Below are 230686 nucleotides of genomic sequence, written 5' to 3'. Positions count from 1 at the left end.
CGGCTTTGAAAAGAGAACACTCAGCACACTGGTAGTGCTTGTATCACGCTTACTTTGACGTTTTATAGACCTTCATTAGGCGATGGTCAGGGGTCTACTTTTCTAGGGGCGCATGGAGACACAACGCATCAAGGCGGCTATTTTGGAATCAGAAGATGACAGCTTTTGCCAGTGACGCGTGCTTTTACTTGTTAACGCTTTACTTGGATTTCACTAACTACTTCCATTTGAAGTTGCATTCTTTCTCGTCTACTAATGCTCCGCACACGCGTGCTTATGACTAGGTAATGGGGTAGCTTGTTAGATTGCATCATTAGCATGGGATATATCGATCTTTTGAATAGCAAAAATAGCTTTCTTCAAAGATATCTTGGTATGTATATTTACTATAAAGTATCCGCCATCCATTTATAACATTGCCATTTTGTACTGGGTACTTATTTAGTATATGTTCAGGGATCATATTCTCCGGGAGCACAGAAAGCTCATTAGCAGTTCCTTGTTCTAGTTCAGGAAGATACCGAAAAATATCGTTTATACTTGCAAAAAAATACCAAGCACATGCAGGCCCACCACAATAAGGCCAGCAGACAATCTCTTTTCTGCCGTCGAGATTTATATCGTCATATTTTTCGCATGTAGGAGACTTGTCGAAGGGAGAGTCGGCAATCCAATTTAAGGTAGTGAAAAGCTCAGGTGAAGTTACATGTTGAGGATTGTCAAGTTTTAATATTTTTGCAAGTTCGGAAATTCTAGATCGATATCGATTATCGATGCACCAACTATTTTCTCCGCATGTGTTTCTATCTCTTAACCATACCTTTTGTTCGTCTATGGCTGCAGTTATGCCATATTTTTTAATTTTACTGAAAAGTGTAGCCATTAGACCATCTAGATTACGCAGCTCTGCTGAGCCGCATATTTCCAGCTCAACAATATTTAAATTATCAATCTCACAATCAAACGACACTTCAGCATGAGATATCTGGGAGATTAAAAATAAAATTATCCCTGCAATATAGATTCTTCTTATCATCTTAGGAACCCTTTTTAACGCTCAGACTCAGCGGCAGCTTCAAGCGGCCTACCGGATGACTTGTTAACTTCACCTACAGAAATTATTTTATTGTCTCTATACTCAACCCCTGCTTGCCCAGGAGAGTTTCCCCTCCATTCAACCTCATAGCCTACGTCGGATTTCTTAACCCATACCATATCAATTCCATACACTCCTTGACATCTCCGTTCTGAGGTTAGTCTATGTTCGGGTAATCCATCTATTTCTAAGAAAAATGCTTCTTCATCAGCACTTTCCATTTTTCTGGATACAACATATTCCTTACTATCAGCTTCTACAATCCCCCGAAGGAATGCTATTTTTTTTGGCTGAATTCTTACCCTTCGATATGCTTTAAAGTCAGTCCATACTCCACGTAAATTTCCATCGTAGTATTCTAGAATGAATGCACCGCTCTTTTTGTCTACATTGCCTTCTACCAAAAAAGCATGTTTTCGGAAGAACGCTCCAGCTCCCGAAAAATGGGAAGACTGGTTAGAGGAATTGGTATTCCGGTTTTTTGATATTGATATGTTCCTGATTCGTCGCACTCAATGGAACCAGAGAAATTAATATCTCTTTCATCGGACTTCAATCCTTCCATCACTCCTTCAAATTCAAAATCTATTGCAAAACTTTTGCTAAAGGTAAAAATTAAAACAATTACAGCTAGCTTTTTCATAGCATCCCCTAAAGCTAACGCATTTACAGCCGACTTGAGGCAGCAAAAGAAACCGCCGACAACATGCGCTTGTATGTTCCGTTATCGTCGTGTGCGCCCCTTAACTGCCAAAATAGTTTGCCAAATTAATATCGCATAAATTACATAAAATGCTAAATTTATAAACTCTACTACCTCCCTTAGAATGTTTGGAATGGGATTATATTTGCTACTACAAGGCGGACTTGATTCAATCTACATTAAACAATGTAGACAAGTGTTTATCCTCTCTTCTTTAAATTATGCAAAAATGCCTTAGACCTCTATCGTTCCTTGAGCACGACCTCATTGCGATTCTTTGTTTTTCTCTATAAATTTTTCTAACGACATTCCAAAAATTGACAATGATTGCCATTCAATATCATTCACTTCGACAGTTAATTCATAGCTACCATTTTTGTTTGGAATGAATTCTAAATAATAATGCGTTTTCTCGTATTTCTTACACAGTCCAACATAAAAACCCAAGTAAAGATTCCATGATATAGGGAGGTTTGCAATTGATACCGGCAGCTTATCTTCATTAATAGGCGGGTCAGCTACACCCCAAACATGGAGATCACCCCCACCATTTTCTAGACTCATTCTGACTTTCTCAAAATTGTACTTAACGGAATCGCGGATTATTTTGTATAGCTTCTCTTCCATGAACTTCAAGTCATACTCTCTGAGAGTTTTTGGTAATTCAAGGTATTCGGCTTCTATGTGTCTTATATAATCCCCTTCCTTTTCTTCATCATCCTCGTCAACACCAATTAACTTATCAAGATCCTCCCTTATTCCCACCAACTCATAGACATCCATATCATACGAGGAAAGCAAATCAAGCAAATTTCCTAAAAACCCCTCTCTAATCTCATCGTCAACATATTCGTCTACTAAGGGCAAAATTTTCAACATCAGTTCTACGCCACCTCTCCAGCTCATAATTTCATCCCATTTATCAAAATAATAGTTTTATGAAAATAGCCTGTATTTCTACATGTTGCCTTCGTACTCTTTACGAGTACTTCGTTTGGTGTTTTATCTGTATGAGCGATTCTTTAGTTTTTCAATAATCTGAATAATCCTTAGATTAAAAATCGGCGGTTTCGGATAATCCGATAAGCTCACACAACGAGAATCTTCGGCATGGTGGTTGTACTTGTTTCGCGTCTCCTTCGACATTTGTCTAGCCCCCTCGTTATGCGGTATTGAGGCGTCTGCTTTTCTTGCGAAAATAGTCCCGCGGATGTTGTGTACAACAGCAGTTCGCAAATCGCGGTCTTGCGAAAAAATTTCCGCAGAAAATTATAAATCCGCTATTTACAAACTGTTCAGCGCACTCAGTGCGCTAATTGGAACAATTATTTATGCCTTATATTTTTTGCAAAGAAATTGAACCAAGTCATATTTGTTAGAACCTACTACAAGAGAAGTCCATTTAGATTTACTAGACCAGTCTTTAAGTGGCTTAGTTGGTTTTTCCTTCGCCCCGTCTTCATTACTACCAGCAAGCTCAAAATACTGCTTTGATACACAGTTAATTTTCAATTCAGTAAAGTCTGTATACTCATTGCTTTTTCCTATGCGGCTGGTTAGAACTTTGCTTATATGCCGTTCAATTTTTTCATGAGTTAATACATAATATGTGCCACTATCACCAGCAGTGGGAGCGCGATAAAGCTCTTTTGCATAACAACAGTTTGTAAAGCTAATTAGCATCATTGCTGCGCAATAGGTTTTCATTAATTGCTCCTTGGTTTCTGAGTTTTTCAGAACACCTATAGCTATGGAAAGTTGCGAGCACAACGAGTAATTTTTCCGATGGACTACACTTGTTACATTTGTTTCTCAAACCATTCATTCATGTGATGTATGACTTACGTCATCGGTAGATTTATAACCATCTTTTTCAACTACTTCATCGTATAGGTATGCTTGAATCGTTATATCTATCCCATACCATATTACCGCTATCGCCTTTGCCTAACTCTTCAGTTATAAACCAATTTCGAACAGAACAGATAATCTTGTCGACTTCATCATTATGGCTTTTGATGTCACAGCCAGACAAATCAGATATAGCCTTCTGGAAGCGGTAACGCTCTTTTTCAAGAATCAAAATTTTCTTCTTGCTCCGCTTTCCGCCTTTAAGTTTCTTGCATCCGTAATCAATACCTAACTCAAAAGGCATATTCATGCGATATACCTCTCCTTTGGTCGTCGATACTAGCCTCGAAAGGGCATGGATTCCAAATTTGGACTCCTTAATTATATTGGTGATCTTGTCTATTCTATTTTCAGCAGAGTCAGCGCTCTCCAAAGAAAGCCTAGGCTTGTAACCGAAGTAAATTATTGTAAACACTACACCAAGCAGAAGCTGTCTAAAATCCTCATCAAACGGGCCTTAAAAATACGTTTCTCTCAAAGTCACGGCGCATTTTATCGACCTATTTTTTATCTTTAGGTGGATACGGGTCTTTTCCGTAGCTATCTTTTTCTCGAATTTTTCCATCCTTTCCATGAACATAGAACTCAGCGTTTTGCTTTTTAGCGATTTCTCACCCATGAGACACGGCCTCTTTTTGGGTGGAGAAAATTTTGGTAGCTCTAGTGGATCCACCCTTTTTAACAGCCCATCCATCTGAGCTTTTTACCACGTGTTGTGACGGGGGCTTTTTAGCCATGAGAAATCCTCCAGCAAATGTAACGTTGCGCGCAGTAGCGTAAAAAGCCTATAAATTTTTATATCAAACAGGCGAAGTCTGCCGATTGATGTTAACTGTTATGCTTTTTTCTCCTGTACAACTGCCTAACCCAGTATTTGCAAAGCAGATAAAATCAAGCCCACCACAGCCAAACCTACCATTACATAAGAGAGCCTAGTTGTGGATTTTTCTAAAGCGACCATAGTAGCAATACTTTTATTGGATAGCCGATATTGTAAAATTGCTGAAGCAGCTTCTCGCTTGTTCGAGACAGCATCAGAATTACCGCCCGTTATCCCGCTATTGATTCGTTTCCAGTGAGCAATTGCTCCAGCTACAGCAGGCTCGGATGCAGACTCAACGCACCTAACCCACTCTGACGCTGGAGTTGACGGATAATTGATTAATTTTTCTATTTCCTGCTGAAGCGAGCTATTTTCCATGGTGTCTCTCAAACATAACGCCTTTGTCAACCGCGTTTTGGTTATAATGGATTTTTGTTCAAAAATGGCCGTAGGACATACACAAAAAGGAGCCAAAACCAAAACGTCGGCTGGACAAATTTGTTAGGCCTTTTGCTCATTAGAATATTTCCATAACCAAGGCTTCGCCCTCAGAAGGAAAATCGAATATTACAGATTCGTATTGACTTTCCTCGGTCTCTATATCGATTGAATCCCCACTTTCGAATTCTATGGTTAACAGCTTTGGTGATTTCAATACTGCTTTTTTAGCAAGCTGCCTACCCAATGCACCCCACGGGCCGGAGTTTGGAGCATCCTCCCACTCGTATTCTTTTCCACCTATTGAAGCAAATACACGCTCATTACATTGAATTCTAAAATTAACAAACTGGATATTGAATCCATATGAGGCAAGTAATATTGACTCAACATACTCCTCATCTTTATCGAAGTACTGATTGAGCAGTTCAACAATTTCGTCGTTAAATAAGTTCACTCTGAATTCACCTGGAGACTAACATCCGTATATCGCGCATGCGCGATATCAACCTAACCTAATTTCTCGATACTTCGTTTAACCGCCTGATTTACAAAACAGAACATCAAGAAATCACCATTTCTTCCAAAGCAAAAAACACGCATGCGCGTTTTGCCACTAGCAGATGCGCGTTACCCCACCCACTCAATACATTAAGTTATTGACTATAGAAGACTTTATCCTATTGGCAAGTTGCTAAACGCGCATCCATCGGAATGTAAACGCGCAAGGACTTTTATAGTTGGCCAATATACCGCCCAAATATGCAATGCGGAATAACTGCACATTACAGAACACAATGGAAAAAACGGGATCAATCGGATAGGGAAATATGGCTAAGAGGAAACTAAAAGAAGGGACTAACACAGAAAAACCTGAGCCAGCAAAGCCAGCCCAGGCAAAACACCATTAACGCGGAGTGAGTTTCAGCATCACCACATCGTGCGCAGGAATTTTAAGTTTTAACGGTTTGGTGGTATCGCCTTTGTTGCCTTTCCACACATCAACCCAGCTGAATTTTTCGTTTCTGAAATCTATCTGGTAGTTGAAGATATCGTCTTTCAGTTCGTAGTAGTGCAGCCAGTCGTGGGTGTAGTTGAGTGTGGTGTTGCCGCGGTTTAAAAACAGGAAGGCCCATTCTTTATTGGCCAGCGGTTTGGCGAATACCATCAGGTCGCCACCGTGGATGTACTTCATGGCTTGTACGCCGAGTTTGTCCTGGTTGATGGCGATAACGTTTTTGTTGGTGAGGATTTTGCGCGTGGTGTCGCTCATGTTGCGCAGGTCGTTGCCGGCAATGAGCGGTGAATTCATGATGGCCCAGAGTGAAAAGTGTGAGCGGTCCTGGGCTTCGGTCATGCCGTTGCCAACTTCCATCATGTCCATGTCGTTCCAGTGGCCGGGGCCGGCGAATTTGCGCAGCTTTTCCTGTTTGTCGAGGATCGGTAATACACCCCAGGATGACCAGGAGCCGTGGTTGAGTTCGCAGTCCCAGCAAGGATAAATATCGCCGGTGGTGCGCCAGGCGTGGCCGACATCTTGTGCCCAGTCCCAGGGTTTGTTGTCGCCCCATTCGCAGATGCTGAACAGGATCGGCCGGCCGGCGGTGTGCAGCGCGTCGCGCATGGTGGTGTAGGCGCCGATGGGGTTAATGTTTTCGGTATCGCACCAGTCGTATTTCAAATAGTCGATGCCCCACTCGGCGTAGGTGAGTGCGTCCTGGTATTCGTGGCCACGGCTGCCGGGGTAGCCGGCGCAGGTGGTGTTGCCGGCGTCGGAGTAGATGCCGATCTTCAAGCCTTTGGAGTGGACATAATCGGCCAGGGCTTTCATGCCGGAGGGGAAGCGTTCTTTATTGACCTGAATCTTGCCGTCTTTGTCGCGCTCGCCGTGCCAGCAGTCGTCGATGTTGATGTATTCGTAGCCCGCGTCTTTCAAGCCGGATGCGACCATGGCGTCGGCCATGTCGCGAATTAATTTTTCGTTTACATCGCACGCAAAGGTGTTCCAGCTGTTCCAGCCCAGCGGTGGGGTTTGGCCAAGCTGTTCAAATTTTTTGGCGGACGCATTGGTGCCGAAGGCCATCGCTAGCAATGCGATGGAGAGCAGTGTGGTGGTCTTAATCAACCGGAGCATAAATCTTTCCTCTATTGTCGTTCTTGAAGCGTTAGTTATTATCAAATATTACATATCATATAAATTAATTCGGCGAATAAAAAACCGCAACAAAGGTTACGGTTTTTTACATTGGGCATTGGGTAAACCCGAATGCTGATTTGAAAATTTTATTGTTTGGTGTTGATATCTTTCATTGCATCGGCGTGGGCTTTAATCACGGCCAGGGTTGTGGTGTCGACATCAAACACGGAATTCAAACCTTGCGGTTCTTGCGGTGGATCGCCGACAAAATCGTCGCCTTCTTTCCACATAAAGTCTTCGTTTTCCGTGCGACCGTAACCACCCCAGGCCCAGAAGTTCATACCGGCAATCGCATCGCCAGCACCAGCGCGGGTGCGCAGCAAATTGAAAATTTCTGCGTAAAAGCGGTCGCGATAAACCGTGGTGGAATCAGTGGTGAAGCTGCCGTTGTCGCGCTCAATACCGAACTCTTCCAACACAATCGGTTTGTTCATCTGGTTGGCCACATCAATGTGTTGATTGATGTAATCCTTCGCGGTCGCCAACGCGGAGCTAAAGGTTTCGTCGGGATTTTTCGCGTCGTACCAGCCCCAGTTTTTTACCCACATATGAAAGGTGAGGTAATCCACGTATTCGCTTTTGTGGGAATCGATAAATAAATCCATATCGCGAATAGCGCCCATGGAACCTTCGTTGCCGGTGCTCACCAATTGGTTGGGAGCGAGGCTGTCAATATATTTTGCGGTGCCGTGAATCCAGCTTTTAAATGCCTCGATATTCACGCGGCCATCGGCATCACTGCCGGGGCGCGGTTCGTTGGCGAGTTGCCAGGACATAATGGTTGGGTCTTCGCTGTAGAGCTTGCCGTTGATAGTATTTTTGCGGGTGATAATAGATTTGATCACATCGCGATACAGTTTCTGCGCTTCTTCAATACGATAAAAACTCGCGGAGTTTTCCATGAAGGGATTCCATTCATTGGTCACGTCCGGATCGAATACCGGCTTACCAGTAAACCAGGATACATACTGTGACATGCCGCCGGACCATTGCCAGAAATTATTCAGATATAAAATCGCGGTCATATCGCGCTTGGCCATTTCGTCGAGCAGAAAATCCATACCGGCTAATAAAGTTTCATCGTATTCGCCTGGCGCTTTGATAATTGCCGGGCGCACGGCGCGCATCAGCTCGCTGCTTTCCGAGGCTGCCAGTACACGCAAATTATTGATGCCGGTTTTTTGTAATAAATCCAGCTCCTTGATCAAGCGTTCCCTATCGCCGACATCACCTACAGAACCGAGATAACCGCCGTACCAGAAGTTGGTGCCGATTACGTAATAGGGTTGGCCATTGCGAAAAAATTGATTGCCTTCTACCGTCACGAAAGGGCTGTTGGTTTCGGCCGGTTTGTCCGGGTTTTGTAACGCCGGTGACGATACCTGCACACTTTCACTCGGTGCAGGTGCTTCCTGTTTGCTGCAGCCAAACAGCAGTGCAACACACAGCGCTGTCAGCAGCGCCAGATTGTTATTGATCTTTTTCATTGTTCACCTCGCGTGGACTAGTGCTGCAATATACGCGCACTAGCCAATCTTTTTTATAAAGTTGATCGCTTCCAGCATCGCGCGACCATTGTGATAGGGGCCTTTCCAGAAGCCGACTTTGTAGGCTTCTTCACCGTGATCGACATCCAGCGTTGACAACCACAACCACTCACCGTGTTGGCTGTCGCGCTGATAGTGTTTGATAAACGCCCAAACATTATTAGCCACCGTCAGGTAGCGTTCGTCACGGGTCAGGGTATAGACATTGAGAAAACCCACCAGTGCCTCAGCCTGAACCCACCAGACGCGCTCTGTTTGTTTTTCGCCGGAGGCAAAATCAAACGCATCGAGCACTTCACCGTGCTCACCCATGGCTTCCTGCAAGGTGATATCCGCCAACTTGATGATGCTTGGTGTCATCCTTTGCGTGACCTGTGGATCGCTGAGTGAATTCAGCGCCTTGGATAACAGCCAGCTGCATTCGATGTCGTGGCCATAGGTATAACCCGGTGAAAAATCTTCCCAGGCTTCGTTGAGAAACATGCGCAGATGGCCGTTATCTTTATTGATAAGGTACTTATCAAAACAGTCAATGTTGTAACGCAACGCCTGTTTGATTTGTTCGGTGGGCCTCGCTTTGTTGAGCGTGGTGTAGGCTTCCAGCACGTGCAGGTGTGTGTTCATGCTCTTGGGATAATTTAAATCCTTATCGCTCAGGCGCACGTCATCCATCTTGCCCCACTCGCGGGTGAAGGCTTCAAAATAACCTTCGTTCACGCGGTCGATGGTTTTTTCTTCCAGCAGCGCAAAACAATCCAGCGCGTGCGCCATGGCTTGTTCATCGCCGGTGAGTTTGTAATAGGAACACAACGCATAAACCGCAAAGGCTTGAGCGTAGGTTTGTTTTTTGGTGTTGACGGGCTTACCCCGCGCATCCAGTTCCCAATAAACGCCGCCGAGTTCCTTGTCGAGAAAATATTCCACCAGGTAATCGTAAGCGCGCACAGCAGCGTCGCGATACGCTGGCTTATCGATTACCGCCCCCACTTCGCTGAAGAACCACAGAATGCGTGTATTCAGCACAATGCCTTTGGTAGCATTTTTTATCGGCGTGTTGTCCGGGCGAATTTCACCGTAGAAACCGCCCTGCTCCCGATCGATGGCGTGTTCAATCCACCAATCACCGATGGCGATTAATTCCTGCTGAAATTCCGCGCTGAGCGCGGCAGCAGAAAATGTTTCAGTTACGGTTTTTGGATGTCGCTGCAAGCTCGCGTCAATCATCACATCACACCAAATCGTTCATGAGTTTGAGGTTGGCAGCAATCAATTGATTGCGCGTGGCAACAGACGCGGCAGAACGCAAACCGTCTTCCGGTGTGTTGATGCAGTAGTCCACCAGCTTTTCAATCGTGCTGGTGGCCACATGCATGCGCGTGTCGGACGACGCGTAATAAATAAAGACTTCATTTTTCTCGTTAACGATCCAGCCGTTGGCAAAAGCCACGTTGGATACATCGCCGACACGCTCGGCACCGTGGGGCGCAATAAAATGACCGGCGGGACGATGGGTCACCACCCAGGGGCGCTCCAGCTCCGTCATGAACATGTACAGCACATAACGCAAACCGGCTGCGGTATTGCGCACACCGTGGGCCAAATTCAACCAGCCCTGTTCAGTTTTGATCGGCGCCGGGCCCTGGCCGTTTTTCACTTCTTTGATGGTGTGGTACACCTTGCCATCGACTATCACTTCAGATTTCACTTCGGCTTTGGTCATGTCGTCGACCAGACCCCAACCAATACCGCCGCCGGCACCGACGCTGATAAAGCCATCTTGCGGGCGCGTGAACAACCCGTATTTGCCGTCGATAAATTCCGGGTGCAGTACCACGTTACGTTGTTGGCCGGAGTGAGTAATCAAATCCGGCAGGCGTTCCCAAGTCACCAGATCTTTGGTACGCGCGATGCCGCATTGCGCTTCTGCCGCCGAGATGTCGTTCGGCTGTTTTAAATCTTTTCTTTCGGTGCAGAATAAACCGTAGATGTAACCGTCTTCGTGGGCGGTTAACCGCATGTCGTACACGTTGGTATCGGGGCGCTCGGTTTCCGGCAGGGTGATGGGGAAATCCCAGAAGCGGAAATTATCAATACCGTTGGGGCTTTCGGCGATGGCGAAAAACGATTTGCGGTCCACACCTTCTACACGCACGGCCAGAATATATTTGCCTTGCCAGTAAATCGCGCCGGAGTTGAACGCGGCGTTAACGCCCTGACGCTCCATCAAATGCGGATTGGTTTTTTCGTTGAGGTCGTAGCGCCAGAAGATGGGCGCATGCTCGGCGGTGAGTATCGGATTTTCATAGCAGGTGTAGATACCATTGCCCTGTTGTCTGGGCACATTCGTTTTGGTGACCAGAGCTTCGTGTTCTTTCAACAAGCTTTGAACGGCGCTTTTAAAATTACTCATATTTGATAAACCCTAAGATTGATACTGACCCGATTTGCACAATCTCAACTGCGCGAATCTTTTTACAACTCTCATGCACTTGCCGATTAACTTTCCGCCGGATTCATAGGCCCCGTGCGGGCTTTTTTATCTATGCGAAGGTAACCGGTTACAAAAATCTGCCAAAAAAATTGCACCTTTACCGCTGTTTAACGCTGCCCGGCGCGGTGCAAAGCCGGACAGCGGTACGACTACTTTTTGCTAATAAACAATCAGGGCTTGCTGGCCGGCGAATCGCTTTGAGGTAAATATTCGGCTGGCATATCGTCCGGATAATCCTTCAGTTTCACGTACCAGTTACGCCACAGGAACAGGCTGGTCAGAACCACCACCACCATCGAAATAATAAATTCCTGCCAGTGTTTGATCACCATAAAGATCGGCGCAGCCACCAGTGCGGTTTGCCAGATAATCCCGACAATTACATTAACCGCATCGCGTCCAAAGTCAGTATTGGCTTTGAGTTCCGGATGGTCTTTACGCGCAGCCTCTAACACCGGTCCCCAGAAACCCCAGGGGCGTACTTTCAGGTAGAACTTTTTAAGCACTTCCATATCGTCCGGCTTGGTCGCCAGCGACGCACCGATACACACCAGCAAGCAAGCCGCGAACATAAAGGGGAAGGCGTTGATCGGGTGAATGTCGGTAAAGATCAACGGCATGGCGATAGCAAAGCCGGTAATCATGCCCCAGAAATAACCAAAACCGTTAAAGCGCCACCAGTACCATTTGAGCACGTTGGATGCCGTGTAAGCACCGAAGAGCGCACTTACGATCCACTGGATCACGGTATTCAATGAGGGAATAAACAAACCAATACCCACCCCCAGGATCACGAAGATCACTGACACTATGTAACTAAGATAGACATATTTTTTGGCATCTGCATTGGGGTTGATGTAGCGCTTGTAGATATCGTTAACGACGTAAGCCGGCGCCGCGTTGGTGGTGGCGGCAAAGGTCGACATAAACGCGGCGAGCAAACCGGCGATCAACAAGCCGAGCAATCCGGTGGGAATATAATTTTTTAACGCAAACGGCAGGATCTGTTCGAAATCAACATCCGGCCCCATCGCGCGCAGGTCGTCCATAAAAAATGCCAGTGCCAATATCGTTAAACCGGCGATCAACATATAGCGCGGGAAGATCAGCACCACGTTAACAAACCAGCTCATCTTGGCGGCTTCAACCGGCGTCTTGGCGGAGAGTACACGCTGCATATCATAGTTTGGCGCCGGGCCAGCCATGCTCAAGAGCACACCTTTTAATACCATCAACATAAAGAAGATAGTAAACATGGAGTAACCGTCAGACAGAATTTTTTCATTGGCGGCGGGCAATGTATGCGACCAATCCAGATTCAATTCCCAGCCAAAAAATACGCTGGTCCAGCCATCGGGGATAACCGCTTCAAGCATCTCCGGTGAAACCTGATTCATCGCGATAATACCCACCGCGATACAGGCAACCGTCATGATGAAAAACTGAAGTACTTCGGTGAACACCACGCTGAACATACCGCCTTTCACCACATAAAAGGTGGTCAGCGCAGTGATGATCAAGCCGTAGGCGACGTCGTTCCAGTAGGGATCTGCAGAAAATTTCCACGGCAAAAATACCGAGGCAAATTTACCGATACCGATAAAACCGTAGGCCAGAAAACTCATCACACTGATCAGTGCAAACAGCACAACGACGAAGTGAGAAAGTTTTGCGCCCGTGCCTTCACCAAAACGGAAAGTAATCCATTCTGCGCCGGTCATTACGCCGGAACGGCGCAACCAGACAGATAAGAAAACCATCAGGAAAATCTGGTTGAAGACGGGCCATAGCCAGGGAATATAAACGCTGGTGAGTCCGTAGACGAACAACAGGTAGACCAGCCACATGGTTCCGCTGATGTCGAACATACCGGAGGCGTTGGACAAACCTAATTGCCACCAGGCCAGTTTGTTGCCGCCAAGGAAATAACTTTTGATGTCTTTGGAGGCGCGGCTTGAAATCCAGAAGCCGACCACCAGTGTTGCCAGGATATATAACAGGATGATCGCAAGATCGAGAGTTGCCAGCTGCATGAGTACTTCCAATTATTATTGAGTGGCCTGTGGCCGTTAGTATGTTGTTCGCTGAAGCGAGCATTATTTTTTATGCCGGTATCAATCGATCCTGCCGAGGACAAAGCGCGAAAATCTCGACCATTCGATGGTGTTACCCGGTTCTGCCATCAACCCGGACACCCACGCAAACCCGCGCTAAACCTGCAGGCCACGCCCGATAAGGGCGGGCTGATAATGCCATGATGCCCGATAGCGATCAACTTACACTCATTAAACCGGTTTCTGCGCTGCCACGGGCAAAACAAAGAAAACCGAACCCAGGTATTCAGGGGCATTTCAATGGGTTATCACGCCCAAAGGTTTATTTAAATGCCAATTCACAGATGCATAATGTAATCGGTTACAACTTTTTTTGCTAGTCAGAGTTGCAAACGTGTAGTAGATTTTCGATGTCACGGCACGTTTAAAGCGATAAATAAGCCGAAATCGTCGTAACGTTTGTTACACAAAGTCTGTTGCCGTTTCATACCAATCCCTTGTTGAACCAGCGCCTAACCAGAGTCGTCCTATGTCGAATATTCGAGATGTTGCCCGCATAGCCGGAGTATCGGTTGCTACCGTGTCCCGCGCCCTGAGCGCACCGGAAAAGGTATCCAATGAAAGCCTGGCCAAGGTCAAGACGGCTATCGCCCAGGTGGGTTACCGGCCCAACATGCTCGCGCGCAACTTTCGCTCCACGCGTTCCTATGCGGTGGTGGTGCTGGTTCCGGACATTGCCAACCCCTTCTATTCCCTGTTTATTCGCGCCTTGGAAGATCGTGCACAACAGAAAGGTTATGCGGTGCTACTGGGTGATACGCGGGGCACATCGGAACGCGAACAGGATTACATTCGCCGCGTGGAAACCCGCCTCGCAGACGGGATCATCCAGCTGCGCCCCAGTTCGGAAAAAAGCCACAGCAATATTCCACCGGGCATTGCCTGCGTGAATGCCTGTGGTTGCGAATTTACCACTGGCCCGTCCATTCGCATCGATAACCGCGCGGCGGCGCGCACCATGGTGGATTACCTGATTTCGTTGGGCCACCGCCGCATCGGCGTAATTTCCGGCCTGAAAGATAACCCGCACACCATTGATCGACTTGAGGGCTATAAAGAAAGCCTGGCGTCTGCGGGCATTACCTTTGATAAAGATTTAATCGCCGAAGGCGACTTCACCATGTGGTCGGGCCTGAACAGCGCCTTCCAGTTCTGCAATATGAAAGAGCGCCCGACGGCGATCTTTTCCATGAATGACGAGATGGCCATCGGCGCGATGCAAACCCTGAAATCCCAAGGCATTCGCATCCCCGAAGACATGTCCGTCACCGGGTTTGACGATATTGCTTACGCCAAGTATTGCGATCCGAGCCTGACCACGATTTCGCAGCCGGCAGAAGAAATGGGCAAGATGGCGATGGATATGCTGTTGCGGTTGATTGAGGGCGAAACCCTCAGTCAAACCGTGTGCGTGTTACCCACCGAATTTATCATCCGCAAAAGCACTGGCCCGGCGCCAACACACGCCTGAGTCGTGGCTCAGGCTATGGAGACTTAGGACTTATAAGTCTCGCAGTGATCCAGCAGTTCCATCGCCAATACAATCAGGTGATAGAGCGTGCTGGCCGGCGCAACATCCACCACCACTTCATCGTCAGCCCCGCGTTGATCCACATAGGAACCGGGCGTTGATGCGCACAAGTAATAGGTAAATAAATCTTCCACGCCTTTCACCGCGCGCTCGGTTGCGTTCGGATCGCCAGCGCGAATCTGCACCAGGTTTGCTTTGATAAATTCCGTGAGTCCCCAGCAGCGCTTGTTGTGATCGAGTACGCGGCCATCGGGCATGACGGAATCAAACAATAAACCGGATTTTGCCACTCCGATCTCCAGCGCTTTGTTGTATAGCGCATCGGTATAGCGTTTAACCGGGCGGCCGGAACGACGGCTGTACCAATCCAGTAACCACACCCACTCCATCATATGGCCGGGCTCGACGATATCGCCGCGCTCATCGGCGCAACGGGTCCAGTCATCGTTGAAAAATTCAAGCAGAACCTGTTGTTGCGGATCAAAGAAACGGCTTTGAAATAACGCAAATAATTCGCCCACACGGGCCAACCATTTTGCCTCGCCGGTCGCATCATAAAGCGCTAGAAAGGCTTCGAATAAATGCATGTGCGGGTTTTGCCGGCGACAGGCGTAAGCGTAGTCACCTTCAATCCAACCGCCGTAGTCCGCAACGAATGCGGTATCGAAATGAGCCACCAGTTTCTCGGCTTCACGCAGTGCCGCCTCATCACCAAAGGCGCGATAGCACCAGGCATTGGCCAGCAGAAAGAAGGCGTGATCGTAGAGATCCTGTTTGCTATCGATAACCGTGAAGTGTTTGTCGAGCAGATGGGTATAACCGCCACCGGCGGTGGGGTGCGCCGCGTGCTGGTGGACGAAATTCAACAGACCGGTCGCCAGCTTTTGACCTTCCGGACACCAGCCGCGATGAAAGGCCGCCGCGTAAAAAAATGCCTGCCGCGCCTGCACCCGCACGCGGGTTTTCGCTTCCAGATCTGGCTGCCCATCGGGCAACAGGCGTTCGTAGTTAGCACCGAATTCAGGGTCAAAACCGACCTTTTGCCACAGTGGCAAAGCCTGGTCCCTGATCCACGTTTCCATACGGCGCGCCGCCGCTATCAATTGTTGAGTCATGTCCTGGGACATAGTTACTGCTTCCCTCATTGATTAAAGAGTCAGGCCACCAATAGCCGGGGATAATTGTCGCATAAGCGAAAGGCCGCTTACTAAAAGCGACGCACATAAAAAAACCCCGGCAAGCCGGGGCAGGGTAGTAAACAACAGCAGGCTTAATGCATTTACAACGGGGACTTACATCATCGAACAGAAAAAATCGCCCGAGGCGATGTGGAGCGCACTCCACTTGGCGTAACCGGTTTATAAATACAAAACCAATAAAACCGCCATGTCGATGGAGGAATTATTACTTAAAATGTAATCGGTTTCAAATTAAAATAGCATGTTTATGCGAGACTTGTGCGCATGGACACGAATCCAGGTGGTTTTAACAACTCATCGAAATGGATAGCGCAACGAGGATAGCAACCAGTTATTGATAACGGCTTTATGTAATTTTTTTACCGAAGCAGAAAGGAGATATGGCGCGAGGAAAAACACCCTCGCGCACTTGACAAGAGTTCGTATCTCTTGGCGTGGTCTTCCACGTGAGGTAGAACTAGGGTTATGGGATTTACCAAGATATAAGGGGCTAATATTGGGAGGAATTGTTACAGACTCTGACGAACCGTGATTTACAGCGCTACCTGGGGATTACATATCTTGATATACTAATCGTAACGAAAGAATAATAACTACTGCGGTTCATTCAAACTTAGCTAATTTGGAACTACGGGATCATGCTAAGTCCTAATCTTTATCCAGTGCAGAAGAGGAATACAAAGCATTGGTAATCTCTTTTGACACTAATGAAATTAGACTTTTATGCGAACGTCAAGAGAAGGCCGAAGAGCTGTTAGGCAAAAATGTAGCCTTAAAACTTCGAAACCGACTCTCAGACATTGATGCATGCGATAGGATCTTTGAGATACCAATCGGGCATCCAGCAAAAGTTATGGTCAGAGGCGAAATTGGATATCAATTTGACTTGGGTAACGATGTTTATTTAGTCATATCGGCGAACCATAATGATCCGGTTAGAAACTCACTAGACGATATAGATTGGAACCACGTTTATCGAGTCAAAGTCATACAAGTAGGTGGAAATTATGAGCAACTTGAGCAGTTTTAATGCAGATTGGGTTTCACCTCCAGGGGCAACTTTATTAGATTTCATGGAGGAACAAGGCAAAACATTACGTCAATTAGCAAATGAAATGGAGTGTAGTATTTCTCTCCTTAAAAACCTTTCTCAAGGTTCAATCATCATTGATTCAGATTTAGCAAATACACTTAGTCAAGTAACAGGCGTGTCAACCAAGTTTTGGTTAAGCCGAGAGGAACAATATAGGGAAAATTTAAAAAAAGTTAGCTTGTTAAAGTCTGATGAAAGTGAATGGCTATCAAATTTACCGACGGCCGATATGGTTAATTTAGGTTGGATTCAAAAGCCCGACAATAAAGCAAGAAAATTAATTACCTGTTTAGATTATTTTGGTGTGGTATCAGTAGATCATTGGAGGTCTAAGTACGCCAATATGATCGGTGAAACGGCTTTTAGAATTTCAGATAAGTTTAGCCATAAGCAGGAATCTATAGCCTCTTGGCTAAGACAAGGTGAAATTCAAGTATCCAGTCACCATTGCTTACCGTGGGACAAAGATAAGTTAATCGAAACAATCCCTAATTTGCGTAGCTTAACTAAGGACCCCAATCCTGTTAGTTTTATTCCAAAGCTAAGAGCTTTATTAGCTGACTGCGGTGTTTTACTCGCCATTGTCAGATCTCCTCGACATTGCCCAGCTAGTGGTGCGGCATATTGGCTGGGTAGAAATAAACCGTTAATTATTATGAGTTTCAAGTATTTAACCGATGATCATTTTTGGTTTACTTTTTTTCATGAAATTGGTCATTTAGTTTTACATCCTAACTATTCGTTAATCTTAGAAACATCTGAAGCAACTCTTTCTGACATAGAAGACGAAGCAAACAAATTCTCTGAAAATATTTTGATACCGACTGAATATGAGAGAGAGCTACAGAAACTTAACTCTACTGATCTCAGAGGAATATTAAAGCTGGCACGAAAAATAGGTGTCTCTAATGGTATTGTGGTTGGGCAATTGCAACATAAATCAATAATACCTAAATCTGCTCTTAGAAAGTTAAAAGTAAGCTATTCTTGGAAAGACTTAGTTATCCTCTAAATTGAGTATATGCATCGGGACTCTTCTGCCAATTACAAATTGCATCCTCCAAAACCTGCATGCCAAATGGGTTTATAGATAGCGATTCACTTAACTTAAACATTTCATTTTCATACTCCGCCGAGCTCTTATTTCCAAATAGTAGTCCGCATCCATCACGAGGCCCAGTAGATTGATTTATGTAAGTTTTCGGCGGCTCTGCATTTAGTATTTTTAACTTCCCCAACATCGTGAGAAAGTCAAAACTTCCCGTCCTCCCAAACGACAACACGGCTCTAAACTTTTTATATAGATTATCAAACAAGTTATATTTTGACCCTTCTGCATCAATCAAAGCCAATGAAAATAGATTCTCATGTGTTTGATGCGACTCTATCAAAGAAATATAGGAGGCGATTACTTTATTTAAAGGCCTTTTCGAGTCAGGCCTTAAGGATTCATACTTTCTATGATTACCAAAAACTCTTTTTGGAGCTTTATTCGCAAGATGGGATTTTAAGTTGTCAATCCATGTCGTTGTCTCTAAAGACCCTAGCTTTACCCTTTCCCAAGTTAAGATAGAATTTTGGTTAGGCCCTTTGTAAAAATCTTGCGTTAACAGCCATCCACTTTTTTTGGACTTTCCAAAATGTGTAGATATAAATATTAACCATACAGCTTCATCTAAATTATTATTTTTAAAGTGATATAAAGCTGCTTTTAAAGGATTGAAATTACTTACATAAGGATCAGCAACATTTAAAGAGTAATTTTTTTCAGCAGTTATTGTTACGTATTTTACTCTTCTAATACTATCAATTAACTGTCTAATAAATGCATCCTTATAAGCTTTTTCCTCCAAAATTGGAATATGCGATACCGTTGCAACATGATTTTCAAGCTGACTTGAAAGTAAATTATATAAGTCTAAATCCGCGGTTCTCATAGCTTTTCAGCTTCTCTTGTAATCCAATTTTTAATTGAGCCTTTAACTGCATTTGTCACACCAAAACTACTTTGTATATTATGATTGTATCCTAACACCTTCACACATCGGTTTAGAGGGTTGTTTCCTAACTTTGTGATTTTTCCGGTATATGCTTCTCCTCTCACAGCTCCTTCAAGTCTAGGAAGAGCCCACGCCTTGTATTCTTTTTTACTAAAACTACATCCAATCATTACTTCCATATTTTTTATTACAGACCTTCCATTGAGAATGATAAGCTCAATTGATCCATTATTTATGATGTCCGCTAAAAACTTTGAACCAACTTGCAGAAGGTGTTTTTTTTGTAATTCCGTAAGACTTCCCCATTTTTTTTTCGTTGCGAATGGGACTAGGTCTAGATGACAGGCGCTATTAAAAGCATCATAAAATGAAAAGCCAGTACCAGATATAATATAATTTAAAGATTTAAACCATCTGTCATATGGATTTCTGTAAAAATACTCTTCGCATAAAATTAAAATTTTCTCAAAATCGCTCTCACTAGCATTTTTCCAATTCTTGATATCTAGTGACTTTAAGGTGTGAAATCTTCTAGCTATCCCGTCCAGCTCAACGCCTTTAGAGTCATAGAACTCTTGATCACTAGGATTAAGCCCCATGGTAGCAATTTTTGATTTCCCAATGTGACCAAATGAAATAATCGGTGCCCCTTCGATAATAACTTCAGATTTAATCATTTGATCAGTAGATATCACGGCTAGCATTTCTTTAATTATTCTGATTTTTTCACTTTTCAAAGCTCAGTCTCTTCTCGCTATTTGTTGAATTAATTTTTCTATATAGATTCCGTATGATCGCTCATTTAATTCTTTTTTTAATTTTTTAAGATGCTCAACGTCCGTTTCATATTTAGAACAGCTAAAGGCCCTTAGCAATATCACTAAATCGTTCCAATACTTGCCAAATTTTGCTTCTCTTAAGTACTCAAATCCTTGCTCTCGAATCCCTTTCTCTATGTCGAGAAATTTTTTTACATCTCTTGTGACATCAACGCTAGGCATTTTATTCATAGTTGAAGTTGTACTTTGCCATCCTTCATCAATAAATTTTTTTGCTTTTTGCTCATGCTTACCATATAGATGAAGGCTTCCTACTGAATGTTGATAGGTACCCAATTCAATATTCAAACGAGATGCTATAATTTCCTGGATCATCGTAAAACAAAAAATATCATGCGGTAAGCCAAGATATACATCGTTAGACCTCATAGAAGTAAGCATATATAACTTACTGTTTCTCACCGCGAATTGAATATTTGTAGTACAAGGCACATCGTTGCCATTGTAAAATAAATCAGAAGCGTCATAAATTTGTATAACAGCTCTCCTCGAATCAGTTTTTCTCCTTAAAAACGAAACAATTTCTTCAAGTTGGTCATACTTTTTGTGCATTCTCTTAAGTCTGGGTCCATAAGCTCCATGAACAGTTTCGTTATCATCAGATGCTTTTCTATATTCGGGCAAGTAATATTGCATGTGATTGAGCTTATCCGATCCTGATAGGTACCAGCTCAATTCACCTAAGCAGCTGAATGGTGTTCCTTTAATCTCTGTCCTGCTTAACCGCGACCTAGGGTTTTTTAACTCTAAAAGAGTCCCAAAAATTTCTCTGGCGTCACCTTTACTTGGGTTGATTGAAAAGCAGTCGTTAGATTTATTTAAGAAAAACTCAAAAACTTTTTTTAATAAGTCATCTAACGTAGGCTCCGACCAAAATTTAGATTCATTCATAATTAACATCCATTTTTCTAATGAACTTTTAGTAATTTATCACATAAATAATTTATTAAATCAGTCAATAAAACCCGCGAATCACTAATTGTGAGACACGGTTTTTTTGTAAGGAATTAAATTTTAATGGCTTATCAAATAAGACACGCTACCCCTAGGATCACGACCTATGAGACGAAGGATCACATATATGAGACAAAAGTTCACGTCTAATTAGACCGACAAAGAGGTTCCCTAGTTTTTGCCGTTGATGTAAGACGCCAGCGCTGGTGTTTGCTGGCGCATAAAGGTCACGAACTCTTCCGGCGCGATGGGTTTACTGAAGTAATACCCCTGGGACTGGTCGCAGGCGTGGTCGCGCAGGAAGGTCTCCTGCTCTTTGGTTTCAACGCCTTCGGCAATCACCGTCAGGCTCAGGGTTTTACCCATGGCGATGATGGCCTCGGTAATCGCGCGATCTTCACGATTTTGCGGAATATCGCGGATAAAGGAACTGTCCACTTTCAGGGTATCGATAGGGAAGCGTTTGATCTGCGCGAGGGACGAGTAGCCTACACCGAAGTCGTCGATAGCCAGGCGCACGCCCAGGCTCTTGATCGCCGACAAAATACGAATCGCGCGTTCCGCATCCTGCATGACCATGCCTTCGGTAATTTCCATCTCCAACAACCCAGGCTCCATGCCGGATTCTTCCAGGGCGGCGGCCACATCGCTGATCAAATGCTCATCAAAAAATTGCCGCACAGATAAATTGACCGCCATGCACAAGGGCGGTAATCCTTGCTTCATCCAGGCCACATTTTGTTCGCAGGCGGTTTTTAATACCCAACGCCCGATCAACACAATCAGACCTGTCTCTTCTGCCAGGGGAATAAATTGGGCTGGTGACACTATGCCCAGCTGAGGATGCTGCCAGCGCACCAGGGCTTCAACACCGGCGATCTCACCGGTTTTCAGGTTGCGCTTGGCCTGGTAGTGCAGGAAGAACTCATTGCGCTCCAACGCCAGGCGTAAATTGTTTTCCATGATGAGCCGCTCAAGCGAGCGGGCTTTGATGTCGGGCGAATAAAACTGGTAATTATTCTTGCCCTCTTCCTTAGCGCGGTACATGGCGATGTCCGCGTTCTTCATGATGGTATGTTCATCGTCGGCATCGTCGGGGAAGAGACAGATGCCGATGCTGGCCGTCACCCGACATTCCTGACCGTAAACCGATACCGGCTTCACCGCCGCCGATAAAATCTTGCGTGCAACCGTGGCCGCCTGTTCTGGATCGTTCAGCTCCTGGATCAGGATGACAAATTCATCGCCACCCAAACGCCCCACCACATCACTCGCGCGCAGGCATTGCTTGAAACGGCCCGCCATCTCATTCAGCAACAAATCGCCCGCTTCGTGCCCAAGGGTGTCGTTGATATTTTTAAAGCGATCCAGATCAATAAACAGCACCGCCAGTTTGCGCGAATTGCGCCGCGCCGATTCGATGGCGAGATTGAGGATTTCGCTAAACATGAAGCGGTTGGGTAATGAGGTCAGGCTGTCGTGAGTGGCGAGATACTGGATGCGTTCTTCCGACGTCTTGCGGTCGGTAATGTCGCGACCGATGCCGCGATAACCACGAAATTCGCCACTGGCGGTGAATGCTGGCAAGCCAGTCAGACTGAGGTAGCACGCTCGACCGTTGTCTTTTACGTGGCGCAATTCCAGATCACGGAAAGGTTTGCGTTCTGCCACCAGAGCCTGGTGCTCTTCCCATGAACCGGACAAGATTTCAGTGGTGGGTAAATCGTGCAGGGTTTTCCCCACAAGCTGGTCGCGCTGGAAACCGGATTTGCCATTGGGATCTTCCAACTCAACGAAGGCGAGCTGTGCATTCTGTTCCCAATACCAATCCGAGGAGAGTTCGGTGAGGCTGCGAAAGCGCTCTTCACTTTCACGCAGCGCTAGCTCTGCTTCGCGGCGCAGGGTGATATCGCGGCCGATGCCCACGAGCCCGACTATCTCCCCTGCTTCGTTGCGCACTGGCAACTTGCTGGTCAGCAACCAACGCATCTTGCCGGTCTGGTTATTGACTGCCGGCTCTTCCTGGTTGAGCAGAGGTTCGCCGGTTTGCAGAAGCCGCTGTTCATCATCATAGAAGCGTTGCGCCATGTCCTGCGGAAAGAAAGCAAAATCATCTTTGCCCAACAGATCCTGCGGCGTAGCACCCATGCCGCGTGCTACGGCATTGTTCGCCAACAGGAATTTACTCCGGGTGTCTTTGGCAAAGATACTGTCGGGTACCGAATCCACCAGAATACGCATTAAGTTACGCTCGTAGGCTAGTACCTCACTCAACGCTTGCAACTCCGCCGTGCGCGCGGCTACGCGTTCTTCCAGCTCGGCATTGAGCTGGCGCACCTGAAGCGCCGCGCGTTTGCTGGCGGTAATATCCCGGGTAATACCGACAGTGCCGATGATATTGCCGGCATCATCACGCAGCGGCACCTTGGTAGTCGAATGCCAGCGCGACTCGCCGGTTTTCGCGTCCACAATAATTTCTTCGCGGTCCACCAGGGGCTCACCGGAACGCATCACAGCCTGGTCATCATCCGCATAACCCTGCGCGAGATCCGGGGGATTCAGATCAAAATCGTTCTTGCCCAGTATATCGTCGAGCGAGGCAGCACCCGCCATGCGCAGGAAAGCCATATTGCCAAAGGTAAAGCGCCCCTGACGGTCTTTCGTGTAAATCAAATCCGGGGTGTTATCGCCCAAGGTGCGTAATACATTGCGTTCCATTGAGTTCTTCTTTCGACAAAATGACAGATCACCCCTCAAGAGTGAGCGGGCATTAGTCACAAGTATAGGCGAGGCTTGAGAAGAGACAGCGCTAAGTTGGCGCATTATTTATAACTTATTTGTATGGATAGGCGCGTAAAGTGGGGTTTAGGGTTGGATGGACTAGAAGCAGTAGAAATAAAAAGCCCCGCAATAATGCGAGGCTTGATGGATATTGAATGTAATCTACTCGAAAGAAACCGCCTCGGATGTTTCGGTTATACCTCCTTCACCATTCACAATCTCTTCGCCACGGGGTGTAAGCTGCATCAAATCTTCAGATGAGGAAATGCTCAGCCCCTCGCTTTCTCCACTACCAACCCAAGTAGTCGCAATCCACCCAAAGGGTACGATTTTCCAAGCTGACATTTTTGCTGTCGACAAAACAGATTCGCTGAAAGTACTCAATGATGTGTCCGGCGCAAAGCTTTCCAATTGTTCCGGTGTTGAGAAGTCAATCGTCATCATCGGCTGCGTATCGTCAATTTTAACTTCACCAAGAATTTCTATGTCGTCCAGCTTAATTGTTCCTGCTACGGCGTTACCTCCAACCTGAAACGCAAACATATTGGGCGACAAAGAACGAGAGAAGTTGGCCGGGTATTGATTCACCGAAAACTCAACATCGTTCCACTCGCCTTCTATCAAATCAGCGGCAGCTAATGTTGGCTCCAGATCCATGTGATTCCATTGGCCGTCTTGAAAGAAGAATTTGAACCAGAAATTTTCTCCGGTAAATCCTTCCGACACGAATATCCGAGCCTTCACAGAAATACCACCGGAAAAATCGACTTCCTGAACGCCCTGAATGTCCGCCTTATTAACGGCCGCAGCGCTATTTACGGGCACAGTTGCCAGTAACTCACCATCAACCTGAGCAACCGTTACTTCTGTTCCCCACGCAGGCTCAAAACCCTCAGTCCCGCTACTGAACGATGCTTTGTATTGCGACGCAATGATCGTCTTGGTGGGTCGCGCAAGCGGATCTTCGATAATGAATGAGTCGATCAAGATGGGCTGGGTTTTAGGCATTACATACCCTCCCACCTGAAGCCCGAATCGCTGCACCGTTGTAAAGTCCAAGTTCTCGTCAAGTCTGAAGGTGGTAGTGAGCTCGGTCCACTGGCCAGCAACAAGTGCCGCAGCACTAAGCTGCGCCGAACCCCATCCACTCCAGTCTGCGCCAAACTGGCCATATAAATTAAGCCAAAGCTCATCTCCGCTATATTCTTCTGGAAGAAAAATATTAACCTTTGCAGTCAATTCCTTATCAAAATCAATTGCACCAGCAAGGTCAGTTGGTAGCGCCAGCGCAAAGTCTCCGGCATCGGTTGGCATGATTGTCAGAGCACCGTCTTGTTGGCCAACTGCACCAGGCCCCCACGCAACTGACCACCCTTCTACTGAACTGTCGAAGGTGGCCATATATACCGGCGTAACCCCTGGGTAAACTTGCAAATCATCCAGTCCGATCCGACCGTCAATATTGACGGGTTTGCCATTAGCAAGTATTTGAAAACCAAGTGCCGTCACTGCCGATAAATCAAAATCTGTTGAACCATTTAACAACATCGAAGGATCTGCGGCATATCTCGGGAAGTCATAGCGTAGTTCGCCCCATACGTTAGGACGAATATCTTTTGCCTGGGTTGTTCCGACCGTCATGGCATTGCCATTCGTGTCCTTAGCATATAAAGCAATGCTTAGTTCTCCGGTAGGCTCGAACTTACCATCCCCAGGGTTAACAAATTGCATAAGTACCCGGCTCAAGTAAACATTGACGGACATCGCCGCACCAAAACGCAAATCAATGGGATCATTCAAAGTCATGACATAAGCTGACATATCTTCCGTTGATTGCCATGGAAAACTTAATCCAACTGCCAGATCGCCTTTGGCTTTTTGCATAATGTCCATGTGGTCAACAGGATTCTCGCCCACGCCTGACCCAGATATCCCGCTCAAAATGTAAGGTACTCTTTGATTGGTTAATTGCGTTGCGGCGTAAAGCACTTTGTCCGCCGTATTCCAGCGTGATCCATCTGCGTTAACAGAAAGAACAATATTTTTTTCCTGATCAGATGCCAACAGCTCTTGGGCTCGCCCGGCGAGAAATGCGTTGTAATCTGAGCCACAACCCGGCGCATCAATAACCAGAGGAAGTTTGAAACCCGCGATACGGAACTTACGAATTAATGCTTTGTAAGTGTCAATGTACTGTGCGTACCCCAAGCTGTCGGAGTTGAAAATATTCGCTGGCCCCCATCCGCTCGCGATGTTAATCATTACACGAGACTGGAAGCGATCTTGCGCGATCACCGGAAGCCACTTGTTAAGCCACAGATCATCTACCGCACTCAGCAAAAACTCATTGTTATCCACGCACTGAAGCTTTTCAGTGTCCACCAAGCTAATGACGGCAAGCATCCCATTTTCAATCACCTTGGCCAATGCGCCTTCGAGCTGCACATCCGTCGTGTTTGCATCAAGTTGCAGGCGCACAACGTTAGCACTAGTGTCACTGATTGCGGCTATGCCATTGATGCGTTCAACAGGTTTTTCCGCAAAGTGTAGGTCAATGCCCCGTAAAAATATCCGCTCATTAGCAACGTCATAAAGAAACATTTCATCGGTGGTTATAACTGCAGCGTTCTCCGGAGGTCTTGGACGATCAGAACCATCGTCGACACCTGGCGGCGGCACCAGAGGATCACGATCCGAATCATCTGAAAGAAGGTTTCCACCACCGCCGCCACCGCATGCTTGCAGCAATAGAATACTCGTCAAAAATGCTGTGTAACTTAGCCGTAATTTCATAATCAAACTCCGAATTTTAAAATGCATTTTGAGCACTGGAATTTCTCTGCGACTGTTATTCTTTTGCAGAAATTAGTCGTACCTGTTACTTAGTATTTAAAGAGCAAGCGTTATACCGACAGCAAACCGGCGTTCTTGTACCCATATGTTATTAACCTGGCTCTCGAATTGTGCATAGCTCTTCCGGCTTTCCTCGGTAAGGTTTGTACCATTCGCGTAGATACTCACGTGTTCGTTAATCCAGTAACTCATAGACATATCCAGATACCCCACTGGCTCGTACCAATTACCCAAGTTGAGAGGCTCACCGCTGGTGTTCAAGCCAACGCGACCGTCATATTCCTCACTCCGCCAGTTGTAAGCGAGCCGTACGTTAAGACCAGCTTTGTCATACCAGAGAATCATGTTGGACTGATGTTCTGAGTTCGATGGAAGCGGCAGGTCATTGCCTTCCATATCGACATCGTTGGAATCACTTTGCGAATAGGTATAGTTAAACTCGATACCCGTCGCACTCAAATAATCGCCAGGCAAAAAAGTGAAGGGTTGCTTATAGCCAAGTTCAAATCCGTAGAGAGACGAGGCGCTGACGTTGCGCGATACCCATACATTGCCGGTATTGCCCCGATCAATTCCATCCGCGTCTACAAAATTGCGGCGCTCCTGAAAACCTTGAACGGAGGTAGACACATCAACCATGAACAGACCTGCACCCAGAATCGCATTTTCGTCGAAATACCATTCTGTAGACAGGTTGTAGACGTTCGCTTCCCAAGGTTTAATATCGATGTTTCCTTGATCGCTTCCACCACCAACGCAAGTGACATTTTCACCAACAAGGTTGCCGGCGCTATCAAGCACCAAAACCCGCTCGCCGTTTTCATCGGTTTTTGCACATTGTGTGTACCAAAGACTCAGTCCCGAACCAACATTTTCGAGATTATTTCGGGTGGTCGTTTTAGCTGCACCCAAACGCACGATGACATCATCCGCTGGGAAAAAGTTGATATTTAAAGAAGGAAGATATTGAGTGAAAGATCGCTCTTTGGTTTCTTTATCGTAGACAAACGCCAAGCGTTGATAATCGACAGCACCGATTGAATTGAAAATATCCAGCACCTCAGGCACAACGCTTCGCTCAACGGTGCGGTCAGTCCGCAATATCTGAAGGCCGATATTTCCGCTATATGGAATTCCCCACAGACCATCCTGATCATCGAAATTAGCTTGAATGTACCCTGAGTTGGAGGCTTCCTCTACATCGTATGCATAAGCAGGATCGTCAATTGTTTTCGTGCCGGGATACAAGCGATTCATGAACACAAGTGGATCATCCCATGCAGCAGGATTCAATGCAGAAACACCCGCCTCAAAGCCATCGAACGGTCCAAAATCGTTAAACACGGTAATTGCCGGATCATCCGCTGTAAAACCATTGTTATATAAGCCAGCATCAATTAACGCATCCAGCTCTCTGTTGTAATCGAAATATCGGAAATCCGGATAACGTTGCCAAACCTGATTACCGCTGTACAACTGATTTCGTTTGTCGATAGGAATGCGTTGATCATCTGCGTAGCGTTGAGTGGGGGTTACGTAGAAAAATCTCGTATACGCAGCTTCACGAACACCGTAACGAAGGCCCGCCTCAACAGATTCGATAAGGCCATTGTCAAATCTAAACTTAACGTCACTGCGAAGCACATTTAATGTTGCATCGGTATCATTACCATTTGCATCCGCTTGATATAGCGCTAATAAACTTGCATCGGATAAATCACCTGTGTATGAGAAACTGGGAAATTCTCCACGATAATCCACCGTAACATTGTAAGGAGTGACTGGATCTTTCCCACTTGTACCATCTTCATCAATCCACAGCCACGCTGGGCTGCCCTGTTTAAAATTTGCTTCGCGGCTTTGTTTTTCTGCTTCGGCATAAATGTAACGGACACTTGCCGAGAAATTTTCTTGATTATCGTAGTCAAGTTGTAGATTGGTATTGAGTGCTGCGGTCCGGTTGATTCTGTTGGTGGATACCGTCTGGAAATCGGGCGACCTCACATTGGCATAGAGTAAAGTGTGAAGTGTTGCTGTTTGCTGAGTGCCACTAGCATCGGTGTACTGAATATCACCGCCATTACCGACAATAGTACCCGGTTGCAGTGTGTTATAAAGGCCCTGATCTTCGTCTGCCGGGCTGCCGTTAACCTCATAAGATTCGACACTATTGGTTCCATTAAAATCAACGCGTACTCCTCGGTCATACTGATCCATATTGGAGTAGAAAACGTCACCTCTCAGCGTAAAGTTATCATTCAGCGCAGCTTCGATGCTGATAGATCCACCTTCGCGCTCACGCGTCATAAAGCTGGATGTTGCCCCGTAATTTCCCGGCACCAGATACCAATCGTTAACCAGATCACCGTCGCCGTTCAAATCAAGTGGGTCTGTTGGTGTACCGTTTCTACGATTCAAAAATCCGAATTGCGGATTCGTGTACATCTGATAATTCGCGTTGTAGGTTGTGGAAGTGAATCCACCGAGCGTGACGCCAATCCGGTCATTATGGTTAAATCCGAAAAATACGTTTATGTTTTCATCGGGATCACGACTCCCGGTAGTCCCATCTGACTTCACCTCTTTATCTGAACGGCTTCCCTGAGACGCTTCATATCTCATGTTGCCTGTGACTCCTTCCTTCAGATCAAGCGGTGACATTGTCTTTAGGTCAACTACACCAGAAATACCACCGGCAATCGCTGATGCAGATTGCGATTTGTATACATCAACTCCACTGATCATACTCGCCGGCACATCAGAATAATTTGCGCCTACATCAGTAATGTTCCATGGGCTCAGAAATTGCTCTCCATTTAAGGTGGTCAGTACTTGTGGCATACCTCGAATATTTAAGGAAGTGCCCTCATTGGCTTCGCGCTTGATTTGTACACCCGTTACACGTTGGAGTGAGTCGGTAATAGTGACATCTGGTAATTTACCGATATCTTCCGCCACAATTGAATCGACTATGTTTGCATTGTTGCGTTTAATATCAATCGCCTTCGCCTGCGAAGCTCGCACACCGCGAACCACAATCTCTTCAATGTTTTCACCCAGGTCTTCACTCACCATGGGCTCTTCTTCCTGCGCGTGCAGGTTGCCGCCGGATAAGGCACAACCAATTGCCAGCGCGAGTAATTTTTTGCGCGTGTTGATACTGCTGTTTTTATACATCATGGGCTTCCTCTTATCGTTATCTCGCAATTTTTTTCTTTATGGGTGTAATAGGCGCACAAGATTCCCGTCGGACCGGTTATGTGTAACCAGCCGCAGAAGCCTTAAGCGGTAAAATCAGAAAAGGGGATTTAGTCGGTATGCAATCGTTGGAACGAAGCAGGGCCACAAGCCGTTAAGCACGTTGCATTAACGCGATGCGTTAGGGAGGTGTTACGCAGTGTTTTAGCGTGCATGGTAGTTTTTCTCCAGGTGCATTTATTGTTATTGCTTTGTTCGCAGATTCTGGTGATCTGCTGTTTTGTTCGTTGCTCGTGCTTCGGCGCAGCTTTGACTGACTCAAGGCCATACGATTTATATGACCACGCCGATGGACCTAAATATGGCCCAATCTGTAACCGGTTTCAAGCAAAGTTTATTTTTACGTCAGCGGAGCAGTGGCCGTTTCGCGACACAGAACCAGATGTTCAAGTGCAGAAAGCAAGCCTTATATTGCAGGGATTATTGACGTTCCGAGGGGATGGAACCCGCACCAATACTGGCTTCGGTAGCTTCGAGCAACGTCAGCTTGATGGCAAAGAGATGGTCGCTGAAATGAATACGGTTTCAGAAATTTCTGAATTTAAATAAGAATTGGCTATAAAAAGACAAAGAATGACGACAAAAATATTCTAGTACGTCACATTTGGTTGAGGAACTTTGTCATATAGCGGATTAGGCAGGTTAGCCGAACCTGGCCCTTGAAGAAGCAGGGCCAGGTGGAGTGATGTCGATTACAGCAGTTTCTCTATGGCGCCGGTCAATGCCTTATCTTCGGGCTTAACGCTGCTACCGAAGTGCTCAATGATCTTGCCGTCTTTATCCAACAGGTATTTGTTGAAATTCCACTTGGGCTCACTGGTGGCTTTTGCCAGGGATTTAAACAAGGGGTTGGCTTCATCGCCGCGCACATGGGTGGGCGCAAACATGGTGAAGGTCACACCGAAGTTTTCAAAGCAGATAGTGGCCGCTTCCTCTTCGTTCTTAGCTTCCTGATTAAAGTCGTCACTGGCGAAGCCCACCACCACCAGCCCCTCATCGCGGTACTTCTGGCTCAGCGCTTCCAGGCCGGTAAATTGTTTGGTGTAGCCGCAGTGGCTGGCTGTATTCACGACCAACACCGGCTTGCCCTCGGTCAGTTTGCACAGGTCGATATCCTTGGTGGAATGCAACTGGCGATATTCACCTTGTAAATAATCAGGGCAGGCAGCAAGCAAGGGGCCGGACAGCAACAGCAACGCGAGACCGCCGAGAAAGGCTTGTGGTTTCATGGGAAAATCCTCTGGATTAATGATAGGGACGCGTTAGTATTAGGCGCTGAAATCGAACACAGCATACACACTTATACGGAAAAACTTCATGAAGGCATCACTGCGCAAACTGTTTTCTCCACTCCTGAATCCTCTGGAACGCGGTGAAGAACCCTACGCTTATAAACCCCTGAGCCGCAAGATTTTACTGGCTGTGAGCCTGTTATTTGCGCTGATGTGCTCCGCGTTGATGTTGTTAATGCCCGCCGATGCCGACAAAGGTTACCTGATTCCCGTCGTAGTTTTCGGTCTGGTGTCCGCCGTCGGTTTTATCGTCGGCGTTCTGGGCAATGATCGCGCGGTGGCAAAAATATGGGGTAGTCGTTAAGTTCGTTTCATTCCTGTTTCAGTTTCACTCCTTTTTTAACAGGGCCGACCAATCCAGATTGACATCGCCCAAGGCATAAAAGTCCGGATTGATGATGGTGTCTTTGCCGTTATAAACCAATGGCTTCAGCCAGGCTGCGGAAGATTCCTCCGCATTCACCACCGCACCGCCCGCTGCCTGCAATACCGCCTGGGCGGCGGCGGTATCCCACTCGGAAGTCGGCGCAAGACGTGGATAAAAATCCGCAACACCTTCAGCGATCCGACAAAACTTCAACGAGCTGCCCGCGTTGCTCAATTGCACTGCTCCAGGCCAACGCCCGCGCAATTGTTCCACCAATTGATTAACTGCCCCCGTACCGTGACGATGGCTGGCGAGAACAACCAAGGCATTGTCATCCCGCGCTTGCGCCAGCGAACGCACATGAATCCGCGTCGCCGGATAATCCTGCTGATATTTCCAGGCGCCGCCATAGTCCGCTGACAGTTGTCTGGCAACACCTAAGTAGGTGGTCTGCTGGGCTGGCAGGTGGACCACGCCGAGCACCGGAATACCTTCTTCAATCAAAGCAATATTGACCGTAAATTCACCGCTGCGCAGGATAAATTCTTTGGTGCCATCGAGCGGATCTACCAGCCAGTAACGCCCCCAGGCCTGGCGCTCGCTGGCGGATGGTACGGGTGCTTCTTCCGAAATAATGGGCAGATCAAGCAGGCGGGGCAAACCGGCGGCAATGATGTCGTGGGCGGCGATATCGGCGCGGGTCACGGGGGACTCGTCCGCTTTGTGCTCTACGCCGAATTCTGCGCTCTTGTAGACATCCATGATGGCATCGCCAGCCGCGCGCGCCAGCACCACCAGGCTGTTGATTACAGTCGCATCGACCGGGAGTTTATCCATGGGCCAACAGCCATTCGCGCGCGAGAAACAATGCAGCAATGGACCGGCCTTCACAGAAGTCCGGACGGGCGACCAGATTCACCAGATCTTTCATGGGATAGGGCACCACTTCGATGGGTTCGGGCTCATCACCGGGCAAACGTTCAGGATACAAATCCCGCGCAAGCAGAATATTGATACCGTGTTCCATATACGCCGGCGACAAATGGACGCGCTTTAATAACTGCAAATCCCGCGCGCCATATCCGACCTCTTCCTTAAGTTCACGATTGGCCGCCTCCATCAGGGTTTCGCCCTTATCGATAGCGCCTTTTGGTAAGGCCAGGTGGTAATCCTCAATGCCAGCTGCGTATTCACGCACCAACAGGACGGTGTCGTTATCGAGCATAGGCACCATTAAAACCGCGCCAGGCCCACCGGTGCACAACTTTTCATAGATGCGCTCTTCGCCGTTGCTGAAGCGCAAATGCAATTCATCCGCGCGAAACAAGCGGCTGCGCGCCACGGTCTGACGCTTTAATATCTCGGGTTTTGTCGGCATACTTATCCCTGAAATTGCAGGATTTACACGCACCAGAGTGAATAACCACTGATGATTAATTGGCAAGATATAGACACGGTGTTACTGGATATGGATGGTACCCTTTTGGACCTCCATTTCGATAACTATTTTTGGCTGGATTACCTGCCACAACGATACGCAGAAATTCGCCAGCTGGATCTGCGCGTGGCCCGTGAGCAACTGGAAAATCATATTCGCGATCACGAAGGTACGCTCAAGTGGTATTGCCTGGAATTCTGGTCCGATGCCCTGCAGGTGGATATACGCAGTCTGAAAACGGAGATCAAACACAAAATCCGCATGCGTCCCCACGTTGAGGAATTTCTCACACGCTTGCGCCAGCATAGCAAAAAACTCTTGCTGGTAACCAACGCCCATCCGCAAAGTTTATCGCTCAAACTGGAAGTCACCGCGATTGATCGCTGGCTGGACATCGTCATTTCATCCCATGAATTCCAACACCCCAAAGAAAATCAGGAATTCTGGCAACTGCTGCAAGCGCGGGAAAAGTTTGATCCGGCACGCACGCTATTTGTAGACGACACCGTGCGCATTCTCGATTCAGCCAGGCAATTTGGTATTGGCCATCTCTTGTGTATTCACCAACCGGACAGTCAGAAAGAGCGCCGTATTGAGGGTTATCCAGCGATTCATCATTTTGATGAAATCATGCCACCACCACCGGGCGGCAGCGCCTTGCTGGAGGCCAAGGTTTTATGATGACCACTGAAGGCAAAGTGCGTATCGATAAATGGTTGTGGGCCGCACGTTTCTTTAAAACACGCAACCTGGCCAAGCAGGCAATCGAAGGCGGCAAGATTCATTGCGATGGCCATCGCGTTAAAGCCAGCAAAGAAATTACCACCGGACTTTATTTAACGATCCGTCAGAATATGGACGAAAAAACTGTGTTGGTTACCGCGTTATCAGAACAGCGACGCGGCGCACCAGAAGCGGCACTGCTATATCAGGAAACCGAGGAAAGTCGCACGCAACGCGAAGAGCTCGCCGCGCAACGCAAGGCAGGTATGGGGAGCTATATCATCAGCGACCATCGCCCTAACAAAAAGGAACGTCGGCAAATCCACCGCTTTGAACGTAAACATATGGATGATTTATGAAAACCAACCATCGTTTTTGTACTGCACTTGGGCTGTGCAGTGTATTGCTACTGCTTGCATCCTCGCCTCAGGCTGAGGTGTATCGCTGGGTTGATGAGAATGGCAAAACCCATTACAGCGATAAAAAACCCAAGTCCGAGGCAGAAGATATTACCGAAGCGGTTAAAAAACAAAATATCGATACCAGTATCGAAGAGCAGCGCAAGCTACAGGAAATTTTTCGCCCCGAGAATGAAGCGGATCGCGAATATTACCGCCAGCAGCAATTGAAAAACCAGCCGACGCCCGAACATATACAACACTGCAACAAGCAACGCCGCTATCTGAACAAAATTGACGGCAGGGTACAATTTGTTGATGAAGAGGGTAACGTTGTTCCGGTTACCGAAAAGCAGCGCCAACAACGCGTAGAGGAACTGCAACGCTATCTGGCTGAACATTGCTCCTGAATTAACTCGCCTGATTGCAACAGCACTACAACATTTTTATTGCGCATCTGGTGCAATACTATCTTTCACTTTTTCGTTTCTAATGGTTTATACAATGACACCCAGCAATGATTTACTGCACCGTTTTATGTTTGATGAATATGATATTCGCGGCGATATCGTCACCCTCGGCGACAGTTATCGCGAGGTGATGCGCAACAACCCTTACGCTGCCAGTGTAAAAAATTTATTGGGTGAATTTCTCGCTGCCGCCAGCCTGCTATCCAGCACGTTAAAGTTTGACGGCATGATCATACTGCAAGCGCGAGGTAACGGCCCCATCAGCACCATCATGGCCGAGTGCAGTAACCACAAAAATCTGCGCGGCATTGTGCGTCTCAATCCCGAACAGGTATTAACCGAAACGCAACAGCAAACTGCCGATATGCATACCCTGTTGGGTGAAGGCGTGCTGGCAATTACTATCGAACCGAAACGTGGCGAACGTTATCAAGGCATAGTGCCCATGGACAGCGACACATTGGCGGGATGTCTGGAACATTATTTCCAGCAATCCGAGCAACTGGAAACCCGACTGTGGTTTGCCGCCAACGGAGAGTACGCGAGCGGGCTCTTGCTGCAAGCCCTGCCACGCCAGGTGAATACCAGCCCCGAAGAAAACGAGGATCAATGGGAAACCTTATCCGCATTGGCCGGCACATTATCCACTGATGAACTGCTTAATCTCGATCACGCCAGTCTGTTGTATCGTTTGTTTCACGAACACCAGGTACGCTTGTTTGATCCCAGCAGGTTGAATTTTTCCTGTAGCTGTTCGCGCGAACGGACCGGCAATGCATTGGTGTCTATCGGGCGGGAAGAAGTGGAGACATTATTGGCTGAAAATGGCCATGTTGATGTGGACTGCCAGTTCTGTAACCAGCACTACCATTTTGACGCAGCAGAGGTTCGCGCGTTGTTTGGGGATGCAACTTTGCATTGATAAACATCAACGCACTTGCCGCGCCTTGAATTTTCGGCCTTTTAATTTTCCTTGCTGCAAATGTTGCAAGGCTTTTTTAGCAACAGCAGTATTAACCGCAACGTAAGCACAAAAATCAAAGATATCAATCTTGCCGATGTTGTCACCGGTCAGTCCGGCATCCTTGGTTAACGCACCGAGGATGTCGCCGGGGCGCAATTTATCCTTGCGCCCGCCATCGATGCACAGCGTTACCATCTGCGGTTGTAATTCTGCGGGATTTTGTTGTGTGGTCGGCAAACTCTCCAGCGTCAGTGTTTGCTGCAAGTAATCTTCCAGGCGATTCAGACGCGGCACTTCGTTAGGCGCAATCAGGCTCAGCGCCAAACCGGTTTCGCCCGCGCGGCCCGTGCGACCGATCCGATGCACATGCACTTCCGGGTCGCGCGACAATTCAATATTAATCACCGCATCCAGACCTTTGATATCCAGACCGCGCGCCGCTACATCGGTAGCGACCAATACCGAACAACTTTTATTGGAAAAACGCACCAGAGTCTGGTCGCGGTCGCGTTGTTCCAGATCGCCATGCAGTGCTAAAGCGCTAATACCTGCCACGCGCAAATCTGCACACACGTCATCGCATTGCTGTTTGGTATTGCAGAACACAATTGAGGCCTGGGGCTGGTAATGTGCCAACAGGGTTAGTACCGCCGACTGTTTTTGTGAGGCATCCTGCAACTCATAAAAATGTTGCTCGATGTGCTGGTCGCTGTGCAGCGAATCCACGGTTACTGACACAGGGTCGTGCTGGCAGTGCGCGCTGATTTTTTGAATCGCTTCAGGATAGGTAGCAGAAAATAACAATGTCTGACGTTGCAAGGGACAGGCTTGCAAGACGGTTTCAAGCGCATCGGCAAAACCCATCTCCAGCATGCGATCCGCTTCATCCAGCACCAATTGTTGCAAATCATTCAAGGCCAGCGAACCTTTACCCAGGTGATCCACAATGCGCCCCGGTGTTCCCACAACAATATGCGCTCCGCGCTCCAGCGAGCCCAATTGCGGACCAATAGACACACCACCGCACAGCGTCAGCACTTTTACATTGTGAGTAAAACGTGCGAGCCGTCGAATTTCCTTGGCAACCTGATCCGCCAGCTCCCGTGTGGGGCAGAGCACCAACGCCTGGGTTGAAAATTGTTTAACATCCAGTTTATTCAATAAACCAATTGCAAATGCCGCCGTTTTGCCGCTGCCGGTTTTGGCCTTGGCAATAATATCCTGCCCCGCCAGAATTACCGGCAATGACTGCGCCTGGATCGGCGTCATGGTGTGATAGCCGAGCGACTCAAGGTTTTCGAGCATGGCCGGCGCAAGGGGTAAGGTGGAAAAAGCAGTCCTGGTCACAATAAACTCGATTGATAATCAGCGGGGAAACAGGTGCGCAGGATACCAGATTCACTCTGCTGCGTCCCTGCGCTTTGTTTTGTGGCAGATTAACCCTATGATCTGCGCTGGAATCTTCAGGAACGGTTATTCATGAATTTATCAATCAGGGCTTTATTGTTGTTGTGTTTCATCAGCGGAGCGGCGAGCGCGCAAACTGCCGACGATGACGCCATCCCGGAAACAGCGCCAGAAAACACAACTAAAACGGCACCCGCCACCACAGTTAAAACCTGGGAAGCCGGTATCGGTATCGGCGCTATTAGCGGGCCAGATTATCGCGGTTCCAAAGAATATAGCCACTATGTTGCACCCATCCCCTATTTTATTTATCGCGGCAAATACATTCAGACGGATCGCGATGGTGTGCGCGGCAAATTATTTACGCGCGAAGATATTGAACTCAACCTCAGTATGAGTGCCTCCATCACGCCGGAGAGCGATGAGAATAAGTTGCGCGAGGGTATGCCCGAACTTTATTCCACCGTAGAATTTGGTCCGGCATTGAATATCAATTTAACGGGCGATACGTTTCGTGACGGCTGGATGATGCACCTACCCTTGCGCGGTGTTGTTGCGGTGGGCGGTGGCGATGCTGATTACGTCGGTTGGCTGGTGCATCCACAACTCGCCTTCCGCACGCAAATCGAAAAATGGAATTTCAGCTTTCGCACCGGCGTGTATTACGCCAGCGACGATTATCACGATCACTATTACACCGTTGCGGAAGAATATGCGACTGCATCGCGCCCGGTGTTTGAAGCCGATGCGGGTTATAGCGGCTGGAGTAATTCCTGGGCGTTGAGCCGTGCGTTTGACGATTATCGTATCGCGTTTTTTATTCGCTACGACAATTTGCGTGGTGCGGAGTTTGAGGATAGTCCGTTGGTGGAAACGACCGATTCGGTGGCGGGTGGCCTGGCGTTGATTTGGGTTATTCGATAATAGGTATAAACCAGAGTCGTCGACAATCTGAATCCTTTCACATTGTCGACGAATACTAATCTCACATAAGACTATTCAAATACATTTCCAGATTGGTGTACATTGAATCCAACGCGTAACCATTGCGATCACTCGCGTTAAACGGATTCAAGTTATGCTGTTGCTCCCAGGTATCCGGCATGCCGTCACTGTCGCTATCGGTCCGTGCCGCGTCGCTGTAGAGCGCAGCCAAGCCACCGACTTCATCCTGACTGTCGATGATACGACCGGTGTTATTGCGGACCTGCTGAACAACACGCGCGTCAATGGCGTCACGCGCGAGTGAAGCACCGGCCTGATTTAACACATCATCATAAGCTTGCTCGGCACTGACTGTTGGCACCTGCGGAAAATTCCAGCGCGAGCTGCGACGTTGGGCGCTGGTAAAATTGGGGAACATGCTCCAACCATTGTCCACACCATCGCGTACACCGTTGATGTTGTTATCAAGCTTATTCCCAGATTGATAGGTCAGGATGCCTTCGGTTTTAACTTCATCCCACACCGAGTTGGCGTTGCGCGAATCGTTATTGGCGATGACATAATTATTGACGTAATTGATTTCAACCACACCGCCCGATGAGCCGCCGATGGCTTCACCGGAACGTGTGCCCCAGCCGTATACAACATTATTAACAAAATCCAGTTGACCTTTAATAGACGGTGTCGTCTGGTTGCTGCCGGCACCGGGGTTGCGCATATCGTGGTGTGAATAAAGATTGCGATAAAACGTACTGCCACCCTCACCATTACCGCGAATCAGGGAACCGAATCCGTGATTACCTTTATCGTGATAGGAATCATTCAAACTTTCTGACACGATGGAATGTTGCACGGTGACATAGTTTGAATAAGTGACTGACAAGGTTTCATCGATAGCCCAGGATGTGGATACATGATCAATGATGACATTGTTTGCTTCCAATACATCCAGCGCACCCGCCGTGCTACCTTTTAAGTTGCCATTACCTTTTGACGGTTTGCCGTTTTCTGCTAACGCATTGAAATCACCGCAACGGAAACGCATGTAGCGAATGATGATGTTATCGGCATTAACCGTAACGGGATAACCCGCAACCGTAATGCCGTCGCCCGGTGCTGTTTGTCCTGCAAGCGTGAGGTTCGGACGCTTAATATCGAGCTTGGATTGCAGCATGATGTTGCCCGACACCGCAAACACAATAGTGCGCGGAGCGCTCGCCGAATTAATCGCTTCGCGCAATGAACCGGCACCGCTGTCGTTAAGGTTGGTAACGATATACACATCACCACCGCGACCGCCCGTGGCAAGACGGCCGAAACCAACTGCACCGGGAAAGGCGAGCACTTCGCCGCTGGGCACGCTGCTACTTGAATTGCTCGACACGCTGCTACTGCCAGCGCCAGTTACCACCAGGTGATCCATATTAGGACCGCCGTTACTGGTGGTCGCCACGGTGCGAATTCTGTTGGTGCCAGCTTGTAAATTGACATTGATGCTTCTGGTGGTCCAACTATTCCAGGCACCGGTTCCAGGGAAAGACAAGTTGCTGTTTGCCGACGCATCGTTCACCACAATATTCATGGCGCGATCTGCCGTTGTGCCATTGGCGAAACGAAAGGTCAGCGTCGCGCTGCCTGCGCTTGCCTGATAGATCGTCCACTCAAGTGCACTGCCCACCTGGTTATCGTAATTAACAAAACCGGAACCGGTGTAGCCGCTGTGATTAAATTCCACCGCACCGCTGGTGATCACGCCCTCTTCCGCCTCGTAGGTTGTCGCTACCGCAGGCGCACTGCTGGCACTTGATGAAGAGACTGGAGGAACAGAGGAGGACACTATCGACGAAGCGCTGGAGGGCGGCGCACTGGATGATGCCGGCATAGAACTTATAACGCTCGATGCGGCACTCGACGCTGGGCTCGATTGTGCACCGCCCGTTGCGTTATACACTCCAAACTCTGCAATCGCAGGCGCCGCACTGGCATCCACAAATAAACTGATTTTTTTCATGCTTACCGTATCGAGATTAACGACCAGGTTTGCGCCTATGGCGTTACCGGAAGACAACACCTCATCGGTTTCATGATTGCGCAACTGCCAACTCGTAATCCGATTACCCGCTTCGCGCAAGATAACCGTATTAAAGGTTTGTGCGCTGTTCCATTTAACCGACACGCGCTGATTGCTCGTACCGCCGGCCTGCGACGCGGTATTGATATTACCGTCGCGCACTGTCTTGGTGTTGTTAAAACCGGAGCCATCAGCGCCCGCTCCCGGACCGGTGAGGGCCAGATTGCTACCGAGGTTTTGCGCATGGGAAAAACTGTTGATACCGAGCGCCAAGCCTGCAAGCAGCAGACCGCGCACCATGGGTTGATGTAAACGTTTCATACAAGTACCTGTAGGTTATTGTTATGTCTCTCAGATTATTTTTACGCCACGGTAAAGCGAGGACCGCCGCGTGGGGTGATTATGCAGGAGGGGTTAAGGAAGAAACCAGTAACGGGTAACGGTTTGAGACTTTAGAGTCGGCGTAGCAGGCCCAGGCTTTTCACCAGTGGCAAAGCTTTGAATAAACCGGAGGCTTGCGCCAGTTTCCAGATTTCGTAGGGCGGGCGTCCGCCATCGGCGGGATCGGGGAAGATATCGTGAATCGCCAGAAGGCCACCTTGCACCACATGACCAGCCCAACAGCGGTAATCCGTTAATGCGGCATCCATACTGTGACCACCATCGATGAATACCATGCCCAAGGGTGTTGCCCATTGGCGGGCGGCGAGTTGCGATGGCGCAACGATGGGTACGACCGTATCGAGCAAGCCAGCACGCATCAAGGTGTGACGAAACGTGGGGAAACTGTCCATCATTTCAAATTTCACATCGTAGAGCTCAGCATCGTGATATTCCTCGCCGCGCTGATGTTCCTCCGAACCGCGATGATGATCTACCGCATATAACACCGTATCGATTGCTTTGCAGGCTGCGCCAAGATATACACTGGATTTTCCGCAATAGCTGCCGACTTCCAGACACGGCCCGAGCTTGCCGGCTTCAAGCACGTGTTCATATAACGCCTCGCCTTCTTCGGCGGCGAGAAAACCTTTGACGCTGTCAATATCTATGGGCAAAGTGACGGGCATAACTGCGTTCCTTAATTACATTGCCCGGCATTCTAACAGCTCGACGCCGTTCTATCTGCGTTGCCCCGGTGCGAAGATTGCCAACACCACGAGACTACCCTGTGCGTCGCAACACCAAACCTTACTGGATCAAACGGATTACCACGTTATGCAATCGTTGGTACGTTGAGCATTTTATTCGCCCGCAATTTGATGCGGCGGGAAAGTATGTCGAGATTGCGCACCCCCGTCACCTGGAATTGTTCGGGCGCAAAATTCGCATTGGCGATCATGCGCATATTATTGCGGCCACCGATAATAAAATTCGCTTGACCACCTGGTCGGGCAAACAAGGGCAGGGTGAAATTACTATCGGAAATTATTGTTTGATTTCACCGGGCGTGCGTATTTCTGCTGCGCGATCAGTACACATCGGCGATAACTGTATGCTGGCGGCCAATGTGTATGTGAGCGATAGCGATTGGCACCATGTGTACAATCGCATCCGTCCGTTTCGTTGCACCAAACCGGTCGTATTGGAAGATAATGTGTGGCTCGGTGAAGGCGTGATAGTGCTGAAAGGTGTGACCATCGGCGAAAACAGTGTGATCGGTGCGGGTTCAGTGGTGACCAAAGATATTCCAGCGAATGTCGTAGCAGCAGGAAATCCGGCGCGGGTGATAAAAAAAATTAATCCGCAGCGACGCATGCTAAAACGGGAATTGATGTTTCGCGATGCGCAGCATTATTACCGCAATCAGGATGAGTTGGATCGTTATATGTTGGCTAACAATGGTTGGTTGAATTGGTTGCGCAGCGTATTTTTTCCCAATAGAAACGATTGATATCGGATTATGCTGCGCTAACCCGACAAAAATCTCAATGGAGAGGAAACACACAAGTGAAGACACTGCCTTTCCCAACTTCACTGGTAATTTTTAACTCCGCGTCGTGACGCAACAACACGTGTTTAACAATCGCCAGCCCCAAACCGGTTCCACCAGTGCTGCTGTTGCGGCTGGCGTCTACGCGATAGAAACGCTCAGTCAATCGGGGAATATGTTTGTTTTCAATACCCGGACCATTGTCACTCACCGCGAAATAACAATTCTGTTTATCTTTCCACAAACGCATGGCGATCTTGCCTTTGGCCGGTGTGTATTTCACAGCGTTAACCACCAGATTGGAGAAGGCGCTGTGCAATTCCTTTTCATTCCCCAGCAATTGAATATTGCCATCGCAACTCAAGGTGATCTCTTGCTCCTTGTCACCGCTTAATGCCATTGCTTCGTTACGAATGGAATGCAATAACGGGTCGAGCGGAATCAGTTTCTGGTTGTGACCGACTTCCGTGGTTTCCAGTTTTGATAACACCAGCAGGTCGTTGATCAGCAACGCCATGCGTTGTGTCTGCTGTTGCATTTGCTGTAAAGGCTTTTGCCAGGTCGGCCCCAGGTTGTTGTTGTCGGCCAGGGTTTCCAGGTAACCGCTGATCACGGTCAAGGGCGTGCGTAATTCATGGGAGACGTTGGCGATAAAATCCTGACGCATCTGTTCCAGATTGTGGATCTGGGTAATGTCACGCACCAGAATCAAACGTTCATTTTTTCCAAAGCGGGTGATTTGAAATTGCAGCTGTTTGGATGAAAAACGCGGTGAGGGTAATTCCAGCGGCTCGCTGTAATTTCCTTCTTCAAAATAACTGACAAAGCGCGGATGGCGAATAAAATTAATAACCGAAAGGCCCTGGTCTTTGGTGTGAAAACCCAACAAGCGCTGTGCCGCCGGGTTCCAAAAGTCCAGATGACCGCGCCAGTCCAGCAGGATCACGCCGTCTTTTAATGCCGAAGTAATTTCCTGCACGCGATTGATTACCGCTTGCAGGTTTTCTTTTTCCTGACGCTGGTGGCGTTGCAGATGATAGATATTGTCGAACACGTCGCCCCAGATGCCGGCGGCTTCGGGGGGTTCTTCATCGTTCTTGCGCAACAGCCAGCGATTGAGTCGCGACATCTGCCACAACATGTAGACAAGATACGCCAGAACACCAATATCCAATACCAGCAGCAAGTGGCCGGTCAACCAGCCCAATAACAGACAGATCGCGACGAAGATCGACAGGCGCTTGAGTTCGGCGCTAAAACCTTGCAGCAAAATAATGAGCCTCTTTCACAATCATCAACAGCAGAATATTTTTAATACTATCGCGTGCAAATATGACTTTTCTTCGCGATTGAATTAAAAAATCTCTGCCCGCCGGCATTGTTTAAAACGTCTGTGCGTTTTTAACCGGTTTGAATTATGCGTCGGCCTTGGTGGAGAAACGATAACCGGTACCGCGCACAGTCTGGACCAGGTTTTCGTGGCTGTCGACGGTCAGGGCTTTGCGCAAGCGGCGGATATGCACATCTACCGTACGCTCTTCCACATAGACGTTGCCGCCCCACACGTGGTCCAACAATTGGCTGCGAGTATAGGCTCTTTCCTGGTGAGTGAGGAAAAATTCCAACAGGCGATATTCCGTCGGTCCCATGTCGACCGCCTGGTTATTGATGGTAACCCGGTGACTGGCAGGGTCGAGGCACAAGCCCTGGACAGTGATGGGGTGACCATTGACTTGCGGGTCCGCACGGCGCAGCACCGCCTTAAGGCGGGCGACCAGTTCGCGGGGAGAGAAGGGCTTGGTGATGTAATCGTCAGCACCCACTTCCAGTCCCTGAATCTTGTTATCTTCTTCGCCCTTGGCGGTCAGCATGATAATAGGGATGTCGGCGGTCACATCGTCGCGCTTGAGGCGACGCGCCAGCTCAATGCCGCTGGTGCCAGGCATCATCCAGTCCAGCAGTATCAGGTCAGGCTTTTCATCCACAATCAACGCATGAGCGTCCTGTGCATTGCTGGCTTCGATACACTGATATTCGGCCATCTCCAATGCGACACGCAACATGTCGCGGATGGCTGATTCGTCATCGACGATCAAGATTTTACGCCCACTCATAATTCCTACCTGTTACCCGCTGATGGCTGAGAAGCAATTGTTGCAAGCGTATTAAATAAGCCATGTGTTACAACTTTATGACAGCACAGGATTCCGCTTGGCACCAGCAGCACAGGGACATTTTCAGAATTTGTCTGCCACTACCCCGATAAAGATGGCGAAACCCACCCAATTGTTGTTCATAAACGCCTTGAAGCAGGCATCCCGTTGACGGAATCGGATCAGGTATTGCTGGTAGGCGAACAGCAAGGCTGCCACGCCCAGACTGACGTAATAGTAAGTACCCAACTCAAAACGCGAGCCAACCATCAACAAGGCGTACAGCGTAAGCGCTTGCAATACGCCGGTCATAAGCCGGTCGTGCTCGCCAAACAGGATGGCTGTGGATTTGACGCCGATGCGCAGGTCATCGTCGCGGTCCACCATGGCATAAAAGGTATCGTAGACCACGGTCCACAGCACCACAGCGGTGTAAAGCAACCAGACTTCCGCGCCCAGGGAACCGCTCTGGGCGGCAAAGGCCATGGGAATCGCCCAGGCAAAGGCAGCCCCCAAAACCACTTGCGGCAGGTGAGTGAAGCGCTTCATAAAGGGATAACAAAATGCCAATAGCACGCCGCCCACCGACAACTGAATGGTCAGAGTATTGGTCAGCAGCACCAACCCGAAGGCCAGCAGGCACAAACCGATAAACAAAGCGATGGCTTCGCGGCTGGATACCTGGCCGTTGACCAATGGCCGCTCGCGGGTGCGTTTGACATGACCGTCCACCTTGCGGTCGGCGAAGTCATTGATCACACAGCCGGCGGAGCGCATCACAAACACGCCCAGCACAAAGATCACCAACACATCCCAGCGGGGAACGCCATCGGCGGCCAGCCACAGGCTCCACAGGGTGGGCCACAACAACAAGAGCGCACCAATAGGTTTGTGCATACGCATCAATTGCCAGTACAGGCGGATGCGCGGCACAGCAGATGGGGATGGTTTGGCGGCGGGCCTTTGGTCGCGGGCCGGGGAGCTTGTGGGGCGCGGGTTGGATCGAGTCATAGCAGATTCTGTTGTCTGTCGTTAACGATGAGGGGTATCAAAGGAAACAGCCGGTGACGCTAGCGTACCGACGAATGCATCGAGAAACACTTCGCTGACCAGCAGCGGCTTATCTTCCAGATAAAACACAGAGCGTCGTCCCCATAACGGGGTGTCATTGATGAGCTGGTTCGGCACATAACCATGATGTCGGCTTATGCGGCTCACAGCAATGGCACTGCGCTGCAAGTGTGGCTGACTGAACAAAAAGGCGCCCAGCGGGCTGGCGTCCTGCTTACGCAGATGCCGCAAAGTCCCGGTGAGGCTGGTAAGTGGCAGAACGCTGCGGGCAAATACCCAGGGCCGGTTGTGTCCGCACAACACCACCTCACGAATCAACGCCAAGCCATGGCGATCCATATTCAGGCAACGCCACTCGGACAATGCCGGCCGTGCAATCTGCTGGCGTAACACCTCCACATGAAAATGGCCGCGACTGCGAGCAACCAGGCGCGCGGTGAGTGAGCCTGTATCCAGCAGCCAATTACACAATGCCGCTGCTGGACGCTGGCCTCTGGGCCATTGCGCCAAGGGTTGCCAATTCACCGGGGATCGGCCGTAAATCGATAACGCCAAAAGTCTCTCCTGTCACAAGATGCCGGCTAACCAGCGCGGGATTCTAGCAGGTTGGCACCGGGAGTTTGGCCGGCAACCGATGCTCGCTGATAAAAAGCTCGCGTTTTCACTGCCCCCGAACGACCTGAGCGGTTACACTCCCGTTTGCTTTGCCTGTCATTACCGCTTCAGGACCACCAGATACATGAGGAGCCTTGCCATGCACAAAACCGATCTCGTTGAACGGGTAGCCGATCAGACTGACATGAGCCGCGACAAAGCGGATGCGGCGGTATCCGCCATGATTGAGCAGATCACCAATGCACTCAGCCGCAATGAGCCGGTTTCGCTCGTGGGATTCGGCAGCTTTGTGAGAAGCCAACGCGCCGCCCGCCAGGGACGCCACCCGCAAACCGGCGAGACGATCCACATCGCCGCCAGCAGCAGCGTGCTTTTCCGGCCCGGCAAGGCGCTGAAAGACGCCCTTAATCCACAATAAACCCTTCCCCACCACCTATAACAACTATCGAGGCTAGGATGACACTCACCAACCGAATCCTGCTGGGCATGATTCTCGGCATTATTGTTGGCATTCTGTTCAATGTAATTATCGCCACAGATCCGGATACCGGTCTGCCGGTAACTGCCTGGGGCGCCTGGCTGGACGGGGTGTTAATCAATGGATTCCTGGATGCGGTGGGCCAGGTCTTTATCAAATCGCTCAAGCTATTGGTGGTACCGCTGGTGTTTGTGTCGCTGGTGTGCGGCAGCGCAGCGCTCGGTGGCCATAGCCGCATGGGTGCCATGGCACTGAAGACCGTCTCCCTGTATTTATTGACTACCGCCATGGCTATTGCCCTCGCCATTCTCGTGGCCTCGCTGATTCAACCGGGAGAGGATGTGGACCTGGCCATGGCCACCGGTTTCAGCGCGATTGAAGCACCGGGCCTGAAAGAAACCTTTATCAATATCTTTCCCGAAAATCCCATCCAGGCGATGGCCGATGGCAATATGTTGCAGGTGATTGTGTTTTCCCTGCTGTTCGGTATTGCCATCTCGCGCAGCGAATCCCCTGCGGCGCAAAATCTGCAAGCGTTCTTCAATGACCTCAACACGGTTGTGATCAAGATGGTGTTGCTGTTGATGCACATCGCTCCTTACGGTGTGTTCTGCTTGTTGGTTAAATTATTTTCCTCATTAGGCATTGATGCCGTGCTAGACCTGGCAAAGTATTTTTTTACGGTACTGCTGGTGTTGCTCTTACACGGTCTGGGTGTTTACGGTTTGCTGCTGAAATTATTGAGCGGGTTAAATCCGCTGATTTTTTTCCGCAAGATGTGGTCGGTGATGGTGTTCGGTTTCAGTACTGCATCCAGCAATGCCACACTGCCAATTACGTTACGCACCGTTGAAAATGATCTGGGCGTGGATAATAAAGTGGCTTCTTTCAGTATTCCCCTCGGCGCTACCATCAATATGGACGGCACGGCGATCATGCAGGGCGTAGCCACGGTTTTTATTGCGCAGGCTTATAACATCGACATCGGCCTGGGCGGCTATCTGCTGGTGATTCTCACGGCGACCCTCGCCTCCATCGGCACTGCCGGCGTTCCCGGTGTGGGTCTGGTGACCCTCGCGATGGTTTTAAATCAGGTGGGCTTGCCGCTGGAAGGCATTGCCTTGATCATCGGCGTCGACCGTTTGCTCGACATGATTCGCACCGCCGTGAATATTACCGGCGATGCCATGGTGTCCACGGTTGTAGCCAAAAGTGAAAACCTGTTGGACCGCTCGCGCTTTGAAAACACCGATAAAAAGATGGTGGATGAGATTTCAAAAGAATGATGACGATGTTTATGACTCCCATGTCAGGTAAGGATGCATGACTACACCCCACGCTATTCTCGAACATACCTTCGGTTACAACAGCTTTCGCGGTACGCAGGAAGCGGTAATTAACCATTTGATTGCCGGTGATGATGTATTGGTGTTGATGCCCACCGGCGGCGGTAAATCCCTGTGCTACCAGATTCCTGCCTTGGCGCGCGCCGGTACCGGCGTGGTCATTTCGCCGTTAATTGCGTTGATGCAGGACCAGGTTAGCGCACTGCATGAACTCGGCGTGCGTGCCGGCTTTTTAAATTCCACCTTATCGTCGCAAGATGCCTGGCAAACCGAACGGGCACTGCAAAATGGCGAGCTGGATTTACTCTACGTCGCACCCGAGCGTCTGTTGCAGGATCGCATGCTCGACCTGCTGGACAACGCCCGCATTTCTCTGTTTGCCATTGACGAAGCACATTGTGTGGCGCAATGGGGCCACGACTTTCGCGCCGATTATTTAAAGCTGGATATCCTGCAACAACGCTTCCCCGAAGTGCCGCGCATCGCGCTCACCGCCACCGCCGATGTGCGTACGCGCCAGGAAATTATTGAACGTCTGGGTTTACAAAACGCGCAGCAATTTATCAGCGGGTTTGATCGGCCGAATATTCAATATCGCATCCAGCAGAAAAATAATCCCCGCCAACAATTGTTGCGTTTTCTGCGCGACGAACAAAAAGACAGCGCGGGCATTGTGTATTGCCTGTCGCGCAACAAAGTGGAACAAACCGCTGCCTGGTTGTGTGGTGAAGGCTTTAATGCCTTGCCTTATCACGCTGGTTTAAGTGCAAGCCTGCGCGCCGAAAATCAGCGGCGTTTTCTGCGCGAAGACAGCATCATCATGGTAGCGACCATTGCGTTCGGCATGGGCATCGATAAACCGGACGTGCGTTTTGTCGCGCACCTGGATTTGCCTAAAAGCATCGAAGCCTATTACCAGGAAACCGGACGTGCCGGCCGCGACGGCGAACCGGCCACCGCGCTTCTGTTGTACGGTCTTGAGGATGTGGTAAAGCTACGCCAGATGATGGCTGGCTCCGAAGGCAATGAATTATTCAAGCGGCAAGAACAGCAACGCCTGCAAGCCATGCTCGGTTTATGCGAGATCACCAGCTGCCGGCGGCAAACCTTATTGCGTTATTTCGGGGACAACCTCGATGAACCCTGCGGCAACTGCGACTCCTGTTTAACACCGGCACAAACTTGGGATGCCACGGAAGCAGTGCGCATGGCGTTATCCTGTGTTTATCGCACTGGCCAGCGCTTCGGTGCCAATCATGTGATCGACGTATTGCGCGGCAGCAACAACGAAAAAATTCTGAATTTTGACCACCACAAGTTATCCACCTACGGTATCGGTAAACACCTGAGCGTCGATGAATGGCGCTCTGTGTTTCGTCAATTAGTTGCGCGCGGTTTTCTCGATGTGGATGCCGGCGGCTTTGGCAGCTTATTGTTGAATGACGCCTGCCGTCCGGTATTGCGCGGTGAGCAAGCCATCCAATTGCGCCGCGACATCAAAACCTCGGCTACCAGTGCAACACGCCGCGCGCCTGTCGCCGTGGCACCGGAAGATGAAGGCTTATGGTTCGCATTGCGCGCCTGCCGCAAACGTCTTGCAGAGGAGCATGGCGTGCCGCCTTACGTTATCTTTCACGACGCCACCCTGCGGGAAATGCTCGAACAGCGTCCGCTCACGCCCAGCGAGATGCTTAATATCTCCGGCGTCGGCGACAGTAAACTGGAACGCTTTGGCGATGAGTTTCTGGAAGTGATTCGCGAGCACGAATATGCGTAAGCTATTGATCTGAAACAATACACCTGAACCGGCGTTAGCTATACTCCCGACAACTTTTTCCTGCGAGTAAATGCCATGGACACTGACGTTATCGCCCACAGTCCGTTTGTCGAATTTTCCTTACTCCTGCTGCTGGCGGCACTCTTTGGTGTCGCCGCCAAATTTTTGCGCCAACCGCTGATCGTTGCGTTTATCGCGTTGGGCATCCTGGCGGGCCCGGCGGGCATGGACATGATCTTCTCCCCCGATAAAATTCATTTAATGGCCGACATGGGCATTGCCATTTTATTGTTTGTGGTGGGTTTGAAACTGGATCTCGGCTTGATTCGCACCACCGGGTGGGTCGCATTATCCACCGGCCTCGGGCAAGTTATCTTTACCTCCCTGTTCGGCTTTTTAATTGCGCTGGCGCTCGACTTCAGTGTGATGGCATCACTTTACATTGCCATTGCATTGACCTTCTCCAGCACCATCATCATCGTCAAATTACTGTCCGATAAAAAAGAGATTGATTCACTGCACGGTCAAATTGCCGTGGGCTTTTTAATTGTGCAGGACATCGTCGTGATTCTGGTGATGATTGCCCTGTCCGGCATGAGCCAGAATACTGACGATGGCTTGTTAAAAATTATTGCCCTGATGAGCCTGAAGGCCATCACGTTGATTGTATTAACCGGCTTGATGATGAAATTCGTCTGGCCGCGTTTGACACGTTTTCTGGCCAGTTCGCAAGAGTTGTTGGTACTGTTTGCCATCGCCTGGGCGGTGGCCATGGCAGCGGGCAGCGAGCTTGTGGGTTTCAGTCGCGAGGTGGGTGCGTTTCTCGCGGGCGTGTCTCTGGCATCAACACATTACCGCGAAGTCATCAGTGGTCGCCTGACCAGCATTCGCGATTTCTTTTTATTATTCTTCTTCGTTAACCTCGGCGCGCAACTGGATTTTTCATTGCTCGGCGAACAACTTTGGCCAGCGCTGTTACTTTCATTGTTTGTGCTGATCGGCAACCCACTGATCGTTATGGTCATCATGGGGTTGATGGGCTACCGCAAACGTACCGGTTTCCTCGCCGGACTGACCGTAGCGCAGATCAGTGAATTTTCTTTGATCTTCGCTGCCCTGGGCATCAGCATCGGTCATATCAATGATGACGTGTTAGGGCTAATTACATTAGTGGGATTGGTCACCATCGGTTTATCGACTTACATGATTATTTACTCGCATCCGTTATTTGAAAAACTCTCGCCCTTACTCGATATCTTTGAGCGCAAGAATCCATTTCGCGAAGCACAGACGCGCCGCAATGAGGAGCGCGAACTGGATGCCATCATCTTTGGGCTCGGGCGCTATGGTGGCAACATTGCGCGGCAATTGCGCAAGCAAAACCTAAACATTATTGCGCTGGATTTTGATCCACAATTGATTAAACGCTGGCAAGAGGAAGGCGTTGATACACAGTACGGCGACCTGGAAGATCCCGAGCTTGCCGAACAACTCCCGCTTAAGCACACCCGCTTTATTATCAGCAGCGTTCCCATGGTCCATGCCAATATTGCGCTGCTCAAAACACTTCAACGTGCTGGCTTTGCCGGCAAGACGGTGTTAACCGCCCACCGCTCAGAGGATGCCGGCATCTTGCAGGCAAACGGTGCTGACCGGGTGCTGATGCCATTCAACGATGCCGCTGAGTTGATTGGTGAAAAAATCAGCGACTTATGCAAAAAGCCACTGACTGAAAACTGAAACAAAACCAAAGCTAATATGAGATGCGACCAGGCCCGCACGCCCGGCATTTTTGCAAAGTCCATCTATACTGAGAGAACCCATCTTCTCCCAGGATAATAACAATGAGCGATATTCGCGGATTGCAGGCGTGGATGCGCGTGCTGTCGGATCAGGATTTGCCCACGCTGAATTCCGTCGTTAAAGCCATCTGTGAACTCAGCGACGACAATCAAAGCTCAACCCACGATCTCACCCAGATAATTTTGCGCGACGCAGACCTGACATCGCGCGTACTCAAGATCGCCAACTCTGTACACTACAACCGTTCCTTCACCCCCATCAAAACGATCTCTCGTGCGATTGTGCAAATCGGTTTTATCAACTTAAAAAACATCACCCTGGCCAGCTCGTTGATCGACAGTTTTCTCAAAGGTAAGCCGCGCGAATTATTGATCCAGCGTCTGGCAAAATCCTTTCATGCTGCTGTGCAGGCGCGGGCGATGGTGCCTTACCTGAACAACGAAAAACAGGAACAGGTTTTTATTGCTGCCCTGCTGCGCCACATCGGCGAGCTGGCTATCCTGTCCACCGGACGCGAGGCAGCGGAAAAATTTATTGTTGCGCGGGACTTGCACCCGGAAAATGAATTAGGTTTGAGCATGGAATACCTGGGGGTAGATATTCATCATCTCAACAAATCCCTGATTCGCGAATGGTCCCTCGGCGAGTTAGTCACCGAGGCCTGCGACCGTCAAGGCAAACACAGTTTGATGGCGCACGTGGTCAATCTCGGCAATGAAGTCAGCCTGCATATTCACAAAGGCATGCAACACGCGCGCATGGTGCAAGTATGCGAACAGATCAGCGAACAATGCGAAATATCGATAGAAGATGCGCACAAACAAATTTTATTGATGGCTGAAGAAGCCTCCGTGATCGCCAAAACCTACGGCGCAGAAAGCTTGTTAAAAGCCCTGCCCCAACGCGATGCCATTGAAGCAAAACAACCCGCCCAGCCCACCGGTTATGAGTTGTCGCAGTACCTTAATCAAATGCACACGCTGATGATTGAAGGTGAAAGTATGTCCGCCGTGATGCAAAGTGCAGTGCTGGCATTACAGGAAGGTGCGGGCATGCAAAGGGCTGCTATCGCCATGATGGATTACGAAAGCAAGTGCCTCGATGTTCGCTATATTGCCGGGAATGGCACCAATCATTGGCGCGAAAACGGCCGAATAGAACTGGAACGTTTGCATAAGGGAGAGCTGCTGCATGAATTTTTGCGCGCGCAACAACCGCTGTGGCACGAGTCCGCCAAGGACACGACACCGCCGGGCATGTTGCGCAAATTTATCCAGGGTGGCGATTGCATGCTGGGTGGGTTAAAGATTAATAAACGGATTGTTGCCGTGGTGTATGCGGACGGAGCAGGCAAGGTTATGACAGAGCGGCAATTCGAAGAATTTCAATTGGTCGTGAATCAATTGAATCTGATGTTGCGGATTAATGCAGTGAGCAATTGATTTTCTGTTACCCGCCGGGTGCTGCTGAAAAAATAAAAGACGTCCTTGTCGAAAAACGATGCTGTTGAATCGCAAGCACAAAATAGCAATTCCCAAGCCAGCTTTATAAACACCATAAGAATCAGCGTGTTACAAATAATTATTCGCACCGGAACAAAGAAGGATGTAAGGAATGTCATCTAATAATTTGTGAGGACCCCTCGCACTTGAAGGAAGTTCTGGTTATAAGGCGTTGAATGCTATAGTGCGCCGTCCAGCTATGACGGTGAAGATCATCCATGCCCGAATTACCCGAAGTTGAAACAACCCTGCGCGGTATTACCCCCCACATCCTCGGCCGCCAGGTCACCCGGCTGGTTGTGCGCCAGCCCCGTTTGCGCTGGCCGATTCCCGCCGAATTAACCACCTTGCTGGTGCGCCGAAAATTGCTTGCGGCCAGCCGCCGGGGTAAATATTTATTGTTGCAATTTGCCCATGGCCACGCGCTGATTCATTTGGGTATGTCGGGTAGTCTGCGTATTGTGAAGGCTGCCGATGCGCCGCAATTGCACGATCATTTTGATTTGATCTTCGGCGATATTGTCCTGCGATATTGCGACCCGCGCCGCTTTGGTTGCCTGCTGTGGCTGGAGGGCGATCCTCTGACTCATTCACTTTTGATGCATTTAGGTCCCGAGCCGTTAACAGCGGAATTCACCGCAGACTATTTGTTCCAACGCACGCGGCGGCGCAACCAGGCCATCAAACAGTTCATCATGGACAGTCGGATCGTGGTGGGGGTCGGCAACATCTACGCCAATGAGTCGCTGTTTATGTCGCGTATCAAACCGACACGCAAAGCAGGTTCCTTGACCCGCAAAAACTGTGAGGACCTGGTGCGCGATATTCAATTTGTGTTGCAGCGCTCGATTGACCAGGGCGGTACAACCCTGCGGGATTTCGTCGGTGGCGATGGCAAACCCGGTTATTTTAAACAGCAACTGTTGGTCTACGGTCGAGGCGGAGAAGCCTGCGTGATCTGCGGCAAACCACTCAAGGAAATTCGCATGAATGATCGCACCACGGTTTACTGTACGAATTGCCAGAAATGATCATCGCCGGCTTAACAGCGTGTTAGTTGCGAGCGAATTTTTTTACTAATGCCGATTCAACGGCTGGGGCAACAAATTTACTGACATCACCACTGAGCAGGGCGATCTCGCGCACGATGGAAGAAGAAATATAAGAAAGGTGTTCAGCAGGGGTCAGAAATAAACTTTCCATCTTTGGTTCCAGTGCGCGATTCATATTGGCTAACTGAAACTCGTATTCAAAATCCGATACCGCACGCAAACCGCGCAAGACAGCCTGGGCACTTTTCTGGCGCACGAAGTCGACCAGCAAAATATCGAACCCACAAACTTCCACGTTGGGCAAATGGCTCAGGGTTTCCTGGGCCAGCTCTACCCGCTCATCCAGGGTGAATAAAGGATTTTTTCGACTACTGGCCGCGACCGCGACAATGACCTTATCGAACAGCCGGCAGGCGCGCTCCACGAGATCAATATGGCCGTTGGTGATGGGGTCAAATGTGCCGGGATAAACAACAGTACGCATAACCAATCTCGATTCGGTCGCTGTCATGCAGCGGGACGCAGATAGTACAAAATTCACTGTGGACTGGCCAGTGATCCCTTACCAGTAGCTCAGCCATGTCGCCCACCGCTAACCACTCATCGGCCCAACACACTTATCAACGACTTGCATTTGACCACCACCGGCAGACGCTATATGTTACTCGACGCACAGAGATTCCATCTGCCCATGCCCGGCAGATGAACGGCGAAAACATAAGAAGGAATATCATCGGTGAATAACGCGGACAACCTCAATTCCCTTTGCTACCAACAGCCCTGGCGGCACACCGCCGTGCTAATAACCTTGTGCCTGGCATTAGTGCTTGGCGCCTGCGGCGGTGGCGAAGGTGGCAATGACAGCGGAAATAACACCCCGCCACCCGGCGGCGGTGATACCGACATCGAAGGCCCGGTTACCTTGAGCTGGACGCCGCCGGTTCAGCGTGAAAACGGCGATGAACTGGATATCACAGAGCTGGGCGGCTATGAGCTTCGTTATCGTCTGGAAACCGAACAGAAATATATCTCTGTCATCATCGAAGACCCTTGGACGACGGATTACTACATCGAATGGCTGGAAGGGCGGCATGAATTCCAGATCGCCGCCTTTGACAATACAGGACTGTATAGCGAATTTGTGTCCCTGCAACCTGGGGGTTGAGTCAAGCGGGATGAAGGCGGTAGAACAGTCGGTAGCTCACCTGTCCGGCCTGTTTATCGCGATGCAGGGTCCAGTTAGGCGGCACCTGATAAGCCGACTCGCGCCCCGACTCGATATAGACGATGGCTTCATCAGCCAGCCAACCACCGGTTTCCAACGCATCCACCACAGCTTGCCACAGGTTTAGCTGAAACGGCGGGTCGACAAACACCACATCGAAAGGCGTTGCGGAATTCCCTTGCTGAAGCAGGGTCAGAGCATCCGCGTTTATCAGACTGCCCTGATCCGCCTTAAGCAGGGCGAGGTTTGCGCGCAATTGCGCAGCGGCTTTCGCATCCCGCTCCACCAGCAGGCTGGCGCCCGCACCCCGTGACAAGGCCTCCAGGCCCAAGGCCCCGGAGCCGGCAAACAGATCCAGACAGCGGGCACCGCGAATGTCCGGCGCCAGCCAATTGAACAGGGTTTCCCGAATCCGGTCGCCGGTGGGCCGCAGACCGTCCACATCGGGAAAACCCAGCTTGCGGCCCCGCCATTGACCGCCAATGATACGCAATTGGTTAGCTCCCCTGGCTGGTTTCAGGCGGGCTTTGGCAGGTGATGGGGCAGACGGTTTCAACAGCAGGCGCTCTCTCTGGTCACAACAGAAGTGGTAGGATAGCGCCTTTCTTTTCTGTCGATAAGCAACGAATTCTCTCTATGTTCTTCAAGAAGCTCTTCAACAAGTCTGAACCCGAGTCTCCGGAGGCTCCCGAGGTTACCCAGGAACAAACGCCTGCGGAGCCATCCGGGGAGGAAGTTTCCGCTGAGCCCCCGCTCCTGGCAGAAACGCCCGCCCAGCCGGAGCCCGCTGCCAAACCCGGTTTTTTTGCGCGGATCAAACAAGGCCTGAGTCGCACCAGCAATAACTTCGCCGAAGGGCTGGGCAACCTGTTCCTCGGCAGAAAAAATATCGACGATGACTTGCTGGAGGATATCGAAAGCCAACTGTTGATCGCCGATGTGGGTATTGAAGCAACCACCGAGATTGTCGATAACCTCACCCAGCGCGTCGCCCGCAAGCAATTGGCGGATGCCGATGCCTTGTTTCGCGCGTTACGTGAATTGCTCGCTGGATTGCTACGTCCGGTGGAACAGCCGCTGGTCATTGATAAAACCAGACAGCCTTACGTCATTTTGGTCGTCGGGGTAAACGGCGTGGGCAAGACCACCACCATCGGCAAACTGGCCAAGCGCCTGCAAAACGAAGGCAATAAAGTCATGTTGGCGGCGGGCGATACCTTCCGTGCTGCTGCGGTGGAACAGCTACAGGTCTGGGGTCAGCGCAACAATGTGCCGGTTATCGCCCAGCATACCGGTGCAGATAGTGCATCGGTCATCTTCGATGCCGTGCAAGCTGCTCAATCGCGCAAGATAGATGTGATCATCGCCGATACCGCCGGGCGCCTACACAACAAGGATCATCTGATGGATGAGCTGAGCAAGGTCAAGCGCGTAATGGCCAAGCTGGATGTCAGCGCACCCCATGAAGTTCTGCTGGTATTGGATGCCGGAACCGGTCAAAACGCCGTCAATCAAGCACAACAGTTTATCGATGCCGCCGGCGTGACCGGTATCGCCTTGACCAAACTGGATGGCACCGCCAAAGGCGGCGTGATCTTCGCGCTGAGCAAGAAATTCGGCCTGCCGGTGCGCTTTATCGGCGTGGGCGAGGGTATCGATGACCTGCAGCCCTTTGCGGCCGAGCCTTTTATCCAGGCGCTGTTTAATCAACAGGACAGCCTGTGATTCGTTTTGACACCGTGAGCAAACGTTACGCGTCCGGCCACGAGGCGCTTACCCGGGTCGACTTTGAGGTCGAGCGCGGCGAGATGGTCTTTCTCACCGGCCATTCCGGCGCCGGCAAAAGTACCTTGATGAAGCTTATTATGTTGATGGAGCGCCCCACCCAGGGGCAGGTCTTTGTCGACGGACGCAACCTCAATCGCCTGTCATCCGGGCAAATCCCTTACTACCGCCGCAATGTGGGCGTGGTCTTCCAGAATCACCAATTGCTGTTTGATCGCAGCGTCTTTGACAATGTGGCCCTGCCGCTGCAAATCGCCGGCAATACGCCTGCGGAAACCGGTCGGCGGGTGCGCGCAGCATTGGACAAAGTAGGCCTGTTGGATAAAGAACAACAAAATCCCATCGTGTTATCCGGCGGTGAGCAGCAACGCGTGGGTATTGCGCGCGCCGTAGTCAATAAACCCTCCGTGCTATTGGCCGACGAACCCACCGGCAACCTCGATCCGGAGCTTTCAGCGGAGATCATGAATTTATTTCGCCAGTTTAACGAAGTTGGCGTCACCATCATGATCGCCAGCCATGACCTGGAACTGCTTAAACGCATGAATAAACGTGTGCTTGGGTTGAGCCATGGCCAGGTCGCTCACGATGGAGTGCTCTGGTGAAACCTGTACGCCCGAATCGCTCTGCCGGCAATGAACGCACACCACCGCAAGCGGCTCGCCCGCAAGGTGCGGTACAAAGCAAATCCCGTATTGGCGATCGCTTCGATGCCTGGATGGCCCATCACAGTACCACCGCCATCGACAGCTTGCTGCGCCTGCTGCACACCCCCTTGCAAAGTCTCATGACTTGGCTGGTGGTCGCCATTGCCGTGGCCTTACCGGCGATTCTTTATATTGCATTGACCAACATCGAGAACATTGGCTACAGCTGGCAGGATTCCAGCCAGATCTCCGTTTTTCTCAACAAGCAGGTCTCCGATAATCAAGCTGAAGACCTGCGCCGCCGCTGGGTGAATCGGCCGGATATTGCCCAGATAAGCTATGTCTCTCCCGCTACAGCGCTGGAAGAATTCAAGGTTGCCTCTGGCTTGGGCGAGGTTGTTGATAGCCTGGAGGAAAATCCGTTGCCCGGCGTGCTGCTGGTGCAACCGGGGCTGGCCGGCAGCACACCAACGGGACTGGAAGCACTGGAGCAATCACTCCGCAAGGACCCGCTGGTGGCCGATGTGCGTATTGATATGCAATGGGTTAAACGCCTGCATCAGTTCATGGCGGTCGCCCAGCATGTCGTGATGGCGTTGGCCGGCTTGCTGGCGCTGGGCGTAATTTTGGTGATCGGCAATACCATTCGCCTTGCCATTGAAAATCGGCGCGACGAAATCCTGGTGGTTAAGCTGGTGGGTGGTACCAATGCTTACGTGCGCCGCCCATTTCTCTATACCGGCCTCTGGTATGGTCTGGGCGGCGGCTTGCTCGCGCTGGTGCTGTTAGGCATTGGCTTAAGCTGGCTCGGTGGCCCTGTCGCGCAGCTGGCTGATCTATATCAAAGCAGCTTTCGTTTACAGGGCTTAGGCTTTATCCACAGCCTGCAATTGGTGCTGTTGGCCGGTATTACCGGGCTGCTGGGCGCCTGGATTGCGGTAGGGCGACATTTGTCACATATTGAGCCTCATTGAGTCGACCCGGCCCTGGCCATAGAAATTTGCAATTGATCAAATGCTTGCCAAATGAATCAATATTTATACAATCTTGCACCCAACCTACTGATTTGAAACGGTTTTACGCGATCACTACGGAACTTGTTGCCACATAGCACTCTAATCTGACTAGTGCTACACTCGACCTACATCTTTACTGGAGGTAACTTACATGAGCACAAGTCTGCAACCTATTGGCGTTCTTGCCCCAGGTGCAAACCTCAATGCCTATGTTCAAGGAGTCAGTGCCTTCCCGATCCTCACGGTGGAGCAGGAACAGGAACTGGCGGAAGATTTGTATTACAACGGTAATCTCGACGCGGCGCGCAAGCTGGTAATGGCGCACTTGCGGTTCGTGGTACATATCGCTCGTTCATATAACGGCTATGGCTTGCCTTTGGGCGACTTGATTCAGGAAGGCAACGTCGGTTTGATGAAAGCGGTTAAACGCTTCAACCCGGAAAAAGGCGTGCGCCTGGTGTCTTTCGCCGTGCATTGGATCAAGGCCGAAATACACGAATTTATCCTGCGCAACTGGCGCATCGTGAAGATCGCTACCACCAAGGCACAACGCAAACTGTTCTTTAACCTGCGCGGCGCCAAGAAGCGTTTGGCGTGGTTGAGCAATGATGAAGCCGCAGCGGTAGCAGAAGATCTGGGCGTAGACATCAAACACGTACGCGAGATGGAAGGTCGTCTGGCATCTTACGATGCAGCCTTCGATGCGAGCGATGACGATGATGACGACAGCTACGTCGCACCAGCTCATTACCTGGAAGACAATCGCTATAACCCGGCCACTCAGCTGGAAGCCGCCGATTGGGAAGAAACCAGTGTGAACAGCCTGGAACTGGCGATGGAGAAACTGGATGACCGCAGCCGTACCATCCTGCAACGTCGCTGGTTGAACGATGACAAGGCCACCTTGCATGACCTGGCTGCTGAATATGGTGTCTCCGCCGAACGTATTCGTCAGTTGGAAAAAAATGCGATGAACAAGGTTAAGAACATGATGCTGGAAGCCTGATCCGGCCCATGTCATAAACGATCAAAAGCCGCGCCAGTGCGCGGCTTTTTTATTATCAGAGACGCACCCATGGGACAATGGCTATTACTTTGCGCCGCACTCAGCGGATTCCTCGCCGTCGGCCTTGGCGCCTTTGCCGCCCATGGGTTGAAGGCCCGGTTAGCGCCAGAGATGCTCGCCGTCTTTCAAACCGGCGTGCAATATCAGATGTATCACGCATTGGCATTGCTGGGCATCGCAGCCTTGCTGAAATTTGTTGGCCATAACATCTGGCTGCAAACTGGCGGCATTCTATTTATCATCGGCACCCTGTTATTCAGTGGCAGTCTTTATGGTCTTGCTCTTGGTGGTCCGCGTTTACTCGGGCCAATTACACCATTAGGCGGTGTATGCTTTTTACTAGGCTGGCTCTCCTTAATGGCAGCTGCCATAAAATTAAAATTCTGATCAACGGATTTTTCTTTCCCCTTTCTCCTGAAAATTTTTCCCATGTCTATTGATACCAAGCTCGACGATCAACCGACCTTCGAGATCAAACCCGAGTTCAAACCCAAGTCCATCCGCAGTTTTGTTATTCGCGCTGGCCGCATTACGCTCGGCCAAAAAGCGGCCTTTGACCAATGGTGGCCTGACTATGGTTTAAGTTTGCACAATGGGCTGTTAAACCTTACCGATATTTTTCAGCGCGAGGCACCGACTGTCCTGGAGATCGGGTTCGGTATGGGCGACTCTTTACTGGAGATGGTGCGCAATGAGCCGGACAAAAATTTTATCGGTATCGAAGTACATCCACCCGGTGTGGGTCGCCTGATTAATCAGGCCGGCAAGGAAGGCTTGAGCAACCTGCGGGTATTTATGGCCGATGCGATGGATGTCCTCGACGATTGTATTCCCGATGCCAGCCTTGATCGCTTACAACTTTATTTTCCCGATCCCTGGCACAAAAAAAAGCATCATAAACGGCGCATTGTGCAGCCGACTTTTGTGCAAAAAATCCGCCAAAAATTGAAACCCGGTGGCGTGTTTCACCTCGCAACAGATTGGCAGAATTATGCCGAACATATGCTGGAGGTGATGAGCCAGGCGGAAGGATTTGGCAACCTGTCTGAAGCCGGTGATTACTCCCCGCGACCGGTTTATCGTCCGATTACAAAATTTGAAAAACGTGGTGAACGTTTAGGTCACGGCGTATGGGATTTGTTATTCCAACGCCTGAACTAATTTGTTATCGTGCGCGCAATTCAATATAACAATGACAGGGATATCACTTGTTGCGTTGGCTGTGCGTGAAGGTGAATACGCTCAACGCTTTTTGCACATGTTTGCAGACAACCGGTACCTGATCTGCCGGTCAATCACGCGTTAATGACCCCAGCTATTTTCAAAGGAGAACGAAATGGCGAACAAACAACTTCTGGTGTCTGCTCTTATTGCAGCTGCTGCCCTCCCCTTCACAGCCAATGCCCAAGACCATAAAGAGAGCCACAAACTCGAACTGCATCTCGGCGCTGGTCGCACCTTCTTTGAAGAACCACTCGAAAATGCCAATCACCTGAACCTCGGCCTGGGCTATGTGCTCAATGAGCGCTGGACCCTCGATGCTATCGCCAGTGGTTACAGCACCGATACTGAAACCGGCGCGATTGAAATTGATGGCCGCCAATACCGTCTGGATATGCTGTACCACCTGGACACGGTCAATGCATGGCGGCCTTACCTGGCCTTCGGTGTGGGCGACCAGGAACGCGAGGCAGACGGCGCTGAAGGTGTGCGGGATACCCTGCTTAATCTGGGCGCCGGTGCCAAACGTCGCTTGGGCAATAACTGGGAATTTCGTACTGATGTACGCGCCTTCAATAGCCTTGATGAAGAATATACCGATGTCGCGTTGAACCTCGGCATCAGTTATCTGTTTGGCGCCAAGCCTGTTAAAAAAGCTCCGACACCAGCCCCTGTGGTTGCTACCGCGCAAGAAGCTGACAGCGATGGTGACGGGGTGCTGGACTCGCAGGATAAATGCCCCGGCACTGCCCGGCAGTACAAGGTTGATGCTGATGGCTGCCCGATGAAATTGACGGAAACGGTGTCGGTCAATCTGGCGGTAAAATTTGATACCAACAGCGCAGTCGTCAAAGAAGAATACATGGCCGACATCAACAATCTGGCTACGTTCATGAACCAATATGCCAACACGGTCGTCACTGTTGAGGGCCACACCGACAGCAGTGGCTCTGACGCTTACAACAAAACCTTATCGCAACGTCGCGCTGACGCCGTGCGTGATGTTCTGGTACAGCGTATGGGTATTGAAGCAGATCGCGTAACAGCCGTAGGTTATGGTGAAGAACGCCCGATTGCGGACAATGAATCTGTTACCGGTCGCGAACAGAATCGTCGCGTCGTCGGCGCGGTTTCTACCAAAATTACCACCACCGAAACACGCTGATTTCCAGCACAGGACTCAGCGAAGGCGACAGGGAAGTCGCGCAATCGTTATCCACAGTTCTCAAACGCTTTACTGGTCGCAGGCGTTTATGTGTGAGCACAAACAGACGTTGTTTCATCAAAATGTCTTAATGCCCGCACATTTACAGGTACATCTGCACCGGACCACCCCTTAAACCTCGTTGTTAAATTCCACCTGCTATTGCTCAAGGAGTAACAAATGGCAAACCCATCGGCAAAAATTCTTACCTTATCTGCACTGATTGCCGCTGCCAGTACCGGTGTCAGCGCACAAGATCACACGGCAGAAATCAACCTCGGCATTGGCCGCATCCTCTTCGGTAACGACCTGGATGACACCAACAACTACCACCTCGGCCTGGGTTTACCCATCAGCGACCGCTGGACATTGGAAGTCGTTGCCAACGAATACGATGCAGATGCACAAGAGACCGGCGTTGACGTGCGCGGCACCCAATACCGCCTCGATGCGCTCTATCACTTTGGCGACGACCAAAGCTGGCGTCCCTACGCAGCATTCGGTGCAGGCGATCAACGCCTGAGTCCGGAAGGCGGCGACCCCAGCCATGAAACCCTGCTCAACGCCGGCCTCGGTTTGAAGAATCGCTTCGCGCGCAACTGGGAATGGCGCACTGACGTGCGTTTATTTAACAGTCTCGATGAAGAATACACCGATGTCGTGTTCAGCACCGGCATCAGCTTCCTCTTCGGTGCAGGCGAAACCCGCCGCGCAACACCAGCACCGGAACCTGTCGCAGCGCCCACTGTGATCGAAGAAGCGGACAGCGATGGCGACGGCGTACTGGATTCCAAAGACAAATGCCCCGGCACCGCGCGTCAATACAAAGTGGACAGCGAAGGCTGCGTGCTGAAATTGACCGAAACCGTATCAATCAACCTCGCGGTGAAATTCGATACCAACAGCGCCGTGGTGAAAGAAGAGTACATGTCGGACATTCGCGACCTCGCTACCTTCATGAACCAGTATGAAAACACCCAGGTCACGGTTGAAGGTCACACCGACAGCAGCGGTGCCGATGCCTACAACAAAACCCTGTCACAGCGTCGCGCCAACTCCGTTCGCGATGTATTGATCCAACGCATGAACATCGAAGCGGACCGTGTAACAGCCGTCGGTTTTGGTGAAGAACGTCCGGTTGCCGACAACAACACCGTCGAAGGCCGCGAGCAAAACCGTCGCGTTGTGGGTGCAGTGTCAACCCGTATTACGGTGAACGAAACACGCGATTGATTTGATTGATAAGCAAATAAAAAACCCGGCAATCGCCGGGTTTTTTATTGCAGAGAATTTATTGCGGCAAGAAATCAAACGAATAATTCAAGGTCGTTCGCGCAACATTGGATGCGGGGAAACTGATCAAGCGAATGCGTTGCAACAGTTTTGCTTCCAGATCCGGATCTTGCAATTCACTGGAGACAATACTGACATCAGAAATTTTGCCTGACGATTCGATGATGATCTTCACCACCACCTTGCCCTGCAACGCCGGATTCTGACGTAACGCGCGGTTGTAGATGGAGAAAATCGCACCCTTGTGCTGCTCCATAACTTTGCGAATTTCCTCTTCACTGCGCGCCGCACTTTCCTGCGCCTGACCACCACTATCCGCCGCTGTAGTACCGGTGGATTTAGCCAGGTCACTTTCCACTTTTGTGGTTTCACGACCGGATAAAGCCACACCGCCAGTATCGCGACTCAATGCTGCAGTATTGATACCGCCACTGGCCGTCGTCACGCCGCTGGTTACCATAGAGCGATCCACGGTAGCGGCGGTTGCTTCACCGCGTGCGACATTGGCGCTGTCGATGGCTGACACGTCGAGGGACTCGCGCATCTCCATCAAATCATCCTTGAATTGCAACAGGCCACTGGCCGCCGCTTTTTCGCGCGCCTTGGCGACGTTGGGTTTTTCCGGCGGCTTTTCTTTTACCGGTTCCGGTTTTTTCTCCGGCTCGGGTTTCGGCTCTTCCGGTTTTGGCTCCTCAGGTTTTTTCTCTTCAACCTTGGGTGGCTCTACCGGTTTGGGCGGCGGCAATTCCTGTTTCTCCAGAATCACCCGCGCCAGTTGTGGCGGAAGCTTGGCTTTTTCTTCGCGGGTTTGTTCCGGTACATCAATAAGCGTTATCGGAATACTCAGCACGACCAGCGCAATCAGCGCGATCTTGAGAATACGCTTAAAGCGTTCATCATCCTCAGCCGACGAACTCCAGGGCAGCAGGGTATTGGGGGTAAGATAAAATGCCATCAGCCCTCCGCCCCCTGCGCATCATCAGAGACGGCTGTTTGCGATACGGCGAGGGAGATATCGCGGTAATCGGCCGCCGCACAGGTCGCCATGATTTTTTTCAGCAATTCATAAGGAATGGTTTGATCCCCCATGATCGTCACTGGCCGACCGGTGAGTTTTTCCTCCTCGGTCAATGGCCGGGCTTTGGATGCCTGGTACTTCAGTTCTGTCTCCAACGGTGCATATTTATCGTCCGTGCTGGCCAATACCGAGGCCACACTGCCGATACGCTGACCAGCGACGACTATGTCTTCTGCACTGACCATCACCACCAGATTATTTTCCGGAACGATGTCGGAAACCGATGCGGGTAATTTAATACTCTTGTCGGTTTGCAAGACTTCTACATCCGAGGAGTTCACCAGCAGGAAGAACACCAGGATGGTAAAGATATCCATCAAGGACACCAGGTTCAGCTTGGGTGCCTGGTTCATACGGCGATGGTGTTTGGCCATACGTTTGGCGCGCAGCGATTGCTTCATGGCTGTGCTCCCTGTACGGCTGTGGTGGATTCACCTTCCGGTGCATCACCCAATGAAATTTCCGGAAATAATTCTGCGTTAACCACCGAGGCCGCGACTACCGCTTTAAATGAGCGCACAGTGTCCATCGCCGTCACCACCGTCTGGTAGGAGGTGTCTTTTTCCGAGAGGATGAAGATGTCTTTTTTCTCAATGCCTTTTTCTTCCAGGTTACGTTTCACTTCCTGGAGAATGATCGATAAGAGTTTGTAATCATGTTCGCCTTCGGCGGTCTTCTCGACGCGCTTCAAACGAATACCGGCCGGATAATTCACATCCAGGTAATCCTTGCGAATCACCAGTTCCAGTTGTTGCGGAGGTTCTTCCTCTTGCGGGGTACTGGGGTCCGCCATATCAGGCAGTTTCAAATCCAGTACCGTGGTCCGCGCGAGCACCATGCTGATCAACAACACCGGCACCAATATGATCATCAGATTCATAAAGGAGGTGACGTCGAGATCGGCTTCGCCGTGTTTGTGTCGCCTTTTAATGCGCATAACCAGTGCTACCTGTAACCATCAGATGAGTGAAAGGCCGCACCTCCAGATAGAGGCTGTGGCCTTGCCGGGTTTTAGGCTCGGCTCGGCGCCGCTGAATCCTGGGCGCGGTTTCTCTGGGGCATCTCCTGCACATGGGCGATGATGTTGAGGCACTTGACCCCGGCCATCTCCAGGCTATCGATGATTTCGGTGGTTTTGGTTTGCAACATGGAATGGATCAGCAGTAACGGAATCGCGGCGATCAGACCGAAGGCCGTGGTGTTCATCGCCACCGCAATACTGGAAGACAGCAACGCGGCTTTTTCAGCCGGGTCGGCATTGGCTACAGCACCGAAGGCGGCGATCAGGCCGATGATGGTACCCAACAGCCCCAGCAGCGTGGCGATATTGGCGAGGGTGGCCAGATAGGGCGTGCGACGCTCAAGACGCGGCATGGCTTCCATAACACCTTCTTCCATCGCCAGTTCAATGTCGTCGCGACGGGGCGACTGCGCCATGCGTGCTACGCCAGCGCAAACAATACGCGCGATGGGTGCATTGGTGGATTTACCAGTATTCATCACGCCCTGGTAATCACGCTTTTGCAGCAAGGGCAGGATGCGGTCAAAGGCCTGGCGATTGGACCGTTTGGCCACACTCAGGAACAACCAGCGCTCGATGGCGATGGCCAGACCAACCACCAGTACGACGGCGATGGGGTACATAAAAGTACCGCCTTCCTGGAAGAAACGAATTAATGTGTTCATAAAAGCACTGTCCTTCAACTGACTTATGGATGTAGGTGGTGTAATGAAAAAGCGTTCTATTAGCTTAGCTAGTCTCGCGCGCTTTTCACGGCGTATTTTTCAAAATTTGACGTAACGCATAAGGCGTCAGGGTTTTGCCTTGTTGAGGGCCGCTTCGGCCTCCAGACTGCGACGCAGCTCTTCGCGCTCCAGGTGGCCAAAAACCTCGTCATACTGACTGCTCAGGGTTTCAAATTCGATATCGGTCGCCTCCGGCGATTGCCAGGGCAGGATGTATAACACCCGGGGCTGCTCCTGATTCCCAGTGACGGTGGTCTGCAAACTGATGGTAGCCTCGCCGGTGGGACGGGGCCGCGCGGGCTCGGTCGGCGCCTCCGGCGCAGCGGCGGGCGCGGTGTCTGCGTCCTGGGCCATGGCCGGAAGATTCACCCCCAGCAGCAACGCCATCGTTAACCCCTGTTGTAACCAATCATGTTTCATGACCTAGCCTCCGCTTGCGCCTAACCGGCGCTCCAGATCGACAATCCAGCCATTGACCAGCTTGTCCGGCTCCGGCAGCAATTGCTGGTAAGCCTGGTAGTGTTGCAGTGCCTGCTCGCTTTTACCCATGTACAGGTCGTAGAGAATGCCCAGGTTGCGATGGCTGGCCGGGTGAAACGGCCAGATAGCCAGCGCCTTTTTGTACTGCTCCTCCGCTGCCGCAAAGTCGCCGGCTTCGCGTTTAAGAATCCCGAGTTGGTTGTAGGCGTCCAGGTTGTTAGCGTTCGCCGCTACGGCCTGATTCAATGCTTGCTCGGCTTTATCCAATTCACCTTTGGCCTGATAAACCAGACCGAGGTTGAGGTACGCACCGGACAGGTTGGGATATTGCGTCGTCACGCGGGTCAGCAGGTTCTCCGCCTGGGGCCACTGCTTTTTCGCCATGGCAGCGATGGCGTCGTTGAATAATTGTTGCGCCTGGCGATTAATCGAGGGTTTGCTAGCCAGATAGGGATTGGGCGTAGCCGGTCCCGGTGGCAAGAGCGGCGATTGCGGTTGTCCTGTTGCGTCTGTCGCGACCTGTTCGGCATCGGGGATTTCTGCTTTTTTCGGACCCGACGAACAGGCCGTCAGCACCAACAGCAGCGCCAGCAACCATGCGCTAGTGGATCTCATGGCTGACCTCCAGACGGGTTTCCTGTTTGTTATAGCGTCCCGGTAACAACTTGGCGAGCGCCTCGAAACTGCGCTTTACCCACGCGTCGTAGGTACCTTTCCAGCTGCGCTGGGCGTTGGCCTGATGGATATCGATAGACTTTTCTTCAAAGGGATAAGCCTGCTCTTCCAGCAGGATTTCGTATTGCTCCAGCTCCAGCTCATCCAGGCCGTTGGGGCGCTGGGAATCCATCAGGTCGCGGCTCAACTGGGCGTAGATTTCACCGATACGGAAACTGGCCTGGGTGGTGAATTCGGCCACGCCGTATTGCAGTATCCGCTCCTGGCCTTTGAGTGCCTTGTCCAGCGCCGCACGTTTACGTTGCAGGCTGGCCTTGAGCGGCAAATTCAGCGGGATACGCACAAAGTCGTCATAGGCGGGCTGCGCCAGTTCGGTTTCGGCGGAGGCTGCCAGATAGATGGAACGATCGGTGCGCGCATCGCCAGCGGCGGCGTTGGTGTCGATGATCTTCTGTAACCAGAATTGGCGGCGCGTGCCGTCGCCGGTATCTGCATACAGCTCGGTCAGGCGGTGTTGCGCCTCCAGATTTTCCGCCAGTGGGCGCGGGTAGTTATTGGCGTAGCGAGTGTATTGCTCGATGGCGCGATTGCGGTCACCGGATTTGTCGTACAGCTCGGCGCCCATGATCAGGGACTGGCGTTTCACATCCGGATCGGTGCTAGTGCGTTCCATTACCAGCAATTCATCCGCAGCCAGCTGCCATTTGCTCTGGTTCTGGTACACCACCACCAGCTTGGCCGGCAGGCTCGCCGCCAGTTCGTGGTTGGGATATTGCTGCCGGAAGGACAACAACACGCGCTCGGCATCCACCCATCGCTCCTGTTCGATCAGGTAGGTACCCGCATCGTAACGGGCCTTGATGGCCACGTCGGTATCCGGCGTGACTTCGGTGATACGCAGCAACTGGGTGATGGCATCGTCTTTTGCGCCCGCCGTTAACGAAGCCTGCGCCTGTTGGTAAATACTTGCCGCAATTCGCTCACGCACATCCTGCTGACTCGGCGCACCGGGGGTTTGGCCGTAAGTGGGTAATAACTTCAGTACCTGCCAGTAAGCCTGTTCAGCGGCGGGATACTGCTGGAGATCGAACTGGCTGTGACCCAGCACCAGCCAGGAGCTGAATAACAATTGGCCGTCAGGCTGCGGTTGCCAGGCAATGACCCGTTCGGCCACCGCGATGGCTGATACCTGGTCACCCTGATTCAGCAGTTCCGGTGCCGCTTGGGCTAACACTGTGACGGCGCGCGGGTCAGTCGGGTACACCTCGGCAAAGCGCAGCGAATTATCGATCTTGCGTTGTTGCCATTGTTGGCGCACTTCGCCCAGATTGGGCTGGGTTTGATCAATCAACTCTTGTGATAACAGCACCGCTGAATAGGCTGACTCTGCCCCGTGAATCGGGCTGCGGTATTCGTAGGCCACTTTCTCGTAAGACATCAATGCCTGAGCCAGGTCGCCGGCTTCATAGAGGGATTCCGCCAGCAGGAAAGTCATGTCCGCCGCTTTGGGGTCCTGGGGAAAGGTCTGCACAAATTCGCGGTACCAGAGTGCCGCACTGGCATAGGCAGCCACCGCCTGATTATTGGCCGCCTGTTGTTCGCGCGGGTCAGTGAGTGTCTGGCTATTGGCCTTGAGCTGCTGTGCTTCAGCGTGCTCGTAGGCGGCCAGTTCCTGTAAGGATTCATGCAGGTAAGCGCGGGCGGTGTTGCTGAGCGCGCCGTTGCGCTCGGTCCAGAAACGGCTGGTAATGCCGTAGCGACGCACAAAGTCCTGCTTGGCCGGCAGGATCAAACTGGGGAAGTTGCCCTGCTCATAGGTCTGGATGGTCTTGATGCTGAAGTCCGGCGCGAAGTCCGAATTGGGATTGTTTTCCACAAAGTGATTATAGGTTTCAGCGCTGTCGTTAAAGCGTTTCTGTTCCAGGTACAGCTGGCCCAGTTGCTCATATAACAGGTGCTGATACACCTTTGGCCCAACTTCCGTTTGCAGGTCAGTGATCGACGCAGGGCCATCAAGGTAGGACAAGGATAACCCCATCACCCGCAAGGTATCGCCAACCAGATTGCTGCGCGCTGGCCCCAGATCCGCCATCGCCTGACTCACCTGATCCGGCTGTTTGGCAGAAGCCAGGAGCTGGTCCAGCACCTGGGCAAAGGCGTGCAAGGCCAGGTCATAGTCGCCGCGTTTGAATTGCGACCAGCCCTGCATATAAAGCGCATTTTGTTTGAAGGTGTCGTCGTCGCCAGTCACCACGCTGCGGTAATGGTTTTCCGCCGCCGCATAGTCGCCATCGGAAAAGGCTTTTTCCGCGCGGCGGAACTGGGTTTCAGACATAAAGGGAGAATCGGGATGGTTCTGCGCCAGTTCATCCAGCACCGCCGCCGCTTCGGCATTGCGGCCATCCAGGGCGTAGGCCTTGGCCAGCTTGTAACGCAGTTGATCAATATCCACGCCCTGGGTGGGCTGGGGTTTGCTGGCTTCGTAGTCAATCAGCTCGCGGTACATGGCGATGGGGCGGTCATATAGGCGACGCAGGTCGGTCGCCTCCTCTTGCTCCCGCTCACTGCGCGCCATCTCCAGATCTGCCAGACGCAGCAGGATTTGCTGACGCATGGCCGGCTCTTCAGCCACGGCTAATGCCTTGCGATAGCTGGATTCGATGCGATCAATCTCGATCACCTCGACCGTCTTGGCCGCATTAGGCAGGGTCGCGGGAGGTAAGTCTGCCAGTGTGCCTTCGCGCTCTTCGCTGCCACCGAACAAGCCGCAGCCAGTCATAAGCGAGACGCCAAAGCAGGCAATGTAGATAAGACGGAAGCGACTCATGGGGCTTGCTTCCTCAATGCCTTGTCATACAGACGTGCCACGGCGAGGTGAGACTGGGCCAGATACGCCGTGAGCCGTTTCTGATGGCCAGCCAATTGCCGATCCACCTGCTCACGCAGTGCTTCGGCGCGAATGTCGATCACCCGCTCGGCCTCAACCAACTGGTTCTGGGTTTCATTCTGCAACTGGCGAATCCGCGCCATCATGGGGCGAATATCCAGATTGGTCGAGGTGATGGCATCGATGCGCCGCGAGGTTTCATCCAGTTGCGCCAAAGCCTCATCAATCTGCTGGCGATTTTTCTCGTTCGCCCACAAACGCTCCGGGAATTGTTGAGCCGCTTGCCACAGCAGGATACCGCGATACATACGCAGGCTTTCGGCGTAGTCACTGGTGTCTTCACCGGACTGCGCCATGCGCTGCAAGGTTGTCTCAGAGCGCTGCACCATCTCGTAGAGCTCGCGGCTGTTGTCATCGGCTAGCGCCATAACGTCGCTATTGTCGACGATCCGCTGCAAACGTGCGGCCAACTGGTCACGTTCTTCCTGCAACACCACGCGCTGCTGGTCGAGCGCCTGTTGCGCGAGGCGCTGCTCCTGTTGTTGGCGCAGCCGTTGTTTTTCTTCCAGCAAGTCGGCGTAGATATCCAGCTTGGGTTGCCAATCCTGCAATACCTTGCGCAGCCGCAGGAGGTCACGCAGGTCCAGCACAGCGGTCTGGAATTCATTCTGGGCAAAGAGTTCGGTGAGATAGGCGGAACGGGTTTTGATTACGCTGGTGCGATCCAGCTTGAGCCAGTTCTGTCCATCATCGGTGACTACGGCGGTCAGGATAGTGGGGTCAGTAACCGGGTCAGCGGTCGCTGCATCCAGTTCTTCCGTGGTGACGGGTCTGGCGCCGACAATCGTCAGGAGTTCGCCTTTGGTGAGCGTGGCGCGCATATCCTGCACTAATTCAATCTCGGCGGTCAGCAGGGACTCGGCGGTTTCGTAAGCTGACAGTGCATCACCCTCAGCACCCATTTTTTCATAGGCAAAGGGCAGGGCCAGCAAGGATTCCTGCACCGGCGGATAGATCAAACTGCGCTGACGCAACACTTGCCAGGGGCGGATGGCCAGCTCGTAGTCTTCCTGCTCCACTGCCGCCCAGCCGTAACCCAATAGCGCCTGATTCGACTGCGATCCGCTGAGCAAGACTTTGCTGAATTGTTCGATGGCAGAAGAATAATTGCGGCGCAACAAAAAGGCGTAGCCCATGGCGGTGTGGGCTTTGTCCTGCAAGGTCCAGTATTCGGCGCGCAGGCGCGGGTTTTCCGGGACATCCAGCTTGACCAACTCGCGATAGTAACTGCTGGCCTGCATGTAATCCCCGGCGCGGGCGTAGGCAGAACCCATGTTGTAAAGGGCGTAGGGACTCCAGTTGCCCAGCTGCTCCTGGTTCAGACGCTTGAGGGGGATAGGGGTGAGTTGGTCACGGCGGATTTGCAGGTTGATCTGCAACGCGCGCATTTCGCCGGTAAGAACCGGGTTAAAGTCGGCACTGACGCGGGCAAAACTCTGTTCGGCCTCGTTCCAGTTGCCGCGAATGTAATGCAGCTTGCCCAGATAAAACCAGGCGGCGTCACGCACCCGCTGGGGCCGCTTTTCGCCCTGCAACAGATCCTGAAACAACCGCTCAGCATGGTGTTCCATGCCAAACGCCAGACTGATCCCCGCCGCCATCAACTCCGGGTTGTCGGCGTGACCCTGAATACCGTCGCGGCTGTCCGCCACCATCAGCTCAGTCAGCGCGCTGAGGTAATCCTGCTGGTAGTAGTGGTACAGGGAAACCCCGTAGCGCAAATCCGCCACGGTAGTTTTAGGTTCCTCTGCCGCCAGGCTTACCATCGGCAAGGCGCACAACGCCACGGATAGCAATCCACGGCGCCAGCGCGAGGCGGCGGCCATTACAGCATTGCAAAACCCTTGCCGTGTGTATCGGTTGAGGAAAACTACATCTGCCATTCTTTGATATCGAAGACGGGTTGCAACTGGGCGGTGGAGTCGATAATGCGCAACTCCAACACCAGGGGCGACTGGGTTTTATTAACGGTCAATTTCGCGCCGCGTTTGTAATCCTGATGGGGACCGCGTCCGGTAAAGAAAACAGCGATCTCATGCTCACCGGACTTGAGATTGCCGATATACAACCGCTGCACGCCACCACGGAAAAGCGCATCGACTTGCTTATCCGAGTAAAGCTCGCTGGCCACCAGTTGACCGTCGATCTCCAGCTTGATGGCATCCAGCGAAAAATACTGGCCGAGGTCCATAGAGATGTAGATAGCCACCTGGCTGCTGGCCGGGTAAAGCAATTCTTCTTCGAGGATCAACAGGTCGCGGTTAAGGGTCAGCACCGCTTCTTTAAGGTTTTCCAGTTCCGGCGCAATGGGCGCCTGTTGCATGGACTCACCCGCCTCAGTCTGGGCACTGGCGGGCTGCCAGAGGAAAACGAGGAACAGCGCCGTCACCAGCCATCTCACTGGCAGCTTCCCCAAGGTCGTGATCATTACCGTCTCTCCACTCTATTTTTGCGGGTGTTATTTCCGGAAGCAATTAGCGCGCGCTGTTGTTAGATGCGACAGCGGAGGCTCATTCTAGAAGCCCGACACATTCTTGGATGTGAACGCCAGCACACTTGACCCTGCGCTGGCGGGTATTTTTGTCATTCGATCAAACACAATACACAGACTTCGTTAATCGCCAGCACTTAGGATAGCCGAGTTTTGGCGTGCTAATCGATTTGTTATTGATCTTGTGGATCAGGTAGCGCTTCCGGCGGCGCCAGCCCTTCGCTGTAATGCACCTTGCCTTCTGCCGTGATGATAATTGCATCAAAACCGGGCATTTTCGCGATCAACTGCAAGCCTTTTTCCACCCCGAGCACAAACACCGTTGTGGACAATGGATCGGTATCAAACCCCTGCGGGCCAATAATGCTGACACTGGCAATTCCCTGCGTGGATTTACCGGTGCGCGGGTTGAGGATGTGATGCACCCGCTGGCCATCGCTGTCGATGAAATAACGTTCGTAATCGCCAGAGGTGGAGATCGCGCAATCGATCAAAGGCAGCTTGATGGCAACGCCGTCCTCGGCACGCGGGTTTTTAATACCCACAATCCATGGCCGCCCAAGTTTATCGCCCATCACCCGGCTGTCGCCGCCGGCAGAAATATTGGCGTGGGCGACGCCGCGTTGTTGCAGGATCTCAATGCCACGATCCACCGCGTAACCTTTGGCGATCCCGCCCAAGTCGATATATACCTTGGGATGGGTGAAATAGAGGGTGCCCGCCGCTTTATCAAGTTTGACGAATTCATAGTTAATCGCCGGCAGCAGCTCTTCCGCCTGGCGTTCACTCGGTTTCAGTTTTGCGCGGTAATCGTAATAACGCCCGAGCGACGCGAAGGTGATATCGAAGGCACCGTCGCTCACGCGACTGTAGTAGAGGGATTTATCAATCAGACGGGTCAGCTCGGGGGAAATGCTCAGCGGCTTTGCAGCACTGGCTTTGGGAGCCAATCGGTTAGCGCGGGATAACTGGCTGGTTTCGATATAGGGGCTGAACTCCGCATCAATGCGTCGCATCTCATCCATCACCGCCGCTACCGCCGCCTTGCCCTTGGCGTCATCCTCGACCCAGAGGGTGACGCTCACACGGGTGCCCATGATGTCCTGGTTGTCGCTGTGCCAGTTGGCAAAAGCGGGCAAGGAGAACAATAGGGTAAGCAATATCAGCGAGGTGCGCACAACAGACTCCGGCAAAATAAAAACGGCTTCGATTATCACCCCGTGTTTTGACAATTGCCATCGCAAAGCTCGCAAAAAGATGCCGGCCGAACTCGTAAAGTTTCCGTCCATCATTAAGTGTTGACTTAAGGATCAATCAACTCCACCCAAGGCTCACTGTTATCCAACCGAACCGGGCTGTAGATGCCCACATAATTTTCCGGTAAGGAATGCTGCAGCGGGTTTTTATTAGGTGCGATTCCGTAACGTGCTTCGTAATAGTGATAAAAACTTTCATCGTCCTGCACGTAAACGCGACTACCGCTGCTGTAACTGCCTGCGGCTTGCCATTGGTTGTAACCTGCCAAGGGATGATTTCCTCCCTGATTGCCACCATCCGGCTGGGTCGTTACATCACCCAGGCGACTGGTGGTGCTGATGGTGATGTCATCGAAGTAGCTGTATTGATCTGTAGCCGGCGCCCAATCATTGGAGCTGCCGCCGAAGAAGGTTTCAAACAATAATTTATCGATGGTGACCTGCGCGCTGGTGCGCAACAGCAGGTTGCTGGAAACCAATACTTCTTCACCGTCAATGTACGTGGTGATCTGGCCATCGTGTTGATTGACCGAGCCCAACTCCACATGGCTGGTGATGGTGTGCCAGCGACCTTTGGTAAAGAAAAAATAATAGCTGCTGTAATCACCGCAGTATTCGGTTTTATCCGGGTTATACAGATATTGCAGCGCGTGACCGTTCTCTCGCCACATCAAGCGCGCACTAAAACCATCGAGTAAATTATTCGCTACACAGCCGGTCGGCTTGGTGCCGGTGTAGCCCGCAAGGCCCGGTAATTTTCCACCTTTAACCCAGGTAAAGTTTTCACCGAACATCACTTTATATTGCAGCCACAATTGGTTGTGCGGCGCACCGGGAATGGTGTAGGTAAACACCGACGCTGAACCGCCACCCACTTGCCCTTGACGATAAGTCACACGCAGCACCTTGTTATTGCCACCCTCGGGGTCATTCAAAATGTGCAGGCGACCATCGGCCACACCCGCCGAGGCATTGGGATTAAATCCCCAATCCGCATTGAATTGCGCTGCCGTGTAAGCGCCGGTTGAGTGTTGATTAAAATCATTGAAATACAGCGGCGCACCACCGGTTGAACTATTACTTGAATTGGATGAGCTGTTGCTTGAATTGGACGAACTGCTCACACTGGAAGGCGCACTTGAGGAAATATTGGAGCTGGAAGAACTGAAACTTGAAGAGCTGGAATTCATAACACTGGACGAACTGATTGAAGATGCTCCTCCTGCATCACACACACCCAGATCACTCCAGGCATAAGCCCAGGCCCAACCCACGCCCGGCTCATAAGGCCCACCCAAGCTGCACCAGCCGCCGACGTCGCAGCGATACGCATGGTTTTGATGTTTTACCAACTGGCCGGTGGCCGCGGCAGAAACCGAGTAGTTCGGCAGGTTAGTACAATTATATGCAGCCACCTGATTGGCCAGCATTAACGCTGCACCGACAACGACATAGCGAATGAAAGACATAGTAAATCCCCGTGAGAGCAAAAGATTTCTATAGAACAGAAGGGAGTTTACTTCGAGGGACAACGTTGTCAATATGGGCAAACAAATGACCTACCTGGAGTCTCTTATGTCGTGCGCTGACAATCCCAAAGGCGTTCCATTAACGAAGCTTTGCATCCCGGCATTACTGACGTTATTAAGCGCATGCGGTGGTAGCGGCAGCTCAGGCTCTGATAGTGCGCCAACATCCAGCCAGGCATCCTCTGGCGATACGAGCAGCAGCTCCAGCATGGTATCCAGCAGCTCCGCTATAAGCAGTAGCATTCCTTCATCATCCAGTCACAGCTCGCCAAGCAGCACTTCCAGTTCAATCGCCAGTGGCTCATCCAGCTCGGCAGTCGCCATCAGTGAAAATGTTTTGTTCGACGATTTTAATTACACCGACTCCACCCAAATGCCCACCAACGGCTGGTATGTACGCACCGGCGGTGGCGGCCCGGGAATCAGTGGTGCAAGTTGGTCAGCGGGTTACGTGAGTTTTCTTGATGACCCCGACAACAACAGCAATCGTTTAATGCGCATGCGTGCATCAACAGCGGGCAACGGTGCAACCACCGTGCAATCGCAAATTACTCACGATGGCAATTATTTACGCGGTACCTACGCCGCCAGAATGTATTTTTACAACGAACCGACATCCGGCACCGACGGCGATCAAATCGTTGAAACCTTTTATACGATTACACCGCTGGAATTTTCCATGGACCCGGATTACGGCGAGATTGATTTTGAATATTTAGCCAACGGCGGCTGGGGCCAAAGCCAACCCACCATGTTCCTCACCACCTGGGAAACTTACCAACCCGATCCATGGATTGCGGACAACACGCACACGACGCTGGTTGCCGATCACACCGGCTGGCGCACGCTGGTTGTGCAAGTAGATGAAGATCAGGTGCGCTATTACATCGACGGCATATTGTGCGCAACGCACGGCGGAAAATATTATCCGGAAACGGCGATGTCGATTAATTTCAATATCTGGTTTATTGAAGGTGGATTAATCAATTCCAGCAGCGAACGTGTTTATCAACAGGATGTTGATTGGGTTTATTTTGTGGATCAAGAGGTGTTGAGTCCGCAGGAAGTTCAGGCGCAGGTAGAGCAGTTACAGATGGACTCTGTGGTATTCCGCAACTCTGCAAATTAATTTTACTGAACACACATCGTTAACTGTTTTGTAAGAGCCTTCTTGTGTAAAAGCCGGAGCAGAAAGCTGCCCCGGCGAACAGAGAAATTTACTGCAAACTATCCAGATACTGCCGATGATTCGTCGAGAACTCGAAGTTGTTGAACTTATCCCAGTTAATCGACCAGGTCATCACGCCGCGTAAATCTGTCCATGCGTTGTGTGGTTGATAGGTGGTGCAACCCTGCAACTTGATCAAACAATTCAACGCACTGTGCACTTGCGACACGCTGGTGAAGCCACCGCCGGCATTGTTGTTAGCGGGCAGGCCGAGCAGCACCTGATCCTGCCGCAAGGGCGGGAAGAAATCATTGGTGCCGGCAATGGTGAAGCCGGTTAGCAACATATCGATCATGGCAATGTGGAAATCGGCTACGCCCATGGTGTGGTATTGATTATCCAAACCGGTGATGGGGCCGGAGTTGTAGTTCTGCACTTGCAGCCAATCCAGTTGGTCGCGCATGGCGTGGATCACAGGCAAGTAGGCGCCGGCGCGTCTGTCGCAACCCAAGCAGGTGCCACCGTAGAAGCTGTAACCCAACTGCACGAAGAAAGTTTCCGGAGCCATGGTGAGCATAAAGTCTTCGCCGTAATGATCGGTAAGGTCGCGCAGGGCGCCGATCAAATTCACGATAACCGGCGTGGTCGGATTGCGGAAATCCGTATCGCCTTCGTTAAGGAATAATGAGTGTCCTTCGAAGTCCACATCAAGGCCGTCGAAGCCGTATTCATCAATGATGGTGATCATCGAATTCACGAAGTTATTACGCGCGGCCAGCGTGGGTAATTGCACCTGACCGTTGGCACCGCCGATGCTGATGATGACTTTTTTCCCGGCAGCCTGTTTCGCCTGAATACCCGCCCGGAATTCTTGTTCATTGAAGGCCGGATCAAGGACAAAGCCGATCATGCCCGGCGCAGCACCAGTGGGTTCCGCAAAGGACACATTGATCGCATCAAACGCATCGGACACCTGACTGATCGGAATAACACCTGAGCCATTGTCGAAGTTGTGCCAATAGCCGGAGATGATTCGATAGTCATCGTCACTGTTGCCGCTGCTGGATGATGAGCTGTTGATGCTCGAACCGATACTCGAAGAAACAACCGAGCTGGAAGAAGAGGTCACCCCACAACTTCTCACCAATTCCCAGGCCATCTGCCAATGGGCTCCGGTCCCTGGCGCATAGGCCCAGGCTGCACTGGAAGAGCACCAGCCTGCAATGGTGCAGCGATATTCACTGCCAGCGTTTTGCACCAGTTGATTGGCGGTGTAGCTGGTACCCGCAGAATAGCTTGGCGAAGCACAACTGCCACCGACCGACGAGCTGTTCATCACCGAACTGCTCACCACTGAACTGGCCACACTGGAAGACAGCGAGGAGCTGCTTGAAGGCAAGGAACTGCTGACGACGCTGGATGAAGAGCTGCTGGTTGTACCATCGCAGACGCCGATACTCGTCCATTCTTGCCATTGTCCCGAATGCGTCACCGGGTCGGCATTCTGGTTCCACCAATTGGCCCGGTAAACAGTGTGGTTGCGTTGTACGTTATTTCCCTGTGTATAAACGGCGATATTGCTCCACTGCGGAATTGATGAACAATTTACCGCGTAGGCATTGCTCATCAATGCCCATATAAAGATGCCGGTGCACCCTTGCACCAGCCTGACCATGAATGTATTGAAATTGCTTGTTGAGCCGCTGCCACCGGCCCGATTACCACACCTGTTGTTATTTGCTATGACTGTCATATTGGGATGACCTTATGAATTATCAGTTGTGTGAATGATTAATACCTCACCCAGCCCCATTCCTTGACCGAGGGGCAGCGCGAGGCGGTTTATTACAGAAGGGATACAACGTCCCGATCCTAGAACGGGACGGCGGCAACAACAACGGCGAATACGCTTTATGACAACGTTGTTTTTATCCCTAAAAACTATATACCACGATAAATAAGGGTTAGCGAGAACAAAAAAATCCGTTCGACAAAACGGTGGTCACGATGACATTGGCGAAATTAGATAGGGATCACAGCGAGGTTGTATCGACCGAAACGAGAAGAAGTTGGGCGAGGGAGATGGCGTCTGCACAGACGCCACGAGAAGCGGATGCGAATTACAGATTCATATCGACCCGATAACGATTATTACCGGCATTATCCGCACCATCCGGTTGGGCGAACATGGATATCCAGGCGCCGGCATTAATCTCTTCGGCAAAGGCCTGACTCATGCTGAACTGACCTTTAACATTGCCGCCACCGGCCAATGCCAGCATGGCTTGCAATTGCAATTGAACCGGACCGTCGATATTGAAGATATTGGCGTTAACGCCTTCCGGTGCCTGGGTGAGTTCAGCAGCAAAGCTGCCCAGATCCATCCAGTTATTGCCGTTGTGAATGCGCGCCGCCGACCAGGTCAGATTGCCATTCAGGCTTTGCAGCTCTTGGTTGCTCACTTCCAGTTCCTCAATCCGGGCCGACAACTGACCATCGAAGGGCAGCGGCAAGGCGCCCTGGAACAAGGCAGCTGGTGCAGTGATATCCGCGTCGTTTAATTCAATACCGCCGCTCAGGCTGGTACAGACTTCGCCGTCTATCTGCTGACGATCCTGCTTGGTGTGGACGGTGGCACAGGGATTCAAAAACACCATTGAAAGGGGGTGCAATTCCCAGCGCAGTTCGCCGAGGGAGTAGTCTTTTTGCTGAACCTTGACGCTGGCCAGACTGGCGCGACCGTTCCATACACTGCCACTCACACCGCTCAACGCCAGTTGATCGTTGCCGCGGGTCATCAACCAGGCGCCCCATACTGCCGGTATCTGGCTGATCACAAATACCAGCCAAATGAGAATACCCAAGGCAATCCAGAATTTATTGTTCATCGCTCGCGGCCTTGCCGGTGCAGCTTGTTTCACACTCGCCATCATTGTTGTTATCCACTACCTAGTGTTTTTGCATGCGAATATTGACGGTTACCTGACCCGGCTCATTGGTCGAGGCAATGGAAAGATCGCGTACGGCAATATTGTGTTTGTATTCCACGTCATAGAGCCACTGCATCAGCGACTCAAAAGGCGCGCGATCAAGCCGCACCCGCACTTCGCCGGCGGTGCCGGGTTGGAAACCACTCATACTCAGGTTGTTGGCGCGCAGGCTGGCGTCGATCAAGCGACTGATGTTCTCTCCAGATCCAGCGGCCTGGCCACCCTGATTGCGCGACTGCTGGATTTGTGCGGCCAGTAATTTCACCCGGCCCAAGGATTGGGTCGTGGTGGTGTTGGCCAGGACCTGGTTATCGCGCTTGGCTTGCAAGGGCGCCAACACCGCGATCCACAACACGTAAAGCAAAACCGCAATGCCACCCACCAACATCGTGGTTTGTTCGCGGCGATTGAAACGACTGAAATGAGTCAGGAGTTCGTTCATAAGCGTAGGTCAGTTAAGTTTGCTGATCTTGAGGCGCGCCGAGAAAATCTCGCCCTGGGCGCTGGAGCTGAGCAGCTCCGCCTTCAAGCCTTTTTGTTCAATATTGGTACGCACCTGTTCAATGGCATTAAACGCATTCGCTTGCAGGTTCAGGTTAATCTCGCTGGTGTCTGCGGAGTATTGGATGCTGCGCAAAATAATAGAGTCATTGCCACTCAGGGGCGGCAGGACTTCGGAGATCAATTCCATGGCACGCGCGGATTGTCCGGCCGGTTGCAGCTCACGCGCCATACCGGTCAACTGTTTTTCCGCATCCACCAGCGCACCCTGGGGCACAACCGTGCGGTATACGCCTTCAATCTGCCGGCGAATCTCCAGGTTTTCATCTTTCAGAACATGAATGTGAAAGAGCAACACACCGATGTACACCCCGAGACTGACAGCCGCCAGCGTCCCTACCGAGCGCCAGTTGCGCCACCAACGCTCGATGGGCAGACGCTGGGAAAAGTCACCCTGACACAAATCAATACTGGAGTTGCCGTAATCAAGCTGCCAGAAATCGACGATGACTTCGCTGATAACCCGCTCGGTGAGTGATGGCGGAAGCAGTTCGCGCAATGTGGCCAGATCCCGTTCATTAACAGCGCGCAAGGTGAGTTGCGGCAATTGATCTACCCGTTCCTGGGCGGTCAGCAGCATTTGCAGCGCCAGGCGCGCGTGGGGAACATCCACACTGAAACCAAGGTGAGCGGTATAACGCACCATGACCACGCCTTCATGGATCTGCAAGGTCCAGTGATCATTGGACTCCGCTGTAGCCTCCACACCGTCAACCGGTGCAGATGCACTTAGAGGCAGAGCCAGAGGTGCCGACCGACATTGAGTCACTTCAACAGCAATACTTTTCAGTTGCTCAAATACCGTTTCCAGCCAGGCCTTTTCCATATAGGCGACACAGACTTTGCCGTTATTCAGGGGGCCGAGCGCAAAATGGAAACGGTCGACATCGCCGATAACGTTATCTTCCAATTGGAAGGGCAGCAGGTTGCGCAGGTGTTTCTTTTCTTTTTCGTTGTATTCAAGTTCGCGCGTAATAACCTTGGTGCCGGGCACGATAAGCCAGGCCTGATGAGTGCCAGCCCCCAGACTGGCTTCCAGGGCTTGCAGATCGCCACTGCCGGCCGTGTCAGTCAGCGCGCGACTGTTGGCGTCCAGCCAGCACCAGCGGTACGTGTCCGCTGCGCGATTGATATAAAGCACAAGTTGATCTGACATAACGCCTTGCTTCACCTGTTAAACGCCGGCCCCTAAGGGCTGCTATTTTGTTGTTATCCGCAGTGTGCAGATGTTGTGTTCGTCAGTAGGTATCGTTGCGCAATACCACTTTAAAATTTTGGCCATCGCGCTGGATCAAACTCCGCATGCCGCGCCGTTGCTCGACCAGGTCTACCTGGATGTAGAGCCAGAAAAACTCTGTCTTTACTGCCAGCCCGCTGATATCCAACTCCCCGTTGCCTATAGCGGTCTCCCAGCTGCTTTTAAACTCTTCTACTGTCGGGTAGAAACCATCGGTCGGGATGGCTTGCGCCAGTTGCTCAGCTTCCAGTTCGCCCAGAGGCGCCAGGACGGTTTTGTTGTTAAGCGTTCGCAACAGGTGCGGCGGCATGGTGTTCACATTGATGGTGGATGAGGAACCACCTTGTTGTTGCCCACCCTGCTGCTGTCCACCCGGAGCCGTCGTCGACTGCAATACCGTAATGTAGGGCCGCAACAGCGTCATCAGCTCGGGGGTCATGTAGCGCACCAGCCGCAGCTCATCCACACTTCTGAAGGAACCGTTAGCCGCGTTGTACGGCATCTCCAGCCCCTGGTAATAATAGGATTCGGCACCGCCAAATCCTGACTCGTTATCGTCCGGATCAGTCCAATCAACGATGGCTTCGACAATCTGACAGGCTTCCTCCAGCTGGATCGGCAAATCCGGGAAGGTCTGCAATAACCGGATAAAGCGTCGCTGGGGCTCGGTGTAACGTTCCGGATCAGTTAATGGCCGCTCGCCGAAGTTGTTGCCTGTCAGTGAGTTCAAATCAATCAAACTGCTGGCATCCACTGCCCGCGCCAGCAGCCAACCACCATCAATCTCAAAAGGTACTTCGGTGTCCCAGCCCTCACCGAGATAATCCACCTCGGGGTCCTGGTCCGCCTCCTTCAGCAGTTCCAGGGCCGCATCTTCCATCCCCAGCATATAGGCTCTGGCTTGGGTACCATGCCAGCGACTTTCGGCCCGCGTCAGCCCCAGTTGGTAGTCACCGGCAAATTTGATGCTTAACCCCGCCACCACAGCCACAATCAACAAGGCCATGACCAGAACAGCACCGGCCTCTCGTTTACTGTGTAAGTTCAAAAAGGCGCGCACTGACACCCATCCCCTCGACATCAATGGTGATCTCTACCGCTGCGGGCATACTGGCCTGGCCAGTCTGCTCCGGTCTTGGCCACACCGGCTCCCAGTCGCGGGTGTAATCCAGACCGCCCAGAATGATCGGGCCGCGCTGCTGCACCAGTTCTGTCGGAAGGAAGCGAAACTGCACGTCCTTAACCCCTTCTAACAGCATTTGATTGAGTGCTGTCTCCTCAAAATCCAGCTCATCAATCGGTACATTGCGCTCCGGCAAATAGTCGCGCCAGAGTTTACCCTCAGCGATGCGGTAACTGACTTGCTGCAGATCACTGCGCAAGCGTTCCATCGGATTAATCCAGCCCCGGCGGGTGAAACTCATCAATACCTGTTCAACATCGTCGCCAGCGCGCTCAAGACTTTCGGCTTTAAATTCAAAACGTGGGCCACGCTGTCCGATTTCCGGTTTCAGCACCTGGCGCATGTCCGAAGCAATGATTTGCCACGTGCGATCCAGCTGATTGATCTCGGCCATCACATCGCGGGTTCGCTCAGCGCCACCGGTAGCGCCTTCGATTGCCTGGTAAGACATGGCCGCGATAACCGCCGCGATGGATAGCGCGATCAACACTTCAAGCAGGGTAAAACCTGCTGATTGCTGCCGCTTAATCACTTAAAAATCCTGCCAGGCGCGCCATGGGTTCTTTATTAGCCAGATTGCGTCGCGCGGTACTGGAGGGTGAACTGCCCGAACCGTTGGGATTTACCGGCCCACCGGCATACACCAGAATCTCGATCCGGTAGAAGTCTTCCATGGTGGTCTCTTCCCGGGTCATCTCCCAATACCACTGCATGCTGCCCATATTGACTGTGCCTTTGTCGGTGTCCGGCAGCTTCATCTCCGTAAAATAGCGCTGTTGCATGCGGATGCGGGTCAATTCGTTTTCCGCCACCCAGAATGCCAGGGTCTTTTCGCGGATGGCGACTGTGCCATCCAATTGACTCATCACCAGGGTCAACATGGCCGGCAAGGCCATAGCAACCACCGCCAGGGCAACCATGACTTCGATCAGGGTGAAGCCCCGCCCGGAATGTCTTGCCCGATGATGTCTAGTCATTATCTGTATCCCGCTGCCTCGGCAGCTGCGTCAGCCTCATCGCGATTGCGCCAGCGAACATCACTCATCATATCCACCTCGATTCGCTGAATCGTTTCCTCTTCGGTAAAGCCCCCTTGCGACTCAAAGATCGCCAGTTCAAAAGGGGTTGATTCACCGCTGGGATAAAACACCAATACCGGCGGCGTGGGTGTCAGATCCGGGTCATGCTCGTAGGGTTCATCCTCCACGATCATTTCCACCTGCAATATCGTCGGCAGGCAGTGTTCCGGCAGGGACGATATTTCCTGCCAGGTATTGTCGCGTCGCTGCTGCCAGCGATAACACCATTGCACGTCGATAGAATCGGCTGCATTACGCGGCTCAAAAAACAAGCCAATGATCTGGCTGTTCAGCACCGTCTGTTCGGCGACAAAGTTGGCGGTGAGCATAAAATCTTCGGCTTCTTTGTGGGCCGCCGAAGCGCCGTCATCACCCCCAACCGAAAGTGATACAACCCCCAATGCAAAACCGAGGATCAGGATCACCACCATGATCTCCAGCAGCGTGAATCCGCCTTGCCGGTGCTTTACCACTTTGTTATCCACAAGGTTAATCACAGGCTTGTTCACACGGTTATCCCCATGGTTATCCACAAAGATCCTGACAAGCCCGACATACACTCCGCTACCCGATTATTCCGACTGGGCCGGTTGATCCCAGATGCTGATATCAGCATTGGGGCCTTCACCGCCGCTGACGCCATCTGCACCCAGGGTATAAATGTCATATTCGTGCGCTTCGCCAGGGCTGAGGTACAGGTAGGGACGACCCCAGGGGTCCTGTTGCAGGGTTTCGATATAGCCGCTGCTTTTCCAGTTGCGCGGAATCGGGGTAATACTGGGTTTGGTTACCAGCGCCTCCAAACCTTGCTCCGTGTTGGGATAAACAAAGTTATCGATCCGGTAAAGCTTCAGGGCAGTTTGAATGGATTTGAAGTCCGCCTGGACTTTCTGGATACGCGCCTCGTCTGCACGATCCAACACCGCCGGCGCCACGATACTGGCGAGCAAGCCGATGATGATGACCACCACCATGATCTCGATCAAACTGAAACCCGCCTGCCGACGCATTCCCTGGTGGTTGGACATAGAGTGATTAACAGCTTTCATAGTGACTCCCATAACAATTCGAATAAAAATACTCGCTACATCTTGTGTGTTGACCGGTCTGCCGACCGGGTTTAAATCAGACTATTCATCTCAAAGATCGGCTGCAGGATCGCCATAACAATCAGGCACACCGCCAATCCCATAAATACGATGGTCAATGGCTCCAGCAGGCCCATGGCCATCCCCAGCATCATCTCCAGCTCCCGTTCCTGATCCTGGGCCGCATTGTCCAATTGTTGTGGCAGGGTACCGTTAGCTTCACCGCTGGATACCAGTTGCACCAGCAATGGTGGGAAGGTCCCGACATTCTCCATGGCGCGGTAAAGGCTGCTACCTTCGCGCACGGCGGCGGCAACCTGCTCGCAAGACTCCTGCAACAACTTATTACTCATCACCTGACCAGCGATACTCAAGGCCTGCAATAACGGCACACCACTGGATGACAACAGGCTCAAGGTTGCGGCAAACCGGGCACTGTTGATCTGCCGCACGAGATTGCCGATCACTGGCAAACGCAATTGCCAGCTGTGCCAGGTGCGCAGACGGTTTTCGTTGCGCAAGAGTCGCTTGATCCCAAACACAATCCCGATCAAGGCAAAAATACAATAGATGCCGTAATTAACCACAAAGTCACTGGTGGCAATCAATGCCTGGGTCAAGGGCGGGAGATCGCGCTGACTGTGAGCAAAGATACCTACAAGCTTGGGTACAACAAAGGCCATCAAGGCCCCGATCACCGACAGGCTGATAACCAACAGCACCACCGGGTAGATCATCGCCATCTTCAGACGCTGCTGTACCTGTTGGCTGGTCTGGGTGTAGTCCGCGAGCCGCTCCAATACCGGTCCGAGGTAGCCGGAACTTTCACCAGCGCGCACCAGAGCACGATACATCTCATTAAACGCCGCCGGATTTTCACCCAGCGCCTGTGCCAGGCTGAAACCCTCAAGAACCTTGGTCCTGACCTGTAGCAGAATCTGCTTGATGTTCTGCTTGTTCTGCTGGCGCGCGGTAGCATGCAAGGCTTCATCCAGCGGCAGACCGGAGCGCACCAGTGAGGCCAATTGACGGGTAATCAGGCTAAGTTCACGCGTGTTTAGACGTTTTCCCCAGCGGCTACGCATGCCGGAAAAACTGGTGTCGTCGCCCGCTTTAATGGCCTTACCGGTGACATTAATGACCTCCAGCGGCTTGAGTTTTTTCGCGCGCAACTGGCTCCGGACCTGGCGTTCAGAATCGCCTTCCAGGATGCCTTTGACGGCCTTACCCGTCTCGTTCAATGCGCGATAACTGTATGCACCCATGCCTTAACGTGAATCCCCGTTGTGTCTAACGCTGTGGCTTTATAACTGCGTTGTTACCCGCAGTACTTCTTCAATACTGGTGATGCCTTTGAGCACACAATTGCGGCCGTCATCACTCATGGAAGGGCTGTGCTTGCGCGCTTCCGCTAACAATTCCTGTTCACCCGCTTGCTCGTGAATCAGATGGCGTATACGTTCGTTAATTTCAATCAATTCGTAAATCCCCTTACGACCGCGATAACCCTGGCTGTTGCAGTGTTTACAGCCCATGGGACGCCAGATACTGGCATTCGCCGGCAGCTTGAGCATGTCCCGCTCGGCTTCGCTAGGCTCGTAAGGTTCCTTACAGTGCTCACACAGCATCCGCACCAGACGCTGGGCCATGACCACTTCCAGACTCGATGCCAGCAAGAATGGCTCCACGCCCATGTCTTTCAAGCGCATTACTGCACCGATCGCGGTGTTGGTGTGCAGGGTGGACAACACAAGGTGACCGGTCAAACTGGCCTGGATCGCAATCTCGGCAGTCTCGCCGTCACGGATCTCACCCACCATCACCACGTCCGGGTCCTGACGCAGGATGGCGCGCAGCCCCCGGGCAAAGGTCATCTCCACCTTGGGATTAACCTGGGTCTGTCCGATACCGGGCAACAGGTATTCCACCGGGTCTTCGATGGTGAGGATGTTCCGACTGCGGCTGTTGATATGGCTCAGGCCGGCATAGAGCGTGGTGGTTTTACCAGAACCGGTCGGCCCGGTTACCAGAATAATGCCGTGGGGTTTCAACAACGCCCGCGACAGGCCATCGTGAACATGTTTGGGCATCGCCAGCTGCTCAAGTTTGAGCTGGCCCGCAGCCTGATCGAGCAGACGCAATACGATACGCTCGCCGAATGCCGAGGGAATGGTCGATACCCGGATATCCACGGCGTGACCCGCCAGGCGTACAGTGATACGACCGTCCTGCGGCAAACGTTTTTCCGCGATATCCAGACGAGCCATAACTTTAAGACGGGACACCAGTACCGGTGCCAATTCCGGTTTGGGTGAGAGTACTTCAGTCAAGACACCGTCGATACGGAAACGTACCGATACGCGATCTTCAAAGGGCTCAAGGTGAATATCCGACGCACCTTCGCGCACGGCTTGCGACAGAATGGCATTGATCAAACGAATAATAGGTGCATCGTCATCGCCAGCGAGCAAATCGGTGCGATCTGCCAGGTCGTCCGCCAAAGATGAAAGATCGTACTCAGCACCCAGGTCTTCCGCCGCACGTTGGGCAGCACCTTCGCCGCTTTGGTATTCGCGGGTCAAACGCCGCTGGAAATCATCGGCAGGGACTTCTTCCAGCTCAAAATCGGAGCCCAGATAACGCTGCAATTCCAGCAGCACATCAATGGTCAAGCCGGGGCGATACAACAACTTGCGCGCACCCTCTTCCTCCAGCATGACACCGTGTGTCGTGGCGAAGCTGAAGGGCAGGCGCGCACGCTCAGCCGCTGCCGCGCTGGCAGCCTGTTCTTCGTCCTCGGACAGCGTTGCTGCAGCCAGAGGTTCTTCGAGCGTAGACAGATCGTCCGTCACGGCAATTACTCCTCTGCCGGTGGGTCGATAGAATTGGAACGTAGGTCGATGACCTCAGCCGGCAGGGATTCCTCGCTTTCGGGCTTAGGCAGTGTCGCCACGTCAACCCACTCTGGCAATACTGGAACTTCGCGACTATTAACCAGAATACCGGCCTTACGACGTTGCTCTATCTGCATATCGCGGATAGCGCTGTATTTTTCTGCCGTGGCGCCAGTCATCATTTTGCCGTCCTCCACCACCGTGGCACGAATAAAGACCAGCAAGTTGGTTTTGACAACATCTGACGTTTGACTTCGGAAAGCATTACCGATGACAGGAATACTGCCGAGAATAGGCACCTTAAGATCAGTGGTGCGGATCTCGTCTCTAATTAACCCGCCCAGTACAACGATCTGACTATTCTCCGCGAGAATCTGAGTTTCGATGGTACGTTTATTGGTAATAATGCCGCGGGTAGTCGTATCTTCGATGCTTGACACTTCCTGACTGATATCCAGCACCACACTGTCCCCGTCATTCACGTGGGGAGTAACAGTAAGCATCACACCCACATCTTTACGTTCGATGGTGGTAAAGGGGCTTGAGGGATTGGTAGTACCGCCCGTCGACGTATAAGAACCTGTTTCGAAAGGGACTTCCTGGCCAACAGAAATTGACGCTTCATGGTTGTCTGTTGTCAATAAATTCGGAGTGGAAAGAATGTTGGTTTTGTTGTTTTCCTGCAGCATCTTGATCAAGGCCGCAAAGTCAGTGCGCGTACCCAAGCGTCCAATACCAAATGCCTGACCAGCGATACCACTCAGTCCGGATGCCAGATCAGCCAAGCCTGAATCTCCTCCCTCAAAAGCAGCACCCGCTACGCCACCAAGAATACCGCGGTCGCCACGCCCGGAACTACCGAAGCCGTATTCGCTGTCACGGTACATCCATTCAATACCCAGCTCTTTACCATTGTTTTCGCTAACCTCAACAATAATCGCCTCCACCAACACCTGGGCGCGACGAATATCGAGGCTTTCAACGACGGTCAATAAAGATTCCATCACGTCGCTGTCAGCGGTGATCAGTACCGCGTTGGTATCCGCATCAAACTGAATACCGGCCGTGCCGCCAGGCGTTTGGCCTTCTACCGGTTTGGCCTGGGCAAGGTTTTGCACCATGCCGGTCAGCACTTTGGAAACCTCTTCCGCCTTGGCGTACTTGAGATACACCACGCGCATATTGCTGTTCTTGGTCTGCGGACGGTCCATCTGGTCGATCAGCATCTTCACCCGCTGGCGCTGCAGGTCATCGCCGCTGATGATCACACCATTGATGCGCTTGTCCGCCACCAGCACCACGGGCGACGTTGTCGTGCCACGGTTCGGGTCCGGTTTTTCCAGCGTGGTGATGATGTTCACAATGTCCGCCGCCTGGGCGTAACGCAATTCAATCAGTTCAGTGCCGATCACCGCTGATTGGTCGATCTTGGCGATCAGTTCGTTCAAGCGAATGATGTTGGCGCGGGTATCGGTGATGATCAGGGCGTTACTGGAATCGTAAGCGGAGATATGGCCGTATTGCGGCACCAGCGGGCGCAGGGTTGGCAGCACCTTGGCTGCGCTGATATTTTTAAGCTGGATAACCTGGGTGATGTAGGTATCGTCGACTTCCGTCACATTGGTTTCGTTAGGTACCGGCAGCGACCGGGCATCGCGGTTGGGGACAATGCGCACGACCGAGCCGCTTTCTATTGCGGTATAACCATGCACATCCAGCACAGAAAGAAACAGATCGTAGAGTTCTTCACTGTTAAGCGGCTTGGCGGAGATAACCTTGACCGGTCCACGCACTTTCGGGTCGATGATGATGGTTTTGCCCGTAGCATCCGCCATAAATTTGATGACTTGCTGGATATCCGTGTCATTGAAGTTGACCGTCCAACTTTGCTCTGCGGCGACCGTGTTGAAGCCCAGGCACAATGCGATCAGCACGGCGGCGAGCTTGGCAGGTTTATAACGAAGGTTCACTGGACATCCTCACTTATTGAAGCACAACATCGACAGACAAGACGCTACCACCGCGTTTAATTTCGAGGCTGGCGGAAGTTGCATTGCTCATATTTTTATAAATTTCCATAACTTTACCGGGGCTGGTGAGCGGCACACCATTTACTGCCGTGACGATATCGTCCGGCTGTAGCCCCAGCGCTGAAAACTGCTCCGCGTTGCGACCCGGGCGGATTTTGTAACCCACCACCTGACCGCCTTCACGATGGATACTCATCGCCACCACATCCGCCAGGGAACGAGCCACCTCGCCACTGGGATCAGCTGAACCCATAGGGTTGGCATCGGGTGACGGCGTGTCGTAGCCCGGATTCTGGTCCACAAATAGCGGCTGTTGGCCACCGGATTCCGTGTTTTCATCACTCCAGCTACGTCCCGTATTTTGCTCCGGCGGCACATAGGGTGCAGCAATGCGTGCGTTAGGATCGTCTTTATATAGCCAAAGCGATTCATAACGACCGTTGTTGTTCAGGATAACCCGCAGATCAAGCACCTTGGCCAGGGTAACGCCACGGCCGACCGGCAACTCGTCACCGGGGGCGTAAACATCTGCTTCAGCCCCGTTGGCGATGATGGCGCGGGCCGATGCATCATCACTACTACCAATCACGCCGCGCAAGACCAGGTTCAACTGGGTATCCACAGCGTCATCTTCGATAACAGAGGGTGCCGGTGTCGCGGCGGCTTCTTCTGCGGCAGCGGCATCCATCTTCCCGAAAACCTCGGACTCAGTCAGCGAAGCGATATCAATGGGTGGGGCATCACTGGGGGATTGACCCGCCGGTGCCACAACAGCAGAGGCAGTCGCGGCCGGAATATCCGGTGTTGGCGCAACCAACCAGAACAGCCGCGCAAGACTGTGACTCAACCACAACACTAATAATAAGGTGGCGAGCCATTTCCATCGCTCCAGCGGCACCTTGCCCAGCAGGGCGGCACCACGACGCAGCACCTGCTCGAATTGAGCCGTGCGCTGATCCAGTGCCAACCGGGGAGAAATGAATTTATCTTGCATAAACGTGATCGTTACCCTTTACCTGCACGGAAGCGTGCTAACCGCTTACAGCCCAAGCCCAGGAGGCCCACAGGCAGAGACTTTATTATTGAATAAAGCGCCGGATTGTACTCCATCTATATATCAAAAGCGAAAGCCCACCCCGACGACCTTGTCAAGCGAATTCTAAGCAAAGTTTTCATTGTGAAGACTTTCGGCTCAAAACCACGGGAGTTTGCAACAAGCGGCGATTGGAGCAAACCAGATTAGTAAAGTTTCTTTACACAATGAGGATGAATTAACAATTTAGTGCCAGTTTTCCGGAAGAGCCAGTAAAAACATTAGCAGATATTTTCATAGATGAGCACCGAAGGGGCTGATGCTGGCACGAACTTAATGAACCTTGGCTGAACAACCTGCCGGTTTCGTACCTTCGGAATCACTGCCGATGGTGTTAAGGTAAGACGACGATGCCTGTTTATGACGAACTCAGCCGGGAAACGTGTACCCATGCCGATCACCACCAAAACCGTCGTTGCCTTGCGCACGGTTATTCCGTTTATCCTCCTGATGTTTGTTCCCTGTGCCGCTGCCACAAACGAAAATGACCGCGCTGAAAAATTGTTTCAACAGTTTTTCGATGAGGCCTTGGCACGCAGCCCAATGAAACAAACCTATCTCGGCCTCAAAACCCATTACGACCAGTGGGATGATCTCAGCGCGAATTACCAACGGCAGACCGATGCATTACTGCGTAACCAACTGCAACGTTTACGACAACTGAACCTGGGCCGACTGAGCCACGAAAACCGCTTCAACTACCATTTAATGGAAGCGACCCTGCAACAGCGGATTGATCAATATACCTGGCGGCACTACCTCTATCCGGTCAACCAAACGTTTGGTACCCATACTGAAATTGCATCCTTGCTGATGAACTCGCACAGGATTGACAACATCGCCGATGCGCGGGCGTATATCCGGCGTATCGGGGCGGTGGATACGCTGCTCGATCAGGTTGTCGCGCAGCTCAAGGAAAATGCGCAAGCGGGCGTTGTGCCACCCCGATTTGTATTTCCATTGGTTATCAACAGCTGTGAAAATTTATTACAGGGTCTGCCATTTAACGGCACAGAGGATAGTCCGATTCTCGGCAACTTTCGCACCAAGGTCATGGCCCTGGACCTGCCAGCCAAACAGGAACAGGCGTTGTTGCAACAAGCCTCGCGTGCATTACAGGATTCTTTCGCGCCGGGTTACCGCCATTTGATCAGCTACTTGCAGCACCTGGAAAAACAGGCTGATGCGCGCGATGGAGTCTGGAAGTTCCCCAAAGGAAAAGACTATTACCGTTTTGCATTGGCTTTTAATACCACGACCGCGTTAAGCGCTGACGAAATCCATACGCTCGGCGTAGAGGAAGTGGAACGTATCCACGGCGAAATTCGCCACATCATGAAGCAATTGAAATTTACCGGCAGCTTGCAGGATTTTTTTCGTTTCATGCGAGAAGAGCCGCGCTTTTATTTTCCCAACACTGACGCCGGTCGCGCGGATTATCTGACGGAAGCCACGCGCATTATCGAGGAGATGCGTGCGAACCTGGATCAATTGTTTATCACGCAACCCAAAGCAGAACTTCTGGTTAGTCGTGTCCAGCCATTCCGCGAAAAAACAGCCGGCAAAGCATTTTATCGTCGCCCCGCCGCCAAGGGCACCCGGCCCGGTGTTTATTACGCGAATATGTACAACATGAACGCTATGCCGATTTACCAGATGCAGGCGCTGGCGTATCACGAGGGCATACCGGGTCATCATATGCAGATTGCCATTGCGCAGGAAAAAACTGACCTGCCGGTGTTCCGGCAGCACGTTCGTTACATCGCGTTTGTGGAGGGCTGGGCGTTGTATGCGGAGTTATTGCCCTTGGAACTGGGCTTATATAAAGACCGCTATGCCGAATTTGGCCGCCTGTCCCTGGAACTCTGGCGCGCCAGCCGGCTGGTGGTAGACACCGGGATACACGCTCAACGCTGGAGTCGGGAAAAAGCCATTCAGTATTTGCTGGAGAACACGCCCAACACACGGCAGGACATCGTCAAATCCGTAGAGCGTTACATCGTCAAGCCGGGACAGGCGACGGCCTATACGCTGGGAATGAAAAAAATTCTCGCCTTGCGCGCATATGCCCACACCGAATTGGGGCCGACTTTTGACCTGCGCCTTTTTCACGAGCAGATACTGCAGGGGGGCGCCATGCCCTTGACCCTGCTGGAAACACGTATAAAAGACTGGGTCGCGACAACCAAAGCGCAAACTCAACAAGAATAAAATTTTCTTACCCGGGCCTTTACCCGTTACCGGAAAATAGTTTAATCGCTATACTGAAAATGCTGTAGGACACTGATAGTTCAGCGACGGTTGTGCACCACAGGCAACCGACGGTTTGGGAAAACGGATATACGAAAAGGGTTTCAGTATGAGCATCAAATTAATTGCCGGAAGCCTCGCTGCTTTCCGGCTCGTCAAACGTTACCGCAAGATTATCTTCTGTTTTATTCTCGCTGTGATCATCAGCATGGTGATCAGCCTCATCATAGGCAAGATCTATCAACACTGGGACAACGACCCAGAGCGCGGGGCCATGCCCATCGAAAATGGTCTCTTTGGTGAAAACTATTCCACACCGATTTATCTCGATCAGGGTTGGGACGAAGCGGACAGCTTGTGGTTTTACAACACCACCCAAGGCTCCGGCATGCTTCCCTATGATTTTTTTATGGTGCTGGAGCAGGCCGACTCTACCGAATTATTGCGCGATCCCAATCATATGGATGCCTTCCGTTATCTTCCGCAAAAACCGACGTTTTTTAATCCCGACGGTTTGCCGGTAGGCTTCGTGAAAGATGTTTACCAAGGGATGGATTATGTCGGCTACACCTGCGCCGCCTGTCACACCAGTCAGGTCAATTATCAGGGCAAAGCGATTCGCATCGATGGCGGCCCGGCCATGGCCGACATGGTTAGTTTCCTGGTGGCACTGGAAAAATCGCTCAAGGCAGTAGCCGCACCGGGCGAAAAACGCGATCGGTTTATCGAGCGTGTACTTGAGCTGGATAACAGCTATGACGATAAAAAGGCGGTCGAGGCCGACATTGAAAGATGGACCTATAACATCGAGCTCTACAACACCATCAACCACAGCCATATCGATTATGGTTATGCACGACTGGACGCCTTCGGTCGCATCTACAATCGCGTCTTACAACATGTACTTAGCAAAAAGCAGATGCGCGATGTGTTACTCGACGTTGTCTCTGCGACCAACCAACCTTTGCTGACCAGCGAGCAAGTGGACCTGGTCCTCAAGGACATCAGCAACACCATTATTGGTGATGAAGAATTTGCGCTGATTTCGGAGCGACTGGAATCTGACTCAACTGGCTATCCGAATCTGTCCCCGCGACAAATGCTGCGCGTGCGCAATTCAATCTTCAACGAACCTGACGCGCCGGTCAGTTATCCCTTCCTCTGGGATATCGCGCACTCTGATTATGTACAGTGGAATGGACTGGCGGGCAATTCCGGGGTAGGTCCCTTGGGACGCAACGCGGGTGAAGTGATCGGCGTATTCGGCATTCTCGACTGGACCGCGAAAAAGCCCGGCTTCAGTTTGTCTGCGCATTTAACCGGGCAGAGTAAGAAGCAGGAGCGTATTGATTTCAAATCGTCCATTGATCTGATTAACCTTGAGCGGCTTGAATCCCACCTGAAAAGTTTGCAATCACCGGTGTGGCCGGAGCAAATCCTGGGCGAAATTGATATGGAAAAAGCAAATCGCGGCCGGGTGATCTATAGTCATTACTGTCAGTCCTGTCACGAAATCATTGACCGCTCCGCTTGGGATCGGCTGGTGATCGGAAAAATGTCAAACATTGATGCTATCGGTACCGATCCGGTGATGGCCCGCAACAGTGTCAATTACAAAGGCAAATCCGGCAATTTCGTCCACACTTACCAGAGCACCGATGTGGGGCCGCTGGTACTGGAAGAAAATGCACCGGTAATCCAGATACTCACCTCGGTGACCACCGGCGTGGTAAGTACGGAAGATACGGACAAGTGGGCGCTGCGGCGCGGCCTCGATTGGCTGTATACCCTGGCCATGTCGTTTTTCGATAACGACATCAAGCCCAGTATGAAAGCAGGCAATTACAAGCCGGACACCACCGCGAATCCCTATGACTCGCTGCTGTCCTACAAAGCCCGCTCGCTAAACGGTATCTGGGCCACAGCGCCTTATCTGCACAACGGATCTGTGCCGACTATGTACGATTTGCTTTTACCCAAGAAGCAAGCGGGCGACCCGGAGGATGGACAGTACCGGCCCGATGACTTCATGGTGGGCAGCCGCGAGTATGATCCGGTGAAGATGGGCTTTCGCTCCGAGGGTTATGACGGTTTCCGGTTCCAGACATTCCGGGCCGGCGATATGAACGGCGGCCACGAATACGGCGCTGGCCGAACACCGCAGGCAGATGGTACAGTGTTGCCCGCTTTAACCGAGCAGCAGCGCTGGGATTTGATCGAATTTATCAAGACGCTGTAATGCCAGAGCGCCGCTTTCCGGAGCGGCGCCTGCAAAATCAAAAACCCATGTTGGTAAGGGATTTTGTATAAGGAATGTTTCATGTAAACCGGTTGATCGGCCGTCCTTTTTCGCATCGGCACTTATTGCTGATCAGACAGCCGCCCATGTTCATTCTTTTATATATTGATCCTGAAATCCTATGTTAAACACGATGTACTTCCAACGGCTGAAAACCTTTATCGCCTCCAGCTTACTGACGCTGACCCCGCTTACACTTCACGCCTTCGAGCTTCCCGGCGCCAATCTCGCGGACAATGATCGATACGATACATTGCCACCCATGATTGCCGAAGCCCTGGCCCAATTATCGACGCCAGCCAGCACCACACCGGCATACATCACGGAATTCGAGCAATACATTGCCCAGACGGTCGCACCCAGTGTGCCCGGAGCGGCGCTGTTGGTCGTCGCTGATGGCAAGGTACAGGTCATGAACGGTTACGGCGTGAGGAAGGTGGGCACCCATGACCCGGTTACGCCGGACACCGTATTTCGCCTGGCGTCTGTATCCAAGACCATCGCGTCTGCCGCCGCCGGACTGCTGGTGCAGGAAAACAAACTGCTGTGGGACAGCCCGGTTGCCAGCACCTTGAGTAATGTCAGTTTTAAAAATGCCCAATACGGCAAACTGATCACCGTGCGCGATATCCTCGCCCACACCACCGGCCTGCCGGCCCATGCCTATACCAATTTGATTGAAGCGCGTGTGCCTTACGAAGAAGCGGTCAAACGCCTGGGCACGCTGGATTTTACCTGTCCACCCCATCGCTGTTACGGCTACCAGAACGTGGTGTTCAGCTTGATTGGCGACATCATCTACGCCAAGAGCGGCAAGAATTATGAGGATTTTGTGGTCGACAACCTGTTTCGGCCGCTGGGCATGAACAGTGCGTCTTTTGGCCTGGAGGCCCTTGAGCAGAACCGTAACTATGCGCAGCCCCACGTATGGCGCAGAGGCCAGTGGAAGAACGTCAAGATCAACACCAATTACTACAAGGTTGCACCTGCCGCCGGTGCCAACGCCAGTATTCGCGATATGGCGTCCTGGATGCTCGCGCACCTGGGCCAACGCCCGGATGTACTACCCACGACCACGCTTGATGATATGCAGGCCAAGGTCATCAAGACATCAGTGGCCCGTTCCCATTACGGTGTGCAAAAAAACATCATCAATACCTACTACGGCTTGGGCTGGCGGGTATTCGACTTCGGCGCCCATAAAAACTTTGTCCACCACGGTGGCTGGGTACAGGGCTATCGCGCCGAGATGGTGTTCAACCGCGAGCTGCAAATCGGCATGGTGTTTCTCACCAATTCCGAAACCCGACTGGCGCGCGACGTGATCCTGAATTTCGTCAACTTGTATGAGCAGCACCGCCAATCTGAATTAACGCCGCAGCTCTTGCGCGCCGATGCCAAGACCCACTAACCGGCAAGCTGCTGTAAAAACAAGAGCGCGCCGGTGATGATGGTCCACACCAGACCACCGAGGGCGATGACACTGATGATCGTCATCGCCAAACCGGCAGCGATAAATACCCCGTCCTTCTCGATCAAACCCAAAGCCAATAACACCACGGCAAAACCAGGGAAAAAATTACCGAACGGAATCGGCAGGATCAACAACAACGCCAACAGTAAACACACACCTCCCAACCAGCGCTCCGCGCGCGGCGACGTTAGCCAGGGCCATCGCGGCTTTAACCCTCGTTCCAGTTTTGCCAGCCAGGGTGCCGCTCGTTGAATTAACTTTTTGAAGCCTTTGCCACTAAAGGAGCGCTGTTGTATTGACGCCGGTAAATACAACCGGCGCAAACCGGCGATCATCTGTAGCGCAATAACAATTAACACAATGCCCGTTACCGTCGATACGCCGGGAATACCGACAAATGGAATGGAATTGGGCAGTGCGAACAGCAGCAGTAAAAAGCCGAATGAGCGATCACCCAACAGCTGATCCAACTCACCCCACTGAATGCGCTCCCGATCGAGACTCGCCGCAAACGCCAACAAGACGGCGGAAAGATTTTGTGGTGGCTGTGGCGTCAGCACAGATTCAGGCAGCGACTTCAATAAAGGCTCCTTACACTACGCGGGTGATTGAGTTGTGTTATTGTCGGTGCATTGAAACCTGTCCATTAGTTCAATACGCAGTGAGTGCACCGGTTATGCACATCGACTTTATCTCTTCGATCCATGCTGTTAGCGCGACGGAATGGAATGCGCTTTGCGCCACAGATTATCCCTTTATTCGTCATGAATTCTTTGCCGCACTGGAAGACAGTAACAGCACCACCTTGGCGCGCGGTTGGCAGCCCCATCATCTGATAATGCGTGATCAGGGTATTGTCATGGCGGCGTTGCCATTATTTATCAAGCACCATTCTTATGGTGAATATGTGTTTGACTGGGCCTGGGCCGATGCCTGGCAGCGTTACGGGTTTGCCTACTATCCGAAAGTAGTCTCTGCCATTCCATTTACGCCTTGCTATGGAACGCGTCTGTTAGTGAACCAACACACGACAACCCGCGCTGTACTTCCTGGCCTTGTCGAGCACCTGCAACAGCATATTGTGCAACAGGGATTTTCCAGCTGGCACTGCCTGTTTCCGGTTGAAGAGTTAAAAGACCAATTGAGCGATATGGGTATAAGACCGCGCCTGGGCTGCCAATTTCATTGGTTTAATAATGACTATAAAAACTTTTCCGACTTTCTCGCGCGGATGTCATCGCGCAAGCGTAAAAATATTCTTAAAGAAAGACGTCATGTGCAGGAACAGGGTTTTACGTTTGAGTGGAAACAGGGTGCAGCCATTACCGCAGCCGATTGGAATTTCTTTGCCGAGTTGTATCAACTGACCTACCTGAAACGCAGCGGACACGGTGGTTATTTGCAGCGTGATTTTTTTCATTTACTGGGAAAAAATTTGCCGGAACATACCTTGTTGATTATCGCCCGACACCAGGGCTCACCCGTCGCGGCTGCACTTTACCTGTATGACAGTTCAACACTTTATGGTCGCTATTGGGGATGCCGGGAAGAATTTGATTTTTTACATTTCGAAACCTGCTACTACCAAGGCATTGATTTTTCCATCGCACAGGGTTTGCAGCGGTTTGATGGCGGAGCCCAGGGCGAGCACAAGATTCAACGGGGCTTTGAACCCGTCGCCACCTGGTCTAACCACTGGGTTGCGACAGAAGATTTTCGCCCTGCCATCAATCGATTTCTGGCAGAAGAGCGTCATAGCGTCACGCATTATCTGTCCGCTGCACGGGAACACCTTCCCTTTAAAAATAACGATCCACGCTAAGGCTTATTGAAATAATTCCGGGTTGTATTGCTTCACTTTTTTCATCCAGTCTTCCGGCAATTCGCGCGGTGTGCCTGGCGGCAATAAAGGATTATAAATATGGATTTCGCGTCGATCCTGCAAGCGCAGGTTGATGATGGCATCCATGATCAACGGGTGGCGATAAAAATAGCGGTCATAAGAGCCATCGCGCATCATCGAACGCAGACCGGTTTCAATACGCCTGGCCAAGACCTCATTATCTTTTTTGACAAAAAAGTATAAGGGTGCGGGATAAACTAATACCAGGTCACGCTCTACAACGATATTTTTATCACTGTTATGACGCAACTCCGACAGAATTTGGTTAGAGCCGCGCGGAAAAAAGTCAAACCGTTTGGCAGCCAGCATCTTGTATAAGGCTTCATAGTTGGCACTGTTGACAACCTGAATCTTATTGCGCAAAAAAATTTCCACATCCGGCCAATCGGCACCCTGACCAGCACGCAAGGTTTGCAAATCGTCGAGCCCTTTGACCTGTGAAAACAAGGGTTGATCATCGGCGTGGATTAAAAAGGTTTTGTGTCCCATCAAGCCTTTCAACAAAGGAATGCGAATCGGGCGCAGCAATGCTTCGCGCTCAATGGTAGTAGTACCCCACAACAGATCGACACCCTGGTCGCGACTGATCAGTGCTGCACTGCGCATGCGCGTCAACATATGTTCGGTTTGTTCTATCTCGCAGGGGCCAAATTCAGCTTCGGTACGCTCAAGAATCAGGCGTAACAAATCGTGGTAATAACTTTCCTGTTCCCAGCTGCTGGGCTTGGCTTTGGGTAGAATCAACCGCGGAATGGCCGTCGGATCATCGGTTATACGATTGACGCAGGCATGCACTTGCCCGGCAAGACATGCAAAGATCACCAATATTGCCAGTGATGGCTTCAGGAATTTCATCGACAGTCACGCAAAGAATGTTGATTATTAATGTTCACTCCAGGAATACAACCAGTAATCCCGCTGATGCAAAGGCACCGTACGTGGCAACAAAGGATTGGTCAGATATATCTTGCGCCGCTCATGAATACGCACACGTTTGATCGCATCGATAATGATCGGATGTTTGAAAAAATATTCATCAAATTTTCCGTTTGCCATAATCTTATGTAAACCTTTTTCAAGGCGTTGTTCCAGCGATGCATTATCGATATTGACAAAGAAATAAACCGGAGCAGGGTAGACCAACACAAGATCTTCTTCAATGTGCAGGGTGACCTCCGGATGATTGCGGTATTCACTCCAGACTTCACTGGCACCGCGCGGGAAAAAATCAAAACGTTTAGCGGCCAGCATCCTGAACAGGGCCTCGTAATTACTGGAGCTGATCGTTTCTATGCCGTTGGCGCGCAGTATTTTATTGTCCGGCCAATCCGCACCGACACCGGCGCGCAACGCCTGTAATTCTGTGAGAGTGGTAATCCGGGAAAAGCGCGGCTGGTCTGCCGGGTTAATCAGGAAAATTTTGTAACCCATCAGCCCTTTCAGTAAGGGAACTCGTACCGGACGCAACAGCGTCTCACGTTCGATGCTGGTCGTCGCCCAGAATAAATCGATTCCGAAATTATTGATCAATGCCACACTGCGCATGCGTGTCAATATATTATCTGTGGCCACCACATTACAGGGACCATATTCCAGCGCTGTTTCGGCGAGGATCAGGCGCAGCAAGCCGGTGAAGTAACTTTCTTTTTCCCAACTCGCCGTTGGTTCCTGCGGGACAACCAATTGCGGTATTCCGTCGCTACCCACCCGATCAGAACAGGCATATACAACGGGATTCAATGCCGCCAGCAAGATAATGCCCAAGATTGTTTTATAAAATCTTTGCTTATCCATAGAAAGGTATCTATCCAGCCCATCATTGTTTTTATGCTACCTGAGCCTATCTCAATGCCAGAGATAGACGTTAAGTATGGACCAGTTTGAATGAATGTGTAGCGGGCTCACGGCAGCGGGCGACAATTCACCCGAAATTCGTTTTAATGGCACCTTTATCATCGCTCAGTCAGGCAACGGAAAACCAATATGCGCTTTGTTCAGTCACTGCACCCCCACCGTATTTTGCAAGCACTTGATAAGATTGATGACTCCGGTAACTCTTACAGCCTTGATCGGCGACAAAGCCTGCGTCGGGTTTTTATTACGCTGGCCTGTGTCGCGGTGGCGCTGTTGTTTATCCACTACGCCAAATTTTCCAGCAACATTCCCACGGTTATTGGCAGCGAATTGGCACAGCGCTGGCAATCCTCCAACTGGTATCACCTGTTCGGCTATGTGTGGTGGACCGGTTGCCATCTGATTGGTTTTGTCTTGCTGCCCTGGCTGGTGATTCGCCTGTGTTTCAAACAGCGCATGCGCGACTTTGGTTGGCGCCTCAATGATACGGCGCAGCACTGGCGAGGCTATTTACTGTTATTAAGTCCGATTCTGATATTCGTGGTGCTGGTGAGTTTCGGCGAGGATTTTGTCAATCACTATCCCTTTTACAAACTGGCCGGTCGCAGCTGGTTTGACCTGCTGGCCTGGGAACTCTTGTATCTCAGCCAGTTTGTGTTCCTGGAATTTTTCTTTCGCGGGTTTATCTTGCAGGCCCTGCGCCCGGCGATGGGCGCCAACGCGGTGTGGGTGATGTGTGTGCCTTATCTGATGATCCACTTTCCCAAGCTCTGGCTGGAGGCGACAGGAGCCATCCTGTTTGGATTATTCCTGGGAATCCTAGCGCTGCAATCACGCTCCATCTGGGGCGGCGTGTTGGTCCACGCCGGTGTGGCAGTGAGCATGGATATCGCCGCGCTCTTGCGCAAACAGGAAATCCCTACCCAGTGGTGGCCGTTTTAATTATTGCCAGCGTTTAAAAATCAAAGAGGTATTGATCCCGCCAAAAGCAAAGTTGTTGCTCATGATGTATTCGCATTGCAACGCACGCGGCACGCCCATGATGTAATCCAATTGACCACATTCCGGGTCGGGATTGTGCAGGTTAAGCGTGGGGGCGAACCAGCCTTCGTTCATCATCTGGATACTGGCCCAAGCCTCCAGGGCACCACAGGCGCCGAGGGTGTGGCCGATATTGCCCTTGAGGGTGCTGATGGGCACGCGTGAGCCAAACAGTTTTTCGGTGGCGCGACTCTCGGCAATATCACCGCGATCTGTCGCCGTGCCGTGAGCGTTGATGTAGCCAATCGCGGAAGTATCCAGACCCGCATCCTGCAAGGCCAGCGCCATGGCGATATTCATGGTATTCGCGTCCGGCTGGGTGATATGACCGCCGTCGGAGTTAGTGCCGAAACCGACCAGTTCCGCATAGATCCGCGCGCCGCGCGCCTGCGCGTGCTCCAGCTCTTCCAGAATCAATGTGCCTGCACCTTCGCCGATTACCAGGCCATCGCGGTCTTTATCAAACGGGCTCGGCGTAAGCGTCGGGGTACTGTTTTTGGTACTGGTGGCGTAGAGGGTATCGAACACCGCAGCTTCCGACGGGCAAAGCTCTTCACCGCCGCCAGCCACCATCAAGGTTTGCTTGCCGTATTTGATCGCCTCATAGGCGTAGCCGATGCCCTGGCTGCCGGAGGTACAGGCGGAGGACGTGGTGATAACCCGGCCCTTCAAGCCGAAGAAGACGCCCACATTCACCGGTGAAGTGTGCCCCATCATGCGGATATAGGTGGTGGCCGTGGCGCCGCCGATATCCCGGCGGTCCAACATTACGGCGAAATCGCGGGTGGCGTCGGTACTGCCGGTGGAGGAACCGTAGGAAACGCCCACGGCGCCGCTCTGGAGAATCGGATCATCCAGTAACCCCGCATCCTGCAAGGCCACTTCGGTGGCGCGGGTAGCCAACAGGGACACCCGGCCCATGGAGCGGATTTTCTTGCGCGGGTAATGTGCCGGCACCGTGAAGTCTTCGATAGGGCCGGCGAGGTGCGTATTGAGATCCTTATAAGTCTCCCAATCCGGCATGTGTTTGATGCCACTGACACCCGCTTTGAGGGCGGCAGAAAAATCCTGCCAGTTATCACCCAGGGAGGTTAAAACACCCATCCCCGTCACAACCACTCGTCTCATTTACAACATCCCGCCATTGACAGAGATAACCTGGCGGGTGATGTAACCGGCCTGATCAGATAACAGATAACTCACCAGCGAGGCCACTTCCTCCGGCTCGCCCGCACGGCGCATGGGGATCATCTTGAGCGCCTCCTCCACTGGTGCTTCATCGAGCATCTCGGTGTTGATCAAGCCGGGGGCGACGCAGTTGACGGTGATGTTGCGCTTGGCCAGTTCGACGGCCAGGGCCTTGGTGGCCCCGATAATCCCGGCCTTGGCGGCGCTGTAATTGACTTGCCCGCGATTGCCCATCAGGCCGGACACCGACGAAAGCGTGACAATCCGCCCCGGCGCGCGGCGGCGGACCATTGGCATGATCACCGGATTCAAAACGTTGTAAAAGGCATCCAGATTGGTGTGGATGACCGCATCCCAATCTTCACCACTCATGGCGGGAAAGGCGTTATCGCGGGCGATACCGGCATTGCAGACCACGCCATAGTAGGCACCGTTCTGCTCCATATCCGCTTCGAGGGCGGCACTGGCCAGACAGCGATCAGCCACATCAAATTGCAGGATATCGGCGCTGCCGCCAGCTTGTTCGATAAGGACTTTGACTGATTCAGCCTGCTCGCGCTGGCTGCGGCAGTGGATCACTACATGGTAGCCATCCGCCCCCAGGCGAACGGCAATGGCACGGCCGATTCCACGGCTGGAACCGGTCACTAATACACGCTTCGGCGTCATTACAACTCCTTGACTGTCTCGTCCGGTTTTATCTGAATGGTGCCTTTGGGTTGGATGGCCTTGACCTGGGCGCTGGCGAGTAAATCCTCACCGGCGTGGATATCACAGTCAAACAACACCAAATTATTTTCATCGCGAAAGACTTCGCGCACATTGACCCGCAGCTGTTGGCCAGGGGTAAAGCTGTCTACATGGGTATCGTAACGGCGGGTTCCCAAGAGAAAACCAATGCTCGGCTCTTCACCGTTTTGACGCGCAATAATGCCGGCATAGGCGCTGATGGCTTGGGCCATATATTCCAGCCCTACCCAAGCAGGGATCTTGCCCTCCCCATCGGCGAACAGGTAGGAATCCACCGGATCGGCAATGGCTTCGACATGGCCGACATCCCAGTGGGAGACGGACTGCAACAGCAGCAAAGGCGGGCGATGGAGCACCAGATCCTCTACGGACTCAAAGAGCGGTGATGTATTCATAACGGGCTTCTTTTTGGGACTGTCTTCTTTTGGCTTTTGGGCTATCTCTTTTGTGAGCGCAATTGGCGACTCTGAATCACCAACCGAAGGTCGCTTTTATTATTAGCGTAGCGCACGGTCCCTTGCCATGGGTTGTCATCTAAATAAGCAACATGGCCGGCCAATATACCAGAAAAGTACACCTGTCGAACCCCTTGGGCGGCCGTGAAAGTCCAGCCCTCAATGCCTTGTTGTCGCAAGTCCGCCAGCGGCCAATAGGCAAATTGCAGGCTCTGCGCCAGCTCGGTCCAACGCCCATCAAGCGGGTGGGATTTATGGACTTGCACATCAAGACCCGCCTGATCCTGTACCAAGGTCGCCAGACGCTGACCAAGGCTGTCCATAAACACCAGGGTCCAACGGGCATCATTGATCTGTACCACAACCTGTAAGCGATAATCCTTGTCGTGCTGATGGACAAGCCATTGCTGTTGCGCCACCAATTGTGAGTACTCGCTATTCATCACCAACAGAGGAAAGCGCGGCGTGCCCCACAAGGCGCAGCCGCCCATCGCCAGCAGCAATAACATCAGTTGGCACAACTTGCTTGTCTTGATCACGATTCAGCCTCCGATCCCGGACGCAGACGACTCAATAACGGCGCGAGCAGCAGATTGCACAGACTGCCCAACAACAATGTGATGCCGAATGCACTCACCATAGGCGTCGAACTGAGCGCGAGCAATCCGAAAGACAGGCCGCTGGTCAGCGCCGACAGCAGGATTGCGCGACGGCAGCTTTCATCACTGGCTCCGGATTGATAGGCAAAGATGCTGTAATCCATCCCCAGTCCCAGAATTAAATAACAGCCAAATACGTGGAACAGGTTAATAGCCACGTCGCAGGCGGTGAGTAGCGCCAGCGTAATAGCCGTCGCCGCCAGGGGTACCAATACCAAGAGCGTGGCCTGCACACGGCGGAAGCTCAGCCACATCAACCCCACCACCGCAAGGTAAGCCAGCGCCAACAACAACATGGCTGAGCGTTGCAGGTGTTTGAGAATACGCGACATATCTGCCACCCGATCCACCCATATCACGCCTTCCACCTGCTGTGCCGCAGCCGCCAGTGCCTGCACATCGGCAACACCGCGCAGCGCGATGACGCTGGCATAAGCCCCATCTACCTCACCCAACCATAGCAAGCGCTGATCAGGGCGCGCCACCGCCAGCCAGGCCGGGACATCAAGCCATTGGCCTTTGGCCGAGCGGAATGCCTGCTGCAGACGCTGAACCGCCTCGGCATCAAAGCCAGCGCGAGCCATAAAATCTGTCGCCAGCCCCTGTTCGCCGTAAAGCGATTCCTGTAACTGATAAAAGGTCTGTTGTTGTTCACGCGAGGGCACGATAAGGCTTGTCGCTGCGTAACCACGCAGCGCATTTTTTGCCAGCAATGGCGCCAACTGTTCGCGACGGAATTGTTCTTCTTTTTGCAGCACCGCTTCCGGCGTCGCCGCGCGCACCAAAAAATATTGATTGGGCGCAAACCCCTGCAAACTCTGCTGCAGTGTTTTTTCCGACTGCAACAAATCCGGCGACGGCTGATAGAGTAAACGCAGGTCGCTACCAAGGCGCAATTGGATCAACAGCAACGCCAGCCCCACCAGTAAAATCGTACCGACAATCCATCGCTGTGTTTTGTTTAAGGCCGGCAAGGCACGCCAGGACCAGCTCGCCATTTGCTGAACAACCGGTGAGGGTTGCGGCAAGGCTGCACGAAAAACCAGAGGAAAAACCGCAACCACAAATAACCAGGCCGATGCCAGACCGACCAATGAAAAACTGGCGATCTGCCGGAGACCCGGTAACTCCGCTTGCAATAGGCAACTGTAACCGAGTAGCGACGTCAGCAAGCCCAGGCTCAACGCCGGCAGCAAACGCTGCAATACCGACTCACGTGCAAGATTGTGCGGCGACAAGGATAGTTGTTGATGTTTACACAAATAATGCAACGCATAATCAATAGCCACGCCGATCAAACTCGCACCGAACACCAGCGTCATCAAATGCAACTCATTGAACAGCCAATGATTGATTGCCAACGCCACCGCGCTGCCATACATCACCGAAGCAAAACTGAATAGCAGCGGCTTGATGCGGCGAAAGCTCAGCAAAAACAACAATAAAATACCCAGCGTCGAACCGAGACTGATAATAGTGACTTCGCGCTGCGCGCTGGCCGATGCTTCTGCCGCATGGAACACCGCACCGGACATCAAGAGATTGACGCCGGCAGTTTTCGAATTTGCCGTAAATGTTTCGTTAAGTGTTGTCAGCCAGTGCGATAATTGGTCGTGAATCGCGAGATTAAAGGCATCGCCTTGCAAGCTGGCCGAGATGATGACCAGTATTTTTTTATCCGTGGCGATCAACAAACGGTCGTCAACAATTTCACCGGGAACATAAGGTTGCAAGCGCTGCACATAATCGCCGAACAACGCCATAGGGTCCTGCGCGGGCGACAAGACCGCACCGGCAGAAAATCCGAATAATGCTTGCTGCGCGCGACGCACTAACGCCTGTTGATTATTCTGTTGCAGCCAATCTCGCTGTGTATCAGCCAACAAATGAAAGCGATGTTCCTGCAACAATGCTTGCTGCTCGGCAAGCGATTCCAATTGCTCATCCTGCTGCGCCTGCATAAAACCGCTGTCGACAATTGCCTGCTGCAAGATATCCGCCGCCTGCAAGGCCTGCTCACGTTCATCAGCGCTCACCGCCAATAAAAGTTGATTGCCGAATTCTTCGGTCAACCGATCACTGGCACGATTGATCAGGTGGCTGTCTTCATCGCGGGGAAATAACGCCTGCAGATCCGTCTCCAGCACCAGACCGCGATGTAGCTGTTGCACCAACAATACACCGGCAAACACACTGACCAGTGCAAACAGGGTAACGAAGAGGGAATGTCGAATACTGCGCGTGGTAACCATGCTGTTATTTACCCTGCGCTCAAGGCGCGGCTGCGCAATGCGTTGCTACATCATCGAGATAAAACCAGCGGCATTGTTCTGGCGTGGGTGAATCACTGCTGTTGATGTCGGTAAAATTCAATTGTGTCACATCACCATTTTCACCGACGATACGCAGGGATTCAATATAGTCTTCACCGCGCAACTCGGCGCTGCGCATTTGCTTACGCACCATGTCATGACGCGGCGTCAGTAACAGCTGCCAATTCTTGCCGTCAAATTGCCATTCCGTGGTAAACCGTTCTTCAATCAATGCTACGTCAGCACTGAAAAACGCGAGTAAAGTGCGGCTGATCTCGCGCTGAATCAATCCGCTTTGTTCTTCCGAGATACTGCCCGTGCCGTTTTCCTGCCAGTGGATGATATTGTCGAGCGTGATGGTGCTGGCGTTGAAGAAGGGTGTGTCGCTGGCGAGGTAGAGCCCTTTCTCTTTCCAGAAGATAAAGTGGCCGGATGAGGTAAGCGGGTAGTCGAGACCTTGCAGTTGTTTTTGTTGCTCGAATTTTCCGTGGATGACGGTTGCTGAGTTGAGTTGTTGAACAACGTTTTGTATCGCATTTTCTTCGCTGTTGGCGAATGCAACATCGCTAATAATGGAAAAAAAAACCTAGCGAGAAAAAAATAATCTTATTAATTTTGGTCATCGCACAACCTATGGCGAATTGATAGGGGTTCTAGCCAAGACCGGTCGGTTTAGCGGCTACACTGGCCGTCCCGCTATTGGCACCATCAAAAATCCGGCAATCTCCCAATCACCGCCTCCAATCGCTCACGCAACACCCCAGGCGACTCAAAACACATCACACCCGTCTGTTGATCCACCGCCACCTGAATCGTATACGCCTTCGTCAACCGCTCACCCGTCTTCGCATCACTGATCAAATAATCCAGCTTCAACCGATACTCCCATTCCCGCAAAGTACAACGCACACGAACCCGCTGGCCAAAATGCAACGGCTTCACATACTTCAAGCGCATATCAATCACCGGCCAGGCATAACCGGTTTCTTCCATCGCGGCGTAGCTATAGCCCAGAGAATCAAGAAATTCGCAGCGCGCTATCTCAAGGTACTTCACATAATGGCCGTGCCACACCACGCGCAGGGAATCCACATCGTGAAAGGGCACCAGGATGTCGGTTTCGGTAGCGTACATAATCCGTTTCCTACGCAAGATTACTCGTGAGGGTTGCGCATGACCAACCGCGGAAAACGGCGCAGCATGCCGAGGAACAACCGGGTGTGCATCCAGGCGATGCGCAGGTTGTCGCGCAGGATATCGAAGTGGGAGGCGATATCATCCTGATAGACAATGTGCGTGGGAATATTTTTCACCGGCACGCCCTGCCAATACAAACGCACGAGGATGTCGGTATCGAAATCCATGCGTGCGCCGATGCGGTGTTTTAGTAAGAGTTGCATGGTGGCGGCCAGCGGATACAAACGGTAGCCACACATGGAATCTTTGAGTTGGCGCGACAGGCTGTTAACACAGACCCAGAAGTCGGTGAGTTTGCGTCCGCGACGGCGCGCTGGCGGCATCTGGTCGTAGCTGCGCCAACCGCTGATGACGGCGGTGGGGTGTTCGCGTCCGCCGGTTAAAAACAGCGGGACATCATTGAGGTCGTGCTGGCCGTCGGCATCGACTTGCAGGGCGTGGGTGTAGCCCGCCTCATAAGCGTGGCGCAGGCCGAAACAAACGGCAGCGCCTTTACCGCTGTTCACCGGTAACCGTAACAAGGTGACACCGGCATGTTGCTGCGCGATGTCAGCCAGCACGGCGGCGCATCCCGGCTCGCTGCCATCATCGACCAATACGCAATCGAGCTGGTGTTCAAGCAGACGAGCCACCACAGCGCCAATACGTTGTTGATGGTTGTAGACGGGAATAATGGCGCAGGGACGGAAGGCCGACTCAGACATAATTCAGGCGCCCGACGGAGAAGACCGTGTCGCCGGCGTGGTAGCGAAAGAGGGCACAATCGCCGGACTCATCCATTTCTATGGTGAGTTCAAGGCGCATTCCCGGCTGAATCGGGTTGGTAAATTTAAGGCGGTCCAGGGTTTTGACCGGCTGTAACAAGGCGAGGAAATCCCGCGCGCAAGCCACTGCCCAGTCGATCTGTACAACCCCCGGCAGGATCGGGAAACCGGGGAAGTGCCCCTCAAAGCAACCCAGGTTTGCATCGACCTGCAACTGCAGGTCGGCACGCAAACCGGCTACACGGGCACTGACCACGTAGGGCAGGTGCGCAGGGCCAGAGGTTTTCTCAGCAAGTACCGCCATTGATCAGCCTTGCTCAGTCTCGGCGTCAGGCACCTCAGGTTTATTGAGTAGCTCATACACCGCATCCACCACGTCCTGTACGGTGCGGACCTGTTTGAAATCCGAAGGCTGGATACGCCGGCCGGTAAACTCTTTCAGTTTTACGGTGAGGTCAACGGCATCAATGCTGTCGATATCCAGATCTTCATAGAGATTTGCGTCGGGGGTAATAGCAGCAGGTTCGATCTCGAACAGCGAGACCAGGGTTTCCTGGAGGAAACCGTATATTTTTTCTTTTGAATACATACTGAACATTCCATCAAAAAGCGCAACGGGCCTTTTGTAACGGGTTGATTAAAGTCGGTAAAAACCACGTTGCACCCCCACAAAACGGGGCTTGAAGCGCAAACGGCAAGATGCTGGCAGTTTAACAGAGGGATCTGAACTTTGCCTACAAAACACGGTCGTTTCGGGCTAGCGGCGGGCGCTGAAAAAGGTCACCAGATCGCGTGTTAGATGTCGTGCCGCTGCGCTTTGCAGGCACCCCTCCCGGTACGGCGCCACCGCCATTGGTTCCTCAACAGCGACGGTAAAGTGCGGCGGATTAGCGGGGATCGCATACCACTTCTGGCGCTTGAGCAATGCCGCCGGTTCACAACGAATCACCACGGGCGTAATCGGCACACCAGCACTCAGCGCCACATTGGATGGCCCGCGATGAAAGCGCAGCGGTTCACCGGGTTGCGAGCGCGTCCCTTCCGGAAAAATGATCAGCGATTGCCCCTGGCGCAAGTTGTCCACGCACGCCGCGAACAGATCGTCCCGCGTGTTACTGATGTAGTTGGCCGCGCGCACGGCAATGGCGGTAAACGGATTGCGCCACAAACTTCCCTTGACGACGCAACTGGTGTCCCCGGTGTAGGCGATGATAAAAACCACATCCAGTAAGGAAGGATGATTGGCGATGATCAACTGGCCGGGGACACGCAAACGTTCGATGTGATGCAGCTCATAGGTAGCCAGGCCCAACCAGCGCAGCAGACGCAGATAAAAACGGAACACACCGGCGATCAGCAAGCGCGTCCAGCGGTGTTTTTGCTTGAACGGCAGCAGGTAAAGCAGAGGGAAAAGACTCAGGGATAACACCACCGCGCCGCCGCCGAATAGGCCAAACCCCAGCGCTGTGGCCGGCAAGCGCCAACTGCGCGAACGGCGCAGGCGCTGCCAGGGCGTCGACGATTTGCTCAGCGCGTCAGTCGCCACAGACCGTCGATCTCCAGTAAAAGGTCACTGCGACAGACATCCGCCGCCACAAAGACCATAGGTACATCACCGAAATGTTGTAACACCCCGGCTTTCACCACAGCCAGATCCGCCGGGTGGCGCAGGTAGATCTTCAGCACCTCAACCGCCAGCCGATCTTCGCTGCCGCGCGACTGGCTCGCCAGTACATGGGCGAGCAAGGAGTCGACGTTATGCAGGGTCACCGCCAGCTGGCCCTGAACATCCCCGGGGTGACGGGTCATGTGGCCCACCACGCTGGCGGTGCCGGAGACAAACAGCTTGTCGGTGCCGTCAGCCAGTGTCAGCAGACTGGCACGGGCAAAGGATGGACTGCGCGGACCGTATTCCTCGGGATAATGGTAGGCGCTAACCTGTTGGGGATTTTCAAAATGAACCGGGGGGTGCTTGCTCGCCAGCAGGTAAATCACCAGGTCACCGCCGCTGTGACCCAAGGCGCAGGCGGAGGGAAAATCCTTGTCCTGCACACCGTGACGGGCAAAGGCATCGAAACGTCCTACACAAAACTGGCGGTAGCGCTCTTCCTGCTGCTCGAAAGCATTGATATCGGCAAGGTAATTCCACACCCGCACCATGTAGGAATAACCGCGTTCCTGCATTGTACTCAACAGGCGGCTGTAGGCTTGTTCGGTCAACCGCTCCAGACTTTCGTCACCACCTTCATCTACCCAGACCGCCAGCAATAGCAGCTCGTCACTCTGGGCCCAGTAGAGATTGTCGCTGTAATCCGAGACGCAGGCATCGGTTGTGACGAGGGTTTCACGGATGCCGGCGGGTTCCAGCAGGCGCAAACCAGTACTGATGAGACCGGCCTGGGCGGGCGCCCGGCATTGTCCATCAAAGATCACGGTCGCCAGACAACCGGGACCAGCCACAATAACCGGCGCCTCACCCGACTGGTAGCCACAATAAAACCCGCTCGCTTGCACTGCAAAACCTCGCAAATTTGTCCGAATGACCCGCAAATGTGCGCGGATTATAGGCAGAAACCCTGGCGGAAGCCATGTTGATAACAATGAAAATTGCGCCACACCCGACTGAAATATCGCCTTGCCTAGCCTGCGGTGCTCCCGTAAAGTACGCGGGTTTCAACTTCAGGGGTAGAACTGCCATGTCGAGCGGCGACCAGAACCGTATCGCACCGCATCCGGTGCTGCAGGATTATTACAATAAAGAAGAAGAGCGCCGTAAACGCGTGGACAACATGTTCGACTCCTCTGCCGAACACTACGACTGGGTCACCGATGTCATGAGCTTCGGCTCGGGTCGTTGGTATCGTCGCCAGGCGTTGCAACGGGCGGGCCTCACCAGCGGCGATAAAGTTCTGGATGTGGGCGCCGGCACCGGTGTGGTGTCCTGGCTGGCGCAACAGATCGTCGGTGATGACGGCCAGGTGGTTGCTCTTGATCCGAGTAAAGGCATGCTGACCCAGGCAGTCAAGCTGGGGGTGAAGCAAGCGTCCCAGGGTTTGGGTGAAGCGCTGCCGTTTGCCGACAATACCTTTGATTACGTCACCATGGGCTACGCCCTGCGCCATGTCGCCGACCTGGGCGCGGCCTTTGCCGAATACCAACGCGTCCTTAAACCGGGCGGCAAGATTCTGCTACTGGAGATTACCCGCCCACGCGGCAAACTGGGGACTTTCTTCCTCAAGGTCTATCTCAAAGGCATCATCCCCAATCTGGCGCGCATCTTCCGCCGCAGTGCCGATACCAAAGTATTGATGCGCTATTACTGGGACACTATCGAACAATGTGTTCCGCCGGAAACCATCGTGGCTGCCCTGCAAAAAACCGGCCTGGAAGACGTCAAGCGCGATGTGGTGTTAGGCATCTTCAGTGAATACAGCGGCATCAAGCCCAATTAACAGGACGAGTAAATGATTACGCAAACCGAACAGGAATATGAACTGGCCAAGGTGCTGGTGAGCGCGCTGGATCTGGAAGACATCAGCGCAGAAGAAATCAACCCGGAAGCGCCCTTGTTTGACCCAAGTAAGCCCGACAGCCTGGGGCTGGACTCCATCGACGCACTGGAGATTTCCCTCGCGGTGGCCAAGCATTACAAGGTGCAATTAAAGGCCGACGACGAAAATAACAAGGCGATCTTTTTCAGCCTGCGCTCGCTGTGCACCTACATCAATAGTCAGCGCAGCTGATCGTTCCTGCCGGGATATGCCACTCGCGCTGATCATCCTTTATCCCCTGCTGGTACATCTCTCCGTGGTGACAGATGTACCGCAACTGCAAGTGGCTGCCATTATCTGTTTTGCCTGCGGCCTGTTGTTCAAAGGCTTGCAACGCGGCAATAAAACCGCGTGGCTGGTGCTGATGTGTGTCTGCCTGATCGCACTGGGTTTTGGTTTTTTGAATATCACACTTTACGTGCTTTACCTGCCGCCGATTTTATTACCTTTATTATTGCTGTTTGTCTTTGGCCGCACGCTGCTGCCCGGACAGGAAGCGCTGATCACCGCCATCGGCGAGGCATCGCGCGGGCCACTGTCACCGGCCATGCGGCGCTACACCCGGCGCATCACGCAGTTCTGGTGCGGCGTTTTTCTGGTGATGATGCTCTGGTCGATAATCCTGCCCTGGCTTGAGCAACCGGACGTCTGGTCCTGGTTTACCAATGTCATCAACTACGGTTTGGTGGGTGTGTTGTTTATCGGAGAATTTATCCTGCGCAAGTATTTATTTCCTGAACACGACCATCCCGGTTTTATCGAATACCTGCGCATTGTTGCGCAGGCCAATATCCGTCACTGATCATGTCATCACCTGCACAGCCTGAATGGGTTTCACTCGCTGATCACGCGCACTTGCCGCTACTGCATCCTTATCGCGCGCAAGCGGTGTTGTTGGTGAACGATCAGCAGACGATTACCCAGGCCGATTTTCTGCGCGACCTCGCCCGCCTGCGCGCCGGTTTACCGAATGCCGCGTTTGTGTTTAATGTCTGTGAAGACCGCTATTATTTTTTGCTCGCCTTCTGCGCAGCTTTGCTTAACAACAGCGTTAATTTATTACCCCCCGGCCGCCAGCGGGCGACGCTTGCACAGATTGCGGCTGACTACCCGGATTGTTATTGCCTGAGCGACAGCGACATTGAAGGTGAGATTCCCTGTATCAATATTCGCACCCTATTTGCGGAGAAAAAATCCAGCGAGAACACTTCCACAGATACTACACAGGCACCGCTGATTCCGGCCCAACAACTGGCCGCTATTGCGTTCACCTCCGGCAGCACCGGCAAGCCTTCAGCCAATAAAAAATACTGGGGCACCCTGGCAGGTACAGCGCGTTTACTCGCCGCCCGTTTTACGCAACATCTGACCAACCCGACCCTTGTCGCCACGGTGCCGTCACAACATATGTACGGTCTGGAGATGACGGTGATGATGGCCTTGCAGGGCGAATGCTGCTTACACCGCGACAAGCCGTTTTATCCAGCGGATATCCGACAGGTGTTACGCAACACACCGGCACCGATACTGCTGATCAGCACGCCGATACACCTGCGCGCCCTGGTCAATGCGGAATTGCCCATGCCTGACATTGCCGGTGTGGTGTCGGCAACCGCGCCGCTCGACGCTGACCTCGCCACCGCCACTGAGCACTGTTTTAACACGCCGCTGCGCGAAATTTACGGCTGCACGGAAGCGGGCAGTATGGCGACGCGGGCGTCTACCCAAACACAACAATGGCATTTACTGGATGGTTTTTCCCTGTGCGCCACAGATCAGGGTTTTGTCGCCCGCGCGCCGCACCTGGCTGAAGCGGCGCTATTGCAGGATCAACTGGAACAGCAGGACGATGAACACTTTTTATTGCTGGGACGCAACGCGGACATGATCAACGTCGCGGGCAAACGCGCGTCCCTGGCGGATTTAAGTTTGAAACTGCTGGCCATAGACGGCGTACACGACGGCGTCTTTTTCTTACCAACACGCGACACGGCCAATCAACGGCCAGCGGCCTTGGTGGTCAGCGACTTACCCGAAAAACACATCCTGCAACAACTCGCCTTACACATGGACCCGGCGTTCTTACCGCGCCCGCTACGCAAGGTGGACCGTTTGCCGCGCAATGAAACCGGCAAATTAACCCACGCTGCGTTGCAAACCTTATGGAGCCAAAGCCATGACTGATAAGGTTGCCCAATACACCTTAACGTTTTCAGTCCCCGAGGATCACCCGTCCTATGCCGGCCATTTTCCCGGCAATCCGCTGGTACCCGGCGCGCTCTTGTTGCGCTGGATAATTGAATTGCTCAAGCAGGAAAGCTTCGCCGTGCACCTGATCAAACAATGCAAGTTTTTGCACATCGTCAAACCCGGCGATCAATTGCAATTGCAGGTAACAGCCAACAACGGCAGCTTGACGGTAGAGATTTTCTGCGCGAATACGCCCGTTGCCAAAGCCCAATGCCTTTATCACCAAACGGATGCACACCATGCGTGATGACTGGCGGCAACAGCGCGAAAAAGGTAATCCGTTTGTACTGGCATTGCTGAGCTGGGTGGCACTCAACCTGGGGCGCGGTGCGATCTTTGTGATGCTGTGTCCTATCGTGTTTTATTATTTTTTATTCGTCGGCCGCGCGCGCCGGGCATCGCGTCAATTCCTTGCGCGGGCACTGCAGCGCCCACCGCATTGGTGGGACATTTACCGCCACTTGCTGACCTTCGCCGTGGTGTCCATGGACCGCATTTTGTTTCTCGCCGGGCGTGAAAAAAAATTCCAGTTGGAGATACACGGTGGCGAATTATTTACGTATTACCGGGACAAGGGCTGCGTGCTGCTCGCCGCGCACTTCGGCAGTTTTGATGCAATGCGGGTGATGGGCGTGCGCGAACAGGCGTTGCCGGTGCGCATTCTGTTGGATATCCAACACAACCCCAACGCGCTGACGTTAATTCAGCGGCTCGATCCGCAACTGGCTCAAGGGGTTATCGACGCCCGCACACCCGGTCCGGCACTCGCGTTACTGCTGAGCGAATGCATTGCCAGGGGTGAAATGGTGGGCATCATGGCGGATCGCGGTGGCAGTGGCGAGCGCACGGTGTTGCAGAATTTCTTCGGCGAACCCGCACCGTTTCCGGTAGGCTGCTGGCAGCTGGCAAGCGTGTTACAGGCACCGGTGATCGCCTGTTTCGGGGTGTACCACGGCGGCAATCGTTACGCACTGCACTTCGAACTGATCACGGAACGTCTGGGTAGCGGGCGGCGGGATCGCACCGAGGCCATCGCACAGGGCATGAATACTTACTGCCAGCGTCTGGAACACCACGCGCGGCAGCATCCGCTTAACTGGTTTAACTTTTATGATTTCTGGCAGCATGACTCCACTGGCGATCACTGATTACACGCTCACCACCTGCCTGGGTGCCGGACGCGCCGCCAATTGGGACAAGATCGACCGCGCTGAAAGTGGATTGAAACCCTGCGATTTTTTTGACATCACCGACCTGCCTACCTGGATCGGCGAAGTGGCCGGTGTGGATCAACAAGCATTACCTGCTCGTCTGGCCAACTACGACTGCCGCAACAACCGCCTGGCCTGGCTGGCCTTGCAACAGGATGACTTCCTGGCCAAAGCTAGCCAAGCCATTGAGACATACGGCGCCGCTCGGGTGGGGGTGTTTATCGGTACCAGCACCTCGGGCATCCACCAGACCGAACTCGCTTACTTCGAATCCCGCGATCACTTGCCAGACTGGTATCACTATCGCTCCACTCACAATGTCTTTTCGGTAGCGGACTTTGTGCAGCAGGCGCTGGGCGCACGCGGTGTGTGTATTGCTATCTCTACAGCCTGTTCCTCCAGCGCCAAGGTATTTGCCTCCGCTTACCGGGCCATCGCCACCGGCATGTGCGACGCGGCGATTGTGGGAGGGGTGGATTCCCTGTGCCTGACGACACTTTATGGTTTCCATTCGCTACAACTGGTATCGCCGGACAAATGCAAACCCTTCGATAAAGATCGCAGCGGCATCTCCATCGGTGAAGCCGGCGGTTTTGCCCTGCTGGAAAAAGATGCAGACAGCCCTCTGGCGTTACTGGGCTATGGCGAAAGTGGCGACGCTTATCATATGTCTTCGCCGCATCCGGACGGCGAGGGCGCGTCGCTGGCCATGCAGATGGCACTGGATAAAGCGGGTCTCGCCAGCGAGGATATTGATTACATCAACCTGCACGGTACCGGCACACTGGCCAACGATGCTGCCGAATCCAAGGCCGTGGCCCACTTGTTTGGCGAACACATCTGGGCCAGCTCCACAAAAGGCTGGACCGGCCATACCCTGGGCGCCGCCGGGATCGTGGAAACCGGCTTTTCCCTGATGAGCATTACCCACAATCGCATCCCGTCCAACCTGCATTTGCAACAACCGGACGACGGGATGCGCATCGCCCTGCCGCTCACCGCCGTGCAACAGCCGGTGCGCCGGGTTCTGACCAACTCCTTCGGCTTCGGCGGTAGCAACTGCAGCCTGGTGGTAGGAGCGCGCGTATGAAAGTCTTTGTCGACGCGATAGGTTTAGCCGCGCCGGGTTTGAATGGCTGGCAAGAAAGCCTGCCGGTGTTGCGCGGGGAGCAGACTTACGCGGCCAATGAACTGGAGCGCTACAAGCCGGAACAATTGCCGGCCAATGAGCGACGCCGCGCTACTGATCTGGTGCGTATGGCGTTCCGCGTGTGTGAAGACTTACTGCGGCAAAAACCGATAGACATTCGCCAGTGTGCCGCCGTGTTTGCTTCATCCGGTGGCGACTACCCGATCATCGACCAGATCTGCAAAGCCTTGTGCGAGCCGGAGCGTCTGGTGTCGCCGACCCAATTCCACAATTCCGTGCACAATTCCGCTGCCGGTTACTGGAGCATCGCGACCGGCAGTCGCGCACCCTCCACCAGCATTTCGGCCTTTGACGACAGTTTCTGCGCCGGTCTGTTGGAGGCGGCAAATCTGTGTGTTATCGAACAGCTGCCGACGATCCTGGCCGTCTACGATATCAAACCGCCGGAACCCCTGCAGAGCAAGCGGCCCATCAGCCAGGATTTTGGGGTGGCGTTGTTACTCTCGCCAACAGAATCTGCCGACAGTCTGGCGCAACTGACCCTGACCATTGCTGAATCGGCAGAAAGTACATCGGCACAGCTGGCATCATTGGAAGCCATGCGCTTGCGTAATCCCGCTGCGCGCAGCCTGCCGTTACTGGAGTTCATTGCACGGCAACAATCGGGTCATATGCTGCTGGCGGCTAACAACAATCCCGCCCTAACCATTGAGGTGAAGCCGTGTCATTAACGCGCCGCGAAATTGTCGATCTTATCCCCCACGGCGAAAGCATGTGCATGCTCGACGAAGTGGTCAGCTGGGACAATGAGCGTATCCACTGCCGCAGCACCGACTTTGCCCGCACCTCCAATCCATTGTTCGAAAAGGATCAGCTACACAGCGTCATGCTGATCGAATACGCCGCACAGGCAGCAGCGGTGCACGCCGCCTTGCTCAATAGCAAACTGGGCGAGACGCGTCCGGCGTATCTCGGCGCAGTGAAATCCGTTGAGTTACTGGAAAGCGCGGTGGACAACAGCACCCCCATCGACATTGATGCCCAATGCCTGTTGAACAACAGCAGCGGCGCAATCTACGAGGTGCTGGCGCAGCAGGGCCAACTACCGGTCATGCGCGGACGTTTGGTGTTGAACCAGCCCCAGGCATAAAAAAGATTCTGCTGTCGCTAAAACTTCTCTACTATTCCCTCCCATCAAGCCGCTGATCCAGACGTCAGGGGTTTGAGCCAATCTTTCCCTTTCACACGTTTTGTTTTAAGGACATCCTATGAAAGCAATTTCTCTTGCCTGCGCTGCTGCTACGCTAATGTGCTGTGCCATCTCCGCCCAGGCCCGCGACGATATTCAGGACTACTCCATCGCTGAAGCCCTGGCCACGGAAAACGCCAAGAATATCCTTGGCGATAACATCAAGTTTTATTTCGGTGCGCAAAAGCACGGCCCGGTCAGCAAGCGTTTCGGAGAGTTCGGCTCCAACAAGAAAACCAACGGCGTGGGCAAGTCAGATCGGCAGGCGTGCGAGTGGGTGTTTTTGTCTGCCCTGAAATCCCTGCGCGATCGCGCGGAAAAAGAAGGCGGCAATGCGGTGGTGAACATCCGTTCCAACTATCGCGGCAGCACAACCACCAGCACCGATACTTTCAAGTGCGGCTCCGGTGCGCTGATGTCCGGTGTGGCTTTGTTGGGTGATGTGGTCGAGCTTAAGTAAACCTGGTGGGGCGGCCTTCGCTGCCGCCCCTCGCCAGCCATTGAGTTATTCCTGCTACTGGTAGAAAATTCTGGCGCCTCGTTACCCGTGGCTCATCGGCTATTCCAATAATCACTTCCCCGGAGGAAAGGATGAACGTTTTACTTCGCGCGCGTTTCTGCGCTTTTTCCCTGTTACTTATGTTCGGTTACGCCCAGGCTCTGCACGCTGAATCCAGCCCGGTGTTGGAGGCCGAGTTGCAACCACTGAAAAATGCCTTTGCCGGCGATGCTGCCCAGGTTCGGGCGGCGATCAGTAAACTGGAGTGGAGCGGCATCTCTGATCCGGAGATCTTTGATGTTGCCGCTGAGCGGCTGGAGGCGAATTATAAGGCCCAATTGCCCGCTGAGATTGAGTTAAATTCCTGGCTGGCCAAGGGTCTCGCCTTGTCCGGTAATCCAAAATACCAGCCCTTATTTGACAAAATTCTGGCGATGCAGACGCGCAAGAGAAAATTGCGCAAGCATGTGGAGATTGCGTCACAGCGCCTGGCTGTTAACCAGAGCTGGAATCCGGTTATTGCCAAGGATAATCATCTTGCGCAGTCTCAGGCTGAGCTGGATAAACTGCGGATCAAGAATATGTTGAATGCCAGTCTGCCGGATCTGGTCAGTACGGGTACTCGTCTGGTTTATAACCATCACAAAACGGATGTTGAGTTGATGGATGAGGTGCATGAGATTTTGGCTGCGCAGTATAAGAGCAGTACAAATCCGGAGCATCTGGATGCGATGGCGTGGATGTGTCGTACCTTGGGCGAGTCGGGGAATGGTAAGTACAAGGGGACGTTGGAGCGGATTGCCAAGGATAATGCGGCGCATAAGAAGGTTAGGAAGTATGCGGAGAAATATGCGGATTATTTGTAATACCAAGCTACAGACTTCGTAGCCCGTTTGTCATTGGGATAGTGGTTCCGAAAACGCATAAATACATCCCTGTAGCTCCCTCAAGTCATCCATGACTTGAGGGTTTCGGAACCACTATCCCAACGCCAAACTCACTTGGTGCAGGCTGCAACAAGCACCGTAGAATTTAATCTTTTAACAACCCGTCTCTGATTTCACATCTGCGCAATATACTGCGACAGCACCTCAAACTTTTCCGCATCGTTATCGACAAAGCGAATCACGATTTTTACCACGTTGGTTTCCGCGCGGTTTTCGCCGGCCTGGATGCTGTGGACGTAGCCGTTAACCCGGGCGAGGTCGCCGCCGTCGCCCATTTCGATGTCTACTACGGCTTGGTCGAAGACGGTGGGCAGGTTGTCGCTGCGTTGCATCAGGCCGCCGAGGGATTGCAGGGAGAGTTCGCGGATGACGCAGGCGCAGGGTTTGGCGTTGTTGGAGAAGCGCAGTTGGGCTTTGCCTTTGATGTTGGCGGCTTTGGCAGCAGGCTTGGGTTTAGCGGCGCCGCCGGTCAGGAGGCTGGCGCTGCTGGCCGGGTTGATGAGGGGATTGGGGTTAGCTGTGGGTTGGGGTGCTCGTGTGCCGGTGAGTACGTCTACCGAGGCGAAGGCAATGCCTTGGGTGCTGGCCTGACGGCCGGCGTGGGTGGGTGCCTTGCCGACAGCTTTGAGTTGTTTGAAGACTTTGCGCAGTAATTCTTCGGGCGTAAAGGGTTTGGTGAGGTAGTCGGATACGCCGGACTCGACCGCTTTGATGACGTGGTTGCGGTCGCCGCGGCTGGAGATCATCACGAAGGGTGTGGTGGCGCCCTGGTCGCTGCTGCGCACGGCGCGCAAGAGTTCTTCGCCGCTCATGTTGGGCATTTCCCAATCCGAGAGGATCAGGTCCATGGTCTGGCTTTTCATCGCGGCCAGCGCGCGACTGCCGTCTACCGCTTCATAGACTTCAACACCGGGGATTTTTTCCCGCAGGTGTTTCTTGACCATGTCACGGATAAAAGTGGCGTCATCAACGACGAGGATACGGATAGCCATAGGCTAATTCCTTGCACAAAAAAAACAGTGAAGTCCCCGAAGATTGTCCGGGGGTTTTATTAGCCTAGACGATTTGTAACAGAATGCGACAAATCAGCGCGCTTGCAGATGGCGCACCGGCGCATCGATGTAGGGCTCGTCCTGCTCCAGCGAGTAACCGTTTTGCGCGGCTTCCACAGCGGTGCGCATCCAGTAGATCAGTTCGGCCGGTCGTTCGAGGACGGTTTCGGGCAGTTGGTAAAACGCGGATTCCACCATATCCGCAGCGGCCGGGCGAAAGGGTGCCATACCCCGTTGCTCGTAGAGCGAGCGGGAGTATTCGTCCGCGCGGAAGTACAGATGATCATTGACGATGATGGCGAACTGGACACCCTGATGGTAAATGCCCACGCCGTGAAAAATCCGACGGTAAGAGACAGGCGCAACCCGAGCCATGCATTCAACTGCGTGAGCTACATAGTGAGTGCTGACTGCCATATCGACGCCTTTCTTATGGGGAAGTTTGGGGGGTGAGGCAGGGTCGTTACAACACATCGACCACTCCTTGTCCCGGTTGGTTTTGGCACGCCAAAACTGGCAAAAACTCTAATGAGGAACACCGGCGAACGCAACAGGATTCTAAGAATGTTTCGCTAGTTCAAATGCGAAAGATTGTGATTTGCCATATATGCTTGATTCGGCGTGCCTTACACCTCACCCGCGCCTCAACACCACTTCACTCACGCCTCAGCGTCGCGGGTAAATACCCACTCTTTCGGGCTCGACATGGCTTCGTTGTAGGCGTAACCGGCGGTGTTGAAATCCTTGATGCCCTCCGGCTTTTTGAGTCGTTCGCGGATGATGTAGGCACTCATCATGCCGCGCGCTTTCTTGGCGAAGAAGCTGATGATTTTGTATTGGCCGTTCTTGCGATCCTTGAATACCGGCGTGATGACTTCGGCATCCAAACGGCGCCCGTTGACGGCCTGGTAATACTCATTGGATGCCAGATTGACCACCACCTTGCTCTTTAGCGCCGCCAGTTCTTCGTTGATACGGTCGGTGATGATATCGCCCCAGAATTGATACAAATTTTTGCCGCGCGTGTTGGTGAACGGTGTACCCATCTCCAGCCGATAGGGCTGGATCAAATCGAGCGGTCGCAACAGGCCGTAGAGGCCCGACAGAATGCGCAGGTGTTTTTGGGCAAAGGTGAAATCGCCGCGCGCAAAGGTCTCCGCTTCCATGCCGGTGTAGACATCACCTTTGAAAGCCAGCACCGCTTGCTTGGCGTTATCCAGCGTGAAGGGTGTCTGCCAGTTGAGGAAGCGGCCGAAGTTCAGGTCGCCGAGCTTATCGCTGATGCCCATCAATTCGGAGAGCTGCGGCGGTGATAAATGGCGCAACTCATCAATCAAGGTTTGCGAGTGTTCGAGAAAATTCGGTTGGGTGACCACCTTGGTCCGGGGCGGCGTAGCAAAATCAAGCGTCTTGGCGGGGGAGATCAATAACAACATAAATCGCGGAATTCCTGGGAAAAAGCGTGCGTCGGTTTTATTCTGGCTTTAACAGATCCTGCCACCAGTTCAGGGGCGTGACGCCATCGACAGGGTCATAGACATTGCCATACATCCACCCGCACTCACCGACGACTTCGCGATTGAGGATGGCTTCGATGGCCGTAAAACCGCAACTGACGTGGATGGAGTACACCAGCATACGCGGCGTTTGCAGATCCAGTTCACCCCCGAGCTTTTCCAACTGCGCCGTCAACCGGTCGGCCAGCTCTTCGATGTTGCTGCGGGCAAATACGCGCACGCTCAGGTTGCCACTGCGCTGGGCGATCTCAAATTCGCGCGAGCGGGGCGAAAACCGCAGTACGTCGCCACTGGCCAGGCCTTTCACAAAGGCGGGCGATTGCACCAGTTGCAGCTCGCCATTTTCCAGTTCACGTACCGGAATCTTTTCCGCTATCGGTTTGCCCTGGGGATCAACCCCGGCAAACATCTCCACCATCTGTAGGGCTTTCATCACATCATCTCGTCGCTGTTCAGTGGGCGAGCATTATAGCGGCGCCAGCTCGCCGGGTCACAGTGATATCCCCTATGGGTTCTGTAGCCTCGCTCAATATTGTTATCCTGTGACGCTAAAAACAAACGGTGGATACGATAATGCAACGGCAATATGTGTTTTGGCTGGTGGTAGTTTTGTTAATTCAGGCGTGTACGGGACCACAACAAAGCCCGGCAACAGCGGACAAGCAAACGCGCAAGCCCAATATCGTGATTATCTTTACCGACGATCAGGGCTACGCCGATGTACAGAGCTTCGGCGGTATACAGCTGGTCACGCCCAACCTCGACCGCATGGCGGCGGAAGGCGTGAAGCTGACGAATTTCTATGTGGCCCAGCCGGTCTGTTCCGCGTCCCGCGCGGCACTGTTGACGGGCAGTTATCCCAATCGCGTCGGGGTTTCCGGGGCATTTATGCCTGAGAGCGGCAAGGGGTTGAATCTGGCAGAAACGACGCTGGCAGAGCTGTTGCAGCAGGCCGGGTATGTGACCGGGCATGTCGGCAAATGGCATCTGGGTGACGATCCCACCTTTATGCCCAACCGCCAGGGATTCGATGAATTCTTTGGTATCCCTCACTCCAACGACATGTGGCCGCATCACCCCTTGCAGGGCAGCGTGTTTGATTTTGGTGATCTGTTGTTGTTCGACAACGAAGATGCGATCGAGGCCTTACATGACCAAAGCGACCTGACACAAAGGCTTACCCAAAGAAGCCTCGACTTTATTGCGCGCCATCAGCAACAACCCTTCTTTCTCTATCTGGCCCATCCACAACCCCACGTTCCCCTGTTTGCGTCGGACGCCTTCCGTGGCTCCACCGGTGCCGGGCTGTATGCTGATGTGATTCACGAACTGGATTGGTCGGTGGGTCAGATTCTCGCTGCGCTGAAACGCCACGGTCTGGACGACAATACCCTGGTGATATTCACCTCGGACAATGGCCCTTGGCTGGCTTATGGCGATCACGCCGGTTCTGCATTGCCGTTCCGCGAGGGCAAGGGCACCACCCATGAAGGCGGGGTGCGCGAGCCCTTTATTGCGCGTTGGCCCGGCCGACTGCCAGCTGGCAAGGTAATTGACACACCGCTGATGAGTATCGACCTGCTGCCTACTATCGCCGGCTTGGCCAATGCACCCTTGCCCACATTGAAAATAGACGGCAAACCCGCGTGGTCGGTGCTTACCGGTGAGTCTGATCAATCGCCGCATGAAGCGTATTTTTTCTATTACGGCAACAACGAACTTCAGGGCGTGCGCTATCAGCAATGGAAGCTTTACTTTCCTCACCAATACCAGACGCTTCAGGGCCAGAGCGGCGGAACAAACGGCCAACCCGTGGGTTATCAACAGGCCAGGCTGACGGAAATTGCCCTTTACGATCTTCAGCGCGATCCCGGTGAGACCACCAACCTTGCGCATCAGCATCCGGATGTCGTGGCCAGGATTCAGTCGTTGGCAGATACCATGCGCGCCGATCTAGGCGATTCCCTCACCGGCACCATGGGTACCGGTCAGCGCCCCATAGGCAGGGTGACTTCAACTGAGAAGTCGCCGGAGTGAGGTCGGTTAATGTTTGGTGCGGTGAAGTACAACCGTTATTTTCAGTGCAGTATTTGCGGTTTTTATAGGGTCTGTGAACCGATGCGCGCGCAGAATAAACGTCACTTTGTACGGGCAATTTGTGTGGCATCATAGCGACCTTGGTCTTAAGGAGGACAATCATGAAACGACTATTCACCCTGTTGGGTTGCTGTATCTTCGCCAGCGGTTTGATCGGCTGTGCGGTGAACCCTGTTACCGGCAAAAACCAGCTTTCCTTTGTATCGGCCGAACAGGAAGTGGCCATCGGCGCCAAAAATTACGAGCCCAGCCAGCAATCCCAAGGCGGCCGCTATGTTGTCGATCCCGAGCTGACGGTATACGTCAATAAAGTTGGTAAGAAGCTGGCGGCTGTCAGTGATCGTCCGCAACTGCCCTATGAATTTGTCGTGCTCAACAATGACGTACCCAACGCCTGGGCCTTACCCGGCGGCAAGATGGCGATCAACCGCGGTCTGTTGACCAAACTGGAAGACGAGGCACAACTGGCAGCGGTGTTAGGCCATGAGATTGTTCACGCCGCCGCACGCCACGGCGCGTCCCAGCAAACCCAGAATATCCTCATCAGCACCGGCATGTTGGCGGCGGGCGTGGCGGCTTCTACCCAGGATTCTGATTACGCCGGCCTGGCCGTCGGTGCGCTGGGCGTAGGTGCCAACGCCTGGATGTCCAAGTACAGCCGCAGCCATGAACTGGAAGCCGACAAGTACGGTATCGAGTATATGATTCGCGCGGGCTACGACCCCATGGGCGCGGTGGAACTGCAGGAAACCTTCGTGAAGCTGTCGGAAAGCCGCCAGACCAATTGGCTGGAAGGTTTGTTTGCCAGCCATCCACCCTCACAGGAGAGGGTCACGGCCAACCGGGCTATGGCGCAGGCTAATCCCGGCGGCGTGCGCAATAAAGCCGCTTTCGACAAGGCAATGGCACAAGTACGCAAAGACCAGACCGCTTATGCCAACTATGAAAAAGCCATGAAGGCCGCCAGCGAAAAGAATTACACCAACGCTCTGAGCCTCGTGGACAACGCCATCAAGCAACAACCAAAGGAAAACCTGTTCTGGGAATTGAAAGGCCAACTGCTTCTGCAGCAAAAGAAAGAGAAAGAGGCGGTAACGGCATTGGATAAAGCAATCCAGGCCAATCCGGAGTTCTTCCGCTCTTACGTCTACCGCGGTTTGGCCCATAAGCAATTGGGCAACACCACCCAGGCGGAGAAAGATCTGGTCGCCAGCCAGCAGCTTCTGCCAACGCAGTTAGCGGCTTACTACCTGGGTGAGATTGCCCTCGGCAAAGGCCAACGCTCCGCCGCCGCCACTTATTTCCAACAGGCCGCCCAGGGTGGCGGTGATATAGGTGCCGCCGCCGAGGCGCAATTGGCCAAGCTGCAAACGCCGTAGATCGGCAGCCACGACGACAGGCTTCCATGGCGAAGCCTGTCGGTTTACTCTCTCCCACAAACCCGCTCCCGCTCAACAGCCCGCCGCTCACATTCCCGCTGGATGTTGTCGCACACCATAATCTCCGGATAAGAGTCCGGCCGCTGTTGTCGGCACAAGCGGTATTGTTGGCTTAGCTCCTCGTCGGGCAATTGTTCCAGTGGGTTATCGCTGCACCCCACCAAACCGGCGGAGGCCATCAACCACAACAAGGTCAGGCAAGACTGATACATAGCGGTATTGTTCTGTGGGTCACGCAGGCGTGACGGGGATTTAACGTTATAATGCGCCCGACTCCCCGACAATGACAATAATGGGACATACGGACTGCTATGGACTCCACCCGCATCACGCTACCCTGGCCCCAGCGCCTGCTTAATCTGCTCGACGGAATCACCCTGTTTATTGGCCGCAGCATCGCCTGGCTCACGGTGATGATGGTGATTGCCACCTGCATCGTGGTGATTCTGAGGCGCGGCTTTGATATAGGCTCCATTGCCCTACAGGAATCGGTGGCTTATATGCACGCCGCCGTGTTCTTGCTTGCCGCCGGTTATACCCTGAAGCGCGGCGGTCATGTGCGGGTGGATATCCTTTACCGTCGTTTCTCTCCTCGTCGCAAAGCCTGGGTCGATAGTCTTGGATGTTTGCTCTTTCTGTTACCGCTGGCCATCTTCACCGGATTGATTAGCCAGGAATTTGTACTCAGCTCCTGGGCCATTCGGGAAAGCTCCACGGATTCCGGTGGCGTGGGTGCCGTGTATCTGTTGAAGTCCCTGATTCCGTTGATGGCCGTCACCCTCGGGCTCCAGGCTATCGCCGAATTGCTGCGCAACCTCTTGCTGCTAATGGGCGCTGCCTTGCCAACAGGCGAGCCGACAAGCGGAGAGGAGTCAGACCAATGATGTTGGCGGAATTTATCCCATTGTTGATGTTTGCGGTGGTTTGTATCGCCCTGATGCTGGGTTATCCGGTGGCTTTTACCCTGGCTGGCGTCGCCTTGCTGTTTGCTGGCGTCGGCATCGTGACCGGTTATTTTGATCCCAATTGGCTGCGTACTTTTCCCGCGCGCCTGTTCGGCATTATGACCAATTACACCCTCATTGCCGTACCCCTGTTTGTGTTTATGGGGGTGATGCTGGAGAAGTCGCGGCTCGCCGAAGCCTTGCTGGAAAATATGACCAAAGCCTGTGGGCGCCTGCCCGGTGGCCTGGGGATTTCCGTGGTCGTGGTGGGCGCCCTGCTTGCCGCCAGTACCGGTATCGTGGGCGCGACGGTGGTAACCATGGGCCTGTTATCCCTGCCCACCATGCTCAAGCGCGGTTATGCGCCCGCGTTTGCGGCAGGCACCATCTGCGCCACCGGCACTCTGGGCCAAATCATCCCGCCGTCCATCGCACTGGTATTGCTGGGGGACGTATTGTCCAGCGCTTACCAGCAGGCGCAATTGAACCAGGGCATCTTTAACCCGCGCACGATCTCGGTGGGTGATTTATTCGTCGCGGCAATTGTGCCCGGCTTATTGTTGGTGCTTTTCTATATCGCGTATGTGCTGTTGATGGCTCGCTTCAGGCCGCAGCAAGTGCCTACCGTCGTGCAAGGGGAACACATCCCGCTCTGGCGGATTATTCCCAGTCTGCTGCCGGTATTGCTGCTGATCGCACTGGTACTCGGTTCCATCCTGTTCGGTGTAGCCACGCCGACAGAAGCTGCCGGGGTGGGCGCCTTCGGGGCCAGCCTCCTGGCCTTGTGGAAGCGCCAGTTGAGCTGGCAGCGGCTCACCGAGGTTGCGCGTTCCACCACCGAAGTCAGCGCCATGATCTTCGCGATCCTGATCGGTGCCTCCTTATTCTCGCTGGTGTTCCGCGGTTTCGGGGGTGAAGAACTGGTCCATCAACTTTTCAACCAGTTGCCCGGCGGCACCTTTACCGCCTTACTGATCGTGATGGCAGTGATCTTTGTGCTGGGCTTTATCCTCGACTTCATTGAAATCACCTTTGTGGTGGTACCGATTGTCGGCCCGGTCCTGCTGGCCATGGGTGTTGACCCTATTTGGCTTGGCATCATGATTGCGGTAAATTTGCAGACGTCTTTTTTGACGCCACCCTTCGGTTTTGCCCTATTTTATTTGCGCGGGGTTGCGCCCGACAGTGTGCGCACGCTGGATATTTATCGCGGTGTGTTGCCTTTTATCCTATTGCAGGTGTTATTGTTGTGCGCGCTCGCGCTCTGGCCGGCACTGATCACCTGGTTGCCTGATTATCTGTCAGCGTTTTGATTCGCGATCAACGACCGGATGCATCAGGTTTGACGAGCCCAGCCTTTATTGACTGACTTTTTGACGGAATTTTTTATGACCCTGCATCACCTTGATGAAGACCCCACACCGATCGGCACCCTGACGCTGCAAACCCTGTCCATGCCCGCCGATACCAATCCCTACGGCGATATCTTCGGCGGTTGGTTGATGTCGCAAATGGATCTGGCCGGTGCCATCCTGGCGCAGGAAGTTGCCAAGGGGCGTGTGACTACCGTCGCTGTGGGCAGTATGGTTTTTTTGCGGCCAGTGCCGGTGGGGGCAACTGTCAGCTGTTATGCCTCTGCCCAGGAAATTGGACGCACCTCCATCCGCACCATGATTGAAGTCTGGATTAAAGTGTGTAGAACCGGTGAAGTGGCCAAGGTGACGGAAGGTGAATTTGTTTACGTCGCTATCGATGATAACGGTCGCACCCGGCCCGTACCGCGCGACTGACAGCTTCAAACTGCGCAGACGCTCACAGATCTGTGCGCCGCCTTTTCATTTCTTTAATCGCAGCAAGCGCGGCAACTGCTAGACTTGGCTTTACATTTTTCCGTCACCTTACGCTGCCATACCAGGGTCGCGCATAAAGGTTATGAACGAAGGTTGCGAACAGGAGTTCACCTTCACGCGCTCACATCTGTCGAGTAACAACTGATGCTAAAAGACGCTGCCGCCGGATACGGATTACTCACCATCATCTTGCATTGGGTTAGCGCCCTGCTGATTTTTTTCCTGTTTGGCCTCGGCATTTACATGACCGGTCTGGATTATTATTCGGAGTGGTATCACAAGGGGCCGGCACTGCATGTCAGTCTCGGTTTAATCCTTTTACTACTGATGATCGTGCGCATAATCTGGCGCATGGTGAATAAAAATCCCACGGCGTTACCGAATCATTCCCGCACCACATTATTGCTCGCCAAGCTGGTGAAGTACCTGCTGTATGGATTGGTGTTTATTGTCATCGCCAGCGGCTATCTGATCACCACCGCCGAAGGAAAACCAGCGAGCTTGTTTGATGTTATCCACTTTCCCGTGATCACCCAATTGGGTGCCGACAACGTTGATCGTGCCGGCCTGATTCATGAACTCCTCGCATGGGCTATTGTCATAGTCGCTGCTTTACACGCCCTTGCCGCGCTGGTACACCATTTTGTGATCCGTGACCGAACACTGGTGCGTATGTTAAAACCGATTAAAAAATTGCCTGTTGCCGATGAACAGGCATCGTCTGGCAATCCATAGTACAGCTTCAATTTCCTTTCACATGATGTTTGGTTCAATCTGGTCCATTTAGGAGAATTAGGATGAAAAAATCACTCGCCGTTTTAGCTTTTGCCGCTGCTGGTCTTGCCAGTTTACCGGCGCTGGCTGACAAGTATGTTATCGACACCAAAGGTGCCCACGCCTCAATCAATTTCAGTATTCAGCACCTGGGTTATAGTTATCTCACCGGTCGCTTCAATAATTTCAGCGGCGATTTCACCTACGATCCGAAAGATGTTGCTGCCAGCACCATCAATGTCACCATCGACACCACCAGCGTTGATAGCAACCATGCCGAGCGCGACAAGCACTTGCGCAGCGGCGATTTCCTCAACGTTGAAAAATTTCCCAAAGCTACTTTTGTCAGCAAGAAAATTGTGCCTGATGATGGTGACGAATTTGATGTTGTCGGCGACCTGACCCTGAATGGTGTAACCAAAAGCATCACCATTGAAGTGGATAAAGTGGGCGAAGGTAAAGACCCCTGGGGCGGCTATCGCGTTGGCTTTGAAGGTGAAACCGAAATTGCTCTGAAAGATTTCAACATTACCAAAGATCTCGGCCCGGCTTCGCAAACCGTTAAGCTGGAATTGCATGTCGAAGGTATCAAGCAGTAAGTTGTCAGGCAGTATTGAAAAACGGGAGGCACTGGCCTCCCGTTTTTTTTGCACTATCAGTTTGCGTGGCAGGTCACACACGAGTCAATGATCAGTCAGCTGGTCGGTCTATCATTGAAATAATCACCAATCAGCTTGTCTATAGGCGTTACAAGACAATATTGCGGAGGGATTGTGAGTAAATTTTCAATGATAGCCGGTGCCTTGGCTGCTTGTGTTTCGTTGCAGGTTCACGCCTTGTCATTCAGCCTCAAGACCGTCCCCTTATCACACCCGGCTAACGGCGATCTGGTATTGCTATCTACCAATAACTCGGCCACCGATCATGTAGCGGTGTCCGGCCATGCCGCTGACGGACGCTGGTTATCGATCATTGATCTTGAAAATTTCAGCGCGCGCACCGTCGCCATTCCTGAAAAAGCACAGTTTTTCAGTGCAATGAAACTCGCCGATTACACCGAAGCACAATTGGTATTTCACACCACTGAAGGTGTAAGTCGTTATGACATGGAAAAAAATACGCTGTCGCCCCTGGTAAAAACCGCTTCCATTTATGCACTAGCCGACAGCAAACGTCTGCGTCACAGCGATATGGTGGTGGATGTGGACAACAATGACTTAAGTGATCTACTTATCGCCGACTTCACAACTTACCACTTGTGGCTGCAACGCAAAGACGGCAGCTTCTCGCATTTCCCGCTGACCGTCGATGTTGTGGCCGAAACCTATGAAGAGGTTCCGCGTTATACACCGCGTAAACCTTATCTCGTCGATACCAACCTCGACGGCAAAACCGATATCGTCTTTACGCGCGACAACCAGCTGTTGGCGTTTGAACAAAACGGCGCTGGCGGTTTTCCGGAGCAAGCCAACATTTATCAACTGAACATGACGATATCTTCCGACAGTGAAGCCAGCCTGCGCCCCGGTGATGGGCGCAACTATGACGGGCTGCTTATCAACCGTTTGTTTGATGTGACAGACCTGGATGGAGACGGTGTGGCAGACATCATCATCCGCCGCGAAAGGTTTGCCGATGCTTTGGAACAAAATTACGACTATCTGATTCATTACGGTCGCACCAGCGAAGACGGTCTGTACTTTGAGAAAAAGCCCGACACGCGCATTAACACACACGGCATTCAGTTTGAATCTGTGTTTGCTGATATTGACGGCGATGGTCGCAAGGATTTTTATACGCCCAATGTGCATTTTGGGTTGGGTTTGATGGTGCGTGCGCTGATCAGCGGCAATGCCGGCATCGAAGTGCAGTTTTATCGCATGAAACAAGATCGGAGTTTTAACGAAAAGCCGGACCACATCCACAAAACTACAGCCAGTATCAGCATCAGCGGCGGCCGTGTTGACCTGCCACTTTTTCAGCTGGCCGGACACGTGGATAACACATACAAGGATTTATGGGTGGGTGAAAAACAACAGCGCTTGATTGTTAATCGCAGCGATGAAAATAATTTATTCGACCATGAGCGTTTGCAGTTTAATGTCACGCTCCCGCGCGATGGCTCCAAAGTACAGGTAATGGATGTAAACAATGATGGGCAGGATGATCTGGTGTTGCCTTTTGATGCGCAGGAGAAAAAAGAACTGCGCAATCAGGTGCATTTTTTGATTGCGAAGTGATCGTGAGATTTCACAAATGGTGTCGGATTACGCCGCGCTTGCGCGGCTAATTCGGCCTACAGTTCCATCATTGTCTGGTGTGATTTTCTTGCGTCTGTTCGCGCACATCGTAATAGGTGTGTTCCGAGATTTTGTGATACTCGGTCGCCATTTGCAGAAACGCTTGATAGGAGTCGTAAACCTTTTTAAACATAGGATCTTGTGCTGATTGTTCGGTGTAGAGTTGCATACTGATATCGCGCAAATGTTGCAGTACCTCATCAGGCAAGCGCCGTACCTCCACACCTTTTGCAACCAGCTCTTTCAACGCAGCGTTATTGCGCGCTGTGTATCGGTCCAGCATATCCTGATTAGCCGCTCGCGCCGCCACTGTGACAATTGCCTGCAAATCTTTCGGTAAAGATTCAAATGCCTGCTTGTTAACAATCAATTCCAATGTCGAGCCCGGCTCCTGCCAGCCAGGATAATAATAATATTTGGCCACCTGATGAAAACCCACCGCCAGATCATTCTCCGGCCCAACCCATTCAGCCGCATCAATCACACCGGTTTGCAGCGCCGTATACAATTCACCGCCGGGAATATTGACCGATGTACCACCCGCGCGATTGAACACATCGCCAGCCATACCAGGAATACGCATCTTCAACCCGCGCAAATCTTCAATACTGTTAATCTCACGATTAAACCAGCCAGCCATTTGAATACCGGTGTTACCGCCAGCAAAAGGAATTAAATTAAACGGCGCGTAGATTTCACGCCACAACTCCAAACCACCGCCATGATGCAACCAGCCATTCATCTCCTGCGCATTCATCCCGAACGGAATCGTGGTAAAAAATTGCGCCGCCGGCGCCTTGCCCCGCCAGTAATAAGCCCCACCGTGACCCATCTCCACGCTACCGCTCGATACCGCATCAAACACCCCCATCGCGGGGACAATCTCGTTAAAACCATAGACATGAATTTGCAGACGTCCATCGCTCATGTCTTTCACATACTCTGCAAAAGTTTCTGCGGTAGTACCCAACCCCGGAAAATTTTTCGGCCAGGTCGTCACCATGCGCCAACGATAACTCGGTTGACCCACCTTTTCCGACGTCTCCGCACCGATAGACTTAACACGGGTTTTCTCCAGGACCAACAGCGAGAATACCAACACCAACGCCGCGACCAGCGTCAGGATCACCAAGGGATACCAATTAACTTTTTGTGGGGATGTTTCAGTCATGATTGTTATTCGTTATTGTGGTTAATATTGTGTTTTTTAATTCGCGCAACTTGCACATTGCGAGTTTGCCCTGAGCTTATTGGTTTCGAAACCCTCAATTCATGGATGAATTGCGGGAGCCACAGGGACGTGTGCATGCGTTTTCGAAATCAATAAGCTCAGGGAAAACGGAATGCGAAGCACCACTCTCAGTAAACTTTTAAATAGCCGCCAAATTAGCATACTGCATCATCAACCACTTACTCCCTTCACTATCAAAATTCACCTGCACCCGCGCCCCCGCACCCTGACCCTCAAAATGCAAAATCACACCCTCACCAAAAATCGCATGCTGTACCCGCTGACCCAAATGAAAACCCGTACCCTCACCACTGTCGCTCAAACGCGCCGCATTACCGACATTACGCTGATAACTCACCGGTCGCGTCACCGCCGTCTTCAAACGCACTTCCTGAATACACTTGCTCGGAATTTCCTTCACAAACCGCGAAACCGCATTAAATGTTTCATTGCCATACAGGCGGCGGGTTTCTGCGTAGCTGATATAAAGCTTCTCCATCGCCCGCGTAATACCCACATAACACAAACGGCGTTCTTCCTCCAAACGATCGGGATCATCCGCCGACATCTTGTGCGGAAATAAACCTTCCTCCACACCAGCCAAAAATACCAGCGGAAATTCCAGGCCTTTGGCCGAGTGCAGCGTCATCATCTGCACCGCATCTTCAAATTCGTCGGCCTGGGTTTCACCAGCATCCAGCGCCGCCGTGTCGAGAAATTGTTGCAGCGCCGACATTTCATCTTCCTGATCTACGTCGAACACGCGGCAGGCATTCACCAGTTCCTGCAAGTTTTCGCCGCGCGCCTGGCCTTTCTCACCTTTTTCGCTCTGGTGAAAATCCAGCAGGCCGGTGTCTTCAATCACCTGCCGCGCGATTTGATCCAAAGCCGGTACATCACCGTGCAGGTCAATGTCGTTGGCGTCGCGAGCAAGTTTACTGACCAGGGTAATAAACGTTTGCACGGCATTACCAGCGCGCGCCGTCAGTACACGATTGGCGATCATCATCTCTGACGCGCGCCAGAGTGAGCAGCCATTCTCCCGCGCGAATTGACGAATATCATCCACCGTTTTACCGCCGATACCGCGCGTCGGGGTATTGATGACGCGCTCAAAGGCTGCGTCGTCATGAGGATTATTGATCAAACGCATGTATGCCACAGCGTTTTTAATTTCCAGCCGATCATAGAATCGCTGGCCGCCGTAGATGCGATAGGCAATGGCTTCGCGTAGCAAGGCTTCTTCCAGTACGCGCGACTGGGCGTTGGAGCGATACAAAATAGCGCAGGCATTTTTGTTATTGCCCTGGCGAATCCACTCCTGAATGCGCTCCACAATAAAACGCGCTTCATCCTGTTCGTTGTACGCCGCGTAAAGTGAAATGGGTTCGCCTTCCGCGCCCTCGGTCCATAACTCTTTGCCGAGACGGCCAAAGTTATGCGCGATCACCGCGTTGGCGGCGTTGAGAATCGTAGACGTGGAGCGATAATTTTGTTCGAGGCGAATGGTTTCCGCGTTGCCGAAGTCTTCAGCAAAACTCTGGATATTTTCAATCTTGGCACCGCGCCAACCGTAGATGGATTGGTCGTCATCGCCCACCGCGGTCACAAAACATTGCTTGCCCGCTAGCACACGCAACCAGGCGTATTGCACGCTGTTAGTATCCTGAAATTCGTCCACGAGGATAAACGGAAAACGGTTGCGGTAATGTTCGAGGATATGCGGTTTATTCAACCAGAGCTCGTGGGCACGCAATAACAACTCAGCGAAGTCCACCATACCGCCACGCTGGCAATCTTCTTCATAGGCACGATAAATTTGCAGCATGGTGCGCACAAAGGGATCGCCAGTTTCCTGAATATGTTGCGGACGCAAACCTTCATCTTTCTGGCCGTTGATGTACCACTGGGCCTGGCGATGGGGCCATTTATTCTCATCGAGATTCAGTGTCTGATACACGCGCTTGATGAGCCGCAGTTGATCATCGCTGTCGAGAATCTGGAAATTCTGCGGCAAGTTCGCGTCCTGCCAGTGCGCTTTCAATAAACGATGCGCCAACCCGTGAAACGTCCCCACCCACATATTGCGTGTATTGATGTTCTGGTGGGTTTCACTGAAAAGTTCTTCAAGGCGACCACGCATCTCCCGCGCCGCTTTGTTGGTAAAGGTCACCGCCATGATGGAGTAGGGTGACACACGCTCTATCTGGATTAACCAGGCGATACGATGCACCAAGACGCGCGTCTTGCCGCTGCCCGCTCCCGCCAGGATCAGTTGATTGCCCGCCGGCGCCGACACAGCGGCACGCTGGGCATCGTTGAGGTGATTGAGCAGGGGTGAAACATCCATAAGCACGTCTATCGTCGGGTGGCGGTGGAAAAGGCCGCTAGTCTACCGTTTTTCCAGCGCTGATTCAGGGGTTCGTCCGATTTTACTGTCTGCATGTACAGTTGGCCACCCCGATCTTGTGAATAGGGTAGATACCCGCCGTTAATAAACTTCATTCAGAAGCGTTGGCCTGCCAGCCCGGCGAGGCTCGGTCACCTATACTGGAGACAGCCATGCCACCGTATTGGCGAGCGCAATCCAATAGAGAGGTTATGCATGACAGATAAGATTGATCCCCAAGTTGCCGGATGTGGGGATTGCCGGGACATGCCGCCCCTGCCATTTGAGTTCACCATGGCGTTTCAGCCTATTGTGGATATCAACCAACGCAACATTTTTGCCCACGAGGCGTTAGTGCGCGGAATCAACGGCGAGGGCGCTTATGCCATCCTGAGTCAGGTCACCGAGGCCAACCGTTACCAGTTTGACCAATTGTGTCGCATACGCGCTATTGAATTGGCTACTCGTTTACAAATGCAGTCTTATCTGAGCATCAATTTTCTGCCCAATGCCGTGTATCGGCCGCAGGCGTGCATTCGGTCAACCCTGGAAGCGGCGCGAAAGAATAACTTTCCCTGTGAGCGAATTATCTTCGAAGTCACCGAATCCGAACCCATCCGCGACCCCGACCATTTAGCTAATATTTTTTTCGAGTATCGCAACCGGGGCTTCGTTACCGCCATTGATGATTTTGGCGCAGGTCATGCGGGCTTGAATCTGCTGGCCGAGTTCCAGCCGCACATCATCAAGCTGGACATGGATTTAATCCGCAACCTCGATAGCAATCGCGTTCGTCAATCTATCGTGAAAGGCGTGGTGGGTACCGCGCTGGAGCTGGATATCACCATCATCGCGGAAGGCGTGGAAACCCGCGCAGAGCTGGACACCCTGCGCGCGATGGGCGTTAACCTTTTCCAAGGTTACTTGTTTGCTAAACCGGCTATTGAACACTTGCCGACGGTCGATTTCGGCCTGCTGGATAGCTGAGCAGCCTGTCAATCAAACCAGGCGCGCACCGCATCCGGCAGAGGCATGGACTTGCCGGTCTTGCCGTCGACCCAGACGACCTTGGAGAAGCTGTCCGCTGCCGGGTTATCCGGCTCTGCCGAGGTGTAAATCTTGTAATCCACCATAAAACTGGAGCGGCCTGGATCGGAGATATAACAATCGATGCGCAAGGTTTCCGGGTGGAATACCGGCCGGTAAAACGTGCAGCCGATCTTCACCACCACGGGGTAGGAATCACCCCCGATGGGGATGCCTTTGCTCATCATCCACTGGAAGCGCGCTTCTTCAATGTAGCGCAGGTACAAGGTGTTGTTGACGTGCCCGAAGGCATCCATATCGCCCCAGCGCACCGGAATCTGGCAGGAAAAAAAGGGCTTATCGGCGTTTGACTCTGACATAGGCACTGCTCCTGAGTTTGTCATCGGCGGATGATGTGCACCATCACTTCGCCGTGAAGCTGACTTCCAACATTCCGAGGTCGGTGTAGTACACCTTGATGTTGGTGTTTAATGGCACATCTATAACACCGGCGTAAGAACCGGTGATGACCGCTTGTCCCGCCACAATACCCTGACCCCGACTGCGCAGGAATTCCGCCAGCCAGTACAGCGGCGCCCGCGGGTGGGTATTGGGATGGCGACCGGCGTGTTCGCTGGTCTCGCCGTTGGCGTATTCAATATGAATTTGAATCTCACTGGCCTGCTTTGATTTCTCGGCACTGACTTCCGGGCCGATAAACAGCCCCTGATTGACCAGGCCATCTGCCAGCATCTCCGGAAATTCGGCACTGGCTGGCTCTTCGTAGCGACTATTGATCAACTCCAACGCCAGATGGGTGCGCGCAATGGCGGCATCCACATCGGCGGGCGTATAGGGTTCGGCGCGCGGCGGCAGGTCTTTACCGAAGAAGAAGGCCAGTTCCGGTTCGATGCGCGCCCGATCGCCCTTGGGCCAGATCGCGACCGGCGGAATGCTGTTGATGGTTGAGGTATAGATGGGGCCTACCACCAGCTTGTCGGGTGGGGGTTGCAAACACTTCCAGGCACCGACGGAGTCGTCCTGGCTTTCGCACCAAAGATCGGTTACCGCCTCCTGAATTGCCAGGGCTGCCTCGATATCCTTTGGCCGGCAGGGTTCAGGCAGGCGCGGCCCCGGCTCTCCAGTCAGGCGACGCGCAACAAGGATCTTGGCCGCAGCAAGGGCGGCATTTTCATGTTCAGACATAGGAATTTCTCATCGATGGCATAACGCTGCTCTCACACAGCGAGGTGGTGAGAGTTTACCCGCAAGCGGGCTGCGGGTCATAGTCGATGAAAGGGTTTTGTCTCATCCCGCACTGACGCCTCCCTGACCGGGAGGAGGGTTTTAGCGACGTCGGTCAGTGCGGGGTGAGCTGTAAAGCAATATGTTTCAACTCGTCTTCGGACTCGATGATGTTGGTGACGGTGGTGCGTGCTTTTTCAGGGTCCAGGTGTAACTCTTCAAAGATTTGTTCGGGAATCTCAAGCTTGGGACCGCGGCCAATGTTGTGCTGGTACAGCAAACGCTGGGCGACGAAGATCAGTTTGGGATATTCATGATATTCGCCGCTATAATCGGGGTTACTCTGGTGACGCAGGGCGACGACAACTTCCTCCGGCATCGACCACAGCGACATCAAGGCGCTGGCGATCTGCTCACGGGTGACGCCGATCAGGTGTCGCTCAATGGCTTGATGGGTGGTGTGTGGATTGGCATCCGCCATCTCGCAATAGGCGCGGAAATGGGGTGGAAACACCTCTGCCAGAATCAGGAAGCCGAAGTTGTGCAATAGCCCGCACAGATAAGCCATCCCGAAACTGGGGCGATGATCGCGAGGAATAGCAGTCACCAGCCCTTCGATGGTGGCCGCCATATAGACCGATTGTTGCCAGTACGGCAGCGAACCGTGGGGGCCGTCTTTAGGAATGTGCAGGCTGCGGCCAAGTGCCAGGCCCAAGGCCAGGTTGAGCACCATATCAAAGCCGAGCACCCGTACGATGGCATCGTGGATAGATTTGATCTTGCCCGGCGCCGAGTAGTAGGGCGAGGCCGCCCAACTGACAACCTGGGCGGCGAGGCTGGGGTCAGTTTCCACAATCTGCGCCAAGTCGCTGATATCCGCATTGGGATTAACCCTCAGCTGGATAATGCGCTGGGCGGTGTCCGATAACGGCGGCAATTCGAGGGTTTCCTCAAGGCGTTGCTTGATCCGCAATTGGGTGAAATTGCGCACCGCGCCGAGGATCAGGTCGGTATCACTGGCACTGAGATTTTCCGCTTCCAGCGGCGCCAGGGGAACCGCGATATCACAGATAATCGCGTCTTCCAGCACATGCTGAAAGGCCGCGCGGTTCAGATGCAGCAGCTGTTCTTCATTACCGGAATCCAGCAGTATCTCGTCGCGATCCAGCAGGCTTTTATCCACTAACGTCAGCAAACCCGCCAGCTTGGGCAGCGCCGGTACTGATTGCACCGCATGGGTCTGGCAGAACTTGGCAAGCTCCTCGGGGCTGGTGGCGTGCAGCTCGCGACTCATATGGCGATTGACCGCCTTGAGATCGAGCAGGCTGTTCGCCGCAATGATCACCTGGATACGCCCTTTGGCATCCTGCAGGATGACGGACTTGGCAGCCCCCATATTGCGCAGGTGCTGGTCGTGCCACAGGCGGTTATTGTTCGCATCGACGGGGGTAGCGGCGATATCGTAGTGAATATTCTGATCATTCAACAATGATTGAACACTCGTCGGAACTGTCACGGCCTACTCCTTCTTTGATATCGGCTTTATTGTACAAACGGTTGATTGGCCAGCTCAAAGTGCGCCAGGCTGTGTCCAAAGCATTCGGACACCGGGTTTATTCAGTTTAGCCCAATGCATCACATAAGATGGCGCTTGATCCAGCAAAACAAGTTTCATGCTGTGCGATTTTTCACAGACACAGAGCTGAAAGCATAGGTCAGCTTTATTAAACATGAAGGTATTCGTGATTGTTGCCCAGCCAGCGCTGCACGATTTCGTGACACAGTTCCGGATATTCTTCCATCATCACCCGGGCGGCCTCTTTCACGGCGGGCAATAAGTGCGCGTCTCGCTGAAGATCGGCAATCTTGAACTGCATCTCACCGGTCTGGCGGGTACCCAACACCTCGCCAGCGCCACGCAGATGCAGGTCTTCCTCCGCAATCACAAAACCATCGTTAGTTTCACGCATGACGCGCAAGCGTTCACGGCTGTGGTGGGACAAGGGCGAACCATACAGCAGGACGCAATGACTCGCCGTAGCACCGCGCCCCACACGACCACGCAGTTGATGGAGCTGGGCCAAACCCAGGCGCTCCGGGTTCTCGATAATCATCAGGCTGGCATTGGGCACATCCACCCCTACCTCGATCACGGTGGTGGCCACCAGCAAATCTACCTCGCCCGCTTTGAATGCAGTCATTACCTGTTCTTTTTCCGCTGGCTTCAAGCGGCCATGGATCAAGGCAATGCGCAGATGGGGTAGGGATTCTGCCAGGCTCTCCGCTGTTACCTGAGCCGCTTGGGCGGCGAGGGTTTCTGATTCTTCAATAAGCGTACATACCCAGTAGGCCTGGCGCCCCTGCTCGCAGGCGAGACGCACCCGCTCAATGACGTCTTCGCGTCGCTGGTCACTGATGACCACGGTCGACACCGGCGTGCGACCGGGAGGCAATTCGTCAATCACCGAGCAATCCAGATCGGCATAGGCACTCATCGCCAGGGTACGCGGGATGGGCGTGGCGGTCATGATCAATTGATGGGGGCGGAAACGGCCAGTTGTACCTTTTTCCCGTAAAGATAGCCGCTGATGCACGCCGAATCGATGCTGTTCGTCGATGATAATCAGACCGAGATGCGCGAAATCCACCCCCTCCTGAAACAGGGCGTGGGTGCCGACAATAACCCGCGCCTTTCCTTCACGAATAGCCTCAAGTTGCTCGCGCCGTTCGCTGGCTTTGAGCCGCCCGGTCAACCAGCCCAGCTGAATGCCCAACGGCGCCAGCCAGCGACCAAAGTTCAGGCGGTGCTGTTCTGCGAGGATTTCCGTGGGTGCCATGATGGCAGCCTGCTTGCCACTGGCCACCGCAATCAGCGCCGCCAGCGCGGCGACGACAGTTTTGCCCGACCCCACATCCCCCTGTACCAGCCGCAACATAGGCAGGGGCTTGGCCATGTCCGCTGCAATTTCCTCGACAACCCGTTCCTGGGCGGCGGTAAGCTGGAAGCCCAGGTTACTTCGAAATACGTCTTGCATTTCAAGGCTCGGGTGCAGCGCCTGGGCACCATCGGCCTGGGCCTGGCGCCGCAAGAGCAATAAGCTCAGGTGATGGGCCAGCAACTCTTCAAACGCCAGCCGCTGCTGGTAGGGATGCTCGCCTTCCTGCAATTGCCGAATATCCACATCCTGTGGCGGCTGATGCAGGAAACGCAGCGCATCTGCCAGGGGAATCTGCCCCAATTGGCGCCGCAGCGTATCGGGTAAGAGTTCTTTCAACGCGTGGGTATTCAGCCAGGTTAACGCCTGAACCGCGAGGCTACGCAGGCGCGGCTGGGTCAGTCCTTCAGTGGCCGGGTAAACCGGCGTCAGGTGCTGTTGCAGAGGCAAGGGCTTGGCGTCGTCAAGCAGGTCATATTCCGGATGATAGATTTCAAGGCCAGCTGCACCGCGTCGGGTTTCACCAAAGATTCGCAGACGCGTCCCGGCAATCAGACGTTGCTTCTGCGCATTGGAGAAATGATAGAAGCGCAGGGAGACAGTGCCGGTACCATCCTGTACGCGACACACCAGGCTGCGCCGCCGACCCATGACCACATCACAGGCACGCACTTCGCCTTCAATCACGGCATTCAGGTTGGGTTGCAAGGCCCCAATGGGCGTAACCCGGGTGCGGTCCATGTAACGCAAAGGCAGGTGAAATAACAGATCTTGCAGGGAAAAGATGCCAATCTTCGCCAATTTTGCCGCCAGCGTCGCCCCGACACCTTTGAGCGAGGTAACCGCCAGGCGATCCAGATCCGGCGGGGCTGCCATGGCTTCATTACTGCTGACCATCATGCTCCTGACGGGAGTCGCTGATGGCTTTGCGCAAGGCATCGATGGCTTTGTGACGGGGGAAGCTGGCGCGCCAGGCAAGGGCGACGGTACGACTGGGTGCGGGCTCGGTAAACGGCCGGGTTACCAGTACATGGGGCGTATAAAGCGAAGTAGATGCTGCTGAGGCGGGCAGGATGGTAATCCCCAGGCCGGAGGCCACCATATGGCGCAGGGTTTCCAATGAGCTGCCCTCCGCGGCGGTACGGATACGTCCCGAGTTGTCTTCCAACGAGGGTTGCAGATTGGGGCAAGTCGCCAGTACCTGATCGCGAAAGCAATGGCCTTCGCCCAACAACAGCATATTCTGGTCATCCAGATCGCGGGGATTGATAGCGGTCTTGGCCGCCAGGGGATGGTCGTGCGGCATAAGCACAACGAAAGGTTCATCGAACAACGCCTGGGTTACCACATCCGGCTCAGTAAACGGCAAGGCCACGATGATGACATCCAACTCGCCATTGCGCAGTTTCTTGCGTAGCGTAGCCGTATAGCCTTCCTCCACATATAGGGGCATTTTGCTGGCCAGCTTCTGTAAATGGGGGATAAACAACGGCAACAGGTATGGCCCGATAGTAAAGATCGCACCCACCGCCAGGGGACTGCTGAGTTGGTCTTTACCGGCATCCGCAATATCCTTGATGGCTGCGGTCTGCTCCAGCACGAGATTGGCCTGGGCCACAATCTGCTCTCCCAGGGGCGTCGCCTGCACGCGGGACTTGGTGCGCTCAAACAGGGCTACACCCAGCTCATCTTCAAGTTTTTTAACCGCAATACTCAGGGTGGGCTGGCTGACAAAACAGCGATCGGCTGCTCGCCCGAAATGTTGTTCCTGCGCCAGCGTAACGATGTAGCGCAACTCGGTGAGTGTCATGATGCAATGCCTTCTGATGGTGCGGGACGAATGCGCCCGCGGGCCTGTTATAGTGGGCAAGTGTGCCCTGTTATACGGAGTTAAGCAAAGGTGAATAGCGAAAAACTATTACCAGCGTCGGTGTTGATCCTCGGTTGTGGTGACCTGGGCCAACGGCTCGCTGAAAGATTGCCGGAAGATCGATACCGCGTTGTCGGCGTGCGGCGTTCACCGCCTGCCGATACGCCATCACTGACCTATCGGCAGAGTGACCTCAGCAAGCCGGAGGCGCTGCATCAATTGTTGGCTGAGCCAGCCGATATCATCGTCATCACCATGACACCCGATGAACGCAGCGACGCCGGTTATCGTCGCGCTTATGTGGATACCTGCATGCAGTTGGTAAGCGCGCTTAAAGCGCAACAGCAATCACCCACATTGCTATTGCTCGTCTCCAGCACCGGTGTTTACGGCCAACAGGATGGCAGCTGGGTGGACGAAACCTCGCCCACCGAACCTGAGAGTTTCAACGGTCAGCGCCTGTTGGAAGCGGAGGCAATCATTCGCGAGGGCGGATTTCCCCACTGCATTGTGCGCTTCAGCGGCATCTATGGCCCCGGCCGAACCCGCCTGATTGAACAAGTCCGTCAAGGTCGGGCGGTATTATCCGCCGCCTTCACCAATCGCATTCACGCCTATGATTGTGCCGGCGTGTTGGCACACCTGATCGACAAGGCCTGCCGAGGTGATGAGTGGGAATCCCTGTATCTCGCGACCGACAGCACACCGGCCCCTATGGCGGAAGTCGTCAACTGGCTGGCGATGCAGTTAAAGGTAGATCGCGCCGTCTTTGCCCCGGACCGGATCGACAGCGAACGGGGCAATAAACGCTGCGCCAACCAGCGCCTGTTGAACAGCGGTTATCGGTTGCTCTATCCCGGTTACCAACAGGGCTACAGCGCGTTACTCGGTTTACCGGATGCCGCCGCCGATGCACACTGATACTCTGCCAGCATTTGCAGAGACAACTGCTACACTTGAATCAATGTGCGACGGCCTGCACAAGATATTTCCCCGGAATGCTGGATAAAACATCACACGTCGATGCTGCCAACCATAAGTCGCTACGCCCGCGAGAATCCTATCGCGACCCGCCTGCTAGGGCTGATCATTCTCAGCAGCTCGCTGATCACGTTGATTACGATTTTGTTGCAGCTGTACAGCAGCTTTCACGACGACATCTCCTCATTGGAAAAACGCCTCGACCAGGTGCGCATCAGCACCCTCGCCAGCATCACCAAAAGCTTGTGGGGTTTTGACCAGGAACAATTAAACATCCAGATCAACAGCGTGCTGGATGTGCAGGATGTGGTGCAGGTGAGTGTCATCTGGCACGACTGGAATAATACGGAACAGACCTTGGTGGCCAGCACCCAGCGCTACAGCCAGGAAGACATCGACAACAAACCCAATCAATTTCTCGTCAAAAGCTATCCTCTCACTTACGAAGATGCCAGCACACCCCAGCAACAACTGGGCACGCTGATCATTACCGCCAGCCTGTCGAGCATCTACGACAAACTGTGGGAGCGGGCACTGTTTATTGCCGGGGTGCAAGGCGCCAAAACCCTGCTGGTTTCCCTGTTTATTCTGTGGCTGGTACACACATTACTGACGCGCCACATGGACACCATTGCGCAATATGCGCGGCAATTGAACCTCGACAATCTCACCACACCCTTGCGTCTCAAGCGCATGAAGGTAGATCAGCATGAAGACGAGTTGGACAATGTCGTTAACGCCATCAACCACATGCGCGAAACCTTGTTGGAAGATATTGAGCAGCGCCACGCCATTGAATTGGCCTTGCTCTCAGAGAAAGCAGAAAAACTCGAAACCCGTCGCCTGAAAAATGCCGCCGAAGATGCGAGCCGCGCGAAGAGCCAATTCCTCGCCACCATGAGTCACGAAATCCGCACCCCGATGAATGGCGTGATCGGGATGCTCGAAATGCTGCGCGATACACCCTTGAACGACGCGCAAAAACATTATGTCGACGTGATTCACCGCTCCGGTGAAACGTTATTGGAGATCATCAACGACATCCTCGATTACTCCAAAATTGAAGCGGGCAAGATGCAATTAGAGGTGGCCATCTTTGATCTGGAGGATTTGATTGAAGATTGCATTCAACTGTTTGGTGCAACGGCCAATAAGCGGCGCATTGAGTTACTCGGGGGTGTCGATCCCGGCACGCCCTTGTTATTAAAAGGCGATCCGACTCGCCTGCGTCAGGTCATCATCAATTTACTCGGCAACGCGTTTAAATTTACCAGCGAAGGATTTATTTCGCTTGATGTCAAACTCGCGCCGGAAAGTACACCGGAGCAACCCTTACTTTATTTTGCGGTGCAGGACAGCGGTATCGGTATTGATCCCACCGCTTATTCCATGCTGTTCGATTCCTTTAACCAGGCCGATACTTCGACCACACGCAAATACGGCGGCACCGGTTTGGGTCTTGCGATTTGCAAAAGCCTGGCGGAATTAATGGGCGGACACATCGGCGTTGACAGCATCAAAGGTCAGGGCTCCACCTTTTGGTTTACGGCGCGTTTTTTACCAGCGGATATTAAATCACTGGCGCCGCATCACGACCCCGCTATCGATAATCTGCTGCACAACAGAAAGTTATTATTGGTCGATGGCAGCACCAAGCAACGTCAATTTCTTACCAAACACGGCGACAGTTGGGGCGTGATTTTGCAGGAGGCCCGTTCGAGCGAGAATGCACTGTCCATCCTGCAGGAGGCTGCCTGGCGACACGAAGCGTTTGACTTTGTGATTATCGATTATCATCCCGGTGAAACCAGCTTTGCCATGGTTGCGTTGATGCGTCAGGACCCGGTATTGAAAGACACACCCATTGTGTTGCTCAGCAATGTTGATGTGCCGCAATACCACGACCAACAACTCAAAATTCGCAATGTATTGCGCAAACCGGTGTGCGCGAGGACCATCAAACTCGAACTCGCCGCCATACTCGGCGTTGCTATCGCACCGGTTTCGCCCCAAAAACAGGCGGCGCAGAATTATCAATTATTCTCCCATCTGCGGGTATTGGTCGCCGAAGACAATGCCGTGAACCGTATGGTCATCAAAGGGTTACTCGGCAAACTGCATATTGAACCGGAGCTGGTGGAAAACGGTGTTGCCGCGTTTAATGCCGTACGCGAAACCGCAACACCTTATGATTTAATTCTGATGGATTGTGAGATGCCGGAGATGGATGGCTTTGAAGCCACGCGCAGTATTCGCGAGTATGAGCGCAGCCACAATATGCCTGCCACGCCCATTGTGGCACTCACCGCCCATGCGCTACAGGAACATCGCGAAGCAGTTTTTGCCTCGGGTATGAATCACTACCTATCCAAACCCATCACGCTGGACAGTCTCTATACCACCTTTGAAAAAACCGGACTGATGAAGACACCGGAAAAAAATTTGCGCTAACAAAAACACCGGCAACTTGTCAGTAGATACTGTCGCCGAGTAGTTCTGAATTGATGCACGAATGATCCCGGCGGATGATATCGCCATTGCGTTGCTTTATGGCCGCCATTGTTTTTTGCCCCTTGCCTGCCCGCATGGCAATCCTTATCATGCGTCAAACACCTTGTGGTCTGCGCGCCACCACCACCGCCGAACAGGCTTGGAGACTGTTAAATATGAGTAGTGATGCCATCGTTCATGTGACTGACGCCAGTTTTGCTGACGAAGTCCTCAATGCCAAAACCCCTGTGCTGGTAGATTTCTGGGCGGCCTGGTGTGGACCCTGTAAGATGATCGCTCCAATTCTTGACGATTTGGCCGGCCAATACGAAGGCAAGCTCAAGATCGCTAAAGTGGATGTGGATGCCAACAAGGAAACACCCGGAAAATTCAACATTCGCGGTATTCCGACCCTGATCATTTTCAAGGACGGTAATGTTGAAGCGACCAAGGTCGGCGCTTTATCCCGCACTCAGTTAATCGACTTTATCGACAGCGTTGTGTAACACCACCGGGCCGGCAATCACCATTGCCGGCCCGATTTATTCACCCTGTGTTAAATTTGCGCTTTACACTGATGAAAACTTGCCGCTATACTCGGCACATTCAATGTTTGTTCCTCCCTGATTTCAGCTAATCACATCAACAACAGCCAAATCACTGAGCAATATAGAAACGGACAAGCATAAGACTCCTGTGTTATCTGCCCCAGCATAAATCCTGGCCTCAGGGCCCTCCCAGCGCCTGATTATCTGAGCAGTAATTATCGAGTTGAGACCCGTCGTCTGCGGACTATAAGAGCAAGACCGCGCGATAGAACAACACCCCAATACCCTGTAAATCAAATCCTGCTACAACTTCTACTAACCCAACTTACTATTCACAACCAAAGTCCTAGTGTATGAACCTTACTGATCTAAAAACAAAACCTGTCGAAGAACTGATTAACATTGCCACCGAAATGGGCCTCGAAAGTATGGCCCGCTCACGCAAGCAGGATATTATCTTCAATATCCTCAAGCGACATGCCAAAGGCGGGGAGGATATTTACGGCGATGGCGTGTTGGAAATTCTGGTGGATGGTTTTGGTTTTTTACGTTCAGCAGACAGTTCCTACCTCGCAGGCCCCGATGATATTTATGTTTCACCCAGCCAGATTCGCCGCTTCAACCTCCGCACCGGCGATACAATTTCCGGCAAGATTCGTCCCCCGAAAGAAGGTGAACGTTATTTTGCTCTGTTGAAAGTTAACGAAATTAACTTCGACAAACCTGAAAGTTCACGCAACAAAATCCTCTTTGAAAACCTCACACCGCTGTTCCCCAACGAGCGTTTGTTACTTGAAGCCGGCAACGGTTCTACCGAAGACCTCACCGGTCGTATCATCGATTTGATTGCGCCAATTGGTAAAGGCCAACGCGGCTTGATCGTAGCGCCACCCAAAGCCGGTAAAACCATCATGATGCAAAATATTGCGCAGGCGATTACGCGCAATAATCCTGAGTGTCACCTGATTGTTCTGTTGATTGATGAGCGTCCGGAAGAAGTGACCGAGATGCAGCGTTCTGTGCGCGGCGAAGTGGTTGCATCAACCTTCGATGAGCCACCCGCACGTCACGTACAAGTTGCGGACATGGTTATTGAGCGTGCCAAGCGCCTCGTCGAACACAAAAAAGATGTGATCATTCTGCTCGACTCTATTACACGTCTGGCACGTGCATACAACACCGTCATTCCTTCTTCCGGTAAAGTGTTGACCGGTGGTGTGGATGCCCATGCGCTGGAGCGACCCAAGCGTTTCTTCGGTGCCGCGCGCAACATCGAAGAAGGCGGCAGCCTGAGCATCATTGCAACCGCACTGGTTGATACCGGCTCGAAGATGGACGAAGTGATTTACGAAGAATTTAAAGGTACCGGTAACCTGGAGTTGCATCTGGATCGCAAGATTGCCGAAAAACGTATTTACCCGGCCATCAACGTCCGTCGTTCCGGCACCCGTCGCGAAGAGCTGTTGATGAAAGAAGATGAACTGCAACGCGCCTGGATTTTGCGCCGCTTGTTAAACGATATGGAAGATGTGGCAGCAACAGAATTTTTGGTCGATAAGTTGAAAGACTTCAAAACCAATGATGAATTCTTCCTGTCGATGAAACGCAAGTAAGCGCCACGGGTACCTTGAACACATACAGAATGGCCATTCGGGTATCGAAAAATACTGATACATTTCTGTAATACCTTCGCGTCACTCCTGACGCGAAGGCTTTCGATTCCAAGCGCCACTTCCCCTGCACCCCTCTTGCAAACTGGCCATTAGAATCCATGAAATATAAAGATCTCCGTGATTTTATTGCACTGCTGGAACAGCGCGGCGAATTAAAACGCATCACCCATGAAGTCGATCCCTATCTGGAGATGACGGAAATTTGTGATCGCACCCTGCGCGCTGGCGGCCCGGCACTCCTGTTTGAAAATCCCAAAGGTTTTTCCATCCCAGTGCTCGGTAATTTATTTGGCACACCGGAGCGGGTGGCGCTGGGTATGGGAGAAGAATCCGTTGCTGCCTTGCGCGACGTCGGAAAATTATTAGCCTTTTTGAAAGAGCCTGAACCACCGAAGGGTTTTAAAGATGCCTGGGAAAAATTACCCATCTTTAAACAAGTGTTGAATATGGCTCCCAAGGTTGTCAGCAAAGCCTCCTGCCAGGAAATTGTTGTGGAAGGCGATGCGGTCAATCTGGATATGATTCCTATTCAAACCTGTTGGCCCGGCGATGTCGGTCCCCTGGTGACCTGGCCGTTAGTCGTCACACGCGGGCCGCATAAAGAGCGGCAAAATCTCGGCATTTATCGCATGCAAAAGATCGGCAAGAACCGTTTGATCATGCGCTGGTTATCCCATCGTGGCGGCGCGCTGGATTTCCGTGAGTGGCAACAACAGAATCCCGGCAAACCTTTTCCGGTTTCTGTCGCACTGGGCGCAGATCCCGCCACCATCCTCGGCGCGGTGACACCGGTTCCCGATACCTTGTCTGAATACGCCTTTGCCGGTTTATTGCGTGGCGATAAAACCGACGTGGTGAAATGTCTCGGCAATGATTTGCAGGTGCCGGCATCCGCTGAATTTATTCTCGAAGGTTACATTGCGCCAGATGATATGGCCCCCGAAGGCCCCTTCGGCGATCACACCGGTTATTACAACGAAGTGGATCATTTCCCGGTTTTCACGGTGGAAAAAATTACCCACAGACGCGACCCGATTTATCACAGCACTTACACCGGACGCCCGCCGGATGAACCGGCCATTCTGGGCGTAGCACTCAATGAAGTGTTTGTGCCGATCCTGCAAAAACAATTTCCCGAGATTGTGGATTTTTATTTACCGCCGGAAGGCTGTTCATACCGCATGGCCGTGGTCACCATGAAGAAACAATACCCCGGTCATGCCAAGCGGGTGATGATGGGCGTGTGGTCATTCCTGCGGCAATTTATGTACACCAAGTTTGTGATTGTTACCGACGACGATGTAAACGCCCGCGACTGGAAAGATGTGATCTGGGCCATGACCACCCGCATGGACCCGGCGCGGGATACGGTGATGATTGAAAATACTCCCATTGATTACCTCGACTTTGCCTCACCGGTCTCTGGCCTTGGCTCCAAGATCGGTTTTGATGCGACGAATAAATGGCCCGGCGAGACAACGCGGGAATGGGGCACACCCATCGAAATGGACCAATCGGTTAAAGCCAAAATAGATTCAATTTGGGAACAATTAGGCATTGATTCATAAACTCGACGCTGTGTATATTTCACAGCCATAAGCCAACCGACATTTCTGGCGGGCCTGATTTTTAACTGGAGATACTTTATGAAAACGACGATGACACTGATTCTGGCGGCGGCCTTGCTGGGCATGTTTACCTTGACGGGCTGCAACACTGTTGAGGGCTTTGGTAAAGACCTCAAGAAAGCCGGCGGCGAATTGGAAGAAGCCGCAGCCAAATAATTTTCTCATTCAGCTTGCCGGGTCTTGCCCGGTAAGCTGATGTCCCATCACCTCACGGCAAACATCATCATGAACCTGCTTGAGGAACACCCCATTTCCTGTCCCTACTGCGGCGAGACCATCACGGTCCTGGTCGACTGCTCCTATCCCGAACAATCCTATACCGAAGATTGTCAGGTGTGCTGTCAGCCGATGATCCTTGATGTTATCGTCGATGAAGATGAACAGATTAGCGTCTTTGCCAAACGTGAGGACGAATGATCCGTATTTACCCGTGTAAAAATCTGCCACTTCTTTTTCCTCATCAATAATTCGAGTGGTCCACGCTGTTTTATCCCGTCGATGATGGTATAAACAGTCACGGTCTGGTATTGCGCGGCAACCCGACTTGCACTGTTTCGTAGGCGTTATGTGTCATTACCTGTCTGGATTAAAGGAGACTTTCCATGAGCATCATTAAAGAATTCAAAGAATTTGCGGTAAAGGGCAACGTTGTGGATATGGCGGTGGGCATCATCATCGGAGCCGCATTCGGCAAGATCGTAACCTCCGTGGTGGGTGATGTAATCATGCCGCCGATCGGGTTGATGATCGGTGGTGTGGACTTCAGTGATCTGGCCGTTGTGTTGAAAGAAGCCACCGCCGATACACCGGCCGTCACCATTGCTTACGGCAAATTTATTCAGACCATCCTAGACTTCACCATCGTCGCCTTCGCGATATTTATGGTGGTCAAAGGCATCAATCGTTTGAAGCGCAAAGAAGAAGCCGCACCGACGCCACCCGCGAATCCAGTACCCAGCAAAGAAGAATTACTGCTAACCGAGATCCGCGATTTACTACGGGACAAAAAGTAATCTTCAGGTTTTTCATATCAGCCAGTTCGGAGAGTGGTTATGGCGGAAACAATCAAGACACAAGTCGTGGTGTTAGGCAGCGGCCCTGGCGGTTATTCCGCGGCGTTTCGCGCAGCGGATCTGGGCCTTGAGGTGACTCTCGTTGAACAGTATCAGGCCTTGGGTGGGGTTTGTTTGAATGTGGGTTGCATTCCTTCCAAAGCATTACTCCACGTAGCCCAGGTTATTCATGAAGCCGAGCATGGCCCGGATATCGGTTTGACATTCGCACCCCCCAAGCAGGATCTCAACCAGATCCGCGCGTTTAAGGACAGTGTGGTCAAGAAGTTATCCCAAGGTGTCAGCGGTATGGCCAAAAGTCGCAAGGTGCAGGTTGTACATGGTCGTGGCACCTTTACCGGCAGTCATCAGCTCAGCGTGGTGAATGACGGGAAAGAAACACTGATTGAATTTGAACACGCGATCATCGCTGCCGGTTCCAGCGTCGTGAAACTGCCGTTTATCCCGGATGACCCGCGGGTGTGGGACTCCACCAAGGCGCTGGAATTGAGTGAGGTGCCCAAACGGTTATTGGTCATCGGCGGCGGCATTATCGGTTTGGAGATGGGCACGGTGTACCAGGCACTCGGCAGTAAAGTGACGGTGGTTGAGTTCGCCGATCAATTAATTCCTGCAGCCGACAAGGATTTGATCACGGTGTACAGCCGCTACAACAAGGAGCGCTTTGAAGTCCTGCTCTCCACCAAAGTGGAAGCAGTTGAAGCAGCAAAAGCCGGTTTAAAGGTCAGCTTTTCCGGCGCCAATGCCCCGGCGGAAGCGCGCGAGTTTGACGCCGTACTGGTCGCCGTTGGACGCAAACCCAATGGTCAACTTATCGGCGCCGACAAGGCGGGTGTGCAGGTGGACGAACGCGGTTTTATTCCCGTCAGCAACACCCAGCAAACCAACGTGCCGCATATCTTTGCTATCGGCGATATTGTGGGGCAACCCATGCTGGCCCACAAAGCGAGCCATGAAGGCCATGTAGCCGCTGATGTAATCGCCGGGCATAAACGTATCTTTAATCCACGCGTGATTCCCTCCATCGCTTACACCAATCCTGAAATCGCCTGGACCGGCCTGACCGAGAAAGAAGCCAAAGCCCAAGGCATCAATTACAAAACCGCTGTCTACCCCTGGAGCGCCAGCGGTCGCGCCCTCGGCGCCAATCGCAGTGAAGGCAAGACCAAGTTGATCTATCACGCTGAATCTGAGCAGTTGTTGGGTGCGGGGATAGTAGGGATTAATGCGGGCGAGTTATTGGGCGAATTGTCTCTTGCTATTGAGTTTGGCGCGAATGTGGAAGACCTGGCACTAACTATCCACGCACACCCGACTCTGCATGAAAGTGTCGGCTTGGCCGGCGAACTGGCGGCGGGGACGATTACGGATTTACCGAATCCTAAGGCTAAATTGCGTTCGTAACGCTAATTGGCAATAACTGAAAAACTCAATTCAACAGTTCGAAAATGGCACGATGCGAGTTTGGCGTTAGGCCATTGGTTTCGAAACCCTCAAGTCAAGGACGACTTGAGGGAGCTACAGGGATGTATTCATGCGTTTTCGAAATCAATGGCCTAATGACAAACGGATTACGAAGCATAATCCAACTACACCACCATCACGCCATCCGCCTCAATCACCGCGCCCTTGGGCAATTGACTAACGCCGATAGCCGCGCGGGCCGGGTAGGGCTGGTTAAAGTATTCCGCCATTACTTCGTTCACGATGGAAAAATTCGCCAGATCGGTCAGGTAGATATTGAGTTTGACGATATCTGCCAGGCTGCCATTGGCAGCTTCACATACGGCGCGCAAGTTCCTGAAGACCTGATGGGCCTGGGTCGCGAAATCGCCTTCAACCAATGACATCGTCTTGGGGTCCAGCGGAATCTGGCCCGACAGGTATGTCGTGTTGTTGACCTTGATTGCCTGGGAATAAGTACCGATGGCCGCCGGGGCATTGGTGGTGTGGATTATGGCTTTGTTCGTCATGATGAGCCTGCTTCGTTGAAAAGCGCTGGGATGGCGCGCTGTTATTAACGGAAAGCGATCGAGTATAAACGGGAGTGCGGCGCAGGGCTATAAGGGATGACTATAAGAAAGAGACGCAATGCCTAATCAATTCTTGCTGCGCCCGATTCGGATCACAAAGCTCATGTTGCGGATGCGACGCATGATGTTGGCCAGGTGCACGCGGTTGTGCACGCCGATACACAAGTGGATCACGCTGTTATGGGCATCCCGCTCCTGGACATTGATATGTTCAATGCTGCCGCCCTGCTCGGTCACCCGTGTGGCAAGGGTCGCGATGATGCCGCGTTCCGATTCCACTTCCACCCGGACATCCACCAGGAATTCCCCGCTGACCGTCGGCGCCCAGTTCACGTGGCTGATTTTTTCCGGATTACTGCGAATTTCCACGATATTACGACAAGTATCCTGGTGAATAACCAAGCCTTTGCCGGAGCTTACATGCCCGATAATCGGGTCGCCGGGTATCGGTCGGCAACAACGGGCAAAGGTGATCAGCATACCCTCGGAAGAGTCAATGGTGAGCGGCGAATAAATACTGGGGCCGCGCGGTTTGACCTCGGCATCCGGTTGTAAAAGCTTGGCCACCGCAAAGGCCACGCGGTTACCCAGTCCGATCTCTTCGAGCAGGGTTTCCAGTGAATCCACCTGCGCTGCCTGCAGCAGTTGCGCTTGTTGTGCCTCTGTCAGGTTATCCAGCTCGATATGCATATCAGCCAGCGCCCGACTGAGCATCCGGCGACCCAAGGCCACCGATTGGTGATGGCGTTGGTTTTTGAGGAAATGGCGAATTCCGCTGCGGGCCTTACCCGACACCGTGAAATTTAACCAGTTGGGGTTGGGCTGCGCGCCGGGCGCGGTGATGATGGTGACTTTCTGCCCGCTTTGCAGCGGCTGCGATAACGGTGCAAGCCGGCCATTGATCCGGCAGGCCACGCAGGCATTGCCGATATCGGTGTGCACGGCGTAGGCAAAATCCACGGCCGTGGCACCGTGGGGCAGCTCAACAATCTTGCCTTTGGGCGTAAAGACGTAAACCTCGTCAGGGAAGAGGTCGATCTTCACGTTCTCGATAAACTCCAACGAATCCCCGGCGCGACGCTGCATCTCCAGCAAGCCCTGCACCCACTGGCGTGCGCGGCTGTGACTGCTGTTAATCGTCTCGGTGCTGTTGGATTTGTAGAGGAAATGCGCTGCGATGCCGTTGTTGGCCATCTCATCCATTTCGCGAGTACGGATTTGCACTTCGATAGGCACGCCGTGCATACCGACCAACACCGTGTGCAACGACTGATAGCCATTGGCCTTGGGAATCGCGATGTAATCCTTGAACTCACCAGCCACCGGTTTGTAGAGGTTATGGATCACCCCCAGCACGCGATAGCAGGTATCGACGCTGTCCACAATGATGCGGAAGGCGTATACGTCCATGATTTCTTTGAAATACTTTTTCTTCTGCCGCATCTTTTCGTAGATGCTGAAGAGGTGTTTCTCCCGCCCGATTACCTCGGCCACGATCTTTTCGCGGGTGAGGCGTTTTTCAATGGAGGTCTGAATCTGTTCAACCAGCTCTTTGCGGTTACCGCGCGCGGTCTTGAGGGCGGCCTGCAAACGCGTCGCCCGCAGCGGATACATCGCGTAAAAACCGCGATCTTCAAACTCCAGGCGCATATCGTTCATACCCAGCCGATGGGCGATAGGCGCATAAATCTCAAGGGTTTCTTTAGCGATCCGACGTTTCTTGTCGGCGGGCATAGCGCCCAGTGTGCGCATGTTGTGCAAACGGTCGGCTAACTTCACAAGGATAACCCGCAGGTCATTAGCCATGGCCAAGGCCATCTTCTGGAAGTTTTCTGCCTGCTTTTCCGCGTGGGATTCAAATTCGATCTGGGTCAGCTTGCTGACACCATCCACCAGGTCAGCCACAGAATCGCCAAACTGTCTGGAGATAGCCTTCTTGCTGATGCCGGTATCTTCAATGACATCGTGCAACATGGCCGCCATCAAACTCTGATGGTCCATATGCATGTGCGCGAGGATGTCCGCTACCGCGAGCGGATGGGTAATGTAGGCTTCGCCACTGCGGCGCTTTTGGCCATCGTGGGCTTGTTCTGCGTAAAAATAAGCCCGCTTCACCAAATTGATTTGGGGAGTATCCAGATATGACGAAAGCCTGTGACTCAAGGCTTCAATTGTCTGCAACGCCGTTCTCCAGAGACTGAAAAGCCGCTACACCGGCAGCGGCTAGGGAATGATTACCTCGGCTTACATTTCCTGTTCGTAGTTGCGCTCGGGTTTCGGCGCAGGAGCCACGTCTTTTTCGAGAAGGATGCTCGCATCAACAAAACCCTCTTCAATTTCGCGCAGAGCGATAACAGTGGGTTTGTCATTTTCGGCGGGGACATGGGGGTCTTTGCCACCAATCGCAAGTTGACGGGCGCGTTTGCTGCCCACCATAACCAACTCAAAACGGTTATCAACGTGATTCAAACAATCTTCAACAGTAATGCGTGCCATAAATTTCCGTGCCTGAACTAAGTAATGCAGCCGGAATGCTGCTTTTCAAGGGTGTCTATTATGCGTGAGATAGGTGCTCGCCGCCAGTCGCGTGCCGAGGAATTGGCCACAAAATGCACACTTGCGTGAGTTTACCAACCAAATACCCGGGAATCAGGCCAACAATTCGCGCAGCAGTGCCGCGTGCTTTTCAGCTTGACGGGGCAAACTCAGATGTTGGCTGGTAATCAGCGCCTGGAATTGTGCGAGCGCGGTGGTGAAGTCATCGTTGATGATCAGGTAATCCGCCTCAACGTAGTGGGAAATCTCGCTGATGGCTTCATTCATCCGCGCCTCAATCACGCTGCTGTCATCCTGGCCGCGACCCGTCAGGCGCTGCCGAAGGGAAGCGAGGGAGGGCGGCAGGATAAATAAACTGATGGTATCGGGCATCAACCGGCGCACCTGTTCGGCGCCCTGCCAGTCGATCTCCAGGATCACGTCCATACCTTGCTGCAAGGTCTCAACGACCCACTGCTGGGAGGTGCCATACAGATTTTTGAACACCCGTGCGTGCTCCAGAAAAGCACCTTCTTCAAGCATATTTTCAAAAGTCGCATGATCAACAAAATGATAATTCACCCCGTCTTTCTCGCCGGGGCGCATAGGTCGTGTGGTATGGGAGATAGATACACAGACCTCGGGATTGGATTTGACCAGCGCCGCCACCAGGCTGGTTTTGCCGGCACCGGAGGGTGCAGAAACGGTATAAAGCGTGCCGCGATTGCTCATGCAAGACTGCCTTATTCTTGTAGGGTAATGAAAAACGGATGCGTGTATGACCGCATGAGTACGGTCATCGGGATGTTCGAATTATGGCACAGGATCGGCACAGGGTCAGGGGATTATCCACCGCTGACGCCGTTCATGGCGAGTAATCGGCAATAAAGTGTGGCATAGTGAAGCAGAGGTTTTCCGCGCGTTCCAGAGGCGCATCCACAATCTTTTATTACCTGATTCCCGTTATGTTGCAACAACTGCTGTCTATCACCCAAGCTGCCGAACGCCTGCGCGTCCGGCCCACGTATGTGCGCGAATTGGTTAGCAAGGGGCGATTATCTTTTGTTCACGGCGAGCAGTTGGATGCCGCCGAGGTGGACCAGTTAGCCAAGCTGATGAACAAACTGCGCCACGAAGGTTTGGCCACACTGGTGCAAATCAATAGCGACGAAAACAAGCCCTGAGGCGAATCCCCTAAAACTTCCTAAAGCGTCAAGGCAACAGGTTGGTTAGAAGCGCTTTGTGAAAGCGCTCCGGAGCCTGAATCTGCGGTGAGTGACCCAGGTCGGGAAAATTTACCAATTTGGCTCTGGGAATTTGTGCCGCGATTTCTCGACCCAGCTTTTTATAGTTGCCCAATTTTTTCTGCAACGCTGGCGAAGCTGCATCTTTGCCCAACGCCGTGTTGTCCAGCTCGCCGATCAGTAATAAAACCGGCATCTTCAAGAATGGAAACTCGTACACCACCGGCTGCAACATAATCATGTCGGCGGTCAATGCCGAACTCCAGGCCACCAGCTCTCGTCCCTCACCGCGAAACATACCCGCTTGCATCTCCACCCAACGATCAAACTCCGGTCGCCAATTTCCGGCGTAGTAAGTATTGAGCTGGTATTTCCGAATGCTCTCCGCCGAGGTTTTCAGATCCCGCGCATACCATTCATCCACATTACGGTAAGGCACGCCCAACGCCTTCCAATCCTCCAGGCCAATCGGATTGACCATCACCAGTTGCTCAGTTTGCTCGGGGTACATCAGCGCAAAGCGCGTAGCTAACATGCCGCCCATGGAATGCCCCATGACGGTCACGTTTTTCACATCGATATTGTCAAGCAACGCCCGGGTATTGCTCGCCAGTTGCTGAAAACTGAATTGATACTGTGTTGGCTTGGATGATTTACAGAAGCCGATCTGGTCTGGCGCTATCACACGATAACCTTTATCGACCAGCACCTTGATGGTGGCCTCCCAGGTCGCTGCACAAAAATTCTTGCCATGCATCAGCACCACTGTGCGCCCGTTTGCCTCCTCGGGCTGAACATCCATATACACCATCTCCAGATCCTGTTGTTGGGATGTGAAGGTGAAGGTTTTAGTGGGGTGGGGATAGTTAAAGCCTTCCAGACGCGGACCGTAGCTGGGCGCCTCTGCGGCGAATGATGATAGACAGGTGAATAACAATAAGGTGGATAGCCAATACTTCATGGGAATTCCTTATGAATTTGCGATGAATATTTTGCAGAGAAAGGTGTCTTTTGGGAGTTTGGTTTAAACCAAAAGTTCTTCAAGGGTTTCACCTGACAGAAACGAGGAGCGTTAAGTCCAGGCCAAGGGGTCGCGACGATAAAAAGCAGAGAGCAACCGATAAACATCGGGATAACGCTCAATAAGCACCTGCGGTTGCATAAAGAAATATTCACTGACGACGGCAAAAAATTCCGCGGGATTAGTCGTCGCGTAGGGATCAAAAGATGCGTCACCCGCATCCACGCGATGACAGAGATCATCATAGGCGCCTTGCATGACCGCAGGCCATGTCTGGAATTTCGGATGACCCGCCACGGGTGGTGTGCCGTTCATAGCGCCGTCATAACCATCAATCTGGTGCGCGTATTCGTGGATCACCAAATTGTGGTGGCTCTGTGGTTGCGCCAGATTCTGCTCAATGTCGGCCCAGGACAAAATCACCTTACCCTGTTCCCAGGACTCTCCCAAAAGAATATGACGCTCCTCGGCAACCAAACCCAGTTCATCCATCGTTGCGCCTTCACGAACAAACGCATCCGGGTAAAGTAGGACACAGGGAAAATCCGTTTGCTGGTGATGAATGACGCTGCCATAAAGCAAGCTGGCTTGTGCCAGGACCAACACACGCATTTTCTCCGTAACAATCAAATCATTGCAGCCGTAGAATTCGGTTTCCGCCATCATCACCCGGAGTTGCCGCTGTAGTTGGTCACGTACATCTTCGGGCAACACCGCATACAACTGCCAGTGTTGCTCAAGCAGTTGATGCCAGGATTCAGGGAAAGGACGAACCGCAATCTGCTGGCGCCGTCGCGAGCGCCACACAGGCGTGATGATTAAAAATGCAATAATCAGGATGGCAGTGATAAATAGCAGATATACGAGCAATGGTTACTCCACTTGTCTTACCTTGGCACCGCCTTACCGATCCACCCTTTGCCAGAAAGGGTTAGTCACCAAACGTCAACCATGCCTCGAATGATGACTGAGTGGCGCGGTTAGGCTATTCGATATTCTGCACCTGCTCCCGCATCTGCTCGATCAACACCTTCAACTCCACCGCAGCCTGGGTCGTTTCACTGACAATAGATTTTGATGAAAGGGTATTGGCTTCGCGGTTGAGTTCCTGCATTAAAAAATCCAGCCGGCGGCCGAGGGAGTCGGTTTGTTTGAGGCTGCGTTTGACTTCAATTACGTGCGTGTCGAGGCGATCCAGTTCCTCATCGACATCGGCCTTTTGTGCGAGCAGGGCGATTTCCTGTTCGAGGCGTTCGGGGTCAAGGTCTACTTGCAGGGTGGCAATTTTGGCTTGTAATTTGTCGCGCTGGCTTTGCAAAATCTCCGGCAAGCGAGCACGAACGGCAACCACTTGCGCGGATACGGCATCCAGCCGTTGCAGGATAAATTGTTCCAGCTCCGCGCCTTCGCGCGCGCGATGTTCAACCAGCTGTTTCAGCGCTTCGTCGAACACATTGAGCACCGCCTGCTGCAGGGCTTCGCGGTCCATCTCCTGTTTTTGCATGACGCCCGGCCATTTGAGGATCTCCAGGGTATTTACGGGCGCGGCAAGATCACCTAACTGTTCAGTGATTTGTTGTGCAGCTCTGGCTAGCTGGCTAACCCGGCCCAGGTTGATACCCAGCTCCGCTTCACCTTCCTGCTCCCATTGGATACTCAGCGCCGCTTCTACTTTGCCGCGCTGCAATGCCTTGCGAATCAATTCGCGTAGGCCGGGTTCAATCTCGCGGAAATCCTCCGGCAGACGGAAGCTCGGCTCCAGGTAGCGGTGATTGACACTGCGGATCTCCCAGATCACGGTGCCCCAGGGAAGTTTGGCTTCGCGGCGGGCAAATCCAGTCATACTGCGTGGCATGGGCAATATTCTCCTAATTAAGACGTGTGTTGTTACCGCGATGGATGAGAGCTGGTAGAGTTCTCCCTTCGGCAGCTATGGCTGGCCACCGCTCAAAGGAGCGGATGGTATCACAGTCACCTGCGCCGCCCGCTTTCTCCACCCGCTTCAGTTAAAGGATCACGTTATGCAACGCCCCAGCGGCCGCCAGGCCGATCAACTCCGCGACATCCGCCTCACCCGTCACTACACCAAACATGCCGAAGGTTCGGTACTGGTCGAATTTGGTGATACCAAAGTTATCTGTACCGCCAGCGTACAAGCTGGTGTTCCCAGCTTCCTGCGCGGACAGGGGCAGGGTTGGCTGACGGCGGAATATGGCATGCTGCCGCGTTCAACCGGTACGCGAATGGACCGCGAAGCCGCACGCGGCAAACAGACCGGTCGCACAGTGGAAATCCAACGGCTTATCGGCCGCTCCTTGCGAGCCGCCGTGGATTTGACGAGTCTCGGTGAAAACACCATCCACGTAGATTGCGATGTCATCCAGGCTGATGGCGGCACGCGAACCGCATCAATCACCGGCGCCTGGGTTGCCTTGGCCGACGCAGTAGCCTTCCTCAAGCAGCAGAACCAGGTAAAAGGGGAACCTTTGAAGCGGGCAATTGCTTCTGTGTCTGTGGGTATCTACGGTGGTCAGCCGGTTTTGGATCTGGATTATCCGGAAGATTCTGCGGCGGATACGGATATGAACATTGTTATGGGCGATGACGGCGGCATCATCGAAATTCAGGGGACTGCGGAAGCGGAACCTTTCAGTGAGACTGAATTTGCCGCTATGTTGGGCTTGGCAAAACAGGGTATTGCGCAATTACATCAACTGCAGAAGCAGGTGTTACTGACAGAATAACGCTGCAAAGATCAGGTGCAGCTTGGGTCTGCACCTGATCACTCAGCGGTTCCTAGAACTGCTCCAACTCAATGTCATAGTCAATAATCACCGGCAGGTGACTGGAGAACTGCTGCATCTTGTAGATAGTCGCGTATTCCACTTTCGGTCCGATACTGTTGGACACCACCTGGAAATCCGTCCGCCAGCCTTCACCCTCGTCAATCGCACCACTGGGCCACCAGCTGTATTCATCCGGATCGCGATTGGCGCGCCGGAATGCATCCACATAACCCAGTTGATTAAACAGCTGACTCAGCCATTGGCGCTCATGGGGTAGAAAACCGGAGTTGTGCTGGTTCTCGCTACTATTGGTGACATCGCGAGCCGTGTGGGCCATCTCCCAGTTACCACAGAAAATATACTCACGGCGTTTGCGGGTGATCTTGTCCAGGTGAGCCTGGAAGTCGTCAAAGAACTTGATCTTGACCTCCTGGGATTCGAGTTCAGAGGTTGCGCTGGGCGCAAGCAAGGAACCCACACTCAAATGCTCATAATCTACCTGTAGATAACGCCCTTCCATATCAACACCGGAAGAAAATCCCAAGCCATAAATCAATGCCTTGGGTTGCACACGGGTGTAAATAGCTACACCATTGTAGTGCTTGGTACCTGAGTCGAAGAAGTAAGCAAAATAACCATCAAGCTGGAAGTTGGGCTTATCCAACTCATATTCCAATGCACGTAAATCTTGCAGACAGATCAAATCTGCATCCTGATTTGCAAGCCAATCGTACAGGCCGCGTTGCGCCGCTTGAAAAATACCATCGACGCTAAGACTGATAACTCTCATGTTAGCCCCTTGATTACGGACTGTGTATGATACCCGAGCTTTATAGAATTGTGTTACCGCAATGACCGGGTGTGGCAGTGTTTGATACTTTTTTTCACATTTTTGCTGTCGATTTGATAGAAGCTACAGTCAGGATTAAGTTCAGCAACTAATCCATCCGGTTATTATTGTTAGACCTATAAGAAGTTAGATCATACACAGGTATTTTGCATGGAAAAGTATCAACATGATTTCATTCAGCTGGCGATCAGGCACCAGGCGCTATGCTTTGGTGAATTCACGCTGAAATCCGGTCGAACCAGTCCATACTTCTTTAATGCAGGCAAATTTCAGACCGGAAATGCATTAGCTGAATTAGGACGCTACTATGCGGCAGCAATCACCGCATCTGGCATCCCCTTTGATGTAGTATTTGGGCCTGCTTATAAAGGAATTCCGCTGGCTGCAACCACGGCTATTGCTTTGTCAGACCATTATCAAAGGGATCTTCCTTACTGTTATAACCGTAAGGAGGCCAAGGATCACGGCGAGGGCGGCACCCTGGTGGGCGCACCATTACAGGGCAAGATACTGATCGTTGATGATGTGATCACCGCCGGGACTGCTGTACGCGAAGTGATGGGGCTTATCAAAGCTGCCGATGCTGAGCCAGCTGCCGTATTGATCGGCCTGAACCGCCAGGAGCGGGGCCAGGGTCCGTTATCGGCAATCCAGGAAGTGGAACAGAATTTTGGTATTCCCGTGGTGAGCATCATTAACCTGAACCACATCATTGATTATCTGGAGACGCAAGGCAGCCAGGGAGACATGGTCGATCAAATCAAACGCTATCGCGCCACCTATGGTGTCGATACACCCTGAAACAGTGAACGGGTAACACGATGAATAAGGGCTTGATCAAACTGATTTCCATCCTCGCGGGCGTTACTGCCCTGTCGGCATCAGCGGTGTACGCTGCTGATGCGCCGGGCAGAGTCTATTATCGCTACGTCAATGAAGACGGCGTTCAGGTTATCAATGCCACCATCCCGCCGGAATATGTTCCAAAAGGTTATGAAGTCGTTTCGCTCAATGGTGAGGTCATCCGTGTTGTGGAGCCGTCTCCAACGGGAGAAGAAGCGGAGCGTGCTGCCGCAGAGCGCAAGCTGCGCAAGCAGCAGGAAAAAGCCGATAAATTGTTGCGGCGTCGTTACAGCAGCGTAGCGGATATCGAAGCGGCCAAGACACGCAACCTTCAGGAGCTGCAAGGTAACATCAGTATCCTGACCAGCAATCTGAGTAATGTGCGCTCACAGATTGTGGCGCAGCAGGAACAAGCGGCCAGTATGGAGCGCAGCGGGCGCGCCGTCAGTGAAGATTTATTAAAGAATCTCGCCAATCTGCAAGCGGAAGAGCGCGACATCAAGATGCAGATCAAACAGCGCGAGCGGGAATATCAGGCTGCGTCTGACAAGTTTGATCAGGATATGAAACGGTTTGAAGTAATTTCCCGCGATAACTAGCTTCCTTATCGCATAAAACCCTGCGCAATCAACGCCCACTGGTCACTCCAGTATTCGGTCGGTGAGCGACGGAATTCGCTGCGTACAAATTGCGTGATACGACCATCCATACACGCCATCAACAAATTCGCAGCAGCGGATACCGGAATGCTCGGACGAATACCTTCACGCAACTCCGCTTCGCGCAGTATTTGTTTCAATTGCGTTTCAAGACGCTCGAATACCTGCGCAATGCGGTTACGCAAGCGTTCCGTTTCACCGGTAAGCGCATCGCCAGTCAGCAGACGAGTAATACCAGGATTGCGCTCGGTGAACGTCAAAACCAATAACAGAATATTTTCACAGCGTTTGAGTGCCGCCGGCTCTTCTGTCAGGATCAAATTGATGCGCGTAAAGATCGTGTCTTCAATAAACTCGATCAAGCCTTCAAACATCTTCGACTTGCTGGGGAAGTGGCGATAGAGCGCAGCTTCCGACACACCCACTTCCCTGGCAAGTGCTGCGGTGGTAATCCGCGCACCGGGACTGTCCTCCAACATCTTGGCAAGTGATTCCAGAATCTGTTGGCGACGCGAAACTTTTGTGCTGGGTTTGTTCATCAGTCTTTAACTCAGTCCGTGGCGATTTCTGTCCAGAATTGCACGCGCACTCCTTGCGTGCAACTGGCCGTTACTTTTTGTTTTTGCTGTTGGTGATCAGTGTACCTACACCCGCATCGGTGAAAATCTCCAGCAACACAGCGTGCTCAACCCGGCCATCGATAATATGGGCACTATTAACACCGCACTTGACCGCATCCAGTGCACAGTCGATCTTGGGTAACATGCCGCCATAGATCGTGCCGTCAGCGATTAAGTCATCGACCTGTGCGGTAGTCAAACCGGTCAACACATTACCTTGTTTATCTTGCAGTCCGGCGACGTTCGTCAACAACATTAATTTTTCTGCGCGCAACACTTCCGCAATCTTGCCGGCGACCAGGTCAGCATTGATGTTGTAGGATGCCCCATCTTCACCGACACCAATGGGCGCAATAACCGGAATAAAATCACTGTTGATCAGCATATCAATGACCGAGGTATTCACGGACGATACTTCGCCGACGTGGCCGATATCAATAATTTCCGGCTCCAGCATCTCGGGTGATTTTCGTGTGAACGACAGCTTGCGTGCGCGAATTAATTGGCCGTCTTTACCGGTAATACCGATTGCCTGACCACCGTTACGATTAATCAGGCTGACGATTTGCTTGTTGACCGTTCCGCCTAACACCATCTCCACGACATCCATCGTCGCGCTATCGGTAACGCGCATGCCGTTGATAAACTCGGATTTAATATCCAGCTTTTGCAAGAGGTCACCAATTTGCGGCCCACCCCCATGCACTACAATGGGGTTCATGCCCACCAGTTTCATCAACACGATGTCGCGTGCAAAACTGTTTTGCAAGGCTTCATCAATCATGGCATTGCCACCAAATTTGATGACGATAGTCTTGCCAGTAAACCGTTGAATATAAGGCAGAGCTTCAGTCAGAACGTTAGCGATATTCATCGCAGAATCGCGGGTTAAAGACATACATCAAATCCTGTAGCTAAAGGGAAGTTCCGACAGACCGCTTCAGAAAATTCCCGGATTAATGGAATCTTGCTATGCGCAAGGTTTGGAGATTGTTGAACGTTTACCTGCATGATCAAGGCAAACGTTTTCCAATGCTCACTTAAAAATTAATAACCAGTTTGGGATTTACTTTCAGTAATTCGCGCTTGAACAAGAGCTTGATTTTTTCCAGCGCTTCTTCAGACTCCGCTTCAAAACGCAGCGTCAATGCCGCCGAGGTATTCGACGCTCGCACCAATCCCCAACCTTTACTGAAATCGACGCGCAAACCATCGATCGTGGTGGGCTTGCCATTCTGGAAATCACCTTTCTCAATTAACTGTTGAATCAGGGCAAATTTTTCAGCATCCGGCACAGCAATCTTCAGCTCCGGTGTGGCGGGCAAAATCGGGAACGCCATAAAGATGTCATCGATCTTCTGGTCACGCAGCGTGATGATTTCCAACAAACGCGCCATAGCATACATGCCGTCGTCGAAACCGTACCAGCGATCTTTGATAAAGATATGACCGGAATATTCCCCACCAATTAATGCGCCGGTTTCAATCATCTTGGCTTTCATCGGCGAGTGGCCGGTTTTCCACATCATCGGGCGCCCGCCATAGCTGCTGATCACCTGGTTCAGTTGCCGCGAACATTTCACATCGAAGAGTACATCTGCACCGGGATTGCGCGACAAGACATCGCGTGCGAACAGCATCAATAAATGATCCGGCCAAATAATCGTGCCTTTGGGCGTTACCACAACCAGTCGATCGCCATCGCCGTCGAATGCTACACCGAGATCGGCACCGACCTCCTGCACTTTGGCAATTAAATCGCGCAGATTTTTTTCGTGGCCGGGGTCCGGATCGTGATTGGGGAAGGTGCCATCCAGATCGCAATAAAGCGGAGTAACGTCGCAACCCAATTCTTCAAACAACTGCGGTGCCACCACGCCGGTCACCGCATTACCCGCGTCAATCACCAATGACACGTTACTGGCCAACGCCACATCAGAAAAAATACGATCAATATAATCCGCAATCACCTCACGATGCTCTGTGCTGCCCTGACCGCGATGAAATTGTTGCCGCATAATACGCGCACGAATATCCATGACCGCATCGTCGGCGAGCGTCACACCGTTAATCACCATCTTGAAGCCGTTGTACTCCGCCGGATTATGGCTGGCCGTTACCATAACACCGCTGTTGGTTTCCGGCAGATGGAAAGTAGCAAAATACAACACGGGCGTCGGCACAATGCCGATGTCAATCACATGACAACCTGTGCGCAAAATGCCTTTTACCAGAGCTTGGCTCAGCTCCTCGCTGTGAGTGCGACCATCGCGTGCGACGATAATACTTGTCTCACCCTGATCCAGCACTTCGCTGCCGATAGCCGCGCCGATTTTTTCGGCCAATTGTGCGGTCAGGTCCTGACCGACAATGCCGCGAATATCGTAGGAACGAAAAATATCTGCAGGGACATCAAGGGTTTGTGCAGCCGTTCCGCCGGCCGCTTTTTTCCCGGTGGCCTGATTCAGTCCGAGAATATCATCGTCTTCTTCGATAACGGCGATATCAAGAATATCCTGATTCTGATAGATCGGATTCGCCAGTATTTCATCGGTGGCTTTAGCGGTCTCACCAGCTTTCGCAACTGTTTTTGCTTCTGCCGCGTCAGCTTTTGCTGTGGCTTTTTGTGTTGTTTGTGCTTTAACAAGAACTTTGCTCGCCAGCCACGCCAATACCAGGCCAGCGATACTGGTGACGGATATCACCAGCAACCATAACGTCGGTAGTTCTTCCGATAAATTCACCAACTGCTGCGAGGGTGTAAAGCGAACACTCCAATAAGTGTTGGGAATCGGCATCTCATGATGGGGGGAGAGATTACCGTTGCCAACGGAGGCAACCGTCAACGGCATACTGCCGGCGATTTTTTGTAACAGCACGGCTTGTCCGAGATTGGCATCACCGACATTGAATGCACTGATCAGGTCGCGGCCATCCAGCGTAACCAGTAACGTGCCCGCCACCGGTTGTTGCGCATCTGTGGGCAGGGGCGTAATAAGATGCAGCAACCAATTATCGTCAACTACGGCTGCTTCGGGTAGGGTAGGCTCGCGACGTTCGGCGCGACGAATTAAATCCAGCTCAGCAAACCGAATCGGTGCAATGCCTTCGCGATCCAGTTGCGCGGTGCCGGCGGGTATTAAACGCACCGCAACCGGTTGATCAAAATATTCTCGCAAACTCTGCTGTCGGACGGCTATTTGTTCCGCATTATTGTCAGTCAGACGAGTGACCAGATCAGGATACGCACGAGCTTGCTCAAATTGCTGGGTCACCTTCGCGAGATAACGTTGAACAGCATTGACATGGACGCTTGTCTGTTGCGCGGTCAATTCTGACTGACGCTCGCGCTGCACATCCTCCACCATAACGCCGTGCAGTAAAAAGGCGAGCAATGCGTTGACCACAACCACCACGCCAAGCGCGATCAACAACACCTTTTGCCGCGCGGCTGCCGTACGCTTGGCGGCTTCCTGCGCACGCTGCGCCGCACGCGAGCTGGCGGTTTGACTATCGACTTTTTTTATCTCGGGTAATTTATCCGGTTTATCCACGTTGCTTCCCTTATGAGGTCGTGATTTATTGTTGTGCCGGTAAACGATCGGCTAATAATGAAATCAGGTCGCGTGCCAATTGCTGTTTGCTGCGTTGCGTCAGTGCCTGTTCGCCATTGTGGTCTATCAGGGTAACGGCATTATCGTCGCTGTCAAAGCCTATGCCTTCGGTAGCAATGTTATTGGCAATAATCAGATCCAGATTTTTGTGTTGCAGTTTTGTTCGTGCATAGGCGAGCAGGTTTTCACTCTCTGCAGCAAAACCGACGGTAAACGGTTTTGGCTGCAGAGCGGCAACAGCGGCGATGATATCGGGGTTCTTCACCAACTCAATCGTCATGCTGTCATTTGTCGTTTTCTTGAGTTTGTTCGCTGCGATGGTAACAGGGCGATAATCGGCCACAGCCGCCGCGCCGATAAACAGATCACAAGCTGCTGCCTGTTGCAGGCTGGCGTCATACATCTGTTGGGCGCTGGTGACATCAATACGGGTGGCCCGCTCGGGTATCGGTAAATGTGTTGGGCCACTGATCAAGATCGTCTGCGCACCGGCTTCGACCGCCGCTTGCGCCAGGGCATAACCCATCTTGCCCGAGCTGTAGTTGCTGATATACCGCACCGGGTCAATAGCTTCGCGGGTCGGGCCGGCAGTGATCACCACTCTGCGCCCGGCAAGGCTGCCGGGTTGGAATAAACTCGCGGCAGCGATGGCTATTTGTACCGGCTCAAGCATGCGACCGGGACCGATATCGCCGCACGCCTGACTGCCATCCGCCGGGCCGAAAATGCGCACGTTGCGCTCCTGCAAAAGGCGCAGGTTTTCCTGGGTGCTGACATTGCGCCACATCCCCTGATTCATCGCTGGCGCTAAAGCCAGGGTGGCGGCTGTGGCCAGGCAGACTGTCGTAAGGAGATCATCACCTTTACCTTGTGCCAGGCGCGCCATAAAGTCTGCACTGGCAGGTGCTACCAATACCAAATCCGCCCACCGCGCCAATTGGATATGACCCATCGCCGCCTCGGCTTCGGGATCGAGCAGGGTGGTATGCACCGGGTTGCCCGACAATGCCTGTAAAGTCAGGGGGGTAATAAACTCTTGCGCGGCTGCCGTCATCACGACGCGCACCTCCGCCCCCAGATCTTGCAGCCGGCGAATCAGGTCCGCACTTTTATAGGCGGCAATACCACCGGTAACGCCGAGCAGGATATGTTTATTGGCAAGTGAACTCATGGGATTCCTGTCGCTGACCGCTGCCTTGACGACACCCGCAGGCACGCGAAAGCTGTATTGACGCCGCTTGGAAGTAATTGGTTACTTACGTCAAATACCAGATTACATAAGCCTCTGGCCAAAGCGCTTGACGCAAAGCGACTAAGATACCATTCTTACCGCCGTTTTCGTACAGGGAGCGACAACCGAGCCAACGGCTCTGCGCGTTTACTTTTTCTTTATATAACCGACAAGGAACTGTCATATGTCCATAGCACAATGGCCTGAAGCCGAACGTCCCCGCGAGAAACTGCTCAAACAAGGCCCGCAATCCCTCTCGGATGCCGAATTACTTGCCATCTTCCTGCGCGTAGGTTGTGTCGGTAAATCTGCCGTCGATCTTGCTCGCGAATTGCTGCAACAATACGGCGGCTTGCGCCCGCTGCTGGAAGCCAACCAAACCGAGTTCTGTCGTGGACTGGGGCTTGGCTCGGCCAAGTATGCACAGCTGCAAGCGGTACTGGAGATGGGGCGGCGACATTTATCCGCCCGGATGCAGGAAGGTGACTTGCTCACCAGCCCGGATTTGGTGCGCAATTACCTCAGTGCCCAATTGCGCCATCGCCACCAGGAAATCTTTGCCGTGCTTTTTCTCGACAACCAGCACCGCTTGCTGGCTTACGAAGAGCTCTTCTTCGGCACCATTGATGGGGCGAGCGTCCATCCTCGGGAAGTGGTGCGCAAAGCCATTGCACGCAATGCGGCAGCGTTGATCCTGGCTCACAATCATCCCTCTGGTGTGGCAGAACCCAGCCAGGCCGACCGACGCATCACCGAACGCCTGCAACAGGCCCTCGACCTGATCGATGTGCGGGTGCTCGACCACATGGTCGTCGGCGACCGCGAGGTGGTTTCTTTTGCCGAGCGGGGCCTGATTTAACCCATTGGCGACAGGCAACCAGCAAATCAGCAGGAAATATGGCTAAAAATTCACCCGGACGTTGCTATTGAAGGGCTGTTTTGGTATAAAACGCGGCTCTCTGCGGCCGGGTATGCAAGGCTTCTTATATATGGGCGGACAAGCGTTTATATAAAGGTGTTTGCAAGACGTTTTTGGCGTCCCCACATTCATCCATGAAGGGTCGCAAACGGTATGAATAGGCTGCTCCCAACACTGCTCTAGGCTGGTTGTTGGTCTGTTTCAAGGCTCAAACACAGCGTAGCGCGCTGATTTTTCAAAGAGGCAAGACAATGTCTAAGGTATGTCAAGTGACTGGCAAGCGTCCAATCACTGGAAACAATGTTTCTCACGCTAAGAACCACACCAAGCGTCGTTTTTTACCCAACCTGCATACTCACCGTTTCTGGGTTGAGACCGAAAAGCGTTTCGTATCCCTGCGCGTTTCTGCCAAAGGCATGCGCGTTATCGACAAGCGCGGCATCGATGCAGTATTGGCCGATCTGCGCGCTAACGGCGAAAAATTTTAATCAGGAGCAAGCATCATGCGCGAAAAAATTCGTCTGAACTCCAGTGCAGGTACCGGTCATTTCTACACCACTGACAAAAACAAGCGTACCATGCCTGAGAAAATGGAAATCAAAAAGTACGACCCGGTTGTGCGCAAGCACGTGGTCTACAAAGAAGGCAAGATCAAGTAATTGATTTAAAGCCATTCCTGAAAAAACCCGGCCTTTGCCGGGTTTTTTTATACGCGGGGACGACCTCGCGCATTCTGCTATTTCGGGGACGACCCTGTTTTTTGTGAGGTTGTCGCCATGTCCTGGTTGTTACTTTTCTTTGCCGGTTTATTTGAGATTGCCTGGGCTCTGGGGCTGAAATACAGCGAGGGCTTTACCCGGCTCTGGCCGAGTGTTGCCACGGTTCTCGCATTGATCGCCAGCCTTACTCTACTCGGTTTGTCCTTGCGCCAGCTGCCCTTGGGTACCGCTTATGCGGTATGGAGCGGGATTGGTGCCCTGGGAACCGTTGCGCTGGGTATCTTGCTGTTCGGCGAATCGCTATCGCCGTTACGCCTGTTATCCGTGGGGTTGATATTGATCGGTATCACCGGGTTGAAGCTGGCTTGATCCCTCACAGGGCTCATTCCCGCATCGGCATCGTGTCGCGCTGCCGCAACCTGAATCAAGGTATTTGTCCCGGCAGAATTCTGGCCGATTGCCTATTCGTGAAATACACTTAATCGCAACACATCAGTTTACATAACGAAGATAACCCTGTTTCCTGCATAAGGCCTCTTTGATACTTCCATGGATAGCGCCAGCCTTCTTGCCCTGACCCACAATGCCGCACTCCTGTTGGCGATGATCTTTATCTACGATCTGGCCATTGACCGCAAACGTACCCAGCGAGTGCTGGGGTGGAAGGTCCTGATCGGCGTGGGTCTGGGTATTACTGCCATCGTTATCATGCTGACGCCCTGGGAATTTGCCCCGGGTATCGTCTTCGATACGCGTTCGGTATTGCTCGGCATTGCCGGGTTATTTTTTGGCCCACTCCCCACGCTGATAGCCATGGTCATGGCGGCGGCCCTGCGCCTTTATCAGGGCGGGGCCGCCGCTGTTACCGGCGTGCTGGTCATTATCGCTTCCGGCTGCATTGGCATCGCCTGGCGACATTTTCGCTTTCGCGAGCTGGTGCGTATCTCCACCGGCGAACTCTACCTTTTTGGTCTGGTCGTTCACCTGGTGATGCTGGTGCTGATGTTCACCTTACCACTCACCACCGCCCTGCAGGTATTAGCCGATGTCGGTTTGCCGGTGTTAATCGTCTATCCCCTGGCAACAACCTTGTTAGGTACGCTCTTTGCGGGCCGCCTTGAGCGCAAACAAGTCATCGAAGCGCTGGCGGAAAATGAATTCCTGTTTCGTTCGCAATTTGATTTCGGCAACATTGGCATTGCCATTACGTCTGTCGATAAACACTGGTTGCGGGTCAATCCGCGCTTGTGTGAAATGATTGGCTATAACGAAGAGGAATTGAGCAAACTCACCTGGGCTGATATTACCCATCCGGATGATCTTAATAAGGATGTCGAACAATTTCAGCGCATCCTGACCGGTGAGATTGAAAGCTACGATCTGGATAAACGTTTTATCTGTAAAGACGGCAAGGTGCTTTACGTTCACCTAACGGCTTCCTGTTATCGCAATGAAGGGCAGGTGCAATTTTTTATTGCCGGCCTGCTGGATACCACGCAACAAAAACTCGCAGAGCTGGCACTGCGTGCCAGCGAAGAACAGTTAACCCTGGTACTGGCCGGCGGTGAATTGGGTTTCTGGGATTGGGATATTGTTACCAACAAAGTCGAGCGCAACGCACGCTGGGCAGAGATGCTTGGATACACCCACGAGGAAATTCAGCGCACCGTAAAACAATGGATTGATTTTATTCATCCGGATGATCGCGCATTCGCCTGGGAATCCATCACGCGACATCTGGAAGGCAAGACACCGCAACACAAAGTCGAGTACCGCATGCAAACCAAACAAGGCGACTATCGCTGGATTCAGGATTGCGCGAAAGTGGTCAGTTACACCAGCGACGGCAAGCCCTTGCGCATGTGCGGCACGCATACGGATATTACCGAACGGAAGCAAGCTGAAGAATCCATGCAGCTTGCCTCGATGGTCTACGACAACAGCAGCGAAGCCATGATGGTGATGGATGCGAATACCGGCAATGTCATCACCATTAATCCCGCCTTCACCGAATTGACACAATATCCGCCGGAAGAAATTATCGGTCAGTATGCAGGCATCCTCAGCACCGACTCTGAACGCTCGACGCTTTATACCAACCTGCGCGAAAGCATGAAAAACAATGGCCGTTGGCGCGGTGAAACCTGGTGCCGCCGTAAAAATGGTGAAGACTTTGCCATCTGGCTGACCATGAATACCATCTTCAACAGCGAAGGAAAACCTTATCGCCGGGTTGCTCTCTTTTCTGATATCACCGATAAAAAACAGTCGGAAGAAATTATCTGGAACCAAGCCAACTTTGATCAACTAACGCAATTGCCCAATCGCCGCATGTTTCTGGATCACCTTGAACAGGAGATAAAAAAATCAGCGCGCACTCATCAACCCCTCGCACTACTGTTTCTGGATCTGGATTTATTTAAGGAGGTTAATGACACGCTGGGGCACGATATGGGCGATAAGTTACTGAAGGAAACCGCCGAGCGTTTGCGTCAGTGCGTGCGCGATACCGATACCGTCGCACGCCTCGGTGGCGATGAATTCACGGTGATTCTCAGTGATCTCGACAGTACGGAGAGCGTGGAACGCATCGCAGAAACTATCTTGCGCAAATTGACTGAACCTTTTCAGTTGGGTGCCGATACGGCTTATATTTCTACCAGTATCGGTATTACCTTGTATCCGAACGATGCGCGTGCTATCGACACCTTATTGAAAAATGCAGACCAGGCCATGTACGCGGCCAAGAGTCTCGGGCGCAATCGTTTCAATTACTTTACCGCCTCCATGCAGGAAGCCGCGCGCAACCGCATGCGAATGATCAACGATATGCGTAGCGCTATCAGCGATGCACAGTTTATGTTGCACTACCAACCGATTATTGATCTGCGCAACAATAGCATCAGCAAAGCCGAGGCCTTGATTCGCTGGCAACATCCCACACGCGGACTGGTTTCACCGAACGAATTTATTTCCCTGGCGGAAGACACCGGGATGATTATTGATATCGGTGATTGGGTGTTTCGCGAGGCGATGTCGCAAGTCGCCCGCTGGCGCGACTGGCACAACATTGATATACAAATCAGTGTGAATAAATCACCGGTACAGTTTCGCGATGAGAATAATGATTTATCGCACTGGTTCGAGCATATTCGTCAATTAGGCTTGTCGGGTAACTCCATCAATATTGAAATCACCGAAGGCTTGCTGCTGGACGCCAATAATGCCGTGCACGAAAAGCTATTGGCATTTCGCGACGCCGGCATTCAAGTATCACTGGATGATTTCGGCACTGGCTATTCTTCGTTGGCATATCTCAAAAAATTCGATATTGATTACCTGAAGATCGATCAGTCGTTCGTGCGCAATTTACACAGCGACGCAGAAGAGTTTGCGCTGTGTGAAGCGATTATCGTCATGGCCCACAAGTTGGGCATCAAAGTGATTGCCGAAGGCGTTGAAACCCAACAGCAATGCGATTTGCTGGCGGCAGCAGGTTGCGATTACGCCCAGGGTTATTTGTTCTCCAAACCGGTACCTGCCGATGACTTTGCCCGCCTGTTCCTGGTCCAATAGCCATTGATCGAAATTTTCGTCCAAATGCCCTTGATGCGCGCTGTCGTTAAATATTGAAACACGGCTTATCATAGCGGTGTATTTTGAGGACTCCGCATGACTGAAAAATCCCTATCTCCCTGGTTAATTCTGTTATTAGCCGCCATGATCGCCACCACCCCGCTGGCGGTGGATATGTACCTGCCTGCCATGCCCGCCATGGCCCACGACCTGAACACCCATATCGGAACGGTACAACAATCACTGAGTATTTTTCTCGCGGCTTACGGCGCTGGCATGTTGCTGTTTGGTCCGCTGGCTGACGCTCTGGGCCGCAGGCCCCTGGCGCTGTTCGGCTTGAGTGGATTTGCGCTGGCCAGTCTGATGTTGAGTTGGGTGGAGAGCATCGAATGGTTTCTTACCTGGCGGACGATACAGGCACTGAGCGGTGCCGCTTCGTCAGTGGTGGTGCCCGGCATTATTCGTTACCTCTATCGCGAGCACACCGCCAAGGGCATGTCGTATATGTCCATGATTATGATGCTCGCCCCCTTGCTGGCACCGGCACTCGGCAGCGCCATCATGTGGCTGAACAGCTGGCATTTTATTTTTATCGCCCAAGCGGGCTACGCGGCCGTTATTATCTTTTTTGCCTGGCGTTTCCTTCCGGAGATCAAAGCAAAAGACAGTTCACGCCGAGTCAATTTTTTGCAGGGCTACCGCACTGTCTTTGCTAACTATTCTGCGCGTCCGCTGATTGTCACCATCACGTGTTCATCTTTTGCTTTCTTCTGCTTTCTAACGGCTATTCCATTTATTTATATAAAATATTTTGGTGTAAGCGAACAACTGTTCGGCATTTTGTTTGGTGTAAATGTGATGATGTTGATGCTGGCAAATTTTATCAACAGCCGGGTGGTAAGTCGGGTCGGCTCACCGCGTATGTTGCGCATTGGTCTCGGGATAGCGCTGATCAGTGCCAGCTTATTGTGTTTATTTAATTATCTTGACATGAATCTGTGGTACACGGTTTTTACCGTCGGTCCGCTGATGGCAAGCCTGGGTTTAATCTCTACCAATACCGATGCCATGATCATCATGAAATTTCCTGATCATTCGGGTACCGCAACGGCGGTTACCGGTACTTTGCGTTTTGGCAGTGGTGCTATCGCCGGGCCACTGCTCGCGTGGCTTTATACCGGTACAGCTATGCCCTTTTCGCTGTTGATGTTAGCCGGTGTTCTCGGCGTGCTGTGTTGTCAAATCTGGATTTTCCTGCGTACCGCTCAACAAAAAACGGAGTAATTTCATGCGCTGGACCAGTGTGTAACCAGGCGCCCTGAAGTCAGAGCGATTTTTGTGTATCATCCAGCCTTCATTTTCCCTACATAGCTGGCGAATGTGCGTGTGCGACTGATAGCTGTTCATTCAGTCCGCCATCATTCATACAGATATATCAAACAGGACATTGAACACAGAGGCGTGCGATGAAAGACACATTGATAGACTGGCTGGAAACTCTGGATCTGCAAAACACGGAATTGGCATATTTCCTGATTATCATCGGGATAATTGCATTAACCTCGCTGATCATTCACTTTATCCTGCACCGGGTCGTGATTCGTCTGATCAGCCATCGCGCCTCTCAATCACAACGCCTCTGGCAGCGTGCGCTTTTTCAAAACAAATTATTCAGCCGGCTCGCGCTGACCTTGCAAGGGTTTATTGTTTATACCCAGGCGCGTATCTGGCTGGACAGCGATACTGACACGCTCGTTGTGATTGAAGTGGTAACCCATTTGTGGGTACTGCTTTATGCATTGCTGTCCCTCTTTGCGTTGCTCGATACGCTGGAAGATATTGTTCTCTCCACGCCTTACGGCCGACGCTTCCCTCTGCGCGGAATCTTTCAGAGTATCAAATTGATCAGTGCGCTGGTCACCATTATCTTCGCCATCTCTTTATTAATCGGTAAGTCGCCGGTGATATTGTTCAGCAGTCTCGGTGCAATGACCGCCGTCCTGCTGTTGATATTTAAAGATCCGATTATGGGGCTGGTGGCGGGTATTCAACTGTCGGCCAACGACATGCTGGCCGTAGGTGACTGGCTGGAGATGCCTAAATATGGCGCCGACGGCGATGTGATTGATATCAGCCTGACCACCGTCAAGGTGCGTAATTGGGATAAGACGATTACCACCATTCCAGCTTACTCATTAATTTCCGATTCGTTTAAAAACTGGCGCGGGATGACCGAAGCGGGTGGACGCCGGATAAAACGCGCGGTGAATATCGATGCAACCAGCGTAAGATTTCTTGATGAAGCTGCGTTAAAGCGCTTGCGTCGCGCACAACTCCTGACGGATTACATTGAAAACAAAGTGCGTGAACTTACCGAATACAACAAAGAGAATAATATCGATCCGGAATCACCGGTGAACGGCCGCAAGCTGACCAATCTCGGAACCTTCCGCGCTTACCTCACCGCTTATCTCCGCGCGCATAAAAAAATTCACCAGGAAAATATGACTTTAATGGTGCGCCAACTGGAACCTGGCGCCAATGGTATTCCCATGGAAATCTACGCGTTTTCCAATGATATTAATTGGGTAGCTTATGAGGGTATTCAGGCGGATATCTTCGATCATGTCTTTGCCGTGATTCCGGAGTTCGGATTGCGTATCCACCAGACGCCCACGGGTTACGACCTGCAACAAATAGGCGTAAAAATTACCGATACCACAACCACAACTGAATAACGCGGGATCACTACTGCTGCAAGCAGATGACCACCGCCGCGTGATAGGACTTCCAGTAAACCGGAATAACGTAGGAGCGCAGCTGTGCCGGCAAATGGATGTGGTTAGGCGCTCCTTCAATCATCACCGGCACCGAGATCATAAATTCCTGCCCAAAGGTGCTGCGGGCATTACCGGAAATAATATTGGCCACTTCACCGACAAGATCAAAGATATGCTCGTTGGTGGTTTCCCTTTCGCCGATGCTGAGCAGCAAATGTTTAAGCAAAATACGCGGCGCCGTGAAATACACACAACCGCGATAGGGGCCGGAGATGCCGATAATCCCGGTCACGTCATAAGCGGCCGGATTTTCGTTTTCCACCAGATAAGGTGTACCGACTTTGACATCCCGGTCATTGGTATGCTGAAAAAAGCGCACCACACCATCAATAAAGACTTGTAAGGTTTGTTCTGACATTTAATCCTCGGTCAACTCAGTCAGTGCTTCCAGTAATTGCTGATCGCTGAACGGTTTACACAAAAAACCGCGCGCGCCTTTTTTCAATGCTTCAATGCCTGTCGCCTTGTCGGATAACGCCGATATCACCAGAATGCGCAAACCCGGGTCCAGTGCAATCAGCTGCTGGATGCAGGCAATGCCATCCATCTCCGGCATGGTCAAATCCATGGTGACCACTTGCGGACGGGTTTTCCTGAACAGTGTAAGGGCTTCTGCACCATTACCCGCCGACGCCACCACATGAAATTGATCCGAGTCGTTACAGCGTTCTATCTTGCGGCGGATAATATTCGAATCATCCACAATCATCAGTGACAACATCTTGTATTCCTGTTACGTCAAACGGTGTTATCAGGCAGCAATATCGTTTTGTGCCGAAAGCAGCGGCAACGTAATAACAAAACGACAGTGGCGCCCGCGCCGACTGGATATATTGAGCTTGCCGCGCAAGGCCAGTACCTGACTCATCACCGCTTCCATGCCCACACCGCGACCGGCATCTTTGGTGATAGCTTTGGCGGTGCTGAAGCCTTCGTTAAAAATCAGGCTGAGTAATTTTTTGTTGTCCCAGGATTCAATTTCACCCAAGGTCCACTTACCGGACGCGATAGCTTTTTCGCGAATCGCCGCGTAATCCAGGCCCTGACCGTCATCCATAACGGTCAATTCCATTTCGCTCTCCGAGATCCTGGCCAGGCGTAAATCTATCCGGCCCTGCGGCGACTTCTGACTGAGCTCACGCTCGCGCGGCGTTTCTATACCGTGCACCACTGCGTTGCGCAGCAGCTGGATGCAAATTTCTTTCAGCTGCTGCTGGTTTTCGTAGCCCAGGGTCAAATCGTGTAGACCGCTGGTTACTAATTTGACGTCTTTACCATTGCGTTGCGCGATGCTCTGGACAAAAGACTCCAGATGATCCCAACCGTCATTTTGTCGATTGCCGGTGATATGACGCGGATCTATGGTTGCAGCAGCGTTGGTGTTGACCAGCGCAAACTGGCCCAGCTTATTGATCAACAATTCCACCTGCTGGGTGTAACTGATCAAATTTTCCAATTGCACCGCCAGGCCCAGATAATCATTCCCGGTCAAATCCGGTTTGTTGCGCAGCAACTCCAGTTCATCTTCAATGGCGTGAGCGGCATTCTCAAAATATTCCAGCTTGAGCGCCGCCGCATCACCTTTGAAATTATGGATTTCCCGGAAGATACCACTGGCTTTTTCGCGTACGGATGCAGCATTTTTTGACGGCAAACTCAGGATATGGTTAACCCGGTTGTAGCATTTGTAGGCGCCGGCGATGAACTCATTTAACAATGTCGGATGGGTATGCAATAAACCGGTCAGCATCTCCAATTGTTGTTCATTGTGCTTGCGGCTTTCACTCAGAGCTTTTTCCAGTTTGACTTGCTCGGTGATATCCAGAATCGTGACCAATACGTGGGAAATCACATTGGCCTGATAGGCGCGGGCGAAATCAAACTTCAGGTATTTGGTAAGAAATCCACCGCTGGGCTGGGCGATATTCACCTCCACCAGATTGAGCGGATTGAGATCGCCGATCAGTTTTTCCTTGATCTTCGGATCAAATAATAACTCGATAAAACCGCGAGCCGTCTCCGCATCTTTTTCGCTGATAATATTTTCCAGCAGCGACTGAAATGATTTTCCGGCAAACTCCTGCTCACCCAACACCTCAATTAATTTGGCGGAATGTTGCTCACCGATACGCAGGTTTTTATCGATCAGAAATAAACCTTCGTTAACCGTTTCAAGAATTTCAGTGGTTTCCTTGCGCGCCCGCTCGATAATGACATCACTTTCACGCAGCTGGCGAACAAAGTGGAACATGATAAAGAAGAAGTTAATAATCGCCAGACTGATACCGACGGTTTGAATCCAGCGCAGGCGCGTTGCCTTGGACGCAGCGAGGTGTTCCAGTGCAATCGTGAGGTCATTCATGTGGCCCAGTAGCGCGAGATTGTTAGCGCGCGCCATGGCGACTGCCGCCGCCAGGGATGCATCAATCGGATTATCCTGTTGCACATCCTGAATCAGCGTTTGCACTGCGCTACGGTACGGCGCCCAGAGAACCGCTGCTTCGCGCAAGGCCGACATCCCTTTTGGATCGCTGACCGCATCCAGGGTTACGGCTTCTTGCGCTGCACCGCGCGCGTTGCCACCGCGAAGAAAGGCATTCAGGGTTTCATCAAATAACGATTCACTTAACAACAGTTCATCAAACGCTTTTTTAAACAGCGCCGGATCGTCGCGGGCGCTGTCGAGTACAAATAAGGTTTTGGCCATACGCTGCGACAACATCCGCTGGCGCCCCGCGAGGTTTACGCCCACGGCGTCGTCGGCAATTTCGAACGAGATATAGAAATTTAATAAGAGAACAGATGCATCGAGTAGTAAAAAGAGGGCAACAGAAACAAGAATGCCGCGGTATTTTCCGTAATCAAATTTGAACATGGCTTGCGCTCACCTGGACTGATTGCAAGGCCATTGCGAAACTTATGCCAATGCACAATTGCGCAAAAAAGCTGCACGCTTGTGCATTTGCACGACATATTGTTTTAAAAGAGCAGATTTTTTTGACGAGTGTCTCAGTTAGGCGCAGACAAGTTGGTGCACACGCAACAAAAGGCGCACGAATTTGGTTCCTAGGGAACCTAGTCTTCCTGTTGTTGCAATGTCCAAAGCTGCGCATAACGCCCCTGCCGCTGCAGGAGTTCGTTGTGTGATCCCTGTTCCACCACCTGGCCTTGATCCAACACCACAATCTTGTCCGCGTCGACGACGGTCGACAGGCGGTGGGCGATCACGATGCTGGTGTGGCCCGTAGCAACTTCACGCATGGCCTCAAGGATGGCGGTTTCGGCATTGGAATCCAGTGCGGAGGTCGCTTCATCGAATAATAAAATCGGTGCACCTTTTAATAGTACCCGTGCAATGGCGATACGTTGCTTTTCGCCACCGCTGACTTTCAAACCACGCTCACCGACAATAGTTTTATCGCCCTGAGGCAAGCTGTCGATAAAACTTTTCAGGTGCGCCATGCGAATAGCGCGATCAATCTGTGCATCGTCTGCCGCTGGATTTCCGTAAGCAATATTGTCACGGATGCTGGTATTGAACAGCACTGTATCTTGCGGCACGACCGCGATAGCGCTGCGCAAACTGTCGAGGGTTACCTGACGAATATCCTGACCATCGATGGTGATACTGCCACTGTCAATGTCGTAAAAACGGTATAGCAAACGCGCGATCGTACTCTTCCCGGCACCGGACGCGCCCACGATAGCGACACGCGCGCCGGCCGGAATATGTAAATCAAAATCGCGCAGGATCGGACGCTCGCGATGGTAGGCGAAATTTACGCCGGACCAGTGGATATCACCTCGGGAGATCTGCAAGGTCTGCGCATCGGGTGCGTCAACAATCGTTGCATCGCGTTTTAACAAGCCCAGCATATTTTCCAGGTCGGTCAATGCGCGCCGAATTTCACGGTACACGAAGCCAAGAAAATTCAGCGGAATAAATAACTGGATCATGTAGGCATTGACCATGGCGAGGTCACCCAGGGTCATTTGCTGATCCAGCACATTAACTGCCGCCATCCACATCATCACCGTGATCGCCAAGGCAATGATCAAGGCTTGCCCGGAATTCAATGCCAACAAAGACATCCGATTTTTTAGTTTGGCTGATTCCCATTTCGCTAGAAAGTCATCGTAGGTACGCGCTTCAAACTCTTCGTTATTAAAATATTTAACCGTTTCATAATTCAGCAAGCTGTCAATCGCGCGGGTGTTGGTGGATGAATCCGCCTGGTTGGCCTCGCGTACAAACCGGTTGCGCCATTCGGTGGTCAGTACCGTGAAGAAAATATAAATCACCACGGCAATCACCGTAATCACGGCGTACCATATCGAAAACGCCAGCGCAAAGATGACTGCCACCATTAGTATTTCAAACAGCGTCGGCACGATGTTGAACATCAAAAAGCGCATTAAAAAACTGATACCGTTAGTGCCGCGCTCGATGTCGCGACTGATCCCGCCGGTGGCGCGATCAAGGTGAAAGGATAATTCCAGTTGATGCAAGTGACGAAACACGCGCAGGCCGATTCGCCGCATGGCGTGTTCGGTGACGCGGCTGAAGAGTGCATCGCGCAGCTCACCGAAAAAGACACTGCCAAAACGCAAGGCACCGTAAAACAGAATAAACGTGAGCGGTAAAACCAATGCCGGTTGCAGGCTTCGATCCACTCCATCAATGATGTGTTTCAATGCCCAGGGCATCAGCAGCGTTGCGCCCTTGGCGGCAATCAACGCGAACACCGCGAGCAGTACCCGGCCTTTGAAATCCCACAAATAGGGCCAGAGATAACCGAGAGTTTGTTTCAGGGACGCGCGGGTAAGGGGAATATTGTCTGCCGCTGGAGAAGGGTCACTGTGCATGCCACGCATAAGTGTGATCGCCGGGATGGTTAAACAGAAGTGCGGCAGGACACCGCGCGGAAGCCGTTATCTGGGGGCGGGCAGAGTGATTGCAACCCGTAGACCACCCATGGGGCTGTCATCCAGCGCCAATTGGCCGCCCAGGTGATCGACAATATCGCGCACAATTCCCAAACCCAGCCCATGGCCGACAACCTGTTCATCCAGACGGGTGCCGCGACTCAATACCTCTGTGCGCAATTCACTGGCGATGCCGGGGCCATCGTCATCCACGGTCAGGGTAATGTTGTTCGCGGTTTTTTCGATGTTCAACTGCACCCGAGTATTGGTCCATTTACACGCGTTATCCAAAAGGTTGCCAAGCAACTCCAACAGGTCTTCGCGATCCCAGGGTAAACGCAGGTCGTCCGGCGTCGTCTGCCAGTGCAACTGCAACTCACGTCCGTGGATTTGTTGCAACGTGGTAAACAACAGTGGCAATTCTTCAGCGCAATTAAAATGCGCACCGGGTAGCGCCTCGCCAGCAAGGCGCGCGCGGCCCAATTCGCGTGTGAGGCGCTGACGAATATTATTTAGTTGCGTGCGCATGCTCTCGATAATATCCGGGTGCGCTTGTAACTCAGTACGCGCATTAATACTGAACAACACCGCCAGCGGCGTCTTCAATGCGTGGCCCAGATTACCCAACGCATTGCGCGAACGTTTTAGTGTGTCTTCGGTGTGTAATAGCAAACGGTTAATTTGCTGCACCAGCGGCGCGAGTTCTTCCGGCACCTGATTATCCAGCTCGGTGCGCTGCCCTTGTTGTAATTGTTTTACCTGCTGGCGCACCGCATCCAGCGGCTGCAAAGCGCGTCGCACAATCCAGCGCTGCAACAATAGAATAATCACCAGCGCCACACCGCCGGTGCCCAGACCGATCCAGCGCAATTGCTGAAAACTTTGCAGCACCGGTGTGTAATCCCGTGCAACGATGATGGCCAGATCCTGGCCGAAGCGGCGATAGTTCGCGCGATATACCAATAATTTTTGTGTTTGCGGTCCGTCGGCCAAGGTTGTTTGTAAACCGGCTTGTTCTGGTAAAGATAACTGATGATCCCAGGCTGAACGCGAGCGCAAAGTTAATGCAGCAAGATTATCCGACGGCGAAAATTCTATGCGGAAATAGCGCCCGGAAAAAGGGCGCTCATACACGGGTGAAAGGCGAGTTTGGTCAAGCGATATGCCATCGTTAGTGCGCACCAGCGCGGCGAGTAAATTATCGGCATCGAGTTGTAATTCACTGCCGAAATTGCGCCGTAATCCGGCATCAAATAGCCACAGACTGGTTTGCGCCAACAGCAAGCCTACCAGTATCAATACACTGGCCAGGCCAATACTGAGATGTTGTTGAATGGATTTCATAAAGCCAGGCCAGCGGCATTATCCGGTTGTAAACCGTTAAATATATAACCTTGGTTGCGACGGGTTTCGATAATGGTTTTACCCAGCTTGCGACGCAGGTGATTTACATGGACTTCAATGACATTGGAATCCCGTTCGGTTTCACCATCGTACAAATGCTCAAGCAATTGCAATTTGGATACGATCTGTTGCGGATGCAACATTAAATAACGCAGCAAACTGAATTCAGCGGCAGTGAGGCTGATGTCTTCACCGTTATGATGAACAGATTGTTTGCTTTCATCCAGTTGCAAACCACCGGCTTCCAGATGTGTTTGATTCGCCAGACCGTGCGCGCGGCGCAGCAGCGATTGAATACGCAATTGCAATTCTTCAGGGTGAAAGGGTTTAGTGAGGTAATCATCAGCGCCGGCTTTTAAACCCTCGATACGTTCGGCCCAGTGATCCCGCGCCGTCAAAATTAATACCGGCGTGGCCAATCCGCCCGCGCGCCATTCGCGCAAGACTTCCAGCCCCGGTTTGCCCGGCAAACCCAGATCCAGCACAATCAAATCGTAAGGCTCACTGGCGCCTTGATAGCGCGCGTCGCGACCGTCGGCGAGCCAATCCACGGCATAACCGGCGCGACCGAGATCCGCCAGTAATTCATCAGCCAGGGACACTTGATCTTCCACGATCAGCAACCGCATTTAATCATCTTCCTCATCTTTTAAAATGCGCCCGTCCCGTGCGTTTATTTCGATATCACGCACGGTACCGCTGCGGGTTATCAGTTCGACTTCGTAAATATAGTGTCCGTCATCCTCTTCCAATTCCGCTTCCAGCAAACGCGCGCCGGGGTGCAGCGATAGCGCGATATCGAGCAATTTTTCCAATGCCAGAATCTCGCCCGCCTGACGTAAACGCAGCGCTTCATTAGGGCCAATATCATCCGCCGCCGCCGTGAAGGCGACAGCGGTCATCAGCGCAAATAATAGTGAGCGACGGAACAGGTTCATAGCATCGAATTAATCGTCTTTGTGGTTCTTCAGTATTTCACCGGTGGCGGCGTCCAGCTCCAGATCCCACTCTACACCCTGGGCATCGCGCACTTCCAGTTCGTAAACATAACGACCCTGTTCTTCTTCCAACTCGCCGTCTTCAAGGGTGGCACCAGGATGCTGTACGAGCACGGCTTCGTTTAGTTTTTCAAAGGATTGAATGGTACCTGCATTGTGCAGTTTGACCACCTCATCCGGTGCGATATCCCGCGCTTGCACTACACCGGCGGTAGTCGCTAAAAGGGCTGCACTGAGTATTGCTGTTAACTTGGTCATACGATATCTCCTGATTGAATAAATGTTGACGAGATCAGGATATCGAGGTGAGCTTAATTCAAACTTAATTTTCATCTACCGGCGTTGCATCATCTGCTCGATGGCGTGCGAGACCTTCAACGAGCTGACGATACTCCTCTCCCCATGCGCCCATCAATTCAAGAATCGGTTTCAGGCTCAAACCAAACTCCGTCAAACTGTATTCCACGCGCGGCGGCACTTCAGCGTAAACCTTGCGCGTGATAACGCCATCCTGTTCCAGTTCCCGCAATTGCGTTGTCAGTACCCGCTGTGTGGCCTTGGGAATCAGACGACGCAATTCATTAAATCGCGCTGTGCCATTCAGCAAACAATAGAGCACCATACCTTTCCATTTCCCACCGATGACATCCAGCGTTACTTCAACAGGACAACCATATTCCGGATTATTTTTTCGTTTACTCATATTGCATTCCTGCTTCTTTGTTCAATGGCAAAGTGTTGTCAGTATCCAAAAGGATACTGAGTGAAAAAAATGTGCGTACTTACCGAATTGTTCTTGGTGGTGCAAAATGATTTTACACCTATTCATTAAAGGACATTCGCATGAAAATTTTACATATCGATGCCAGCCCCCGTTACTCTCGCTCTCACACGCGTAAATTGACGCAGGATTTTATTACACTCTGGCAAGAGAAAGATCCGGCAGCCACTGTCATCTACCGCGACCTGGGCAAAGCGCTGCCGTCATTTATCAACGAAAACTGGATCGCCGCTGCATTTACCGCAACAAACCAACGCACACCGGAACAGCAACAACAACTCAACGAAAGCGATAGCCTGGTAGAAGAATTAATGACAGCGGATATGCTAGTCATGGGCGTACCCATGTATAACTTTGGTGTGCCTGCCTCGGTGAAAGCCTGGATCGATCAGATCGTGCGTGTAGGGCGCACATTTTTATTTGAACCGGAAGATGCGCAACCTTACAAACCGCTGTTAACCGACAAGCCGACGATTATCATGGTTGCTACCGGCGATAGCGGTTACGAACCCGATGGCCCTTACGCGTCACTCAATCAGGTTGAACCTTATTTGCGTACTGTGTTGCCCTTTATTGGTATCAATCAATTGCATTTTGTTTATGCGGGCAATGACGAGTTTGGTGGTGAACGTTTGGCGCAATCATTGGTGCAGGCCGAGCTACAGATTCAGCATTTGGTTGATGGTCCTCTTCTGCGATAGGTTGGGATCACTCATCGCAATAACTATCACAGTCTGGTTTTGTTCTACGATGTGTCCAGTTTTGTCACGGTGGCACGCTGTTTTTATGAAGCATCATGTCCATCAGACGTGCTTTTTACACCCAGCCCCTCGCACTTCACCCCGCTTTTCGGTATAAAAGCGAATTATTCTGCCAGCTGGATGGGCCTGTGAAGCCGCCCCCGGCTTCGACACAAGGACACATGTATGAAGCGCTTCCTGATCCTCGCCATCCTCATTGCCGCCGGCGTTTTCTTTGGCGGTAAGTTCTATTACGAATCCCAGATGAAAAAGAGCCTCGACGAACTGGTCCAGGCCGCGCAAGTGGTGGGCGATTTCAGTTACCGGGATGTCAATGTGACCCACACCGGCGAAGCGCAGATTAATCACCTGCGTTTCCAGCCTCACGGCGCTAACGACGCGGTTTTGATTGATCAGGTCAAGTTGCGCACCGGCAACGCGCTGGGTTTGTTTTACCTGTCTGAAGACGCGAAAAAACAGCAATTTCCCCAGCATCTGGGTGTTTCGGTGAGTGGGCTGCGGATTCTTACCGGTGGTAGCGTTTACGGCAGCAGCCAGACCTTCAGCACCGCCCAGGGTTTTGATGCGATGGGTTGCGGTAATCGTCAGAAATTTAGCGGCCATGATCTGATGGATATGGGTTATGAAGAATTGGTGATGAATATCGATCTGGATTACGAAATCATCGGTGATGGGCAAAAACTGCGCCTCTATGTCCGTAACCTTACCGAAGAACTGGCGCGTCTGGAGATCACCGCTGATGTCCAGCTCGGTGCCAGCTCCCGCTCTGCGCAGGTGATGGCTGCGACATTTACCCGCGCGGCGCTAAACAGCCTTGATGTGGAATATGAAGATCTGGGCTACGCCGCTAACGTCATTAAATTCTGTGCGGCGGAAACCGGTATGACGCCTGCTGAATATCGCGCGCATCATCTGGCGGCCTGGCAGGATTACTGGAATCGCCAGGGTATTGCCGTCGGCCCCAAGGTGACCGCCGCTTACGAAAATTTTGTGCAGACACCTGACCGTTTCAGTTTGTATTTGTTTCCCGCCACCAGCCTTTCCTTGCGTGATCTTTTTGAGACGCCGGCGAATATTTTAATTTATCGTTTGCAGGGCAATCTGGAGGTTAATGATGCACCGGTGGTCACGCTGGATCTGGTGGGTTTAACGGAGGAAGAGCAAGCGCAAATCGTTGCGCAAAAGGAAGCCGAGCAAGAGGCTGTTGCAGCGGAGCCGGTTGTCGATCCGAGTTTACTATCGCTGGACGACTTGAAAAATCATTTGCGTAAAAGCGTGCGTGTTCGTCTGCACAACGGCAAAAGTTATCGTGGACAGATTCGCGCGGTTGAAGAAGGGCGCATTCAATTTCAACGCTTTGAACAAGGCGGGCATCTGGTGATGCCGATTCAGCTGGATGACATCAAGGAGGTAAGACTCACCGATTAGCCACGACCAGGATTGAAAAAATTTCATCATCACTATAAAGACACAAGGACTCTATCCATGTTCACATTTACTTGGGTACGCGGACGACATACCCGCACACTGTTTATCATCAACTGCTTGCTGTTTGCCATCGCTTCGCCATTCACCCACGCCTCACCCGAAACACCGCTGCCACTGGAAGCTTTTTATCGCGATGAAGCGATACAGAACGTGGAATTATCACCGGACGGTACGCACCTGATTGCGTTGCGTAATATCGGTGAGGATACGGTGCTCATGACCTTGAACCTGAGCACCGGTGAGGTTTTTTATCCCACCAAAACCGACAACGAACAATTCAAATTTAACTGGGTACGCTGGGCTAATAATGATCGCTTGCTGATGAGCCTGCGTTTTGACAGCCGTCGAGGTACGCATTTGCGTTTTACGGAAACTCGCCTGCTGGCGGTGGATGCAAAAAAGCCATCCAAGATGATTACCCTGGTGCGCCCGGATGACGAGGCCGATGGCTGGATCAGTCAGTTCCAGGACAACATCATCAGCATCTTGCCCGATGACCCCGACCATATCCTCCTGAGTGTGGACCGCGAATTTCCCAATCATCAAACCGTTTATAAAGCCAACGTTAACAACGGCCGTTTGCGCCGGGTGAAAAAACACATGGCATCGGTGCGCTCCTGGATGGCGGATCAACAGGGCAACGTGCGCTTGGGTGAAGGTTATAACGACCGCGAACGCAAGATCAGCATCCGCGTGCTCGATCCGCAGACGAACAAGTGGACGGTGGCCTGGTCTTATGTGGTATTTGATGAGCCCAGCATTAGTCCGCTCGGGTTTGGCAAAGATGGCAACACGTTGTATTTGCTGGCTGACCATGAAGGCAGGAAGGCTGTGTATAAAGCGGACTTGTCCAAAGAAGGATATCCGATGGAGTTGATCCTCAGTAATCCTGAATACGATGTCTCCGGCAGTTTGATTTATTCCCCCGCACACCGCGATGCCGTGGGTTTGTATTATCACGATAACGGTGGCAAAAGCATTTTCTGGAATCCTGAATTTACCGCCTTCCAGAATGGTATTGATAAAGCCTTGCCCGATTCCGGTAATTATGTCACCAGCTTGAGCTACGACGCGCGTAAATACATTTTGTTTTCTGTCGGCGAGACGCAACCCGGCCAATACCTGTTTGGTGACCGCGACAAAAAGACCCTGGATTTTGTAGCCGATGTGTATCCGGAATTGAGCAATGGCGTTCTGGTAGAAAAAGAACTGGTGACCTACAAAGCACGCGACGGTTTGGAGCTGGAAGGCTACTTGTCATTGCCCAAAAACTTTAAAGACACCCCCATTGCCACCATCATCCTGCCTCACGGTGGCCCGATGTCGCGCGACGGCAAAGGTTACGACAGTTTTTCCGCCTATATGGCGAATCGCGGCTATGCCGTGTTCCAACCTAACTTTCGCGGTTCCGCCGGTTACGGTCACGACTTTATGATGATGGCCGTGGGTGGTATGGGTCTGGCGATGCAGGATGACCTGGAAGATGCGGTGAAATTTTTAGTGACTGAAAACATTGCCGATCCGAAACGCGTCTGTATCGCCGGCGGCAGTTACGGTGGTTATGCTGCCTTGATGGGGGCAACCAAAACGCCGGATTTATTTCAGTGTGCGATCAGTTTTGCCGGTATCTCCGACATCGTGAAATTGCGCAACACCGCGCGTTATTTCACCAACCGCAATGTGATGCGCGAGCAATTGGGTAACGATAAAAAACAATTGCGCGAAACCTCGCCCGCGCGGCTGGCAGAGCGGGTAAAAATCCCGATCCTGTTATTGCATGGTGCGGACGATACAATTGTTCCGGTTGACCAAAGTCGCTTAATGGCGAAGCGTTTAAAGAAATACAACAAGGTGTATGAGTACATCGAGCTGGAAGGCGGTAGCCATCACCTGGATTATCTGCCGCATCGCAAACAGACCTTTGAAGCTATGGATGCGTTTTTGCATAAGTATTTGCCGGTGGATGCGCCGGCTGCAAAAACGGCGCAGCAGGCGAGAATTTAGTTTGATTGTAGGTCGGATTAGCGCAAGCGTAATCCGACATCTCTCATTCCACCAACCACGGCGGATCAACAATATCGCCTCCGATTCGCCGCCCCAACCAACCCAGCGCCAGCTCAATATCAGGATTTTCACTGATATGTTCGGGGATAACCGCTTGCCACACATCGCCAACGCGCTCCGCAACCACAAACGTAAAGCTATAAAAGGGTTCCTGCCCCATACGCAGATCAGTAATCATTAATTTGCCATCGTCTTCGCTCATCTTGAAAAAGCCATGTGTGAACCAGGCCATGCGTTCCGCGCCCCAGTTACCTTGCACCGCATCAAACAAATCCTCGTTGCGCGGAAAATGTTTCAAATTTAATTGCGGTGTTTTATCCAGTAGAGAATAAAAACCTTCCGCGTAACCCTCCGGCGTTATCACCACGACTCGCCACAACAAGGTATTAAACGGTGTCGGTGTTACCAGACGCTGCTCGACTGTCACATCGTGTTGTGTCAGGTAATCGTCAGTTATTTTTTCCACATACCACTGCGCGAGGACCGTCCACGCGAGATACACCGTGCTTAACGAAAGCCCTAACGCATTCCGACGCATACCTGACGAGCGATAAAAAATCAGCGCCGCGATAATGCCGAACAATAGCGGCAGGGTGTACAAGGGATCGATAATAAAAATACTGCCGACGCCGAACGGATAATTGCTAAAAGGGATAGCCATCTGCGTCCCATAGATGGTCATAAAATCCAGCAACACATGGGTAATCAGGATCAGCCAGATCGCCGCCAGCCAGTGCTTGAAATGTTCAGCTTTTCGAGACAGTTTACTGACCAGCCAGGCTAGTGCGGGCGAGAGTATGGTGAGGTAAAACAACGAATGACTCGCTGCGCGGTGAAAGGTCATATTGCGAATCGGATCGCCGTGATCGATAAAGGCGTCCAGATCGGGCAGGGTGCCAAAGGCTGCGCCGATCAGTGCCGCTTTCCATAATGCGGTACGGCGGCCCATGACCGCTAAGCCCACCGCGGAACCCAAGGCGGCTTGTGAAAGTGAATCCATGAAGCTTTCTCCGTGCTCTGTGCTCTGTGTTTGAATGCAATTGCGTTGCGCATTATACGAAGATGCGCGGTAAGGCGTTGTTCAGGTTCATCAAATACTGTTGTGGCTGTGTAAATATCGCCCTGCTTCGTGGATTTACCCTGCTATTCGTGTTATTCACCCTCTCTGACCCGAGACGAAGCGACCATGAAGACCGGACCCATGCTGACTATCCTGTTGTTTATTATCCTGTGTTATCTCCTGCTCTGCGCCCTGGCATTTTTGTGGCAAACGCGCCTGATCTTTCCCCGCACGACCGCCGAAGACGCGGCTTATGCGCAATACGCGGGGCAACATATTGCGTTAGCGGGAGAGGACGCGCTGTTGAGCGGCTGGCAGCTGGAGGACCCGGCGGCCGATAACGCGCTCATCATTCTTTATTTCGGCGGCAATGCGGAAGATGTCATCAGTCTCTTACCGATCCTGCAAAAAATGGGCGCCCGTCATACTTATGCTTTCAATTATCGGGGTTACGGTCGCAGCGAGGGTACGCCGTCCCAGGCTGCGCTCTATGCGGATGCCGAGGCCATCTATGATGAACTGGGCCGACGGCACAATCTCGATACCGCGCAGGTGGTGGTGATCGGCCGCAGCTTGGGCTCGGCAGTGGCGGGTTATCTCGCTACCCAGCGCCGGATCGATAAGCTGGTCTTGCTGACGCCCCTGAAAAGTGCCATCCAGAACGGTAAGCGGATGTTTCCGATCCTGCCGGTGACATGGCTGCTGCAACACCCCTTTGAGCTGATTACTTATGCCGAACAGTTCACCTGCCCGGTGTTGATGCTGGTCGGCGATGCGGATGTGGTTATCCCGCCCAAGGATTCTCTCGCCACCTATGCCGCTATCAATAGCCCCAAGGAGCTGCTGGAGTTGCCCGGCGTCGGCCATAACAACCTGTTCGACAACCCCAATGCATTAAAAGCCATCCGTGACTTTGTGCTTCGCTGAGCGCAATAACTTCATCAAGCGCGCCAATGGGGGCGCCAATTAAGCACCAGTTTAGGTTCACTGCGCAAAATGGCGCGATCACCTGAGTCGATTTCGGGATTATGACCGGGCGGACATCGTCCGCTCCCGGAGTCCTCTAATAATCATAAAGGTGAAACTCTATGCGCAAACTCTACTCGTTATCTGCCCTGCTGCTCCTCAGCTCCGCCATCTTCATGGCCGGTCATGCCACCGCGAAGCCCTACAAGGGTGCGGAAATCTACTCCAACCAAAGCTACCACTACGGCCGCTATGAGATGCGGATGCGTGCCGCCAAAGGCAGCGGTGTGCTCTCCACGTTTTTTACTTATAAAAACGGGTCCGAGCAAAACGGTGTCTTTTGGGAAGAGATTGATATCGAAATCTTCGGCAAGAACAACGCCACCCAGTGGCAGAGCAATGTGATCATCGGCACAAATCGGCCCACCACCAAGACCGAAGGTGTGCATACCGCGCCGGCTTCCCTCGGCGATGCCTACCACACCTATGTGCTGGAATGGACGCCCAATTACATCGCCTGGTTCGTGAATGGCGCCGAAATCCGGCGGATCAATGGCGGGCAGTTCGTCACCAGCCTGAACAGCCCCCAGAGCCTCCGCTTCAACCTGTGGGCTGCCAATATCCCGGAATGGGTGGGCCCCTGGAATCCGAACATCCTGCCGGTGTACCAGTTTGTTGACTACATTGAATACAAACCTTTCATCGGTGCGACCAACAGCTTCGGTGTGGGCTGGCGCGATGACTTCAACAGCTTTGACAGCAACCGCTGGGGCAAGGCCAACTGGACCTTTGGTGAAAACCTTGCCGATTTTGATCCGGCTAATGTGGTCGTGAAAAACGGCATTCTGGTTCTGGCGCTCACCCGTGAAGGGCAAACCGGTTACAACGGTAACCCGCCAACGGATAACGGCAATGGAAACGGCAACGGCGGTGGCAGCACATCCATTGTGATTGAAGCGGAAAATTTTAATGAAGTGGGCGGCAGCGTACTCGCCAGCGGTGGTGTGGTGGGCTATATCGATGCCGGTGAGTGGTTCAAATACACCAACGTCAATATTCCCCAGAGCGGTACCTATCGTGTTGAATATCGCGTTGCATCAGCGCTCACCACCGCACAATTTACGCTGGATCGGGACGGTGTTGGTCTGGGCACGATCAGTGTGCCTTACACCGGGAGTTGGGGCACGTACCAGGTGATTGCCCACAATATTTATCTGAATAGCGGTGTTCAGAATCTGGCGATATACGCCAACAGCGGCGGTTTTAATATCGACTGGATTAAATTAACCCGCCTCTAATTATTCACGACAATTAATTACACGACCTTGCGGGATTGCACACGGGTGCCATCCCGCTTTTTTACCGAGAAGTCTATATGAAGCCTTACCTGTTTCTTGTTTTATTGGGCGTTTTGTTTTCCAACTCCACTTTTGCCAAACCCTATAAAGGTGCGGAGATTTTTTCCACCGACAGCGTGCTCTATGGTCGCTATGAAATTCGCATGCGCGTGGCTGAAGGCAGCGGCATCCTGTCTACCTTCTTTACTTACAAAAATGGTTCTGAAGTTGGCACTACTTTTTGGGAAGAAATTGATATTGAAGTCTTCGGCAAAAATAATGCGACCGAATGGCAAAGCAATATTATTTTGGGCAGTTCGCGCCCTACGATTCATTCATTACAAGATCACAGTACAGACGTTTCACTCGCCGATGCCTATCACACCTATGTGCTGGAATGGACACCGGATTATGTAGCCTGGTATCTGGATGGCGAAGAAGTACGCCGTATCAACGGCACCAGCACAGTCACGAGCCTAACCAACCCGCAGAGCTTGCGGTTTAATATCTGGTCCAGCGAATCTCCGGAATGGGTCGGGCCCTGGGATGATTCAATTTTGCCGGTGTATCAATTTGTAAATTACATCGAGTACCAATCCTACAATGCGGAAACCGACGAATTTGAACCCGCCTGGCGCGATGACTTCGACAGTTTTGATGCAACGCGCTGGAACAAAGCCAATTGGAGTTTCGATACCAATCGCGTGGATTTTTTGCCGGAAAATGTGATTGTTCAGGATGGAATTTTGATTCTTGCGCTTACACATGAAGATGCTGTCGGATTCACAGGCACACCGCCAGCCGATGAACCGGCCAGCAGCTCTAGCTCAAGTGTCAGTTCGCAAGCGGTGTCCAGTTCGTCTGTCAGTTCAAGTGTGGCCAGTAGCGCAACCTCATCCAGCGAGGCCAGCGTGTCGTCCAGCAGTACATCATCGTCCAGTTCAAGCGTAAGCCAGCGTGATAATACCGGCGGTAGTGGCGGCGGCGGTGCCCTGCATTGGATAAGCCTGTTGTTGCTGATGTTATTGTCATTTCGCAAGGCTTATATGAAACCTTAACCCTTGCGTGGCGCAAACAGGTTGATGGATTAGCTGTGAACCTGTTTGCGAAAATCAGCCGCCGACATACCGGCATAGCGTTTAAAAAAACGATTGAACGATGACTTACTGTTAAAGCCGGATTCCAGCAAGATATCAAAGATGGTCGTATCGGCGCGCTGCGGGTCTGACAATATTTTTTTGGCCCGCTCAACCCGATAGCGATTCACAAATTCAAAAAAATTTGTATTGAAATAGTGATTGAGGATATTCGAGACTTCGCGGTAATGAATGCCCAAATGCCGCGCAAACTCTTCAATATTTAAATTCTGTTTCAGGTATAACTGCTCATCTTCCATTACCCGGCGAATCCGTTCTATCACATCCGCCGAGGGCTCGGCGGTTACGGCTGCGTCTTTTTCTTTCACCTTGCCTTTGGTTTGAATCAATTGATGTGCGTACAACAGGCTGTAAACAAACAGCGCGTTTACCAACAAGAAGGTTATATAATTATCAAAAATACCAAAGTTATCGGCCACCCCGGTATCAATCGTTTCACCCAGCAGATGCACCATCAGGGACCATAACCAATTAATAGCAAACCCCAAGGTCAGCAACAACAACCCATAAGGCCCCTGCAAACTGAGACTGGAATAAAATTCTTTTAATTGCTGCTTGTACTGACGAATCACCCACACCGCCGCAAAGGCATAAATCACCGGCAGGATTTTCAGATAATCCCATAAATAATCTGTTAGCTGACTGCTGAAAGGTGTGTAGCTTTCGGGCCGAAAACGCAAGCGGTCGCTGTCCAGGTTGCCGATAATAATAAATCCCATCACCACCACCAGATTGAGCAAGTGCGCCGCATGCCAGAGGCGCAGACGAAAATTTTCCTGTGTAATCGCCATCACATACAAATACAGGCACACACTCTTGCCCACTACCGCCGCCGCCAAACCCAGGGCCAGCAATGCTTTCGCAGCTGGCGTATGAAGCACGATGTAATCATTCCACAACAACAGATTGCATAAGGCCGTCAGCCCCACGCACACAAAAAAACCGGACAACAGGTAAATGCCGATTACTTTTTGCTTGGAGAGCAACCACTGAAATACCACCAGCAACAAACACACCGCCAGGGTCAGTACAAGAATCAGATCATGGATATTAAAGATGGGCGTCTTCATAGGTCAGGCAGTGATCGTTATTAGAATAATCCCCCGAATTATAGCCACTCCCCCCACCTATTCAATGGTGATATTTTGAAAACCCAAAGGCTCTTTGTTGAAATAAATATGAACCAGACCTGCTTCCGGCTCCAGAATGGTCATGTATGAACTGAACCCTGCGTTAGCACCCGTATCACTAACTAACTGAGCTATCGTTGTGGAATCGGGTAACGTATCAGAAGCCGCAATCGACACACGGCATAAGGTTGTCTTGCATTGCGTTTCGGTCACCGGGAGCTCAGCCAATTTCTCATCAATTGAAAACTTGTCATAGAGTTTGGTTTCCTGTGACGCAGCCCAGTTATCGTCCACGTTTTCCTGGCCGAATTTTTCACCCATCACCGCAGCCACACCACCGGGTTTTTTATTGGCTTCCGCGTTCCAGCGACTTATTGCCTGCGCTCTTTCCTTCGCCTTTATCGCCATCAGTTCTTGCACTTTTTCCTGTTCAACACCGGTCACTTGTGGCTGCGATGAATCAGTATCTACTTGTCGTTCCATAGCAGTCGGCAGTGTGGCCGGAGGAATTTCCGTGCGTTGCGTGAGCATAGCGATCTGATTTTCCAACTGCGCAATCTGTTTTTTCAACGCAAGAGTTTCAGGATCAGGACTATCGGAACGTGCTACATGAGCGGGGATCAGTTTATCAGTTGATGGCGCTATTGCGGCTTGTGTATCCGTTGAAGGGGAAACAGCATTGTGGGTAAAAAATCCCGCCGCGAACATAACTACACCAAAAATCACTCCATACTTATTCATCGTTTTATCCTTTAACTGGCTTTGTTGTTTCCCGTGACACCCTGTGAGATGCGCGGGCTGGCTGTTATTTTTATCGCTGGGAATATAGTGGAATATTTTCAGTTTGACAAAGTGTCCGCCGGCGCGCCGGTTGAATATCGCTACCGATGTCCCCATCATTCCCTCTCCCCAGGTTATGCAGGAGCAAATCTCGTCATGTCTTCTTTTCCGGTTTCCTTAGGCAAAGCAGTAATTCTCGCGGCCATGCTGTCGCTCTTGGTCGGCTGCGGTATCAACAACATTCCGACCATGGATGAGCAGGTGAAAGCCACCTGGTCGCAGGTAGAAAACCAGTATCAGCGCCGGGCGGATCTGGTGCCGAATCTGGTGGAAACAGTCAAAGGCTATGCGGCGCAGGAGCGTGAAACCCTGACCGCCGTGGTGGAAGCACGGGCGAAAGTCGGCTCCATGCAGGTGGATCAGAACGTGATCGATGACCCGCAAAAGCTGCAACAATTTGAGCAGGCACAAGCGCAATTGGGCAGCGCCTTGCAACGTTTACTGGTGGTTGTTGAGCGTTACCCCGATTTGAAATCCAATCAGAACTTTCTTGCATTGCAATCACAACTGGAAGGAACAGAGAATCGCATTGCGGTAGCGCGGCGCGATTACATTCAGGCGGTAGAGCGTTACAACACCGAAATCCGCACCTTCCCCGGCCGTATCTGGCACGGAATCCTGTATTCCGATCTTGAGATTCGCGATGTCTATAAAGCCACCAGCGAGGACGCGGACAAAGCACCCGAGGTTAAATTCTGATGCGCTGTTTAGCGGCGACTACGTTACTGCTGACCTTTGTCTGCCAGATTGCATTTGCCCAGATTCAATTTCCTGAATTGACCGGACGCGTGGTGGACAACGCTGATCTGCTCGATGCACAAACCGAACGCGAATTGACTGAAGTGCTCGCCGCTCACGAGAAGGCCACCACCAATCAAGTGGTGGTGGTCACACTCAACAATTTGCAGGGGCAGGTCATTGAAGATTTCGGTTACCAGCTTGGACGCCACTGGGGAATTGGTCAGAAAGACAAAGACAATGGTGCGATTCTGCTGGTCGCCCAGGAAGAGCGACGCGTGCGCATTGAAGTGGGTTACGGATTGGAAGGCACCTTAACCGATGCGATATCCGCGAATATCATTCACAGCATTATCCTGCCCAAATTTAAACAGGCGCAATTTAATGACGGCATCAAGGAAGGCACCTACGCCATCATTGCAGCCGTGGGTAATGAATACGAGATGCGCGAGGTCTCGACCGGCAAAAAACGCCTGCCGTTGTTTATGGTCTTTGTGATTATCGGCGTGATCTTTTTATTGGCAATGATCTCCGGCGGCACCGGTGGCGGCTCACGCCGTGGTGCCTATTATGGCGGCCTCGGTGGTTTTGGTGGCGGTGGCGGCTTCGGCGGCGGAGGCTTCGGTGGAGGCGGTGGCGGTTTTGGTGGCGGCGGTGCTTCAGGAGGATGGTGATGACAATAATTAATCCGGATCAGCAACAAAGCGTGGCTGATCTTATTACAGACGTTGAACAACATACCGACGCAGAGTTTGTCGCCGTGGTGGCGCGCCAGAGTGATGACTATCGTTACATCCCGGTGCTCTGGGCGGCGGCTATCGCGCTGTTAATACCTTTACCGGTGCTGTTTATGCCGTTCTGGTTAACCACCGCCGATGTTGTGCTGGTGCAATGGTTAAGTTTTCTGGCATTGGTCGGTTTATTTCGCATTCCCGCGTTGCGCATCCGTTTGATTCCCAAATCCGTGCGTTACGGGCGCGCGGCCAATATGGCACGGCGGCAATTCCTGGAGAACAACCTGCATCACACCCGGGGCGAAACCGGGGTCTTGCTGTTTGTCTCTGAAGCGGAACGCTATGTGGAAATCATTGCGGATCGCGGTATCAACCAACAGGTGGCGCAAACCCAATGGCAAGGACTGGTGGATGATTTTGTCGCGGCGGTCAAGGCAGGCAATACCCATGAAGGCCTGACCAACTGCATCAAAGGTTGCGGTGCGATTCTGCAACAACACGTACCGGCCACGCATCAAAAGAATGAATTACCGAACCACCTAATACTGTTATAGAACCCATCTATCGTTCCGCTTGCTATTCTTCTAAATCCTCACCACAATACTGTACGAAAATACAGTATTGTGGTGGGTGTTATGAATCACGACGATGACATTACCGATGCGGATCAATGGGTTGCACCGCCCTTAAAAGCGCAGAAGGGTCGCGGTGCTGTCAGCAACCTGGCGGGCCGTTATGAAATTCAAACCACCGAAGCGGTGGATGACGGCTGGTGGCGCGACGAAGACGATAACGGCCAACCTGTAAAAACCTTTGTCACTAAAGAATTTGCCAAAAGCATCCTCAGCCGCAACAGCTCCCCGGATTTACCTTTTAGCGTTTCGCTCAATCCCTATCGCGGTTGCGAACACGGCTGCATCTACTGTTTTGCGCGGCCGACCCATGCTTATTTGGGCTTATCGCCAGGCCTGGACTTTGAAACGCGTTTGTATGCGAAGGTCAACGCCGCCGAATTATTGCGGCGCGAACTGGCGAGCCCTTCTTATCAACCCAGCTGCATCGCGCTCGGTGTTAACACCGATGCCTATCAACCCTGTGACCGAGACTTTCAACTTACCCGACACGTGCTGGAGGTGTTGCGCGAATGCGAGCACCCGGTGGGGTTAATTACCAAGTCGTCACTGATTGAACGGGATATCGACATCATTGCCGCTATGGCGGAGAAGCAACAAGCCGTCGCTGCCGTCACCATCACCACACTCGATCACAATATTTCGCGCACCCTGGAACCGCGCGCGGCATCGCCCACCCGTCGCCTGCAAACTATTCGTAAACTCGCCGACGCGGGTATTCCCGTCTCCGTCAGCGTCGCGCCGATTATTCCGTTTGTGACCGAGCAGGAATTGGAACATGTATTGGCCGCCGCCCATGAAGCCGGTGCGACCAGCGCCGGTTACACCGTGCTGCGTTTGCCCTGGGAGGTAAACCCGTTATTTCAACAGTGGCTGGAAACCCATTTTCCGGAACGGGCAGAGCGTGTGATGAACCGCATTCGCGATATGCGCGGCGGAAAAGATTACGATGCAGAATTCGGTTCGCGTATGCACGGCGAAGGGTTATGGGCCGACTTATTTCGTCAACGTTTTCGTAAAACCGTCGCGCGCCTCGGGCTGGATCGCAACAGCCGTTTTCATACGCTTGATGACTCGCGCTTTCGCAAGCCGCAAGTTATTCCGCCGCGCGCAAAAAAACACGGCGACGAGCAGCTGGATTTTTTTGGTTAGCTTCCGGTGACCAGGTTTTCGCCGTATTCAAAGCGCAATATTGTCAGCAAGGTAATCAATAAAAACGCGTATTCGATGTGGCAAAGGTCCTCCCTGGCTGATATATACCGCGTGAATTTCTTCCAGATCACCCGGATTGTAGTCCTGCAATACCGGCACCAGTCGCCCGGCTTCAACGTCGTCTGCAATTAAAAAATTGGCGAGACGCGCCATGCCCAGTCCTTCCACACATAATAATCGCAAGGCTTCACCGTTACTGACTTGCGCATTGCCATTGATAGGAATGACAATTTCTTTTCCATCAACCGTGAAGGGCCAACCATTCATTTCGCGCGCAAAGTGATGGCCGAGGCGATTGTGATTTTCGAGATCCTGCGGCGTTTTGGGTAAGCCATAGGTTTGGAGATAATGTGGAGACGCTACGATGGTCATGGGTGTAGCGCCCAGTTTTCGCGCCGATAAACGGGAATCTTTCATTCGTCCGCTACGGATGGCCACTTCCGCATTGATATCCAGCAGATTAACCACTTCATCAGTAAGTTGCAGATTCAGCGAAACCCGTGGGTACTGTTTTAAAAACGCGGGCACCAGGGGCAGAATGATGCGCATTCCCACCGGTACGCTCACATTCACGTTGACTCTGCCCGCCGCCATCTCGGCGTGACTGACACAACTCTCAGCCTCTTCAATATCGGAAAGAATGTTCAGGCAACGTTGATAAAACTCAGCGCCCTCCGCCGTGAGCTGTAACTTGCGCGTCGAGCGATTAATCAACCGCGCGCCCAAACGCGTTTCAAGCCGACTCATTAATTTACTGACCGCCGATGGCGTCATTTGAAGGCGCGCCGCCGCTGCCGAAAAGCTGCCAGCGTTTACTACGCCGACGAATATTTCCATCTCTCCCGAACGATTTTCCAAGCGGATCATCGTGACCTCATTTCACAAGTTATTTTCCCGGCTGACTATATATCACGCTCTTCAGACGATCCATAATCCGGCCCAACACAATTCAGCATTCGAAGATGAAACACGGGAGTTTTTATGGAATATCGATACATGGGTAAATCCGGTTTACAGGTTCCGGCATTAAGTTTCGGCGCGGGTACCTTTGGTGGCAAAGGCCCGCTCTTCAGCGCCTGGGGCAATACCGATGTTGAGGCTGCCAAAAAATTGATTGATATTTGCCTGGAGGCCGGCGCCAATATGTTCGATACCGCCGACGTGTATTCCGACGGTGAATCAGAAAAAATTCTGGGCGCAGCGGTAAAAGGGCGGCGCGATCAACTCATCATTTCGACCAAAACAACCTTGCCGATGGGCGATAAACCCGGTGACTGGGGTTCATCCCGCGCGCGACTTATCAAGGCATGCGAAGCGTCATTAAAGCGATTGGATACGGATTACATCGATCTGTTTTACCTGCACGCCTTTGATGGCTTCACGCCGGTAGACGAAGTACTTTCTGCACTGGATGCGCTCATCAGTGCGGGAAAAATTCGCTACATCGGCGCATCCAATTTTTCCGGGTGGGAATTGATGAAATCTTTAGCGGTAGCAGATCGTTACGGCTATCCCCGCTACGTCGCCAATCAAGCCTATTACTCCCTGGTCGGCCGCGACTATGAATGGGAGCTGATGCCATTGGGGCTCGATCAAGGCATTGGCGCCGCCGTGTGGAGCCCCTTGGGTTGGGGCAGACTGACCGGCAATGTGCGCCGCGATCAACCCATTCCACCGAATAGCCGCCTGCACCAGACGGCGCAGTTTGGTCCGCCGGTAGATGACAACCTTGTTTACGACCTCGTGGAGGTGATGGACGATATTGCGGCGGAGACGGGCCGCACCATTCCGCAAATTGCCATCAATTGGCTGCTTCAACGTCCGACGGTTGCCACCGTCGTCCTGGGTGCGCGCAATGAAGAACAGCTGCGCGATAATCTGGGCGCGGTGGGATGGGCACTGACGCAGGAACAGATAAAGCGATTAGATCAGGTGAGCGAGCAAACAGCGGCCTATCCATATTTCGCTTACCGGCGTCAGGAGGCTTTTGCGAAGGTGAATCCGCCCGTGGTGTGAGTTCGCGCAGAGACTGAGGCGGCAGGTGCTCGCAACCCGCAGGCAATTCCTGCCGCACGCTAGCCTTGTTGTGATACAAGTCACTGTGTGATCTTTTGTTATAACCTTGTGATTTACGGGGAGATTTCGCTATCGCAAAATTCCGGTCCACGTTTTATCCACAGCCACAGTAAGGGACCACGATGCCTGAAATATTCTTTCCTTCCTAGACCCTCTCCACCCAGCAACTCTTTGGTAAAGACACGCCTACTACTGCGGGACTCGCGCGCAACAATGCATTAGCCTGCAATGAATTCACAGCCAATATGCCTTACTGCCTCGCCGATAAAGGCGCGCATCCCGAAAGCCGGATGATCACGCTGACACTTAGTAGCTTGCCCGAAGCACCGCGCAATCACTTGATGTGTACCATCGACACCTTTGGTGACTTCACCCCGACATTGGCTGCGTTTTACGATAAGCACCTGGCTTTTCTAAATCTGCAAAATACCGGTAGCCTCCTTGGCGCTGGCGCTACCGCCAGCGAAGTGCGTCTGACCGGCTTTCAAAAAGCCTTGATCAACTATCAAAATGCGTTAATGGCACTACACAAGCACAAAGGCGTAGGCCGTGGTCCCAGCGCTACCAGAGCGGATCTGAAAAGCAAAGCCCGGCTGGCGTACAATGAATTGCAAACCAGGTACCATGCCGAACTCAATAAACTCGCCTCACCCAACAGCCTAGGCAAAAATCGCGGCAACGCTCTCTCCGGCGCTGATCGAGGTATCACCCTTGCACAACGTCGCGGTCGTGGTATCAACGTGGCGAACAACGCACAGGCGACGCAAATTGCCACCTTGGCAAAAGGTATCTCCTATGCGGGTAAAGGCATGGTTGCGCTCGATGCCGGGATACGGGTTAATCACGTGCATAACACTTATCAGCAAGGTGGGAATTGGCAGCGGGAGGCAGCGATACAGGCAACGGGGTTTGGCTTTGGTGGCGCTGCCGGGTTGTTTACCGGGAAAGCTGTAATTGCCGGATTGACAACTATAGGTTTAGGTCTGACTCCAGTGGGATGGGTGGTTATGATCGGGATAGGAGTCGCAGCAGGATTTGGAGCCGCCTACGCTCTTGATTCTGGCGGTAAATCACTGGCTACCTGGATCTGGGATAAATAGTCTATGGAGTATGCATCAAGCAACACATTAACCGATTGGTTTTTTACTATTTTTCTTACTCTTTTTGCGCTTACTGCAGTCTCGTGTTTAGCGTTAGCACAGCTCACTATGAGACGTATAGAAAAACAAATTAAGAAAGATGAAATTTCTCACAATCAAGCTCTCGATTTTGGTGGCAGCAGGATAGTTACTTACGCCTATGTGATTTTACTGCCTAAACGTTTTGCTCAACGTTTAACGCCAATAATAGATGCGGAGTTGATAAGAAGCTATGCCACCAAAATAGATTGGTGGCGTTGTCTGTTTTTCGTGACATCAAGTCATCTCTGGTTAGCGATAGCATTTTTTGGATTTTTTTTCGGAGTCGACACCTAAGATGTTGATACTGCTTTATTCGGATCGCCATCACTTTCATCGGGATTTTAGCGGGCGGGAGTCAGCACTTTGAATTAGTATATTGGTCGACCTGTAAGCTGTTAGTTTATGTGGATATTTGGCGCCGGTGTGATGGCCAGCTTTGCTGGTTTGAGATGTGTCAGCAAACGATTACCATAGCCAGATATTTCACCTATCTGCGTCTGATGGAAATCCCATGCCCCAAACACCGCAACGCCTCTGCCACACACACACCTTTGACCAGCACAACCCGCTCGCCGAAAAAAATACCCTGCGCGCGCTGATCCTGACGATTGTCATGATGGTGATTGAAATCACCGGCGGCTGGTATTTCAATTCTATGGCACTGCTAGCAGATGGCTGGCATATGAGTTCGCACGTGCTCGCCCTGGGTTTGGCGCTGCTAGCGTACAAACTGACGCAACGGTTTGCGGGCGATGTGCGCTTTACCTTTGGGCCCTGGAAGATTGAAGTACTCGGCGGTTACACCGGCGCTATCCTGTTGTTGATGGTGGCGCTGTTGATGTTTTATCACTCCATTGAGCGGCTGTTGTCGCCGGGCGAGATTCATTACAACGAAGCCATCGCAATCGCCATCGTGGGTTTAGTGGTCAATCTCATTTGTGCCTGGTGGTTGAAGGACGGACACAGCCATAGCCATGATCACGGCCATCCCCATCACAACCACACGCATCACAATCACAGCCATCACCAGGATCTGAATTTGCGTTCCGCTTACCTGCACGTCATCACCGACGCCGCCACGTCCGTGTTGGCGATTATCGCGTTGATCGGCGGCAAGCTCTGGGGCGCCGCCTGGCTCGATCCGGTAATGGGAATTGTCGGCGGTATTCTCGTGGCGGTGTGGGCAATTGGTTTGTTAAAAGAATCCGGCCGCGCACTGGTGGATGCGGAGATGGGCGCGCCTATCACCGATGAAGTGCGTGAAGTGATTGCAGCAAGTCCGATAAAAGCCGAGATTGTCGACCTGCATGTGTGGCGAGTTGGGAGAGGTAGCTACGCGTGTATTTTGAGTTTGCATACCACGAGTGATGTCTCGCCGGATTATTTCAAAGAGCTGCTGGGTGTTCATGAAGAATTGGTGCATATCACTATAGAAATGTACGCAAGATCTAACGATCAGCAGATCAATGAGTTACATATTCCATAACGACAATTAACCAACATGTCAGTAGATAAAAAAGTTTGTCGGGAAACTTTACTGCACACCCTGTCGATCACGACCTGGCTCACATAATCAGCGAACAAGGTCCTAATATATAAAAACCAATCAATGATGGGTGACAGTTTTTAAGTGAGGATGTTATAAAGACCGACCATCGAAGCCCGATAAAGCCATCTGCAAAGCAAGGGCTGAAGAAGAATCAAGCCACATGGAGTACAAGCTCTTGAAGCCGCGCCATCTACTTACACTATTAACACTTTTCGTCTCGCTATTTTATTTCCAACAAGGAGCTGCTATGTCATTATTTTTTGGGGAAAAGAACAAAGTAGAAGCTGTGCTTTTCTCGCCTCTGGAAGGACAGCTGACGTTTAATGGAAAACCTGCCTCAGGCGCAAAATTAAAGTTATGGCTTGCCTGGAAAGATCAAGAAGGCGAAAACGAATATTTCACGGCCGATGAAAATGGCTATTTTTCGATTCCAAAGAAAACCGTCGTATATGATGAAAATCCATTATTCCAGATTTCAATCGGCCAAATGATCACCGTAGATTTCGACGGTCAGGAATATCTTATCTGGAAGGGTGGAAAGTCAACCACACATCTTTACGGTGAGTTAGGTGGTCGACCGAAGAATCTAACCTGTGAACTTACCAAAGAAGAGATGGATGCCCATCTCGAACACGCACTCCTTGAAACTTTGTGCGAGTGGAGTGAATTAACAAAGGAAATGGAGAAATAATATGGCCGTTCTAACCCCAACTATTGCAGCTACACTTGCCTCAAGAATCTATGATGTTCAGAACCCTATGCTCGTGGATTTATTTTTGAAGCTTCCCTATTTTAAGCGTGCAGGAAAATCAGAATCGTCACCACACAAACATTTAAAATCAGAAGTTGGTGGTAGAGTAATATTAAATTTTACCGATGGTTTTGGGGTTTGTGCTGAGGGCGGAGAAAACAATAAAAGCGAAGTTTTTTTAATATTTCGCGGAACCACGATGGCGAATAAAAAAGCTGATGTACTTACCGATGCACGTATTGGAATCACTCGTTCCTCGACCGGTCTTCCCGTCCACTGCGGATTTAATCATAGCTTCTCCAGCATGCTGCCGGAGATACGCAATTTTTTCAGCTCATTCAAAGGCAATATTACAACCGTTCACTGCATTGGCCACAGTTTAGGTGGCGCAGTCGCTGCGCTCGCAGCAGATTGGGTCGCACGCAGCCTCAAACATCCAACCAAACTCTACACATTCGGCGCACCACGGGTTGGAACAGAATGGTTTGTGAAAAGCACCACGTCTTCAATCGGCGAAGCCAATATCCACCGTGTCTACCATCGCACTGACCCTGTACCCATGGTTCCGCTTTATCCTTTTATGCATGCGCCTTACAAAGCACATGGCCATTACCTTTATTCTGCCCAGCCGCTCACGTCGGGTGCGGCGCATTTTATGGCGAATTACATTACGTCGGTGGAAGGAAAATCCTGGTCACAAATGAGTGACGTACCGGATCAACCTTACACAATCGAAAGTGCAATCGAGTCATGGTTAAAATCGAAATCACCCGTAGACTCCTCCTCGGCAAGTTTTTGGCGATGGGTAGATTCCGCAATCATTTATGTTATTAAGAAAGTGGCGATGTCGGCCATCATTGGTTTGCAAGCCGCCTTTATTGGCGCGTTTACGCTAGCCGATAAAATTGCCTACATATTAGCGAAAGGCATCGACCTGGCGGAAAACGTGAGTGTGTGGGTCGAGCATTTAATGCGAAAGATCATGCAGGCGTTGGGTATGAAGGTGGCCAAAACTAAAAAGGAATTAACACGCAGCTTGATCAAACATGTATTGATGCGTTTGACAGAAAAAGCCAACCAGGAAGCGCGCGATACCTTGAGAAAATTGTAATGGAAAATGGCTTGCCTGTATGCTCACTCAGGTGCAGGCAAGCTACCTTTCTAGATGGCTCAATATGTCTTTCTCATTCCCGAAAATTAAACGCGCAACATACTTTCATGGCCTTCTTGATAATCACAGCAAAAGTAGTGGCATCGATTTTTCTTACGGCATTTTTAGTCGCCGGTATTTTAAAGGCCAATCCGCGCGTACATAGGTTACGCCCTATGGCCGAATACACCGCCGGCTTTATTATTTGCGCCTTATCGTTAACTGGGCTTTATTATCTTTGGATGGCATAGCCTCGAAGAGGTATACGACTAGCCAGGCTAATCACCAAAGACTTCAAACTCGTAAAGCGAATAACCCCAGGAAGTTGCGCGTTGCTCGCCATACAATCTGATGTAGCGACCATCCACCGCTGCAAAACGGATATCGTCCTCACCACCATCACTTTTGCTTTCGCGATACACAGACGTCCAGGTATCCGCATCATCGGATACCTGTATCTGATAGCGCTGACCATAGGCGCCTTCCCACAGTAGGCGCACGCGATTTATCCGACGCGATTCACCAAGATCCAGATAAATCCAACTGCTATCTTCATAGGCGCTCGACCAACGTGTTGCAGGATTTCCATCAAACACATACGCCGGGTCAGCGGTAAATTTGCGGAACTCATTGGATGAGGTGTGCGCTGAAACGCCGTGATAACCAGCGAGGTTTCCGGTGGTGAGTTGATCGACGGTGAGCGTGAAATCCGCGGTGGTTGTTAGTCCGTTAGCGGCCTGAATTTGCACGGTGATACGGGCCGTACCCACGAGTTCCGATGCAAATGTCAGGCGGACATGGCCTCGATCATCAATTTGCGCTTTAACCAGCTCAGGATTCGTGTTGGCAACAAGTTGATAGCGCATGGGCGCGTCCTGCGAATGGTGGCTGATCTCCTGCAAATGAATAAATTCCTTTACCTCTCCAGCGTTGCGAAGAAAACGCCCATCCGGCAAGGTTTCTACAATGGGATAACCCACCAGCCAGCGCACACTGTTTTGAAGCAAACGGTGATAATCGGGATGCCGGGCTTCTGTCTTGCCATTTCCCAGAGCCAGCCCCATGACTTTGCCCTTGTGCCAATCCCGCAACCACAGCACCGGGTGGTGTTCTGCCCGCGCAATCACCTCAAGCGCATCGGTGTTGGTGTGCATCAAAAACAATTCATCATCAATCAGGAAGTTGGGCATGCTGCGGGTGATGGGGTGCTGGGTTTGATCGTTGTAGTCATAGCCGTACCAGGCATCGAAGGTGTGAACCTGCAAAGATTTGCGATTATCCCAACCCAAAAAATGGCCGCCGATCATCTCGCTGTAGCGTTCAGAATTCAAAAATGTAGAAAGACCGGAATGCAGTGCAAGATAGCTTTTGCCTCCTTCGATGAACCGGTAAAACGCAGCAAGCTGTTGCTGATTCGGAGCGCGAAATAACGAGTTGTTCATTATCAGGTCATAGCGCGCCAGATGCTGATCATTAAGCAGCGCCAGATCGTCGCTGATCGTTATTTCCACCAGACCTTCAAGTGCTTTGACGATTTCTTCGTTATAGAACTCATGCTCCCAATTCGGATAACGGTTGCTCACGCTGTCAGGCGCTTTACCGGTAATCAATAAGACGTTGGGTAATTCGGCCGCTCGGGCCAAGGGTAAAAGGCACAGCATCAACAAGCTGGCGAATAGAACGTTTTTGGGTAGCTTCATGCAATAAACTCCTGAACCTGCTGCGAATGGCGACGGCAGGAGCAGTCTAGAAGCATGTAGTAGGCACGGCTTGTATAAAAGCGAACAAACACCGTGGCCACCATCTGGCATTTGATTGCCTGAGGGATCAAGCGGATCAAATTGTACCGCTTTATTATCTACGCACTTTTTTAAAAAAATTCTCCACGCGTTTGCGCGCGTGGAGAATATTCCGTAGACGCTTACTACTCAGTGTAATTTAAAACCCTTTATGTTTACTCACCCAGGGCGAGCGACATAAACGGCAATTATTGCCCATAAACATACCTCGGCCGGTGGCTGTCTGATCGTCTTTTAACATCCAGTTCAGCCAGCCTACCGCGACAATACCAAACTCGCCGCCATTATCCTGGAAGTAGGCATCGCCATGACCAATCGGATAATTGGCGTGGTATATCGGTACGTTGTTAACTTCATCGTATTGTTGCAAACCGGGATTGTAGGCCACGTCGCTTTGGTCGCCGTTGAAGATGGCGAGGGGCGAATGGAAACGCGGATAGTAATTGAAGCGGTCGCCATAGATCGCGATGCCGCTGTTCAAGGCAACCGCCGTATCAACACGGGGATCTACCGCGGCGTAGTGCGCCATGCCGCCACCGCAAGACCAGCCCATGGTGCCAATTTTTTCCACATTGAGTTTTCCATACAGCGGGCTGCATTGGCGGCTGTTCTCCGCAATCGCCCAATCAATGGCTTTCACCAGTTCGGTTTCATGTTGATCGTTACTGCCCGAACCAAACGGCCCACCGTTGGCGATCACCAGATAACCGTGCGAGGCAATTTGCAACAGAAAATCCGCCTGTTCGGTACCGACATTTGAACAAGCGCCATTGCCCCACACCACGATAGGCATATTGTCGGCGAGCGCCAGATCCGGCCGATAGATGGTGTGATTCGGCAAGGTTTGCGTTGCGTGCTCAATGGCGTAACCAAACGGACCCGAGGGCGGATTGCGTTGCTCTTGGCGAGTGACAGCCCGGTTGTAATCTATCGGCGTGGGCGTCTGACGTTCTGCCGCGGTACATTCCGGCTCGTCTTCTCCGGTAAATTCACCGCCATCATTGGAGTAGATGGCAAAGCCGCTAATGGTGGCATTGTCGACCAGCGTGGTCAGGTCAATGGTGAGAACGCCATCGGTAACCGCAATATTTTCAACCAGCTCCTCATAAGCGCCATCGTGGCCGGCCATGGTAAACAAATCAAAATCGGAGAGGATAGCCTGCCCTTCAACACTGAGGTTAAACACGCGCGCACCCGCCGCGTTGTGATAGACCTCGGCGAAATGCAACAAGATACTGTAGGTCGCATTGGTCACCGGAATTTCATAACGATAAGTGCCATAACGTTCGGATTGATACAGCGTATCCTCCGTTGTGCCGCTGATCGGATCGCTGACGATTTGCGTCATCCCACCGGAAGCAAAACGATCCGGCTGATAGACCACACCGTCCAGCGTAGCCGCCACAGAATTACCGGCGTTAACGGCGTACACCAACATGTCACCCGAAGCAGAACTGTTTGACGCCGCGCTGCTTGAACTCATTGAACTAACTGAACTCGCCGGCATTGAACTGACGGAACTGGACGAACTGCTTACCGAACTGCTGGTGCCACACACCACGCCGCCAGCATTACTCGGTTGACTATTGCACGTGCTATTGCTGATGCAGCTTTGGGAATTTTCCCAACCCCAACCGCTTTGCGTCGTTACACAACTGGGATACAGCGTGCCGTACCAATTGCACTGACACTGACCACCGGTACTCACACTGCTGTTTGCGCTGCTCGTTGTCGCTGTGCTGCTGGCCGTACTACTCACAACGCTACTGGCAACACTACTGATAGCACCGGTGCTACTGGTATTGCCGCCACCACAACTACCGCTGAAGCAATCGGACGTATCACCAAAACCAATAACGCCATTGCAATGCATCCATTCACTGTTGCCGCCGCCACCGCAGGAACCGTTGGCGTAAAGGGCGGTGTTGTAATCCATATCCTCCGCCTGGCGCGTTTCACCATTCACCTGGATGTAATCAACCTGCACATCGCGATCACCGGAATCGTTAGCGTATTCGATATTGATATCACCGGAAGCGCTACCGCTGTAAACGTAGCTTTGATAACTCGTGCTCAAGGTCCAGCTCTGCACCGTCGCGCCGCCAACACGCAACGCAATTTGTTCAGCGCCTGTCGTTCCTCGTGCGCGAACCGTAATACCAGCACCGTTACCGGTGCTGCTAGTCGCAGAAGAATTATTGGCCGAGCTATTGCCCGAATTATTATTACCTTCGCTAACCGTGATATCCGAATTGCCGCTGCTTTGATAACCCTCGGTAGCCAACACCATGTAATCATGATTACCCAAATTCAAACCTTTGCTGCGCCAGAAATTCACATGATTGGCAAAGGTGATCGTGCCGGAAATATTGCCAAAACCTTTTTTGGGCGAACGCACGCTGAAGTATTGATAAAACGTTGTCCGGTCGCCTTCGATAGACGGCTGATTCACGCGCTGACAGCGACGCACATTGTAAGTCGCACCATCACTTTGAAAGCTGCCGTAATCCGTGCCGCCATTACACGACGAGGGATTATAGGAACCGTAACTTTCAATCACGTAGTATTCAATCAGCGGACTTCTCGTCCAGCCATACAACGCTAAATAGGTATTCTGGTTGTTGCTGCCGCCGTAATAACCCGAGTAGTTAACCACCTTCGAACTATTCCCGGGATTCCAACCTTTGCCGCCGACCCAGTTATTCGTGCTGTTATTCCACTGCGAGGAATAACGACCGACTGAATACAACGTCATGGACGCGCTGCCCGAATCCTTCCAGAACGAATAATAAAAACCACTGTGCGTACCGGTGGAATTTGACGTAAGCGTTTGCGCGTTAACCGCCGACGACAATAACGCTGCAAGACCAATAGCAACCAGACCTTTCCTGGATATTTTTTTCAACGATGCAAGTTTCATTGAACATGACCTCCTGAATAATCAACCGTCATAAATTGATCGAGCGCCAGACGACTGCTGATTACGGAAACTGACTGACGAATTCGAAGCTGGTGATATATCCGTGGCCAAATTTATTGTCAATATAATATGCTAATATGGATATTGATTAAGACGACAACGCATTCATAAAGCAAACTGGTTCTTGAAACTAGGATTGCGTGATTGTTTTTTGGTTGGGAAAGCGTTAGCAAATAAACAGGTTGCGCCAATTTTTCTTATGAAAAATTTTTGATATGTAATTAAAAATTATCTGATTTCTTTGTGCGTTTTTGAGGTAGAAGGATGTGGTTTTGGTGGGAGTGAGTGGCGGTTATTTATGCCAATAAAAAAGCACAAGTTCCTCTCCTTAATCGCTGGTGTTAATTAAATAACTCGCCAACGCTGCAATAAGTTGATAAGACTCTTTTGAATAGCCACCACTGGTCATGATAACGGTGGGAATAGATTTTTTAAGCAATTGGACAGCTGGGTAGTAAATTCAATTTCTTCTTTCGACAGCTCCAAAGCTAGGGCTTTAGGTAACTCCGGGCTTGCTAGTGCGGCAGGATCAATGAAGTGATAGTAGCTTTTTAAATCTAGAGATACGGCAATAATATCGCGATTTTTCTCGAGTTCGTCGCGAATTGATTTAAGCCCATCCCCACGCCATTTTTGATAGGGCTGGAAGTAGGGTCAAAAAGACCCAATAGAACTAATATGAAATGGCTTTTCCTCTTCATCAGAAAACATATCGTCGTTTTTTGACGCGCTTTAATCGTGCGCCATAACAACAGTCTTCTAATTTCGCATCGAACTTGTGACCTATGGTATTTATCCATAGCGCTGAAATTATATGTGCTTCTACAGAGAAATCACACTATGCGGAATTCGGGCACCACATGATAATTTTTGAATAAATGATCGACAGCCCGTTCTGGATTGGAGAAGTGAACATGACCATTTGATGATGATTTGTATTTCTTTTTGTTGAAAGTTTCTTCGGTAATAGACGGAAATCACCCAAAAACGCTTTATCTTTTTCAAATCCATTTTGCTCTTGCAGTCGCACTAGCAGCTTCTTCAAATTGGTTATCAGTTTTTGTTCATACTCAGCAAACTTAAAAGCGCTAGGAAACGTATTTTCAAAAAAATCTGCTTTCGCCTTTCGATAAGCAACTAGCAAATCTTCAATAGTTAATGAATCCCATCCATCAAACTGCGCTTTGTATCCCATCATCCTAGTCTTGTTTCAATTGCTCGGCAGCCTGAATGGCCGCCACAATGGCGAGTTTTACTGCTTCTGGATAATCCTCTTCATAGAGAATTGAGCTAATAATTTGATGAAGCAGATCTTTATTAATTACATTGTCGGCCACCCAAACGACTATATTCTCCATCTCCTTAGTGAAGCGCTTTACCAGGTAATCGAAGCCATTCAGTTCAAGAAAATAAGCGCCCAACGCTAATGACGAGCGTTTATTGCCATCATTAAATGCGTGATGCTTATTGATGGAAAACACTAAGTGCGTGAGTTTGTCTTCCACCTCAGGGTAGTACCAGTCGTTCTGGATGTGTTGTAGTGGGCTTTCCAGCTGGCCAATATCCTTGGTGCCTGCAAGACCACCAGAGTTCTCTATAATCCAATCGTGCACAGAGATCGCGTGCATCACATCGAAATAAAAATAGCGGATGCCGTTATCTGAACCCGTCATTTTAGCGATCCTTCAAGCGCTTAAATACCGCGAGAGTTGCGGGATCGCTTAGTTGTTCCTCCAAAGACCTGCTTTTTTCACCTAAGAAGCGATCAAAATCAGCTTGGGGTACAGACTGAATGTAGGCCTCCAGTTTTTCATGCAGTGCATCGCGGAAGCATAAATCTCGGCTCGCCATTTTTGTTCGCGCATCCAGTATCAGAGGTTTGAATAGAGGATGTTTTTTAAAATTGGCAAACAAGCTTTCGGCTTCCTTTTGTGTGAGCTTGCGGCCTTGGGTTGTGCTGGCTTCCTCCAGCTCATGAGCAATACCTGATTCGTAGCTAGCAATCAGGTTCAGCACTTCGGAGTATAGAGTTTCGCGGATATTGGTTTTGGACGCTAAGTTCAAGACCTTTTTATATTCGGCGGCGTTTTCATGGAAAATGCTTTGATAGATCAGGTTGGTAAAACGCGCATACTTCCAATGGTTGCCTTCAACATAGTTATCGAGTGCATCGGTGAATTGGCGACGGTAGTTATCTTCTTGCAGCGCAGAGATCAAGTAGTTCTCATCACGCTGATTAATAAACTTGGTGTGCCCTCCTGTTCGCTCGGCCATCACGTCCAGCACAATATCCAGCAACCGCGAGCGCAATAGGCGCGCCGGCTCGCTCTCGGTGAGTAGCATGCCCAAATTCAGCACTGCACGAAAACTAAACACACCCAAAACACTGGTTTTGGTACCGTCATTGGTGTCGGAACCATCAGTTAACACTTTGAATTCCCTAAGTTTTTTACCCTTAAGTAACTGATAGCCGTTGCTTTTTAGCTCATCCTCATGGCTGACTAAATAGCGCTCAATAGTACGATCTGCCACCTCATAGAGCGCCACCACCTGTGCCTTGGTAAACACAGTCTCACCTTCAAAGGTTACCCCGCCCAAACTTAGGTGCTGCTCAGCCTGCTGTAAGGCATAGCGGTTGTTGAGAATGTTTTGGCGGTCGTGGGACGATTCCGTGAGGTCTTTGGCCATACTAGCCTCCGCTGTTTTCGGCTGAGTGGATGAGGTGATGGTAACTTGGCCGCTCATTAGCATGGGGAGAAGCCAGTCACGAAGCTTTCCAAGAGTTGTACTTTGTTGATTATTACTAACTATCGTCCTAAGTATGGGGGAAGTTCCTGGTTTTTTAAAGATATCGACTTACAAGCCGAATCAATCAATAAAATAAGCAGCCAAAATGATGCGGTAAAAATAGAAGATGAATTACAAACCATCAATAAAATATGGCCGAAGCTTAATTCAACTCAACGATTGGCAATTATAAATTTGCTGGATAGGTTTGCTTAAGAAACTAGGAAAAAAACAGAGCTAGGATGCAAGGAAAATATTTTCTCTGTGGTAGGTTAATGCGGCATTGTCCGGTAGAAATTTCTCCGGCACTTTTAATGAAGTGCCTTCTATGGATAACAAAGAACTTGAAAATAAGAATCCATCCATCTTTTCCTTCAGCCTGCCTGATAACGTCACTCTTAGATCTTCATCGAACGTTATCAAGCCCTTATCAAAGGCTTTATCATAGAGCGCGTTTAATGCTATCCCATTGGTAGGGTCCGCACGACGTTTTTCGTTTGCAGCCCATGGGATGATATGGCTAGCAACCAACAGCTCGGGCATTGCCAATCCCGAAATGGCACAACGATAATCGTAGCTTTGCATGACTGCCTGCCTAAAAAATCGCTGCACTCGTCGGACTTTAACTTCCCGTATCGTTTCAGTTGTACCGCCAGGAAGGCTCGGTTTAGTAACGCCTTTATTTATCTCGGACTCAACCTTGTTTTCATATAGCGCCTCTGCTTGCTCGGCAATTGCCGTGGAGTCATTCATGAAAGCATCCCACAACGCGCGGTCAGCTTTACTTGCGCCAGCCAAACCTTTTTGACTGAGCGCAGGATCGAGACTGGCAAAATTACAGGCCTTCATCGCCACCGCAGATGGCGTTCGACCAATGATTTGGGCAAGCTGGATAACATCCGGATTGGATTGATGCAATTTTCCGAAAGGTAGGCGACAGTATAAATGCAGTGCTAGCAGGAGCTCGTCTTCTTTCCAGTTATTGGCCATTCTGAAGTCCTATCGACAATCCGAGTAATTTTTGCGCTTAAATTTATCAGGAGACAGATTTTTCGAATTAGATGCGAATCGGATTTCAGCACCTTTGTTCCATGCAACTACATCCACCATACCTATCGGCTTTTTCTTAACACTTTGGGTAATTAAATTTTTGGCTTGCCATTCATATGGATAACCAACCAATGTGATCCTGTCGCCTTCTTTCAGGCTGGAAATACTGTGCGGATCTGGTAAATCGTCGGGAACATTAGGAAAAATTTCTTGATGGTTATGAATTTCATATAGTTTTGTACAAAGCGCATCGCCTGTCATGGAAAGGTATTCGACTTCAATCGTTGTCGGCGTATCTCCTATACGTACGCTTTGGTAGCTCATATAGGGCTTGGTTAGCCATACAAAAATGCTACTCACTATCAGAACAGAAAAACCTACGAACGAAATTGTTTTTATGGACATATCCAGTTGCTTACATAGTAATTGTGTCTATTAGGCAGACTACTTAACGTGATTTATACCAAAATCCAACTTTCCAGATCCTACTATTATTTTGAGTTTTTCCCAAGCAAATAACTATTAGAGCCACATTGGGCGAAATAGGTGCAGCAACATGTCGGGTTATGGCTTCAGCTTTTATTCAGCATACCTTCGTTAGTGTCTGGCAAAACACCAGGAGGTTAATCATGAAAAAAGTCTTAACGGTGGTAGCTGGGTTATTGGTGGTCTGGGGTTGGTTGGTGGTTGCGGCGCCGGCGCTTGCACATGATCGGCAGCACTGGGTTGAGCATGAACGCCAGCAAATTAATCGCGAGCGGGAAGCGATGCATCGTAAATTCGATGCGATGATGCGCGACCTGGATGCCGAGGGGCGGGAGATAGATCGTTGGCAAAGTCGCCAGCATCACGGCGATCATCAAAGGATAGGGCAGATTGCAAACCAAAAGCGTGATGAGTTGAACCGCGAACGCGACAGGCTTAATCGTGAGCGGGATCGGATGAACCGGTATTATGATGAACGGAATCGGGAGTTGGATCACCGGAATCGGCAGCATGACCATCAGCGGCGGGATTACGGCTTTTATAGATAATGGAAATCAGCAATACAATTCTCCAGCACGTGTTTGCTTACTAGCCTTAATAGCCTTTAAACTCTCTCTTTCCAAAACTTGGCTGTGTATATCAATCAAAAGGATCATGATTATGTTGCTAAAGAATTCGGTTGGTAGGAAAGGGGTTAACAATAAGTCTGATGTCAAGCTGATTCAAGAAGCATTAAATAGAGTAATCCGAATTCCTTATGCGTTATTAGCCGTGGATGGAATTAGCGGACCGGTAACAATCGCTGCAATAGAACGTTTTCAGCGCCAAGCCCTTAAATTTAATAATACCGATGGTCGGGTAGATGTTGACGGTAAGACTTGGCTTAGCCTTAAGAGATACTTGGTTGACTCACCAAATAAGAAGACAGCAATGTTCTCTTTGTTTCCAATATCACCTTCCAATGATTTAAAGAAGCAAGTTGCTATAACACGTAAAAAAATAGCCTGGGGCGCCAAAGTATCTGGTGCGTTTAAAGAGAAGGTAATTCAAATTTGTGAATCCCTAGATCTAGCTCCCGACTATTTAATGTCCTGCATGGCCTTTGAAACTGGTGAGACATTTAGTCCAAGTATTAAAAATGCAGCTGGAAGTGGCGCAACAGGACTCATTCAGTTTATGCCTACAACTGCCAAAGGCTTAGGGACATCGACGGAGAAATTAGCAAAAATGACGGCTGTGGAGCAACTTGACTACGTCAAAAAATATTTCACTCCCTACCGCAACAAGCTGAAGAAACTCGAAGATGTTTACATGGCTATTTTGTATCCTGCTGCAGTGGGTAAACCTATTACACATGTTTTATTTAGTGAAGGAAGAAAGACCTATAGTCAAAACAAAGGTTTTGATGCAAACAAGGATGGAAAAATAACTTTAAAAGAGATTTCAGTAAAAGTTCGACAGAAGTATGAAAAGGGTTTAAGTAAAGGATACTTGGGATGATTATTATGAGAAGACTTCATTTTTTTATTTTAGCAATCCTTACATCTCTTTCGCTATCAGCTTGCGCAGACAAGCCAGCCTGGCAGGGTACATATAATTACGAAGCTATGCTGGGAGAAAATGTTGCTGATGATGCGGTTATTATTGAGTATGCATTATCCATCAGTGATAACGGGTGCTCGCTTCAGATAGAAGGTTATCAGATCTCCGAAAGTATTCTCTGTACCACCAGAGAAAATAACGATCATCTGATCGTGGGTTTCAAATCCTATTCGGATGGTTCGGTTAAAAACATTTATGATGTTGTTGTTTATCCGGTTGGCAGCACACTCTTTAGTTTGAGATATCAAAACAATCAGCTTTTAACAAATTGGGAGGAGTTGATACCAGACGAATCGTTGAAAACCGAGGGAATTTACTTCGTAAAAAAGTGATCTCGAATTGTCCGAACATTTTCTCCGGCTTCGACGACGCTACTAAAACTGACACTGTTCAACAAAATAGCCTTCGGTGTTGACTACTGTTTAGCGTCGCGGCTGGATTTACTCAACATAAAGCGCAACCCTACCGATGCTAACAGCGGCTTCTTCAGACATTTCCCAGCGGGGTTGTAGTAACAATCGGATTTGTTTTTGTTGTTGTATGTGTTTGCTGATTTTTGGCAAGTAGTGACTTACATCGAGTACCAGATGCATTCCGACTGCGTCTACATCTTCCAATCCATAAAGCCCCAAAGCACCTATAGGGGTAAGTTCGGATGTGTGTAATGGGCTTTTATTGCGGGCGGATTCAGCGCTGGCAGGTTCCAGGCTTACATCAATAATGGGTGGTACACCGGTTCCCAAAATCCGCTCAATGTGAAGATAAGCCGCTCGGGCAATAGTAAGGTCGCTTGTCGTGTCGACGGCGTCCAGCGTTACCGACGTTGGTGTGTTAGCCAGCGCCAATGTGCCGTGATTCACCGCAACAAGCCGTGGAGCCATGATGTGTTGTTTCGCTGTTAAGAGGGAATATCAAATGTTTGTGGTGGCTTGCACAAAAAACACAACCGCCAGGCAAGCCCAGGCATATCCCAAGGTATGACTTTTATACGTCAGAAAAGTGCGCTCGTAAATTAGCAACAGCGTAACAATAAACATCAACAGCATATTATGCTGCGCCATGACCAGCGCCATCATGGGTGGCCAGCAATTACGCACGCACGCAATGCCGGATAGATGCCCATAGTGTAAACAATCACGTACGGCATACCATCCTTGAATACGCATAGGAATTGTGCGGCTGCATGCCTGGCTGGCTCTGCGCCGCCACGGAGACCAGACCCAAGACGCCGCTATGGCAAAGCCCGCAACGGGTAAAAAGGTATAAAGTTCTACTGCAAACGAATTTTCTTCGGATGGCATAAGCAAGGGCAGTAACATCATCAGCGCTTGCAGCAGCAAGCCGAGTATCAGCCACGGGGTACAGTAACCCAGCAGAAACCACACCATTGCTTTATAGCCCTGGTGACTAGGATAGCGTGAAAGGGTGTAGGCCAGTGGCTCTTTCAATAAGGGAAACATCATCGCCACAATCATCAGAGTCCAATGCCATATTCCCGTGAAAAAAACGGCACTGGCCTGGGATTCCATTCCCGACAGGCTGTCACCGCACCCGTGGTGACAGCCGTGCAAGCTCTGTGTATGTTCGCTTGCTGGCCATAGCATGAGTAACCAGGCCAACAGGCAGAACAACCATAACCACACGTTCAGATATCGGCGCGCTGTCATTTTACGTACAAACTGATTCGGCCAATGTTGACCGTGGATTCATCATCCAGTGGTTCACGCGGTTGTAGATGTACCTTTAAATATTCCGGATGCCAACTGTCTTGTTGCTGTAATTCGTTGACGACCTCGCTGATATCCAGAACATAGTGTTGGCCGCTGCCGCTATGTCGCTCATCGGCGGTTGATGCTTCATCAATACCAAAGAACGCCAAGGCACCTGCATAATGGTTCTCGTCCGCCGCAGAGCCATTATCTAAATTTAAATAGACATCGCACGCGGGTGGTAGACCTTTGCCGGTGATATTTTCGAAATTCAGAAAAGTGCTCGTCGCTGTTTGCACATCGGCCTCCAGAGCATTTTCCTGATGTAATGCTTTGGCGTGAAAACTGCGTAGCGGACTGTTGCGACGGTTGGCAGCAAGAAACGGTAATTCTACTGTGGTACCGGCGGAATTTAATCCCACAGCCTGCAAACTTGCCGCTGCCACTTCAGGGGGCAGATCATCTTCCCCTTGTTTAAACGTAGAAAACAAGGATTCGGTTATGAAGCCAAACCCTTTGTTCATCGGTTGCAGGGGTGGATTGGCAGGAACGCCTTGGTAGGTGTAGCCAGAGAGCACTTGCGTTGTGTCCACGACATCCATAACACGCAAAGACGTTGGTGCACGTTGTGCGTTGCGGAAATCGAAGGTGAATTTTAACCAGGCATTATCGATAGGATTGCTGCGCCGGTTGCCCAGGTTTAACCACACTTGCCACAACCGATCTATGTTGGCGTGATGCAACCAGAAAATCGGATCGAGTGCGGCAGTTGGTGGGCTGCCCATCGCGCCACCGATATCCACATGAACCAGGTCGTGGGGTTTACTTTCCAACGCGCCATGGACGCTGCCAGAGTGAGAAAACCCGGTAACGGGCCCGCCAAAGCCGGAAGAACCGCCATTAGCAGATCCTTGAAAAATCAAATTGTTTAGCGCCCCCAGCGTGACATCCCGCGCATCAACACGAGTGCTTCTCCTGCCCGGATAATTACCGCCATTCGGCATTTGCAAAGGATTGGTAGCCGGCGAGCCGGCGGTAAAAGCCGGTGGGATATTCAGAGCGTAAGGATTACTTCTATCGCTGTAATCCCAGAACGGCAACGCCCAATTTGGCGGACCACCCAATTTCACAATCGTGTCTGCAACAATTTCTTCAAAATACGCGAGATACATCCGATGCCAGGGTAAAAAATACCAGGAACCGTGTTGGCATTGATTCCAGTATTCGGTTTGCTCCCCCGGGGATGGTAATTGGCCGGCGTTGGCCCAGAAAGGACTGCCAGGCCTGAATCCGTGAATCCCGGCCTGAAAATTCCAACTGGTAGGGTCAGTGGTTGGTCGCTTGCGCATTTCAGCTACTGCCCGTGCATACCACTCCAGCGTCTGGTCACCATTCGGCAACATGTACACATTTTTTCTTTCTCGAATAGGCATGTCATTTTCCTTTGGTTGAGATGTGTTGGCGGGATTTTTTCAGAAAGTCATCATCACTTTAGCAGCGCGAAAATCTGGCTATAGATTATTTTGTTCGCATAGTTGGATACACAGGAGAAGCTGCTATAAGAAGCCTAGTCCTATTTTGCGGTAATAAAATTACAAGCTATTACAAGAGCCGAATGAGCAGACGAAAGCGAAATACAATTCATTGCCGCTATTAGCAAATTGCATAACTGCCCCACGCATGCAGCATTTGACGACAGAAAATACCATCGTGATAAACCAGTAATATCCCGTAATTGCACATCCCTTATTTCTGGTCTTTACTGAAAACTCCGACAAGGGCAGCTCATGCTGTCTGGTATATGTCCTTCTCGAAATTTTCAAAGGAATAGCGGATGGAGTCAGGTGTGAATGCATGGACTACATGGCGCAGACAATGGCCGGGCGCCGGTTTCTGGTTGTCACTCCTGGTGTTTATCGGCATCGTCATCGCCAGTTTTTTATTGTTTGAATCTTCCATTCAACACGCCACCACGGCATTGGTGCACGGCCTTGTGCAACAGCCTGCGTATCAATTCAGCCTGGCAATAGTCGTGATATTGCTATTGTTTTTTGATGTGCTCTTGCCGGTTCCCTCCATGTTATTAGCCTTGCTCGCCGCAACGCACCTGGGTTTTGTTGGCGGCAGCCTGACGATTTTTATCGGCCTCTGTTGCGGTTCTGTCTTCGGTTATTTTCTCGGTGCGGGTTACTTCCGCCTCGCGTCGCGCTGGTTAAGCGCTGGCGATAAACAACAGGCGAGTGAATTGGCCAATAAGCTGGGTACGCTGGCATTGGTGTGTCTGCGCGGTGTACCGGTGTTGGCCGAGGTCTCCGTATTAGCCGCGGGTATGAAAGGTTTTCCCCTGAAAAGTTTTTTGCTGGTTACCACGCTGGCGAATGCTGGCCTGGCAGTAGCCTACGCCTACATAGGTGCTTTCCTTGCCGGTGAAACGGCTTTTTTACTGATCATTTTTGCATCCTTGTTGTTGCCGGGTTTGTTTTTGCTTTGCCGTTCATGTGTGCAGGCACTGGAGCCGGTTTTACGTACAAAAAAATAGAAAGGAGAAAGTATGAAGCGTTCTATAAAAAACGCGTTAATCATCGCCGGTTTGCTCGCGCTCAGCCAGTATGCAACGGCCCAACCAGACGATGTCTTTTTTACGATGGGCGTACACAACAACCTCGGTTGTAACGCCGACAACGGCAATTGCATTGCAGACCGCGCTGACACCGACCCCAGCGATCCGTTTTTCCCGGCCATGTGGGTGAGCGACTGGACGATGTATCGCGTTACGCAAAATTATGAAAAAAATCCACCGCCTTACAGCAGCCCGCCGTCAACTTTAACGAAAAAAGATTACACCGTTTCATACGGTTCCAGTTATTACGACACCAGTTACATTCCCGCTGATGGTGACGGTTTCGGCGCGATGATGGAACATTATGAAAAATATTGCCTGCCGATTTTTCCGATTAAAAATAATAACTACACCTGTACATTTATTTCGTTAGGCAATAAGGCTTACTTTTTAACCTACCCGGAAGATCGACCCAAGACCATGCCGCCCTGCTGTTTGTTTTCACCGGAGAATCATCCGCCCCGGCAGGACTTTATCAAGCATTTACCTTATAGCCCGACGCGTAGCGCGCACCTGAATAATTCCCTGCAAGCTTACGCGCTGGATTTACAATCACCGCAGGGGCCGATTCTGTTTGGTTATGCGTTTTATAAAGACGCTTCCACAGATGAAAAAGGCGGCGCGCCTTATCGTCATCCGCAATCCTTTTATTTTTCCGGTGATGTGACCGTGGCCAACGCGCCAATTGTCAGTCAGAACTACACTGGCTTCCGCATCGAACGGCCAGACCCGGCGAAAACCTGGGATCGCGTCGCCAAGATGTGTCCGAAAGATCCACCCGCGTGCCGATTGTTTAACCCGCCTTCATCCTTGAAAAGCGGTAACAAAGCGCAATGGGATCGCCTGGAAATTCCAGCAGAAACCTCTGCTGAAAAATAATCGTCCTGCAATGCAGGATTTTTTTGAAGACCAATTTTAAGAACCCACATTCTTAAAAACCGATAGCCTGGAGAATAATAATGTATAAGTTCACATATGGTGTTGTCTTGCTGGCGGCACTGGGATTTAACCTGACAGCCCACGCCAGAGATGAAGCACAGACAACAAAAGCCAATGTGCAATGGACCTGGCCCTGCACGCCGCCAACCAAAGCGCCTGCGCCCACGGCAAGCCAGCAGGATTTTGATTTCTATAGCTGGCAGTTGTTTGTTGCGCTGAATTGGCCAGCGGAATCCGGGCAGCGTGGGCAAGCCAACTGCGCTCAGCCGGTCGGTGCAAAAGGTCCGGTGGTGTGGCAAACCTATAAAACCGTTGAGCAGATTTTTTTACCCGATGCAAAAAATCCCGGTGCCTGGAATGCAGGCGAGGTGGATACCGGCCTGAGTACAATCAATGTCTCCGTATTAAAAAATACCGGCATCGTGAATATGGTAGATCAAGCGGTGGGCGGCTGGTTGATTGACCAACGCGGCAACCCGACCTATTACGCCATCTACGCGAACAAAACTTCTTACGAGTACATCGTTAACAATAATTTCTACAACGCAGATATCGTCGGCAAGGCAAACAATATTAACTTTCCGGATAACGCGACGGAAATCAAAGCCAGCTGGCGAATGTTGACCAAAGACGATGATGCCAGTCGTTATCTGACCATGCCGGCGCAAGTGGACATCTTTGATGCGCAGGGCCAACCCACCGGCAAAACCCAGGCTGCCACGCTGGGATTGGTCGGTTTGCATATTGCCACCAAGGCGACCGGTTATCCGCAATGGATCTGGTCCACCTTTGAACAAGTCGACAACGTACCGCCTAAAGAAAATGTCGACGGCAAATGGGTCGATAAGCCTGTGGAGGGCGTGTTCTATTCCTACTTCAATAGCAAGGCTTCACCCGGCGATATCAATCATTCCGCTTGCCTTTGGCAACAGCAGGAAAACCAGTTGGTGTGCGTACCCAAGCCGGGCATGACCTTTTCTACACCCAACCCGCTAAACCGTGTAACGCCCATTGCTGCGGATACACAAAAAGCGAATGACGTCGCGCAGAAGAATTTAGCGCAAACGGTGTTCCAGTATTACCAACTGGTTACCACACAACGCCCGTTGATGCCCGACAACCCCAGCAATCCACTCGGCCAACCGACGCCGGCAATTTCTGCCAATGTCACCATGGAAAGTTACATACAACCCAACAGCAGTTGCATGAATTGTCACTCCATGGCGACGCCGGTCAACAGTGCTTACAGATCGGATTTTTCTTACCTGTTTAAATTTGCCCAAACGCCAGCGGCTACAACCAAAAAGCCTGCGACTGCCACTAAAAAATAAGGAGCAACACATGAGTATTCTCAATGGACCACGTTTGAATTTTTGGGGCGGCATTCGTACCGATGTGAGCGTGCCGAATAACTCGCCGACGATTCCTTATTCCAGCGGCACGCTGAATTTATTTGACCTCACCACATCCACCGTTGCGCCCAGTGCGCAACTGTTCAGCGACGATCAATTAAATGCGTTTATCAATGCACCCTCGGGTGATTACTACACGGCGGGCGGCTGGAACCATTACGGGCAGCACGTGGTGGATATGCAGAACGCGCTGATCAGTTCGCAAGGCACGCCCGGCAATATCAGCACCAGCGGTGACCTGGTTGGCCAACCGGTTTATTTACTGGGATCAATCGACCCGGTAACAAAACAGGGCCCGGTATCCGGGCCGATGATGGTTGACCTGGACCCAACCAGCGGACAGACCACACAAATTTTTGTCGGCGGTTTGCAAATCGGCTCCGGCAGTACACCGGAATTATTAATTCGCCACGACACCGTGTGCAGCAGCCAGGATCTCGCCGTGCGTATTTTGGTGGGCGAGCCGGACGCGCCCGGCTCCAGTCGTATCAGCGGCACCTTTCAAATTACCTTTCCGTTGAGCAGCGTGGTGAGTTACAACCAGAACAGCGCGATACTTAAATCCATTATCGACGCGCCGGGCGCAACTGGCATTGTGTTGCGCTTTGTGATGTTTGAAATGTGCCCCACGCTGACCACGCCGCAACTCCGCGCCGATTATGCGTCCGGCCAGAACACACCCAACCCGAGCATCGGCCGCGTGATCGGCACGCTCGCACCGGCCTATCCCGGTGAGCCAACGATTTGCCAGAACGGACGGCGCCTGGTCAACACCGGCACCGGTGCGGGCGGTTACATGGAATTGGTGAACGACCTGATGAGTGTGGACATGGTAAACCTGCTGCCCAAAGCAAATTTCCGCAGCGAACGCACCAACATCACCGGCCCTATTGGTCCGAATATTGATTTCGGCACACTGAATTTCACAGCGGGTGGCTCACCCGTTGCGACACTCGCGTGCAGCGATGCGCAATTGCAAAACTATTATCTCTACGGCGGCATCGTGGATTTTTCGTTAACCGCCGATCAAGCCACAGCGGTTAAAACACAACCCTTAAGCATCAGCGCCTACAACCAGAACACCGCAGCCACATTAAATATTGTGGAGCCGCCGTATCGCATCTACAGCGACGAGCGCAATATATATATCGATGATTGTCAGGGCTCGGTATCCGTTACCTTACAATTGCGTTACCTCGGCCAAGCTGTAAAACAGCACACAACCATTTCCATCAGCAGCGACACACCCGGCGCACTGGACAACCCGGATTACCTGGACTTCCCCACCAGCGTCACCGTACCGGCCAACCAGGAATCCGCCAGCTTCACCGCCGCCGCCAAAACAAGCAGCGCCGCCACCGCCGGCTTTGAAGTACTCAACTACACCTGCAACGGCGGCTCCTACTTCACCAACTTCAGAAAATATAAACAAACCAACTTCGGCATCCCCGCCGGCAGCACCATCACCTGGGAACAGGTTTACACCAACGTACTGCGCTTCCACTACCTCGCCTTCCCGGCCATGTCACGCTTCATTCCACTCAACCAGCCCGATGCCATACTCAACGCAAAAAATGCCATCATCGCGCGTACCTCCTCGGCTTATAAAAATACAACGCTGTTTATGCCGGTGGTGAGATCAATGTCGCCGAGCCAGACGGCGTTGTTGAAGGCGTATTTGACGGGAGAGGGGTGGGAGGGTTAGGTGTTGTAATTTGATGAAATGGCGGGAGTTGTTTTTATGGCATATGATTAAACGCATGGTTTTTCCTGGATAGCGGGTTATTATCGTGAATATTTTCACGATAACCACAAGCATGAAGCTTGATGCGGAGTGGTATTTCTTTACGTATCAATAACCTAGCATTGTATTCTATATTTTAGTTAAAAATTAAAGTGCGTTTGAGCTAATAATTATTATGAAGCCGAATGGCCTCATTAACAGGTTGTTAAGCGTTCCACGGTTAACGCATCAGGACGATATAAATACGGTGAAAGCTTTATGCTTGATCTTGGCTCAACAGATTTTAACTTATCAATCGCGAGTGTAGCTGCTTCACAGCTCGAGGTTCTGTCAAATTCATTGTTTGACGAATGGGATGCTTACGTTGATCAAGCTTTGATATTGCCCGATTACTCCTTGTTCTTGCAAGTTGAAGAAGGCTCTATTATTGGTCGAGGCCATATCATGGCGGGAGCAAAAGCGCTTGTTATTGGTTTAACCGCTTACGGCGGGTTAATGTCTGGTGTTGATATTGTCAACAAGCAACTGAAATCAACCAATAGGTTTCTAGCTGAGCAAGCTCAAACTATCTTTGCTTGTCCGGATTCACGTGCAACTGTCAGAAAAAGAGGTGGAGCACCTGCTTCTCTACAGCGGCTATTTTCTCGCGTACAGAGAGGGGAGCTAACTCCGGATGAAGCAACTATATTGGCTCAATCTATTCTAGGTGAGGATGAGTCAGAGATTCCGGGCTTTTTCGAAGTTCTGTCTAAGGCATTTCATGAATGTCCAAATCTGCCCAAACAAGAACAGCTACCATTTGATGAGCTTGTCGAAGAGCTTCCAATAGAACTTATAAATAAGAAGGCTCCAAAAACACCTAAACCACGACCTCCGAATATACCTGCCCTCCATTACCGGGTAGAAGTCTGGAGAGAGTCAAAAGGAAATCGTAAGCAGACCAAGGTTACTGTCTTATGATTCAGCTAAAATCTCCTAACAAGCGCATGTTGTCGGACTGGTTTTCCGCTACGCTTCAAACCGACCGCAAATGCGGAGCGTTCACCTAGCCAATATCAGAATCTAATGAACGAGCTAAGGAATAAAAGAGAAGATAATGAACATAGAGACGTTAGCTAGAATAATTGAAGGAGCAGATATATCTGTCTTTAGATCAATTGCTGCGATACTGACACCATTAATAGGCTTGCAGGATGTGGACTATTGTGATGGGCCCTACGATGGAGGGAAAGACTTTACTTTAGCGACTATGCCAGCAAATGGGGTAAAGATTGGTATACAGATTTCAGTAGAAAAAGGATGGCAAGCAAAGCTTGAAAAAGATGCAGCAAAACTAAAATCAAACTTTGACTCCAATGTTATGTATTTTATATCAAGCAGGAGGATACCTGAAGGCTCTTTTGAAAAAGTGAAAGAAAGCGTCTTCAGTAAACTTGGCGTAACTGTTAATAAGTATGACAATCAAGCAATTGCTACAAGGCTCATAAATTATAACAAAGTTAATGAAGCGCTAGCGCTTATGGGTATTCAAGTAGATCACGACCATGCCTCTCAATCTAAGTATCTAGGGCCGAAGAATGAAGCGGTATCATCATTGCTGTTGTTCGATGCCGACTCTAAAGATCTACGACAGAGATTTTTTCAATCGATCATCATGTCAAGTCTATCAAGGATTAGCGGTGGCGAAAGTAGAGACTCATTAATATTAAATGTTAAGAAAAACTACAGTCTCGATGAGACTCAGTCGGTTCAAATTGGCGCAAATATAGACAGGCTACTTCAAACTGGAGAGCTTATTAGTGATAAAGGGGTTATTCGTTTAGCAGACTCTGTATTTAATCGGTTTGTAGGTCTTCAGAAATCAACAGAACTAGAACTTTCTATCTTGAAATCAGATTTTGATAGAAAAATTTCAGATCTCCTGGAATCAGATGTAGATATCGAGACAAAATCTCTATTATTGGAAAACTTTTTAGAGTTGGTTGTTCATCTTTCTGGAAAGCAGTACAACACTTATGAAGTATCAAGTGGTGATAATGTCGCCTTCGAATCTATTAATAGTATCATTGAAGACAAATTTGGTAAGGAAAAATCAACTTCAATTTTTAAAGAGCTTTCTGATTTTTTTGCTTCATCCGAATTTTGCAAGCATATAGCATGTGCAAAACTTTACGAGGCATTTCTTAACACAAAATCTTCACACCTTATTAATGCGTTAGGTGGAACTGAAGATCTTAATGTATACATAGATTCATCAGTTTTCATTCCGGTCATATGTGGAGTGTTATTTGACAAGGTGTCTGAAAGATTCTCTCAATCAGGTGCAGCACTGCATCAATTAATTAAGGATCATAAGTTTAAAGCAATTGTTCCTCATGATTACATGGAAGAAGTCGCTAGTCATCTAATCGAAGCGTGCAGGGATTACAAACATATTATTGAAAAAGATATTGACCTGTCTTTTTCAGGAAATGCTTTTGTAAGCCACTATTCAAACTATAGGAAGAAGTACTGTGACATGAGATTTGAAGATTATGTGAAGGTATTTGGTGCTCGGTTAAGCATTATTAGTGCCGACATGACTGACCAGCAATTTTATTCAATCAGGGACAGGATAACTACTGAACTATCAGGTATAGCTGCTAGATACAATTTTTTAGTTGAAAAGCAGCAGGTCGAGTATTTTGGTCAGCAAATAGATAGATTAAAAGAGTTTTTGTTTGAAAACAATATAAGCAAGCCTGAAGTATTGATTAAACATGACGCTAGAGTAATTACATACCTTTCTGGCGATTATGTGCGTTCTGGAGTGGTTAAGCTTTTGTGCACGTGGGATAAACTTCATTCAATGATAAATCCTGAAGGGGCTAGCGGATATTATGTAATGCATCCAATTGCAATTATTGATTATCTGTCCCTAGCAAAGGGCGGCGATGAAAATAGGTCTGTTAGTCACTTACTAGACTTCGCAGCAGTTCAGGAAGAAAAAGATTTAGAACTAAGCGCAAAAATCTGGGACTCTATTGCGAAGATAGAGTCTGAAAATCTTTCTGACGGCCAATTAATATTAAGCGCCAAAGAGTTTAAACATAAGTATATGTCAGAGCATGCCAACGCAGATGACTTCATTCCTAACGAAATTGAAAAGTCATGGATGGCTTGGAAAAAATAGCCCAAAGGTTAACAAGCAGCAGCAACGGACTGTCAAACCTGTCACTCAAATTGCTGCGCAATTACGTGCCAGCTTTGCCAGCCGCTGTGCTGGGCGTTGAAGCCCCGAGTTCCCCAAGAAAAGTAGACACCTCACTACCACCTAACGAGGGTCTAGAAAATGCCAAAGAAAACGCGAAACAAGTACAACCATTACACTGAGGATTTTCGTCGGGAAGCTGTTCGCCGCGCGGACGATCCCAGCACCAGTGCTGCCGAGGTAGCGAAAGAACTCGGAATTCACCCCGGCCAAATCTATAACTGGCGTCGACAATACAAACGATTGTCCGACAAGCAGTTTAATAGCGTCCAAGGGGTGGATTACTCTATGAGCGAGAGCGAAGAAATCCGCAAACTGAAGCGGCAGATCTCGGATCTAAAAGAAGAGAACGAATTTCTAAAAAAGGCGACCGCGTACTTCAGCAAAGACAAATGGTGAAGTACGCCCTCATTGAGTCATTGCGTGGTGAGCATGCCGTGATGAAAATGTGCCACTGGGCACACGTCAGCCGATCAGGTTATTACAAATGGCGCTGCCGTAGGCCCAGTGATACTGAGTTGCGAAGGTTTGAGGCAGAGCGCCTCCTGATTAACCTGTTTACGCGTTTTAAATCTCGCTACGGGTCGCCACGCATGACCGTCGAGTTGAACGAGTGCGGATTGCCCATCAGTGAAAACACCGTGGCAAAACTGATGGCCAAACAAGGACTTATGGCGAGAAATGGAGAAGGTTACAAGTACTTCCCTGATGTATTAGCCCGGAACCATGTCAGCGGCAACCTGCTGCGGCGTAACTTCCAGGCAAGCAAGCCGAATGAAAAGTGGGTGTCGGATATCACCTACATAAAAGTAGAAAAAGGGTTTGTTTACCTCGCGGTTATCATGGATCTGTTTTCACGCAAAATCATTGGCTGGTCACTCGACACTACGATGACTAACCAACTGATCATAGATGCCTTTAAGATGGCGGTTGCTTCGCGCGACGTAGAGCCCGGTTTGATCTTGCACTCGGATCGCGGAGTGCAATATCGTTCGTGGGAATATCAGCAGCTATTGCTCGACGAGAAGATTCGGCCTAGCATGAGTCGTAAAGGCAATTGTTGGGATAATGCCGCGATGGAATCGTTCTTCGCCCGCTTTAAAGTTGAAGCGCTCTATGCCGAGGATGTCACCACGAAGAAAGAAGCGTATTCTTGCGTGTTTGATTACATCGAACTATTTTATAACAGTCACCGAAGACACAGCACATTGGGCTACAAAAGTCCGAATCATTTTGAATCGGCTTATGAAAAAATGTCCGCCTGAAACAGTGTCTACTTTTGGTGGGGAAGATCATTGGGAAAGTTAATGAGAGCTATTGCAGCAGTTACTTTGTTTTTTGCTTCTTGCATCGCGCATGGCGAAATCAGGCAACCTTTGCTTCATCCGAATGAAGCTGTTCAAGCGGCCGAACAATTTTTGACTGAAAAAGGCATCAGTACTAAGGGGTTTTCGATTTACTCTCTTACATTTGACTACATTAAACGCAAATGGTGGGTATCCTATCAAATGGATCTATGCCCGTGTCCCATCGGGGGCGACCATTTTACCGTGCGAATTACAAGCGAAGCACCATTAGAGCTTCAGCTAGATCGCGGGCTCTAATTTAAAAACTCATACGCGAACCAGAATGTCCGCACTATTGAAATGTTATGTGAGCTGAAATGGACAAGCCAAGAACCAAAGTAGACTTCAATGAACTGATGAACAAGGATCTAGTTCTGCTTTCTAAAACGGATGAAGTTAGAGACTCAGCGGGTCAAAAAATTATTTTGCAGGTCGGCAAGCAAGTAGCAATATGTGAATATAACCGCTATGAAAGTGGTGAAAAGGAGTATCATCAAGAAGGTCGTCAGCTATATGGACAGTTTTGAAAATTTTTTAGCCGTGCTTCATGACTTTGAAGCGCTTCCAACTATATCCGAAAGTGAAAGTATATTTGATGTAGCTGGCTATCCCCATTATGAAAATGTATTCAGTAATATTCTTGCTTTCTATTTAAATCCTAATAATGAACATGCTTTGGGAAACCTGCTGTTCTCTTCACTAATGAACCTCGCCAAAAGTGACGATTCAAGCAAAGGAAATTTTCAGGTTTATCGCGAATATTCCACAAATAAAGGTGGCAGATTAGATCTTTTGATTGAAACAGATAACCAGCTTATAGGAATAGAGAACAAAATATTCCACGAGCTAAGAAATGATCTCTATGATTACAGCAGCACGATAGATGAATTATCTGTTAAAAAAGACTTATCGCCCGTTAAAATTGTTCTTAGCATCAAGGCTCATGCCGTTGATAACGGGTTTGTTGGGATAACCTACAAAAATTTTATAGCTGAAATAAGGCAGCGTCTTGGCCTCTATGCCGGTAAATCGTCTCAAAAATGGCTTCTTTACCTTCTGGATTTTATGAGCAGCATGGAAAACTTCACAGGTAAGAATATGGAATTAGATGAGCTTGATCAATTTTTTATAGAGCATCATAAAAGAGTTGATGATTTGCTGAATGCAAGAAATAAATTTATGTCAAAACTTTATTCAAAAGTAAGCGATCTTTCAGGAATTATTGGCGAACAGAAAGAATGTAAAAAATGGATATATGCAAAATCTTGTCTGGTTCATGATTTTGTACTTTCGGGTCATTCAATAGCATTTGATCTATACATTTCGCCGACCGGATGGAAATTTTTGGTTTTTGACCGTAAGCAAAAATCCCAAGCCTACTTATCTGAACTTCTTTTTGAACCACCTATTAGCGAGTTTGAAATAACTTGCAGAGATTCCCGATATATTTTAGAAGAGTTTAGTTTAGCTACTGATCTAATGGTGATAAAAGAAAAATTATTGAGCTGGTTTTCTAGGGTTATCGATGCAGATAACACCAAGAAAAGTATTTTAACGATATGTTAATAAATGTTGGACTTTACCGGCAAAGACCAAAAAGCACAGCAAGTTTGCTTGCACTATGCCAATCAACTTGAAGCTCACGATCTTATTGGCATTATTCGGAACACCGCTTCTGTTACCTCCAAAGAACAAGCCATTGCATTGTCCCGGTTCTTCTGGCGAATGCTGGAAGCCGCAGCGGAAGATCGGGATAAGGGTGTTGAGGTGTTGGGGGAAGTGGACTTGCAATATTGGATGGAACGCAGCATGAATATTATCAGCGGTTATCTTGATCGGATTGGCTATGGTGATGA

The 230686-nt window shown here is 51.5% G+C and carries 222 protein-coding genes and 2 pseudogenes (1 of these 224 cut by a window edge); 104 read left to right on the top strand and 120 right to left on the bottom strand.

Features of this window, described 5'->3' with window-relative positions:
- Positions 1–313: 313 nt before the first annotated feature.
- The 14 genes and pseudogenes from CBR65_RS15230 to CBR65_RS15165 all read right to left on the bottom strand — a co-directional run bounded on the left by CBR65_RS15230 (position 314) and on the right by CBR65_RS15165 (position 13239).
- Positions 314–1036: a lysozyme inhibitor LprI family protein gene (locus CBR65_RS15230; protein WP_087467652.1), complete on the bottom strand. Its 723-nt coding sequence runs from the start codon at positions 1034–1036 to the stop codon at positions 314–316.
- A gap of 14 nt (positions 1037–1050) precedes the next feature.
- A complete protein-coding gene (locus tag CBR65_RS15225; protein ID WP_087467651.1) occupies positions 1051–1500 on the bottom strand; it encodes a hypothetical protein in 450 nt (149 codons plus the stop codon).
- The gene (locus tag CBR65_RS15220; RefSeq protein ID WP_087467650.1) at positions 1494–1739 is read right to left on the bottom strand and encodes a hypothetical protein; all 246 of its coding nucleotides are present in this window, start codon (positions 1737–1739) and stop codon (positions 1494–1496) included. The genes CBR65_RS15225 and CBR65_RS15220 overlap by 7 nt, the downstream gene beginning before the upstream one ends.
- A gap of 324 nt (positions 1740–2063) precedes the next feature.
- Positions 2064–2705 (bottom strand): hypothetical protein, encoded by a 642-nt coding sequence (locus CBR65_RS15215; RefSeq protein WP_087467649.1) that lies wholly within the window; start codon positions 2703–2705, stop codon positions 2064–2066.
- 423 nt (positions 2706–3128) lie between these two features.
- A complete protein-coding gene (locus tag CBR65_RS15210) occupies positions 3129–3506 on the bottom strand; it encodes a hypothetical protein (protein WP_087467648.1) in 378 nt (125 codons plus the stop codon).
- A gap of 175 nt (positions 3507–3681) precedes the next feature.
- On the bottom strand, positions 3682–3960 hold the full coding sequence (locus CBR65_RS22145; protein WP_157672095.1) for a hypothetical protein: 279 nt from the start codon (positions 3958–3960) through the stop codon (positions 3682–3684).
- Positions 3961–4210: 250 nt separating this feature from the next.
- Positions 4211–4447 (bottom strand): annotated as a pseudogene (locus CBR65_RS15200) (DUF2188 domain-containing protein).
- A 125-nt stretch (positions 4448–4572) separates the two neighbouring features.
- A complete protein-coding gene (locus CBR65_RS15195) occupies positions 4573–4911 on the bottom strand; it encodes a hypothetical protein (RefSeq protein WP_087467646.1) in 339 nt (112 codons plus the stop codon).
- 139 nt (positions 4912–5050) lie between these two features.
- On the bottom strand, positions 5051–5428 hold the full coding sequence (locus CBR65_RS15190) for a hypothetical protein (protein ID WP_087467645.1): 378 nt from the start codon (positions 5426–5428) through the stop codon (positions 5051–5053).
- Positions 5429–5878: 450 nt separating this feature from the next.
- Positions 5879–7105, bottom strand: a complete 1227-nt coding sequence (locus tag CBR65_RS15185) for a glycoside hydrolase family 27 protein (RefSeq protein ID WP_198300754.1) — start codon at positions 7103–7105, stop codon at positions 5879–5881.
- A gap of 149 nt (positions 7106–7254) precedes the next feature.
- The gene (locus CBR65_RS15180; protein ID WP_087467644.1) at positions 7255–8655 is read right to left on the bottom strand and encodes a cellulase family glycosylhydrolase; all 1401 of its coding nucleotides are present in this window, start codon (positions 8653–8655) and stop codon (positions 7255–7257) included.
- A gap of 39 nt (positions 8656–8694) precedes the next feature.
- The gene (locus CBR65_RS15175) at positions 8695–9939 is read right to left on the bottom strand and encodes an AGE family epimerase/isomerase (protein ID WP_087467643.1); all 1245 of its coding nucleotides are present in this window, start codon (positions 9937–9939) and stop codon (positions 8695–8697) included.
- A 4-nt stretch (positions 9940–9943) separates the two neighbouring features.
- Complete coding sequence (gene mgp130, locus CBR65_RS15170; RefSeq protein ID WP_087467642.1) at positions 9944–11125, bottom strand: 4-O-beta-d-mannosyl-d-glucose phosphorylase Mgp130; 1182 nt, start codon at positions 11123–11125, stop codon at positions 9944–9946.
- Between the two features lie 251 nt (positions 11126–11376).
- Complete coding sequence (locus CBR65_RS15165) at positions 11377–13239, bottom strand: sodium:solute symporter family protein (protein WP_087467641.1); 1863 nt, start codon at positions 13237–13239, stop codon at positions 11377–11379.
- A gap of 550 nt (positions 13240–13789) precedes the next feature.
- Between CBR65_RS15165 and CBR65_RS15160 the strand changes: the two genes are divergently transcribed.
- The gene (locus CBR65_RS15160) at positions 13790–14791 is read left to right on the top strand and encodes a LacI family DNA-binding transcriptional regulator (protein WP_087467640.1); all 1002 of its coding nucleotides are present in this window, start codon (positions 13790–13792) and stop codon (positions 14789–14791) included.
- A gap of 23 nt (positions 14792–14814) precedes the next feature.
- On the opposite strand, the gene CBR65_RS15155 is transcribed toward CBR65_RS15160, so the two are convergent.
- Positions 14815–15978, bottom strand: a complete 1164-nt coding sequence (locus CBR65_RS15155) for an AGE family epimerase/isomerase (protein WP_232461213.1) — start codon at positions 15976–15978, stop codon at positions 14815–14817.
- Positions 15979–17057: 1079 nt separating this feature from the next.
- Here CBR65_RS15155 and CBR65_RS15145 point away from each other — a divergent pair.
- Complete coding sequence (locus CBR65_RS15145) at positions 17058–18155, top strand: ImmA/IrrE family metallo-endopeptidase (RefSeq protein WP_087467638.1); 1098 nt, start codon at positions 17058–17060, stop codon at positions 18153–18155.
- Here CBR65_RS15145 and CBR65_RS15140 read toward each other — a convergent pair.
- The 6 genes from CBR65_RS15140 to CBR65_RS15115 form a co-directional block, all read right to left on the bottom strand.
- Complete coding sequence (locus tag CBR65_RS15140) at positions 18145–19080, bottom strand: hypothetical protein (RefSeq protein WP_087467637.1); 936 nt, start codon at positions 19078–19080, stop codon at positions 18145–18147. The two genes, CBR65_RS15145 and CBR65_RS15140, sit on opposite strands and share 11 nt — an antisense overlap.
- Positions 19077–19880: a hypothetical protein gene (locus CBR65_RS15135; protein WP_087467636.1), complete on the bottom strand. Its 804-nt coding sequence runs from the start codon at positions 19878–19880 to the stop codon at positions 19077–19079. The genes CBR65_RS15140 and CBR65_RS15135 overlap by 4 nt, the downstream gene beginning before the upstream one ends.
- Positions 19881–19883: 3 nt before the next feature.
- Entirely contained in the window at positions 19884–20873 is a 990-nt protein-coding gene (locus tag CBR65_RS15130) for a thymidylate synthase (protein ID WP_157672093.1), read from the bottom strand.
- Between the two features lie 234 nt (positions 20874–21107).
- Entirely contained in the window at positions 21108–23654 is a 2547-nt protein-coding gene (locus tag CBR65_RS15125) for an EAL domain-containing protein (RefSeq protein WP_198300753.1), read from the bottom strand.
- 225 nt (positions 23655–23879) lie between these two features.
- Entirely contained in the window at positions 23880–26510 is a 2631-nt protein-coding gene (locus CBR65_RS15120) for a hypothetical protein (protein ID WP_087467633.1), read from the bottom strand.
- A 96-nt stretch (positions 26511–26606) separates the two neighbouring features.
- Entirely contained in the window at positions 26607–29750 is a 3144-nt protein-coding gene (locus CBR65_RS15115; RefSeq protein ID WP_369825624.1) for a TonB-dependent receptor, read from the bottom strand.
- Between the two features lie 231 nt (positions 29751–29981).
- Here CBR65_RS15115 and CBR65_RS15110 point away from each other — a divergent pair, with 231 nt between their 5' ends.
- Positions 29982–30377, top strand: coding sequence for a hypothetical protein (locus CBR65_RS15110; RefSeq protein WP_087467631.1), 396 nt, complete (start codon positions 29982–29984; stop codon positions 30375–30377).
- 143 nt (positions 30378–30520) lie between these two features.
- On the opposite strand, the gene CBR65_RS15105 is transcribed toward CBR65_RS15110, so the two are convergent.
- Positions 30521–31057: a glutathione peroxidase gene (locus tag CBR65_RS15105; RefSeq protein ID WP_087467630.1), complete on the bottom strand. Its 537-nt coding sequence runs from the start codon at positions 31055–31057 to the stop codon at positions 30521–30523.
- 88 nt (positions 31058–31145) lie between these two features.
- Between CBR65_RS15105 and CBR65_RS15100 the strand changes: the two genes are divergently transcribed.
- Positions 31146–31424, top strand: coding sequence for a hypothetical protein (locus CBR65_RS15100; RefSeq protein ID WP_087467629.1), 279 nt, complete (start codon positions 31146–31148; stop codon positions 31422–31424).
- 24 nt (positions 31425–31448) lie between these two features.
- Here the strand turns inward: CBR65_RS15100 and cysQ are convergent, their stop codons facing one another.
- The gene (gene cysQ / locus CBR65_RS15095; protein ID WP_087467628.1) at positions 31449–32324 is read right to left on the bottom strand and encodes a 3'(2'),5'-bisphosphate nucleotidase CysQ; all 876 of its coding nucleotides are present in this window, start codon (positions 32322–32324) and stop codon (positions 31449–31451) included.
- Positions 32317–32865 carry an ADP compounds hydrolase NudE gene (gene nudE, locus CBR65_RS15090; protein ID WP_087467627.1) on the bottom strand — a complete coding sequence of 183 codons (549 nt, stop codon included), beginning with the start codon at positions 32863–32865 and terminating at the stop codon, positions 32317–32319. The genes cysQ and nudE overlap by 8 nt, the downstream gene beginning before the upstream one ends.
- Before the next feature lie 51 nt (positions 32866–32916).
- Here nudE and yrfG point away from each other — a divergent pair, with 51 nt between their 5' ends.
- From yrfG to hslO, 4 genes are all read left to right on the top strand, one after another.
- On the top strand, positions 32917–33606 hold the full coding sequence (gene yrfG, locus CBR65_RS15085) for a GMP/IMP nucleotidase (protein WP_087467626.1): 690 nt from the start codon (positions 32917–32919) through the stop codon (positions 33604–33606).
- Positions 33603–34007 (top strand): RNA-binding S4 domain-containing protein, encoded by a 405-nt coding sequence (locus CBR65_RS15080; RefSeq protein ID WP_232461211.1) that lies wholly within the window; start codon positions 33603–33605, stop codon positions 34005–34007. The genes yrfG and CBR65_RS15080 overlap by 4 nt, the downstream gene beginning before the upstream one ends.
- Complete coding sequence (locus CBR65_RS15075) at positions 34004–34456, top strand: DUF4124 domain-containing protein (protein ID WP_087467624.1); 453 nt, start codon at positions 34004–34006, stop codon at positions 34454–34456. The genes CBR65_RS15080 and CBR65_RS15075 overlap by 4 nt, the downstream gene beginning before the upstream one ends.
- A 94-nt stretch (positions 34457–34550) precedes the next feature.
- Positions 34551–35438 (top strand): Hsp33 family molecular chaperone HslO, encoded by an 888-nt coding sequence (gene hslO, locus CBR65_RS15070; protein WP_087467623.1) that lies wholly within the window; start codon positions 34551–34553, stop codon positions 35436–35438.
- A gap of 6 nt (positions 35439–35444) precedes the next feature.
- On the opposite strand, the gene dbpA is transcribed toward hslO, so the two are convergent.
- Positions 35445–36827: an ATP-dependent RNA helicase DbpA gene (gene dbpA / locus CBR65_RS15065; RefSeq protein ID WP_087467622.1), complete on the bottom strand. Its 1383-nt coding sequence runs from the start codon at positions 36825–36827 to the stop codon at positions 35445–35447.
- A 132-nt stretch (positions 36828–36959) separates the two neighbouring features.
- Between dbpA and CBR65_RS15060 the strand changes: the two genes are divergently transcribed.
- Complete coding sequence (locus tag CBR65_RS15060) at positions 36960–37811, top strand: MipA/OmpV family protein (RefSeq protein WP_087467621.1); 852 nt, start codon at positions 36960–36962, stop codon at positions 37809–37811.
- Between the two features lie 61 nt (positions 37812–37872).
- Here the strand turns inward: CBR65_RS15060 and CBR65_RS15055 are convergent, their stop codons facing one another.
- Both CBR65_RS15055 and CBR65_RS15050 read right to left on the bottom strand, forming a co-directional pair.
- Complete coding sequence (locus CBR65_RS15055) at positions 37873–40224, bottom strand: carbohydrate-binding domain-containing protein (protein WP_087467620.1); 2352 nt, start codon at positions 40222–40224, stop codon at positions 37873–37875.
- 131 nt (positions 40225–40355) lie between these two features.
- Positions 40356–40973, bottom strand: coding sequence for a class I SAM-dependent methyltransferase (locus tag CBR65_RS15050; protein ID WP_087467619.1), 618 nt, complete (start codon positions 40971–40973; stop codon positions 40356–40358).
- 101 nt (positions 40974–41074) lie between these two features.
- Here CBR65_RS15050 and CBR65_RS15045 point away from each other — a divergent pair, with 101 nt between their 5' ends.
- Entirely contained in the window at positions 41075–41797 is a 723-nt protein-coding gene (locus tag CBR65_RS15045; protein WP_087467618.1) for a DapH/DapD/GlmU-related protein, read from the top strand.
- A gap of 34 nt (positions 41798–41831) precedes the next feature.
- Here CBR65_RS15045 and phoR read toward each other — a convergent pair whose 3' ends face one another.
- The 4 genes from phoR to CBR65_RS15025 form a co-directional block, all read right to left on the bottom strand.
- Positions 41832–43106, bottom strand: a complete 1275-nt coding sequence (phoR, locus tag CBR65_RS15040; protein ID WP_087467617.1) for a phosphate regulon sensor histidine kinase PhoR — start codon at positions 43104–43106, stop codon at positions 41832–41834.
- A gap of 145 nt (positions 43107–43251) precedes the next feature.
- Positions 43252–43950: a phosphate regulon transcriptional regulator PhoB gene (gene phoB, locus CBR65_RS15035; protein ID WP_087467616.1), complete on the bottom strand. Its 699-nt coding sequence runs from the start codon at positions 43948–43950 to the stop codon at positions 43252–43254.
- A 123-nt stretch (positions 43951–44073) separates the two neighbouring features.
- Positions 44074–45000 (bottom strand): 4-hydroxybenzoate octaprenyltransferase, encoded by a 927-nt coding sequence (gene ubiA, locus CBR65_RS15030; RefSeq protein WP_087467615.1) that lies wholly within the window; start codon positions 44998–45000, stop codon positions 44074–44076.
- A 21-nt stretch (positions 45001–45021) separates the two neighbouring features.
- Positions 45022–45615, bottom strand: coding sequence for a chorismate lyase (locus tag CBR65_RS15025; RefSeq protein ID WP_087467614.1), 594 nt, complete (start codon positions 45613–45615; stop codon positions 45022–45024).
- Positions 45616–45814: 199 nt separating this feature from the next.
- Between CBR65_RS15025 and CBR65_RS15020 the strand changes: the two genes are divergently transcribed.
- From CBR65_RS15020 to mutM, 6 genes are all read left to right on the top strand, one after another.
- Positions 45815–46093: an HU family DNA-binding protein gene (locus CBR65_RS15020; RefSeq protein ID WP_087467613.1), complete on the top strand. Its 279-nt coding sequence runs from the start codon at positions 45815–45817 to the stop codon at positions 46091–46093.
- A gap of 38 nt (positions 46094–46131) precedes the next feature.
- A complete protein-coding gene (locus CBR65_RS15015) occupies positions 46132–47439 on the top strand; it encodes a dicarboxylate/amino acid:cation symporter (protein WP_087467612.1) in 1308 nt (435 codons plus the stop codon).
- A 37-nt stretch (positions 47440–47476) separates the two neighbouring features.
- Entirely contained in the window at positions 47477–49276 is a 1800-nt protein-coding gene (recQ, locus tag CBR65_RS15010) for a DNA helicase RecQ (RefSeq protein ID WP_087467611.1), read from the top strand.
- A 75-nt stretch (positions 49277–49351) separates the two neighbouring features.
- On the top strand, positions 49352–51016 hold the full coding sequence (locus CBR65_RS15005) for a cation:proton antiporter (RefSeq protein ID WP_087467610.1): 1665 nt from the start codon (positions 49352–49354) through the stop codon (positions 51014–51016).
- Positions 51017–51120: 104 nt separating this feature from the next.
- The gene (locus tag CBR65_RS15000) at positions 51121–52521 is read left to right on the top strand and encodes an HDOD domain-containing protein (protein ID WP_087467609.1); all 1401 of its coding nucleotides are present in this window, start codon (positions 51121–51123) and stop codon (positions 52519–52521) included.
- Between the two features lie 278 nt (positions 52522–52799).
- A complete protein-coding gene (gene mutM / locus CBR65_RS14995; protein WP_087467608.1) occupies positions 52800–53612 on the top strand; it encodes a bifunctional DNA-formamidopyrimidine glycosylase/DNA-(apurinic or apyrimidinic site) lyase in 813 nt (270 codons plus the stop codon).
- A 22-nt stretch (positions 53613–53634) separates the two neighbouring features.
- Here the strand turns inward: mutM and coaD are convergent, their stop codons facing one another.
- Positions 53635–54117, bottom strand: a complete 483-nt coding sequence (gene coaD, locus CBR65_RS14990; protein WP_087467607.1) for a pantetheine-phosphate adenylyltransferase — start codon at positions 54115–54117, stop codon at positions 53635–53637.
- A gap of 252 nt (positions 54118–54369) precedes the next feature.
- Between coaD and CBR65_RS14985 the strand changes: the two genes are divergently transcribed.
- Entirely contained in the window at positions 54370–54798 is a 429-nt protein-coding gene (locus tag CBR65_RS14985) for a fibronectin type III domain-containing protein (protein ID WP_087467606.1), read from the top strand.
- Between the two features lies 1 nt (position 54799).
- Here CBR65_RS14985 and rsmD read toward each other — a convergent pair whose 3' ends face one another.
- Entirely contained in the window at positions 54800–55351 is a 552-nt protein-coding gene (rsmD, locus tag CBR65_RS14980; protein WP_369825623.1) for a 16S rRNA (guanine(966)-N(2))-methyltransferase RsmD, read from the bottom strand.
- Positions 55352–55494: 143 nt separating this feature from the next.
- On the opposite strand from rsmD, the gene ftsY reads away from it, so the two are divergent.
- The 8 genes from ftsY (at position 55495) to CBR65_RS14940 (ending at position 63030) form a co-directional block, all read left to right on the top strand.
- On the top strand, positions 55495–56583 hold the full coding sequence (gene ftsY / locus CBR65_RS14975) for a signal recognition particle-docking protein FtsY (protein ID WP_087467604.1): 1089 nt from the start codon (positions 55495–55497) through the stop codon (positions 56581–56583).
- On the top strand, positions 56580–57248 hold the full coding sequence (ftsE, locus tag CBR65_RS14970; protein WP_087467603.1) for a cell division ATP-binding protein FtsE: 669 nt from the start codon (positions 56580–56582) through the stop codon (positions 57246–57248). Before ftsY ends, ftsE begins: the two co-directional genes overlap by 4 nt.
- Positions 57245–58264: a permease-like cell division protein FtsX gene (gene ftsX / locus CBR65_RS14965; protein WP_232461210.1), complete on the top strand. Its 1020-nt coding sequence runs from the start codon at positions 57245–57247 to the stop codon at positions 58262–58264. The genes ftsE and ftsX overlap by 4 nt, the downstream gene beginning before the upstream one ends.
- Before the next feature lie 193 nt (positions 58265–58457).
- Positions 58458–59312, top strand: a complete 855-nt coding sequence (gene rpoH, locus CBR65_RS14960) for an RNA polymerase sigma factor RpoH (protein ID WP_087467602.1) — start codon at positions 58458–58460, stop codon at positions 59310–59312.
- 69 nt (positions 59313–59381) lie between these two features.
- Positions 59382–59759, top strand: coding sequence for a DUF423 domain-containing protein (locus tag CBR65_RS14955; RefSeq protein ID WP_087469094.1), 378 nt, complete (start codon positions 59382–59384; stop codon positions 59757–59759).
- Positions 59760–59801: 42 nt separating this feature from the next.
- A complete protein-coding gene (gene trmB, locus CBR65_RS14950) occupies positions 59802–60533 on the top strand; it encodes a tRNA (guanosine(46)-N7)-methyltransferase TrmB (protein ID WP_232461209.1) in 732 nt (243 codons plus the stop codon).
- A 175-nt stretch (positions 60534–60708) separates the two neighbouring features.
- On the top strand, positions 60709–61758 hold the full coding sequence (locus tag CBR65_RS14945; protein ID WP_087467601.1) for an OmpA family protein: 1050 nt from the start codon (positions 60709–60711) through the stop codon (positions 61756–61758).
- A gap of 219 nt (positions 61759–61977) precedes the next feature.
- Complete coding sequence (locus tag CBR65_RS14940) at positions 61978–63030, top strand: OmpA family protein (RefSeq protein WP_087467600.1); 1053 nt, start codon at positions 61978–61980, stop codon at positions 63028–63030.
- 58 nt (positions 63031–63088) lie between these two features.
- Here the strand turns inward: CBR65_RS14940 and CBR65_RS14935 are convergent, their stop codons facing one another.
- The 11 genes from CBR65_RS14935 to CBR65_RS14885 all read right to left on the bottom strand — a co-directional run bounded on the left by CBR65_RS14935 (position 63089) and on the right by CBR65_RS14885 (position 75232).
- On the bottom strand, positions 63089–64045 hold the full coding sequence (locus CBR65_RS14935) for an AgmX/PglI C-terminal domain-containing protein (RefSeq protein ID WP_087467599.1): 957 nt from the start codon (positions 64043–64045) through the stop codon (positions 63089–63091).
- Entirely contained in the window at positions 64045–64569 is a 525-nt protein-coding gene (locus CBR65_RS14930; protein ID WP_087467598.1) for a biopolymer transporter ExbD, read from the bottom strand. The genes CBR65_RS14935 and CBR65_RS14930 overlap by 1 nt, the downstream gene beginning before the upstream one ends.
- A complete protein-coding gene (locus CBR65_RS14925; protein WP_087467597.1) occupies positions 64566–65105 on the bottom strand; it encodes a biopolymer transporter ExbD in 540 nt (179 codons plus the stop codon). The genes CBR65_RS14930 and CBR65_RS14925 overlap by 4 nt, the downstream gene beginning before the upstream one ends.
- Before the next feature lie 74 nt (positions 65106–65179).
- Positions 65180–65854, bottom strand: coding sequence for a MotA/TolQ/ExbB proton channel family protein (locus CBR65_RS14920; RefSeq protein ID WP_087467596.1), 675 nt, complete (start codon positions 65852–65854; stop codon positions 65180–65182).
- A gap of 126 nt (positions 65855–65980) precedes the next feature.
- On the bottom strand, positions 65981–66334 hold the full coding sequence (locus CBR65_RS14915; protein ID WP_087467595.1) for a hypothetical protein: 354 nt from the start codon (positions 66332–66334) through the stop codon (positions 65981–65983).
- A 3-nt stretch (positions 66335–66337) separates the two neighbouring features.
- Positions 66338–67009 carry a tetratricopeptide repeat protein gene (locus CBR65_RS14910; RefSeq protein WP_087467594.1) on the bottom strand — a complete coding sequence of 224 codons (672 nt, stop codon included), beginning with the start codon at positions 67007–67009 and terminating at the stop codon, positions 66338–66340.
- A complete protein-coding gene (locus CBR65_RS14905) occupies positions 66996–69896 on the bottom strand; it encodes a tetratricopeptide repeat protein (RefSeq protein WP_232461208.1) in 2901 nt (966 codons plus the stop codon). Before CBR65_RS14905 ends, CBR65_RS14910 begins: the two co-directional genes overlap by 14 nt.
- Positions 69893–71899 carry a tetratricopeptide repeat protein gene (locus CBR65_RS14900; RefSeq protein ID WP_232461207.1) on the bottom strand — a complete coding sequence of 669 codons (2007 nt, stop codon included), beginning with the start codon at positions 71897–71899 and terminating at the stop codon, positions 69893–69895. The genes CBR65_RS14905 and CBR65_RS14900 overlap by 4 nt, the downstream gene beginning before the upstream one ends.
- Positions 71887–72339 carry an AraC family transcriptional regulator gene (locus tag CBR65_RS14895; RefSeq protein ID WP_087469090.1) on the bottom strand — a complete coding sequence of 151 codons (453 nt, stop codon included), beginning with the start codon at positions 72337–72339 and terminating at the stop codon, positions 71887–71889. The genes CBR65_RS14900 and CBR65_RS14895 overlap by 13 nt, the downstream gene beginning before the upstream one ends.
- 341 nt (positions 72340–72680) lie before the next feature.
- Entirely contained in the window at positions 72681–73685 is a 1005-nt protein-coding gene (locus tag CBR65_RS14890) for an FAD:protein FMN transferase (protein ID WP_369825622.1), read from the bottom strand.
- A 125-nt stretch (positions 73686–73810) separates the two neighbouring features.
- A complete protein-coding gene (locus tag CBR65_RS14885; protein WP_087467593.1) occupies positions 73811–75232 on the bottom strand; it encodes a polysaccharide lyase in 1422 nt (473 codons plus the stop codon).
- 106 nt (positions 75233–75338) lie between these two features.
- Here CBR65_RS14885 and CBR65_RS14875 point away from each other — a divergent pair, with 106 nt between their 5' ends.
- On the top strand, positions 75339–76421 hold the full coding sequence (locus tag CBR65_RS14875; RefSeq protein WP_198300751.1) for a glycoside hydrolase family 16 protein: 1083 nt from the start codon (positions 75339–75341) through the stop codon (positions 76419–76421).
- Between the two features lie 88 nt (positions 76422–76509).
- On the opposite strand, the gene CBR65_RS14870 is transcribed toward CBR65_RS14875, so the two are convergent.
- The 13 genes from CBR65_RS14870 to gspC all read right to left on the bottom strand — a co-directional run bounded on the left by CBR65_RS14870 (position 76510) and on the right by gspC (position 90516).
- The gene (locus tag CBR65_RS14870; protein ID WP_232461206.1) at positions 76510–78213 is read right to left on the bottom strand and encodes a glycosyl hydrolase family 18 protein; all 1704 of its coding nucleotides are present in this window, start codon (positions 78211–78213) and stop codon (positions 76510–76512) included.
- A gap of 367 nt (positions 78214–78580) precedes the next feature.
- Positions 78581–79348: a type II secretion system protein N gene (locus CBR65_RS14865; protein WP_157672092.1), complete on the bottom strand. Its 768-nt coding sequence runs from the start codon at positions 79346–79348 to the stop codon at positions 78581–78583.
- Positions 79349–79409: 61 nt separating this feature from the next.
- Positions 79410–79892 (bottom strand): type II secretion system protein GspM, encoded by a 483-nt coding sequence (gene gspM / locus CBR65_RS14860; protein ID WP_087467588.1) that lies wholly within the window; start codon positions 79890–79892, stop codon positions 79410–79412.
- Between the two features lie 9 nt (positions 79893–79901).
- A complete protein-coding gene (gspL, locus tag CBR65_RS14855; RefSeq protein WP_087467587.1) occupies positions 79902–81167 on the bottom strand; it encodes a type II secretion system protein GspL in 1266 nt (421 codons plus the stop codon).
- An 82-nt stretch (positions 81168–81249) separates the two neighbouring features.
- On the bottom strand, positions 81250–82296 hold the full coding sequence (gene gspK, locus CBR65_RS14850; protein WP_157672091.1) for a type II secretion system minor pseudopilin GspK: 1047 nt from the start codon (positions 82294–82296) through the stop codon (positions 81250–81252).
- Positions 82280–82963 carry a type II secretion system minor pseudopilin GspJ gene (gspJ, locus tag CBR65_RS14845; RefSeq protein WP_087467585.1) on the bottom strand — a complete coding sequence of 228 codons (684 nt, stop codon included), beginning with the start codon at positions 82961–82963 and terminating at the stop codon, positions 82280–82282. Before gspJ ends, gspK begins: the two co-directional genes overlap by 17 nt.
- Positions 82956–83408, bottom strand: coding sequence for a type II secretion system minor pseudopilin GspI (gspI, locus tag CBR65_RS14840; RefSeq protein ID WP_087467584.1), 453 nt, complete (start codon positions 83406–83408; stop codon positions 82956–82958). Before gspI ends, gspJ begins: the two co-directional genes overlap by 8 nt.
- Complete coding sequence (locus CBR65_RS14835; RefSeq protein ID WP_157672090.1) at positions 83408–84019, bottom strand: prepilin-type N-terminal cleavage/methylation domain-containing protein; 612 nt, start codon at positions 84017–84019, stop codon at positions 83408–83410. Before CBR65_RS14835 ends, gspI begins: the two co-directional genes overlap by 1 nt.
- Positions 84020–84082: 63 nt before the next feature.
- A complete protein-coding gene (gene gspG / locus CBR65_RS14830; protein ID WP_304441682.1) occupies positions 84083–84559 on the bottom strand; it encodes a type II secretion system major pseudopilin GspG in 477 nt (158 codons plus the stop codon).
- A 71-nt stretch (positions 84560–84630) separates the two neighbouring features.
- Entirely contained in the window at positions 84631–85863 is a 1233-nt protein-coding gene (gene gspF / locus CBR65_RS14825; RefSeq protein WP_087467582.1) for a type II secretion system inner membrane protein GspF, read from the bottom strand.
- A 39-nt stretch (positions 85864–85902) separates the two neighbouring features.
- The gene (gene gspE / locus CBR65_RS14820; RefSeq protein ID WP_087467581.1) at positions 85903–87456 is read right to left on the bottom strand and encodes a type II secretion system ATPase GspE; all 1554 of its coding nucleotides are present in this window, start codon (positions 87454–87456) and stop codon (positions 85903–85905) included.
- Positions 87456–89462 carry a type II secretion system secretin GspD gene (gspD, locus tag CBR65_RS14815; protein WP_232461205.1) on the bottom strand — a complete coding sequence of 669 codons (2007 nt, stop codon included), beginning with the start codon at positions 89460–89462 and terminating at the stop codon, positions 87456–87458. The genes gspE and gspD overlap by 1 nt, the downstream gene beginning before the upstream one ends.
- A gap of 13 nt (positions 89463–89475) precedes the next feature.
- Positions 89476–90516: a type II secretion system protein GspC gene (gene gspC, locus CBR65_RS14810; RefSeq protein WP_087467580.1), complete on the bottom strand. Its 1041-nt coding sequence runs from the start codon at positions 90514–90516 to the stop codon at positions 89476–89478.
- Positions 90517–90975: 459 nt separating this feature from the next.
- On the opposite strand from gspC, the gene CBR65_RS14805 reads away from it, so the two are divergent.
- The 3 genes from CBR65_RS14805 (at position 90976) to CBR65_RS14795 (ending at position 96575) form a co-directional block, all read left to right on the top strand.
- A complete protein-coding gene (locus CBR65_RS14805) occupies positions 90976–92826 on the top strand; it encodes a DUF885 family protein (RefSeq protein WP_232461204.1) in 1851 nt (616 codons plus the stop codon).
- Positions 92827–92974: 148 nt separating this feature from the next.
- The gene (locus CBR65_RS14800; RefSeq protein WP_087467578.1) at positions 92975–95104 is read left to right on the top strand and encodes a di-heme-cytochrome C peroxidase; all 2130 of its coding nucleotides are present in this window, start codon (positions 92975–92977) and stop codon (positions 95102–95104) included.
- 181 nt (positions 95105–95285) lie between these two features.
- Positions 95286–96575: a serine hydrolase gene (locus tag CBR65_RS14795; protein ID WP_087467577.1), complete on the top strand. Its 1290-nt coding sequence runs from the start codon at positions 95286–95288 to the stop codon at positions 96573–96575.
- On the opposite strand, the gene CBR65_RS14790 is transcribed toward CBR65_RS14795, so the two are convergent.
- Positions 96572–97219, bottom strand: a complete 648-nt coding sequence (locus CBR65_RS14790) for an exopolysaccharide biosynthesis protein (RefSeq protein WP_232461203.1) — start codon at positions 97217–97219, stop codon at positions 96572–96574. The genes CBR65_RS14795 and CBR65_RS14790 overlap by 4 nt on opposite strands.
- Before the next feature lie 95 nt (positions 97220–97314).
- On the opposite strand from CBR65_RS14790, the gene CBR65_RS14785 reads away from it, so the two are divergent.
- The gene (locus CBR65_RS14785) at positions 97315–98460 is read left to right on the top strand and encodes a GNAT family N-acetyltransferase (RefSeq protein WP_087467576.1); all 1146 of its coding nucleotides are present in this window, start codon (positions 97315–97317) and stop codon (positions 98458–98460) included.
- 3 nt (positions 98461–98463) lie between these two features.
- On the opposite strand, the gene CBR65_RS14780 is transcribed toward CBR65_RS14785, so the two are convergent.
- The gene (locus CBR65_RS14780) at positions 98464–99396 is read right to left on the bottom strand and encodes an ABC transporter substrate-binding protein (protein WP_087467575.1); all 933 of its coding nucleotides are present in this window, start codon (positions 99394–99396) and stop codon (positions 98464–98466) included.
- 27 nt (positions 99397–99423) lie between these two features.
- A complete protein-coding gene (locus CBR65_RS14775) occupies positions 99424–100335 on the bottom strand; it encodes a transporter substrate-binding domain-containing protein (protein ID WP_087467574.1) in 912 nt (303 codons plus the stop codon).
- 189 nt (positions 100336–100524) lie between these two features.
- On the opposite strand from CBR65_RS14775, the gene CBR65_RS14770 reads away from it, so the two are divergent.
- Positions 100525–101337 (top strand): CPBP family intramembrane glutamic endopeptidase, encoded by an 813-nt coding sequence (locus tag CBR65_RS14770; protein WP_157672089.1) that lies wholly within the window; start codon positions 100525–100527, stop codon positions 101335–101337.
- On the opposite strand, the gene CBR65_RS14765 is transcribed toward CBR65_RS14770, so the two are convergent.
- From CBR65_RS14765 to CBR65_RS22140, 12 genes are all read right to left on the bottom strand, one after another.
- A complete protein-coding gene (locus CBR65_RS14765) occupies positions 101338–102564 on the bottom strand; it encodes a beta-ketoacyl-ACP synthase (RefSeq protein WP_087467573.1) in 1227 nt (408 codons plus the stop codon).
- Positions 102565–103293: a 3-ketoacyl-ACP reductase FabG2 gene (locus tag CBR65_RS14760; RefSeq protein ID WP_087467572.1), complete on the bottom strand. Its 729-nt coding sequence runs from the start codon at positions 103291–103293 to the stop codon at positions 102565–102567.
- A complete protein-coding gene (locus CBR65_RS14755) occupies positions 103293–103769 on the bottom strand; it encodes a hypothetical protein (RefSeq protein WP_087467571.1) in 477 nt (158 codons plus the stop codon). The genes CBR65_RS14760 and CBR65_RS14755 overlap by 1 nt, the downstream gene beginning before the upstream one ends.
- Positions 103770–103810: 41 nt before the next feature.
- The gene (locus CBR65_RS14750; protein WP_087467570.1) at positions 103811–104368 is read right to left on the bottom strand and encodes a DUF3261 domain-containing protein; all 558 of its coding nucleotides are present in this window, start codon (positions 104366–104368) and stop codon (positions 103811–103813) included.
- Positions 104365–106740, bottom strand: a complete 2376-nt coding sequence (locus tag CBR65_RS14745) for an MMPL family transporter (protein WP_087467569.1) — start codon at positions 106738–106740, stop codon at positions 104365–104367. The genes CBR65_RS14750 and CBR65_RS14745 overlap by 4 nt, the downstream gene beginning before the upstream one ends.
- A gap of 19 nt (positions 106741–106759) precedes the next feature.
- Positions 106760–107332, bottom strand: a complete 573-nt coding sequence (locus CBR65_RS22515; RefSeq protein ID WP_255377182.1) for an outer membrane lipoprotein carrier protein LolA — start codon at positions 107330–107332, stop codon at positions 106760–106762.
- Between the two features lie 176 nt (positions 107333–107508).
- Complete coding sequence (locus CBR65_RS14735) at positions 107509–107934, bottom strand: thioesterase family protein (protein WP_087467567.1); 426 nt, start codon at positions 107932–107934, stop codon at positions 107509–107511.
- A gap of 20 nt (positions 107935–107954) precedes the next feature.
- Positions 107955–108701 (bottom strand): glycosyltransferase family 2 protein, encoded by a 747-nt coding sequence (locus CBR65_RS14730; protein WP_087467566.1) that lies wholly within the window; start codon positions 108699–108701, stop codon positions 107955–107957.
- A complete protein-coding gene (locus tag CBR65_RS14725) occupies positions 108694–109065 on the bottom strand; it encodes a hypothetical protein (RefSeq protein ID WP_087467565.1) in 372 nt (123 codons plus the stop codon). The genes CBR65_RS14730 and CBR65_RS14725 overlap by 8 nt, the downstream gene beginning before the upstream one ends.
- Before the next feature lie 3 nt (positions 109066–109068).
- Complete coding sequence (locus CBR65_RS14720; protein ID WP_087467564.1) at positions 109069–109350, bottom strand: acyl carrier protein; 282 nt, start codon at positions 109348–109350, stop codon at positions 109069–109071.
- 168 nt (positions 109351–109518) lie between these two features.
- Complete coding sequence (locus tag CBR65_RS14715) at positions 109519–110307, bottom strand: 1-acyl-sn-glycerol-3-phosphate acyltransferase (RefSeq protein ID WP_087467563.1); 789 nt, start codon at positions 110305–110307, stop codon at positions 109519–109521.
- Positions 110289–111275: a hypothetical protein gene (locus tag CBR65_RS22140; RefSeq protein WP_157672088.1), complete on the bottom strand. Its 987-nt coding sequence runs from the start codon at positions 111273–111275 to the stop codon at positions 110289–110291. The genes CBR65_RS14715 and CBR65_RS22140 overlap by 19 nt, the downstream gene beginning before the upstream one ends.
- A gap of 182 nt (positions 111276–111457) precedes the next feature.
- Between CBR65_RS22140 and CBR65_RS14700 the strand changes: the two genes are divergently transcribed.
- From CBR65_RS14700 to CBR65_RS14650, 11 genes are all read left to right on the top strand, one after another.
- The gene (locus tag CBR65_RS14700) at positions 111458–112213 is read left to right on the top strand and encodes a class I SAM-dependent methyltransferase (RefSeq protein WP_087467560.1); all 756 of its coding nucleotides are present in this window, start codon (positions 111458–111460) and stop codon (positions 112211–112213) included.
- Positions 112214–112225: 12 nt separating this feature from the next.
- Complete coding sequence (locus CBR65_RS14695) at positions 112226–112504, top strand: phosphopantetheine-binding protein (RefSeq protein WP_087467559.1); 279 nt, start codon at positions 112226–112228, stop codon at positions 112502–112504.
- 16 nt (positions 112505–112520) lie between these two features.
- Positions 112521–113114, top strand: a complete 594-nt coding sequence (locus CBR65_RS14690) for a hypothetical protein (RefSeq protein WP_087467558.1) — start codon at positions 112521–112523, stop codon at positions 113112–113114.
- A gap of 2 nt (positions 113115–113116) precedes the next feature.
- A complete protein-coding gene (locus CBR65_RS14685; protein WP_087467557.1) occupies positions 113117–114496 on the top strand; it encodes an AMP-binding protein in 1380 nt (459 codons plus the stop codon).
- Positions 114489–114809 (top strand): hypothetical protein, encoded by a 321-nt coding sequence (locus tag CBR65_RS14680; RefSeq protein ID WP_087467556.1) that lies wholly within the window; start codon positions 114489–114491, stop codon positions 114807–114809. The genes CBR65_RS14685 and CBR65_RS14680 overlap by 8 nt, the downstream gene beginning before the upstream one ends.
- Positions 114802–115710: a lipid A biosynthesis acyltransferase gene (locus CBR65_RS14675; RefSeq protein ID WP_157672087.1), complete on the top strand. Its 909-nt coding sequence runs from the start codon at positions 114802–114804 to the stop codon at positions 115708–115710. The genes CBR65_RS14680 and CBR65_RS14675 overlap by 8 nt, the downstream gene beginning before the upstream one ends.
- Positions 115673–116863 (top strand): beta-ketoacyl-[acyl-carrier-protein] synthase family protein, encoded by a 1191-nt coding sequence (locus CBR65_RS14670; protein WP_087467554.1) that lies wholly within the window; start codon positions 115673–115675, stop codon positions 116861–116863. Before CBR65_RS14675 ends, CBR65_RS14670 begins: the two co-directional genes overlap by 38 nt.
- On the top strand, positions 116860–117654 hold the full coding sequence (locus tag CBR65_RS14665; RefSeq protein WP_087467553.1) for a beta-ketoacyl synthase chain length factor: 795 nt from the start codon (positions 116860–116862) through the stop codon (positions 117652–117654). Before CBR65_RS14670 ends, CBR65_RS14665 begins: the two co-directional genes overlap by 4 nt.
- Entirely contained in the window at positions 117645–118073 is a 429-nt protein-coding gene (locus tag CBR65_RS14660) for a hypothetical protein (protein ID WP_087467552.1), read from the top strand. Before CBR65_RS14665 ends, CBR65_RS14660 begins: the two co-directional genes overlap by 10 nt.
- 118 nt (positions 118074–118191) lie before the next feature.
- The gene (locus tag CBR65_RS14655) at positions 118192–118632 is read left to right on the top strand and encodes an excinuclease ABC subunit A (protein ID WP_087467551.1); all 441 of its coding nucleotides are present in this window, start codon (positions 118192–118194) and stop codon (positions 118630–118632) included.
- Between the two features lie 131 nt (positions 118633–118763).
- Positions 118764–119537 carry a hypothetical protein gene (locus CBR65_RS14650; RefSeq protein ID WP_087467550.1) on the top strand — a complete coding sequence of 258 codons (774 nt, stop codon included), beginning with the start codon at positions 118764–118766 and terminating at the stop codon, positions 119535–119537.
- 194 nt (positions 119538–119731) lie between these two features.
- Here CBR65_RS14650 and CBR65_RS14645 read toward each other — a convergent pair whose 3' ends face one another.
- The 4 genes from CBR65_RS14645 to CBR65_RS14630 form a co-directional block, all read right to left on the bottom strand.
- Positions 119732–120610, bottom strand: coding sequence for a response regulator (locus tag CBR65_RS14645; RefSeq protein WP_087467549.1), 879 nt, complete (start codon positions 120608–120610; stop codon positions 119732–119734).
- Between the two features lie 93 nt (positions 120611–120703).
- A complete protein-coding gene (locus tag CBR65_RS14640; RefSeq protein ID WP_157672086.1) occupies positions 120704–121087 on the bottom strand; it encodes a TfoX/Sxy family protein in 384 nt (127 codons plus the stop codon).
- 242 nt (positions 121088–121329) lie between these two features.
- Positions 121330–122106, bottom strand: coding sequence for a peroxide stress protein YaaA (yaaA, locus tag CBR65_RS14635; RefSeq protein ID WP_087467547.1), 777 nt, complete (start codon positions 122104–122106; stop codon positions 121330–121332).
- Between the two features lie 37 nt (positions 122107–122143).
- Entirely contained in the window at positions 122144–122620 is a 477-nt protein-coding gene (locus CBR65_RS14630; RefSeq protein ID WP_087467546.1) for a DUF4265 domain-containing protein, read from the bottom strand.
- A gap of 140 nt (positions 122621–122760) precedes the next feature.
- On the opposite strand from CBR65_RS14630, the gene CBR65_RS14625 reads away from it, so the two are divergent.
- Both CBR65_RS14625 and CBR65_RS14620 read left to right on the top strand, forming a co-directional pair.
- Positions 122761–124224, top strand: a complete 1464-nt coding sequence (locus tag CBR65_RS14625; RefSeq protein WP_087467545.1) for a sulfatase — start codon at positions 122761–122763, stop codon at positions 124222–124224.
- A gap of 161 nt (positions 124225–124385) precedes the next feature.
- A complete protein-coding gene (locus CBR65_RS14620) occupies positions 124386–125663 on the top strand; it encodes a M48 family metalloprotease (RefSeq protein ID WP_087467544.1) in 1278 nt (425 codons plus the stop codon).
- Between the two features lie 44 nt (positions 125664–125707).
- Here CBR65_RS14620 and CBR65_RS22135 read toward each other — a convergent pair whose 3' ends face one another.
- Complete coding sequence (locus CBR65_RS22135; protein WP_157672085.1) at positions 125708–125935, bottom strand: hypothetical protein; 228 nt, start codon at positions 125933–125935, stop codon at positions 125708–125710.
- A gap of 99 nt (positions 125936–126034) precedes the next feature.
- Here CBR65_RS22135 and CBR65_RS14615 point away from each other — a divergent pair, with 99 nt between their 5' ends.
- From CBR65_RS14615 to CBR65_RS14590, 6 genes are all read left to right on the top strand, one after another.
- Entirely contained in the window at positions 126035–126607 is a 573-nt protein-coding gene (locus tag CBR65_RS14615) for a TRAP transporter small permease subunit (RefSeq protein WP_087467543.1), read from the top strand.
- Entirely contained in the window at positions 126607–127980 is a 1374-nt protein-coding gene (locus CBR65_RS14610; RefSeq protein ID WP_087469084.1) for a TRAP transporter large permease subunit, read from the top strand. Before CBR65_RS14615 ends, CBR65_RS14610 begins: the two co-directional genes overlap by 1 nt.
- 75 nt (positions 127981–128055) lie before the next feature.
- A complete protein-coding gene (locus tag CBR65_RS14605) occupies positions 128056–128457 on the top strand; it encodes an acyl-CoA thioesterase (protein WP_369825621.1) in 402 nt (133 codons plus the stop codon).
- A 204-nt stretch (positions 128458–128661) separates the two neighbouring features.
- Positions 128662–129252: a cytochrome b gene (locus CBR65_RS14600; protein WP_198300750.1), complete on the top strand. Its 591-nt coding sequence runs from the start codon at positions 128662–128664 to the stop codon at positions 129250–129252.
- Positions 129253–129314: 62 nt separating this feature from the next.
- Positions 129315–129890 (top strand): YceI family protein, encoded by a 576-nt coding sequence (locus CBR65_RS14595; protein ID WP_087467541.1) that lies wholly within the window; start codon positions 129315–129317, stop codon positions 129888–129890.
- Between the two features lie 174 nt (positions 129891–130064).
- Entirely contained in the window at positions 130065–131531 is a 1467-nt protein-coding gene (locus CBR65_RS14590; RefSeq protein WP_157672084.1) for a VCBS repeat-containing protein, read from the top strand.
- 67 nt (positions 131532–131598) lie between these two features.
- On the opposite strand, the gene CBR65_RS14585 is transcribed toward CBR65_RS14590, so the two are convergent.
- Both CBR65_RS14585 and uvrD read right to left on the bottom strand, forming a co-directional pair.
- Positions 131599–132762 carry a TRAP transporter substrate-binding protein gene (locus CBR65_RS14585; protein WP_087467539.1) on the bottom strand — a complete coding sequence of 388 codons (1164 nt, stop codon included), beginning with the start codon at positions 132760–132762 and terminating at the stop codon, positions 131599–131601.
- A 199-nt stretch (positions 132763–132961) separates the two neighbouring features.
- A complete protein-coding gene (gene uvrD, locus CBR65_RS14580) occupies positions 132962–135172 on the bottom strand; it encodes a DNA helicase II (protein WP_087467538.1) in 2211 nt (736 codons plus the stop codon).
- Between the two features lie 255 nt (positions 135173–135427).
- On the opposite strand from uvrD, the gene CBR65_RS14575 reads away from it, so the two are divergent.
- Positions 135428–136198, top strand: coding sequence for an EAL domain-containing protein (locus CBR65_RS14575; protein WP_087467537.1), 771 nt, complete (start codon positions 135428–135430; stop codon positions 136196–136198).
- Between the two features lie 8 nt (positions 136199–136206).
- Here CBR65_RS14575 and CBR65_RS14570 read toward each other — a convergent pair whose 3' ends face one another.
- From CBR65_RS14570 to CBR65_RS14550, 5 genes are all read right to left on the bottom strand, one after another.
- Positions 136207–136617 (bottom strand): thioesterase family protein, encoded by a 411-nt coding sequence (locus tag CBR65_RS14570; RefSeq protein ID WP_087467536.1) that lies wholly within the window; start codon positions 136615–136617, stop codon positions 136207–136209.
- A gap of 43 nt (positions 136618–136660) precedes the next feature.
- Positions 136661–137443 (bottom strand): fumarylacetoacetate hydrolase family protein, encoded by a 783-nt coding sequence (locus tag CBR65_RS14565; RefSeq protein ID WP_087467535.1) that lies wholly within the window; start codon positions 137441–137443, stop codon positions 136661–136663.
- Positions 137444–137597: 154 nt separating this feature from the next.
- Positions 137598–138998: an HDOD domain-containing protein gene (locus CBR65_RS14560; protein ID WP_087467534.1), complete on the bottom strand. Its 1401-nt coding sequence runs from the start codon at positions 138996–138998 to the stop codon at positions 137598–137600.
- Between the two features lie 208 nt (positions 138999–139206).
- Positions 139207–141315: an ATP-dependent DNA helicase RecG gene (recG, locus tag CBR65_RS14555; RefSeq protein WP_232461202.1), complete on the bottom strand. Its 2109-nt coding sequence runs from the start codon at positions 141313–141315 to the stop codon at positions 139207–139209.
- The gene (locus tag CBR65_RS14550) at positions 141302–142228 is read right to left on the bottom strand and encodes a hydrogen peroxide-inducible genes activator (protein ID WP_087467533.1); all 927 of its coding nucleotides are present in this window, start codon (positions 142226–142228) and stop codon (positions 141302–141304) included. The genes recG and CBR65_RS14550 overlap by 14 nt, the downstream gene beginning before the upstream one ends.
- Positions 142229–142318: 90 nt before the next feature.
- Between CBR65_RS14550 and CBR65_RS14545 the strand changes: the two genes are divergently transcribed.
- Together CBR65_RS14545 and CBR65_RS14540 are read left to right on the top strand one after the other, a co-directional pair.
- Entirely contained in the window at positions 142319–143209 is an 891-nt protein-coding gene (locus CBR65_RS14545; RefSeq protein WP_087467532.1) for an SDR family oxidoreductase, read from the top strand.
- A gap of 102 nt (positions 143210–143311) precedes the next feature.
- On the top strand, positions 143312–145720 hold the full coding sequence (locus tag CBR65_RS14540; RefSeq protein ID WP_232461201.1) for a response regulator: 2409 nt from the start codon (positions 143312–143314) through the stop codon (positions 145718–145720).
- Positions 145721–145739: 19 nt separating this feature from the next.
- On the opposite strand, the gene CBR65_RS22585 is transcribed toward CBR65_RS14540, so the two are convergent.
- A complete protein-coding gene (locus tag CBR65_RS22585) occupies positions 145740–145871 on the bottom strand; it encodes a hypothetical protein (RefSeq protein WP_255377156.1) in 132 nt (43 codons plus the stop codon).
- 64 nt (positions 145872–145935) lie between these two features.
- Between CBR65_RS22585 and trxA the strand changes: the two genes are divergently transcribed.
- The 7 genes from trxA (at position 145936) to lpdA (ending at position 152085) form a co-directional block, all read left to right on the top strand.
- Entirely contained in the window at positions 145936–146265 is a 330-nt protein-coding gene (gene trxA / locus CBR65_RS14535) for a thioredoxin TrxA (protein WP_087469080.1), read from the top strand.
- Between the two features lie 395 nt (positions 146266–146660).
- Positions 146661–147920 carry a transcription termination factor Rho gene (gene rho / locus CBR65_RS14530; RefSeq protein WP_087467531.1) on the top strand — a complete coding sequence of 420 codons (1260 nt, stop codon included), beginning with the start codon at positions 146661–146663 and terminating at the stop codon, positions 147918–147920.
- Between the two features lie 158 nt (positions 147921–148078).
- A complete protein-coding gene (gene ubiD / locus CBR65_RS14525; protein WP_087467530.1) occupies positions 148079–149548 on the top strand; it encodes a 4-hydroxy-3-polyprenylbenzoate decarboxylase in 1470 nt (489 codons plus the stop codon).
- A 78-nt stretch (positions 149549–149626) separates the two neighbouring features.
- The gene (locus CBR65_RS14520) at positions 149627–149764 is read left to right on the top strand and encodes an entericidin A/B family lipoprotein (protein WP_087467529.1); all 138 of its coding nucleotides are present in this window, start codon (positions 149627–149629) and stop codon (positions 149762–149764) included.
- 39 nt (positions 149765–149803) lie between these two features.
- The gene (locus tag CBR65_RS14515; RefSeq protein ID WP_232461200.1) at positions 149804–150025 is read left to right on the top strand and encodes a CPXCG motif-containing cysteine-rich protein; all 222 of its coding nucleotides are present in this window, start codon (positions 149804–149806) and stop codon (positions 150023–150025) included.
- A gap of 185 nt (positions 150026–150210) precedes the next feature.
- On the top strand, positions 150211–150621 hold the full coding sequence (gene mscL / locus CBR65_RS14510; RefSeq protein WP_087467528.1) for a large-conductance mechanosensitive channel protein MscL: 411 nt from the start codon (positions 150211–150213) through the stop codon (positions 150619–150621).
- 39 nt (positions 150622–150660) lie between these two features.
- On the top strand, positions 150661–152085 hold the full coding sequence (gene lpdA / locus CBR65_RS14505; RefSeq protein WP_087467527.1) for a dihydrolipoyl dehydrogenase: 1425 nt from the start codon (positions 150661–150663) through the stop codon (positions 152083–152085).
- Between the two features lie 185 nt (positions 152086–152270).
- On the opposite strand, the gene CBR65_RS14500 is transcribed toward lpdA, so the two are convergent.
- From CBR65_RS14500 to gmk, 4 genes are all read right to left on the bottom strand, one after another.
- Entirely contained in the window at positions 152271–152654 is a 384-nt protein-coding gene (locus CBR65_RS14500; protein WP_087467526.1) for a RidA family protein, read from the bottom strand.
- Positions 152655–152780: 126 nt separating this feature from the next.
- Positions 152781–154895, bottom strand: coding sequence for a bifunctional GTP diphosphokinase/guanosine-3',5'-bis pyrophosphate 3'-pyrophosphohydrolase (gene spoT / locus CBR65_RS14495; protein ID WP_087467525.1), 2115 nt, complete (start codon positions 154893–154895; stop codon positions 152781–152783).
- A gap of 63 nt (positions 154896–154958) precedes the next feature.
- On the bottom strand, positions 154959–155210 hold the full coding sequence (rpoZ, locus tag CBR65_RS14490) for a DNA-directed RNA polymerase subunit omega (protein ID WP_087467524.1): 252 nt from the start codon (positions 155208–155210) through the stop codon (positions 154959–154961).
- Positions 155211–155363: 153 nt separating this feature from the next.
- A complete protein-coding gene (gmk, locus tag CBR65_RS14485; RefSeq protein WP_087467523.1) occupies positions 155364–155981 on the bottom strand; it encodes a guanylate kinase in 618 nt (205 codons plus the stop codon).
- A gap of 233 nt (positions 155982–156214) precedes the next feature.
- Between gmk and CBR65_RS14480 the strand changes: the two genes are divergently transcribed.
- Positions 156215–156433, top strand: coding sequence for a DNA-binding protein (locus CBR65_RS14480; RefSeq protein WP_087467522.1), 219 nt, complete (start codon positions 156215–156217; stop codon positions 156431–156433).
- Between the two features lie 28 nt (positions 156434–156461).
- Here the strand turns inward: CBR65_RS14480 and CBR65_RS14475 are convergent, their stop codons facing one another.
- From CBR65_RS14475 to CBR65_RS14465, 3 genes are all read right to left on the bottom strand, one after another.
- Entirely contained in the window at positions 156462–157454 is a 993-nt protein-coding gene (locus CBR65_RS14475) for an alpha/beta fold hydrolase (protein WP_087467521.1), read from the bottom strand.
- Between the two features lie 111 nt (positions 157455–157565).
- On the bottom strand, positions 157566–158384 hold the full coding sequence (locus CBR65_RS14470; RefSeq protein WP_087467520.1) for a zinc-dependent peptidase: 819 nt from the start codon (positions 158382–158384) through the stop codon (positions 157566–157568).
- A gap of 115 nt (positions 158385–158499) precedes the next feature.
- Entirely contained in the window at positions 158500–159369 is an 870-nt protein-coding gene (locus CBR65_RS14465) for a YicC/YloC family endoribonuclease (protein ID WP_087467519.1), read from the bottom strand.
- 166 nt (positions 159370–159535) lie between these two features.
- Between CBR65_RS14465 and rph the strand changes: the two genes are divergently transcribed.
- Complete coding sequence (gene rph, locus CBR65_RS14460; RefSeq protein ID WP_087467518.1) at positions 159536–160258, top strand: ribonuclease PH; 723 nt, start codon at positions 159536–159538, stop codon at positions 160256–160258.
- A 52-nt stretch (positions 160259–160310) separates the two neighbouring features.
- On the opposite strand, the gene CBR65_RS14455 is transcribed toward rph, so the two are convergent.
- On the bottom strand, positions 160311–161090 hold the full coding sequence (locus CBR65_RS14455) for an exodeoxyribonuclease III (RefSeq protein WP_087467517.1): 780 nt from the start codon (positions 161088–161090) through the stop codon (positions 160311–160313).
- 210 nt (positions 161091–161300) lie between these two features.
- On the opposite strand from CBR65_RS14455, the gene pyrE reads away from it, so the two are divergent.
- Positions 161301–161951 (top strand): orotate phosphoribosyltransferase, encoded by a 651-nt coding sequence (gene pyrE, locus CBR65_RS14450; protein ID WP_087467516.1) that lies wholly within the window; start codon positions 161301–161303, stop codon positions 161949–161951.
- 20 nt (positions 161952–161971) lie between these two features.
- Positions 161972–162592 carry a hypothetical protein gene (locus CBR65_RS14445; protein ID WP_087467515.1) on the top strand — a complete coding sequence of 207 codons (621 nt, stop codon included), beginning with the start codon at positions 161972–161974 and terminating at the stop codon, positions 162590–162592.
- Between the two features lie 5 nt (positions 162593–162597).
- On the opposite strand, the gene slmA is transcribed toward CBR65_RS14445, so the two are convergent.
- The 4 genes from slmA to coaBC all read right to left on the bottom strand — a co-directional run bounded on the left by slmA (position 162598) and on the right by coaBC (position 168057).
- A complete protein-coding gene (gene slmA, locus CBR65_RS14440; RefSeq protein WP_087467514.1) occupies positions 162598–163191 on the bottom strand; it encodes a nucleoid occlusion factor SlmA in 594 nt (197 codons plus the stop codon).
- A gap of 70 nt (positions 163192–163261) precedes the next feature.
- Entirely contained in the window at positions 163262–164170 is a 909-nt protein-coding gene (gene argB, locus CBR65_RS14435; RefSeq protein WP_087467513.1) for an acetylglutamate kinase, read from the bottom strand.
- A gap of 142 nt (positions 164171–164312) precedes the next feature.
- On the bottom strand, positions 164313–166826 hold the full coding sequence (locus CBR65_RS14430; RefSeq protein ID WP_232461199.1) for a phosphomannomutase/phosphoglucomutase: 2514 nt from the start codon (positions 166824–166826) through the stop codon (positions 164313–164315).
- Between the two features lie 25 nt (positions 166827–166851).
- Positions 166852–168057: a bifunctional phosphopantothenoylcysteine decarboxylase/phosphopantothenate--cysteine ligase CoaBC gene (coaBC, locus tag CBR65_RS14425; protein ID WP_087467512.1), complete on the bottom strand. Its 1206-nt coding sequence runs from the start codon at positions 168055–168057 to the stop codon at positions 166852–166854.
- 244 nt (positions 168058–168301) lie between these two features.
- Between coaBC and radC the strand changes: the two genes are divergently transcribed.
- The 7 genes from radC to CBR65_RS14390 all read left to right on the top strand — a co-directional run bounded on the left by radC (position 168302) and on the right by CBR65_RS14390 (position 176069).
- The gene (gene radC, locus CBR65_RS14420; protein ID WP_087467511.1) at positions 168302–168976 is read left to right on the top strand and encodes a DNA repair protein RadC; all 675 of its coding nucleotides are present in this window, start codon (positions 168302–168304) and stop codon (positions 168974–168976) included.
- A 311-nt stretch (positions 168977–169287) separates the two neighbouring features.
- Positions 169288–169524 carry a 50S ribosomal protein L28 gene (rpmB, locus tag CBR65_RS14415; protein WP_087467510.1) on the top strand — a complete coding sequence of 79 codons (237 nt, stop codon included), beginning with the start codon at positions 169288–169290 and terminating at the stop codon, positions 169522–169524.
- 15 nt (positions 169525–169539) lie between these two features.
- Positions 169540–169695, top strand: coding sequence for a 50S ribosomal protein L33 (gene rpmG / locus CBR65_RS14410; protein WP_012489089.1), 156 nt, complete (start codon positions 169540–169542; stop codon positions 169693–169695).
- Positions 169696–169812: 117 nt separating this feature from the next.
- Complete coding sequence (sugE, locus tag CBR65_RS14405) at positions 169813–170124, top strand: quaternary ammonium compound efflux SMR transporter SugE (protein WP_087467509.1); 312 nt, start codon at positions 169813–169815, stop codon at positions 170122–170124.
- Between the two features lie 180 nt (positions 170125–170304).
- Entirely contained in the window at positions 170305–173331 is a 3027-nt protein-coding gene (locus tag CBR65_RS14400) for an EAL domain-containing protein (protein ID WP_087467508.1), read from the top strand.
- Between the two features lie 96 nt (positions 173332–173427).
- Positions 173428–174615 carry a multidrug effflux MFS transporter gene (locus CBR65_RS14395; RefSeq protein WP_087467507.1) on the top strand — a complete coding sequence of 396 codons (1188 nt, stop codon included), beginning with the start codon at positions 173428–173430 and terminating at the stop codon, positions 174613–174615.
- 182 nt (positions 174616–174797) lie between these two features.
- Positions 174798–176069 carry a mechanosensitive ion channel family protein gene (locus CBR65_RS14390; protein ID WP_087467506.1) on the top strand — a complete coding sequence of 424 codons (1272 nt, stop codon included), beginning with the start codon at positions 174798–174800 and terminating at the stop codon, positions 176067–176069.
- Positions 176070–176079: 10 nt separating this feature from the next.
- Here the strand turns inward: CBR65_RS14390 and CBR65_RS14385 are convergent, their stop codons facing one another.
- From CBR65_RS14385 to CBR65_RS14345, 9 genes are all read right to left on the bottom strand, one after another.
- Positions 176080–176529 carry a chemotaxis protein CheX gene (locus CBR65_RS14385; RefSeq protein WP_087467505.1) on the bottom strand — a complete coding sequence of 150 codons (450 nt, stop codon included), beginning with the start codon at positions 176527–176529 and terminating at the stop codon, positions 176080–176082.
- On the bottom strand, positions 176530–176892 hold the full coding sequence (locus CBR65_RS14380; protein ID WP_087467504.1) for a response regulator: 363 nt from the start codon (positions 176890–176892) through the stop codon (positions 176530–176532). It lies immediately after the preceding gene.
- A 30-nt stretch (positions 176893–176922) separates the two neighbouring features.
- On the bottom strand, positions 176923–179046 hold the full coding sequence (locus CBR65_RS14375; protein ID WP_087467503.1) for an ATP-binding protein: 2124 nt from the start codon (positions 179044–179046) through the stop codon (positions 176923–176925).
- Between the two features lie 200 nt (positions 179047–179246).
- A complete protein-coding gene (locus CBR65_RS14370; protein ID WP_232461446.1) occupies positions 179247–181037 on the bottom strand; it encodes an ABC transporter ATP-binding protein/permease in 1791 nt (596 codons plus the stop codon).
- A gap of 66 nt (positions 181038–181103) precedes the next feature.
- Positions 181104–182441, bottom strand: a complete 1338-nt coding sequence (locus CBR65_RS14365) for a sensor histidine kinase (RefSeq protein WP_087467501.1) — start codon at positions 182439–182441, stop codon at positions 181104–181106.
- Complete coding sequence (locus CBR65_RS14360) at positions 182438–183130, bottom strand: response regulator transcription factor (protein WP_087467500.1); 693 nt, start codon at positions 183128–183130, stop codon at positions 182438–182440. Before CBR65_RS14360 ends, CBR65_RS14365 begins: the two co-directional genes overlap by 4 nt.
- Positions 183131–183439, bottom strand: coding sequence for a PepSY domain-containing protein (locus CBR65_RS14355; RefSeq protein ID WP_087467499.1), 309 nt, complete (start codon positions 183437–183439; stop codon positions 183131–183133). It abuts the gene before it with no gap.
- 9 nt (positions 183440–183448) lie between these two features.
- Positions 183449–183757 (bottom strand): PepSY domain-containing protein, encoded by a 309-nt coding sequence (locus CBR65_RS14350; protein ID WP_087467498.1) that lies wholly within the window; start codon positions 183755–183757, stop codon positions 183449–183451.
- 64 nt (positions 183758–183821) lie between these two features.
- Positions 183822–184202 (bottom strand): helix-turn-helix domain-containing protein, encoded by a 381-nt coding sequence (locus CBR65_RS14345; RefSeq protein WP_087467497.1) that lies wholly within the window; start codon positions 184200–184202, stop codon positions 183822–183824.
- 140 nt (positions 184203–184342) lie between these two features.
- On the opposite strand from CBR65_RS14345, the gene CBR65_RS14340 reads away from it, so the two are divergent.
- From CBR65_RS14340 to CBR65_RS14330, 3 genes are all read left to right on the top strand, one after another.
- Complete coding sequence (locus tag CBR65_RS14340; RefSeq protein ID WP_087467496.1) at positions 184343–184981, top strand: FMN-dependent NADH-azoreductase; 639 nt, start codon at positions 184343–184345, stop codon at positions 184979–184981.
- Positions 184982–185206: 225 nt separating this feature from the next.
- Positions 185207–186469 (top strand): hypothetical protein, encoded by a 1263-nt coding sequence (locus CBR65_RS14335; RefSeq protein ID WP_087467495.1) that lies wholly within the window; start codon positions 185207–185209, stop codon positions 186467–186469.
- Positions 186470–186526: 57 nt separating this feature from the next.
- Entirely contained in the window at positions 186527–188533 is a 2007-nt protein-coding gene (locus CBR65_RS14330; RefSeq protein WP_087467494.1) for a S9 family peptidase, read from the top strand.
- 43 nt (positions 188534–188576) lie between these two features.
- Here CBR65_RS14330 and CBR65_RS14325 read toward each other — a convergent pair whose 3' ends face one another.
- On the bottom strand, positions 188577–189593 hold the full coding sequence (locus CBR65_RS14325) for a metal-dependent hydrolase (protein WP_087467493.1): 1017 nt from the start codon (positions 189591–189593) through the stop codon (positions 188577–188579).
- 186 nt (positions 189594–189779) lie between these two features.
- Between CBR65_RS14325 and CBR65_RS14320 the strand changes: the two genes are divergently transcribed.
- The 4 genes and pseudogenes from CBR65_RS14320 to CBR65_RS14310 all read left to right on the top strand — a co-directional run bounded on the left by CBR65_RS14320 (position 189780) and on the right by CBR65_RS14310 (position 193014).
- Positions 189780–190580: an alpha/beta hydrolase gene (locus CBR65_RS14320; protein WP_087467492.1), complete on the top strand. Its 801-nt coding sequence runs from the start codon at positions 189780–189782 to the stop codon at positions 190578–190580.
- A 161-nt stretch (positions 190581–190741) separates the two neighbouring features.
- Positions 190742–191227, top strand: a pseudogene (locus tag CBR65_RS22740) (family 16 glycosylhydrolase); the annotation flags it as partial.
- A gap of 216 nt (positions 191228–191443) precedes the next feature.
- Entirely contained in the window at positions 191444–191917 is a 474-nt protein-coding gene (locus CBR65_RS22735; protein ID WP_369825666.1) for a carbohydrate-binding protein, read from the top strand.
- Between the two features lie 77 nt (positions 191918–191994).
- Positions 191995–193014, top strand: coding sequence for a family 16 glycosylhydrolase (locus CBR65_RS14310; RefSeq protein WP_087467490.1), 1020 nt, complete (start codon positions 191995–191997; stop codon positions 193012–193014).
- A gap of 29 nt (positions 193015–193043) precedes the next feature.
- Here CBR65_RS14310 and CBR65_RS14305 read toward each other — a convergent pair whose 3' ends face one another.
- A complete protein-coding gene (locus CBR65_RS14305) occupies positions 193044–194183 on the bottom strand; it encodes an AraC family transcriptional regulator (protein WP_087467489.1) in 1140 nt (379 codons plus the stop codon).
- Positions 194184–194240: 57 nt separating this feature from the next.
- Positions 194241–194984 (bottom strand): hypothetical protein, encoded by a 744-nt coding sequence (locus tag CBR65_RS14300; protein ID WP_157672083.1) that lies wholly within the window; start codon positions 194982–194984, stop codon positions 194241–194243.
- A 195-nt stretch (positions 194985–195179) separates the two neighbouring features.
- Between CBR65_RS14300 and CBR65_RS14295 the strand changes: the two genes are divergently transcribed.
- The 4 genes from CBR65_RS14295 to CBR65_RS14280 all read left to right on the top strand — a co-directional run bounded on the left by CBR65_RS14295 (position 195180) and on the right by CBR65_RS14280 (position 198339).
- Positions 195180–195782 (top strand): LemA family protein, encoded by a 603-nt coding sequence (locus CBR65_RS14295; RefSeq protein WP_087467487.1) that lies wholly within the window; start codon positions 195180–195182, stop codon positions 195780–195782.
- The gene (locus CBR65_RS14290) at positions 195782–196495 is read left to right on the top strand and encodes a YgcG family protein (protein WP_087467486.1); all 714 of its coding nucleotides are present in this window, start codon (positions 195782–195784) and stop codon (positions 196493–196495) included. The genes CBR65_RS14295 and CBR65_RS14290 overlap by 1 nt, the downstream gene beginning before the upstream one ends.
- Positions 196495–197109, top strand: coding sequence for a TPM domain-containing protein (locus tag CBR65_RS14285; protein ID WP_087467485.1), 615 nt, complete (start codon positions 196495–196497; stop codon positions 197107–197109). The genes CBR65_RS14290 and CBR65_RS14285 overlap by 1 nt, the downstream gene beginning before the upstream one ends.
- 81 nt (positions 197110–197190) lie before the next feature.
- Positions 197191–198339 (top strand): PA0069 family radical SAM protein, encoded by a 1149-nt coding sequence (locus tag CBR65_RS14280; RefSeq protein WP_087467484.1) that lies wholly within the window; start codon positions 197191–197193, stop codon positions 198337–198339.
- A 27-nt stretch (positions 198340–198366) separates the two neighbouring features.
- On the opposite strand, the gene CBR65_RS14275 is transcribed toward CBR65_RS14280, so the two are convergent.
- Entirely contained in the window at positions 198367–199266 is a 900-nt protein-coding gene (locus tag CBR65_RS14275) for a LysR family transcriptional regulator (protein ID WP_087467483.1), read from the bottom strand.
- A 114-nt stretch (positions 199267–199380) separates the two neighbouring features.
- On the opposite strand from CBR65_RS14275, the gene CBR65_RS14270 reads away from it, so the two are divergent.
- The 6 genes from CBR65_RS14270 to CBR65_RS14245 all read left to right on the top strand — a co-directional run bounded on the left by CBR65_RS14270 (position 199381) and on the right by CBR65_RS14245 (position 205067).
- Positions 199381–200415: an aldo/keto reductase gene (locus tag CBR65_RS14270; RefSeq protein ID WP_087467482.1), complete on the top strand. Its 1035-nt coding sequence runs from the start codon at positions 199381–199383 to the stop codon at positions 200413–200415.
- A 305-nt stretch (positions 200416–200720) separates the two neighbouring features.
- Positions 200721–201575 carry a hypothetical protein gene (locus tag CBR65_RS14265; protein WP_087467481.1) on the top strand — a complete coding sequence of 285 codons (855 nt, stop codon included), beginning with the start codon at positions 200721–200723 and terminating at the stop codon, positions 201573–201575.
- A 3-nt stretch (positions 201576–201578) separates the two neighbouring features.
- The gene (locus CBR65_RS14260) at positions 201579–201950 is read left to right on the top strand and encodes a hypothetical protein (protein ID WP_087467480.1); all 372 of its coding nucleotides are present in this window, start codon (positions 201579–201581) and stop codon (positions 201948–201950) included.
- Between the two features lie 217 nt (positions 201951–202167).
- Positions 202168–203142: a CDF family Co(II)/Ni(II) efflux transporter DmeF gene (gene dmeF / locus CBR65_RS14255; RefSeq protein WP_087467479.1), complete on the top strand. Its 975-nt coding sequence runs from the start codon at positions 202168–202170 to the stop codon at positions 203140–203142.
- 310 nt (positions 203143–203452) lie between these two features.
- On the top strand, positions 203453–203896 hold the full coding sequence (locus CBR65_RS14250; protein WP_087467478.1) for a DUF6795 domain-containing protein: 444 nt from the start codon (positions 203453–203455) through the stop codon (positions 203894–203896).
- Between the two features lies 1 nt (position 203897).
- Positions 203898–205067, top strand: coding sequence for a hypothetical protein (locus CBR65_RS14245; RefSeq protein ID WP_087467477.1), 1170 nt, complete (start codon positions 203898–203900; stop codon positions 205065–205067).
- Between the two features lie 317 nt (positions 205068–205384).
- On the opposite strand, the gene CBR65_RS14240 is transcribed toward CBR65_RS14245, so the two are convergent.
- The 5 genes from CBR65_RS14240 to CBR65_RS14220 form a co-directional block, all read right to left on the bottom strand.
- Positions 205385–206806 (bottom strand): ThuA domain-containing protein, encoded by a 1422-nt coding sequence (locus tag CBR65_RS14240; RefSeq protein ID WP_198300749.1) that lies wholly within the window; start codon positions 206804–206806, stop codon positions 205385–205387.
- A 238-nt stretch (positions 206807–207044) separates the two neighbouring features.
- The gene (locus tag CBR65_RS14235; protein WP_087467475.1) at positions 207045–209825 is read right to left on the bottom strand and encodes a glycoside hydrolase family 11 protein; all 2781 of its coding nucleotides are present in this window, start codon (positions 209823–209825) and stop codon (positions 207045–207047) included.
- 898 nt (positions 209826–210723) lie between these two features.
- Complete coding sequence (locus CBR65_RS22325) at positions 210724–211083, bottom strand: hypothetical protein (protein ID WP_198300748.1); 360 nt, start codon at positions 211081–211083, stop codon at positions 210724–210726.
- Position 211084: 1 nt separating this feature from the next.
- On the bottom strand, positions 211085–211558 hold the full coding sequence (locus CBR65_RS14225; protein WP_087467474.1) for a type II toxin-antitoxin system death-on-curing family toxin: 474 nt from the start codon (positions 211556–211558) through the stop codon (positions 211085–211087).
- A gap of 1 nt (position 211559) precedes the next feature.
- Complete coding sequence (locus CBR65_RS14220) at positions 211560–212573, bottom strand: DNA-binding protein (RefSeq protein ID WP_087467473.1); 1014 nt, start codon at positions 212571–212573, stop codon at positions 211560–211562.
- Positions 212574–212675: 102 nt separating this feature from the next.
- Between CBR65_RS14220 and CBR65_RS14215 the strand changes: the two genes are divergently transcribed.
- A complete protein-coding gene (locus CBR65_RS14215) occupies positions 212676–212888 on the top strand; it encodes a hypothetical protein (protein WP_087467472.1) in 213 nt (70 codons plus the stop codon).
- Positions 212889–212909: 21 nt separating this feature from the next.
- Here CBR65_RS14215 and CBR65_RS14210 read toward each other — a convergent pair whose 3' ends face one another.
- On the bottom strand, positions 212910–213662 hold the full coding sequence (locus CBR65_RS14210) for an HNH endonuclease (protein WP_087467471.1): 753 nt from the start codon (positions 213660–213662) through the stop codon (positions 212910–212912).
- Between the two features lie 9 nt (positions 213663–213671).
- Positions 213672–214127, bottom strand: coding sequence for a hypothetical protein (locus tag CBR65_RS14205; protein WP_157672082.1), 456 nt, complete (start codon positions 214125–214127; stop codon positions 213672–213674).
- A gap of 224 nt (positions 214128–214351) precedes the next feature.
- Here CBR65_RS14205 and CBR65_RS14200 point away from each other — a divergent pair, with 224 nt between their 5' ends.
- From CBR65_RS14200 to CBR65_RS14190, 3 genes are read left to right on the top strand one after another with little or no spacing between them, the layout of a single operon-like run.
- Positions 214352–214756, top strand: coding sequence for a hypothetical protein (locus CBR65_RS14200; protein ID WP_087467469.1), 405 nt, complete (start codon positions 214352–214354; stop codon positions 214754–214756).
- Positions 214719–215708, top strand: coding sequence for a peptidoglycan-binding protein (locus CBR65_RS14195; protein ID WP_232461198.1), 990 nt, complete (start codon positions 214719–214721; stop codon positions 215706–215708). Before CBR65_RS14200 ends, CBR65_RS14195 begins: the two co-directional genes overlap by 38 nt.
- Positions 215705–216142: a DUF5991 domain-containing protein gene (locus CBR65_RS14190; protein WP_087467467.1), complete on the top strand. Its 438-nt coding sequence runs from the start codon at positions 215705–215707 to the stop codon at positions 216140–216142. The genes CBR65_RS14195 and CBR65_RS14190 overlap by 4 nt, the downstream gene beginning before the upstream one ends.
- A 108-nt stretch (positions 216143–216250) precedes the next feature.
- Here CBR65_RS14190 and CBR65_RS14185 read toward each other — a convergent pair whose 3' ends face one another.
- Genes CBR65_RS14185 through CBR65_RS14175 form a run of 3 tightly spaced genes read right to left on the bottom strand, consistent with a single transcriptional unit; the run spans position 216251 to position 218952 of the window.
- Entirely contained in the window at positions 216251–216691 is a 441-nt protein-coding gene (locus tag CBR65_RS14185; RefSeq protein ID WP_087467466.1) for a hypothetical protein, read from the bottom strand.
- A gap of 30 nt (positions 216692–216721) precedes the next feature.
- Positions 216722–217414, bottom strand: coding sequence for a DUF2182 domain-containing protein (locus CBR65_RS14180; protein WP_157672081.1), 693 nt, complete (start codon positions 217412–217414; stop codon positions 216722–216724).
- Between the two features lie 59 nt (positions 217415–217473).
- The gene (locus CBR65_RS14175) at positions 217474–218952 is read right to left on the bottom strand and encodes a tyrosinase family protein (protein ID WP_087467464.1); all 1479 of its coding nucleotides are present in this window, start codon (positions 218950–218952) and stop codon (positions 217474–217476) included.
- Positions 218953–219365: 413 nt separating this feature from the next.
- Between CBR65_RS14175 and CBR65_RS14170 the strand changes: the two genes are divergently transcribed.
- The 12 genes from CBR65_RS14170 to CBR65_RS14120 form a co-directional block, all read left to right on the top strand.
- Positions 219366–220058, top strand: a complete 693-nt coding sequence (locus CBR65_RS14170; RefSeq protein ID WP_157672080.1) for a VTT domain-containing protein — start codon at positions 219366–219368, stop codon at positions 220056–220058.
- 12 nt (positions 220059–220070) lie between these two features.
- Positions 220071–221018, top strand: a complete 948-nt coding sequence (locus CBR65_RS14165) for a hypothetical protein (protein ID WP_087467462.1) — start codon at positions 220071–220073, stop codon at positions 221016–221018.
- An 80-nt stretch (positions 221019–221098) separates the two neighbouring features.
- Positions 221099–222409, top strand: coding sequence for a hypothetical protein (locus CBR65_RS14160; RefSeq protein ID WP_087467461.1), 1311 nt, complete (start codon positions 221099–221101; stop codon positions 222407–222409).
- A 10-nt stretch (positions 222410–222419) separates the two neighbouring features.
- Entirely contained in the window at positions 222420–224195 is a 1776-nt protein-coding gene (locus CBR65_RS14155; protein WP_087467460.1) for a hypothetical protein, read from the top strand.
- Between the two features lie 297 nt (positions 224196–224492).
- On the top strand, positions 224493–225194 hold the full coding sequence (locus tag CBR65_RS14150; RefSeq protein WP_087467459.1) for a hypothetical protein: 702 nt from the start codon (positions 224493–224495) through the stop codon (positions 225192–225194).
- Positions 225195–225330: 136 nt separating this feature from the next.
- Positions 225331–227406 (top strand): hypothetical protein, encoded by a 2076-nt coding sequence (locus CBR65_RS14145; protein WP_087467458.1) that lies wholly within the window; start codon positions 225331–225333, stop codon positions 227404–227406.
- A gap of 159 nt (positions 227407–227565) precedes the next feature.
- Positions 227566–227883 carry a transposase gene (locus CBR65_RS14140; protein ID WP_198300747.1) on the top strand — a complete coding sequence of 106 codons (318 nt, stop codon included), beginning with the start codon at positions 227566–227568 and terminating at the stop codon, positions 227881–227883.
- Positions 227877–228749: an IS3 family transposase gene (locus CBR65_RS14135; protein ID WP_087467457.1), complete on the top strand. Its 873-nt coding sequence runs from the start codon at positions 227877–227879 to the stop codon at positions 228747–228749. Before CBR65_RS14140 ends, CBR65_RS14135 begins: the two co-directional genes overlap by 7 nt.
- A 42-nt stretch (positions 228750–228791) precedes the next feature.
- Positions 228792–229088 carry a hypothetical protein gene (locus CBR65_RS14130; RefSeq protein WP_087467456.1) on the top strand — a complete coding sequence of 99 codons (297 nt, stop codon included), beginning with the start codon at positions 228792–228794 and terminating at the stop codon, positions 229086–229088.
- A 59-nt stretch (positions 229089–229147) separates the two neighbouring features.
- On the top strand, positions 229148–229357 hold the full coding sequence (locus tag CBR65_RS22130) for a hypothetical protein (RefSeq protein WP_157672079.1): 210 nt from the start codon (positions 229148–229150) through the stop codon (positions 229355–229357).
- Entirely contained in the window at positions 229344–230396 is a 1053-nt protein-coding gene (locus tag CBR65_RS14125; protein ID WP_157672078.1) for a PD-(D/E)XK nuclease family protein, read from the top strand. Before CBR65_RS22130 ends, CBR65_RS14125 begins: the two co-directional genes overlap by 14 nt.
- Positions 230397–230399: 3 nt before the next feature.
- A protein-coding gene (locus tag CBR65_RS14120) for a hypothetical protein (protein WP_087467454.1) crosses the window boundary here: on the top strand, positions 230400–230686 show its 5' portion. Its footprint extends 28 nt past the window's final position; 287 of the gene's 315 nt are visible here — the first part of the coding sequence; it begins with the start codon at positions 230400–230402; the stop codon falls past the right edge of the window.

This window comes from Cellvibrio sp. PSBB006 (assembly GCF_002162135.1).
Taxonomy (GTDB): domain Bacteria; phylum Pseudomonadota; class Gammaproteobacteria; order Pseudomonadales; family Cellvibrionaceae; genus Cellvibrio.
The sequence above is the reverse complement of the archived record's forward strand: the minus strand, read 5'-3'. Positions and strand labels throughout refer to the sequence as shown.

What these genes read in the sequence shown, in the direction of transcription:
- CBR65_RS14225 (WP_087467474.1), bottom strand. Translation starts at nt 211,558, where the DNA reads ATGACGGGTTCAGATAACGGCATCCGCTATTTTTATTTCGATGTGATG.
- CBR65_RS14345 (WP_087467497.1), bottom strand. Translation starts at nt 184,202, where the DNA reads ATGAGTAAACGAAAAAATAATCCGGAATATGGTTGTCCTGTTGAAGTA.
- CBR65_RS15060 (WP_087467621.1), top strand. Translation starts at nt 36,960, where the DNA reads ATGAATTTATCAATCAGGGCTTTATTGTTGTTGTGTTTCATCAGCGGA.
- CBR65_RS14360 (WP_087467500.1), bottom strand. Translation starts at nt 183,130, where the DNA reads ATGCGGTTGCTGATCGTGGAAGATCAAGTGTCCCTGGCTGATGAATTA.
- CBR65_RS14210 (WP_087467471.1), bottom strand. Translation starts at nt 213,662, where the DNA reads ATGGCCAATAACTGGAAAGAAGACGAGCTCCTGCTAGCACTGCATTTA.
- CBR65_RS14355 (WP_087467499.1), bottom strand. Translation starts at nt 183,439, where the DNA reads ATGAACCTGTTCCGTCGCTCACTATTATTTGCGCTGATGACCGCTGTC.
- CBR65_RS14900 (WP_232461207.1), bottom strand. Translation starts at nt 71,899, where the DNA reads ATGGCAGATGTAGTTTTCCTCAACCGATACACACGGCAAGGGTTTTGC.
- recG (WP_232461202.1), bottom strand. Translation starts at nt 141,315, where the DNA reads ATGGTCAGCAGTAATGAAGCCATGGCAGCCCCGCCGGATCTGGATCGC.
- CBR65_RS14400 (WP_087467508.1), top strand. Translation starts at nt 170,305, where the DNA reads ATGGATAGCGCCAGCCTTCTTGCCCTGACCCACAATGCCGCACTCCTG.
- CBR65_RS14620 (WP_087467544.1), top strand. Translation starts at nt 124,386, where the DNA reads ATGAAACGACTATTCACCCTGTTGGGTTGCTGTATCTTCGCCAGCGGT.
- CBR65_RS14605 (WP_369825621.1), top strand. Translation starts at nt 128,056, where the DNA reads ATGACCCTGCATCACCTTGATGAAGACCCCACACCGATCGGCACCCTG.
- CBR65_RS22585 (WP_255377156.1), bottom strand. Translation starts at nt 145,871, where the DNA reads ATGATAAGGATTGCCATGCGGGCAGGCAAGGGGCAAAAAACAATGGCG.
- CBR65_RS14275 (WP_087467483.1), bottom strand. Translation starts at nt 199,266, where the DNA reads ATGATCCGCTTGGAAAATCGTTCGGGAGAGATGGAAATATTCGTCGGC.
- gspC (WP_087467580.1), bottom strand. Translation starts at nt 90,516, where the DNA reads ATGCAAGATAAATTCATTTCTCCCCGGTTGGCACTGGATCAGCGCACG.
- mgp130 (WP_087467642.1), bottom strand. Translation starts at nt 11,125, where the DNA reads ATGAGTAATTTTAAAAGCGCCGTTCAAAGCTTGTTGAAAGAACACGAA.
- CBR65_RS14145 (WP_087467458.1), top strand. Translation starts at nt 225,331, where the DNA reads ATGAACATAGAGACGTTAGCTAGAATAATTGAAGGAGCAGATATATCT.
- lpdA (WP_087467527.1), top strand. Translation starts at nt 150,661, where the DNA reads ATGGCGGAAACAATCAAGACACAAGTCGTGGTGTTAGGCAGCGGCCCT.
- yaaA (WP_087467547.1), bottom strand. Translation starts at nt 122,106, where the DNA reads ATGTTGTTATTGATCTCCCCCGCCAAGACGCTTGATTTTGCTACGCCG.
- CBR65_RS15100 (WP_087467629.1), top strand. Translation starts at nt 31,146, where the DNA reads ATGAAGGCATCACTGCGCAAACTGTTTTCTCCACTCCTGAATCCTCTG.
- CBR65_RS14795 (WP_087467577.1), top strand. Translation starts at nt 95,286, where the DNA reads ATGTTAAACACGATGTACTTCCAACGGCTGAAAACCTTTATCGCCTCC.
- CBR65_RS14195 (WP_232461198.1), top strand. Translation starts at nt 214,719, where the DNA reads ATGACCATCAGCGGCGGGATTACGGCTTTTATAGATAATGGAAATCAG.
- ftsY (WP_087467604.1), top strand. Translation starts at nt 55,495, where the DNA reads ATGTTCTTCAAGAAGCTCTTCAACAAGTCTGAACCCGAGTCTCCGGAG.
- CBR65_RS14125 (WP_157672078.1), top strand. Translation starts at nt 229,344, where the DNA reads ATGGACAGTTTTGAAAATTTTTTAGCCGTGCTTCATGACTTTGAAGCG.
- slmA (WP_087467514.1), bottom strand. Translation starts at nt 163,191, where the DNA reads ATGAACAAACCCAGCACAAAAGTTTCGCGTCGCCAACAGATTCTGGAA.
- CBR65_RS22130 (WP_157672079.1), top strand. Translation starts at nt 229,148, where the DNA reads ATGGACAAGCCAAGAACCAAAGTAGACTTCAATGAACTGATGAACAAG.
- CBR65_RS14475 (WP_087467521.1), bottom strand. Translation starts at nt 157,454, where the DNA reads ATGAAGTATTGGCTATCCACCTTATTGTTATTCACCTGTCTATCATCA.
- gspG (WP_304441682.1), bottom strand. Translation starts at nt 84,559, where the DNA reads ATGAAAGCTGTTAATCACTCTATGTCCAACCACCAGGGAATGCGTCGG.
- coaBC (WP_087467512.1), bottom strand. Translation starts at nt 168,057, where the DNA reads ATGAGTTCACTTGCCAATAAACATATCCTGCTCGGCGTTACCGGTGGT.
- rpmG (WP_012489089.1), top strand. Translation starts at nt 169,540, where the DNA reads ATGCGCGAAAAAATTCGTCTGAACTCCAGTGCAGGTACCGGTCATTTC.
- CBR65_RS14455 (WP_087467517.1), bottom strand. Translation starts at nt 161,090, where the DNA reads ATGAGAGTTATCAGTCTTAGCGTCGATGGTATTTTTCAAGCGGCGCAA.
- CBR65_RS15105 (WP_087467630.1), bottom strand. Translation starts at nt 31,057, where the DNA reads ATGAAACCACAAGCCTTTCTCGGCGGTCTCGCGTTGCTGTTGCTGTCC.
- CBR65_RS14800 (WP_087467578.1), top strand. Translation starts at nt 92,975, where the DNA reads ATGAGCATCAAATTAATTGCCGGAAGCCTCGCTGCTTTCCGGCTCGTC.
- CBR65_RS14180 (WP_157672081.1), bottom strand. Translation starts at nt 217,414, where the DNA reads ATGCTATGGCCAGCAAGCGAACATACACAGAGCTTGCACGGCTGTCAC.
- CBR65_RS14805 (WP_232461204.1), top strand. Translation starts at nt 90,976, where the DNA reads ATGACGAACTCAGCCGGGAAACGTGTACCCATGCCGATCACCACCAAA.
- CBR65_RS14205 (WP_157672082.1), bottom strand. Translation starts at nt 214,127, where the DNA reads ATGTCCATAAAAACAATTTCGTTCGTAGGTTTTTCTGTTCTGATAGTG.
- CBR65_RS14905 (WP_232461208.1), bottom strand. Translation starts at nt 69,896, where the DNA reads ATGAGTCGCTTCCGTCTTATCTACATTGCCTGCTTTGGCGTCTCGCTT.
- CBR65_RS14270 (WP_087467482.1), top strand. Translation starts at nt 199,381, where the DNA reads ATGGAATATCGATACATGGGTAAATCCGGTTTACAGGTTCCGGCATTA.
- CBR65_RS14755 (WP_087467571.1), bottom strand. Translation starts at nt 103,769, where the DNA reads ATGAATACATCACCGCTCTTTGAGTCCGTAGAGGATCTGGTGCTCCAT.
- CBR65_RS14745 (WP_087467569.1), bottom strand. Translation starts at nt 106,740, where the DNA reads ATGGTTACCACGCGCAGTATTCGACATTCCCTCTTCGTTACCCTGTTT.
- CBR65_RS14895 (WP_087469090.1), bottom strand. Translation starts at nt 72,339, where the DNA reads ATGCAACAGGCGCCCATTGCGCCGGAACTGGAAAACCTTAAAGAAGCG.
- ubiD (WP_087467530.1), top strand. Translation starts at nt 148,079, where the DNA reads ATGAAATATAAAGATCTCCGTGATTTTATTGCACTGCTGGAACAGCGC.
- mutM (WP_087467608.1), top strand. Translation starts at nt 52,800, where the DNA reads ATGCCCGAATTACCCGAAGTTGAAACAACCCTGCGCGGTATTACCCCC.
- CBR65_RS15000 (WP_087467609.1), top strand. Translation starts at nt 51,121, where the DNA reads ATGAGCGATATTCGCGGATTGCAGGCGTGGATGCGCGTGCTGTCGGAT.
- CBR65_RS14350 (WP_087467498.1), bottom strand. Translation starts at nt 183,757, where the DNA reads ATGACCAAGTTAACAGCAATACTCAGTGCAGCCCTTTTAGCGACTACC.
- CBR65_RS14480 (WP_087467522.1), top strand. Translation starts at nt 156,215, where the DNA reads ATGTTGCAACAACTGCTGTCTATCACCCAAGCTGCCGAACGCCTGCGC.
- mscL (WP_087467528.1), top strand. Translation starts at nt 150,211, where the DNA reads ATGAGCATCATTAAAGAATTCAAAGAATTTGCGGTAAAGGGCAACGTT.
- CBR65_RS15160 (WP_087467640.1), top strand. Translation starts at nt 13,790, where the DNA reads ATGTCGAATATTCGAGATGTTGCCCGCATAGCCGGAGTATCGGTTGCT.
- CBR65_RS14295 (WP_087467487.1), top strand. Translation starts at nt 195,180, where the DNA reads ATGTCTTCTTTTCCGGTTTCCTTAGGCAAAGCAGTAATTCTCGCGGCC.
- CBR65_RS14385 (WP_087467505.1), bottom strand. Translation starts at nt 176,529, where the DNA reads ATGTCAGAACAAACCTTACAAGTCTTTATTGATGGTGTGGTGCGCTTT.
- CBR65_RS14765 (WP_087467573.1), bottom strand. Translation starts at nt 102,564, where the DNA reads ATGAGACGAGTGGTTGTGACGGGGATGGGTGTTTTAACCTCCCTGGGT.
- CBR65_RS15175 (WP_087467643.1), bottom strand. Translation starts at nt 9,939, where the DNA reads ATGATTGACGCGAGCTTGCAGCGACATCCAAAAACCGTAACTGAAACA.
- CBR65_RS15130 (WP_157672093.1), bottom strand. Translation starts at nt 20,873, where the DNA reads ATGAATGAATCTAAATTTTGGTCGGAGCCTACGTTAGATGACTTATTA.
- CBR65_RS15125 (WP_198300753.1), bottom strand. Translation starts at nt 23,654, where the DNA reads ATGGAACGCAATGTATTACGCACCTTGGGCGATAACACCCCGGATTTG.
- CBR65_RS14575 (WP_087467537.1), top strand. Translation starts at nt 135,428, where the DNA reads ATGACAGATAAGATTGATCCCCAAGTTGCCGGATGTGGGGATTGCCGG.
- rho (WP_087467531.1), top strand. Translation starts at nt 146,661, where the DNA reads ATGAACCTTACTGATCTAAAAACAAAACCTGTCGAAGAACTGATTAAC.
- CBR65_RS14780 (WP_087467575.1), bottom strand. Translation starts at nt 99,396, where the DNA reads ATGAAATTCCTGAAGCCATCACTGGCAATATTGGTGATCTTTGCATGT.
- rpoZ (WP_087467524.1), bottom strand. Translation starts at nt 155,210, where the DNA reads ATGGCACGCATTACTGTTGAAGATTGTTTGAATCACGTTGATAACCGT.
- CBR65_RS14785 (WP_087467576.1), top strand. Translation starts at nt 97,315, where the DNA reads ATGCACATCGACTTTATCTCTTCGATCCATGCTGTTAGCGCGACGGAA.
- CBR65_RS14725 (WP_087467565.1), bottom strand. Translation starts at nt 109,065, where the DNA reads ATGGCGGTACTTGCTGAGAAAACCTCTGGCCCTGCGCACCTGCCCTAC.
- CBR65_RS14945 (WP_087467601.1), top strand. Translation starts at nt 60,709, where the DNA reads ATGGCGAACAAACAACTTCTGGTGTCTGCTCTTATTGCAGCTGCTGCC.
- CBR65_RS15220 (WP_087467650.1), bottom strand. Translation starts at nt 1,739, where the DNA reads ATGAAAAAGCTAGCTGTAATTGTTTTAATTTTTACCTTTAGCAAAAGT.
- CBR65_RS15050 (WP_087467619.1), bottom strand. Translation starts at nt 40,973, where the DNA reads ATGCCCGTCACTTTGCCCATAGATATTGACAGCGTCAAAGGTTTTCTC.
- CBR65_RS14290 (WP_087467486.1), top strand. Translation starts at nt 195,782, where the DNA reads ATGCGCTGTTTAGCGGCGACTACGTTACTGCTGACCTTTGTCTGCCAG.
- CBR65_RS14695 (WP_087467559.1), top strand. Translation starts at nt 112,226, where the DNA reads ATGATTACGCAAACCGAACAGGAATATGAACTGGCCAAGGTGCTGGTG.
- CBR65_RS14465 (WP_087467519.1), bottom strand. Translation starts at nt 159,369, where the DNA reads ATGCCACGCAGTATGACTGGATTTGCCCGCCGCGAAGCCAAACTTCCC.
- CBR65_RS15215 (WP_087467649.1), bottom strand. Translation starts at nt 2,705, where the DNA reads ATGAGCTGGAGAGGTGGCGTAGAACTGATGTTGAAAATTTTGCCCTTA.
- CBR65_RS15180 (WP_087467644.1), bottom strand. Translation starts at nt 8,655, where the DNA reads ATGAAAAAGATCAATAACAATCTGGCGCTGCTGACAGCGCTGTGTGTT.
- CBR65_RS14325 (WP_087467493.1), bottom strand. Translation starts at nt 189,593, where the DNA reads ATGGATTCACTTTCACAAGCCGCCTTGGGTTCCGCGGTGGGCTTAGCG.
- CBR65_RS14625 (WP_087467545.1), top strand. Translation starts at nt 122,761, where the DNA reads ATGCAACGGCAATATGTGTTTTGGCTGGTGGTAGTTTTGTTAATTCAG.
- CBR65_RS14930 (WP_087467598.1), bottom strand. Translation starts at nt 64,569, where the DNA reads ATGAAGCAATCGCTGCGCGCCAAACGTATGGCCAAACACCATCGCCGT.
- CBR65_RS14305 (WP_087467489.1), bottom strand. Translation starts at nt 194,183, where the DNA reads ATGAAGACGCCCATCTTTAATATCCATGATCTGATTCTTGTACTGACC.
- CBR65_RS14280 (WP_087467484.1), top strand. Translation starts at nt 197,191, where the DNA reads ATGAATCACGACGATGACATTACCGATGCGGATCAATGGGTTGCACCG.
- gmk (WP_087467523.1), bottom strand. Translation starts at nt 155,981, where the DNA reads ATGAGCAATCGCGGCACGCTTTATACCGTTTCTGCACCCTCCGGTGCC.
- dmeF (WP_087467479.1), top strand. Translation starts at nt 202,168, where the DNA reads ATGCCCCAAACACCGCAACGCCTCTGCCACACACACACCTTTGACCAG.
- CBR65_RS15115 (WP_369825624.1), bottom strand. Translation starts at nt 29,750, where the DNA reads ATGATGTATAAAAACAGCAGTATCAACACGCGCAAAAAATTACTCGCG.
- CBR65_RS14310 (WP_087467490.1), top strand. Translation starts at nt 191,995, where the DNA reads ATGAAGCCTTACCTGTTTCTTGTTTTATTGGGCGTTTTGTTTTCCAAC.
- CBR65_RS14565 (WP_087467535.1), bottom strand. Translation starts at nt 137,443, where the DNA reads ATGTCTGAACATGAAAATGCCGCCCTTGCTGCGGCCAAGATCCTTGTT.
- CBR65_RS14190 (WP_087467467.1), top strand. Translation starts at nt 215,705, where the DNA reads ATGATTATTATGAGAAGACTTCATTTTTTTATTTTAGCAATCCTTACA.
- CBR65_RS14175 (WP_087467464.1), bottom strand. Translation starts at nt 218,952, where the DNA reads ATGCCTATTCGAGAAAGAAAAAATGTGTACATGTTGCCGAATGGTGAC.
- CBR65_RS14910 (WP_087467594.1), bottom strand. Translation starts at nt 67,009, where the DNA reads ATGAGATCCACTAGCGCATGGTTGCTGGCGCTGCTGTTGGTGCTGACG.
- CBR65_RS14235 (WP_087467475.1), bottom strand. Translation starts at nt 209,825, where the DNA reads ATGAAACTTGCATCGTTGAAAAAAATATCCAGGAAAGGTCTGGTTGCT.
- CBR65_RS14335 (WP_087467495.1), top strand. Translation starts at nt 185,207, where the DNA reads ATGAAGCGCTTCCTGATCCTCGCCATCCTCATTGCCGCCGGCGTTTTC.
- CBR65_RS15055 (WP_087467620.1), bottom strand. Translation starts at nt 40,224, where the DNA reads ATGAAACGTTTACATCAACCCATGGTGCGCGGTCTGCTGCTTGCAGGC.
- CBR65_RS14885 (WP_087467593.1), bottom strand. Translation starts at nt 75,232, where the DNA reads ATGTCTTTCATTCGCTATGTCGTTGTCGGTGCAGCGTTAATGCTGGCC.
- CBR65_RS14955 (WP_087469094.1), top strand. Translation starts at nt 59,382, where the DNA reads ATGGGACAATGGCTATTACTTTGCGCCGCACTCAGCGGATTCCTCGCC.
- CBR65_RS14395 (WP_087467507.1), top strand. Translation starts at nt 173,428, where the DNA reads ATGACTGAAAAATCCCTATCTCCCTGGTTAATTCTGTTATTAGCCGCC.
- CBR65_RS14640 (WP_157672086.1), bottom strand. Translation starts at nt 121,087, where the DNA reads ATGGCAGTCAGCACTCACTATGTAGCTCACGCAGTTGAATGCATGGCT.
- CBR65_RS15230 (WP_087467652.1), bottom strand. Translation starts at nt 1,036, where the DNA reads ATGATAAGAAGAATCTATATTGCAGGGATAATTTTATTTTTAATCTCC.
- trxA (WP_087469080.1), top strand. Translation starts at nt 145,936, where the DNA reads ATGAGTAGTGATGCCATCGTTCATGTGACTGACGCCAGTTTTGCTGAC.
- CBR65_RS14670 (WP_087467554.1), top strand. Translation starts at nt 115,673, where the DNA reads ATGATTTCTGGCAGCATGACTCCACTGGCGATCACTGATTACACGCTC.
- CBR65_RS14320 (WP_087467492.1), top strand. Translation starts at nt 189,780, where the DNA reads ATGAAGACCGGACCCATGCTGACTATCCTGTTGTTTATTATCCTGTGT.
- CBR65_RS15020 (WP_087467613.1), top strand. Translation starts at nt 45,815, where the DNA reads ATGCACAAAACCGATCTCGTTGAACGGGTAGCCGATCAGACTGACATG.
- CBR65_RS14730 (WP_087467566.1), bottom strand. Translation starts at nt 108,701, where the DNA reads ATGTCTGAGTCGGCCTTCCGTCCCTGCGCCATTATTCCCGTCTACAAC.
- cysQ (WP_087467628.1), bottom strand. Translation starts at nt 32,324, where the DNA reads ATGGATAAACTCCCGGTCGATGCGACTGTAATCAACAGCCTGGTGGTG.
- CBR65_RS14185 (WP_087467466.1), bottom strand. Translation starts at nt 216,691, where the DNA reads ATGGCTCCACGGCTTGTTGCGGTGAATCACGGCACATTGGCGCTGGCT.
- CBR65_RS15080 (WP_232461211.1), top strand. Translation starts at nt 33,603, where the DNA reads ATGATGACCACTGAAGGCAAAGTGCGTATCGATAAATGGTTGTGGGCC.
- CBR65_RS14150 (WP_087467459.1), top strand. Translation starts at nt 224,493, where the DNA reads ATGCTTGATCTTGGCTCAACAGATTTTAACTTATCAATCGCGAGTGTA.
- yrfG (WP_087467626.1), top strand. Translation starts at nt 32,917, where the DNA reads ATGATTAATTGGCAAGATATAGACACGGTGTTACTGGATATGGATGGT.
- CBR65_RS14870 (WP_232461206.1), bottom strand. Translation starts at nt 78,213, where the DNA reads ATGACAGTCATAGCAAATAACAACAGGTGTGGTAATCGGGCCGGTGGC.
- CBR65_RS14630 (WP_087467546.1), bottom strand. Translation starts at nt 122,620, where the DNA reads ATGAAAGCCCTACAGATGGTGGAGATGTTTGCCGGGGTTGATCCCCAG.
- sugE (WP_087467509.1), top strand. Translation starts at nt 169,813, where the DNA reads ATGTCCTGGTTGTTACTTTTCTTTGCCGGTTTATTTGAGATTGCCTGG.
- CBR65_RS15165 (WP_087467641.1), bottom strand. Translation starts at nt 13,239, where the DNA reads ATGCAGCTGGCAACTCTCGATCTTGCGATCATCCTGTTATATATCCTG.
- CBR65_RS14595 (WP_087467541.1), top strand. Translation starts at nt 129,315, where the DNA reads ATGAAAAAATCACTCGCCGTTTTAGCTTTTGCCGCTGCTGGTCTTGCC.
- CBR65_RS14130 (WP_087467456.1), top strand. Translation starts at nt 228,792, where the DNA reads ATGAGAGCTATTGCAGCAGTTACTTTGTTTTTTGCTTCTTGCATCGCG.
- CBR65_RS14615 (WP_087467543.1), top strand. Translation starts at nt 126,035, where the DNA reads ATGGACTCCACCCGCATCACGCTACCCTGGCCCCAGCGCCTGCTTAAT.
- CBR65_RS14680 (WP_087467556.1), top strand. Translation starts at nt 114,489, where the DNA reads ATGACTGATAAGGTTGCCCAATACACCTTAACGTTTTCAGTCCCCGAG.
- radC (WP_087467511.1), top strand. Translation starts at nt 168,302, where the DNA reads ATGTCCATAGCACAATGGCCTGAAGCCGAACGTCCCCGCGAGAAACTG.
- CBR65_RS14265 (WP_087467481.1), top strand. Translation starts at nt 200,721, where the DNA reads ATGCCTTACTGCCTCGCCGATAAAGGCGCGCATCCCGAAAGCCGGATG.
- CBR65_RS14735 (WP_087467567.1), bottom strand. Translation starts at nt 107,934, where the DNA reads ATGTACGCTACCGAAACCGACATCCTGGTGCCCTTTCACGATGTGGAT.
- gspI (WP_087467584.1), bottom strand. Translation starts at nt 83,408, where the DNA reads ATGACTAGACATCATCGGGCAAGACATTCCGGGCGGGGCTTCACCCTG.
- CBR65_RS14600 (WP_198300750.1), top strand. Translation starts at nt 128,662, where the DNA reads ATGCTAAAAGACGCTGCCGCCGGATACGGATTACTCACCATCATCTTG.
- CBR65_RS14260 (WP_087467480.1), top strand. Translation starts at nt 201,579, where the DNA reads ATGGAGTATGCATCAAGCAACACATTAACCGATTGGTTTTTTACTATT.
- CBR65_RS15110 (WP_087467631.1), top strand. Translation starts at nt 29,982, where the DNA reads ATGGTAGTTTTTCTCCAGGTGCATTTATTGTTATTGCTTTGTTCGCAG.
- CBR65_RS14940 (WP_087467600.1), top strand. Translation starts at nt 61,978, where the DNA reads ATGGCAAACCCATCGGCAAAAATTCTTACCTTATCTGCACTGATTGCC.
- trmB (WP_232461209.1), top strand. Translation starts at nt 59,802, where the DNA reads ATGTCTATTGATACCAAGCTCGACGATCAACCGACCTTCGAGATCAAA.
- CBR65_RS22325 (WP_198300748.1), bottom strand. Translation starts at nt 211,083, where the DNA reads ATGATGGGATACAAAGCGCAGTTTGATGGATGGGATTCATTAACTATT.
- CBR65_RS14245 (WP_087467477.1), top strand. Translation starts at nt 203,898, where the DNA reads ATGGCCGTTCTAACCCCAACTATTGCAGCTACACTTGCCTCAAGAATC.
- CBR65_RS14760 (WP_087467572.1), bottom strand. Translation starts at nt 103,293, where the DNA reads ATGACGCCGAAGCGTGTATTAGTGACCGGTTCCAGCCGTGGAATCGGC.
- CBR65_RS14220 (WP_087467473.1), bottom strand. Translation starts at nt 212,573, where the DNA reads ATGGCCAAAGACCTCACGGAATCGTCCCACGACCGCCAAAACATTCTC.
- CBR65_RS14515 (WP_232461200.1), top strand. Translation starts at nt 149,804, where the DNA reads ATGTCCCATCACCTCACGGCAAACATCATCATGAACCTGCTTGAGGAA.
- CBR65_RS14135 (WP_087467457.1), top strand. Translation starts at nt 227,877, where the DNA reads ATGGTGAAGTACGCCCTCATTGAGTCATTGCGTGGTGAGCATGCCGTG.
- CBR65_RS14685 (WP_087467557.1), top strand. Translation starts at nt 113,117, where the DNA reads ATGTCATCACCTGCACAGCCTGAATGGGTTTCACTCGCTGATCACGCG.
- CBR65_RS14240 (WP_198300749.1), bottom strand. Translation starts at nt 206,806, where the DNA reads ATGAAGCTACCCAAAAACGTTCTATTCGCCAGCTTGTTGATGCTGTGC.
- ubiA (WP_087467615.1), bottom strand. Translation starts at nt 45,000, where the DNA reads ATGACTCGATCCAACCCGCGCCCCACAAGCTCCCCGGCCCGCGACCAA.
- CBR65_RS14610 (WP_087469084.1), top strand. Translation starts at nt 126,607, where the DNA reads ATGTTGGCGGAATTTATCCCATTGTTGATGTTTGCGGTGGTTTGTATC.
- CBR65_RS14665 (WP_087467553.1), top strand. Translation starts at nt 116,860, where the DNA reads ATGAAAGTCTTTGTCGACGCGATAGGTTTAGCCGCGCCGGGTTTGAAT.
- CBR65_RS14445 (WP_087467515.1), top strand. Translation starts at nt 161,972, where the DNA reads ATGAATAAGGGCTTGATCAAACTGATTTCCATCCTCGCGGGCGTTACT.
- CBR65_RS14935 (WP_087467599.1), bottom strand. Translation starts at nt 64,045, where the DNA reads ATGGCATTTTATCTTACCCCCAATACCCTGCTGCCCTGGAGTTCGTCG.
- CBR65_RS14570 (WP_087467536.1), bottom strand. Translation starts at nt 136,617, where the DNA reads ATGTCAGAGTCAAACGCCGATAAGCCCTTTTTTTCCTGCCAGATTCCG.
- CBR65_RS15015 (WP_087467612.1), top strand. Translation starts at nt 46,132, where the DNA reads ATGACACTCACCAACCGAATCCTGCTGGGCATGATTCTCGGCATTATT.
- gspL (WP_087467587.1), bottom strand. Translation starts at nt 81,167, where the DNA reads ATGTCAGATCAACTTGTGCTTTATATCAATCGCGCAGCGGACACGTAC.
- CBR65_RS14390 (WP_087467506.1), top strand. Translation starts at nt 174,798, where the DNA reads ATGAAAGACACATTGATAGACTGGCTGGAAACTCTGGATCTGCAAAAC.
- CBR65_RS14250 (WP_087467478.1), top strand. Translation starts at nt 203,453, where the DNA reads ATGTCATTATTTTTTGGGGAAAAGAACAAAGTAGAAGCTGTGCTTTTC.
- CBR65_RS14330 (WP_087467494.1), top strand. Translation starts at nt 186,527, where the DNA reads ATGTTCACATTTACTTGGGTACGCGGACGACATACCCGCACACTGTTT.
- CBR65_RS14655 (WP_087467551.1), top strand. Translation starts at nt 118,192, where the DNA reads ATGAAAGCAATTTCTCTTGCCTGCGCTGCTGCTACGCTAATGTGCTGT.
- CBR65_RS15155 (WP_232461213.1), bottom strand. Translation starts at nt 15,978, where the DNA reads ATGTCCCAGGACATGACTCAACAATTGATAGCGGCGGCGCGCCGTATG.
- CBR65_RS14645 (WP_087467549.1), bottom strand. Translation starts at nt 120,610, where the DNA reads ATGGCTATCCGTATCCTCGTCGTTGATGACGCCACTTTTATCCGTGAC.
- CBR65_RS14300 (WP_157672083.1), bottom strand. Translation starts at nt 194,984, where the DNA reads ATGAATAAGTATGGAGTGATTTTTGGTGTAGTTATGTTCGCGGCGGGA.
- coaD (WP_087467607.1), bottom strand. Translation starts at nt 54,117, where the DNA reads ATGCGTACTGTTGTTTATCCCGGCACATTTGACCCCATCACCAACGGC.
- CBR65_RS14370 (WP_232461446.1), bottom strand. Translation starts at nt 181,037, where the DNA reads ATGCACAGTGACCCTTCTCCAGCGGCAGACAATATTCCCCTTACCCGC.
- CBR65_RS14285 (WP_087467485.1), top strand. Translation starts at nt 196,495, where the DNA reads ATGACAATAATTAATCCGGATCAGCAACAAAGCGTGGCTGATCTTATT.
- CBR65_RS14865 (WP_157672092.1), bottom strand. Translation starts at nt 79,348, where the DNA reads ATGAACAATAAATTCTGGATTGCCTTGGGTATTCTCATTTGGCTGGTA.
- CBR65_RS14925 (WP_087467597.1), bottom strand. Translation starts at nt 65,105, where the DNA reads ATGCGCATTAAAAGGCGACACAAACACGGCGAAGCCGATCTCGACGTC.
- CBR65_RS14775 (WP_087467574.1), bottom strand. Translation starts at nt 100,335, where the DNA reads ATGGATAAGCAAAGATTTTATAAAACAATCTTGGGCATTATCTTGCTG.
- CBR65_RS14915 (WP_087467595.1), bottom strand. Translation starts at nt 66,334, where the DNA reads ATGAAACATGATTGGTTACAACAGGGGTTAACGATGGCGTTGCTGCTG.
- hslO (WP_087467623.1), top strand. Translation starts at nt 34,551, where the DNA reads ATGACACCCAGCAATGATTTACTGCACCGTTTTATGTTTGATGAATAT.
- nudE (WP_087467627.1), bottom strand. Translation starts at nt 32,865, where the DNA reads ATGCCGACAAAACCCGAGATATTAAAGCGTCAGACCGTGGCGCGCAGC.
- uvrD (WP_087467538.1), bottom strand. Translation starts at nt 135,172, where the DNA reads ATGGATGTTTCACCCCTGCTCAATCACCTCAACGATGCCCAGCGTGCC.
- CBR65_RS14155 (WP_087467460.1), top strand. Translation starts at nt 222,420, where the DNA reads ATGAGTATTCTCAATGGACCACGTTTGAATTTTTGGGGCGGCATTCGT.
- CBR65_RS14365 (WP_087467501.1), bottom strand. Translation starts at nt 182,441, where the DNA reads ATGAAATCCATTCAACAACATCTCAGTATTGGCCTGGCCAGTGTATTG.
- CBR65_RS14160 (WP_087467461.1), top strand. Translation starts at nt 221,099, where the DNA reads ATGTATAAGTTCACATATGGTGTTGTCTTGCTGGCGGCACTGGGATTT.
- CBR65_RS15120 (WP_087467633.1), bottom strand. Translation starts at nt 26,510, where the DNA reads ATGAAATTACGGCTAAGTTACACAGCATTTTTGACGAGTATTCTATTG.
- CBR65_RS14700 (WP_087467560.1), top strand. Translation starts at nt 111,458, where the DNA reads ATGTCGAGCGGCGACCAGAACCGTATCGCACCGCATCCGGTGCTGCAG.
- CBR65_RS22135 (WP_157672085.1), bottom strand. Translation starts at nt 125,935, where the DNA reads ATGTATCAGTCTTGCCTGACCTTGTTGTGGTTGATGGCCTCCGCCGGT.
- recQ (WP_087467611.1), top strand. Translation starts at nt 47,477, where the DNA reads ATGACTACACCCCACGCTATTCTCGAACATACCTTCGGTTACAACAGC.
- phoB (WP_087467616.1), bottom strand. Translation starts at nt 43,950, where the DNA reads ATGAGTGGGCGTAAAATCTTGATCGTCGATGACGAATCAGCCATCCGC.
- CBR65_RS14550 (WP_087467533.1), bottom strand. Translation starts at nt 142,228, where the DNA reads ATGACACTCACCGAGTTGCGCTACATCGTTACGCTGGCGCAGGAACAA.
- CBR65_RS14920 (WP_087467596.1), bottom strand. Translation starts at nt 65,854, where the DNA reads ATGAACACATTAATTCGTTTCTTCCAGGAAGGCGGTACTTTTATGTAC.
- CBR65_RS15185 (WP_198300754.1), bottom strand. Translation starts at nt 7,105, where the DNA reads ATGCTCCGGTTGATTAAGACCACCACACTGCTCTCCATCGCATTGCTA.
- CBR65_RS15005 (WP_087467610.1), top strand. Translation starts at nt 49,352, where the DNA reads ATGGACACTGACGTTATCGCCCACAGTCCGTTTGTCGAATTTTCCTTA.
- CBR65_RS14165 (WP_087467462.1), top strand. Translation starts at nt 220,071, where the DNA reads ATGAAGCGTTCTATAAAAAACGCGTTAATCATCGCCGGTTTGCTCGCG.
- CBR65_RS15145 (WP_087467638.1), top strand. Translation starts at nt 17,058, where the DNA reads ATGAGCAACTTGAGCAGTTTTAATGCAGATTGGGTTTCACCTCCAGGG.
- CBR65_RS14540 (WP_232461201.1), top strand. Translation starts at nt 143,312, where the DNA reads ATGCTGCCAACCATAAGTCGCTACGCCCGCGAGAATCCTATCGCGACC.
- CBR65_RS15075 (WP_087467624.1), top strand. Translation starts at nt 34,004, where the DNA reads ATGAAAACCAACCATCGTTTTTGTACTGCACTTGGGCTGTGCAGTGTA.
- CBR65_RS22145 (WP_157672095.1), bottom strand. Translation starts at nt 3,960, where the DNA reads ATGAATATGCCTTTTGAGTTAGGTATTGATTACGGATGCAAGAAACTT.
- CBR65_RS14375 (WP_087467503.1), bottom strand. Translation starts at nt 179,046, where the DNA reads ATGTTCAAATTTGATTACGGAAAATACCGCGGCATTCTTGTTTCTGTT.
- CBR65_RS14585 (WP_087467539.1), bottom strand. Translation starts at nt 132,762, where the DNA reads ATGACTGAAACATCCCCACAAAAAGTTAATTGGTATCCCTTGGTGATC.
- argB (WP_087467513.1), bottom strand. Translation starts at nt 164,170, where the DNA reads ATGTCTTTAACCCGCGATTCTGCGATGAATATCGCTAACGTTCTGACT.
- CBR65_RS15140 (WP_087467637.1), bottom strand. Translation starts at nt 19,080, where the DNA reads ATGAGAACCGCGGATTTAGACTTATATAATTTACTTTCAAGTCAGCTT.
- gspF (WP_087467582.1), bottom strand. Translation starts at nt 85,863, where the DNA reads ATGGGTGCATACAGTTATCGCGCATTGAACGAGACGGGTAAGGCCGTC.
- rpmB (WP_087467510.1), top strand. Translation starts at nt 169,288, where the DNA reads ATGTCTAAGGTATGTCAAGTGACTGGCAAGCGTCCAATCACTGGAAAC.
- CBR65_RS14340 (WP_087467496.1), top strand. Translation starts at nt 184,343, where the DNA reads ATGAAAATTTTACATATCGATGCCAGCCCCCGTTACTCTCGCTCTCAC.
- CBR65_RS15210 (WP_087467648.1), bottom strand. Translation starts at nt 3,506, where the DNA reads ATGAAAACCTATTGCGCAGCAATGATGCTAATTAGCTTTACAAACTGT.
- CBR65_RS15195 (WP_087467646.1), bottom strand. Translation starts at nt 4,911, where the DNA reads ATGGAAAATAGCTCGCTTCAGCAGGAAATAGAAAAATTAATCAATTAT.
- CBR65_RS14690 (WP_087467558.1), top strand. Translation starts at nt 112,521, where the DNA reads ATGCCACTCGCGCTGATCATCCTTTATCCCCTGCTGGTACATCTCTCC.
- CBR65_RS14500 (WP_087467526.1), bottom strand. Translation starts at nt 152,654, where the DNA reads ATGACGAACAAAGCCATAATCCACACCACCAATGCCCCGGCGGCCATC.
- rph (WP_087467518.1), top strand. Translation starts at nt 159,536, where the DNA reads ATGCAACGCCCCAGCGGCCGCCAGGCCGATCAACTCCGCGACATCCGC.
- gspM (WP_087467588.1), bottom strand. Translation starts at nt 79,892, where the DNA reads ATGAACGAACTCCTGACTCATTTCAGTCGTTTCAATCGCCGCGAACAA.
- CBR65_RS14875 (WP_198300751.1), top strand. Translation starts at nt 75,339, where the DNA reads ATGTCGTGCGCTGACAATCCCAAAGGCGTTCCATTAACGAAGCTTTGC.
- pyrE (WP_087467516.1), top strand. Translation starts at nt 161,301, where the DNA reads ATGGAAAAGTATCAACATGATTTCATTCAGCTGGCGATCAGGCACCAG.
- CBR65_RS14650 (WP_087467550.1), top strand. Translation starts at nt 118,764, where the DNA reads ATGAACGTTTTACTTCGCGCGCGTTTCTGCGCTTTTTCCCTGTTACTT.
- rpoH (WP_087467602.1), top strand. Translation starts at nt 58,458, where the DNA reads ATGAGCACAAGTCTGCAACCTATTGGCGTTCTTGCCCCAGGTGCAAAC.
- CBR65_RS14140 (WP_198300747.1), top strand. Translation starts at nt 227,566, where the DNA reads ATGCCAAAGAAAACGCGAAACAAGTACAACCATTACACTGAGGATTTT.
- CBR65_RS14770 (WP_157672089.1), top strand. Translation starts at nt 100,525, where the DNA reads ATGCGCTTTGTTCAGTCACTGCACCCCCACCGTATTTTGCAAGCACTT.
- CBR65_RS14380 (WP_087467504.1), bottom strand. Translation starts at nt 176,892, where the DNA reads ATGTTGTCACTGATGATTGTGGATGATTCGAATATTATCCGCCGCAAG.
- CBR65_RS14520 (WP_087467529.1), top strand. Translation starts at nt 149,627, where the DNA reads ATGAAAACGACGATGACACTGATTCTGGCGGCGGCCTTGCTGGGCATG.
- CBR65_RS14675 (WP_157672087.1), top strand. Translation starts at nt 114,802, where the DNA reads ATGCGTGATGACTGGCGGCAACAGCGCGAAAAAGGTAATCCGTTTGTA.
- CBR65_RS14720 (WP_087467564.1), bottom strand. Translation starts at nt 109,350, where the DNA reads ATGTATTCAAAAGAAAAAATATACGGTTTCCTCCAGGAAACCCTGGTC.
- CBR65_RS14200 (WP_087467469.1), top strand. Translation starts at nt 214,352, where the DNA reads ATGAAAAAAGTCTTAACGGTGGTAGCTGGGTTATTGGTGGTCTGGGGT.